The sequence below is a fragment of the Chelatococcus daeguensis genome, from assembly GCF_001887265.1.
Lineage (GTDB): Bacteria > Pseudomonadota > Alphaproteobacteria > Rhizobiales > Beijerinckiaceae > Chelatococcus_A > Chelatococcus_A sambhunathii.
This window is the reverse complement of record NZ_CP018095.1, coordinates 955,001-1,180,178: the sequence shown is the minus strand read 5'-3', so window position 1 is coordinate 1,180,178 and position 225,178 is coordinate 955,001. Positions and strand designations below refer to the sequence as shown.

Sequence of the window (225,178 nt, the reverse complement as noted above, 5' to 3'; positions counted from 1 at the left end):
GCCCATGGCAACCCGCCCCGGCGGCCGAGTTCTTGCCTGCCGCCATGTCGACGCCTCTTGTTCTGACGCTCCCGCGCGGCGCTCTCTTGGTCCGGAGCACTCGCGCCTTATGTCGTCACTATTGCGCACCCACGACCCCAAAGGCCTTAACGGGTTGGGTTAAGGCCTTCTTGCCGGCCCCGTTTCGGCGCGGATGCTCAACGAAACCTTTCCGCAACCGGAGGGCGCCCCGGCCCGGCATGCGCGCGTTTGCACCATCAAGTTGCCCGGCTATTGCAGCGGTCGCGGGGGGCCTTTACAAGACCGGCCATCCAGGAACGTCAAGAGAGCCTGCGGGGACGATGCTCGCCTCCCATCCGGACATGGCTGCCAAGCTGCGCGTCCTCCTTCGCGAGACGGCGCGGGAGGCCGGCCTTGCGGCGCTCGCCTATTTCCGCGCCGGCCAAGCAACGCGGGCCGACGTGTGGTCGAAGGCGGGCGGTTCGCCGGTGACGGAGGCGGACATTGCGCTCGACCGACTCATCGCCGAGCGGTTGCGCGACGCCATGCCGGAAGCCGGCTGGCTGTCGGAGGAGACTGCGGACGACCCGGCTCGGCTTTCGAAATCTTTGGTCTTCGTCGTCGACCCCATCGACGGCACGCGCGCCTTCATGCAGGGCGGCTCGGACTGGGCGATCTCCATCGCCCTCCTCTGCGACGGCGCGCCGCTCGCCGCCATCCTGCACGCGCCGGCGCTCGGCGTGACCTACGAGGCCCAGCGCGGCCGGGGGGCGCTGCGCAACGGCGAGCCGTTGCCCTTGAGGGCAGCGGCCGCGTCAGCGCATGGGCCCATGCGCGTCGCCGGCCCGGCCATGCTCACCAAACGCCTGCTGCCCTCCTTCGGCGCCATCGACGTGGTGCCCAAGATCCCGTCGCTGGCACTTCGCCTCGCGCGGGTCGCGGACGGCACCCTCGACGTCGGCATCGCCTCCGCCAACGCCCACGACTGGGACATCGCGGCGAGCGATCTCATCCTGTCGGAAGTCGGTGCGGCGCTGACCGGCCTCTCTGGCGAGCGCCCCGGCTTCAACCGGCCGAGCCCGGTGCACAGCCCGCTCGTCGCCTCGCCCGGGGCGCTCCACCCGCGCGTGCTCGACGCGCTCGCGGAGGGGGCGACGGCGTGACGGTGGCACACCATTTGATCAACCTCGACCATCACGGGACCTGAGAGACCATGAGCGAGACGGCACCGAACAAGCAGCTTCTGCACCTCGTCTTCGGCGGCGAGCTGGAAAGCCTCGAGGGCGTCACGTTCCGCGATCTCGCCCATCTCGACATCGTCGGGATCTACCCGAACTACGCCAGCGCCCACGCGGCCTGGAAAGCCAAGGCGCAAGCCACGGTGGACAACGCCCACATGCGTTATTTCATCGTCCACCTGCATCGCCTGCTCGACCCCGAAACCGGCAAGCCGGCCTGAGACGGGCCGGGCGCCATGGCGCTTCTCAAGCGGATCAGCCGGTCACGCCCGGTGCAGGCGGCCCTCGGGCGCCTGCTCGCCGGCTACCTGCGCCTCGTCGAGCGCACGAACCGCTTCGTCATGGAGCCGGCAGACATCTACGACCGCGTCGGGCCGCAGATGCCCGTCATTGTCGCCATGTGGCACGGACAGCACTTCATGGTGTCCTTCGCCCGCCGGCCGCAGGACCGCGCGGCCGCGCTCGTCTCGCGCCACGGCGACGGCGAGTTCAATGCCATCGCCCTCAGCCACCTCGGCATCCGCGCCATTCGCGGCTCCGGCGCACGCGGCAGCAAGGTGCGCGAGAAGGGCGGCGCCGCCGCGGTGCGCCACCTCCTGCGCGCCCTCAAGGACGGCGAGATGGTGGTGATGACCGCGGACGTGCCGAAGGTGTCGCGCATCTGCGGCGAAGGCATCATCCTGCTCGCCAAGCTGTCCGGCCGGCCGGTGGTGCCGGTCGCCGTTGTCACCAGCCGCCGCATCGACTTCAACAGCTGGGACCACGCCTCCATCGGCCTGCCCTTCGGGCGCGGGGCTATTGTCATCGGCGAGCCAATCCACGTCGCGGCCGAAGCCGACCCTGGCGCCATGGAGGACGCGCGGCTTGCGGTCGAGCGCAGCCTCGATGCCGTTCACGCCCGCGCCTACGCCCTCGTCGGCGACCGCGATCCGGGCGCCAAGCCGGCGGAGGCACCCCGATGACGGCGTTGTCCACGGTATGGCGCTGCTCCAGCCCTGCAGCGTGTACGCGGCTTACGATCCTGCCGCCGGCGAGCGTCGAAATGCCATGTTCGCAGGATGGCAATGGCGTCGGCGACTGTTGGTCGCCGCGGGAGCCACAAGGATGGGCGGCCGCATGACGCTGCCTCTGACACTCTACCGTATCGGCATGACGCTGCTGGAGCCTGCGGCCGCCAGCCTACTCGTCTCGCGCCGCAAGAAGGGCAAGGAGGATCCCGAGCGCATGGGCGAGCGCCGGGGCCTCGCGGGGCGTGCCCGGCCGGCCGGGCGCCTTGCCTGGGTGCACGGTGCGAGCGTGGGCGAGGTCGTCTCGCTGATGCCAATCGTGGAGCGGCTGACGCGGCGCGGCTTCCGCGTTCTCGTCACCTCCGGCACACTCACATCGGCGGCCGTGCTCGCCCAGCGCCTGCCGCCGGGCGCGGCGCACCAGTTCATGCCGCTCGACGTGCCGCGCTATCTGCGCCGCTTCCTTGACCACTGGCTGCCGGACCTCGTGCTCTTCGCCGAATCCGAGATCTGGCCGAATGCGGTCTTCGCGGTGCGCGAGCGCGGCATTCCGCTCCTCCTCGTCAACGCGCGCATGTCCGAGCGCTCCTTCCGCCGCTGGCGGCAGGCGCCGAAGAGCGCGCGGACGCTGCTCGAGCAGTTCGACCTGTGCCTTGCCCAGTCGCAGGCGGACGGCGAACGGCTGGCGCGCCTCGGCGCGCCGCGCGTCGGCATCGCCGGCAATCTCAAGTTCGACGTGCCCGCGCCGCCCGCCGACGCGCGCACCGTCGCGAGCCTCTCCGGCATCATCGCCGGGCGGCCGGTCTGGGTCGCGGCGAGCACGCACGGAGGCGAGGAGGAGATCATCTCGCTCGTCCACCGCGCGCTCATGGAGCGGCGGCCCGGCCTCCTCACCATCATCGCGCCGCGCCATCCCGAGCGCGGCGAGGCCGTCGCCGATATCGCCCACCGCGCGGGGCTCAACGTCGCCCTGCGCTCCGAGGGCGCTTTGCCGGAGCGGGACGTCGACGTCTATGTCGCCGACACCATCGGCGAGCTCGGGCTCTTCTACCGCCTCGCGCCCATCGCCTTCATCGGCCGCTCGCTGGTGCCGCTCGGGGGGCAGAACCCGATCGAGCCGGCAAAGCTCGGTGCGGCGATCCTGCACGGGCCGCACGTCTACAATTTCGCCGACATCTATGCGGCGATCGACCGTGCGCACGGCGCCCTGCCCGTGGCCGACGCCGAGAGCCTCGCCCAGGCGCTCGCCATGCTGCTGAAGGACACGGCGCGCACCCGGGCCATGGCGCGCGCCGCGGCGCAGACCGTCGAGAGTCTCGGCGGCGCCCTGGAGCGCACGATGCGGGCCATCGAGCCCTATATCCTGCACATGGACCTGCGCCACAACGGCTGACCCGCGCCCGCTCCTCCCTTGCGCCGCCGCGATCGAAGGGCAATCCTGCACCGAGCGGAATCGCGGGGAAGGCAATGAAGGCACCGGCATTTTGGTGGCAGGCGCGCCCGTCGTTCGCGGCATGGGCCCTGAGCCCGCTCGGCACGCTCTACGGGGCTGTCACGGTGCGCCGCATGGCGCAGGAGGGCGAGCCGGCGCCCCTGCCCGTCATCTGCATCGGCAATTTCACGGCCGGCGGCGCCGGCAAGACGCCGAGTGCCATCGCCATCGCCCGTATCCTCGCCGGGCTCGGCGAGCACCCGGCCTTCCTCACGCGCGGCTATGGCGGCAGCCTGACGGGACCGGTCGCCGTCGCCCCCACGCACACGGCCGCCGAGGTCGGCGACGAGCCGCTGCTGCTGGCGCGCCATTTCGTCACCATCGTCGCCGCCGACAGGCCGGCCGGCGCGCAGGAGGCGGATAGGCGCGGCGCGACGGTGGTCGTCATGGACGACGGGCTGCAGAACCCCTCCCTCGCCAAGGATCTGACCTTCGCGGTGGTCGATGCCGCCTTCGGTCTCGGCAACGGGCTGTGCGTGCCGGCCGGGCCGATGCGGGCGCCGCTCGACCGCCAGCTCGCCCATGCCCACGCCGTCATCCTGATCGGCGCGGGGGAGCGGGGCGTCAGGATCGCGCGGGCCGCGGCCGCGCGCGGGCGGCCGGTCCTGCGCGCCCACATGGTGCCGGATCCGGCGGTCGCGGCGAGCCTCGCCGGCCGGCGCGTCCTCGCTTTCGCCGGCATCGGCATGCCGGAAAAATTCTTCGCTACCCTGCGCGGCCTCGGCGCCGACGTCGCCGTGGAACGCGCCTTCGCGGACCATCAGCCCTTCGATGTCGCGACTGTCGAGGCTCTCGTCAGGGAAGCGGAGGCCGAGGGGCTGATGCCCATCACCACGGAGAAGGATGCCGTCCGGCTCATGGGGCTCGCCGGCCGGACCGAGGTCCTGTCACGGATCGGCACCTTGCCGGTTACGCTACAATTCGAGGCGCCGGACGAGGTGGCGCAACTGCTGCAGGCGGCGATCAGCCACTGGCGCGCGCAACAGGACGGTACCTGACGCTCAGCCGCGCTCCGGACCTTTCTGGATGCGCTGCAGCACCGCCTCAGGCGAGGCATAGGCCTCCTGCAGGTCGACGCTCCAGTAGCGCAGCTCGTCGAGCGGTATGGGCTTGCCCGTCACGGCGCAGCGCACGAAGGCGCCGGGCCTGAGCACGCGGAAGTCGGCATCGAGATATTGCACGACGGCTTCACCGCCCATGGGCAGGCGCGGATCGTGGCGGTTCATGGCACTCACCTTGTTGCGGGGCTCCGCCCCTCTTTCCGTCATTAAGGACAGAACGGGCCGGGTTCAAGGCGAAGCGGCCAGGGCGGCATCTCACGGATCGAACAGCGAGGCCTGGCGTGTCGCCGGGACGGCGCCTTCGCGCGCCTTGCCGCGCGGGCGGGATGCCGTGCGCGCCGGAGCGGCGCCCTCTTCGTCCGCGATGGTGGCGCGCCGTTCGCCATCGGCGAGCTGCAGGCTGACGGCCATCCCCTCCGACAGATCGGCAACCGAGCGGACGGGCCGGCGCGCGTTGTCCAGCACGACCGCATAGCCGCGGGCGAGCACGCCCTTGTGGCTGAGGCTTTCCAGCAGCTTCCAGCAGGCCTGCAGGCGCTCGCGCCGCTGCACCAGCGACGCCTCGTAGCAGCGCCGCGCCCTGATGCCGGCGAGGGCGAGGCGCTCGCTGGCATTGCCCCAGCGCTCCTTCACCGGGCGGAAGGCGAGCCGCGAAGCGGACCGCTCGAAGGCGCCGCGCCGCCGCAGGGTATTGGCGGCGAGCCCCGCAACAAGCCGCCGCTCGAGGCCCTGCAGCACCGCCGAACGCTCCGCAAGGCGCGCCTGCGGCGACAGGCGGGCGAGGCGCTGGGCGAGGCGGTTGAGCTCGACCTCGTGCCGGCGGGCATTGGCGTTGAGGCCATGGCGCAGGCGGCCGGCGGCGAGATCGAGCCGCTGACGAGCACTCGCCGTCAGGTCCTCGGCCCGCGGCAGGGCACGCGCCAGGGCGCGCACGTCGGCCCGGCGCCTCTCCAGGAGCCGGTGCATGGCGCCGAGGTGGCGGCGCGCCAGCGTGTCGACCTGCGCGATGAGTTCGGACCGCACCGGCACGACCTTCTCGGCCGCGCCGGTCGGGGTCGGCGCGCGCAGGTCGGCGGCAAGATCGATCAGCGTCCAGTCCGTTTCGTGGCCGACGGCCGAGACGAGCGGAATGTCGCTTTCCGCCGCCGCGCGCACGACCACTTCCTCGTTGAAGCTCCAGAGGTCCTCGAGCGAGCCGCCACCGCGCGCGACGATGATGACATCCGGCCGCGGCACCGCGTCGCCCGGGCCGATGGTGTTGAAGCCGCGAATCGCGGCCGCGACCTCGGCCGCGCTCGTCTCGCCCTGCACGCGCACGGGCCAGACGAGCACGTGGCGGGGAAAGCGGTCGGCGAGGCGGTGCAGGATGTCGCGGATGACGGCACCGGTCGGCGAGGTCACGACGCCGACGACCTCCGGCAGATAGGGCAGCACCTGCTTGCGCCGCTCGTCGAACAGCCCCTCGGCCGCGAGCTTGCGGCGCCGCTCCTCGAGGATGGCCATGAGCGCGCCGACGCCGGCCGGCTCGATGGTCTCGACGACGATCTGATATTTCGACGAGCCGGGGAAGGTGGTGATGCGCCCCGTCACCACCACCTCGAGCCCCTCCTGGGGCTTGACCTTGAGGCGGCTGAACACGCCTTTCCAGATCACCGCGTCGATGCGCGCGCCCTCGTCCTTCAGCGAGAAATAGCAGTGGCCGGAGGAATGCGGGCCGCGGTAGCCCGACACCTCGGCGCGCAGGCGCACGAAGCCGAAGGCGTCCTCAAGGGTACGCTTCAGCGCGCCGGACAGGGTGGAGACCGTCCATTCCTGCACGTTGGAGGGGGGATTCGGATCCGGCTGATTCATGGGCGGCAGGATAGGCGTTCGTGCCGCAAAGTGAAACGCCGCGCCGGCGACCGTCCCCCGCGTGGCTGCCTTCAGCGTCGGCGCTCTCCCGGTTGACAGGGCGCACGCGACGCCGGTTTGCTGCGCGCCGGAGGATGAGCGACATGAGCGACGACACGACCGCGCCCGCGAAGCCACGCATCGTCATCACCTATTGCACCCAGTGCAATTGGCTGCTGCGCGCCGGCTGGATGGCGCAGGAACTCCTGTCCACCTTCGCCGCCGACCTCGGCGAGGTGGCGCTCGTTCCCGGCACGGGGGGCCTCTTCCACATCACCTACGACGGCGAGACCATCTGGGAGCGCAAGCGCGACGGCGGCTTCCCGGACGTGAAGACGCTGAAGCAACGCGTGCGCGACAGGCTCGCCCCGCAGCGCCATCTCGGCCACATCGACCGCTGAGGCGCCTCGCCGGTTCCGTGCCTGCGCGGCCGGATGCCCGGCAACGAGGCATTGCCATGGGCCGCCGCAGCCGGTAGGAGGCGCGGCAAGATCAATCGGCGCCAAGCAGGGGCGAACCCATGAACCTCCTCCTCATCGGATCGGGCGGGCGCGAGCACGCGCTCGCATGGAAGCTCTCGGCAAGCCCGCTCTGCGACCAGCTCTTCGTCGCGCCCGGCAACCCGGGCACGGCCACCTGCGGCGAGAATGTCGCGCTCGACGTGGCCGATCACGCCGCCGTCGTCGCCTTCTGCCGCGATAAGGCCATCGATCTCGTCGTCGTCGGCCCGGAAGCGCCGCTCGTCGCAGGGCTCGTCGACGATCTCGCGGCTGCCGGCATCAAGGCCTTCGGCCCGCGCCAGGCGGCTGCCCGGCTCGAAGGCTCCAAGGCCTTCACCAAGGAGCTGTGCCGCGAATTCGGCATCCCTACCGCGGCTTTCGCCCGCTTCACGGACGAGGCCACCGCCCGCGCCCATGTGCGCGAGACGGGGGCGCCCATCGTAGTGAAGGCGGACGGGCTCGCTGCCGGCAAGGGCGTCGTGGTCGCCGAGACGGTGGAAGAGGCCGAGGAGGCCATTGCAATGATGTTCGCCGGTGGGCTCGGCGCCGCCGGCGCGGAGGTCGTCATCGAGGAATGCATGGTCGGCGAGGAGGCGAGCTTCTTCGCCATCGCCGACGGCAGGACCGCGATCCCGCTCGCCTCCGCCCAAGACCACAAGCGCGTCTTCGACGGCGACCGCGGCCCGAATACTGGCGGCATGGGCGCCTATTCGCCTGCGCCGGTGATGACGCCGGCCCTCGAACGGGAGGTGATGGAGCGCATCATCCTGCCGACCGTCGCCGGCCTCGCCGCGCGCGGCACGCCTTATGTCGGCGTGCTCTATGCCGGGCTGATGATCACCGCCGAGGGGCCGAAGCTCATAGAATACAATGCCCGCTTCGGCGATCCCGAATGCCAGGTGCTGATGCCGCGCATGAAGAGCGACCTCGTGCCCGTACTGCTCGCCGCCTGCGACGGCGTGCTCGCCGACGTCGACGTGCGCTGGTGGGACGAGGTGGCGCTCACCGTGGTCATGGCCGCGAGGGGCTATCCCGGCACCGCCGAGAAGGGTTCCGTCATCCGCGGCCTCACCGAGGCCGAGGCGCTCGAGGACGTCCTTGTCTTCCACGCCGGCACGAAGGACGACGGCGGCCGGATCGTCGCCAATGGCGGGCGCGTGCTCAATGTCACGGCGACGGGCCGTACGGTGAAGGAGGCCAAGGCCCGCGCCTACGAGGCAGTTTCACGCATCGATTGGCCGGAAGGCTTCTGTCGCTCGGACATCGGCTGGCGGGCCGTGGCGCGCGAAGAGGAGGCGTGAGGGCGCCATCCTGTCGGCACACGGCGACATCGCCTGAATGCCGTTTCTCTCCCCGTGCGGTACGGCCTATAACCGATCGTGTGACAGGAGACTCGTCATGCCCGATCTCGCCGACCTCTTTCCCGGCTTCCAATCGCACTGGATCGACACCGAGGCGGGGCGCATCTTCGCGCGCTCCGGCGGCTCGGGGCCGCCGCTCGTGCTGGTGCACGGCTTTCCGCAGACGCATGTCGCCTATCATCGCATCGCGCCCAAGCTCGCCGAGCACTTTTCCGTGGTGCTGATGGACATGCGCGGCTACGGCTGGTCCTCGGCACCGAAGGGCGACGGCGGGCGCGAAACCTATACCAAGCGGGCCATGGGCCGCGACGTCGTCGCCGTCATGGAGGCGCTTGGTCATGTGCGCTTCTCCTTCGCCGGGCATGACCGCGGCGCGCGCGTCGGCTACCGGCTGGCGCTCGACGAGCCGGGCCGGCTCGACAAGCTGGTGCTGCTCGACATCCTGCCCACCTTCCATGTCTGGAAGCTGATCGAGGCCGGCAAGAGCCCGGCCGCGCACTGGGAGTTCCTCGCCCGCCCGGCGCCGGAGCCGGAAACCGCCATCGGCAAGGATCCCCTGCCCTATTTCGAGGATCTGCTGGTCCGCTGGTCGAAGACCAAGGACCTCAAGGGCTTCGATCCCCGGGCGCTGGCCCACTACCGCGCCAACTGGAACGAGCCGACCCGCATCCACGCCTTCTGCGAGGACTATCGCGCCGGCAGGACGACGGACGTTGCGCAGGACGAGGCCGACCTTGCGGCGGGCCGGACCATCACCGTGCCCACCCAGCTCATCTGGGGCGAGTTCTATCTCGTCACCACGGACAAGAGCCCGCTCGACGTCTGGCGCGAGACCTTCGCACCAAAGGCCGTCGGCACCAAGGTCAACGCCGCCCATTTCGTGGCCGAGGAGGCGCCGGACGAGGTGCTCGCGGCGATGATCCCCTTCCTCGAGGGCAAGGCATGAGGTTCCGCGACGCGACCGGGGCGGACCTTGCGGCGATCGTAGCCCTGCTGGCTGACGATCCGCTCGGCGCAACGCGCGAGGCACCGGCGGTAGAGCTGCCTTCCGCCTATGCCGAGGCCTTCGCAGCCATCGCCGCGGATGCCAACAACCGCCTGATCGTGGCGGATGATGGCGGGGCGGTCGTCGGCTGCCTGCAACTCACCTTCATCCCGGGCCTCACCTATACCGGCGGCTGGCGGGCGCAGATCGAGGGCGTGCGCATCGCCCAGAGCCAGCGCGGCCGGGGCCTCGGGCGGGCGATGTTCAATTGGGCGATCGAGCAGGCGCGTGCCCGCGGCTGCCGGCTCGTGCAGCTCACCACCAACAAGGCGCGGCCGGACGCCCTGCGCTTTTATGAAAGCCTCGGCTTCACCGCCAGCCACGAGGGCATGAAGCTCGACCTCGAGGCCGCCTGAGCCGCGCCGCAACGCGGGCCCTTCCGGCCCTGCTGCTTTGCCGTCATGCGTGCTGCGCCCCTAGTCCCGACCAGGAATGGAGCACAACGCCTCCGCTCATCATGGCCGGGCTTGTCCCGGCCATTCACGCCCTTCGGCCCGGCCCAGGCGGCACGGCGTGGATGCCCGCGACGAGCGCGGGCATGACGGCGGGAGCGTGGGGGCCGGCGCGCTTTCCCATCGTGCTCGCAGTGCCGATGGCGAGACAGCTGCGCGGCGGGGATGACATCCCCCGTTGCCTGCGCTAGGACGCGGGGCAACGTCAGAAGGTTCGCTTTTCCGCCATGTCCGACAAGCCGAAGACCAGCAACAAGCTCCTCGCGCGCCTGCCGCGCGGCCTCGTCGACCGTGCGCCGGGTGACATCGCCGCGACCGACCGGATGCTCGCCGCCATCCGCGAGACCTACGAGCTCTACGGCTTCGAGGCGGTGGAGACGCCGCTGATCGAATATACCGACGCGCTCGGCAAGTTCCTGCCCGACCAGGACCGGCCGAACGAGGGCGTCTTCTCCTTCCTCGACGACGACGAGCAGTGGCTCAGCCTGCGCTACGACCTCACGGCGCCGCTCGCCCGCTATGTCGCCGAGAACTTCGACACGCTCGCCAAGCCCTATCGCAGCTATCGCTGCGGCTGGGTGTTCCGCAACGAGAAGCCCGGCCCCGGCCGCTTCCGCCAGTTCATGCAGTTCGACGCCGACACCGTCGGCACGGCGAGCGTTGCGGCGGATGCCGAGATCGCCATGATGATGGCCGATACGCTGGAGAAGGTCGGCATCGGGCGCGGCGACTATGTCGTCAAGATCAACAACCGCAAGGTGCTCGACGGGGTGCTGACGGCCATCGGCCTTGCCGGCGAGGAGAATGCCGGCAAGCGCCTCGGCGTGCTGCGCGCCATCGACAAGCTCGACAAGTTCGGGCCGGAGGGCGTGCGCCTGCTGCTGGGCGAAGGCCGGCGCGACGAGAGCGGCGATTTCACCAAGGGCGCCGGCCTCGAGACCGCAGCCATCGAGCGCGTCATCGCCTTCACGGCCGCCAAGGGCGCCGATGCGGCGGCGACCATCGCCAATCTCGCTGCCGTCGTCGGCGATACCGCGCAGGGCAACGAGGGCGTCGCCGAGCTCGAGCAGATCGGCGCGCTCGTCGCTGCCGCGGGCTATGACGACGGGCGCGTCGTCATCGACCCCGCCGTCGTTCGCGGGCTCGAATATTACACCGGCCCGGTCTTCGAAGCCGAGCTCACCTTCGACGTGCCCAACGAGAAGGGCGAGGTCGTTCGCTTCGGCTCCGTCGGCGGCGGCGGGCGCTACGACGGGCTCGTCTCACGCTTCCGCGGCGAGCCGGTGCCCGCCACGGGCTTCTCCATCGGCGTCTCGCGCCTGTTCGCGGCGCTGAAGGCGATCAAGAGCCCGCTCGTCACGGATGCCGCGGGCGCCGGTCCGGTGGTCGTGCTCGTCATGGACCGCGACGAGATCGGCCACTACCAGCGCATGGTCGCGGCGCTGCGCCAGGCCGGCATCCGGGCCGAGCTCTATCTCGGCACCTCGGGCATGAAGGCGCAGATGAAATATGCCGACAGGCGCGCCAGCCCCTGCGTCGTCATCCAGGGCTCCAACGAGCGCGCAGCCGGCGAGGTCACCATCAAGGACCTCGCCCTTGGCGCCGAGCTCGCCGGCCTCGGCAAGGACCGCGACGACTACCTGCAGAAACAGGCCGAGGCCCAGTTCTCCGTCAAGGAGGCGGAACTGGTCGATGCCGTCAAGCGCGTGCTGGCACGGCGGACAGCGTGAGGCGGTTGCCGCCCTATCCTTCCGTTCACCCTTCAGCGCGAAAGCGGTCGCATCCGGCCCGCGCGCTTGCTAAAGACCCTGCCTGACAGGCAGGAAGGCCATGGTGACGACGACGCATTCGCGCGCGATGGCGCGCACCGACGAACTGATGGGGCTTTTCGCGCGCGAGGGCTATCAGCGCCTCGAGCCGCCCGTGCTGCAGCCCGTCGACGTGTTCCTCGAGCTCTTGGGCGAGGACCTGCGCCGCCGCCTGTTCCTGACGCAGGATGCGGCCGGCAGCGAGCTGTGCCTCAGGCCCGACTACACCATTCCCGTCAGCCGGGCCTATCTCGCCTCCCCCGCCGCCGGCAGTGCGGCGAGCCTTAGCTATCACGGCCCCGTCTTCCGCCAGCGGGCCGGCGAGATCGGCGAGATTGCGCAGGCCGGCATCGAGAATTTCGGCCGTACCGACCGCGAGGCGGCCGATGCCGAGGTGCTGGCGCTGGCCATGGAGGCGGCCGGGCTCTTCGGCCTTGCGGTGCCGGTCGTGCGCCTCGGCGACATGGGCCTGCTCGCGGCCGTGCTCGATGCCCTGAGGCTCGCGCCCGCGACGCGGCGCCGGGTGCTGCGCGCCATCACCCAGGGCGAGCCGGTCGATGCACCGAAAACCGCGGCGAACGGCAACGGCAACGACGACCATGCGGGCCTCCTCGCGGCCATCGCCGGGCAGGACGCCAAGGCGGCGCGGGCCTTCGTCGAGGACGTGCTGGCGATCGCTGGCATCAGCAAGGTCGGCGGGCGCACGGCCGGCGAGATCGCCGAGCGCTTCCTCGCCCGCGCCGAGGCGAAAGCCGGCGAGCTCTCGGTCGAGGCGCATGCAACGCTCGCGCGTTTCCTTGCCGTCGAGGGCGACCCCGACAGTGCGGCCGCGGCGCTACGCGCCCTGGCGCGGGACACGAACCTCGCCATCGATGCCGCCATCGACACCTTCGAGGCGCGCACCGGCTTCATGGCCGCGCGCGGCATCGACGTCACGCGCCTCGCCTTCGCGGCAAATTTCGCGCGCAACCTCGACTACTACACTGGCTTCATCTTCGAGCTGCACGACCCGGCGCGGCCGGAAGAAAAGCCCATCGTCGGCGGCGGCCGCTACGACAACCTCCTGTCGCAGCTCGGGGCTGCCGAAACGATTCCGGCCGTCGGCTGCTCCATCTGGATCGAGCGCATCAACGGAGCCGCATCATGAGCGACACCCCGCTCGTCCTCGCCGTGCCGTCGAAGGGCCGGCTGCAGGAGAACGCCGCCCGCTTCTTTTCCCGCGCTGGTCTTGAGGTGGTGCAGTCGCGCGGCGCACGCGACTATCGCGGGCGCCTCGCCGGCGTGGCGGGCGTCGAGATCGCCTTTCTCTCCGCCTCCGACATCGTCGCACAGCTCGCCTCGGGCGGCGCCCATCTCGGCGTGACGGGCGAGGACCTGGTGCGCGAGGAGATCCACGACGCGGAAGAGGCGGTCGAACTCCTGGCGCCGCTCGGCTTCGGCCATGCCAATGTGGTCGTCGCCGCGCCGCAGGCCTGGATCGACGTGCGCACCATGGCCGATCTCGACGATGTCGCCGCCGACATGCGCGTGCGCCACGGCCGCAAGATGCGCGTCGCCACCAAATACATCAATCTGACGCGCCAGTTCTTCGCCGGCCACGGCATCGCCGATTACCGCATCGTCGAGAGCCTCGGCGCGACGGAGGGGGCACCCGCGACAGGCGCGGCCGAGATCATCGTCGACATTACGACGACGGGCGCGACGCTCGCCGCCAACGCGCTCAAGGTCCTCGACGACGGCATCATCCTGCGCTCGGAGGCGAATCTCGTCGCCTCGCTCAAGGCACCGTGGAGCGAGACGGCCCGCGCCGCCGCGCGCACCATCCTCACCCGCATCGCGGCGGAGGAGGAGGCGCGCACGATGCGGGAGCTGACGGCGCGGGTGGGGACGCTCGATGCGGCACTGGAGCGCGAGATCATCGAGGGGCACGGCGGCCGTCTGCCCTTCGGGGGCCCGGACGAGCGTGGGCTCCTCACCGTGCACTGCCCGACCGACCGGGTCTTCGCGCTCGCCGCCCTGCTGACGGACAACGGCGCCGAGCCGGTTACGGTGCGTGCGCTCGACTATGTCTTCCGCGCCAGCAACGCGCTAAGCGAGCGGCTGTTCACGCGCCTTGGCTAGTGGCGCAGCCGCCACGCCTTTGCCATCAACGCGCATAGATTGGTTGGGTGACACCGGCCATTGCAGGCGCCCCGCGCCGCGTTTATGGTCGCGCCGATCCATGGATCGTCGGCTCGATGACGGTGCCCGCGAAAGGGCGCCGCATCATACCGGTGAGGGGGAGAGCAAGTGTTGTCTCGTTCGTCCGTTCGTTTCTGCGTGCTCGGCGCAATCGCGCTCGCCATGGCCGCTCCCGCGCTCGCGCAGACGCGGTCCGGCCAGCCGAACAATGCGGCCCAGGCGGCGCGCGAGAAGGAGCGGCAGACCAACGTGCCGCAGCAGGCCGAGAAGCAGTTCCCCGTCGGCACGAGCTGGGTGGCCATCAGTCTCAACGACAAGCCCTATTCCGGCGACCGGCCCGGCTTCGCCCTCGATGCCCAGTATCGCGCCCGCGGCTTTGGCATGTGCAACACCTATTCGGCCACGGCCTATCCGCTGCGCGACCAGGGCTTCGCCGTCGGCCCGCTGGCCATGACGAAGAAGGATTGCGGCAAGCAGGTGATGGCCGCCGAGCGCGCCTTCCTCGTCGCCCTGCGCACGGCGCGCAAGTGGGACCTCGTCAACGGCCAACTGGTGCTGACCGGCGAGAGCGGCACGCTGCGCTTCGAGCGGGTGCTCTGAGCGGCATCGGATGCGCTGGAGGCAACGGTGGCGCCGAAGAGGAATACCAGTCGCCGCTTCCCGGCATGATCGAAAGAAGGGCGACACGCCGGCGGCGGAAGCGAGCGTGAGGCATGGAGGCCCCCGGCACGGGTGAGGACGACGAGGCATGCCGAATCGCGGCTGCGCTTCATGCAACTGTCCGCGTCGGCTCGTGCCGGTGCACCCTTCCCGGACCGATCAGCCGACGGGCACCGGTTCACGCGCGAGATCGACCGGCCGCGCCACACCATCGTCCATCGGTTGCAGATCGATACGCCGGTCATGGAAGGCGGCAAGTGTCGAGCGATGGCCAATGGAGACGATCGTGGTGTCCGGCAGGGCCGCCGCAATCGCCTCGTAGAGGACCCGCTCGCTCTTCTCGTCGAGCGCCGAGGAGGCTTCGTCGAGGAGCAACCAGTCCGGCTTTGCGAGCAGCGCCCGCGCGATGGCGAGACGCTGCTGCTCGCCGCCCGACAGACGCTGCCCCCAGTTGTCGTCATCGTCCAGCCGGTTCACCAGCGCCGGCAGGCCGACGGCGATCAGGACCGCCCTGATGGCCGCGTCGTCATAGGCCCCGGCCACGGCCGGATAGGATATGGCGGCACGCAGGTTGCCCTGCGGGATGTAAGGCCGCTGCGGCAATAGCATGACGCTGCGCCCCTCGGGCACGTCGACCTCGCCCGAGCCGTAGGGCCAGATGCCGGCGAGCGCGCGGAACAGTGTCGACTTGCCGGAACCCGACGGCCCGTTGACCAGCACCGGCTCCCCGGCCCTGAGGTCGAGCCGGTCGATCTCCACGATCCTGACGCCGTGCGGCAGGTCGACCCTGAGGTCGCGGATCACCAGCGCATTCTCCGGCGCGGTCTTGCGCTCGATGTGAGGCGGCACGGTGCCGATCACTTCGGCGCGACCCATGGCATCCTCGAAGGTCACCAGACGGTCGATCGTCGCCTTATAGGCGGCAAGGGTCGTATAGGCCGAGATGAAGAAGGAGAGCGAGGCATTGACCTGGCCGAAAGCCTGCGCGCCCTGTTGCAGCTGCCCGAGCGTAATGCGATCGAGGAAGAAATACGGCCCCATGAAGAGATAGGGGAAGGCGACGCTCATCTGCTGCCACGAGAAGCGGAAGCCCTCGATCTTGAGGCGGCGTTTGAGGATGTCGATGACATTGGTGATGACCTGCGCGAAGCCGCCGCGCAGGTTCGCCTTCTCGGCATCGGCGCCGCGCAGCAGCGCGACCTGCTCGCCATATTCACGCAGGCGCGCCAGCGAGAAGCGGAAATTCGCCTCGAACTTTTCCTGCAGGAAGTCGAGCCGGATGAGCGGCCGGCCAATGAGATGCGTCAGGATGGTGCCGACGAGCGAATAGGCGACGGCGACCCACACGAGAAGGCCGGGAATGACGACGGCAGTGCCCGGGAAAGTGAAACCGTCGGAGAGGCCCCACAGCAGCACCGTGAACGAAACCAGCGTGGCGAGTTGCGCCATCATCTGCGTTGACAGGGTCATGGTGCTCGAGATGAAGGCGGCGACGTCGACCGAGATGCGCTGGTCAGGGTTGTCCGCGTTCTGCCCGGCGACCCCCATCTTGTAGTGCGTCGAGCGGTCGAGCCAGCGCGAGAAATAGCTCTCCGTCAACCATTGCCGCCAGCGGATGCGGAAGATCGTGTCGATGGTGAAATCGAGCAGCTGGAAGATGATCCAGAACACCAGCAGCGGGATGAACACCCACCAGATCTGATACCAGAAGGCGTCCGCATTCTTGTTCTGGAGCGCGTCGAACAGGTCGCGGTACCAGAGGTTGAACTTGATGTTGAGGCCAACCTGCACAAAGTTCGTGGCGATGATGGCGGCGACCATCGCGACCGCCGCCCGCCCTTCGGAGCGGAAGAGCCGGCCGAACCAGCTGAAGTTCTCTTCGCCGCTACGGATGGAATAGAAGTAGGGGTCGGCAAGGTTCGTGATCGTGCGCACGACCGGGATAAACGAGACGCCGAAGACGAGACCCGCGAAGCAGACGGAAGCGGTGGCCATGAAGGCCGGCGGCACGAGCGCCGCCAGCGTCTGCGGCACGAGGCCGTAGCTGGCGAGTGTGTTGGCCGCCGCGATCAGCAGATAGCCGAGCGCATACATGCCCATGAAGATGCGCAGGAAGATCGAGATGTCGCGCGCCAGCCACAGGATGGCCGCGAGCACGAAACCGCTGACCGGCACGAAGAGCGGCAGGGCGTTCGCCTGCCCCTGCGACAGCGCCAGAAAGGCTGCGGACGCGGCCGCAACGACAATGGCTATGAGCTTCATGAAGTCCGCTTGTCCCGCCAGAAGGGCCGGCACCGCCGGCATCCGAAATCCGCCTCGTCTCCTACAGGAATTCGACAGGCGCTGCACCTAACGCTTTTGTAAAGCGGCAGAAAGACGGCGGAAACAGGTACAGGGATCGCCGGCGGAATCGCCCCTTAGCGCCTGGCCAACGAAAAAGGGCCCGGCGGCGATGCCGGGCCCTTCCGTCTCTGGCCGAATGGACTTCCTCAGAAGTCCATGCCGCCACTTCGGCCGATCCAGTCGGCCGAAGCACTTGCCTCAGCTTGGGCGGATGGACTTCCTCAGAAGTCCATGCCGCCCATGCCACCGCCCGGCATGGCGGGCGCGGCCGCTTCCTTCTTCGGCTTGTCGGCGACCATCGCCTCCGTCGTGATGAGGAGCGAAGCGACCGAGGCGGCGTCCTGCAGGGCCGTGCGCACGACCTTGGCCGGATCGACGATGCCGGCCTCGAGCATGTCCACGAACTCTTCAGTCTGCGCGTTGAAGCCGAAGGTCTGCGACTTGTTCTCGGAGATCTTGCCGACGACGATCGAGCCCTCGACGCCGGAATTCTCGGCGATCTGGCGGATCGGCGCCTCGAGCGCGCGCAGGACGATATTGATGCCGGCCTGTACGTCGGCGTTGTCGCTCTTGAGCTTCGCCACGGCCGCCTTGGCACGCAGGAGGGCTGTGCCGCCGCCCGGGACGATGCCTTCCTCGACGGCCGCGCGCGTGGCGTTGAGGGCGTCGTCGACGCGGTCCTTCTTCTCCTTCACTTCGACCTCGGTGGCGCCGCCGACGCGGATGACGGCCACGCCGCCCGCGAGCTTGGCAAGACGCTCCTGCAGCTTCTCACGGTCGTAGTCCGAGGTGGTCTCCTCGATCTGCGCCTTGATCTGCTGCACGCGGGCCTCGATGTCCTTCTTCTTGCCGGCACCGTCGACGATCGTGGTGTTCTCCTTGTCGATGCGCACCTTCTTGGCGCGACCGAGCATGTCGAGCGTCACGTTCTCGAGCTTGATGCCGAGGTCTTCGGAGATCGTCTGGCCGGCGGTGAGGACGGCGATGTCCTCGAGCATGGCCTTGCGGCGGTCGCCGAAGCCCGGCGCCTTCACCGCCGCGACCTTGAGGCCGCCGCGCAGCTTGTTGACGACGAGCGTGGCGAGCGCCTCGCCCTCGACGTCCTCGGCGACGATCAGAAGCGGCTTGCCCGTCTGGACGACCGCCTCGAGCACCGGCAGCATGGCCTGCAGCGAGGAGAGCTTCTTCTCGTGGATGAGGATGTAGGGATCGTCGAGCTCCGCGACCATCTTCTCCGCATTCGTGATGAAGTACGGAGAGAGGTAGCCGCGGTCGAACTGCATGCCCTCGACGACGTCGAGCTCGGTCTCGAGGCTCTTGGCCTCCTCGACCGTGATGACGCCCTCGTTGCCGACCTTCTGCATCGCCTCGGCGATCATCTCGCCGATGGAGCGGTCGCCGTTCGCCGAGATGGTGCCGACCTGCGCGACCTCGTCGGAGGACTTCACCTTCTTGGCGCGCTTCTCGATGTCCTTGATGACCTCGGCCACAGCCATGTCGACACCGCGCTTGAGGTCCATCGGATTCATGCCGGCGGCGACCGACTTGGCGCCTTCCTTCACGATCGCCTGGGCGAGGACCGTGGCCGTCGTGGTGCCGTCACCGGCCAGATCGTTCGTCTTCGAGGCCACCTCGCGCACCATCTGCGCGCCCATGTTCTCGAACTTGTCCTCAAGCTCGATTTCCTTGGCGACCGTCACGCCGTCCTTCGTGATGCGCGGCGCGCCGAACGACTTCTCGATCACCACGTTGCGGCCCTTCGGGCCCAGCGTCACCTTCACCGCATTGGCGAGAATGTCCACGCCGCGCAGCATCTTCTCGCGCGCGTCAGCCGAAAATTTTACGTCCTTGGCAGCCATGTGCTCAACTCCTGCCTGAAACTCAAGATGGGGGAGGGGCGGCTCAGCCGATCACGCCCATGATGTCGGACTCCTTCATGATAAGGAGGTCCTGGCCGTCGATCTTCACCTCGGTGCCCGACCACTTGCCGAAGAGCACGCGATCGCCCTTCTTGACATCAAGGGCAACGAGCTTGCCATTGTCGTCGCGGGCGCCGGGACCGACGGCGACGATCTCGCCCTCCTGCGGCTTTTCCTTGGCCGTGTCGGGGATGATGATGCCGCCCTTGGTCTTCTCTTCGCTGTCGAGACGGCGGACGACCACGCGGTCGTGCAGCGGACGGAACTTCATGAGACGTGTCCTCTCAAAGAAAGCAGCGGAACGCGCTGATCATGCGGGGCCTGTTAGCACTCGACAGAAGCGAGTGCCAAGGCTCGGGCGGAGATAGGCAGGCGGCGCTGGAGAGTCAAGGCACGGTCGCGACAAATTCGCCGTCACGCTGCACGCTGCCTTCGCGCGGGCGGCCTCTCAGCCGGGATGGTTAACGGGCCGGCACCGCCGGCGCCACCATGCCGGGCATCGGCGGCTCTGCCCGCCTCGCTGCGCGCATGATCACGCGCCGACACGCCAAGAGCGGGACCTCCTCACGAAGGCCCCGCCCTTTTCTGCGACGCACCATGATATCCTGCAGGGCGGCGAGTGAGAGCATTGCCCCGCGATTGCGGATGGGCGCGGCGCCAGTCGCGGCGAACCGGGGGCGAGACCGCTTGCGCGCATCCCTGCCACGAGGACAGCGCCCTCGTGCCGGCATGTACTATCCGCGATCCCGCGGCGGATCGTTCATCAGCTGGGCCAATTGGTTCATCAGGTGGTCCAGCCGCGCCATCTGCTGCCCCTGCAGCGCCGGCTGGCCCGCCATGTCACGCAGCAGCCACGCCATTTCCCCGGCCAGCCGCGCGATCGCAGCCTCCTGCGCCCCCTGCCGCCCTGCGAGCATCCTCGTCAGCTGCCCGACCTGCTCCCTCGCAAGCTGTATGACATCCGGAAGATCGCCGCCGCCGTGCTCATTCCATTGATCCGTCGATCGGTCGGCAGATCCCGAAAGCATGTCCACCATGACGCGGTTCCTCAAGCGTGATGGGCAGCCGGCCGCACCGGCCGGGCATATGGCACCGTGGCTGGCGCGGCCGGGCAGGCCCGAGCGTTCAGAACGCTCCGGATGTCCCCGACAGCCCGAAATGGGCCGTCAGTCCGGTCAGCCTGAGATCGCCGTAGCCTTGATCGTTGCCGCAGCACGGCGGCTGCTTCTGGCCCTGGCCGTTGCCGCAGCACGGCGACTGGCCCTGCCCCAGGAACTGCTGCAGCTGTTGCAGCAGCTTGACCAGCTGCATCATCTGCTGCAGCTGTTTCAGGGTACCCATGAAATCATTCTGGCCAATATTGCCGATAAAGCTGCCCTGACCGTTGGGCTGGATTCTGTATGACATTCTGAACCTCACCGATAGATCGATCATATTCCGCCCGGTAACGGGCAAGCACCTGCACCTGAAAAGCACGCGCTGATCCGCGCTCATCCGCCCGATGCAACGGCCGCGGCATGCGGCCCTGTGCGATCGGCAACGAGGATTCGGCAGCGCCGCCGGTCTGCAGCGCTCCTCACCCGGAGCCGGGGACAATCCGCGGCTCCGGGGGAGTCGTCGCGACATGTCACGACAGGGTGACGCAGCTGATCCGGGCCGAAACGTCGGTCACGATCCGAACCAATTCACCATCACAGCACGATGTCACTTCTGGATGTTCTGGGACTGCTGCGCCTGCATTGCCACTTGCGCCAGCATCTCCTGGAAATCATCCGCGGAGCGCTTCTGCTTCTGGGCGTCCTGCACACCGGCGGCAGAGGCCGCACCAGCATTCGAAGCCCCATTCTTCTGACAGCACGAGCAAGCCATGATATACCTCCAAAATATCAATATACGGGCCGATAATGCCCCAAAAAACGAGCGATATTTCGATTATGACATAGATATACAGTCATCATCGCTCACAAGATATGATGCAAAGACCAACTGAACAGCGCAACTGCTATGACGTTGCTATTTCTAAACTCACAATTTCCCAACCATCTCCCGCCCGCCGTCAGCGGCGGACTGTCGCAAGCGCGCCGAGGACGATCAGGGCACCGCCGGCGAGCGTCTGCAGCGAGGGCACCTCGCCGAAGAAAAGATAGCCGAGTGCCACCGCCCAGATGAGGGCGGTGTATTCGAGCGGCGCGAGGCGCGCCGCCTCAACCCGGGCGAAGGCCGTGGCGAGGATGAGATGCCCGATGGCGCCGAGACAGCCGATGGCGAGGAACAGCGACAAGTCGGACACGTGAGGCGGCACCCAAACCGCGCCGGCGGGCGCGGCGAGCACGAGTGCCGGCCCGATGTTCTGGAAGAAGACGATGGTCTCGACGCGGTCGCGCGTCGCCCGCGCCCGCAGCATCACCATCGACAAGGCGTAGGTCACGGCCGCGGCGAGCGCCGCCGCGATGCCGTCCCACGAACGCGCACCGCCCGAGGTGCCGGAGCCGTGGACGATGATCACCATGCCGGCGAAGCCGGCCAGCAGGGCGACGACGATGCGCCCGTCGATGCGTTCGCGCAGCAGCACGACGCCGAAAAAGGCGATGAAGACCGGGGCGAGGAAGGCGAGCGCCTGCGCCTCCGCCAGCGGCAGGCGGCCGAGCGCGTAGAAGAAGGAGGTCGCGGTGACCACGACGAGCAGGGCACGCCAGCTGTTGGCAACGACTGTCTCGCGCGTCGGCCAGCCGGGTCTGCGCACGGCGAGCACCGCGCCGGCGACGAGCGTGCCGCAGGCGAAGCGCAGGAAGGTGATCTCGAAGGTGGGGTAGCGCGCCGCCACCGCCTTGATGAGCGCATCCATGGCCGACAGGAGCGCAATGCCCAGAACCGCGCGGCCGAAGGCGCCCGTCATCACCCTCTCCATCTGCGCCGACGCTGAGGGGCTATTCGAAATAGCCGTCGATCTCGTTCTGCCGCAGGTGCCCAGGCGCGCCTGCAACGGCAGGACCGTTGAGCAGTTGCGCGTCGTTGGCGGCCCTGCGGGCCGTCATCTGCCGCGGCGCCACCTGCACGATCGCTGCCAGTTCGTCGAGATGTGCCGCCAGCCCTTCGAGGTGGCGGCGGATCTTGGCGACGCGCTGCTGTGTTAGATCCTGATAATTGCAGGCCTCGTAGAGCTTGATGAGCTGGCCCATGATGCTCTCGGCCGAACCGACGTTCTCCGGCTCACCACTTTGCTTGAGTCTGCGCGCCTCCGCGGCGATGACCTCGGCAGCGCCGAGGATGTCGCCGGCAGCATGGGCCGTCTCGTCGCCCACCGCGCTCAGTTCCGTCAGGGCGATACGGGCGACGGAGCTATCACCCGTGCCGTGACCGATGGCGGCGAGTTCCTGCCGCACAGCGGCAACCGTCCCCTGCAGGCCCGCCACCTCCTGGCTGAGGCGCGCCACCTCCGCCGCCTCGCGGCGGTAGTCGTCCATGAGACCGAGCGCCTGGCGCTGCATGGGGCGGAAGATCTCCAGCATCTCCCGAATATCGTCGAGCGCGGCCATGATCTCGGCCCGGCTCGTGTCGATGCGCGGCATGCGGCGGTCCGCCAGCACACGCTCGCGCCGGTCGATGCGCATGACGTCGAGGGAGGTCACATTGCGATAGCGCGCACGCGCGGGAAGCGTCGACATGGCCTGCTCATCCGGGATGCGGCGAAAAGGCGCCGCCGCGATGGAAAGACACTGATTGGTAGCCGACCGAGTTAAATTCAACGTTAAGGACGCCTCGGCACCAGCCGCTAACCATCGCGACGGAAAACACCGCCTCCGGCCGGCTCATGGAGCGGAAAGCCCGCGGCGTTCACCATTTGGCGAGCCCGTTTCGCAAGTCTTCGGCTGCATTGGCATCATATGCCGTCATCGATTGCAGGTTCAGCCATGTTGCCCATCCACCGCTTGTCTCTCGCCGCCGCGCTCGCCTGCGGCCTTGCCCTGCCCGCAGGCCCCGCGGGGGCGCAGACCGTCATCTACGGCACCGGCACGCGTGCGCCCCTGCCATCGACCAGGGTCATCCAGGCGCCCGGGGCGCGCGAGATGGCAGCCGCGGCCGAGCGGCAGCCCGTGCGCCGCGCCGACCTCGGCGGCGGCTTCATCGAGATGCTGGTGACCGGCCGCACCCCCACGGCCGGCCCGCGAGCCGGGCAGCCGGTGCGCATCGTCACCCCCTCCTCCGGCGGCATCGCGCGGGTCCACAGGGTGCCCCCGATCGATCCGCTCGATGCGGCGCTCGGCAGTGAGCGGACATGGGAACGCCGCCCGTCGTCGGGGAACGTGCGACACGCCGCCCTGCCCGATGCGGCCGAGCTGCAGCCGATGCGCGCGCCCGAGCCGCGCTATGCGCGGCAGGTCGTGGATTACGCGGGCCCGCACAAGCCGGGCACCATCGTCATCGATACGGCAGGCCGCTTCCTCTACCTCGTCGAGCCGGGCGGGCGCGCCATCCGCTATGGCATCGGCGTCGGCCGCCAGGGCTTCTCCTGGCGCGGCAGCGAGAGCATCAGCATGAAGCGCGAGTGGCCCGACTGGCGCCCGCCGGCGCAGATGCTGAAGCGCCGGCCCGACCTGCCGCGCCACATGGCCGGCGGGCCCGACAATCCGCTCGGCGCGCGCGCCCTCTATCTCGGCAAGACGCTCTATCGCATCCACGGCACGAACGAGCCGCACACGATCGGGCGCGCCGTGTCCTCCGGGTGCATCCGCATGCTCAACAAGGACGTCATCGACCTCTACAACCGCGTGCGCATCGGCACCCGCGTCGTCGTCAGCTGAGCGGAGCCTTCGGCTGCTTTATAGGGAGCCCGGGACCTGGTGGATCGCGTGATGTCCGAAGGGCATCGCCACGGCGCCTCAGGCGCGCGCTTCGAGCGCGGCTGCGATGTCGCGCTTGAGGCCATCCTTGACGAGATCGGCCGCGGCGAAAATGGCCTTCGCCTTGAAGAAGTCGAGCCCACGGAAGGCGCCGACCGGGGGCCGCACCATGATGTGCGGCGGGCCGGCGGCGAGTTTGCCGGCGACGATGGCCGCCTGCATGATGTGCGAGGCGCCGAACATCGTCTCGATCGGGTCGGGCACGCCGTCCGTCTCACGCGCCGCGCCGCCGACGACATCGACGGCGATGACGACGTCGGCCCGCGGCAGAAGGTGGTCGAACGGCAGCGGGTTGGTGGCGCCGCCGTCGATGAGTACCCGCCCGCCAGCGACGACGGGCCGCACGAGCCCCGGAATGGCCATCGAGCCGGCAACGGCCGAGACGAGCGCCCCCGCGCCGATGACAACCTCCGAGCGCGCATAATAATCCGTCGCCACGACGAGGAGCGGCACGGCGAGATCCTCGAAACGCTCCGGCACGCTCTGCGGCCAGAACAGGTCGAGGAATTTCTCGCCGTCGATCAGCACCGGGTTGGCATGGCCGCGCGCGAAGAGCTGCGACAAGCGGCCGACGCGGGCCTGCAGCAGGCGGGTGAGCACCGCCGTGCGATCGCGCAGCGTGTCCTGCACGTGCCGGCGCAGGTCGCGACCGCCGATGCCGGCGGCATGGGCAGCGCCGATGATCGCCCCCATGGACGTGCCGGCAATGACGGCCGGCCTGAGGCCGAGTTCGTCGAGCACTTCGATGACCGCGATGTGGGCGAGGCCGCGCGCCCCGCCCCCGCCGAGCGCAAGGCCGATCGAGGTGCCGGACGCCGCCGTCATCGCCGCTGCCCGGCTGGCCGACGGCGGCGCACAGGCATCAGGCGACCGCCCGGATGACCTTGCCGAGCTTGTCGGCGATGTCGCCGATGTCGCTCTCGGTCAGGATGAGTGGCGGCGAGACCGCGATGGTATCGCCGGTGATGCGCACCATGAGATCGAACTCGTGGAAGGCGCGGTCCATCGCCTCGAAGGCGCGCCGGCCCGGTGCATCCTTGAGCGGCGCGAGGTCGATGGCGCCGACGATGCCGACGGAGCGGATGTCGAGCACGCCCGGCAGACCCCTGAGCCCGTGGATCGCGTCCGCCCAGGCGCCCTCGAGGGCCCGGGCGCGCTCGAACAGACCCTCGTCGCGATAGACGTCGAGCGCCGCAAGGCCGGCGGCGCAGGCGAGCGGATGGGCCGAATAGGTATAGCCGTGGAAGAGCTCGATGACGTGCTCCGGCCCCTGCATGAAGGCCTCGTAGATGCCCTTGCGCACGAGCACGCCGCCCATGGGCACGGTGCCGGACGTGACGCCCTTGGCGAAGGTGATCATGTCCGGCACGACGCCGTAGCGCTCGGCCGCGAAGGCGAAACCGAGGCGGCCGAAGCCGGTGATGACCTCGTCGAAGACGAGCAGGATGTTGTGCTTGTCGCAGATCTCGCGCAGGCGCTTCAGATAGCCCTTGGGGGGCGGCAGCACGCCGGTGGAGCCGGCCATGGGCTCGACGATGACGGCCGCGATGGTCGAGGCGTCGTGCAGGGCGACGATGCGCTCGAGCTCGTCGGCGAGGTGCGCGCCCCACGCCGGCTCGCCGCGCGAGAAGGCCTGCTCCTCGCGGTTGTAGGTGTGCGGCAGGTGGTCGACGCCCGTCAGCAGCGAGCCGAAGAACTTGCGGTTCGGCACGATGCCGCCGACCGAGATGCCGCCGAAGCCGACGCCGTGATAGCCACGCTCGCGGCCGATGAGGCGCGTCTTGGAGCCCTTGCCCTTGATGTTCCAGTAGGCCAGCGCGATCTTGAGGGCGCTGTCCACGGCCTCCGAGCCGGAATTGGCGAAGAAGACGTGGTCGAGGTCGCCCGGCGCCAGCGCAGCGATGCGCGCCGCGAGCGCGAAGGCCTTGGGCTGGCCAAACTGGAAGGCAGGCGCATAGTCGAGCTCGCCGGCCTGCGCCTGGATGGCCGAAACGATCGGGTCGCGATTGTGACCGGCGTTGCAGCACCACAGCCCCGCCGCGCCGTCGACCACCTTGCGGCCCTCGGCCGTCAGGTAGTGCATGTCCTTGGCGCCGGTCACCATGCGCGGCTTCTTCTTGAAGGCACGGTTGGCCGTGAAGGGCATCCAGAACGCTTCGAGGTCGTTCGGCGCGAGCGCGTGGTCGTGGGCGGCAGAGGCGGACATCGTGGCTCCCGTTCGGTTTGGGCCGCGGGAGACAGGATCCCGCGGCCATTATGATGCCAAGCTATCAAGAGCCGCGCCGAAGAGGAACAATCGAACCGGCCGCCCGCCCTGCGACATATGCTGCGCCCGACACCTGGGCCGCGCTTGACACAACCGCCTCCCGGCATTAGCGCCGGGACCTTCCTCGCAGCCCGGGGTGGACCGCTCGTCCGGACCTTCCCGGAGCGCCTATCGAACATGAGGCCATCCAAGACATGACCGACCGGCCTGCCTCCCCGCCTCCGATCATCCAGGGACTTCGGACGATCGCCGATCGCTACGACGTCATCCTGTGCGACATCTGGGGCGTGCTGCACAACGGGCTCGAGGCCTTCGCCCCGGCGGGCGAAGCCCTTCAGCGGTTCCGCCAACGCGGCGGCCAGGTCGTGCTCGTCTCCAACGCCCCCCGCCCGAACGGGGACGTCCTGACGCTGCTCGACGGTTTCGGCGTGAAGCGCGAGGCCTATGACGCGGCCGTCACCTCCGGCGACGTCACGCGCAGCCAGATCGCTGCCCGGCCAGGCGAGCCCCTCCTCCATATCGGGCCGGACCGCGACCTGCCGCTATTCGACGGTCTCGATGCGCCCCTGACGACAGCGGCGGGCGCCCGCTACGCAGTCTGCACCGGCCTCGTCGACGACGAGCGCGAGACGCCGGACGACTATGCCGGTCTCCTCGCTGAGATGCATGCCGCTGGTCTGCCGATGGTCTGCGCCAATCCCGATCTCGTCGTGGAGCGCGGCACGGCGCTCATCTACTGCGCCGGCGCGCTCGCCGCAGCCTATGAGGAGATCGGCGGGACGGTGACCTACGCGGGCAAGCCGCACAAGCCGATCTACGAGCGTGCCCTCGGCGAGGCGGAGCGCATCCGCGGCGCGCACGTGCCGGTGTCGCGCGTGCTCGCCATCGGCGATGCGATCCGTACCGATGTGGCCGGCGCCCACAGCATCGGAGCCGATGCTCTGCTCGTGACGCGCGGCATCCATGCGGCCGAGATCAGCCCGCTCGGCGGCAGCCTCGACGAGATCGCCCTTGCAGCGTGGCTCGAAGACGCGACGCATCGCCCGCAGGCGATCATCGAGAGCCTCGTCTGGTAGCGACTTCGCCACGGCTCGAGGACGTGTTGCACCGCCCGCAGGCGATCGTCGAGACGTTCGTCCGCTGACGGCGTCGCTCAGACGCCGCAGACCGATTCGATCTTGGCTTTCAGGGTCTGGGCGTTGAACGGCTTGACGATGTAGTTGTTCACGCCGGCCTTCTTCGCGGCGATGACGTTCTCCGTCTTCGATTCGGCCGTCACCATGATGAACGGAATGGAGCGCCAGGCCTCCTCGGCGCGCACCTCGCGCAGGAGATCGTAGCCCGACATGGGCTCCATGTTCCAGTCGGAGATGACGAGCGCATAGGTCTTCTCGCGCATCTTGGCGAGCGCGCTCGGGCCGTCCGGCGCTTCGTCGACATCTTCAAAGCCCAGTTGGTGCAGCAGATTGCGGATGATGCGGACCATCGCCTGGTAGTCGTCGACGATCAGGATCGGCATCGAGAGATCAAGGGCCATGGTCTGCTCCGGTCAACGGCAACGGCGCATATGCCCGCCACGGCGTCCCGACCCGGCTGGCTTATAAGAAACGGTTGTCGTCATGCCCCTACCCTAGAATGCCCCTGTTGCGATCAGGTTAATTACATCAGATGCGGTGAAATTTGGCATCAACCTTTGCGCATGCGGGTGGCCGAAAGTCGCATGGCATGGTGCGTCGCAATAAGTAGAATGGTGCGATGCCGCATAGAGAGGCCGCCGCCCGGCACTGGCGCAGGTATCTGCCGCATCGGCCGCAACAGCGGGAAGGCATCATGTTGGAGGTCATGCGCAGCTTCTATTTCGAGGACCTGAGCATCGGCATGCGCGAGCGACTGATGCGCACGGTCATGGAAGACGATGTCACGGGCTTCGCCAGCGTGACCGGGGACCGCAACCCGATCCACATCGACGAGGCCTATGCGGCGCAGACCCGCTTCGGCCAGCGCATCGCCCACGGCATGTTCACGGCAAGCCTCATCTCGGCCGTTCTGGGCACGCGCCTTCCCGGCCCGGGCGCCGTCTATCTTTCGCAGACGCTGCAGTTTCTGGCACCCGTGCGCATCGGCGACGTCGTCACCGCGACGGTCGAGGTGGCCGAACTCGTGCCGGAGCGGCGGCGGGTGCGCCTGTTCTGCGACTGCGTCTGTGACGGCAAGGCCGTGCTCGAGGGCGAGGCCTGGGTCGCCGTGCCCTCGCGCGCCGGCCTCTGATCGACGCTTGACCAGCCGCCCGTGTTCTTGGCAGGGTCCGCCGCGCCCGCAACCGGGCACATGTGTCCCGAGCCGCGAGAGCCGATGCCCTCGATCGTCCCGCCCGATTCGCCGTTTTTCGCCCGCAACGAGGCCTTCGTGCATTGGGGCGGCGAGGGCGACATGCCCGTGGCGCTGCGGGGCGCGGTGGTCGCCATCGGTAATTTCGACGGGCTGCACCGCGGGCACCGCTCGATCGTCGCGGCGACGGTCGCACTGGCGGGCGAGCAGGCCGCGCCGGCGGCGCTCCTGACCTTCGAACCCCATCCGAGGCGCTTCTTCGCACCCGAGAAGCCGCTCTTCCGCATCACGCCGCCGGACGTGAAGGCGATGGTGGCGGCCCGGCTCGGCCTTGCGGGCATGATCGAGCTTCACTTCGATGCCGCGCTCGCGGCGACGACCGCGCACGACTTCATCGAGAAGCTGCTCGTCGAGCGGCTCGGCGTCCGGGGCGTGGTCGTGGGACACGACTTCCACTTCGGCAAGGGCCGGCAGGGCACGCCCGCCTTCCTGGAGGAGCACGGTGCCGCGCTCGGTCTTGCCGTGCGCATCCTGCCTCCGGTCACGGAAGACGGGCAGGCCGTGTCGTCGAGCGCCATCCGCGCCAGCCTTGCCGCGGGCGACATCGGCCGAGCCAACCAACTCCTCGGCTATCGCTGGCTGGTGCGCGCCACCGTCCGCCACGGCGACAAACGCGGTCGCGATCTCGGCTATCCCACCGCCAATCTGGCGCTCGCGCCCGACTGCGGGTTGCGCCATGGCATCTATGCGGTTCGCGCCGCCGTGGCTGGCACCGTCCACATGGGGGTCGCGAGCTTCGGCCGGCGGCCGACCTTCGACAACGGCGCGCCGCTGCTCGAGGTGCATCTTTTCGATTTCCGCGGCGACCTCTACGGGCGCGCGATGGATGTGGAATTCGTCGCCTTCTTGCGCCCGGAGGAGCGTTTCGTCACGGTCGAGGCTCTCATCGGACAGATGGACAAGGATAGCGCCGAGGCCCGCCACCTGCTGGGCGAATCCAATCTCGGCGCGCCGTCGCTGCTTTGTCCCCAGCAATCCTGATCCAAAAAGGGCCTTGTTCCACCAATCTTTAACCCGTCTCGGCAAAGATCGCAGCATTCCGATCCGCTCATTGCCAAGACGATGCCCAGAATGCCGTTTTCTCGAATTTCCTTAGAAAAACATTCTCCGCTATTCATGCGCGCCGGTGGCTTTTTCCTCGGCACGGTCGCCATTCTCGCCGTCCAGCAGGCCCTGGCCATGGAGAGCGACGAGCATTTCATGCCTTTTCTTCTCGCTGCCGCCGTCCTCATCACGCTCGTCGCGGTCGGTTTCGCGCCGCGTCCACCACGTTCCCGCAGGCTGCTCGACGACAGCCTCGCGCGCCTCGCCGGGGGGCGGTTCGACGTCCTCGTGCCCCATACAGGTGACGATGGCCCCACGGGCGAGACGGCGCGCGCGGTCGAGGAACTGCGCCGGCGGCTCATCATCGCCCGCGAGCAGGAGGGCGAACTGTCGGCCCTGCGGCGCGAGCTCCACTCGCTGCGCGATGACCGCAACCGTGCCCGGGAGGCAAACCGCGCGCAACTTGCCGAGACGGTCGGCCTCATCAACGGCCGCGTGAGCCAACTCGGCACGGAGCTCGAGACACTGCGACACCAGCTCGCAATGTCGTTCGAGGAAAATCGCCGTCTGCCGCGCCGGCCATCAAACGGCGGTGTCCAGACGGCTGCGGCCGCCGCCGTCGAGCTGACGAGTTCAATCTCGGAGATCGGCCGGCAGTTGCAGCAGGGCTCCGGCATCGCCGCGCGGGCGGTGCGCGAGGTGCGGGCGACGAGCGATCTCGTCAAGGCGCTCGACAAGTCGAGTGCCAAGATCGGCGAGGTCATCACCCTCATCACCGCCATTGCGGAACAGACGAACCTCCTCGCACTCAATGCTACCATCGAGGCGGCCCGCGCGGGCGAGGCCGGCCGGGGCTTCGCCGTCGTCGCCCAGGAGGTCAAGGCGCTCGCAAACCAGACCGCCCGCGCCACCGACGAGATCCGCGGCCAGATCGCCGCCATGCAAACCGCGACTGCCCAGGCGGTCGAGGCCATCGAAACGATCTCGGGAACGATCACCTCCATCGACTCGATGACGATGACGATTGCCGAGGCGGTGAACCAGCAGAGCAGCGCCACCCAGGAGATTGCCCGCTCCATCGAGGCGGTGGCGGCAGCCGGCCGGCGGGGAGAGCCTCAGGACGTGCCGACGCCCCCGGCCGACCGCGACCTCGCCGCCTGCATCGAACGGCTTGACGACCTCATACGTGATCTCGGAGCCCAGGCGCAGGCCCTCGCGGGCGAGTCCGAGCCCGGCGAAAGGCCATTGCGCGTCGCCTGACGCCCGGCCTCGTGGCAGCAGCGACGGGCCGGCTTGTGCCGGCGGCGGTTTTGTTCGAAAACCGGTGGCCTCTTTGTGGAAAGATGCGTAGAAGACGGCCATGACCGAGCCTCGATTCAAGCTGCGAATTAACGGCCCGGCCTTCGCCTGAGGCACCCGAGAGCGGGTACCCGTGAAGGTCCGGGGTCACGCGGGCCCATTCGGGCCCCTCAACCGCTTGCCGCAACATCCCGGGCGCCGCATGCGCGCTGCGCCTACCCGAACCGGCCGATCCATGAACGCTCCCTCTCCCCCTGCTCGCGACTATTCCGAAACGCTGTTCCTGCCGCAGACATCGTTCCCAATGCGCGCCGGACTGCCCGAACGCGAGCCCGATATTCTCGCCCACTGGCAGCGCGTAGGCCTCTACGCCGCCCTGCGCGAGGCCGGCAAGGGCCGCCCGCGCTTCGTGCTGCACGACGGCCCGCCTTACGCCAATGGCCACATCCACATCGGCCACGCGCTCAACAAGGTGCTGAAGGACCTCGTCGTCCGCTCGCAGACCATGCTGGGCCACGACGCCAACTACGTGCCCGGCTGGGACTGCCACGGCTTGCCGATCGAATGGAAGATCGAGGAGGAGTACCGCGCCAAGGGCCGCAACAAGGACGAGGTGCCGGTCGTCGAATTCCGCCGCGAGTGCCGCGCCTTCGCGCAGAAGTGGATCGACGTGCAGCGCGAGGAGTTCAAGCGCCTCGGCATCGAGGGCGACTGGGCGCATCCCTATCTCACCATGGCCTATCCGGCCGAGGCGCAGATCGCCCGCGAACTGATGAAGTTCGCGGCGAGCGGCCAGCTCTATCGCGGCTCCAAGCCCGTCATGTGGTCGATCGTCGAGCGCACGGCGCTCGCCGAGGCGGAGGTGGAGTATCAGGAGCACACCTCGCCGACCATCTACGTCAAGTTCCCGGTCAAGGCTCGCTCGGGCACGCCACTCGACGGCGCCTCCGTCATCATCTGGACGACGACGCCCTGGACCATCCCGGGCAACCGCGCCATCGCCTATGCCGACGACATCGCCTACGGCCTCTACGAGGTCAGCGACGCTCCGGCCGGCAACTGGGCGGTGAAGGGCGAGCGCTACGTGCTCGCCGACAAGCTCGCCGACGAGGTCATGAAGGCAGCGCGCGTCGAGCGCTGGCACCGCATCGCCGCCGTCGCGCCAAAGGACCTTGCCGGCCTCCTGTGCGCCCATCCGCTCGCCGGCCAGGGCTATGACTTCGGCGTGCCGCTCCTTGCCGGCGACTTCGTGACCGACGACGCCGGCACGGGCTTCGTGCACACCGCACCCGGGCACGGCGCCGACGACTACAACCTTTGGGCGACGCACAAGGCCGCCTTCGCCGCCGCCGGCACGCCGGACGTGCCGCACACGGTCGGGCCCGACGGAGCCTATTATCCGCACGTGCCGCTCTTTGCCGGCGCCCGGGTGCTCGATGACAAGGGCCGCGAGGGCGATGCCAACGAGCGCGTCATCAAGGCCCTGATCGAGACCGGCAAGCTCGCCGCGCGAGGCCGTCTCAAGCACCAGTACCCGCATTCCTGGCGTTCCAAGGCGCCGCTCATCTTCCGCAACACGCCGCAGTGGTTCATCGCCATGGACAAGCCGCTCGACGGGCCGGGCGATACGCTGCGCGCGCGGGCGCTGAAGGCCATCGCCGCCACGCAGTGGGTGCCACAGGCGGGCGAGAACCGCATCAACGGCATGATCGAGAATCGCCCGGACTGGGTCATCTCGCGCCAGCGCGCCTGGGGTGTACCGATCACGGTCTTCGTGCGGGAGGATGACAGCGGCAACGTTGTCGAACTCGCCCCCGGTCCCGGTTTCGCCGCGAGCGAGGAACTGTCCGCCCGCATCGCCGCCGCCTTCGAGGCGGAGGGGGCGGATGCCTGGTTCAGCGCCGACCCGCGCCGCTTCCTGGACGGCCTCGTCGACGATCCATCCGCCTGGACGCCGGTGATGGACATCCTCGACGTGTGGTTCGATTCCGGCTCCACCCATGCCTTTACGCTCGAGGTGCGGCCGGACCTCAAAACCCGGCGCCGCGTCGACGGCGGGCACGACCGGGTGATGTATCTCGAGGGCTCGGACCAGCATCGTGGCTGGTTCCACTCCTCGCTGCTCGAGAGCTGCGGCACGCGCGGGCGCGCGCCATACGACGTCGTCGTCACGCACGGCTTCACGCTCGACGAGCAGGGCCGCAAGATGTCGAAGTCGCTCGGCAACACGGTCGCCCCGCAGGACGTCATCAAACAGTTTGGCGCCGACATCCTGCGCCTGTGGACAGCCTCGGTCGACTATTGGGACGACCAGCGCATCGGCCCGGAGATCCTGAAGAGCGTCGTCGACCAGTACCGCAAGCTGCGCAACACCATTCGCTGGATGCTCGGCACGCTGCACCATTTCGACGCGCGCGAGCTCGTGACGACGAACCGCATGCCGGAGCTGGAGCGACTGATGCTGCACCGGCTCTGCGAGCTCGACGGCGAGGTGCGCAAGGCCTATGCCGCCTACGACTACAAGCGCGTCGTCGCCCTGCTCGCGGCCTTCATGACGTCGGATCTGTCCGCCTTCTATTTCGACGTGCGCAAGGACGCGCTCTATTGCGACCCGGCGTCGAGCCTGACGCGCCGCAGCGCGCTGACGGTCATCGACCAGCTCTTCCGCTGCGTCGTGACGTGGCTTGCGCCGGTCCTCGTCTTCACCGCGGAGGAGGCCTGGCTCGCCCGCTTCGGCAGCGATGCGGGCTCGGTGCATCTGGAGCAGTTCCCGATCATCCCGCCCGAATGGCGCGACGACGAGCTCGCAAGCCGCTGGGCGAGGATCCGGCGCGTGCGCCGCGTCGTCACCGGCGCGCTCGAGATCGAGCGGGCCCAGAAGCGCATCGGCTCGAGCCTCGAGGCGGCGCCCGTCGTGCATGTGACGGACCCCGAGCTGCGCCGGCTTCTGGGCGATGTCGACTTCGCCGAAATCTGCATCACATCCGCCATCACCGTTACGGACGGCGAGGGTCCGGCGGAGGCCTTCCGGCTGGACGACGTACCCGGCGCCGCCGTGGTGCCGGCAAAGGCGCAGGGGCGCAAGTGCGCCCGCTCGTGGAAGATCTCGCCCGACGTCGGCAAGGATGCCGACTATCCGGACGTGACGCCGCGCGATGCCGCGGCGCTGCGCGAGTGGGATGCCCGTCACAAGGCCGCCTGACGCATGACGCACACCCGGTCCGGCTTCCTCATCGCGCTCATCACGCTGGCGCTCGATCAGGCGACGAAACTCTGGCTCTATTTCGTCGCCGAGATCACGACCTGGACCGAGCCGGTCGTGCTCGCGCCCTTCGTGTCGCTGACGCTGGTCTGGAACCGGGGCATCTCCTATGGCCTCTTCCAGCAGTCGAGCGAGGCCGGCCGTTGGGCGCTGATCGTCCTGTCCTTCGCGGCGGCGGTCGGCCTGTCGGTCTGGCTGACGCGCGGCGTACACCGGGCGGTAGCGGTCGGGCTCGGCCTCCTCATCGGCGGAGCGGTCGGCAATGCCATCGACCGGTTGATCTATGGCGCGGTGCTCGACTTCGTGCATCTGCACGCGGGCTCCTTCAGCTGGTATGTGTTCAATGTCGCCGATGCGGCGATCGTTGCGGGCGTGGTGCTCCTTCTGTATGACTCCTTCTTCCTCGAGCGCAGGCGCTCGGCCGCGCCGCGCGGCTGACGGCCCGCCTCGCGCCGGCGCTGCGCCTCACTATCGCCGCACCGGTCGCAGAAACGTGGCGTACCGGCACGAGAACGCCGGTTGTTGTTGATGGGATAGGATCATGACGCGAAACGACGTGACGTCCGGCCTCGCCAAGCCCGGCCTCATGAAGGCGGGGCTCCTGGCCGCCATCGCCGCATTCGCGTTTGCCCTTGCCCACCCGGGGCCGGCGCAGGCGCAGGACGAGAGCGGCGTTTTCATGAAGAACCTGCTCGGCTCGCTCGGCATCATCGAAGGCGAAAAAGACGCGATCATCTATCGCGAGCGTGCGCCCCTCGTCGTGCCGCCGTCGACGAATGTGCTGCCGCCGCCGCGCGATGGCGAGCGGCTGACGGCCAATCCCGCCTGGCCAAAGGATCCCGACGTCACCAAGGCACGGGAAGCCGCTGCTGCGGCGCGCCGGCCGGTGCCTGTGCGCAATGACCAGATGGTGTCGCAGGGCGGCCGAATGTCGAGCCAGGAGTTGCTCGCCGTCCGTGGCACGGGTGCGAACAGCGCGCCGCAGCCGATTGCAAATCCGTGCTACGGTGACAACTGCCGCGAGACGCACTGGGTCAATCCGAACCAGCTGCGCTACTCCAACGGCCGCAATCCCGACGCGCCGCCGATCGCCTACGGCCAGGAGCCGCAGCGCCAGGCGCTGACGGAGCCGCCGGCCGGATACCGCCTGCCCTCGCCCGAGGCCCCCATCGGCAAGGGCCAGCGCGCCCCCGCCACCTCCGCGCCCGAGGACGGCGATCCGCGCGGCTTCATCAATCAGGAAGCGCGCCGCAACCGGTGACAAGCGCGCGCCTGCAACCCATGTCCCAGGGCGTAGGCCGCGCACGGCCGGCCCCCGGATCGTCCGGCACAGGGCTTGCCGCGCCGGCTGTTGTATGCAGCCGGCGTGCCGCTTTCCAGAGGCCCATCCGTCCCAGGCGCTCCGACCGGAAAACACCATGACAGACACCCCTCCCGCCGACCTCACGCCCACCGCGACCCGGCATCAGGTGCCGGAGGGCGCAGCCGCGCAGACCCACACCTTCCGCCTCGACAATGGGCTCGACGTTGTCGTCATTCCGGATCGGCGGGTGCCTGTCGTCACCCACATGGTCTGGTATCGCAACGGCTCTGCGGATGACCCGGCCGGCAAGTCCGGCATCGCCCACTTCCTCGAGCATCTGATGTTCAAGGGAACGGCGAAACATCCCGCCGGGGAGTTCTCCAAGGTCGTCGCCGCCCTCGGCGGGCAGGAAAACGCTTTCACCTCCTACGACTACACGGCCTATTTCCAGCGCGTTGCCAAGGAGCACCTCGGCACGATGATGGAATTCGAGGCCGATCGCATGACCGGCCTCGTGCTCAGCGACGATGTCGTCGATCCCGAGCGCGATGTGGTGCTGGAGGAACGGCGCATGCGCGTCGAGACCGACCCCTCCGCTCAGCTCGGCGAGGCGATGGAGGCGGCGCTCTACGTGCACCACCCGTACGGCACGCCCATCATCGGCTGGATGCACGAGATCGAGAATCTCAGCCGCGCCGATGCGCTCGCCTATTACGAGCGTTTCTACACACCAGAGAATGCCATCCTTGTCGTCGCTGGCGATGTCGAGGCGCAGGAGGTACGCGCACTCGCCGAGAAGACCTACGGCAAGGTCAAGCCGCGCGGCGCGCTGCCCCAGCGGCAGCGTCCGCGCGAGCCGGAACCGCGGGCCCTGCGCAAGGTGACTGTGGCCGATCCCAAGGTCGAACAGCCCTACGTGCAGCGCGCCTATCTCGTGCCGTCCGCCCGCACGCAGACGGGCAGCGAGGCCTATGCGCTCGACGTGCTCGCCGAGATCCTCGGCGGCGGCGCGACATCGGTGCTCTACCGCGAACTCGTGATGAAGCGCGACATCGCGGTGTCCGCCGGCGCCTACTACCTGTCCGGGATGCTGGATGACAGCCGCTTCCTCGTCTATGCGGTGCCCAAGCCCGATATCTCCCTCGATAGGCTGGACGAGGCGCTCGATGGCGTCCTCGCCGATTTTCTTGCCCGCGGCGTCGAGCCGGCGGAGCTCGCGAGTGCCAAGACCCGCCTCATCGCCGAGATGGTCTATGCCGCTGACAACCAGGCCCATCTCGCCCGCATCTACGGGGCGGCGCTCGCCGTCGGCGAAACGGTGGAGGAGGTCGATGCCTGGCCCGCCCGCATCGAGGCCGTGACGGCCGAGGAGGTCGTGGACGCGGCCCGCAAATTCCTCATCGCGCGCCGTGCCGTCATCGGCCATCTCGCTCACGCCGATTGATTCGTCGTCCACCGACCCCTGTTTCGACTGGATCCGCCATGACAACGAGTGCCGTCACGACGATCGCCGAGAAGTCTTCCCGGGCGACGCATCGGGTGCAGCGCGTCGTATCCCCCGGCGGGATCGAGGCCTGGCTGGTCGAGGAGCATGCCGTGCCCCTGGTGGCGCTTGAGTTCGCCTTTCTCGGCGGCACCGCCCAGGATGGCGCAGGCAAGGGCGGCACGGCGACGATGCTCGCCGGCCTGCTTGACGAGGGCGCCGGCCCGCACGATTCCGCCGCCTTCCAGCAGATGCTCGCGGACCGGGCCATCGAGCTGCGTTTCCACGCCGACCGGGACACCCTGCGCGGCTCGCTGAAAACCCTGCGCCGCAATGCGGACGAGGCCTTCGACCTGCTCAGGCTCGCCGTCTGCGAGCCGCGCTTCGACACCGATGCCATCGCCCGCGTCAGGGCGCAGGTGGAGGCAGGCCTGCGCCATGTCCTGAAGGATCCCGATGCCATCTCGCAGGAGCAGTTCTTCCGCCACGCCTTCCCGGACCATCCCTACGGGCGCCCGCCCCAGGGCACGCTCGCTGAGGTGCCGGCGATCACGCGCGACGATGTCACGGCCATGCGCGATGCTACCATGGCGCGGTCCAACCTCTTCGTCACGGCCGTGGGTGCCATTGATGCGCAGACGCTTGCCGCGCGGCTCGACGACGTCTTCGGCACCTTGCCCGCGACCGCCGGGGTCATGCCGCCGGCGGACATGCCGCCGGCAACGGCGGCTGCGCCCGTCGTCGTCGACCTCGACGTACCGCAGTCGGTGATCCGGTTCGGCGGGCCGGGTGTTGCACGCCGCGATGCGGATTATCTGCCCGCCTATGTCCTCAACCACATCCTGGGCGGCGGTGCCTTCACCTCACGGCTCTTTCAGGAAGTGCGCGAGAAGCGCGGCCTCGCCTATGGCGTGCACACCGCCCTGCTGCCGCTGCGCAACAGCGCCCTCTTCACCGGCTCGACGGCGACAAAGAACGAGCGCGCCGCCGAATCGCTGTCCGTGATCCGCGCCGAGATCGCGGACCTCCTTGCCAAGGGGCCGGGTGAAGACGAGCTCGAAAAGGCGAGGCAGTTCCTCATCGGCTCCTATGCACTGCACTTCGACACCTCGACGAAGATCGCGCGGCAATTGCTGCAGATCGCTATCGACAGCCTCGGCATCGACTATATCGACCGGCGCAACGCCCTCGTTGCAGCCGTCACCATGGCCGACGTGCGCCGCGCGGCGGAGCGCCTGTTTGCGGGCGGCGAGATGCTTGTGGTCGCCGTGGGCCGGCCCGAAGGGCTGTAGAGGGCGTTGCCCTTTCGAGGGGGCGCCCTTGCCCCGGTCTGCCGCGCAAGGGTGCCGAGCACCGGTAGCCCGACGCAGCCGGGCACATTATGGTCGCCTTCATGCCTGATGAGTCTCGCCGGGCGCCCAACGCCCGGCCGACCCGTCCCAAGAGCCGTGTCATGAGAGGCCTTCGATGACCTTCACCCAGTCGATCGATCTTGCCCGCGCCACCACCGTCGGCGGCAACGGCCTGCCGGATACAGCCATCGATGCGGCGCTCGCCGCCGTCGAGACCGCCGCTGGCCGGCTCGCCAGCGAGTACCGGGCAGGTACGCTGCCGCTCCTTTCCGTACCCGGTGAGACCGGAGACCTCGCGGCCATCCGCCAAGCCGGCGCGCGCCTCGCGGATGGGGCGAGCGACGTCGTCATCCTGGGCACCGGTGGCTCGAGTCTCGGCGGGCAGACGCTCGCCCAGCTCGCCGATTATGCCGTGCCGGGCCTCGGCCGCTTTGCCGACAAGCCACGCATCCACTTCCTCGACAATCTCGATCCGCTCACCTTCGGCAGCCTCTTGGAGCGCCTGCCGCTCGCGACGACGCGCTTTGCCGCCGTCTCGAAGTCCGGCGGCACGGGCGAGACGCTGCTGCAGACCATGGCCGTGCTCTCGGCGCTCGACCGCCAGGGGTTGCGCTCGCGGGCCGGATCGCTGTTCGTCGGCCTGTCGGAGCCGCAGGTCGACGGCGGCAAGCGCAATGCCCTGCGCGCCCTGCTGGAGCCGGAGGGCGCGCCCTTCCTCGACCATCACACCGGCGTCGGCGGGCGCTATTCGGTGCTGACCAACGTCGGCCTCCTGCCGGCGGCGACCCTCGGCCTCGATATCGCCGCGATCCGCGCGGGCGCGGCCGAGGTGGTGGCGCCCTTCATCTCGGGCGGGGACGTGCGCGAGGCGCCGAGCGCCATCGGCGCGGCGCTCAACGTGGCGGCGACGCTCGAGGGCAAGGCCATCGCCGTCTTCATGGGCTATGCGGACCGGCTCGAGCGCTTCGCCCGCTGGTGGGTGCAGCTGTGGGCCGAGAGTCTCGGCAAGGACGGCAAGGGCACGCAGCCCGTCGCCGCGCTCGGGCCCGTCGACCAGCACAGCCAGCAGCAGCTCTATCTCGCCGGCCCCAAGGACAAGCTCTTCACCGTCGTCACCACGGCCGCGCGCGGCCGTGGTCCGACAATCGACGCCGGGCTCGCGGAGCGGGCTGGCCAGGCCGATTTCGCCGGCAAGACCATCGGCGACCTTGTGGCGGCGCAGGGCATCGCCATGATCGACACCTTCGTGCGCAACGGCTGCCCCGTCCGCCACATCCATGTCGACCGCATCGACGAGCGCACCATGGGTGCGCTGCTCATGCACTTCATGCTGGAGACGATCCTGACCGGCTTCGCGCTCGGCATCGACCCCTTCGACCAGCCGGCGGTGGAAGAGGCGAAAATCCTCGCCAAACGCTACCTCGCCGAGGGACGCGGCTAGGGAGGGGCCCCTCCTCCCCACCAGGGGGAGGGGAGAACCGTGCCTTGTCGATGGACCAGAAGCGCAACGAAAGATCCCCATGGCGGTGCGCCGTCTCGACCCCATCCTGATCGACCGCATTGCCGCTGGCGAAGTGATCGAGCGGCCGGCCGCGGCCGTGAAGGAACTCGTCGAGAACGCGCTCGATGCCGGAGCCGCGACCATCGAGGTGGTGATCGAGGCCGGCGGGCGGCGCCTCATCCGCGTCAGCGACGACGGCGCGGGCATGACGCGCGAGGACCTTGTCCTCGCCGTCGAGCGCCACGCCACCTCCAAGCTGCCGACCGGCGACCTCTTCGCCATCGCGACCCTCGGCTTCCGGGGCGAGGCGCTGCCGTCCATCGGCGCCGTCGCCCGCCTGTCGATCACGACGCGCCACCGGGACGAGCCGCACGGCTGGGAGATCGTGGTCGATGCCGGCGTCAAGCACGAGCCGCGGCCCGCCGCCGCCGTGCGCGGCACGCGCATCGAGGTCACCGGCCTCTTCGCCGCCACGCCGGCCCGCCTCAAGTTCCTCAAGACCGACAGGGCGGAGGCCCAGGCCGTCGCCGAGACGGTGAAGCGCCTCGCCATGGCGCACCCCAACGTGCGCTTCGTGCTCGCCGGCGACAATCTCTCGCCGCTCGACCTGCCGGCGGAGGGGGATGACGCGGAGGCACGCCTCAGGCGCATCACGCGCCTCATCGGCCCCGATTTCGCGCCCAACGCCCTGCCCGTCGCGGCGAGCCGCGAGGGCATCGACCTCGAGGGCTTCGTCAGCCTGCCGACCTACCACCGCGGCACGGCGGCGCATGTCCACACCACGGTCAACGGCCGGCCGGTGCGCGACAAGCTCATCCTCGGCGCTATCCGCGGGGCCTACATGGATTTCCTGCCGCGCGACCGGCACCCGGCACTGGCGCTCGCCATCACCTGCGATCCGCGCGCCGTCGACGTCAATGTCCACCCCGCCAAGACGGAGGTGCGCTTCCGCGACAGTAGCCTCGTGCGCGGCCTCGTCGTCGGCGCCTTGAAGGAGGCGCTCACGCGCGCCGGCCACCGGGCGACGACCACCGGGGGCCTGCGGACATTGGAGGCGGTGCGGCCCGCAGTCGGCCTACCGCCTGTCGGCGTGCTGCCGCGCGCTGTCCCCTCCCCCGCGCTGCAGCAGCGCGAGCCGGCCCCCGCCGCCTGGCGCGGCTGGCAGGCCCCGCTCGCCGGGCTCGACGAACCGGGACAGCCGACGCTGGGCGACCTCGCCGGGCCGTCCGCCGATGCGCGGGCGGATGCCATGACGCCGGAGGCGGAAGCGCTGGCGCAGCCGCTCGGCGCCGCCCGCGCGCAACTGCACGAGAACTACATCATCGCGCAGACCCAGGACGGCGTTGTCATCGTCGACCAACACGCGGCGCACGAGCGGCTCGTCTACGAACGGCTTAAGCGCGAGCGCGCCGCCACGGGCATCACGCGGCAATTGCTCCTCATCCCCGAGATCGTCGAGCTCGACCCCGTCGAGGCCGACAGGCTCATCGCCCATGCCGAGACGCTGGAGGCGCTCGGCCTCGTCATCGAGGGCTTCGGGCACGGTGCCGTCGCCGTGCGCGAGGTGCCGGCGGCGCTCGCCGGCGGGGCGATCAAGCCGCTCGTTCGCGATGTCGCCGACGCCCTGACGGAATGGGGCGATGCGCGTGCGCTCGAAGAGCGCCTCGACCATGTGCTCGCCACCATGGCCTGCCACGGCTCGGTGCGCTCGGGCCGCAGGCTGCGCGCGGAGGAAATGAACGCCCTCCTGCGCGAGATGGAGGCGACCCCGCATTCCGGCCAGTGCAACCACGGCCGGCCGACCTATGTCGAGCTCAAGCTGGCCGATATCGAGCGCCTCTTCGGCCGCCGCTGAGCACAATCGGCTTCCATCGCAGTGACGGCACCGGTCCCGCCGGGGCCTGCCGTCGGTCCCCGCCTCGCGTGCACGACCGGCAACGCCGCAACATCGATCGACAGCCTGCGGCCTTATCCAGCCCCATCCGCATTCACCGGTCCCTGGCGCAGGGACGATCGTTCGCCGATCCTCCGACATCTCGCACGCCAGCTCCCCGATGGGGAAATAATACATTTCCCGATCGAGCATGAGCAACGTCTGGACAAACCACATATCTCTGCTAGTTTCCACCCCGTCGAAGCGCGATATACTACTTATATGAGAACGAATAACGCAATACAACGCTCTACTTTCATGAATAATATTTGAATACTTAACTTCTTTATCTATTTCAATATTACAAACAAATATAATCGAAAGGAAATTACCATGGGTTGCTGCATCAGAGTTTGCCGTCCTGCGCCTGTCATGTGCCCGCCGGTGTGCCTGCCCAAGTGCCCGCCGCCGCCTCCTCCGCCTCCTCCTCCTCCTCCGCCGCCGCCACCACCGCCGCCACCGCCGGCGCCTCCTCCTCCTCCGCCGCCGCCACCACCGCCGCCACCGCCGGCGCCTCCTCCTCCTCCGCCGCCGCCGCCGCCGCCACCGCCGCCGCCGCCACCACCGCCGCCGCCGCCCAAGCCGTGCCCATGCCCGCCGAAGCCGCAGTGCCCACCGCCGCCGCCCAAGCCGGGCCCATGCCCACCGAAGCCGGAGTGCCCGCCGGCGCCGCCCAAGCCGTGCCCGCCGAAGAACTGCGGCTGTGACGACAAGGGCCTCAAGAAGTTACAGAATGATATCAAGAATACGCTCGAGAACTTCAGAAAGGAGTTCAGCGACTTTTCCGAGAAGCTCGCCGACCTCTTCGGCAAGGGCAATGGTCGCAAGTGCCACAACAAGTGCGATCACCATAACAAGAACGACATCGGCAACCTCCTCGCGAGGCTCCTCATCGGCCTGAGGCTTTCGGCGTAAGACATTGCTCCTCCGGAGCGGGACAGATCCCGCTCCGGACGATTTCCGGCCGCCGAGCCGAGCTCCGCCTCGGTGATCACGCCGGCACGACGCGCCGGCCGTCGCAGGACAGCGACGGCCGGTGCGTCGTTTCTTGCTGTTCGTCCTGAGGCGACGCGCCGGTGCGGTCGTTGGAAGTCCTTCGGAGCGCGAGGCCGCTGCTTCACGCGCCCGCGATGTTGCCTGATTCCCCGACCCCGCCGGCAAAGCGCATGACGAGCGCTTTGGTATCGCCGTACTGCCGCTCCTCGAGAAGTTCGAAACCCTCCGGCGGAACGAAGGGCGACGATGCTGCCTCCTCCACGACCACCAGCGCGTCCGGCGCCAGCCAGCCGCCTTCGCAAGCGCTCGTCAGCGCGCGCTCCGCAAGGCCCTTGCCATAGGGCGGGTCGCAGAAGACGAGCGAAAAGGGCTCGAGGGGCTTTGCGGGACCGAGCTTCGTCGCGTCGCGCCGGAAGATGCGCGTCAATCCGGCAGCGCCGAGCGCGTCGACATTGGCGCGGATCACGCCCCGCGCCTCGGCGCCGTTGTCGACGAGAAGCGCAAAGGCCGCGCCGCGCGACACGGCCTCCAGCCCCATGGCGCCGGTGCCGGCGAAGAGATCGAGCACCCGCGCCCCCGCGACGGGGTCGTCATAGGCGTGGGTCAGCACGTTGAAGAGGGCTTCGCGCAGCCGGTCGGAGGTCGGCCGGATGGCCTCGCTCCTCGGTCCGGCGAGCGCGCGGCCTTTGAACCGCCCGGCGACGATGCGCATGGCGCCGCCCCTCAGCCCCTGCGCGGGCCGGACGGCTTGCGCGGGCCGCCGGGACGCGGCGGACGCCCGCCGGGCTTGCCGCCGGGCCTTCCACCGGCCGGCTTGCCGCCAGCGGGTTTGCCGCCGGAGGGCCTGGCACCCGAAGGCTTGCCGCCGAAGGGCTTGGTTCCGAAGGATTTGGCTCCGAACTTGCCCGGCCGCTTTCCGCCAGCCGGCTTGTCGGACCGCTCGTCGCCGCTCCTGTCGAACCGCCCAGCCGGGCCGGCGCGGCCGCGCGGGGCGGGACGGTCACCGGTGGGACGACGCGGCGGCCTGTCGTCGGTCCATGCCCGGTCGGCACCACCGCGACCTGCGCGTCCGCCCTCCGCCGGCCCGCGGCGGCGCGGCAGGGGTGCCTCGCGCGCCGGCTCCTCGGCGTGGCTCACGATGCGCTCGACCAGCACCTTGCGGCCGCGGGCATCGGCGATGCGGCCGGCACGGGCATGTTCCTTCTCCGCGCTCGCCTGGCGCTCGGCCTTGGGGTCGGCGCCGCGGCGCGGCGGGCGCGCGCGGCCGCTCGTGCCCTCGTCGGCACGCCACACGCTGCGGCCCTTCGTCTCCTCCCGCCGTGCAGCCTCCTTCGGCTCCGCCGCGGAGGCGCGACGGGCTTCCGCCGGCCTGCGGCTTCGCCCCGGCCGCTCGAGGATATCAGTGTCCGGCGCGAAGACCGGCGCCTCGAAGTCCGTTCCCGCTTCCGCCGCCAGCTTGTCGCCGAGCTGGTCCTTCAGTACGCGCGTGCGCACCTCCTCGACGGCCCCCTCACCGAGGTCGCCGAGCTGGAAGGGGCCGAAGGAGACGCGGATGAGCCGGTTCACCCTGAGCCCGAGGTGCTCCAGGATGCGCTTGACCTCGCGGTTCTTGCCCTCGCGCAGGCCGAGCGTCAGCCAGACGTTGTCGCCCTGCTGGCGCTCGAGCCGCGCCTCGACGGGGCCATAATGCATGCCCTCGATGGTGACGCCGTCGGCGAGACGGTCGAGCGCCGCCTGGTCCGTCTCGCCGTAGGCGCGCACGCGATAACGCCGCAGCCAGCCGGTGTCGGGATGGGCGAGGACGCGCGCGAGGCCGCCGTCATTGGTGATGAGCAGCAAACCCTCGGTATTGATGTCGAGCCGGCCGATGGCGACGACGCGGGGCAGATCCTGCGGCAGGGCGTCGAAGACCGTCGGCCGTCCTTCCGGGTCGCGCGCCGTCGTCACGAGGCCGCGCGGCTTGTGATAGAGCCAGAGGCGCGTGCGCTCGCGCGTCGGCATCGGCGTCCCGTCGATCGTCACCCGGTCCTCGGGGCCGATCAGCGTCGCCGGCGTGTCGATGGCCTTGCCGTTCACGGCCACGCGCCCGGCGCGGATGATCTCCTCCGCATCCCGGCGCGAGGCGACGCCGGCGCGTGCCATGATCTTGGCGATGCGCTGGCGCCCGTCGCGATCGGGCAGGACCTCGCGCTGGGCCGCGGCTCGCGCCGGCCGGCGCGGCGCGGCATCGCGCCTTTCCTCGCGTCCGGGGCGCGCCTTTCGCATCAGGGGGCGGTCGCCCTCCTCACGGGCGGGGTGGCGAGGCGCCCTGCCGCCGGCTCCCCGGTCAGCGAAACTCTTGCCCGCCGGGCCCCTCCCGGCCGGACCCTTGCCGCCGCTGCGGCGCGGGCCGCGATGATCATCAGACTTGTCGTTCATGGCGCGGTGATAGCAGAGTGCAGGCAGCGAAGCGAGGAGGAGCATCAGGCTTCGACATGAATAACAGCGCGCGCACGGATGCGATGGCCATCGCCCTCGCCGAGGCCGAGGCGGCGGCGGCCCGCGGCGAGGTGCCGGTCGGCGCGGTCGTCGTGCGCGACGGTCTCGTGCTCGCCCGCGCCGGCAACCGTACGCGCGAGCTCAACGACCCGTCCGCCCATGCCGAGATGCTCGCCATCCGCGAGGCGTGCGGCGTGCTGGCCGACGAGCGGCTCACCGGCTGCGACCTCTACGTGACGCTGGAACCGTGCCCCATGTGCGCGGCCGCCATCTCCTTCGCGCGCATCCGGCGGCTCTATTTCGGCGCCGGCGATCCGAAGGGCGGCGCCGTCGAGAACGGCGTCAGGCTCTACGCCTCCCCCACCTGCCACCACGCGCCGGAGGTCTACGGCGGCATCCGCGAGAGCGAGGCCGCGCGCCTGCTCAGGGACTTCTTTCGCGAACGGCGCTGATCAGGTCGCGAGCAGCCACGCACCCGCTGCGATAAGGGCCGCACCGGCCACGCGCGCCAGCAAGGTGCCGAACGGCAGCACCTTCTCGCCGAGCACCAGGATGGCGAGCCCCGCCACCCACAGCAGGTTCATCACGCCGCCGACGAACAGGAGAACCATCAGCGCCACGCAGCAGCCGATGCAGTAGAGGCCGTGCCGCAGCCCGAGCGCGAAGGCCCCACCGGGATCACGCCGGAAGCCGCCGTGCGACTGGATGAACGCGAGAGGGGAGCGGCATTTGCTGAGGCAGGCGCCCTTCAGCGGCGTGAACTGGTAGAGCCCGGCCGCGATCAGCACGAGCCCGCCCATGCTGCGGCTCGCCAGCGCCGCCATCGGCGTGAGCAACGCCAGGCTCTGCAGCGTCCATTGCGCGGTCGTGGCGAGAAGCGAGAACAGCGCCCAAGCGGCGAGATAGCCGCCCGCGAACCAGCCGGTGGCGGCGAAAGGTTTGCCCGAGGCCTCGGCCTGCCGGCCGACGCGCGCATAGAGCAGCAGCATGGGAGCGGCCGACGGCAGCATCATGCCCACCATCATCACGAACCACATCGTGGCCATCAGCGCCGCCTCACCCGGACGCCACGGCGCGAGGGCGGGTGCGAGCGGCGCCTTCGGCGTCCCCATGTCCATGCCGCCCATGTCCATGGTTTTATCCATGGTCTTGTCCATGGTGCCGGTCATGTCCATGCCGGCGTGGCCGCCCGTCGGCGCCTCCGTGCCCGGCGCGGCGGGCATGGTGTGGTCCATGTTGCCATGATCCATGCCGGCGTGATCCACGCCGCGATGATCCATGGCCGCCGCCAGCCACGCCAGATAGGCCCAGGCGAGGAGGATGACGACCGTGAGGGTGGCGATGACGACCGCCCTGTCGCGCTTCAGCACGGCCTCGAGGGAGACCATCCGTCCGTTGCTCATGGCGCGCTCTCGGCCACTGTCGGGACGGGGCGAGGGGCAGGGTCAGCGGACAGGGCGAGGCGGGCGAAAAGGCCGTGGGCATCCGTGAGGCGCATGGGCATGGGGCCGGATATCCGCGTCCAGCCGCGCCCGACCTCGGCCTGCCGGTGCTCGAAACCCTCCGGCATGTCGACGCGCACGCGGCGGATACGGCCCGACCCGTCGTGGAGCGGCTCGCCCCGGCTGTCGATGACGCCCGGAACAACGACGGCGGCGCGGCGCTGATCGATATCGATCTCGAACTCGATGGCCGAGAACAATGGCCCGTGCCGCATGTCGACGGTGGCCGCGAAGATGCGGAAAAAATCGGCGCCGGGGCCGGCATCCTCACCACTCATGATGCGCAGGAGGGCGGCCCGCTGGTCGGGGGCGGCCCGCTCATCGATGACGGTGAGCACCTGGCCGCCGCCCTCGCTGATGGCGCCAGGCCAGGAGAAGGCGACGGCGGCCTTGAGACGGTCGAGCGCAACGGAACCGTACCGGCCTTCGTCGATCTCGAGGGCAGCCACGCCACGGCATGGGCCGTGAGAAGGCAGCATGTCGAACTGGTAGGGGCAGTCGTGGGCGCAGTTGAAGTTCACGAAGAAACGAGCCCTGATCGACCACTCGACGGCGCCAGCCATCGCACCCTCCCGGTCGCAGCCCTCTAGTTTTTATTTATTTTAACATAAATTGTGCCCGGCGACAGAAGACAGCCGGCAAGACGAAGCCCGAAACACTGGCGGCACCCGGTAACGAAAACGAGAGGCCGGGTTTGCGCGCCCAAGTGGTTTCATCCCGCCAGCGCACGCGGGCGTGGGCCGCCGGTCGCCCAGTCGATGAGCTCCACCGTATGCACGACGGGAACCGGCCGGCCGCGGTCGGCGAAGCCCTTGCCGATCTGCGTCATGCAGCCGATGTTGCCGGTGGCGACGATGGTCGCGCCGGTCTTCTCGATGTTGTCGACCTTGCGCTCGCGCAGCTGCCCGGCGATTTGGGGCTGCAGGATGTTGTAGGTACCGGCCGAGCCGCAGCAGATGTGGCCTTCCGGCACGTCCTTCACGGCAAAGCCCGCCTTGCGCAGCAGCTTCTTCGGCTCCTCGCGGATCTGCTGGCCGTGCTGCATCGAGCAGGCGGAGTGATAGGCGACAGTGAGATTGCCCACATCGGTCTGCGGCGCGAGCGGCAGCGCGGCGAGATATTCGGTGATGTCCTTCGCGAGCCCCGACACCCGGCGTGCCTTGTCGGCATAGGCCGGATCGTTGCGGAACATGAAGCCATAGTCCTTGATCGTGGTGCCGCAGCCCGAGGCCGTGATGATGATCGCGTCGAGCCCGCCCTCCTCGATCTCGCGCGTCCAGGCGTCGATGTTGCGCCGTGCGAAGGCATGACCCGCCGCCTCGCGTCCCATGTGATGGACGAGCGCGCCGCAGCAGCCCTCCCCTTCCGCCAGCACCACCTCAACCCCGTGGCGGTTGAGCAGGCGGATGGCGGCGGCGTTGATGCCGGGGTCGAGCACCGGCTGGGCGCAGCCGGACAGCAGGGCGACCCGTCCGCGGCGCGGTCCCTCGGCCGGATGGACGGTGCGGTATTCTCTCTCCCCGGCCGGCAAGGCGGCGGGCGCGAGCTCCAGCATCGCCGAAAGCCTCGCGCCGACGCCCGGCAGGCGCGCGACGGTGCCGCGCAGGGGCTTTGCGAGGCGCGCGGCGATCAGGGCGGCGCGGAAACGGGCGGGATAGGGCAGGACGGCTGCGAGCAGCGTGCGCACCAGCCTGTCGTGCCACGGGCGCCGGTAGGTCTCCTCGATATGGGCGCGGGCGTGGTCGACGAGGTGCATGTAATGGACGCCCGAGGGGCAGGTTGTCATGCACGACAGGCACGACAGGCAGCGGTCGACGTGCTTCGTTACCTCCTCACTCGCCGGCTTGCCGCTCTCCAGCATCTCCTTGATGAGGTAGATGCGCCCGCGCGGGGAATCGAGTTCGTCGCCGAGCAGGAGATAGGTGGGGCAGGTCGCCGTGCAGAAGCCGCAGTGCACGCAGGTGCGCAGGATCTTTTCGGATTCCTGCATCTCAGGGGTCGTCAGTTGCTCGGGGCGGAAGTTGGTCTGCATCTAAATCCCGGCATACATGCGGCCGGGCTCGAAGATCCCGGCAGGGTCGACGGCGCGCTTCACGCCCTCGCTCAGGCGCATCAGCGGCGCGGCGAGCGGCTGGAAGGGCTGGAGCGCCGCCCGGATATCGGCCGGCGCGCGCCACAAGGTGGCGTGGCCGCCGTGCGGGGCAAGCGCTTCGCGGATCATCGTGGCCCCGCAGTCTCCCTCCGCCCGCACCGATAGCCAGACGAGGCCGCCGCCCCAGTCGTAGAAGAAGCGGGCTTCGGCGAGGCCGGCAACGGCCGCGACGACGCGCGGGCCGGCCGTCGGCACCGTGGACAGCCGCCAGACGGCATGCGCCTGCGGCTCGGCGAGGAAGCGTACGTCGCGCACATCCTGCCACAGGCGCCGCGCCTCCCCAGCATCGACAATGCGCTCGGCCGGACCGTAGGGCGCGAGCAGATGGCGCAGTTCGCCCACACGGTAGTCCACCGACGGCGAAAAGCCCTCGATGCGCAAGACAGTACGCGCCCGCTCGCCGCCGAGGCCGGCCGGCAGGTGCGCCGCGCCGGTGATCTCGAAGGGTGAGCCGAGCGCCGCATTGAGCGCCTCCACACCGCGCGCATCGTCGAGACCCTCGATGACGAGGGTCGCCAAGCGCTCCGCCTTGGGCTGCACCTTGAAGGTTACTTCCGTCAGCAGCCCGAGCGTGCCCCAGGAGCCGGCCGCGAGCTTGACGAGATCGAGGCCCGTAACGTTCTTCATCACCCGCCCGCCGGACTTCACCACCTCGCCGCGCCCGTTGACGAAGCGCACGCCGATCATGGCATCGCGGCAGGCCCCGGCCATGATGCGGCGTGGACCGGAGAGATTGGTTGCGGCAAGCCCGCCGACCGTCGCCTCGCCCTCGCTGCCGAGCAGCACGCGCGCATCCGCCGGCTCGAAGGGCAGCATCTGGCCGCGCTCCGCCAGCGTGCGCTCGACCTCGGCGAGCGGCGTGCCGGCGCGGGCGGCGATGACGAGCTCGGCCGGCTCGTAGAGCGTGATGCCGGCGAGCGCCTTGGTCGACAGCGTCGCCTCGGCATTCACCGGCCGGCCGACGGCCGCCTTCGTGCCGCCGCCGCGGATGGCGAGCGGGCGAGCGGCCGCCGCGCAGGCCGCGACGAGCGCGGCCGCCTCCTGTTCGCTCTCGGGCGTCAGCACCGTATCGGAGATGGTGGCGGACCTTGGCAGCGTCATTGCACCACCCGACCGTCGAGCGGGAAGACCTTGGCCGGATTGAGCAGCCACGCCGGATCGAAGACGCCGCGAATGCGCATCTGCTGCACGAGATCGACCTCGGAATACTGGTGCCGCATGAGATCGCGCTTCTCGATGCCGACGCCGTGCTCGCCGGTGAGGCAGCCGCCCACCTCGACGCAGAGCTTGAGGATGTCGGCACCGGCCGCCTCCGCCTTCTCGAGCTCGCCCGGCTTGTTGATGTCGTAGAGCACGAGCGGGTGCAGGTTGCCGTCCCCGGCATGGAAGATGTTGGCGACGCCGAGGCCGTAGCCGGTGCAGATCTCGCTGATGCGCTTCAGCACATGGGGCAACTGGCCGGTCGGGATGGTGCCGTCCATGCACAGATAATCGGCGATGCGGCCCATGGCGCCGAAGGCGGACTTGCGGCCCTTCCAGATGGCGGCGCTCTCGGCCTCCGAGCGCGAGACACGCAGCGCCTTGGGCGAGAAGCGCTCGGCTATGGCGACGATGCGCTTCAGCGCGTCCTCGATCTCGGCCTCCGAGCCCTCCACCTCGATGATGAGCAGCGCCTCGACGTCGAGCGGATAGCCCGCATGGGCGAAGGCCTCGCACACCTTGATGGCCGGCCGGTCCATGAATTCGAGCGCCACGGGGATGATGCCGGCCCCGATGATGGCCGCGACGCAGGCGCCCGCCGTCTCCACCGAATCGAAGCCCATCAGCGCCGGGCGCGCGCCCTCCGCCTGGCGCAGGATGCGCACGGTCGCCTCGGTGATGACGCCGAGCTGGCCTTCCGAACCGCAGACGAGGCCGAGCATGTCATAGCCCGGCGCGTCGAGATGGGCGCCGCCGATCTCCACCACCGTGCCGTCGAGCAGCACCATGGTGACGCCGAGCAGGTTGTTGGTGGTGACACCGTACTTGAGGCAGTGGGCACCGCCCGAGTTCATGGCAATGTTGCCGGCGATCGTGCAGGCGAGCTGCGACGAGGGATCCGGCGCATAGAAGAAGCCCTCGTGCGCCACCGCCTGGCTGATGGCGAGATTGGTGATGCCGGCCTGGACGCGCGCCGTGCGATTGACGAAATCGATGTCGAGCACGCGGTTCATCTTGGCGATGCCGAGAACGACCGCATCCTCCTGCGGGATCGCGCCGCCGGCGAGCGAGGTGCCGGCGCCGCGCGGCACCACCTTGACGCCCTCGGCATGGCAGAAGCGCAGCACGGCCGCGACCTCCTCCGTCGTCGACGGCAGGACGACCGCGAGCGGCACCTGGCGGTAGGCCGTGAGCGCATCGGTCTCGAAGGCACGCCGCTCGTCCTCGGAGGTGATGACCGCCTCGGCCGGCAACAGGCGCGCAAGGCCGGCGATGATGGCCTCGCGCCGTCCCAGAACCGCCGCATCCGGCGCGGGAAAAGCGATGGTCGTCACGGCATCCTCCCTGCGTGCCCGAGAGAGCACCATCTTGATCCTCCCCCGCACGGGGGAGGTGGCGCTGCACAGCAGCGACGGAGGGGGCCAAGCGCCCGAGACGGTGAGCGCCGTTCCCGACTAGGCCCCACCCGTCTCGGTCCTTCGGACCGATCCACCTTCCCCTCAAGAGGAGGGATCAAGCCCACCTGCTCCGTACAATCTGCACAGCAAACCTTATCGAGAATCACTTTAATCGATTGACAATCCTTTGCCAGCGCGACCGAAAGCAGCAAGATTGTTTCGCTTTCAGAAAAAGTGGGGGCGTGCGGTGGACCATCTCGGTGATCTCGACGTCTTTGCCCGCGTCGTCGCGGCCAGGGGCATGTCGGCGGCCGGCCGCGAGCTCGGCCTGTCGCCGGCCGTCATCTCCAAGCGCATCCGGCGGTTGGAGGAGCGGCTCGGCGTGCGTCTCCTGCAGCGCACGACGCGCCAGATCGCGCTGACGGACATCGGCCAGGGCTTCTACGAGCGGGTCGTCGCCATCCTCGCCGCGGTGGAGGAGGCGGAGGGCTGGGCGACGAGCGGCGCGGAGACGGCGCGGGGCGTGCTGCGCGTCTCGGCGCCGACCTCCTTCGGGCGCATGCACATCGCCCCGCACGTCAAGCGCTTCCTCGACGAGCACCCGGGCGTGACCGTCGACCTCGAGCTGTCGGACGCCTTCGTCGATGTGGTGGCCGAAGGGTTCGACGTTGCCGTGCGCATCGCCGACCTCGCCGATTCGAGCCTCGTCGCCCGCCGGCTGGCACCGAACCACCGCCTGCTCTGCGCCACGCCCGGCTATCTTGCCGTGCACGGGCGGCCGCGGGGCGTGGAGGACCTTGCCCGCCATACGCTCCTCGCCCACAACACCGACCATTGGCGGCTCGAGGGGCCGCAGGGCCTCGTCTCTATCAAGGTCACCGGCCCGCTCAGGACCAATTCGAGCGAGGTGGTGCGCGAGGCGGTGCTGGCCGGCATCGGCATCGCCTTGCGCTCGACCTGGGACATCGGCCCCGAACTCGAGGACGGACGGCTCGAAGCCGTGCTGCCCGGCTGGCGCGGAGTGAGCCGGGTCGGCATCTACGCCGTCTATCCGAGCCGCCGCCATCTGCAGCCGAAGGTGCGGGCCTTCATCGACTTTCTCGCCGCGCTCTACGGGCCGCGGCCCTACTGGGACGCCGGCCTCGGCCTGCCCGACGAAGCGGCATGAGCGACATTTCTCCCCTCCCCCTTGCGGCGAGGGGAATGAGCCGCGGCCTTCCAAACGCAATCGATCAAGGATGATCCTCCCCCGCATGGCGGCGGCGGATGCGGCGCACGACGAGCCAGACGGCCAGCACTGCCAGCGGCACGGCAGCTGCAGTGGCAAGGCCCGGCTCCGGTACCGGCAGGCCGGCCTCCTTGGCACCCTTGGCGAGGTAGCCGAGCAGGCCGACGACGTAATAGCTGATGGCCGCGACCGAGAGCCCTTCCACCGTCTGCTGCAGGCGCAGCTGCAGGCGGGTGCGGTTGTTCATGGCGACGAGAAGGTCCCGGTTCTGCTGCTCGATCTCGACATCGACGCGCGTGCGTAGCAGCGTCGCCGCGCGGGCGAGCTTGCGCGAGAGGTTGGCCTGCCGCTCCTCGAGCGTCTGGACCGTGCGCATGGCCGGTGCAAGGCGTCGGGCGAGGAAGGCGGCCCAGGTCGGCAGGCCCTCGTAGGGCTCTTCTCCTATGACGTCGAGCCGCTGCTGCACGATGCGGTCATAGGCGCGGCTCGCGCCGAAGCGGTAGCTCGACGAGGCGGATTCGGCCTCCGAGACGGCAGCGAGCGCCGTCAGCTCGTCGAGCAGGGCGGAGTTTGCGGTCGCCCCCACCGTCTCGCGCATGGCACGGGTGATGCGCGCGAGCTCCTCCTCCATCTGCCTGAGGCCGGGCGCAAGGCGCTGAGCCTCGGGCAGGCCGAGCAGGGCGAGCGTGCGGTAGGTCTCAATCTCGATGAGCCGCTGGGTCAGCGCACCGGCGCGGGCGGGGCTCAGGTCGAGATCGAGCACCAGGATGCGCACGGCGCCGCGCTCGTCGGGGCGGAAATCCGTCGCCGCCAGCGCCGCCCCGCCGTCCATGATGGAGGCGGCGAGCGAGGCCCGGTCGAAGATGTCCTCCAGCGACAGGGCCGCCGCCTCGGGCAGGAGATGCAGGTCGAGCGCGACGAGCAGCGGGCCCGGGGCGGGGAGCCCGCTCATCGGGGCATGCGGCCGCTCGACGGCGGCAAAGGGCGTCCTGTGGTCGCAGGCGATGCGCCAGGTGTAGGTGATGAACTCGCTGTGCTGCTCCCAGCGCAGTTCGCCGCCGGACAGGGGCACGTGGTGGAAGCGCGTATCCGGCTGCGGTCCCGCCACGCCGCGAGCGAGACAGAAGGCGCCGAGGCGCTCACGATCCTCGCGGCATGCCGCCGCATCGGCCATGAAGGCGAAATGCATGAGCCGCGCCGGCGTCGCGAGCGGCACGAAGGGCCGCGCATGCATCTCGCCCAGAACCGCCGCCCGTAACGGATGCTCCTGCATCGCCCCTCCGGCCAAGATATCCCGGCTCGCCCTGTGCCCCAGCATGCGCGGCGGCGCGCAGCCCTGCAACCGCAGGATGGCTGCCGTGCCCCGCGTCGAGGCCGCTTGCAACCGGCGCAACGGTTCGTCATGTTCTCGAACCGTTTAGAAAATCTTGAAGCTGAACCGCCGGGAGACCGCACGTGAGGGACATCCGCCCGTGACTGCCGAAGCCGCCCCCGAAGTCGCCCACCCCGGGCCGCGCGTCGGCCTCTTCGTCACCTGCCTCGTCGATCTCATGCGGCCTTCGGTCGGCTTTGCCGCGGTGAAGCTGCTGGAGGATGCCGGCTGCATCGTCGAGGTACCGGTTCAGACCTGCTGCGGCCAACCCGCCTACAATTCCGGCGACCGCGGCACGACCCGCGCCCTCGCCGAGCAGGTCATCGAGAACTTCCGCGGCTTCGACTATGTGGTGGCGCCCTCGGGCTCGTGCGCCGGCATGATCAGGAAGCACTATCCCGAGCTCTTCCACGACGACCCCAACTGGCTTCCGCGGGCCAGCGATCTCGCCGCCCGCACCCATGAACTGACGAGCTTTCTCGTCGACGTGCTCAAGGTGCGGCACGTCGAGGCGCGCTACGAGGGGCGCGTGACCTATCACGATTCCTGCTCGGGCCTGCGCGAGCTCGGCGTCGCCCGCCAGCCGCGCCAGCTCCTGAAGACGGTCGCGGGCCTCGAGCTGGTCGAGATGCAGGAGAGCGACGTCTGCTGCGGTTTCGGCGGCACCTTCGCCGTGAAATACGGGGAAATCTCCGACGCCATCGTGACGAAGAAGGCGGAGAACATCGCGGCCTCCGAGGCCGACACCCTGCTTGCGGGCGACCTCGGCTGCCTGATGAACATGGCGGGCAAGCTCGCCCGCGAAGGCAAGGCGACGAAGGTGCGGCACGTGGCCGAGGTGCTCGCGGGCATGACGGACGAGGCCCCCATCGCGGCTGCAGCGGCGCAGCGGAGCGGGAGCGCGTGAGCCCGCGCACACCACGGCGCATTCGACTAAAGGCGAATTGCCCCTGATGCCGTCCCGTGGTGCCTCATCGCCCCGTGCTGCCGTCTTCGATTCCTGCGGATCGATGGGCGTGATGCGGGAGCACATCCTGCACCGGCCGGGCGATAACGACAAAGACAACGCGCGGACGGCTGTCGGCCACAAGCTCCAAGAGGGGAGCGGCAAACCGCCACCGGGCAGGCGAGAGGTCGTGCGCGGCCGCTCGCCTGCCCATTGCCGCCGGAAGTTGCGCCTCGCCTTTGCTCCCACACGTTGCCCGTCCCTCTTCCGGAAGGTTCCGAGGATGACGCTCGGCCTCTTTGGCGCGTCACGTCTCGCGCAGGATCCTGCGATTGCGCGGCTGAACGGGGCGGGCGTTGTTCGGATAGAGCGCCGCGAAGCGGGCGACCTGCGTCTCGGCCACCTCCACGGGCGTGGTAAGCACGATCCAGTCCACACCCTCGCTGCACGGGGGCGTCGTGAGCGAGCCGCTATAGCGCACATAGCGTCCGGCATCCGGCAGAAGGCCCGAGATATCGAGGCCCGTCAGGGCGGCGGAAGCGCCAGCCTGCTGCGGCGCATGCGCCAGGATCGTCTCGAAGGCCCCGTTGGCTCGCCCGCGCGCCAGGAGAACACCGAGCACGGCGAGGCCGCCGTCCGTACCGCGATGCACGAAGTGGCATTCGAGGGGAAAGCGCCTGCCGCGCAGGCGGTGCTCGCTCGGGTGGTGGAAGTGGAACTGGATGAGGTCGTAGACATCCTCGCCGACGACCAGCCTGTTGCCCGGTGCCGCATCGATCTGGACCGTATGGCCGTTGTTGGCGATGCGCGGGAAGCCGGCAGCATAGCGCGGATCGAGCTTCGGCAGATCGGCGCGCTGCGGATGATCGAGATCGATGGGCGATTGGCCGCGGCCGATGGCGCAGGCCCTGAACTCCTCCGACAGCTTGCCCCAGTATTCCGGCCCTTCGCCGCCCTCATAACCCCAATGCGGCTCGCCCGCCGCGGCGGCACCAGCGCAGACCGGGCAAAGCGCCAGGCCGGCAAAACCCTTGATGAAAGAACGGCGTTCCATGCAACATCTCCAAATAATCAACGAGCATCGTATTCGTATAGGGCGACTTTCTCTGCGATAGCCGGATTGATATTGCCGTACTCTACTTCAGGGAGCTCCGCCATTGCTTGCACGGCGGGCACGGAAGGACAGCAGCGTGCGCCGGCGAAACGCTGCCCCACCGCGATTGGCCTCGCCCGTCGCACTTGACGCGCGGGACCCGTCCTCCTGATATGCTGACCGCCCGAGGGACGACAAAGACATGACGCTTCATCCCACCTCTCCGAAGTTCAAGGAAAACGCCCATCAGGCGCTCGGCGACACGCAGCTGCAGAAGGCGCTGGGCAATGTGCGGCAGGGCTTCATCGACAAGCGCGTGCATGCGGCCGAGCGGCTGCCCGAGTTCGAGGCGTTGCGGGATTCGGCGCGGGACATCAAGAACCACACCCTCGCCCATCTCGACCTCTACCTGGAGCGCTACGAGCAGGCGGTGACCGCGGCCGGCGGGCATGTCCATTTCGCCCGCACGGCGAAGGAGGCCTGCGACATCGTCGGCGCGATCTGCCGCCGCCTCGAGGCAAGAACCGTCACCAAGGGCAAGTCGATGATCGCCGAGGAGATCGGGCTCAACGCCCATCTCGAGGGCCTCGGCATGGAGCCGGTGGAGACCGACCTCGGCGAATACATCATCCAGCTCAGGAACGAGCCGCCCTCGCATATCATCGCCCCCGCCGTGCACCTCACCAAGGAGCAGGTGGCGTCGGACTTCCGCCGCGTGCACAAGGGGCTCGACAAGGACCGCGACCTCACCGAGCCGGTGACGCTCCTCGGCGAGGCGCGCCAGGTGCTGCGCGAGCGCTTCCTCGCTGCCGACGTCGGCATCACGGGCGCGAACTTCCTCGTCGCGGAGACAGGCACCTCCATCATCGTCACCAACGAGGGCAACGGCGACCTGACACAGACCCTGCCCAAGGCGCATATCGTGCTCGCCTCGATCGAGAAGCTGGTGCCGACGCTGGAGGACGTGTCGCAAATCCTGCGCGTGCTCGCCCGTTCGGCGACCGGGCAGGACATGTCGGTCTACACCACCTTCTCCACCGGGCCGCGGCGGCCGGGCGACCCGGACGGGCCGGGCGAATACCACGTCGTCATCCTCGACAACGGGCGCTCGGCGATGCTGGGCACGGATTTCCAGGACATGCTGCGCTGCATCCGCTGCGGTGCCTGCATGAACCATTGCCCGGTCTACCACGCCGTCGGCGGGCACGCCTACGGCTGGGTCTATCCCGGGCCCATGGGCGCCGTGCTGACGCCAAGCCTCATCGGCGTCGACAAGGCCGGGCACCTGCCCAATGCCTCGACCTTCTGCGGACGCTGCGAGAGCGTGTGCCCCGTGCGCATCCCGCTGCCGAAGATGATGCGCCACTGGCGCGAGCGCGAGTTCGAGCGGCATCTGACACCGGCCACCGTCCGCTCGGGCCTCTCGGTATGGGGCTTCTTCGCCCGGCGGCCGACGCTCTACCGGCTCGCGACCGGCCTTGCCATGCGCGCCCTCGCCTTCGCCGGCGGCGGCAAGGGGCGCCTGCGCTGGCTGCCGGGCGCCGGTGGCTGGACGCGCTATCGCGACTTCCCCGCCCCGCAGGGCGCCTCCTTCCAGGAGCGCTGGCGCAAGGAGCGCGCCAACCGGAAGGTGGCCTGAGATGAGCGGCAATCCCAAAAACGATTCCGCCATGAGCAACGCCCGCGCCGAGATCTTCGCCAATATCCGCCGCTCGCTCGGCGTCACCGGTACCGAGGCGCCGCGCCGCGACGCGGTCGACGACCGCATCGAGCGCGCGCCCAAGGGGCTCATTCCCGGCCGCGGTCAGGTGACCGGTTCCGCGCGCATCGCCCTGTTCAAGGCCGAGGCCGAGCGGGCACAGGCGAGTGTCGCCATGGTCTCCTCGGCGGATGCGGTGCCGGCGGCGGTTGCCGACTATCTGCGCGACCACAACCTGCCGGCCGCGGTGCGCATGGGCGCGGACGCGCGCCTCGCCAGCATGCCGTGGGGAGAGACAGCGCTGGAGATTACGAGAGGAGCGAGCGAGGGGCGCGACCTCAACGGCGTCAGCCATGCCTTCGCCGGTATCGCCGAATCCGGCACGCTCGTCCTCGTCTCGGGCGAGGACAATCCGACGACGCTCAATTTCCTGCCCGACAATCACATCGTCGTCGTCAATGCGAAGGACCTCGCCGGCGACTACGAGGAGATGTGGGGCCGCATCCGCTTCACCTACGGCAAGGGGCAGATGCCGCGCACCGTGAACTTCGTGACGGGCCCTTCCCGTTCAGGCGACATCGAGCAGACGCTGCTGCTCGGCGCCCACGGCCCGCGACGCGTGCATATCGTCGTCGTGGAGGGGTGAAGGAGGAGGTGCTCGGACGCGATACCGGCGGCTCTTTTGTCACACGTCATGCCCGCGCTCGTCGCGGGCATCCACGCCCTTAAAGGCTGCGCGACGTCGAAGGCGTGGCTGGCCGGGACGAGCCCGGCCATGACGAGAGCGGTTGCACTTCCCCGCCCCTAACCCAGGTCAGGCCGCCGGCGTGACGAGCTTCAGCCCGACGATGCCGGCGACGATGAGGCCGATGCAGGCGAGCCTGAGCGCGTCGGCGGCCTCGCCGAACAGCATGATGCCGAGCATCACCGTGCCGACCGTGCCGACGCCGGTCCAGACAGCATAGGCAGTGCCGAGCGGCAGGTTCTTGAGGGCGAGGCCGAGAAGGCCGAGGCTCACGATCATCGAGGCGACGGTGAGTGCCGTCGGCAGCGGCCGGCTAAAACCATCCGTGAACTTGAGGCCGACGGCCCAGCCCACTTCGAAGAGGCCGGCAAGGAATAGATAGGCCCAAGCCATAACGCACGATCCTGTCGTTGTGCCCGCCGGGCGCTGAATGCCATCGGGGCCGGGCGGCGGCAGGGTCGTCCCGGCCGGGAGAAAACCCGGCCTGCGCCGGGGCAGGGTCGTCCCCACGGCGCGAGAGGTGGGACACCGACTGCCGGTCGTCAAGGGCCGGCGGACGTGGTGATCAGCCGGCCTGCCCCGCGATGAGGCGGGCGGCCGCGAGATCCTCCAGCGCATAGCCGACGGACTTGAAGAGGGTGATCTCGTCCTCGCCGGTGCGGCCCGGATGGGCGCCGGTGACGAGTTCCTTCAGGTCGGCGCGGATGTCGCTCTCGGCGATGATGCCGGCCGCCAGCGGCTGGGCGAGATCACCGGCGAGGATGGCGCCGGGGCGCAGGTCGACGAACAGGCTCGCCCGCCGCACCGCCTCGTCGTCGGCCTCGCGCATGTCGCCCTTGAAGGCGCCGACGAGGTCGAGATGGGCGCCGGGCTTGAGCCATGCGCCCCGCACGACCGGCTGGGTCGCGCTCGTGCAGCAGGAGATGACGTCCGCCGCCGCGGCGCTTGCAGCGAGGTCCTCGCAGACCTGCGCCGTCAGCCCCTCCTCCGCGAGGGCCGCGACGACCTGAGCCGCCTTGTCGGGGCTACGGCCATAGATCTCGATGCGGGTGAAGGCGCGCACGCTCGCATGGGCCGCCGCCATGTTGGCCGAGAGCTGCCCGGTGCCGACGACGAGGAGGTGCTGCGCATCGGCGCGCGCAAGGCGCTTGGCCGCGACCGCCGAGGCGGCAGCGGTGCGGCGGACGGTGAGTTCATCGCCCTCGTAGACGCCCTTGAGGCGCCCGTCGGCGCCGTCGAAGAGGAGGTAGGCGGCGTTGATGGTAGCGAGGCCGAGGGCCGTATTGCCAGGGAAGAAGGTGACGGCCTTGACGCCGATGCTGTCGCCGCCGATCCAGGCCGGCATCAGGAGCAGCGTGCCGTCGTCGCCCTTCGGGTTCGCGATGGTGAGGCTCTGGCGCTGGGGCACGTCGGCGCCTCTGGCGAACATCTCCTCAAGGGCGGCGATGAGGCCCGGCCACGGCAGGGCGGCACGGACCGCGGCGGCATCAAACATCTGCATGGTCAGATCGAATCCCGGTTGACGCTCACGCGATCTTTTGCGGAAACGGCGGCGGGCGGCAACCGCCGTCGGCCCCTGCCTTTACACACGACCTCGTTTCCCGGGCGCATGCAGCGCGAGCGGAATGCGACCCCGGAACCAGCGTGAGGACTCGCCGAAGGCGCCGTATATCCCGCGACGAATGAGCCCCGGATCAGCACCGCAGCATTTCATGCTGCAGTGCATCCGGGGAACACGCGGGCGCCGCGACGCGCCCTCCCCTCACACCGCGCCGGTGAGCACCGGCTCTATCTGCTCCATCGCCCAGTCGATCTCCTCGCGACCGATGACGAGTGGCGGGGCGAGGCGGATGGTGTCGCCATGCGTGTCCTTGGCGAGGACGCCGCGTGCCTGCAGCGCCTCGCAGTAGCGGCGGGCGCCGCCGGCTTCCGGATGGAGCTCGACGGCGATCATGAGGCCGCGCCCGCGCACCTCGCGCATGATGTTGCTGCGCAGGCCGGCGAGCGCCTGCTGGAAATAGGCGCCCTGCACAGCCGAGTTCTCGATCATGCCCTCGTCCGTCAGCACCTTGAGCGCCGCGCGCGCGACGGCGCAGGCGAGCGGATTGCCGCCGAAGGTCGAGCCGTGCTGACCGGGCTTCAGGACCCCGAGCACCTCGGAATTGGAGAGCACGGCCGAGACCGGATAGAAGCCGCCCGACAGGGCCTTGCCGATGAGGGTGACGTCCGCCTCGATGCCCTCGTGCTCCTCGGCCAGCAGCTTGCCCGTGCGGCCGAGGCCGGTCTGGATCTCGTCGAGGATGAGGGTGACGTTGTGCGCAGTGCACAGCTCGCGCACGCGCTTGAAATAGCCGGCCGGCGGGATGACGACGCCGGCCTCGCCCTGGATGGGCTCGACGAGGAAGCCGACGGTGTTGGGCGTGATCGCCGCCTCGAAGGCGGCCGCATCGCCGAAGGGCACGACGCGGAAGCCCGGCGCGAAGGGGCCGAAGCCGCCGCGCGCGTCGGGGTCCGTCGAGAAGCCGACGATGGTGATGGTGCGGCCGTGGAAGTTGTTGGCGCAGACGATGACCTCGGCCTGGCCCTCCGGCACGCCCTTGACCTCGTAGCCCCACTTGCGCACGGCCTTGATGGCGCTCTCCACCGCCTCGGCGCCGCTGTTCATGGGCAGCACCTTGTGCGAGCCGGTGAGCGTCGCGACCTCCTCGTAGAACAGCGCCAGCTGCTCGTTGCGGAAGGCGCGGGAGGTGAGCGTCAGCTTCTTCGCCTGCTCGACCATGGCGGCGAGGATCCTGGGGTGACAATGCCCCTGGTTGACGGCGGAATAGGCGGACAGGCAGTCGAGATAGCGCCGCCCCTCCACGTCCCACACCCAGACGCCCTCCCCGCGCGCGAGCACCACGTCGAGCGGCTTGTAATTGTGGGCGCCGAGCGCCTGTTCGAGGGCGATGAAATCGGCCGAGAGCATGGTCATGAGGTGGTCTCCGCAAAGGTCGCGGCGGCGCGGGCGATGCCGCGCTGGCTGGCGGGACGATCGAGCACCGAGCGGCCGAAGAGGCTCGCCGTCAGCTCGGCGAGCACCACGGCGCTGCGGCCGCGCTCGTCGAGGAAGGGATTGAGCTCGACAATGTCGAGCGAGCCGACGAGGCCGCTGTCGTGCAGCATCTCCATGACGAGATGGGCCTCGCGATAGGTCGCGCCGCCGGGCACCGGGGTGCCGGCCCCCGGCGCCACCGCGGGGTCGAGGAAATCGACGTCGAGGCTGACGTGCAGGTGCGTCCGCGCCGGATCGAGATCGGCGAGGATGCGGCGCAGCAGCACCGAGACGCCGAACTCGTCGACGAGGCGCATGTCGATGCCGTCGAGGCCGTTGAGCGCGATCGCCCGCCGCTCCTCCTGGTCGATCGAGCGCAGGCCGAAGAGATGCACGTTCTCCGGCGCGAGCGGCGGGAAGCGATGCTTGCCGAGGAGCGGCTTCAGGCTCTCGTCGCCGCACAGCATGGCCACCGGCATGCCGTGGATGTTGCCGGACGGGCTGGTCGCCGGCGTGTTGAAATCGGCATGGGCATCGAGCCAGAGCAGCACGAGGTCACGCCCCGTCGCGGCGCAGTGGCGCGCGACGGCGCTCGCCGTGCCCATGGAGATGCTGTGGTCGCCGCCCATGAAGACCGGCATCTGCCCCGCCTCGAGGATCGAGAGCGCCCGCTCGTGGGCGGCGCGGACGAAGCCCGCGACGGTGCCGGCGCTGCGGCAGCGCGCGGCGATTTCCGCCGGCAGGTCATGGTCGGCGACCGTCTCCGGCGTCACATCGCCGTGGTCGTGCACGCGATGGCCGAGCCCCGTCAACCGCGCCGCAAGCCCGGTCGTGCGCAGGGCGGCCGGCCCCATCAGCGTGCCGGCGACGGCACCGCCGGCCTCGAGCGGAATACCGAGAAGGCCGATGTCACGCGGCCCTGCAATGTCCTTCACCCGCCTCGTCCCTTCGCCAGAAGCTGATGCGTCGCGAGAGGATGGGGACCACGACCTCTAACGAAAAGGCAGCAATGTGTTACGATATGCCACCAAGCGAGCGTATCGCTAGGGCAAGAGAGCATTTCGCCAGATGGCCGACCTCGACGACACCGACCGCCGCCTGATCGACCTCCTGCGCAAGGACGGGCGCATGCCGGCGGCAACCTTGGCGCGCATCCTCGGCGTGTCGCGCGCGACGGTGCAGAACCGGATCGACCGCCTGATGAGTCGGGGGGTACTCGTCGGCTTCACCGCGCGGCTGCGCAGCGACGTCGAGACGGTGCCCGTACGGGCCCTGACGATGCTGGAAGCGCGCGCCACCGACAACCGGCCGGTCATCGCCGCCATCCGCCGCATCCCGGAGGTGGCGCGCATCTATTCCACCAACGGACGCTGGGACGTGGTGGTGGAGATCAACGCCGGCGACCTCGCGACGCTCGACCGCGTGCTGACGGAAATCCGCTCGATCCGGGGCGTCACCCATACGGAAACGAATATCCTGCTGACGGAGCTTTAGCTGCCCATCCGCAGCCTTAATATGCACAACATATCAACAGACAACTTCTGATTGTACCGACTCAGCCAATCCTCCTAGCCTGCACAGAACTTGGTGCAGCGGGAGGCTTCAGTGCTCACATCACGTGAAAGAAAACTATTTCTCTCGAGTGTTGCAGCAGTTGTACTTCTTCCTAGCACAGCGCTCGCAGCCGATTTTCCGTGGATTACGGAAAAGCCACGCCCACAGGCGCCGCTCAGCTCAAATTTTTCCCTTGAGGTATTCACCGGTTACCTGACAGGCACCGTCGAGCAGGCTGCCTACAACTGCTGCGGGGAGCAATTCGCCCATACCAGGTGGAAGATCGATAATGCCGGCATCGTCGGCGCGACCCTCGGCTATCGCTGGGACTGGCTCGACCTGCGCCTCTCCGGCTGGACCGTGGCATGGTCCGGCAATTCCTCCGATTCCTTCACCGATGCCATCATCTGCGACCTCGGCTGCCGGACGCGGGTGAACTGGCGCAACGACAAGGCCAAGCTGCCGACGATGTATCAGATCGATGCATCCATTGGCGTCAACATCTATCAGGATACGAGCTTCACCCTCTCGGGGCTGGCCGGCTACCGCTACCTGCGGGTTGGACTGAAGGACCGCGGCAGCCGGGCGCTGTTCAACGACGTGCTCGGCGACTTGTCCGACCTGCCTCTCTCGTCGTCCTACGACCAGTGGTGGCATACGCCGTACATTGGCATCGGCGTCGGTTACGACGGCGGTGGCTACCGGCTCATGGCGGAGGTCATCGGCAGCCCCATCGTCTTCGCCAGCGACAGGGCACGGATGAACAGCATTACGGCCGACCCGAACTTCATCTACTACAGCAACTATATTTCGGAGGCGGACTATCAGACCTGGATGGTCGGCACGACCATCGGCGGCGAAGTCCGCCTCACCGATGCCTTGGTCCTGACCGGCAAGGCCCAGTACCAGTACTACGAGGCCAGGAAGGACAAGGCGACCATCAAGGGGGCCTGCTGCGGCACGGTCGCAGCCTCCCAGAGCGGGGATCTCTCCGCCCTCACCCTGACGGTGGGCCTCAAGGCCTCGTTCTGACGCCGCGCCTCAGCCCTTGAGCAGGCGGCCGCCCTCGTAGCGGGCGAAGGCGCGCTGGCCGGCCGGGCCGAACAGCAGGACCTCGTAGGTATCGGGCGCGACGCCCTCCACCTCCATGCCCGGCGAGCCGACCGGCATGCCCGGCACCGCAAGGCCGGTGCCGACCGGCCGCTCGGCAAGGAGGCGGACGACGGCATCCGCCGGCACATGGCCTTCGAGCACATAGCCGGCGACCTCCGCCGTATGGCAGGAGGCGAGGTCCTGCGGCACGCCGAGGCGCGCCTTGACGCGGTTGATCGCGGTCGTCTCGACGACCGTCACACGAAAGCCGGCTGCGCGCATGTGCTCCACCCAGGCCTCGCAGCAGCCGCATGCCGGATCGCGGCTGACCGTGACGGGCGGCAACGCCTCCGCCGCGGCGGCCGGGAGACGGGCGACGACAGCAAGAGCTGCGAGGCCCGCAAGAAGGCCGCGCCTGTCAATCGTTCTCGATGTCATGTCGGATATCCCTTCCGACGGGAAGGCGGGGCGGCGGCACGGCCCCCCCGCCCTTGCCGTCACTTCTTCTCGTTGGCCTCGAGCCAGGCCTTCATCATGGCGATCTCGCTCTCCTGCGCCTGGACGACGCTCTCGGCCAGCTCGCGGATCTTGGGGTCCTTGCCGAAGGCGAGGACCACCTTGGCCATGTCCACGGCCCCCTGATGGTGCGGGATCATGGCGCGCACGAAATCGGCATCCGCATCGCCGGTGAAGGTCACGTCCATGTCGCGGTGCATCCGCTCGTTGACGGCATTGAACGCGAGGGAGGCGACGCTCTGGTCCCCCCTGGGCGTTCCCGCCATGCCGGAGCCCATGCCCTGGCCCATGCCGCCGCGGCCCATCATGCCCTGCATCATGCCTTGCATCATGGGGCAGCCGCCTTGGCCGGCGCCCATCATGCCCATGCCCGGCATCGCCGCGGGCGTCTGGGCCTGGGGCGCCTGGGCTTGGGGCATCTGGACTTGGGGCGCCGTGGCCTGTCCGCTCTCGGCAGGTGCGCCGTGGTGGGCGCCGTGCCCGGCATCCGGGGGCTGCTGGGCAAAGGCAGGTGCGGCCATGCCCACGGCGAGCGCGAGCGCAATCATGGAAATCTTCATCATTCTTCTCCTCGATCGGATCGATGTGCCTAGTGCCGCAGGACATGGTCCGCGGCCGCCTTCAGGCGCGAGGAGGAGGTGTTGCCGTCTCCGGCGATATGCCCTCCGGGAGGGCCGCAGCCATCCAGGGCCACGGGCCGCCCGGGCAAGCGGAGAACGCGGGCGTGCCGACCGACGGTAGCACGGAGGTCGAACAGGCCGACATGAGGCAAACGGCGAGGCAGTTGCGCCCGGCCGCGGCCGGCGGATGGCCGGGGCAGCAGCCCTCGTCCACCGAGGCCTCTTTCGCCGCTGCCTCGATCGCCATCGCGTGCTCGCGCCCGACGTCGTGCTCAGCCGGCCGGACGGCGCCGGCGGAATGGCCGGCATGCGCCCGGTGACCCGCATGCGCCGAGGTCGTCGCTTCGGGCGCCGTTTGCCCGGGCCCCGCGTCGCCGGCCCTTACCTCAGCCATGCGACCTCCCCCCGCGAGGCCGCCGAGAAGGACGGCCATGGAGGCGAGGAGCACAAGGGAGCGGGCGCCGCGCAGCAGCTTCAACATGGGATCATCTTAGCACAGCGCCTCGCCCGGTCATCGCGCTTCCGCGCCGCAGGGAGCGATGCGCCGCTCACATCTCTCGACGCCGGCGCTCAGCTGTCCGTCTCCGAGGTCAGTTCGTCCGGCGGAATGAACTCGTTGCGGCGTGCCCTGAGGCGAACGCCGGGCCCGCCGACGGTTGCCGCGCCGTCGTCGAGGAAGACGATGCCCGCCTCCTCCAGCACCCGCCGAATGGCGGCGAGATTGTTGACGATGGGCAGGGTGCGGCCGGTCTCGAAGTTGCGCACCGTGGACAGGCCGACGGCAGCGGCCTTCGCCAGATCCTCCTGGGACAGATCCACCATGGCACGTGCCGCGCGGCACTGGGCTGGGGTCATCGGAGCCCTCCGTGACGATTTCCGATCATGATAACGAAAACCGTCGTCCTAGGCCAACGGTTCCGCCCCGCGCCCGATTGTCGAAGGCCCTCTCAGGGCGCGACGTCCGCCTTCAAGCGCGCAAAGGCGGCCCGCAGGCGCGGGATCGCGAAATCGACGAAGGCGCGCACCTTCGGCACCGAAAGGCGGCGCTCGGGGGTGATGAGGTGGACGGGAAGCGGTGGCGGCTCGTCGGCCTCGAGAATGATCGCGAGCTCCCCGGCCCGCACCTTCTCGGCCACGTGATAGGAGAAAAGCCGCACGATGCCCCGCCCCTCGGCAGCCGAGGCGACCGCGGCACGGACGCTGTTCACCACCAGGCGCGGCGCGAAGGAAACGGCACGGGGCAGGCCGGACCGGCCGGCCGGCGGAAAGCTCCAGGAATCGATCCCGCCGAGCGGCACCGTCACGATCCGGTGCCCGGCGAGGTCGGCCGGGGTCCTGATCGGCGGGTGGGCCGCAAGATAGCGCGGGGCGGCGGCGACCACGCGGCGCACCTCGCCAATGTGCACGGCCACCATGGAGGAATCGGGCAGATGCGCGATGCGCAGCGCGACGTCGATCCCCTCGTCGATGAGGTTGACCGGACGGTCGAGCAGATCGAGCCGCGCCGAGACCTCCGGGAAGGCGTCGAGAAAGCCGTCGAGGACGGGGCGCAGCACCTCCTCGCCGCTCACCACGGGCGCCGTGACGGCCAGGGTGCCGCGCGGCGCCGAGCGCTCGCCCGCGGCCAGCATGTCGGCCTCCTCGAGGTCCGTGAGCACGCGCCGGCAGGCGGCGGCATAGCGCTCGCCCGCCTCGCTCAGCCGGATGGAGCGGGTGGTGCGGTGGAGGAGAGGAACGCCGACATGGCCTTCGAGAAAGCTGATCGCACGGCTCACGGCGGCCGGTGAACGGCCGAGCCGCCGCCCGGCGCCGGCAAGGCTGCCTTCGTCGAGGGCGGCGACGAACACCCTCATCGCGTCGATGCGATCCATGGCCATTCCGAGGCGCGGAAGAGTGACCGCCTATTGTCGTGCATTCCGACGAAAGCCGCAATGATGGAAGGTGGCGGCAACGGGCATTTGGCCCGGCAGATACCGGAGAAAAACGATGACCAGCGCCCCTCCCATCGCCCTGCGCACGGCCCATGTGGGGCCGGTGACGGTCTTCTACCGAGAGGCGGGCGACCGGCGGAACCCGACGCTCCTGCTGCTGCACGGCTTCCCGACCTCGTCGCACATGTTCCGCCAGCTGATCCCGCTGCTCGCCGACCGCTATCACATCGTCGCGCCGGACCTGCCCGGCTTCGGCTACACGTCGGCGCCGCCGCGCGGCGAGTTCGCCTATACCTTCGACAACCTGGCGCAGGTCGTCGAGGGCTTCACCGATGCCATCGGCCTCACCCGCTATGCGATCTACGTCTTCGACTACGGTGCTCCGGTGGGGTTTCGCCTGGCGCTCGCCCGCCCCGAGCGCATCACCGCCATCATCTCGCAGAATGGCAACGCCTATGAGGAGGGCCTCGGCGAGGACTGGGCGCCGGTGCGCCGCTACTGGCAGGACCCGAGCCAGGACAACCGGGATGCGCTCCGCCCCATGCTGACGCTCGACGGCGTCAAGTGGCAGTATGTGCACGGGGTGCCCGATGCCAGCCAAGTCGCGCCGGAGGCCTACTGGCTCGATTACGCACAGATCAGCCGCCCGGGGAACGACGAGATCCAGCTCGACCTGTTCGGCGACTACGCCAACAATGTCGCCATGTACCCCCAGTTTCAGGCCTATTTCGCCGCGCGCAAGCCGCCGTTCCTGGCGGTGTGGGGACGCTGGGATCCCTTCTTCCTGCCGCCGGGGGCCGAGGCCTACAAGCGCGACAATCCGAATGCCGAGGTGCATCTGCTCGACACCGGGCATTTCGCGCTCGAAACCCACGCCGAGGAGATCGCCACCTTCATCCGGCGGTTCCTGGAGCGTAGCGTGCCGCGGAGCTGACGATCGCGCAGGCCCCAAAGGTCGAGACTGCCCGGGACCGGGGAACTTGCGTCCCGGCGCACCGATTCGTCGTGGAACAGGATCCACGCCGAAGCTGGTGTGAGGCGTGCCGGCGCTTTGCCTCAGGGCGCGGCAAGCGCTCCGGCCGCTGCAGGCGGATTGGCGATGCCGTGGACGAGGACGTCGATGAGCTGCCGGGCGACCGTATCGACGTCAAGGGGTCCGGTGTGGTTGTACCAGCGGGCGATCCAGCTGAGCGCGCCGGCGCCGGCGAAGGCGATGAGCTTGGGGTCGCAGGCGCGGATGGAGCCATCCGCGATGCCATCCTCCACGACGCTGCGGAAGCGATGGTCGATCTTGCTCTTGAGAGCGCGCAGCTGCCGCCGCGTCTCCACCGGCAGCGGGTCCTCGCCGACGAGGATCAGGCAGCGCCCGAAATCCTCCGTGACGATGCGCGCATATTCGGTCCACAGCGCGATCAGCCGCGCGAGGCCGGTGCCGCCCGGCAGCACCGTGCGGGACGCCGCGTCGAGACGCTCGAGGCCAATGCGCACGCATTCGAAGAGGATCTCGTCCTTGCTCCTGACGTAATAATAGATCGTCGGCTTCGAGACGTTCAGCCGCTCGGCGACATCGTCGAGCGAGGTCTTGTGGAAGCCCTGCTCGTTGAAGGCGCGCGCGGCCGCGCGCAGCACCGCCTCGCGCTTCATCTCGCGGTCGCGCTCACGCTCCTTCCGCGTCTTCCAGGGGGACAGCCCTGTGCTGGTCATGGCCGCCCTCTCATGCCACGCGCGCCGCGGGCGCATAGAGCGCCTCGATCTCGGCGGCGTATTTCCTCGCGATATTGGCACGGCGGACCTTCATCGTCGCCGTCACCTCGTCGTCGTCGTGGTCGAGCTCCTTGGTGAGGAGGTGGAAGCGCTTGATCTGCGCCACAGGAGCGAGCTCGGCATTGGCGCGCTCGACTTCCAGGGTGACGAGTTCGCGCACGCGCGGGTGCTCGGCGAGGCTGCGGAAATTGCTGAAGCCGATGCGCTGGCTCTCGGCCCATTGCGCCACCGTCTCGCCGTCGATCTGGATGAGCGCGGTGACGTAGCGGCGCCCGTCGGCCACCACGATGCATTCCTTGATGTAGGCGCTCGTCTTGACCGTGTTCTCGATCTCCGACGGGCTCAGGTTCTTGCCGCCCGCCGTGATCATGATGTCCTTGAGGCGGTCGACGATGCGCACCTGTCCGTCGACGAAGGCGGCCACGTCCCCCGTATGCAGCCAGCCGTCGCGCAGCACCGCGCGCGTCGCCTCCTCGTTGCGGTAATAGCCCTCGAAGACGAGATCGCCCCGGACCAGCAACTCCCCGGCCTCGCCGAGCCGAACTTCGGCACCGGCGACGGGCTCGCCCACGGCGCCCGGCACAAGGTGGTCGAGCCGCTGCCCGGTGACCATGCCGGAGGTCTCGGTGAGGCCGTAGACCTCGACCAGCGGCACGCCCAGCGTGCGGAAAAAGCGGACGATGCGCTGCGGGATGGGCGCGGCGCCGGTCAGCGCCACCTTCACCTCGCGCAGCCCGATGAAGTTCTGCAGCGCGCGGAAAATGAGCGCGTAATAGAGCGCGAAGACGGCCCGCTCGCGCCAGTTCCTCTTGCCCTTCGGCTTCTCCGCGAAGGGCTCGCAGGCGCGCATGCCGGCCTCGAACAGGCGTTTGCGCCAGCCGCCGGCCTCGGCCAGCTTGATGTGGATGGCGGAGTGCAACTTCTCCCAAATGCGCGGGACGCCGAGGAAGAGGCTCGGCGCGACTTCGCGCAAATCCTCCTGCACCGTCCTGATCGACTCGCCGAAAGAGACGCAGGAGCCGGCATAGATCGGCGCCATGGTGCTCAGCATCTGCTCGGCGACATGGCACAGCGGCAGGTAGGACAGGTTGGTCGTCGCTGCGTCGAAGCCAAGGCGCTCGATGGTGCCGGCCGCCTCGGCGCGCATGTTGCGGTAGCTGAGCATTGCCCCCTTGGGCTTGCCGGTGGAGCCCGAGGTGTAGACGATGAGGGCCGTGTCCCCGAGCTGCTGGCGGGCAAGGCAGGCATCGATCTTGCCGGGCTCCAAACGCCCCTGTTCCGCCCCCAGCCGCTCGAGCTCGGCGAAGGTCGTGATCCGGTCCTGAGGATAGTGGCGCAGGCCCTTGGGCTCGATGACGACGATGCGCCGCAATTGGGGCAGTTCGTCCAGGCGCTCCAGCACCTTGTCGGTCTGCTCCTGGTCCTCGCAGACGACGATTTCGACGCCGGCATGGCCGAGGACGTAGGCGACCTCGTTCGCCGGGCTCGTTGGATAGACGCCGATGGTGACCGCGCCGACGAGCCCGGCTCCGAGTTGCGCCAGCACCCATTCGGCGCGGTTTTCGGAGAGGATGCCGACATGACCGCCCTCGCCGAGGCCGAGCGCCCTGAGGCCGAGCCCGACATGGGCGGCGCGGCTGTAGTAACCGCCCCAGGTGATAGGCTGCCAGATGCCGAAGTCCTTCTGCCTGAGGGCCAGGCGGTCCGGCATCGCTCGCGCGTTCTCGCGCAGCATCTGCGGCAAGGTCAGCGACGGCAGTTCGGGAGCGGGCGGCATCTCGGCAACCTTTCTCACGACAGCCAGCGCTTGCGGCGCTTGTAGTGCTTGACGTCGCGGTAGCTCCGGGCGTCGCCTCCGCCACCGAAGCCGAGGTAGAACTCGCGCACATCCTGATCGTGGATGAGCTTGTCGACCGATCCCTCGATCACGAGCTTGCCCGTCTCCATGATGTAGCCCTGGTGTGCCACGGCGAGGGCAACCGTCGCGTTCTGCTCGACGAGCAGCATGGAGACCCCCTCGTCCGCATTGATGCGTGCGATGATCGTGAAGATCTCCTCCATCATCTTGGGGGCGAGGCCGAGCGAGGGCTCGTCGAGCAGGATCAGCGACGGCTCGGCGACGAGGGCCCGGCCGATGGCGAGCATCTGCTGCTCGCCGCCGGAGAGGTAGCCGGCGAGCCCCTTCCGCCGCTCGTGGAGGCGCGGGAAATAGCTGTAGACGCGCTCGAAGGACGGTTTCGACGCGCCGCGCCCGGTGAGGGCGAAGGTCGCGGCAGTCAGGTTCTCCTCGACGGTGAGATCCTCGAAGATGCGGCGCCCCTCCATGACGTGGAAGAGCCCGCGCCGCACCAGCGTGTGCGGCGCGAGCGCAGCGATGTCCTCTCCGGCGAAGCGGATGGCGCCACTCGTCACCGCCCCGTCCTCGATGGCGAGCAGGTTGGAGACGGCCTTCAAGAGCGTCGACTTGCCCGCGCCGTTCGAGCCGAGCAGGGCGACGATGCGCCCCTTCGGCACGACGAGCGACAGGCCGCGCAGCACCTGGATCGTGCGGTTGTAGACGACCTCGATGTTGTCGACCTCGAGCAGGTGCGGCGCGGCCATGGCTTCTTGTCTCCGTGCTGCCGTCACGCCTCGAGGCGGATCCAGTCGGAGGCCGGCTTCATCTGCTTCGCCTTGCCGTCGAAGGCATAGATGCGCCCGATCGGCACGGAATTGCCGGGGATCGATATCGGCACGCCGAAGAGGCCGCCGGTGTCGAAATCCTTGATGCTGTTGAGCCCGGCCTTGAGATTGGCGCCGGTCAGCTCCTTGCCAGCGGCGAGGGTGCGTTTCGCTGCCTCGCACATCAGGAGCGCGGTGACGAAACCCTGCAGATAGGCCGTCGACTGGTATTCGGGCCGCATCTGCCGGATCTTCTCCAGCATCGGGCTCTCACCCTCGGTGTCGTAGTAGTAGCGATAGGGCATGACGCCCATGAAACCATCGGCCGCCTCGCCCATGCGCTCGACGGTGGAATTGTCCATGCTCCAGAAGGTGCCCATGAACCGGCTCGCGAGGCCCATCTGCTTGGCCTGGGCGATGAACTCGGGTATGGGCGCCAGCACGTAGCCGTGGAAGATGGTGAAATCCGGCCGCGCCCGGCGCAGCTTCAGCACCTCGGTGGAGACATCGACGCTGCCCGGCGGCGTCACGATCTTCTCCACGACCTCGAGGCCGAGCGTCTTGGCGAGCGCCTCGCTCGGCACGATCGGATCGCGGCCGAACTCCGTGTCGGAATAGACGAAGGCGAGCCTGGCACCGGCCTTCTCGTTGGCGATGTAGCGCAGGAGGATGCCGAACATCTCCGAATAGTCGGGTCCGGCCATGAACTGCAGGGGATATTTCTTGGGATCGTTGAGCTCGCTCGCAAATGAGGCGCCGGCCATGAGGATGGAGCCGCGGCGCTCGAGCTCCGGGTTGATCGTTTTCGAGAAGCCGGTCGAGTCGCCGTAATAGAGCGACACCTTCTCCTGGCTCGTGATCTTGTTGAAGGCCGCCACCGAGGCATCGACCTTGTAGCCCGTGTCCTCGGCGACGTACTTCACCTTGCGGCCTTCGACGCCGCCGGCGTCGTTGACGATCTTCAGGTAATCCTGGATGCCGGCGTGGATGCCGATGCCCGCGAAGGCAAAGACGCCGGTCAGCGGGATCGAGCCCCCGAGCACGATCTCGTCCGCGACCTGCGCGGCGAGCGGCCGGATGCCGAGGGCGAGTCCGGCCCCCGCTATGGCACCCGCCGAAAGCACATGTCTTCTCGTCCAATTCCTCATCATCTGCCTCCCTGTCCTTGACCGCTCTTGCCGGCGGCGCCACGCGAGATTGCCGGCCCCTCAGGTTCTGAAGGGCCAGAGATGGAAAAAGCGGCGGATGCGGCGCCAGATCTCCGCAAGCCCGTGCGGCTCGAAGATCAGGAAACCGACGATGAGCGAGCCGAAGACGATGGTGCGCACCGGCGCGAGCAGCGCGAGCGCATCCGGATAGAAGGGCGTGACGAGACCGGCAACGAACTTCAGCAGCTCCGGCACCATGGTCATGAAGACTGCGCCGAGAATGCCGCCGAGAATGGTGCCCATGCCGCCGACGATGATGGCGGCGAGGTAGAAGATCGAATTGACGAGCGGGAAACTCTCCGGCGTCACGACACGGAAGAAATAGGCCCACAGCCCGCCCGCGAGCCCGGCGTAGAAGGACGAGACGGCAAAGCTCATCAGCTTGTAGCGCAGCAGCGGGATGCCAAGCACCTCGGCCGAGATGTCACGGTCGCGGATGGCGATGAAGGCCCGGCCGACGCGGGTGCGGAAGAGATTGGCCGCCCCGAGCACCATGAGCCCCGTCACCGGCAGGATCAACCAGTAGAGCTGGAACGGCTGGTCGAGCGCCATGCCGAAGAGGCGGGTCGGCGGCATCGACAGCCCCTGCATGCCGCCCGTGAGCGGCCAGTGCGCGAAGACGAAGTGGAGGACGACCGAAGCGGCGATGGTGGCGATGGCGAGGTAGAGCCCCTTCACCCTGAGGCTCGGGATGCCGACGCCGATGCCGACGAGCGCCGTCAAAAGCCCGCCGACGAGCAGATTGAGGAGGAAGGGTGTGCCGGCATGAATCTCGAGCACCGCGACCGTGTAGGCGCCGACGCTCATGAAGGCCGCCTGGCCGAGGCTGACGAGGCCCGTATAGCCCGTGAGGATGTTGAGCCCCGTCGCGCTTGCGACATTGATGGCGCACAGACAGGCAAGGAACAGCCAGTAGGGGCTGGCGACGAAGGGGAAGAGGACGGCGGCGGCGCAGGCGAGAAGGATGAGGAGCTTCTGCAGGCGGGTGTCGAACAGCGCCTCGTCGGCCGCATAGCTCGTTTTCAGCGTGCCGATGCGCATCGTCAGAGCCTCTCGATCTCGTGCGTGCCGAAGAGGCCGTAGGGTCGGATCATCAGGATGAGGATCAGGATGCTGAAGGTGACGAGGAACCGGTACTCGCCCCCGAGGAAGGTGCCTGCAAAGGCCTCCACCACGCCGATGAAGAGCCCGCCGACGAGCGCGCCCGCCATGGAATCGAGCCCGCCGACGATGACGACGACGAGCACCGAGAGGCCGAAGACACCCATGGTCGGCGAGATGCCGCCGATGGCCCCGACGAGGACGCCCGCCCCGGCGGCGACGCCGCAGGCGACGATCCAGCTCAGCGAGAAGACCCTGGGCACGTCGATGCCGACGGAATAGGCCGCCGCCTGGTCCGCCGCCGTCGCCTTGAGCGCCACGCCGCCACGCGAGAAGCGCAGCCCCAGCACGAAAGCCGTGACGACGACCATCGCGGCGAGGAAGCCGTAGGCGACCTTGGGCGCGACATAGGCCTCGCCGATGAAGATCGGCGCGCTTGGCAGGAATTCCGGCAGGCGCAGGGGATCGGCGCCCCAGACAATCTGCACGAAGCCGGCGAGGATGGAGCCCAAGCCGATCGTCACCATGAAGACGGAGATGGGACTCTCGCCGATCATGGGCCGGATCAGGCCGCGCTCGACGACGGCGCCGACCAGCGCCCCGGCGAGGATGGCGACCGGCAGCGCGACCCAGGCGGGCAGGTGCCAGCCGGCGGCCGCGCCGAAGAAGGCATAGCCGCCGAGCATCAGGATCTCGCCGATGGCGAGATTGACCACGCGCGTCGCCTTGTAGATGAGCACGAAGGCGACGCCGGTCACGGCATAGAGCGCGCCGGAGCCGAGCCCGGCCAGGAACACCTCGGTGAGGAAGAGCCAATCCGTCATGCCGCCTCCGGTCCGCTGAGGCGGCGGCCGAGATCGCCGGCGCCGAGATAGGCCGCGACGACCGCCGGATCCGCCTGGACCGCGGCCGGGCCACCCTCGGCGATCACCTGGCCGAAGTTGAGCACCACGACATGGTCGGAGATGTCCATGACCATCCCCATGTCATGCTCGACCATGAGGATGGTGACGTCCCATTCCTCCTTCACGTCGAGGATGAAGCGGGCCATGTCCTCCGTCTCCTCGCGGTTCATGCCGGCGACGGGCTCGTCGAGCATCAGCAGGCGCGGGCGCATGGCGAGGGCACGGGCAAGCTCCACCCGCTTGCGCAGACCGTAGGGCAGCGTCGCCACCGGCGCGTTGCGGATGTGCTGGATCTCGAGGAAATCGATGATGCGCTCCTCGATCTCCGCCCGCAATTCCAGCTCCTCGCGCCGCGCACGGCCACGGTAGACGAGCGCGTCGAGAAGGCCGGTGCGCATATGGGCGTGGCGGCCGAGCTTGATGTTGTCGAGCACCGTCATGCCGCGAAAGAGCGCGATGTTCTGGAAAGTGCGTGCGAGGCCGAGGCGCGCACGCTCAGGCGGCGCCGTGCCGGCAAGGCTCCTGCCCTCGAAGATGATGTTGCCGGAGCAGGGGCGGTAGAAGCCCGAGACGGCGTTGAAGAGCGAGGTCTTGCCGGCGCCGTTCGGCCCGATGACCGCGGTGATCGACCCGCGTCGCACCGAAAAGGAGACGTCGGTCAGTGCCCGCACGCCGCCGAAGGCAAGCGACACGCCCTCGACACCGAGGATCACGTCGCGCGCCGCCTCCGTCACGGGCAGCCCTCGCATCGCAGCGCGCGTTCGCCGATCGCGTCGGGGAAGCACGGCCGGCTCAGCGCGATGACAGCGGTGGTACACACCGTCGCCCGCGGGACCGGCCTCTCGGCCTGCTCCATCGGATCTCCTCCCGCTGTGGCCCCCGCGATCGTTATGCGCCGCCGGTAGCTACGTTACCGAAGGATCATGAGGCTACTCGCGAGTAGCGTCAACGGCTGGGCCGCGTGCGCGGATACCCAGCCGAGGATTGCCATCGCTGCGCCAGTGCGTTTAACGGAACGAGGCGCGCAGGCGGGCCGGCGAGATGTCGTGCAGCCGGTTCCAGACCCTGCGGAACTGGCGCGTGGAGGAGAATCCTGCGCGTTCGGCGATGCTCTCCATGTCGAGCCGCGAGCCGATCACCAGTTCACGCGCGAGGGCGATGCGCATCCGGTTCACATAGTCGGTCACGCTCATGCCGGCATGGTCGTTGAACAGCCGCGACAGGTTTCGCGGGCTGGTGGCGGCGACTTCCGCCAGCGCCTCGACCGACCAGTCCCGGGCGGGATCGGCGCCCACCGCATCCTGCGCGCGGTGGATCGCCGGATGGAGATGGTTGCGCCCCTCCAGCCAGGGCGACAGCTGCGGATCGCCGCCAGCGCGGCGCAGGTAGATGACGAGATCGCGCGCCACGGCGAGCGCCGCCGCATGGCCGGCCTCGCGGGCGACCAGCGCCAGCATGAGGTCGATGCCGGCTGTGACGCCGGCGCTGGTCAGCCGCTCGCCATCCTCAACATAGAGCCGGTTCTCCCTGACCCGCGCCCTTGGGGCAAGGCGCATCAGCTCGCCAAGCGTCGCATGGTGCGTGGTGCATTCATGGCCGTCGAGCAGCCCTGCGCGGGCGGCGAGCAGCGCGCCGGAGCAGATCGAGACGAGGCGGATGCCCGGGCGGATCACGCGCTGCAGCCAGGAGACGATCTCGGCCTCGAGCGGAGCGTCATCGGCACGCGAACCGGCCGGGGCGCCGAGGGGCTCGTCGGCCGATCCGGAGATGACGACGAGGGCATCGTCGGGAAGGCCGTCGGGCAGCGGCGCGACATTCGCCACATCGAGCCCCACCGAACTCGTGACGCACGGCGCCGGGCCGACATAGCTGACCACGAAGCGCACGGCGGCCTGATCGATATTCGCCCGCCGCAGCACCTCCATCGGCCCGGCGATGTCGAGCAGCAGCGTCCGTGGCGGCACCACCACGATGACGGGGACGATGCGCGGCTGCCCGGTGAGGCTCATGCCGCCGCCTTGTCCGTCCGGCCGGCGAGCGCCTCCTCGACGGTGGCGATGCGGGCGAAACGCCCCGCCAGCACCAGCTCCGTGCGGGCGCGGATCTCCGCCGCGCTCCACTCACGGCCCGCCGCATCGGTCATCGGGAAGGTCAGCGTGGCCTCGCCGACATAATCGACCGCATAGCCGAGGTCGGAGGCATGGCGCGCCGTCGTCTCGCAGCACTGCTCGGTGCGGATGCCGGAGACGATCACCCGGCGGATGCCGTTCTCGGTCAGCCATACGTCGAGGCCGGTGCCGACGAGCGCGCTGTGGCGCCGCTTGCGGAAGACGATATCCGGCGCGACGTGGAGCGGCGCGAGGGCCCTGATGAAGCCCGAGTCTTCCGAGAAGGCCCCCGTCCCTTCCACGTGGAAGATCTGGACGATGGACATGCCAGCCGCTTTCGCGCCATCGATCAGCGCCTGCTGGCGCGCGATGTAGGCCGGCAGGCCCTCATCGCGGAAATAGGACCGGTGCCGAAAGGATTCCTGGGCGTCCACGAGGAGAAGCGCCGTATCACGAGCCATTTCGCTGTCTCCTGAGCTGATCGTGAGGAGACAGTAACGCCCTTCCGGCGGAACGAAATGATCGATCCGGACGAAAGAGGGACACTTCGCGCCATGGACTTCGCGGCCGGCGGCGGGCGACAGGCACCCGGGCGGCGATGCCGGGCGCCGCGGCGGGCCCGTCACATGCGCGGCTGGGGCACGATGCGGATGTAGGGCCGCGGGGCGGTCCAGCCGTCGGGATAGATCGTCCGCGCCTCCTCGTCGGGCACCGAGCCGGCAATGATGACATCGTCGCCCGCCTTCCAGTTCACGGGCGTGGCCACCCGGTGCTTGGCGGTGAGCTGGAGCGAGTCGATGACCCGCAGCACCTCGTCGAAATTGCGGCCGGTGGTCATCGGATAGACGAGGATGAGCTTGATCCTCTTGTCCGGCCCGATGACGAAGACGTTGCGCACCGTCTGGTTGTCCGCGGGCGTGCGGCCCTCGGAGGTGCTCCCGGCGCTCGCCGGCAACATGCCATAGAGCTTGGAGATCGACAGATCAGGATCGCCGATCATCGGGAAGTTCGGGGCATGCCCTTGCGTGTCACGAATGTCGTTCGCCCAGCGGGCATGGCTCTCGACCGGATCGACGCTCAGCCCGATGATCTTGACATTGCGCCGGTCGAACTCGGGCTTGATCCGGGCCATGTAGCCGAGTTCGGTCGTGCAGACGGGCGTGAAGTCCTTCGGATGGGAAAACAGCACGCACCAGGAATCACCGATCCAGTCGTGAAAGCGGATACGGCCTTCAGTGGTCTCGGCCTCGAAATCCGGCGCGACGTCACCGATCATGCGTGTCATGGAGCGTCCTCCCGCACTCAGCCCCTCTGCCGCAACAAGAAATATACACCCCGCCGCCCCGGCCATGAAGCTGTGGGCACCGGAACGCCACCGAACGGGCCCCTGGAAGCGACGGACGGCGCCCGGCGCGCCGGTCCAGCATTCCTCACATGACACGCACGGAACGGAAATACCCAATTTCCGATATAATTCTGGATTGTACGCAAGCATATCTTGCGGACAACGACAAATACGAAGTGATAATGATCGGCCGAACCCCGGATAATGACATAAACGATATTTGATAAACGGATATATACTGATGTCGATAGAACCACATACACTTAACAGAAACACTCCATACGCCCTCGCCAACGCATCAGCCGGCGCAGCGGCATTCCGACCCTGCGATCTCTCGCGCTCCCGGTACCGCAACGGATCGCCTGCATTCTATCCCCCCTGTGCGGCAACGGTGGCAAGGACGGAGAGGATGATCGCAGAAGCGCAGCAGCAGATGGCGGCGATGTTTCCCGACTTGCGATGCACACCGCCCTGCGAGGAGGAGCTACCACCGGAGCAACCAGCCATCGCAACGCCTCTCGCGCGGTCGCGCCGCAGCGACCGGCATGGCTCCGACGCAGCGCGCTGCGGCCGCGCGAACCTGCTCGCCGACGCACGGCAGAGCATGCCGACGCGGCTGGGTGTCGCGCTCGCGATCCTGCAGCGAGCGGGCTTCGACCCGGAAAAGGAATACACCTTTTCTGATCCCGTCATCGTCGGAATCGGCGGGGCCGCCATCAGAGGCAAGCACCGCCTCGTCGACCTTTACATGCAGGCGCAGATCCAGGCCCTGCCCTTCTTCAGCCGCGATTTTCCGCCGGAGCTGAAGAATCTCCCCGACCTCGACAGCCGCTTCGAGGAAGAATTCTCGGAGCATATCGTCGAGCAAGCCGCCAATGCTACCGCCAGGATCATGGACACGCTGTCGGCGGCGGGAATGGATGTCGAAAGGACGCAGGCGTCCGTGCTGTCCTTTGACGTGAAACGGATAGGTTGGGAGCACGGCGGGCTGAGGCCTGGCGTTTCCGTCGAACACGCCTCGCGAGGATATGTCCTGAAGGTCGCGGCCGACGCCGAGCCGTTGTTCCTTGCCGTTGTGCCGGGTGATCCTGCCCTGATCCTGCGCATGCCCGCAGACCATGCAGGCCAGAAAAGCTGGCTCTCGGGCCATATGTGCCAGTTCTTCGAGAAGCCTGTGCCCCCCCTGGATCCGCTGACCGACTACGTCCTCAAGGAGGTCGACAGCGGCATCACCCTGCGCGAGGCCGTCGCCGCCAGCAGCCTGCGCATCTTCGAGGATCTGCTGCTGCCGCTGAAGAACGAGGCTTTCGCTGAAACGACATACGAGCAGTTGGTCCACGCCGCGCGCGGCGGCACCATTCCCGGCTATGACCCAGTGCGCGAATGGCAGCAGGGGAACCACAAGACCGCGGTCGCCCTCGGTGCCCTGGATGCCGCCCCACCCGTCCTCGAGATGGCGGGCAAGCTGCGCCTGCCCGCGACGGTGGCCAGGACGATCGGCACCCAGGCGGACGCCCTGACCCAGATTGGAAAGGGGGCCAAGGGGGTGAAGACGGCGGCGGGCAGGATCGGAAAAGCCGATCCGGTCGTGGACGCCGGCCGGGCGGGGCGGCTCGCCGACACGCGAGACGCCTTGGCAAAGGCGAAGGGAATGGCATCGCCCGTCATCGACATGGAGCAGCACCTGCGGCGCCGGATCGAGGTGACGAAGCGCGGCCAAAGGTATTTTGTCAGGTTGCGCACCGGCGAGAGCGGCGCGGCGCCCGGCTCGACGGCGCCGGGAGCGCGCCGAGCGGATCCCGCTCGCATCCTGCGGGAGACCTATGAGACAGCCGGGCGGATACGCCAAGGCAGCGGCCGCGTGCTGAGCGCCGACGAGATCGCCCGCATCATCGACCGGCGAGCGAACAGGCCCATCCCCGACAGGCTCTACAGGGGACAGACCGGATCGGGCATCACGAGCACGTTCGACTGGAGCGGAGAAGATGCACAGGACCGATACCTCGCCGCCATCATCGAGCACGCCGGGAGCTATAGCGGCGCCGAGCACGGCAAGGTGCCCTCCCTTACGATGACCGAAGCAACGGCCGATTATTTTGCGCGCGGCAGGCCCGACGCGAAAGTGTGGGTCGTCGACACCAGGCCGAGCCCGCGGGATTTCCGGACGATCGAGGACATCCTGAAGAACGATGGCCCCAGGCTGGTCCGGGACGGCAAACTCTCCAAGCAGGTCCTGGCGAAGGCAGTGGGGCTGACCGTCACCAACCAGTGGGAGGACGAAGTCTTCTTCGTCCGCGGCAGCATTCCGGCCGACTGGACGCGGCTGCGTGGCCCCAAGCCGTTGCCTCGCCCCCTGGCGGACGCGCGCCGGTACGCCGCCGATTCCACGCCCGTAGCCGGCGTCCGCCCGGCGGACGGAGGAGCCCTTCCAGCGGTCACGCAGATCGCCGACTTCCTCGAGGTGCCAGGCAACTGGAACGCGGCAGCCGGCGACTATGCGCCGACGGCGATTGCCAATGCATTGGGTCGGGAACTTGTGCTGCGCGACTATCCCGCGAGCGGAAAGAGCCTGTCCGTGGTCCCGCATGGCCCAGTGTCGGGCCCCGCCGTCGAACTCGTCTATTCGCCCGGCCACTACGATGCCTATATCGCGGGCAAACTGCACCGGATCCAAGGGGATGGCGATTGTCTCTTCCGCGCCGCGCTGGCGAGCATGAACCAGAACGGGGCAGTCTCGGATGGGGCCGTGGCCGGGTTGCGACGGCTCGCCGCGCAGGAAATCCGCAACAATCCCGGCCATTACGCGCCCTTCATCGGGCGCCCATAGCGAACAGGCCTTAGCCTGCCGTCCCCTCGATCATGTTGAGGCGCAGGGCCGCCGCCCGGCGATGACCTTCGAGGCCTTCGCTGCGACTCTGGCGGCAGGCGGGCGGCGCGACGGCCATGACGCCGCGCGCGTCCAGCCATTGGTGGGTGGCGACCTTGACATAGGAGCCAACCCAGAGCCCGCCTGTGTAGCGCCCGGCACCCATCGTCGGCAGCGTGTGGTTGGTGCCGCAGCACTTGTCCGAATAGACGACGCTCGCAAGCGGCCCGATGAAGAGCGAGCCGTAGTTGGAGAGCTTCTTCGCGGTGGCGTGCGGATCGGCCGTATGCACCTGAAGGTGCTCCGCGGCGATGATGTCGGAATAGGCGATCATCGCTTCTTCACTGGCGGCCACGGCGATCTCGCCGTTGTCGCGCCAGGCAGGGCCGGCGACGGCGGCGGTCGGCAGGTCCGCAAGCTGACGCTCGACCTCGGCAAGCACGGCGTCGGCGAGCTCGCGCGAGGTCGTGATGAGGCCGACGCGCGTGTGTACGTCATGCTCAGCCTGGGCGAGGAGATCGGTGGCGATCATGGCGGGATCGCCCGTCTCGTCGGCGAGCACGTAGATCTCGCTCGGACCGGCGAGCTGGTCGATGCCGACGGCGCCGAAAACCTGGCGTTTGGCTTCGTTCACATAGGCATTGCCGGGGCCGACGATCTTGTGGACCGCGGGGATCGTCTCGGTGCCGAAGGCCATGGCGGCGATCGCCTGGGCCCCGCCCACGCGGAAGATGCGATCCGCCCCGGAGAGATGACAGCCGGCGATCATGGCGGGATGGGCCGTGGGCGGCAGGCAGGCGATGACTTCGGCACAACCCGCGACCTTGGCCGGCACGATCGTCATGATGGGTGCCGACAGGAGAGGATAGCGCCCGCCCGGCACATAAGCCCCGATCCGCCGGATGGGGATGACGCGATGGCCGAGGTGAAGGCCCGGCAGCGCCTCCACCTCGAGCGGCAGCAAGGTAGCGAGTTGGGCCTCGGCGAAAGCACGCACGCGCTCGATGGCGAATTCCGTGTCATTGCGGGTCTGCGGGTCGAGGTTGGCAAGCGCCTCGGCGCGCTCGGCGCCGCTCACCTCGAAACGCTCTGGCACCATGCCGTCGAAACGCGCGGAATAGATGCGCAGCGCCGCGTCGCCTTGCATGCGCACCGCATGGAGGACCTGCCGGACGGTCGCCTCCACGGCGCGCCCGTCCGGCCCCTCGGCCTGCTTGGGCGCCTTCACGTGAACCAAGTTCGCACGGAGTTCTGACGGCAGGTCGGGCATCGCTCACCTCTCGCAACTGGCTTGCGCGACCATCCGGGAAGGCTGACCCTTACTCAACGGCCCCGAGGGGCCTTGTTCAGGATTCTGAACACTCTTAGGCTCGCCGGGCCCGTTGCAACCGGAGCCGCCATGCCGCAGATCGGATCGCACCTGAAGGAGCTGCGCCGCCGACGCGACCTGAGCGTGCGCGAGCTCGCGCTGCGCTCGGGCATCTCCCATTCGGCCATCTCGCTCATCGAGCGCGACCGCATGAGCCCGTCGGTCGACACGCTGAGCGCCATCCTCGATGCGCTCGGCACGACGCTGCCGGGCTTCTTCGCGGACCTTTACTCCAGCGTTCCGCACTCTCCCTTCTACGCCGCGCACGAATGGATCGAGATCGGCAAGGCCGCGACCGTTTCCTATCGCATGGTGGGCATCAACCACCCCAACCGGCAGATCCTGATGCTGCACGAGACCTATGCCCGCGGGGCGGATTCGGGCGAGGCCTTCGTCCACTCCGCCCAGGAGGCCGGCATGGTGACGCGCGGCGCCGTGGAGCTCACGGTAGGCGGCGAGAGCCGCGTGCTGCACCGGGGCGACGGCTATTATTTCGACAGCCGCCTGCCGCACCGCTTCCGCAACGTCTCGGACGGCGAGAGCGAGATCGTGAGCGCCGTCACGCCGCCGACCTATTAGGCCGTAGACTCATAACCGCGTAGCCAGATGCGGATGGACGCGAGCTTCACGGCGGCGAGGAAGTTTTCCGCCGTCTTGTCGAAGCGGGTGGCGATACGGCGGAAGTGTTTGATCTTGTTGAAGAAGCGCTCGACGAGGTTGCGCGCCTTGTAGAGGTGCCTGGAGAAGCAGATCGGGTCCTTGCGGTTGCGCTTGGGCGGGATGTTCGCCCATGCGTTCCGCTCGGCGACGGCAGCGCGCAGGTCGTTGGCGTCGTATCCCTTGTCGGCCAGCAGCATTGAGCCCGGCGCGAGATGCCCGATCAGGTCTTTGGCACTCGCGAGGTCGCTGGCTTGGCCTGCCGTGAGCTTGAGGAGGATCGGCCTGCCTCGGCTGTCGACGAGCGCGTGGAGCTTGGTCGTGAGCCCGCCTCGGGAGCGACCCAGACATCGATCGACACCCCCCTTTTTGCCGTCGCCCCGTGCTGGTGGACGCGGACGACAGAGGTGTCGATCATCTGCACGTCACCATCGTAAGCCCTTGTGATCGCGTCCATGAGCCGATCCCAGACGCCCGCCTTCCGCCATCGGTTGAAGCGGTTGTAGATCGTGGTCGGCGGCCCGTAGCGCGCCGGCATGTCCGCCCACGGCGCGCCCGAGCGCAGGCACCAGAAGATGCCATTGAGCACCCGCCGGTCATCCACGCGAGGCACGCCCCGCGACTTGTTGGGAAGGTGAGGCCGGATCGCCTCCCATTCGAAATCCGTCAGATCGTAGCGGCCCATCGCAAAGCTCCCGAAAAGGAGCTTGAATCACAATTGCTACCGTCAGGGAACCCAGAGCCGTTTATGGGTTTACGGCCTAGAATTGCCTTGCTGTTGACCGGTTGCACCAACGTGGTGATTATCGTCACCGCCGGACGGTCGAGAGCTTTCAAGTCCCCCGAAATATGCTTGCCTTCGGGGATAACAACAGAGGGGAAAGTCATGCGATCGGTGAGGATATTCGCGCTCGTCGGCTGCCTGTCGGCCGTCGTCGGCGCATGGGGGATTATCGGGGCCGAGGCGCGCGACCTCACGGTTGTGTCCTGGGGCGGCAACTACCAGGACGCCCAGCGCAAGATCTATTTCGAGCCCTTCGCGAAGCAGAGCGGAAAGCCGCTGCTCGACGAGAGCTGGGACGGCGGCATCGGCGTCATCGCCGCCAAGGTCAAGGCCGGCGTGCCGAACTGGGACGTCGTGCAGGTGGAATCTGAGGAACTCGCTCTCGGCTGTGCCGACGGTTTCTACGAACAGCTTGACTGGGACAAACTCGGCGGAAAGGACAAGTTCCTGCCGGCCGCCGTGAGCGACTGCGGTGTCGGCGCCATCGTTTGGAGCACGGCGCTCAGCTATGACGCGGACAAGCTGAAGGAGGCGCCGGCCTCCTGGGCCGACTTCTGGGACGTTCAGAAGTTTCCCGGCAAGCGCGGCCTCAGGCGCGGGCCGAAATACGCGCTCGAATTCGCGCTCATGGCGGACGGCGTCGCCCCGGCCGATGTCTACAGGGAGCTCGCGACGCCCGCCGGGGTGGACCGCGCCTTCAAGAAGCTCGACGCCTTGAAGCCCCATATCGTGTGGTGGGAATCGGGCGCCCAGCCGCTGCAGCTCCTCGCCTCCGGCGAGGTGGTGATGACGAGCGCCTACAACGGCCGCATCTCCGGCATCAACAAGGCCGAGGGCAAGAACTTCAAGGTCGTCTGGCCGGGCAGCATCTACGCCATTGACAGCTGGGTGATCCTGAAGAACAGCCCCAACAAGGACGCCGCAATGGACTTCATCGCCTTCGCGAGCGCGCCCGAGAACCAAGTGAAGCTGCCCGAATATATCGCCTACGGCCTGCCCAACAAGGAAGCGGCCGGCGCCGTACCGGCCAATCTCCAGGCGGACCTGCCGACCGCGCCGGACAACCTCGCCGGGGCGATCCCGCTCGATGCCGACTTCTGGGTGGACAACATCGAGGAGCTCAACAAGCGCTTCAACGCCTGGCTGGCCCAGTGAGGGCGGCAGTCGGCTGACCGATCCGGGGCGGGCGCCGCCGTCCGGCCCGGATTTCCTTTTCGTCCGGCCTCGGTCGCATGCTTCGCGTGCCGCCGGGCCTACGGCATGGGCGGAGCAATGGGCGCCTTCATCGCGTTTCAAGATGTCACCAAGAAATTCGGAGCCGTCACGGTCGTCGATCACCTCGGTCTCGAGATCTCCAAGGGCGAGTTCCTCAGCCTTCTCGGCCCCTCCGGCTCCGGCAAGACCACCATCCTGATGATGCTCGCGGGTTTCGAGCGCCCGACGAGCGGTTCGATCCTCCTCGCCGACAGGCCCATCACCCATCTGCCGCCCCACCGCCGGCAGATGGGCGTGGTGTTCCAGAACTACGCCCTCTTCCCGCATATGACCGTGGCGGAGAACGTCGCCTTCCCGCTCGAGATGCAGCGCGTGCCGCGTGCCGAGATCACCCGCCGCGTCGACCGGGCGCTCGACATGGTACGGCTCAGCGCCCTCAAGGACCGTAAGCCGTCGCAACTCTCCGGCGGGCAGCAACAGCGGGTGGCGCTGACCCGCGCCCTCGTCTTCGAGCCGGACGTCATCCTCATGGACGAGCCGCTCGGCGCCCTCGACAAGCAATTGCGCGAGCACATGCAGCTCGAGATCCGCGACCTGCACCGGCGCCTCGGGCTCACCATCGTCTTCGTCACCCACGACCAGTCGGAGGCGCTGACGATGTCGGACCGCATCGCCGTCTTCAACGCCGGCAAGGTCGAGCAGATCGACACGCCGCAGGCGGTCTACGACCGCCCGCGCACCCGCTTCGTGGCCGAGTTCATCGGCGAGACCAATCTCGTCGAGGGCAAGGTCGTGGAGGCCGGGGCGCAGCAGGCCGTGGTGCGCGTGGGCGAGGCTGCGCTCAACGTTTCGGGAGAGGTCTCCGCCGGCCGGGATGTGTCGCTGTCGCTGCGCCCTGAACGGATCCGGCTCGGCAAGGAGCCGGCCGCGGCCAATGCCCTACCCGTTACCGTCGCCGACTGCATCTACCACGGCGATCACATGCGCCTCGTGCTGAAAAGCGGGCCGCTCGAGCTTGTGGCGCGGGCCGAGCGCCTGGCTGGCGACTGGGCGGTGGGCACCGAGGCCGTCGCCTCCTTCGACCCGCAGGACTGTACGGTGCTCGCTTCATGAGCCGCGCCTCTGTCCGGGATAGGTCGCGGGCCTTCGCGCTCGTCGCGCCGCTCATCCTCTTCCTCGCCCTCTTCTTCGTCTGGCCGCTGTGGACCATGGTGACCGCGTCCGTGGTCGACGACGCGGTGACGAAGGTGCTGCCGCGCACCGCCGCCGCCATGGCCGACTGGGACGGAAGCGACCTGCCGCCGCCGGCCGTGCATGGCGCGCTCGCGGAAGACCTGCGGACGGTGCAGGACCAGCAGGCCCTCGGCGAGGCAGTGCGCCGGCTGAACAGCGCCGTCTCCGGCTTTCGTACCCTTCTCACCCGCACCGTGACGGCAGCGCGCGAGGCGTCGGACCCGGCCACGCTCGATCTTTCCACCATCGACCCGCGCTGGAGCGAGCCCCGCTTCTGGCGCGCTATCAAGGAGGCTGTGCCCCCCTATACCGACCGCAATCTGCTCGCTGCGCTCGACCTCAGGCGCGACGCCGGCGGCAGCATCGTCGCGGAGGAGCCGGGGGCGGCGGCAAACCGCATCATCATGCTGCGGACCTTCGTGATTGCCGGCTCGGTGACGCTCGCCTGTGCGGCGATCGGCCTACCCTATGCAATGCTAGCCGCCGCCGCGAGCGGCGTCATGCGCGCCCTCCTGCTGCTCGCCGTGCTGCTGCCACTCTGGACCTCGCTTCTCGTGCGCACCGCAGCCTGGTTCATCCTGCTGCAGCAGGAGGGCCTCATCAACCGCGCGCTCGCCGCGCTCGGCCTCATCGACGCGCCGCTGCCGCTCATCTTCAACCGGCTCGGCGTCATCATCGCCATGACGCACGTCCTGCTGCCGTTCATGGTGCTGCCCATCTACAGCGTTCTGATCGCCGTGCCGCGCAACCTGATGCCGGCGGCCGCCTCGCTCGGGGCGGGGCCGATCCGCGCCTTCTGGCGCGTACTGCTGCCGCTCGCCATGCCGGGCCTGATGTCGGGCTGCCTGCTCGTCTTCATGGTGGCCATCGGCTACTACATCACGCCCGCGCTCGTCGGCGGCGCCAACGACCAGATGATCTCCTCGGTCATCGCCTTCTATGCGCTCGGCACCGCCAACTGGGGCATGGCGGGGGCCCTCGGCCTCATCCTGCTCGCGGTCACGCTGCTGCTCTACCTCGTCTACGGGCGGCTCTCGCGCTCGCCGCAACTGCCGGGGGCCTGAGCCATGCTGCGCGCGCTCCAGATCGTCTTCGGCAGTCTCGTCGTCGCCTTCCTGATCCTGCCGATCATCGCCATCCTGCCGCTCGCCTTCACGTCGAGCGTGTTCCTCACCTACCCCATCCCCTCCTATTCGCTGCGGTGGTTCGAGGAACTCGTGACCGCCGATGTGTGGCGCCTGTCCATCGTCAACAGCCTGATCGTCGGCGGCGGCGCGACCCTTCTCTCGACCGTGCTCGGCACGCTCGCGGCGCTCGGCCTGCGCGGCAGCGCCCTACCCTTGGCCGGGCTCCTGAGGACGCTCTTCCTCCTGCCCATGGTCGTTCCCGCCGTCGTCCTCGGCGTCGGCATGCAGATCTTCCTCGTCCGTCTCGGCCTCGCCAGCACCTATCCGGGCGTCATCATCGCCCATGCGGTGCTCTGCGTGCCCTTCGTCGTGGTGAGCGTCTCGGCGGCGCTGCAGGGCATTGATCCGGCGGTCGAGAAGGCGGCCATGAGCCTGGGCGCGCCGCCCATCACGGTCTTCCGCCGCGTCACCCTGCCGCTTGCGGTGCCGGGCGTCGTGTCCGGCGCCGTCTTCGCCTTCGCCACCTCCCTCGACGAGGTGGTGATCACGCTCTTCGTGGCGGGCCCCAACCAGCGCACCCTGGCGCGGCAGATGTTCTCGAGCATCCGCGAGAACATCAGCCCGACGGTGGCGGCGGCCGCGCTCCTCCTCATCGTCGGCACGCTGTGCCTCGCGGCCCTCGCCGCCCTTCTGCGCCGCCGCGAGAAACCTGCGGTGGCGTGATGGACACCAATCCTGCCGGATGCAGGCTCAGAACGCGCGCCACGCCCTGATGGCGCAGGAGGTCGCCGGCAAGGAACAGGCGACCGCTGCATCGTCCAAAGGCAGGTCGCTCTGGCGAGCGGCTTCCCGCGGCCGTGGCCGCGCTCCCGTCATCGCGACGGCGCGATCCGGATCGAGCGCACGCATCGGCTGCTCGAGCGCCTGGGCAAGGTTGCCTTTGAGGCCACGCCCGGGCCGGCGAAGATGGCTCCTTCCGCCAGGCTCGGGCGTGATCCGGCGATAGCGCCCGCCCTCTAGGAGACCTGCGGCGACGGTGCGGCCGCGCGCCGGGCGAGGCGGCCGATGGCGAAGGGCAGCACCGCCATGGCCGCGGCCATGATCCACAGCACGATGGAAATGGTGCTCTGGAACAGGATCGACAGGTCGCCGCCGCTGATGGCGAGGGCGTTGCGCAGGTTCACCTCCATCACACGCCCAAGGACGAAGCCGAGGATGATGGGCGCCATGTCGAAGCCGAGCTTGCGCAGCAGCCAGCCGACAATCCCGATGCCGAGCATCATCACGACGGCGAGCACGCTGGCGTGGGTCGAATAGACGCCGACGATCGACAAGACGAGGATGCCCGGCACCAGAACCCAGTTCGGCAACTGCAACACCCGCGAGAAGACGCGCACCAGCGGCAGGTTGAGGATGAGCAGCAGGATGTTGCCGATATAGAGCGAGGCGATGAGACCGCCGATCAGCTCCGGCCGCTCGGCGAAGAGCTGTGGCCCGGGCTGGATGTTGTAGAGCATGAGCGCGCCGAGCATCACCGCCGTGGTGCCGCTGCCCGGCACGCCGAGCGTCAGCATCGGCACGAAGGCGCCCGCCGCCGTCGCGTTGTTGGCTGCTTCCGGCGCGGCGAGGCCGCGCACGTCACCCTTGCCGAAGGTGCCCTCCCGGTCCGAGAGGCGCTTCTCCGTGGTGTAGGAGACGGCGCTGGCGACGGAGGCGCCGGTGCCCGGCAGGACGCCGACGGTGAAGCCGATGACCGAGCTGCGCAGCGCCGGGCCGATGCAGCGCACGATGTCGGCCCAGCGGGCGAAGGTGCGGCCGGCGACCTTGATGACGCTGCCGCCCTTCGCCTGGTGCTCGAGCATGAACATCGCCTCCGAGATGGAGAACAGCCCGATCACCAGTACGACGAACTCGATGCCGTCGCCGAGCTCCGGCTCGTTGAAAGTGAAGCGGTAGGCGCCCGAGGTCGCGTCGAGCCCGACGGTCGCCAGCATCAGGCCGATGACGCAGCCGATCAGCGTCTTGACCGGCTGGCTGCCCACCATGGAGCCGAGGGTGGCGAAGGCAAAAATCATGAGCACGAAATATTCGGCCGGGCCGAAGCCGATGGCGAGCGTGCTGAGCAGCGGCGCGAAGAAGGTCAGGCCCACGACGCCGAGCGTGCCACCAACGAAGGAAGCGAGGCCGCTGATCATCAGGGCCTCGCCAGCCCGGCCCTGGCGAGCGAGCGGGTTGCCGTCGAGCGCCGTCATCACAGCGCCGGCATCCCCCGGCACGTTGAGCAGGATTGACGAGATGCGCCCGCCGTATTCGGCGCCCATATAGATACCGGCGAGCAGGATCATCGTGCTCTCGGGCGGCAGACCCATGGTATAGGCGATGGGCAGAAGCAGGGCGATGCCGTTGATCGGCCCGATGGCCGGCAGAGCCCCGATCAGCGTGCCGAGGAAGCAGCCGGTAAAGCCGATGGCGAGGTTAAGCGGGCTGAGGGCGACAGAGAAGCCTGCCCAGAGATAGCTCAGATCCATCTTCGCACTCCTTCAACTCACATGCCGAAGACGGCACCGCCCGGCAGATAGACCTCGAGCAGATAGCGGAAGACGGCGAACCACAGCGCCGCCTGCGCGAGGCCGCCGAGAATGGCAAGGCGCCATGAGGCCCCGAAGAGGCGGCCGACACCCGTCACCAGGATCGTGACGGCGACAGCAAAACCCAGCGGTTCCAGCAGCAGCGCGGCGGCGAGCACCAGGCCCGGGATGGCGAGCGACTGGGCGAGCAGCCGGCCCTGCGGCCACGGCTCGGCCCCACCCGGTCTGAGGAGATAGATCACCGACAGGAGCGCCAGCGCTCCTGCCAGCATCATTGGGAAGACCCGCGGCCCGAGGGGATCCGACGAGAACGAATAGGCGATGCGGCTCGCCTCGAAGCCGTAGAGGAGAGCGAAGACCAGGAGGACGATGGCGCCGACGCGATCGCTCCTGCCCGCCCCGCGAGGACCGGTCGAAGAGGTCATGGGCTTCATCCCGATGTCAAAAGGGCGGCCCCCTTGCGGGAAGGCCGCCACATGGTGAATTGGCGATCAGAGGCCGGCTTCGGCCGCCAGCGCCTTGAAGCGCTCCACGTCCTTCTTGACGTCACGCTCGAAATCGGCGCCGAGGACCGTGTAGGGGTAGAGGCCGCGCGCCTCGCGCTCCTGCGCGAATTCGGGCGTCTGCGACAGCTTGCGGAAGGTCTCGACCCAATCCTGATACTGCGCGTCGGTGATGTTCTTGCCTGTGTAGAAACCACGCCACACCACCCAGTCGATGTCGAGCCCCTGCTCGCGGGCGGTTGCCACGTCCTTCAGATCGCCCGGCAGACGCTCCGGCGCCATGACGGCGAGGATGCGCACCTTGCCGGCGGCATGATGCTTGGCCATTTCGGCCGCGTCGCCGGCGGCGATCTTGATGTGCCCGCCTTCGAGCGCAGTCAGCACCGCTCCGCCGCCTTCGAGGGCGACATAGCGCATCTTCTTGGGATCCTGACCGGCGCTCTTCGCCACGAGTGCGCCCTTCATCCAGTCCTGGCTGCCGACGGCGCCGCCGCCGCCGATCGGAAAGTCGCCGGGCGCTTTGCCATAGGCCTCGACGAGATCCTTCAGGGACTTGTAGGGCGAGTCCGCGGCCACGACGATGACGCCGTAGTCGGCGCCCAGCGCGCCGATCCAACGCACAGCGCTTTCGTCGTACTGGCCGAACTTGCCTTGCGCAAGAAGGAGGGCCGAGCCGCTCGACGCCGCCGTGATCAGCGTCGGATCGCTCGACCGCTTGCCGACGACATGATTGTAGGCGACGGCCCCGACGCCGCCTTCCATGTAGGTCACCGGCATCGGCTTGTCGATCAGCTTGGCGGCGAGCAGCGCATTGCCGGCCAGACGGCAGGTCAGATCGAAGCCGCCACCGGGCTTGGCGCCCGCCAGGCATTCCGTCTTCTCCGGAGCGGCCACGGCGGCACCCGCCATGAAGCCGGCGAAGCCCAGGACAAGCGCGTTGACGAGGATCTTCTTCATCAGTTCCCTCCCTGTGGAATCAAGGTAACGCTCTGTTTGTGCGGAGCTTGGCCGTTACGGTAGGATCGAAACCTGTCATCCACCTGTCACAGCGAGCAGCGGAAGGGATGCGCATCTTTCTGGTCGAGGATACGCGCGACGTCGCCGAGGCGATCATCGAGCGCTTTGCGCGCATCGGCCACGTTGTGGACTGGGAGACGAGCGTCGATGCCGCCATCGCGGCGCTCGAAGATGCGCTTTACGACCTCGTCATCCTCGATGTGATGCTGCCCGACGGCAGCGGCTTCTCAGTCCTGCAGCGGCTGCGCAATGCCGGCGGCACGGTACCCGTCCTGATGCTGACGGCGCGCTCCGAGATCGAGGACCGGGTGAGCGCACTCGACATCGGGGCCGACGACTACCTCGTCAAGCCGTTCGACTTCCGCGAACTCGAGGCGCGGGCGCGCGCCCTCATGCGCCGCCGCCACGGCGACGCCACCAATCTGCTCGCCTGCGGCGACATCTTCATCGACCGCTCGGCCCGTTCCGTGCGCGTCGGCCAGCGCGAGGTTCATCTGACGCGCCGCGAGGTGACACTGCTCGAGATCCTCGCTACCCGCCCCGGGCGCGTGTTCAGTAAGGACGACCTGCTCGATCAGGTCTTCGGCTGGGACGAGGAAGCGCCGTCGGCCAATGCCGTCGAGCTCTACATCGGCCGCCTGCGCAAGAAGCTGCACGGCGCCTCGGCCCAGATCGTCACCGTGCGCGGCTTCGGATATCAGCTGGTGGCCGATGGTCCGGCGTGAACCGTCGCTGTTCGCCCGCCTCATCGTCCTCATCGCCATGGTGCTCGCCACCGGGGCGGCCGCGCTGACCACCGCCGCCTGGTATTACGCAAGGGCTGCGGCGAATGAGGCCTACGACCGGCTGCTCGTCGGCGCCGCCTACCAGATGGCCGAGGCAGTGCATGTGCAGGACGGTACCCTGACCGTCGAGTTGCCGATGTCGGCCTTCGAACTGCTCGCCCTGTCCGAGCGTGACCGCATCTTCTATCGGATCGTCGACACCTCCGGCCGCACGCTGACGGGCTACGGCGATCTGCCGCTGCCCGGCAGCGAGCCCCCCGCACCCGACCGGCCGGCACTCAGCAACGGCACCTTCATGGGCGCGCCGGTGCGCCTTGTCCGGGCATCGCGCGCCTTCGCCGACCCCTCGGTGCAGGGGCGCGTCGACGTGGTGGTGGCTCAGACCGTCGAGGCGCGCACAGCCCTCGCGCGCGAGCTCACCCTGCGCGCCGTGGGGCTGATCCTCGCCATGAGCACGCTGGCCCTCGGCGGCACCATCTTCGCCATCCGCCATGCGCTCAAACCCATGGCGCGCGTCGGCGCAGTCCTGCGCGAGCGCGACCCGCATGACGTCACGCCCATAACGGTCGCCACGCCGCGCGAACTGCGACCCTTCGTGTCCGCCATCAACACCTTCATCGCGCGCCTGAAGAGCCGCATGGACCTGATGCAGCAATTCGTCGCCGACACCGCCCACCAGATCCGCACACCGCTGGCGGCCCTCAAATCTCAGGTGGACCTGCTCTCGCACCATCTCGGAGAGCCGCAGGCGCGCCAGCATCTGGCGCGCGTCGAGGAACGGGTCGACCAGTTGTCGCGCCTCGTCGGCCAGTTGCTCAGCCATGCGATGATCAGCCATCGCGCCGGTGCAGTGCCCTTCGCCCCGGTCGACGTCACCGAGACTGTCCGCCGCGCCATCCGCGAGGCAGTGCCTGATACCCTCGACCGCGATATCCTCACCATGCTGGAGGTGCCGCCGCAGCCCATCGAGGTGCGCGGTGACGCCATCAGCCTGAAGGAGGCGGTGAAGAACGTGATCGACAACGCCGTGCGCCACGGCGCCGCGACGCGCCTGACGGTGCGCCTGCGCGAGGAGAACGGCACGGTCGAGATCGAGGTCGAGGACGATGGCCCGGGCATCGCGCCGGAGCTGTGGCCGCGCGTCGTCGAGCGCTTCGGCGCCCCGTCGCCCGGCGGCTCCGGCCTCGGGCTGTCGATCGCCGCTGACGTGCTCGCCGCACACGGCGGCAGTCTCGGCTTCCGCCGCGACAACGAGAACAGCTTCGCCGTCGTCATGCGCATTGCCGGAAGAGCCTCATGAAGCGCCACTCCATTCTGCGTCATCGCCTCGCGACGCTTTGCCTGTCGATTTTGACGGTGCCGTTCTCGGCCACGCTGCCGCATGCGCAGGAGGCGACGACCTTCCCGGCGGTGGCGGCGGAAATCGAGGTGCTGTCGATCCACGCCGCGACCGACCTGTCGGCCATGGAGCCGCTGATCCGCGACTTCCAGGCCCTTTTTCCCAACACCCGCATCGAATTCGTCGAATACGTCACCAACGACCTCTATGCCGCTGCGGCCGAGGCCTGCCGGCAGGGCAAGGCCCTGGGCGACGTGCTGCTCTCCTCCTCCGTCGACCATCTGGTGAAGCTCGCCAACGACGGCTGCGCCCGCGGCATTGCCTCGCCCGAAACGGCCGCGGCCCCGCGCTGGGCCAACTGGCGCGGCGACGTCTTCGGCTTCACCTTCGAGCCCGTGGTGTTCGTTTACAACCGCAGCAAGGTGCCCGCGGGCGACGTCCCGAAGACGCATCTCGAGCTCGCCGACCTGCTGCGCCTCAAGCCAGAGACCTATGCCGGCCAGGTCGGCACCTACGATATCCGCCTATCGGGCATCGGTTTCCTGCTCGCCTTCTACGATTCCCAGGAGACGACGACGACCTTTGGCCGCTTGCTGGAGAGCCTCGGGCGCGCTCATGCGGTGATCCGCTGCTGCACAAGTCAGATCCTCGACGAGCTCGAAGCCGGCCGCCTCTCGATCGGCTACAACATGCTCGCATCCTATGCTTATGCGCGCGTGAGGGCCGGCGCCAACCTTGGCATCGTCATGCCTGCCGACTACACCCTGGTGCTCAGCCGTGGCGCCATGGTGCCCGCCCATGCGCCGCGCGCCGACGCCGGCACCCGCTTCGTCAACTACCTCCTCTCCTCTCGCGGGCAGGAGGTGTCGCGGCGCGAGGCCTTCTTCTTCGGCGCGGGCGGCGAGATGCCGCCGGGCGTCGAGGGGGCCTCCTCCATCGTGCGCACGGGCATCGCCCGCCCCATTGCCATCGGCCCGGCGCTGCTCGCCGTGCAGGATCACGAGCGGCGCCGACGCTTCATCAGCGACTGGGGACGCACCCTCGTCGAGATGAGTACGCCCTAGGGGCCGGGCCGATCATGCCCCAGCCCCCGTCCTCATCCGTTGAGGCGGTCCCTGATGAAGGCCATGCTCTCGCGCAACGCGGCGGCTGGATCGGCAAGGTCATGGACGCCGGGTGCAAAGGGCTCGAAGGAAAATGCCCCGGCATAGCCCCCCGCGACGAGCGCCGCGATCTGTCCGACGTTGTCGAGCCGATCGTCCGCGGCGACGAGCTCCCGGTGCCCATCGCGCATATCCGCGACCGAAACCGCGTCATCCGCAACGCCCGAGATGTGAACCAGGCCGGTCAGCTCCGGGAAGAGCTGAGACTCGCCCGCGAGGTAATGGTGGAAGGTGTCATGCACCAGGCGGAACACCCCCTCCCCGCCCACGGCTGCGATGGCGGCGGCAGCATCGGCCTTCGACCGCAGCGACGAGAAGGCGAAGCCGAGCGGCTCGACGAGGCCCGTGAGGTTGCGCTGCAAGAGGATCGGCTTCAGGGCGGAAAGCGCCCGTTCGAGCTTTTCCTGGTTCTTTGGCGTGCCGTCGCAGACGGGCACCAGAACGATGCCCCGGGCGCCACAGGCGGCGGCGTAGTCGGCAAGCACCGCCGCCTCGGCCGCCCGGGCCGGCGTCCAGTCGTTGAAGCGCTGCAGGGCGTTGATCGAGAGGATCGTCAGGCCCGCCACCTCCGCCGTCGCGCGCACGACCCCGGGCGGCGTGCCGTCGGCAATAGCGGTGTCATCGAGATCGTTGCGAATCTCCACCGCGTCGATGCCGAGTTCGCACGCCAGCGCGACGAAGCCGGCGAGGTCGCGCCGGGGCGCGGCCATGTGGTTGAGGGCAAAGCGAGGTGTCGTCATGGGGCATCCCGTCAAGGGCATCGTCAGGCATCGCCGGGGGCGGCGAGCGATCGTCATCATTCTCGCCGAAGGCGCCCGCTGCAACCAGTCCTCGCCGGGCGGGAGGAGGATCAGGCAGACCGCCTTCACCCGCTCCTCTTCGATGCCGTCGGCCCGCGGCGCGGCTCGCATCTCAGCGTACTGGTTGGCGTGCCATCATCTCGAGATAGAGGTCACGGTCGATATTGCCGCCGGACAGGATGACCGCAACTTCCTTGCCGCGCATGATTCGACGTTCTTTGAGGAGGGCGGCGAGCGCCGCCGCGCCGGCGCCTTCCGCCAGATTGTGCGTATCCTCGAAATAAGCCTGCATGGCGCTTGCGATATCGTCGTCGCTGACGGTCACGACCCGCTCGGCGCCCCGACCATAGATGGCCAAGGCCTCCGGTGAAGGAATGCGCACCGCCATGCCGTCGGCAAAGGTGTCTGCCGTGGCCGTCTCGACGATGCGTCCCGCTTCGAAGGACAGCTTTGCGCCGTCGGCCTTGTCGGAGACGACACCGACAACCTTCGTCCTCAGGGCGAGCGCATCGCGCGCGGCAATGACGCCGCAGATGCCGGAACCGAGGCCGATCGGGACATAGACCGTATCGAGGTCGGGCGCGGCGCAGAACAGTTCGAGCGCATAGGTGGCAACGCCGCGAACAAGTTCGGGATGGAAGGACGGCGCGAAGTACAAGTTCTCTTCTTCTGCCGCTTGCGCGGCCGCAATCCTTGCCTCGTCAAAGTCCTGACCCACCTCCACAAGTTCAGCACCGAAGGCGCGCATGGCGGCATTCTTCTCCCTGGAGTTGCCCTGCGGCACGAAGATCTTCGCCCTCAGGCCCAAGGCTTTCGCCGCCCGCGCTTGCGACTGGCCGTGATTACCGCGCGTCGCTGTCACAATGCCAGAAACGTCAGGATGCGCACGTCGCAGCCAATGCATGAAGGTGATGCCGCCCCGAATTTTGAATGCCCCGGTCGGCGTATGATTCTCGTGCTTCACCCAGACGGTCGTGCCGACACGCTCGCACAGCAGGGGCCAGACATACTGCGGCGTCGCCTGCATATGCGGATAAACGAGCTCGGCCGCGGCCTCCAGCTGTCCTCTCTCGAAGAGCATCAATCGCACCCCACATGGTCCGGAATCGAAGAGGGATTATGCACCGCACGATTGGTGACTTCCTGAAGAAAGTTTGGCTCCGACAGCAGCCAGCCGGCTCCCCCGACCGCCCTCGCCGACTTGCCCGATGACATACCGGATCTTTCGCTAGCTGCGGCGAATTGCGCGAAACCAGTGGATAGCCCGGCGGCAGCGCGGACATCACCCGATGAGTCGACACATACGCCCCTAGGTTTCCGCCTGTGTTGCTCGAGAATATTCTGTTGACAGCGGGGTTGGGAACGAACCGAGATTCTCGCCACGCCGCATGACCATCGTCGTCTTGCGGCATTCCCCGACACATCGATCACAGGCGCGTGCCTCTCCCGCGAACTGGCGACGCTCGCCGTGAGACATGGCCTGACGAGGATGATCGTCAGCGACAATGGCGCGGGTTCACCTCGAACGCCATCCTCGCCTGGGCTGATCAGAACCGCGTCGAATGGCACTACATCGCGCCGGGCAAGCCGATGCAGAACGGCTTCATCGAGAGCTTCAACGGCCGCCTGCAGGATGAATTGCTCAACGAGACGCTGTTTACTTCGCTGGCCCAGGCACGTGTGACGACCGCCCGGTGGCGCGCCTATCTACGCTCCGTCATCGATCGGGTCGACGCCGACGGCACCGAAATCCGCATCCACGGGGGCGAGATGTTTTGGAGCGGCTTGCGATGGAGAATGGGGCGATCAGGCAGGAGTATCCAGTTTCGTTCGGAAATGGCGCACCCGACACGATTCGAACGTGTGACCTTCGCCTTCGGAGGGCGACGCTCTATCCAGCTGAGCTACGGGTGCTTCGCCAAGGCGGGCGCAACCTAGCCCAGCTTCGACGTTCCTGCAATCGGGGATTGGCGCTCCTCCCCGATGATCTCGGCGCAGCCCCAAAAACGCCACCGACGCGACCGCTTCATAGACCGGTGGCATGAGGCTTTCCGCACCATGTTACGAGGGAAGTCCGATCAGGTATATCACCCTGACCGGACACGGGTCAGTGCCTTGCGATGGCATGCTCGATCCACAATCCCGCGGCGAGAAGAGCGTCGTCATCGCCGGACGGGAGCGAGAACAGGGCGGAGGTCGGCAGGCCCTCTGCATTGGTGCCGGACGGCAGGGCAAGACCAGGCATGTCCAGGAAGCTGCCGGCCATCGTCAGCGTGAGCGTGGCGAGATTGATGCGGGCAAACAGTTCGGGGTCGGCTTCGAGCGACGCGAGCTCCGGCGCCACATGCTTGACGGTCGGGAGCGCGAACAGCGCGCCGGCGAGATCGTCGGCGATGGAGCGCGACAGCGTGGCCTTGAGGCTACGCAGACGTCCGGCCGCCTCGGCGGTGATCGCCGCCGCACCGTCGAGCCGCTTCAGCACACGCGCATCGATGAGGTCGCGCTTTGGACCGCTGATCGCATCGAGATGCCAGGCGCGCGCCTCCACCGCGCCGAGCCAGCCGATCTCGGCGATGGCACGCCGTGCCTCGCGCCAGGCAGCCACCGGCGCGCGGCGCACGCGAGCGCCCGATGCTTCGAGACCAGCGAGCATCGCTTCGAAATTGGCCCGCACTGCATCTTCGAGGCCGTCCTCCTCCAGCACCGCCGGGTCGACGACAATGTCGGGTGCGGCCGATGCGGCTTCGGCAACTCGCCCGGTACCCCGCATCACCGCGTCGATGGTCACACAATCGGCAACCGTTCGGGCGATGGGCCCGAGGCTGTCGAGACTCTTCGCCAGCGGATAGACACCGGCCATGGCATAGCGCCCGCCCGACGCCTTGAAGCCGACAAGACCGTTGAGGGCGGCAGGCACCCGTACTGAGCCGGCGGTATCCGTTCCGATGCCGACGGGAACGATGCCGCGCTGGACGGCGACCGCCGAGCCGGAGGACGAGCCGCCGGGCACGCGGGGGGCCACCCCCGGGAAGTCCGGCGTCGGCGTGCCGAAATGCGGGTTCGGGCCGAGGCCGGAAAAGGCAAACTCGCTGAGATTGGTCTTGCCGAGCGGGATGAGGCCGACGCGCCGCGACGCTGCAACGACCGGCGCGTCCTCGCGGGCCATGGGCGCATCGTCCCGTGTGCGCGAGCCCGCGGTCGTCCGCGTACCGGCGATGTCGAAGAGGTCCTTCCAGGCGATCGGGATGCCGTCGAGCGGGCCGAGCGCCTTGCCGTTGCGCCGGCGCGCGGCGGCGGCGCAGGCCTCGGCCAGCGCCTCCTCGGCCATGAGGGTGATGAAAACGGCGGGGGCCGCGCGGGCCTTGTCGAGCGCCTCCTCGACGAGGCGCACGGGATCCGTCCGGCCCGACGCAAGGTCAGCCGCGATGTCGGTCAAAGTCTGATGAGCCATGCCGTTCTTCTGTCCCTGGATGGATATGGCGTGTGACGGCGTCAGCCGGTCACGATGGCAACGCTGGCGCTCGCGCCGATGCGCGAGGCGCCGGCGGCGAGCATGCGCAGGGCGTCCTCGCGCGTGCGGATGCCCCCCGAGGCCTTGACGCCGATGCCCCGCCCGACGACGCGGCGCATGAGTGCAACATCTTCCACAGTCGCGCCGGCCTTGCCGAAGCCGGTCGAGGTCTTGACGAAATCGGCACCGGCGGCGACCGCGAGGCGGCAGGCCACCTCCTTCTCAGCGTCTGAGAGGAGGCAGGTCTCGATGATGACCTTGAGCAGCGCGGGGCCGCAGGCCTCGCGGACGGCGGCAATGTCGGCGCCGACGTCGCCCTCCCGCCCCTCCTTCAGGGCGCCGACGTCGATGACCATGTCGACCTCGCGCGCGCCCGCAGCGACCACCCAGCGCGCCTCGGCGGCCTTGAGCAGGGAGGGCGTCGCCCCGAGCGGAAAGCCGACGACGGCGCAGGTGACGACGTCGCTGCCGGCGAGTGCCGCGGCGACATCCGGCACATGGACCGGATTGACGCAGACGGAGAAGAAGCCGTGCTCGCGCGCCTCGCGGCAAACCTGCGCGATATCAGCGCGCGTCGCGTCCGCCCGAAGAATCGTATGGTCGATGGTGCGCGCAAGTTCGTCGCGCGTCAGGGTCGTCATATGGGCCGCCTCTGCCTCGGGCACATCTTATAGGGCGCGCCGCGCAGCGCCCGCAAGCTCAGAAGCCGAGAGCGCAGCCATCCTTACGCTGGTCGGAGCCGGCGTGCAGCACGCCGCGGGCGTGGTCGATCCAGATGGCCTGCCCGCCGCCCAAGGGCGAGGTGCGTGGCTTGATCGCATGGCCCTTGGCGGCGAGCGCGGCGATAACGCTCTCGCCGAGGGTCGGCTCTACCTCCAGCACGCCGTTGAAGGCGAAGCTGCGCGGCGCATCGAGCGCCGCCTGCACGTCGAGGCCCCGGTCGAGCATGCCGGAGAGGAAGGCCGCATGGCCGGCCGCCTGATAATGTCCGCCCATCACGCCGAAGGGCGCCACGGTGCGCCCGCCGCGGCGCAGGAGGCCGGGTATGATGGTGTGCATGGGCCGCTTGCGCGGGGCGATGGCATTGGGATGCCCCTCGATGAGGTTGAAGGACGCGCCGCGATTGTGCAGCACAATGCCCGTCTTGGGGTCGAGCCGCGTCGAGCCAAAGGCGTGGAAGATCGAATTGATGAAGGAGATGGCGTTGCCGTCGCGGTCCACCGCGCAGAGATAGACCGTATCCCGGTGCTCCGGCTCGTGCCAGAGCGCCGGTGCGCCGGCCTGCCCCATGTCGATGCGGCCGCGCAGCGCGTGCGCCACTTCGTCCGAGAGCAGTTGCTCGACCGGGTAGGGCAGATGCGCGGGATCGGCGATGAGCGCGTCGCGGTGATGGTAGGCAAGCTTGGTCGCCTCGGCATGGAGGTGCACGCGCTCGGCGAGCGGCAGCTTCTCCGACAGGTCGAAGCCGGCGAGCACGTTGAGCATCATGAGCGCTGCGAGGCCCTGACCGTTGGGCGGGCATTCGTAGACATCATAGCCGTGATAGCTGGTGACGATCGGCGTCACGTAATCGGCCCCGTCGGCCGCATCGGCGAAATCCTCGAGCGTGTGCAGGCCGCCGAGGCCGTTGAGAAAGCGCACCAGGCTCTCGGCTGTGCGGCCGAGATAGAAGGCCGCGGCGCCGTCGCGGGCGATCTCGCGCAGGCGCTGCCCGAGCAGCGGCTGGGCATGCCGCTCGCCCTCGGTCGGCGCGCGTCCGCCAGGCAAGAAAACGGTCTTGGCGCCGGCATCGCGCGCCAGAAGCGGGACCTCCTCCGCCCAGTCGAGGGCGACGCGCGCGGTGACCGGATAGCCATTCTCGGCATAGGCGATGGCGCGGGCGAAGAGCCGCTCCAGCGGCAGGCGGCCGTGGTCGCGGTGCAGCTTCGTCCAGGCGGCGATGGCGCCCGGCACGGTGACGGCATGGGGGCTGGTGCGCTCGATGGTGGAGACGCCGAGGTCCTTGAGGCGTCCCACGCTCGCCGCCGCCGGGGCGCGGCCGCTGCCGTTGAGGGCGAGGACTTCGCCACCGGCCGGGGCGTAGAGGACGAAGCAGTCGCCGCCGATGCCCGTCATGTGCGGCTCGACCACGCATTGCACGGCAACTGCCGCGATGGCGGCATCGACGGCATTGCCGCCGCAGGCGAGGACATCAAGCCCTGCCGCGGTTGCGAGCGGGTGCGACGTGGCGATGGTCGCCTCGCCCGCAAGTGTCGGTCCACGTCCCGGCCTGAAGAAATCGCGCATGCCTGTCCCCAACCGCCCTGCCCTTGCCGCCTGCACGCGGTGCGACGCCGCGCCGGTCCCATGGCGGTAACAGCGGCGGGCGCTGCGTGCAAGGGCGGGGCGTTCAATGCGACAAGGCCTTCTGTCCTTCCCCGGCATGCCCCTCGTCCCGCGTCTTCCACAGAGACCAGCCGATGCCGGCGCCGAGGATGGCAAAGGTCACGGCGAGCGACCATTCGGCCGGGAACTTCGCCCAGCCGAAAAGATCGGCGACGAACACCTTCGAGCCGATGAAGACGAGCAGGACCGCGAGCGCCTGCTTGAGATAGGCGAAGCGGTGCAGCACGGCGGCGAGCGCGAAATAGAGCGCGCGCAGGCCGAGGATGGCGAAGATGTTCGACGTGTAGACGATGTAGGGATCGGTGGTGATGGCGAAGATGGCCGGCACCGAGTCAACCGCGAAGATGACGTCGGCGATCTCGATGAAGACGAGCGCCAGGAACAGCGGCGTCAGGAAGAGGATGCTGCGGCCGTTGCCGCTGCGGCGACGCACGAAGAAGCGCTCACCGTGGAGGCGCCGCGTCACGCGGAAGCGGCGCTTGATCAGCCTGAGCAAGGGGTTCTGCGCGAGGTCCGTCTCCTGATCCCCCCACCACAGCATCTTGAGCCCGGTGACGATGAGGAAGGCGGCGAAGAGATAGAGCACCCATTCATATTGCGCGACGAGGGCGGCGCCGAAGCCGATCATGATGGCGCGCAGCACGATGACGCCGAGGATGCCCCAGAACAGCACACGGTGCTGGTAGCGCCGCGGAATGGCGAAGAAGCCGAAGATCATCGCGATGACGAAGATGTTGTCCATCGCGAGGCTCTTTTCGACCACGAAGCCGGTAATGTACTCGACGCTGGCCTGGGTGCCGAGCTGCCACCACACGAAACCGCCAAAGCCGAGACCAAGCACGATGTAGAAGGCCGAGAGCGCAAGGCTCTCGCGCACCCCGATCTCGCGGGAGCCACGATGCAGCACGCCGAGGTCTAGGGCCAGCAGCGCCATAACGAGGCCCATGAAGCCGAGCCACATCCACAGCGGATGGCCAAGAAAAAAGCTGGTGAGAACGTCCATCGGTTTCCTCTCTGTGCGGAGGGGAAACCCGATGCAGAACCCTGACTGGACAAAGGCAGAAATCCGGACCCTGCATCGAGTTCACCCGATGCGGTCCGACATCACGATGCATGGCATCGCCAGAGGGGCCCGGCCCGCGGCCGACGACGTGGGAAGTGGCCGGGCCAATGTCAAGAGCGGACGCGGCGCCGGCTGGTCGATTTTGCCCCGACAGGCGGCCTGATGCGCTAAGACGTCGGAACGCGGGTTTTTCAAAGGGCAGGCCGGCGATGATCGACCTCAGAAACATCGAGACCTTCTTCTGGGCGGCAGCACTCGGCAGCCTGCGTGCGGCCTCCGAAAAGCTCGGCACGACACAGCCGGCCGTATCGCACCGTATCGCCTCGCTCGAGGAGGCGCTGGGAGTGCGCCTCTTCGAGCGGGACGCACGCGGCGTGACGCTGACCGCCAAGGGGCAGGAGCTGCTGTCCCACGCCGAGCGCATGATCCAGCTCCGCTGCGACATGGTGCGCGCCGCCCAGGACCAGAACGTGATGAGCGGCACCGTGCGTATCGGGGTCGCCGAGACCATCGTGCAGACGTGGCTGTCGCGGCTCATCGAGCAGGTGCACGCCACCTATCCGGCGCTGGCGCTCGAGATCGAGGTCGACAGCTCGATGGTGTTGCGCTCGCACCTCATGTCGCGGCAGATCGACCTCGCCTTCCTGATGGGGCCCGTGCTGGAGGAACGGGTTGAGAACGTCCACCTGTGCACCTATCCGCTCGCCTGGGTGGCGAGCCCGCGGCTGAAGCTCGGCGACGGGCCCATCACGCTGAGGCGCCTGTCGGATCGTCCGATCATCACCTATCCCTCCAACAGCCGGCCCTATCTCGTGCTGCGCGACATGCTGGCGCGCGCCGGCGTGAAGGCCCGCCTCTACGGCAGCGCTTCGCTCTCCATGGTGGTACGCATGGCGCGTGACGGCATCGGCGCGGCCGTGATCGCCCCGGTTTTCCTCGACAAGGAGCTCGCCAGCGGAGACTTGAAGATTATTGATGTCGAGACCGATCCGCTGCCGGACCTGAGCTTCACCGCCACCTGGATCAACGGCCCGGAAAGCCACGCCGCCCGCGTGATCGCCGCGATGGCGCGGGAGGTTGCCGTACAAGCCGATGGCGACGTGACGAGCAGCTCCAAGGCGGCGGGTTAAACTGTATTTATACCCCCTATTCGAACATACGATTGGACAGGAAAATCAATCACGGCATGCAATGCGGGCAGGGCGCCGGCTGCGGCCGGTGCGGCGGAGAGCCGCCACAAATCCAGCCAGGGGGACTGATACCGTGAATTGCATCCTTCGTGCCGCCATTGCCGTCACCGCGCTCGCCGGATCGGCCGCGCTCGCCCAGGATCTGCCGAAGACGCACCTCAAGATCGTCGGCGGCCTCAGCAACCTCACGGCCTACAACGACTACGAGAGGCCGTTCTGGACCCAGAAGGTGCCGGAGCTGTCGAACGGCCAGATCACGGCCGAGATCAAGGGTTTCAACGAAATGGGACTGAAGGGGCCGGAGCTGCTGCGCCTCATGTCCCAGGGCGTCGTCGAGTTCGGCACGGCCACCCTCTCCTATTTTGCCAGCGACAACGCCATCAACGAAGCCATCGACCTCGCCGGTCTCGCCCCGGACGTGAAGACGGCACGCGCTGTCACCGAGGCGTTCACGCCGGTCTACGAAAAGTTCTACGGTGACGGCGCGAAGGTGAAGCTGCTCGGCATCTCGACCTATCCGGCACAGGTGCTGTTCTGCAACGCGGAGATCAACAAGCTCTCTGACCTCAAAGGCAAGAAGGTGCGCACCTCGAGCCGCACCCAGGCGGAGTTCGTCGAGGCCTTCGGCGGCACGAGCGTGACCATGGCCTTCGGCGAGGTGGTGCCGGCCCTGCAGAACAAGGTGGTCGACTGCGCCATCACCGGCTCGCTCTCCGGCTACTCGGCCAAGTGGTACGAGGTCTCCACGCACCTCTATGCCCTGCCGATCAACTGGAATCAGCAGATTCACGCCGTCAACCAGGCGGCCTGGAACAAGCTCGACCCCAAGGTGCAGGCCTTCATCGAGACGAACGTCAAGACGCTCGTCGACGACATCTGGAAGGCAGCCGCCGAGCAGACGGAGCTGGGCTATGCCTGCAACACGGGCTCCGATGCCTGCACCCTGCCGGTCAAGGGCAAGATGAAGCTGGTGACGCCGAGCGAGGCGGACCGCCAGTTGCTGCGCGGGGCGCTGGGCGAGATGGTGCTGCCGAAGTGGGCGGCGCGCTGCTCGGCGGACTGCGTGAAGGATTTCAACGACACCGTCGGCAAGGTGCTCAACATCTCCGTCTCGAAGTAAGGGAATGGTGCGCCGCCCGCGCGGCGCACTCACCCGAGGCGCCGCAGCAGCGGCGCCCCCGATCCCGACGAGGTGGAGCCCATGTCCCTGCATCGTCTTTCCCTCGCCGGCCTGACGCGCGGCGCAGAACGCCTGTCGCTTCTCGCCGTGTGGGCGAGCGGCGCCCTCACCATCGGCAGCGTGCTGCTGATCTCCTTCGACGTCATCGCGCGGAAGTTCTTCGGCTTCAGCACCGGCGGCGCCGACGAACTGTCGAGCTATGCCTTCGCCATCAGCACGTCCTGGTCGCTCGCCTTCGCCACCTTGCAGCGGGCGAATGTTCGCGTCGACGTGATCTATCAGCACCTTCCGGTGCGCCTGTCGGCCCTCCTCGACTGGATCTCCATCGTCGCGCTCGGCGTCTTCATGGCCATGCTGACGTTCTACGCCTACGACGTCGTCGCCACCTCCTGGGCTGAAGGTTCGACCGCCAACACGCCGCTCGGCACGCCGCTCTACATCCCGCAGGGACTATGGCTGGCGGGGCTCTGCTGGATGTGTCTCGTCCTCGCGCTGATGCTGCTGCGCGCTTCGATCGCGCTCGCCAGCGGCGATACCGACGCGGTCAAGGCCATCGCCGGCGTGCGCTCGGCGAAGGAGGAGGCAGCGGAAGAGGCGGCAGCCGGCGAACGCCTCGTCAAGGAGGCTGCGGCATGATCGCGACTGCACTCGTCCTTCTATTCGTCCTCATCGGGCTCTCCATTCCGGTCGGGGCGGCGCTCGGCGTGCTCGGGCTCATTCTCGACCCGCTCTATTCCATGCTGCCGCTGACGCGCGCCATGGGCGAGCTCGCCTGGAGCACGAACAACGAATTCCTGCTCGTCGCCATCCCGCTCTTCATCCTCCTCGGCGAGGTGCTGCTGAGGGCCGGCTTCGCGGAGCGCATGTATGCGGCCATGAGCCTGTGGCTGTCGTGGATGCCCGGTGGCCTGATGCATGCCAATATCGGCGCCTCGACGCTCTTTTCCGCCACCTCCGGCTCGAGCGTCGCGACGGCCGCCACGGTCGGCACCGTCGCCATCCCGCAGATCCGCCGCTACGGCTACAACGAGCCGCTCTTTCTCGGCAGCATCGCGGCCGGCGGCACGCTCGGCATCCTCATCCCGCCGTCGATCAACCTCGTCATCTACGGCGTCCTGACCAATTCCTCGGTGCCGAAGCTCTATCTCGCCGGCATCATCCCGGGCCTGCTCATGGCCGGGCTGTTCATGGCCGTCATCGCCGGCGGCTGCCTGGCACGGCCCGGCTGGAGCGGTCATCAGGTCCGCGCCTCGTGGGGCGAGCGCTTCCGCGGCCTCGCGCATCTTGCCCCGCCGCTCGGCATCTTCCTCCTCGTCGTGGGCTCGATCTATGCCGGGCTGGCGACGCCGACGGAAGCGGCAGCGCTCGGGGTACTCGGCGCCCTCATCCTGGCCGCCTGCTTCGGGCGCCTGACATGGGCGATGCTGCGCGGCGCCGTCGAAGGCGCCATGAAGTCGACGGCCATGATCATGCTGATCGTGATCGCGGCCGGCTTCCTCAACTTCATCATGTCGGCGACCGGCCTCACCGACGCCATCACCGGCTCCATGAGCGGCCTCGGCCTGTCGCCCGCCTGGATGCTGCTGATCGTCATCGTCTTCTACCTCGTGCTCGGCTGTTTCATGGAGACCCTCTCCATGATGATCACGACGATCCCGATCATCGCGCCGATCATGATCGGCCTCGGCTACGATCCGATCTGGCTCGGCATCGTCATCATCGTACTGGTCGAGGCGGCGCTGATCACCCCGCCCGTGGGGCTCAACCTCTTTGTCGTGCAGAGCCTGCGCAAAGCCGGATCGATGGACGCGGTCATCGTGGGCACGCTGCCCTTCGTCCTCGCCATGTTCTTCATGCTCGCGCTACTCGCCTTCTTCCCGGCGCTCGCCCTGTGGCTGCCGGGCCTCTTCGGGTGAGCGACCAAGCTTCCTACCGCTGAAGGACCATCATGAGACTTGCCTTCGACATCGCCGGCGTTGCGGGCGCCGGTGCTCTCGACATCGACATATCGGCGCTCGTCATCGCCGGTTGGGCCGGGCGCGATCGCCACGCGATCGAGCACCACATTGAGGAACTCGCCGCCATCGGCGTGCCGCGGCCGAGCACGGTGCCGCTCTACTACCGCGTGTCGGACAGCCTGCTGACGCAGGCGCCGCGCATCCAGGTGGTGGGCGGCGAGAGTTCGGGCGAGGTCGAGGTCTTCCTCTTCCAGGCCGGCGGCGAACTCTTCGTCAGCCTCTCGTCCGACCACACCGACCGCAAGCTCGAGACCGTGAGCGTCGCCCTGTCGAAACAGGTCTGCGCCAAGCCGGTGGCGCGGCAGGCCTGGCGCTTCGCAGAGGTCGCCGGCCACTGGGACGAGCTCGTCATCCGCTCGCACATCGTCGAGAACGGCGCGCGCGTCGTCTACCAGGAGGGCCGGCTCGCCGCGCTGCAGCCGCCGCTCGACCTCGTCGCGGGCTTCACCGGCGGCGCGGCCACGCTGCCGGAGGGAACGGCGATGCTCTGCGGCACCGTCGGTGCCAACGGCGGCATCCGCCCGGCCGTGTCCTTCACCATGGAGCTCTTCGACCCGCGCAGCGGCCGCACGCTCGGTCACGGCTACGACATCGAGGTTCTGCCGGAAGTCGCGTGAGCCGCCGTTCGGCCAAGAGCAAGGGACATCATCCATGTCACCAGACTTCGACCGCGCGGATCCCCATGCGGTGCGCCTTGCCGCCCGCACGGGCGCGCTGACGGGACACACGGCCCATCTCGCGCCGGGGCGCGTCCAGGCGAATCTCGCCATCCTGCCGGTGGCGCTGGCCCATGACTTCCTGCGCTTTTGCCAGCGCAATCCCAAGCCCTGTCCGCTTCTGGCCGTGTCCGAGCCCGGCGATCCGATGTTGCCGATGCTCGGACGCGACGTCGACATCCGCACGGACGTGCCGCGCTACCGCGTCTGGTGCGACGGTGAACTCGTCTCCGAGCCGACGGACATTCGCGACCTGTGGCGCGACGACCTCGTCGCCTTCCTCATCGGCTGCTCCTTCTCCTTCGAGGCGGCGATGCTCGCCGACGGCCTGCCGGTGCGCCACATCGAGCAGGGCACCAACGTGCCGATGTACCGGACCAACGTGCCGACCGTTGAGGCCGGCCCCTTCGGGGGACCGATGGTCGTTTCCATGCGGCCGCTGACCGCCGCCCAGGCCATCCGGGCCGTGCAGGTGACGTCGCGCTTTCCGGCCGTGCACGGAGCGCCGGTGCATCTCGGCGACCCGGCCGCGATCGGCATCGCCGATATCGGCAAGCCAGACTATGGCGATCCCGTCGAGATGCGGCCCGGCGAGATCCCGGTCTTCTGGGCCTGCGGCGTGACGCCCCAGTCGGTCATCGAACATGCCCGCCCGCCGTTCTCGATCTCGCACGCGCCGGGGCACATGCTCGTCACCGACCTCAGCAACAGCGCCGTCGCGGTGATGTAGAGGGCGCTCGCGCGCCGGCGACAACGACAGGCGAGAATTTACCCGGACGGCCTCGCCGGCTATGCTCGTCCGGCCCCGAACAGCGACGGGCCGGACGATGCACCATTACGCCATCTTCGAGACGGACGCCGGCTTCTGCGGCATCGCGTGGGGCGAGAGCGGCATCGTGCGCTTTCAGCTGCCGACCACGGACGCCGCCGGCACCGAGCGCCTGCTGCAACGGCGCCTGCCGGACGCGGTCCCAGGCACGCCGCCTCCACCCGTCGCCGAGACGATCGCGGCGGCAAAAGCCTATTTCGCCGGCCGCGAGACGGATTTTTCCGCCTGCGTGCTCGACCTTGGCGGCCGCGATGCCTTCGCCAGGGAGATTTATGCCGCGGCCCGGCGCGTCGGCTGGGGGCATACGACGACCTACGGCACGCTCGCGCGCGAGGTCGGCGCCGGTCCGGAGGCGGCGCGTGACGTCGGCCGGGCCATGGCGGAAAACCCGGTGCCACTGATCATCCCGTGCCACCGGGTGCTGGCGGCTGGCGGGCGGCTCGGTGGCTTCTCCGCCCCCGGCGGCACTACGGCCAAGCTGCGCATGCTGGCGCTGGAAGGGATCGACCTTGCGCCGGAGCCGGCGCAGCAGTCCTTCGCCTTCTAGGATCTGCCGCGGGCAGGTCGCCTTTGAGCGACCTCAAGGCGCGGCCGCCGCTGCGGTTCCACGATGCTCCGTCGACAGGCGACAGGGAGCCTCACCATGATCCGCGACATTCTCGTGCATCTCGACGGCAGTGCTCAAGACGAGACACGCATCATCCATGCCGAAGCCATCGCCGGGCATTTCGATGCCCATGTGACCGGGCTCTTCACCAATATCGTGCCGACGCCCTTCATCCCCGCGGCCGACGGCCTCGCCGCGGCCAGCATCCTCGAGGAAAGCCGCCGGCAGGCCGAGGCGGCGGGAGAGTCCCAGGCGGCACGCCTGGCGCAGCGCCTCGACACGCTCGCAATGCCCAGCGAGCTGCGCCGGTTCGATCTTTTCGCCGATGCCGTCTGGAGCGCCGTTGCGCGGCAGGCGCGCGCCTGCGATCTCTTCGTCGCCCTGCGCCCGTACGGCGCCGACGGTTCATCGCACTGGCCGGAGGTGGTGGAGGCCGCCCTCTTCGGCTCCGGCCGCGGAGTCTACCTTGCGCCACCCGATGCGCCCGCTCGGGCGTTCGAAACCGTGCTCGTCGCCTGGAGCGATACGCGCGAGGCCGCCCATGCGGTGGCGGAGGCGATGCCCCTGCTGCGACTGGCGAAGCAGGTCGTGGTCGCCACGGTCGACGCCGATGGCCCTCCCGAGGAAGATCGCGAGGAGCCCGGCGCCGATCTCGCCCGCCATCTCGACCGGCACGGCGTCCGGGTCGAATTGCGGCACGTGCCCGAATGGCGCGAGGTTTCGCGTGCGCTGCTCAACGAGACCGAGAAGAGCGGTGCCGATCTCGCCGTGCTCGGCGCCTATGGGCATTCGCGCCTGCGCGAATGGGTGCTCGGCGGGGCGACGCGCGATTTCCTGACGCAATGCCCGGTTCCGATGCTGATGGCCCATTAGGCCGGGCCATCAAGAGGTGGCCGCCCCTGCGGATGCCGGGGCGGCCTCGTTTCGCCCCTGCCCGCTCACCGGTAGACGAGGACGGGGATCGTCGAATGGGTGAGTACCTTCAGCGTCACGCTGCCCAGCACGATGGCAGCCACGCCGCCGCGGCCGTGCGAACCCATCGCGATGAGGTCGCAGCCGCGCTCCTTGGCGGTATCGATGATGGCGCGATAGGGCTCGTCATGCACCACCTGCACCGTCTCGTAGGGCACACCGTTCACCCGCGCGACATTGCTTGCGGAGGACAGGAAGCCGGCCGCGCGCCGGCGTGCATGATCCTCGTACTCCGCCCGCGTATCCGTGAGCTGCTCGGCGTCCGTCGAGAGGAGGTGGAAGGGTTCCACGACCGTCAGTAACGTCACCTTGGCTCCGGCGTCGCGCGCGAAGGCCATCGCCTGTTCGACGGCCGCCGCCGACAGGAGTGAACCATCCGTCGGAATGAGAATGTTCTTGTACATGGCGCTCCCCTATTGGCGCTCCCTTTGTCGATGCGCGGGAAGGGTAAACGGGTAGGCCACGGCCGCGCCTTGCGCAGGATCAAGCCGACCCTGCGACGTTTGACCCATGTCAAGGAGCCCATGCGCGGGGGTGTTTTGATGTCCGTGGCAGCGCCGTCGGCCTGAGCCGACCGCTCGGCCCCGAGGCCGCGGTCTCAGCGCTCCGGGCGCCCGCTTCCAGGCCGGCCCGCCGCTGCCCCCGCGACAGGAGCACGACCATGCCTGAAGCAACCAAACTTCCCATCGAGACCGAGAAGCAAACTGCACCCGCGCCCGCTGCCCGGTGGACGCCCTTCGACAGCCTGCGCCGGGAGATCGACAGGCTGTTTGACGACCTCCATGTCGGCTCGTGGCGCATGCCCTTCGCCCGTGCGGAGTTCCAATCCGAACGGCCGTGGCTGCGCGAGAGCGCCTTTGCCCTCACCCCCGCGGTGGATGTGGTCGAGCGCGAGAAGGAATACGAGATCAGCGCCGAATTGCCGGGCCTCGAGCAGAAGGACGTCGAGGTGCGCCTGGCCAACGGCACGCTCATCGTCAGGGGCGAAAAGCGCGAGACCAAGGAAGAACACGACAAGGACTATTATGTGTCCGAGCGCCGCTACGGCACCTTCATGCGCTCGTTCCGTGTTCCCGACACGGTCGATACGGCCGGCATCGAGGCCCGGTTCGCGAACGGGGTGCTGACGGTCAAGCTGCCGAAATCCGCAGAGGCCCGGAAGAACGAGAAGAAGATCGACGTCAAGACCGGCTAGCCCTGAAACCTGCGGCGTTGTCGGCAAGGGTCGGCCGGCGGCGGACGCCGCCGTCGGCTTCGACATCAGCGCGCGAACCGCTCGCACGTGGCGCGCCCGGTGGCGGACGGCCGACATCGCCGGACTCGCGAAATGATCGCCGGGCCTGCCGCTGACCGGCGGGCGCAGCAAGAACCCTCGACACCTTCGGTCTACGCCAGCCCTGCCCTGCAGGGCCATATCAGCATGGGCTGTGACGCAAGGGGCAAGCCGGCCGTCACGGCGGCGAGGCGCACGGGCGCGGCATCGGTGGCAGGGCCCGCCGGAGCGCCGGTCATCCGGTCGGCGTGGACAGGCGGATTTCGCGATTGACGATGCGGCCATTATGGCCACGATGGGCCTTTCAAGAAGGGGGCGGCGCATGAAGGCGCTCTCGGCCCGCGAGGCCAAGTACAACTTCGGACGGCTGATCGACACGGCCCGCGCGGAGCCCGTGGTGATCGAGAAGCACGGGCGTCCGGTCGTGGTGGTGCTCGCGGTCGAGGAATACGAGAAGCTGACCGGCAACGCCGTTCCGCCGTCCCGCGACAAGCCCGCTGAAACGAACGGTGACTGATGCCGATCCTGAACTGGCTGACCCGCGACGAGGACCTTCGCCGCGCGAGCCGCGTGCCCTACCGTCTTCTGGAGGAAGTCCCGGACCTGTCGGCGGGCGACGGCAGCGCGGGCAACATGCTGATCCAGGGCGACAACCTCGAGGCGCTGAAGGCGCTGCTGCCGTTCTATGCCGGCCGGGTGAAATGCATCTACATCGACCCGCCCTACAACACGCGCTCAGCCTTCGAGCACTACGACGACAACCTGGAGCACACGCAGTGGCTGGCCATGATGTGGCCGCGGCTGGAACTGCTGCGCGATTTGCTCGCCGAGGATGGCTCGATCTGGGTGTCCATCGACGACAACGAGGGGCACTACCTCAAGGTCATCATGGACGAGGTATTCGGTCGAACAAATTTTGTCGACACGATTGTTTGGGAGAAAGCCGACTCGCCTCGTAACTCGGCCCGCCGCTTTTCCTCGGATCACGACTACATCATGATCTATTCTCGGAACACTGCATGGGTCCCGCGACGGCTGCCCAGGACCGATGAAGCTAACTCGATCTACTCGAACCCCGATAACGATCCGCGGGGACCATGGCTGCCCGGCGACCCCTATGCGAACAAGCCATACTCGCGCGGTCAGTATACCATCAAAGGGCCAACTGGTCGGACGTTTTCCCCACCGCCTGGTAGATTCTGGCGTGTGTCTGAAGATCGCCTTCGTGAACTTGATCGGGACGGCCGAGTTTGGTGGGGACCGAACGGGAGCGCTCGACCGAGCATCAAGCGATACGTCTCCGAGGTTGCTGACCTAGTTCCCAGAACGCTCTGGTCAAAAACGGACGCTGGGAGCAACCGGACGTCAAAAAACGAAATGCGCGCTTTGTTTCCAAATGCGGCTTCATTTGACACGCCTAAGCCCGAAAGACTTGTGGGACGTATCCTACAAATCGCGACACAGGAAGGCGATCTCGTGCTCGACTCCTTCCTTGGCTCGGGCACGACGGCCGCTGTCGCGCACAAAATGGGCCGCCGGTACATCGGTATCGAGATGGGCGAACATGCCGTCAGCCACTGCGCGCCGCGCCTCAACAAGGTCATCGAGGGCGAACAGGGCGGCATTTCCGAAACCGTTGGTTGGCAGGGCGGCGGAGGCTTCCGCTTCTACCGTCTCGGCCCGCCCGTATTCGACGAGGACGGCCACATCCGGCAGGACATCCGCTTTCCCGTGCTTGCGGCGCATGTCTGGTTCTCGGAAACCGACCGGCCGTGGGACGGCAGCGGCGACAGCCCGCTGCTCGGCATTCATGACGGCCGCGCTCATGCGCTGCTCTACAACGGCATTCTCGGCGACAGGCGGCCGGGCGGCGGCAATGTGCTGACCCGCGCGACGCTCGCCATCATCCGCGAGGAGATCGCCAAGGTCGATCCGGCCTTCGACGGCCCGCTCACCATCTACGGCGAGCAGTCCCGGCTGACGCCCGCCACGCTCGACCGCGAGCGCATCACCTTCAAGCAGACGCCCTACGACGTCAAAGCGCGGGCCTGAGGGGGCATCTGATGAAACTGAAGCAATACCAGACCGATACTCTCTCCATCCTCCGCCGCTTCTTCGAGGAGGCGCGCGTCGCCGGCCCCAAGGGCGCCTATGAGGCGATGACCCGGGAGCCGGAGCAGGCGAAGCGGCTCGGCCGCTATGGCGGCACCTACACGCCCCTCGCCGAGCTGCCGAACGTTCCTTACGTATGCCTTCGCCTGCCCACCGGGGGCGGCAAGACCATCCTCGGCGCCCATTCCATCGCCGTCGCGCGTGATGCCTGGGTGGAGAAGGACTATCCGATGGTGCTCTGGCTGGTGCCGTCGAACACCATCCGCCTGCAGACGGCCGAGGCGCTGAAGAACGCCCGCCACCCCTACCGGCAGGCCTTGGACGAGGCCTTCGACGGCCGGGTGCGCGTGTTCGACATCGCCGATTTCACGCATATCCGCCCGCACGACATTCGCGACCATTGCTGCATCGTCGTCGGCACGATCCAGACCCTGCGGGTCTCGAACACCGAGGGCCGCAAGGTCTATGCCCACAACGAGAACATGGAGCCGCATTTCACGGCGCTGCCCAGGTCACTGCCGGGGCTCGAGCCGCTGGACGGCGGCGGCGTGAAGTTCTCCTTCGCCAACCTGATGCACATCCACCGTCCGCTGATGATCGTGGACGAGGCGCACAACGCCGTCACCGGCCTGACGCGGGAGATGCAGGCGCGGGTCAACCCGTCCGCCATCATCGAGTTCACGGCGACGCCGCGCCTCAACTCCAACATCCTGCACAGCGTGACGGCACAGGAGCTGAAGCGCGAGGAGATGATCAAGCTGCCGATCATGCTGTCCGAGCACGACACCTGGCAGAATGCGGTGAACGGCGCCATCGCGGCGCGCGCCTCTCTGGCCGAGGAAGCCGAGAAGGATCCCGACTACATCCGCCCCATCGTCCTGTTCCAGGCGCAGCCGAAGAACCAGGAGGTGACGGTCGAGGCGCTGAAGACGCACCTGATGGAGGTCGAACAAATCCCCGCGGAGAAGATCGCCGTGGCGACCGGCGATCAGCGCGAATTGGACGGCATCGATCTGTTCGATCCCCAATGCCCGATTGAATACGTCATCACCGTCGAGGCGCTGAAGGAGGGCTGGGATTGCTCCTTCGCTTACGCCTTCTGCTCCGTCTCGCGGATCCAGAGCGCGGTGGATGTGGAACAGTTGCTGGGGCGCGTGCTGCGGATGCCCTACGCCAAGCGCCGCAAGGCGGATCCGCTCAACCGCGCCTATGCCTTCCTGTCCGAACCATCCTTCGGCGAAGCGGCGCGGTCTTTGGCCGACAAGCTGGTCGCCATGGGCTTCGAGGAAGACGAGGCGCGCGACAACATCGAACCGGCGCAGGCCTCGCTTGATGCCGACACCGGCCTGTTCGGCCCGCGCGACAAGCCGAAGCCGACCTTCAGGCACACCGTGACGGCGACGCCCGAGGTGGTTGCGGAGTTGAGGAAGCGTGGGGGCGTGAGCCTCCGCGACACCGGCGGCGGCAGGATCGAGATCGCTGTCGCCGGCCGCGTCGACGGCGCGCTGGAGAAAATCATCGCCGACACGTTGCCCGAGACGGAGCGGCAGGGCTTCGCCGAGGCCGTCGCGAAATACCGCGTCGATGTGAAGGATCAGTTGTCGCCCGCCGAGCAGGGCGAGGCCTTCGAGGTCCCGCGGCTCATGGCCGAGATCCAGGGCGAACTGGCATTCGCCGACACCGACATGTTCATGGAGTTTCACGACTGGTCGCTGCTCGATCATTCCCCGAAACTGGGCGAGGCCGAGTTCGCGATCCGCGAAACGGCCCGCAGCTTCGAAATCGACCTCGACGGCAATCGCATCACCTATCAGTTCGCCGATGAGGCGGAGCAGTTGGCGCTCGACGTCGACGTCGAGGGTTGGACCCCGGAGGCGCTGGTGCTGTGGCTCGACAGGCAGGTGCGCCAGCCGGATATTCACCAGAGCGAGCTGTTGCGCTGGTTGCGCGACCTCGTCGGTCACCTGATCACCGCACGCGGGATGCACATCACGGCGCTGATGCGCTGCAAGTTCATCCTCGCCCGAAAGGTCCGCGAGAAACTCGCCGCCATCCGCCAGCAGGAGCGCGACGGCGTCTACCAGCGATACCTGTTCGCGCCGGAAGCCAAGGTGGATGTGTCGTTCGATGAGGCGTTCAGCTTCAAGGACGGGATGTACTGGGATCAGCGCCGGTATCGTGGCCGCTGGAAGCCGCGCAAGCACTTTCTTGGCCCCGACCATGTGCCGGCCTTCGACGGCGCCGAGAATGGCGAGGAATTCCAGTGCGCGCAGGCCATCGACAGCCTGCCGGGCCTGAAGTTCTGGATTCGCAACGTCGCCCGCCACCCCAACTCGTTCTGGCTGCCGACTGCGACTGACAAGTTCTATCCGGATTTCGTGGCGCAGTTGGAGGACGGAAGGCTGCTCGTCGTCGAGTACAAAGGCGCCCACATCGCCGAAGGCCCCGACACCGCCGAAAAACGAACCATCGGCGAGCTGTGGGAGAAGACGAACGGCGGCAAGGGGCTCTTCATCGTCATCGAGAAGACGGTCAATGGGAAGGACATGCGGGCACAGCTGGTGGAGAAGATTGGCGCCTGATTCCAGCCGTTGATCCCAAGCCGTCTCGCCGCCGCCGAACCTTCCGGAAGGTTCAGTATTGACATGGCGCCACGAAGCAAGAGGCCTCCCGCGAGGGAGGCTTTTAAGCGGCTGTATTCTTGGAGTTATTTGGTTGCGGGGGTAGGATTTGAACCTACGACCTTCAGGTTATGAGTCGTGCCGAACGAACCATGAACAATCACTCGGAAGCGCGAGTTCTTGCGCAGTTTCCGACACTTGCCGATCCCGAGGGCGAGGCTCCGCTTCGCACGATCTGTCGGGATTGCGCAGCGTTTTTCGGCCGCGTGCTTCCGTAATGCTTCCAACGGGCCGAAACCTGATTTTCCGGTAGCACGACCATCAGGCCTTGGTCAGCGACCAGAAGCCGAACTTCCTGCCATGTTCCTCCTTCAGCCGGGCGACGTAGGCGTCGTGCGTCTCGAACGCGCCGAAGTCCGGGATGTCCTGCGCGAGCCGGGCGCAGGAGACCAGGTGCTCGGCGGCATAGCGATACCGCTTCGCCCGCGATCGGGTGAGCGTGAAGTCGATCATCGCGCGGAGCACGAGCGTCGCAGCAAGCGGATGACGCTCTGACAGGGCCTCCGCCGCGGGGGCGAGATACTCGTAGTGGTCGCCGTCGATCTCATCATGCCGGGCCACGAGGAGTTCGGCAGCGCGATCCAGCACGGGCCAGTCGAGGAAGAACTGCAGGGCGTGAAGAAGGCTCGGATAGGCCATGGCGTGCGCCATCGCTCGCTCCTCGGCCTCGATGTCGTCGAAGTCGGGAAGCCGTTTGAGATAGGCCCGCAGGTAGCTGTCGGAGAGCGTGCGCTCGAAGCAGTCCCACCGGAACGTCTGCGCCTCCTCGCCGCGACCCAGCGCCTCCAGCGTCTGCAGGCGAATGTCCTGCCATGCCAGCGGAACCCGCAACCCGTCGCCGAGCTCCGCGCGCTCGAGGAACCCCAGCGCCTCGCCCGCCCTGCCGGCCGCCAGCAGACGCTGCGCGATCTCGGCTGCGATCTGCGGCACCTTGCGGGTCTTCGGGTCATACTGAGCGATGAAGCCGTCGACGTCGCCCTGCGCATCCGCGATGTCCTTGAGCGCCATGGCGACCGTGCTCGCGCGCTCACGCGCCCGCATCTCGTGCTCGAAGGTGGTGCCGCCCGGCCCCCAGCCTACCGCCTTCCATTGATCCTTCGGCGGAACCGTCACATGCGAGCGGCCGAGTTCTTCGGCCATCGATTTCAGGGCCGCCAGCCCCTCGTCGCCAAGCGCAGGCGCCATTATGGCGATCAAGCCGTCATACTGGCCATAGCCGTTGTCCTGCAGCGCATCGAGGACAGTGTCGGCGAGCGCCTGCGGATCCGGCCGGACCTTCCCGGCGAGTTGGCCCAGATCGGCACAGGCATGGTGGAAGATGCCGATGACGGTGCCGCTGGAGTCGTCGCAGCGCTCGAAGACGGGCGTGGCGAGCGCCATGAAACGCCACATCAGCGCCAGCGCCTCGTGCGGATCGGCCGGCGCGATCTGCTCGACGATGGCGCGCCGTTGGGTATCGAGATCCGTGACCAGCGCCTTGCGGTTCTTCCAGTGATGAAGCTGCGGGCGCGGGCGATGCTTGTCAGCCGCTTGGTGATCTCCCGCGCGGCCTCCCTCGGGCTCTGGGCGCCCGCCAGCGCGAGCCGCAGCTTGCGCTTGGCCGCCGCATTGCCGGTGCTGACCTCGATAAGCAGTTGCGCCAGGCGCTCTGCGCCCAGCGCCTCGAGGTTCTTGGCATTGAGGGTGGTCTTGGAAGCCATCGGATCGCCAGGTTCTTTTCCCCGACCCTATCAGCGGCGCACGGGGACCGGAACCTGCGTTCTGATTCGCAAGGCTCGTTGATTTCCCGCACCAGCGCGCTGAAACGACTTGCGCGGAAATGCGTGCCACTTCCTTTTTCTTCGCGATTTCAATGTGTTCGTTGACTGTCGCCCGCACTTCAGCACTGTGGAACGGAGAACGATCCATCGAAGAGTGCCATGCCCAAGCTCACCAAACGCATCATCGACGCCGCAGAAGCCCGCTCCGCCGAATATTTCGTCTGGGACAGCGAGATCCCCGGCTTCGGGCTGCGCGTGCTGCCGAGCGGGCGCAAGGGCTACGTTGTCCAGTACCGCGCCGGACGCCGGTCCCGGCGGATCAGCCTCGGACCCAGCACGGTGCTCACCTGCGAGCAGGCACGCAACCGCGCCATCGCGATCGTTGCAGCCGCGCGGAATGGCGCGGACCCCGCCGCCGAACGCGACTCAGGGCGCAAGGCGATCACGGTGAAGGAGCTGGCGGAGCGGTTCGACAAGGAACACATCGCGATCCGCGTGAAGGCGAGCACCGCCAAGGAGTATCGCCGAAACCTCGAACGCTTCATCCTGCCCGCGCTCGGGCAGCTGACGGTCACGAGCATCACCCGGGCGGACGTGGCGAAGTTCCACCACGACATGCGGCATATCCCCTATCAGGCGAACCGCTGCCTCGAAGTGGTCTCGAAGATGTTCAGCCTCGCCGAGATGTGGGGCCTGCGTCCGGACGGCACCAATCCGCGAAAGCACATCCGGAAATACCCCGAGGAGAAGCGCGAGCGCTTCCTCAGTGCGGCAGAGCTGCGTCGGATCGGCGAGGTTCTGCGCGAGATGGAGGCGGAGGGGATTGAGCTGCCCTCAGCCATTCTCGCCGCCCGCCTGCTGATCCTGACCGGATGTCGGCTGAACGAGATCATGACGGTGAAATGGACCTTCGTCGATCTGGCTGAACGCGTTCTGCGCCTGCCGGATTCGAAGTCCGGCGCCAAGATCGTCCATCTCGGACAGCCCGCCGTCGAACTGCTCCGCGACGCCACGCGCATCGAAGGCAACCCGTGGGTCATCACCGGCACCCTGCCCGGGAAGCGCCTGAGCGATCTGCAGCCCTTCTGGCAGCGCGTCCGCGCCCGCGCCGGGGTGAAGGACGTTCGCATCCACGACCTGCGGCACACCTTCGCGTCGACCGCCGTCGCCTCGGGTCAGGGTCTGCCCATGATCGGCAAGCTCCTTGGCCATACGCAGGTCCAGACCACGGCGCGCTACGCCCACCTGGCGGCCGAGCCGGTGCGGATGGCTGCCGATGCGGTGGCGCAGAACCTCAGGCAATCCTTGGGATAATTTCGCGCCAACCCTTCCCTTTTCGATTGATCCCCAAGCTTCGCGCGGCTACGGTTGCAGAAGGCCCAGAAATTGGGCGCGCATAATTTCCATGCGCATCGACCGATGACGGGAGAGCGTGGTGAGCAACGACAGGTCGGAGCTTCGTTGGGGGGTCGAGCAAAGGCTCGAGTTCATCGAGTTCCGACTGTTCTGGGAGGGGCATGTGAACCGCAGCGATGTGATGACGCAGTTCGGACTGTCGGTGAACCAAGCGTCATCCGACCTGAGCCGCTACATCGGCCTCGCCCCTCACAACATGGACTACGACCGCAGCCTGCGGACCTATGTCCGCCAGCCGAGCTTCAGGCCGGTGTTCGGCAAGCTGGATGCCGGTCGGTACCTCGCCCAACTGCGATCGGTCGCCGACGGCATCCTCGACAAGGACGATTGCTGGATCGCGGAGCTGCCGGATTACGATTCAGCGCCCACGCCGGCCCGCGGGGTTGATCCAGCCACCCTGCGATCAGTGGTGGACGCGATCCGCCGCTCCTTGGCGATCGAGGTCAAGTATCAATCCCTGTCCAGCCCCGAGCCACGCTGGCGCTGGATTGCGCCGCACGCCATCGCCTTCGACGGCTTCCGTTGGCACGCTCGGGCGTTCTGCGTGACCGACAAGTGCTTCAAGGATTTCCTACTCTCGCGGATTCTCGAGATACGCGGGTCGCGCGAGAGCGAAACGTCGGCCGAGAATGACCGCGACTGGCACTCAGAGGTCACCCTCGAAGTCGGCCCCCATCCAGCCCTTTCAGAAACACAGGCCCAGGTGGTCGCCCTCGATTATGGCATGAGGGACGGCAAGGCGAGGATCAAGGTCCGGCGCGCACTTCTCTACTACGCGCTCAGACGGCTCGGGCTGGATACCGACCCGGACGCTCGTAGCCCGCAAGATCAGCAGATCGTGCTGTTGAACCGTCATGGTGTTCTGGAGGGCCAGGTTCGAGACGAGAGCCCCCCGGGGTGACGATGAGAAAGCCACGGCCCGACACCCGAGCCTTCAAATAACGACGAGTAAGCTCCTTGAATCACGCCGCTCACAACAAGCTGATCTCCTTCATCTGGTCGATTGCCGACGACTGCCTCCGTGACGTCTATGTGCGCGGCAAGTACCGGGACGTGATCTTGCCGATGGTCGTCTTGCGTCGCCTGGACACGCTGCTGGAGCCCACCAAGGCGGCTGTTCTGGAAGAAGTTCGCTTCCAACGCGAGGAGATGAAGGCGACGGAACTGGACGATGCCCCGCTGACGGCAGCGTCGGGATATGTGTTCTACAACACCAGCAAGTGGACGCTGAAACAGCTCTACGCCACGGCCACCAACAACCAGCAGATCCTGCTGGCCAATGTCGAGGAATACCTCGGCGGCTTCAGCGAAAACGTCAAGGAGATCATCGCCCGCTTCAAGCTGCTCGAGCAGATGCGGCACATGGCGAACAAGCAGGTCCTGCTCGACGTCCTCGAGAAGTTCATCTCGCCCTACATCAACCTGACGCCCCACGACGCCGAGGATCCCGACGGCAACCTGATGCCGGGCCTGTCGAACCTCGGGATGGGCTATGTCTTCGAAGAGCTGATCCGCAAGTTCAACGAGGAAAACAACGAGGAAGCCGGGGAGCATTTCACGCCGCGCGAGGTCATCCATCTGATGACCCACCTCATCTTCGACCCGATCAGTGGCCAGTTGCCGCCGGTGATGACAATCTACGACCCAGCCTGCGGCAGCGGCGGGATGCTGACCGAGGCCCAGAACTACATCAAGGATCCCGAAGGCCCCATCGCCGCCAAGGGCGACGTCTATCTCTACGGCAAGGAAATCAACGACGAGACCTATGCCATCTGCAAGTCCGACATGATGATCAAGGGCAACAATCCCGAGAACATCAGGGTCGGCTCGACGCTGGCCACCGACGAATTTTCGGGCCATCGCTTCGACTTCATGCTCTCGAACCCGCCCTACGGCAAAAGCTGGAAGAGCGACCTCAAGCACATCAAGGACGGCAACGACGTCATCGACCCGCGCTTCCAGGTCGAACTGACCGACTACTGGGGCAAGACGGAAACCGTCGACGCCACCCCCCGTTCCAGCGACGGCCAGCTTCTGTTCCTGATGGAGATGGTGGGCAAGATGAAGCCCATCGCCAGCAGCGCCATCGGCTCGCGCATCGCCTCCGTCCACAACGGCTCCAGCCTGTTCACCGGCGATGCGGGCAGCGGCGAATCCAACATCCGCCGCTACATCATCGAGAACGACATGCTGGACACCATCATCCAGCTGCCGAACAACCTGTTCTACAACACCGGCATCACCACCTACATCTGGCTGCTGACCAACGCCAAGCCCGAGGCGCGGCGGGGCAAGGTGCAGCTGATCGACGCCAGCCTGATGTTCCGCAAGCTGCGCAAGAACCTCGGCGACAAGAACTGCGAATTCGCGCCCGAACACATCGACCAGATCACCGCCGCCTATCTCGCCTTCCAGCCGGTCGAACGGCAGCTCGACGCGAACGGCGATCCCACCGGCATCGCGGTGCAGATCTTCGACAACACCGATTTCGGCTATCACAAGGTCACCATCGAACGCCCCGACCGCCGTCGCGCGCAGTTCAGCGCGGAGCGGCTGGAACCCCTGCGCTTTGACAAATCCCTGCGCGAGCCGATGGAGCATCTCTGGGCCGAACATGGCGAGCGCGTCTATGAACCCGGCTTCCTGAAAACCCAGGCCAAGGCGATCCAGACCTGGTGCGAGGAGCAGGAGATCGCGCTGAACGCCAAACAGCGCGCCAAGCTGACCGACACCGCCCTCTGGACCCGCCAGCGCGACCTGATCGGGGTCGGCCATCAGCTGATGCAGGCCATCGGCACCGAGGAGACGGCGGATTTCAACGCCTTCCGCGACCGGGTGGCCAAGGTGCTGAAGGCCCGCAGGATCAAGCTGTCTGCCACCGAGAAGAACGCGATCCTGAACGCGGTCAGCTGGTATGCCGACGACGCCGAAAAGGTCGTCGGCAAGACCCTGACCTTCACCCGCTCCGAGCTCGAGGACGTCGCGGCGCGGCTGGGCTGCCATATCGACGAACTGGGCGACTTCGGCCTTTATGCCCAACCGGATGGCAGCTGGCTGACCTACGAGCCCAGCACCGACCTGCGCGACAGCGAGGCGGTGCCGCTGAAGGACAGCATCCACCGCTATTTCAAGGCCGAGGTGAAGCCGCATGTGCCCGAGGCCTGGATCAACCTCGACACGGTCAGGATCGGCTACGAGATCAGCTTCAACAAGTATTTCTACCGCCACAAGCCGCTGCGCAGCCTCGAGGAGGTGACGCGGGACATCCTGGCGCTGGAACGCCGGGCCGACGGCCTGATCGCCGATATCCTGGGGGTGAAGCCCGCCGATCTGTCGGAGGCGGTGTGATGACGCTTGCTGCCTGGCCGACCTATGACAGCTACAAGGACAGCGGCGTTGAGTGGATTGGCGATGTCCCCGCGAGCTGGTCCGTCGAACGTGGGAAGTGGCTTTTCGTCAAGAAAGATCGCCCGGTTCGTCCAGAAGATGAGATCGTTACCTGTTTTCGGGACGGGCAAGTCACCCTTCGGAACAACAGGCGGACAGAGGGCTTCACCAATGCCCTGAAAGAACATGGATATCAGGGAATCCGGAAGGGCGACCTGGTGATCCACGCAATGGATGCCTTTGCCGGTGCCATTGGCGTCTCTGACTCCGATGGCAAGTCAACGCCCGTCTATTCAGCCTGTGTTCCGCGCGAGCCTGATACGGTCGATCCCTACTTCTACGCCTATTACATGCGGCACATCGCTTTGTCGGGTTTGCTGGTTTCTCTGGCAAAGGGGATCAGAGAGCGTTCGACAGACTTCCGCTACAATGACTTCGCCGACCTGCAACTGGCCGTTCCATCGCTTACCGAACAACGCGCCATATCAGCGTTTCTGGATGAGAAATGCGCCAGGGTGGACGAGGCGGTGCGGATCAAGGAAGAGCAGATCGCGCTGTTGCGCGAGCGGCGGCAGATCCTGATCCAGCAGGCCGTCACCCGCGGCCTGAACCCCGCCGCCCCCATGAAGGACAGCGGCATCGACTGGATCGGCCAAATCCCCGCGCATTGGGAGGTGCGGCGCAACTTCGTCCTGTTCCAAGAAATGAAGGTCTCGGGCCGTGCCGATCTGCCGGTACTGTCGGTGTCGATCCACAGCGGCGTGTCGTCCGAGGAGTTGAGCGACGAAGAGAACATCCGCTCGATCATCAAGATCGAAGACCGCACTTCATACAAGGAAGTGAAGCCCGGTGACGTAGCCTATAATATGATGCGCGCGTGGCAGGGCGGCATCGGGGCTGTATCCGTGCATGGCATGGTCAGCCCGGCCTATGTGGTTGCAAGGCCAAACTCGGCGATGGCGGCGGATTACTTCGAATTGCTGTATCGCTGCCCAGCGTTCATTCGACAGATGGATTCCGGCTCCAAGGGCATCACCGATTTCCGCAAGCGACTCTATTGGGACGATTTCAAGAACCTGTTGACACTCGTTCCCCCTCGCGATGAGCAAGCGGAAATTGTTCTGCACATCACCGAGTTGTCGAAGAAGATCGAGGACGCCATCGCCATCAAGGAAGAGCAGATCGCCGCGCTCAAGGAATACAAGACCAGCCTGATCAACGCGGCGGTCACGGGCAAGATCAAGGTGGCGTAAGGGGGGATCATGGTCAGCAACACCAGGGAAGTGGCACTGGAACAGGCGATCCAGCGGCGCCTGACCGGCCTGACGACCGAAGAGCTGGCCGGCCAGCCCGCCCCCGCCGGCCACGGCCCCTTTCGCCTTGGCCAGCCCTCCGACTTCGACGCCGCCTACGCGCTCGACACGCGCCTCTTCTGGGAGTTTCTGGAAACCACCCAAGGCAAGGAGCTGGCCAAGCTGAAGGCGCGCAATCCGGGTGACTGGCAGCGCAAGATCCTTGAACGCTTCGACCGGCTGATCAGGAAGAACGGCGTGCTGCATCTGCTGAAAAAGGGCCTCGCCGTCGATGACGCGCATCTGACGCTGATGTATCCCGCCCCGGTGGCCAGTTCCGCGGCGAAGGTGCACGAGAACTTCGCCGCCAACATCTTCAGCGTCACCCGGCAGGTCCGCTATTCGCAGACCAACCCGGGCGAAGAGATCGACATGGTCCTCTTCCTCAACGGGTTGCCGCTGATCACCATCGAGCTGAAGAACCCCTGGACCGGCCAGACCGCCCGCTATCACGGGCAGAAGCAGTATCGCGACGGCCGCGACGCCACCCAGCCCCTGCTGCAGTTCGGCCGCGCGCTGGTGCATATGGCCGTGGACACCGACGAGGTGTTCATGACCACGAAACTCGCAGGGCCTGCGACCTTCTTCCTGCCCTTCAACAAGGGCCACAACCAGGGCGAGGGCAATCCGCCCAACCCCAATGGCCACAAGACCGCCTATCTGTGGGAAGATGTTTTCCCCAGGGAAAGCCTGGCGGGCATCATCCAGCATTTCGTGCTGCTGGAGGGCAAGGCGACCGACCCGCTGGCCAGGAAGACCCTGATCTTCCCGCGCTATCACCAGCTGGAGGTGGTGCGCCGCCTGCTGGCCCATGCGGCCACGACCGGCGTCGGGCACAGCTACCTGATCCAGCACTCGGCGGGTTCGGGCAAGTCGAACTCGATCACCTGGACGGCCTATCAGCTGATCGAAACCTACCCGGCCAAGGCGGGCATTCCGGGCGCCAAGGGACTGGACCAGCCGCTGTTCGACAGCGTGATCGTGGTGACCGACCGGCGGCTTCTGGACAAGCAGCTGCGCGAGAACATCAAGGATTTCTCCGAGGTCAAGAACATCGTCGCCCCGGCCATGCGGTCGGCCGACCTGAAGGCGGCCCTGGAGAACGGCAAGAAGATCATCATCACGACGATCCAGAAGTTCCCGTTCATCATCGACGGGATCGCCGACCTCAGCGACAAGCGGTTCGCGGTGATCATCGACGAGGCCCACAGCGGCCAGAGCGGCAGCGCGCATGACAACATGAACCGCGCGATGGGCGCTGGCGATCAGGATCCGGACGAGGATGACCCGCAGGACCGGATCCTCGCGGCGATGCAGGCGCGCAAGATGCGGGGCAACGCCTCGTATTTCGCCTTCACCGCGACTCCCAAGAACACCACGCTGGAAAAGTTCGGCGAGCGTCAGGCTGACGGCAGTTTCAAGCCCTTCCACCTCTACAGCATGAAGCAGGCCATCGAGGAGGGCTTCATCCTCAACGTGTTGGCGAATTACATGACCTACAAGAGCTATTACGAGATCCAGAAGTCGATTGCCGAGAACCCGCTGTTCGACACGAAGAAGGCCCAGAAGAAGCTGCGCGCCTATGTCGAGCGCAGCCAGCAGACGATCAACACCAAGGCCGAGATCATGCTCGACCATTTCATCGAGCATGTGGTGACGCCGAAGAAGCTGCGCGGCAAGGCCAAGGGGATGATCGTCACCCAGAACATCGAGGCGGCCATCCGCTACTACAAGGCGGTGACGAGGCTGCTGGCGGAGCGGGGAAACCCGTTCAAGGCGCTGATCGCGTTCTCGGGCGAGAAGGTCGTGGACGGGGTGACCTACACCGAGGCCGAGATGAACAGCTTTCCCGAGGCCGACACGCGAAATCGGTTCGACGAGGACGAGTACCGGCTGCTCGTGGTGGCCAACAAGTATCTGACCGGATTCGACCAGCCGAAGCTGACCACGATGTATGTTGACAAGAAGCTGCAGCACGTTCTCGCCGTGCAGGCGCTGTCGCGCCTGAACCGGTCCGCACCGAAACTCGGGAAACGGACCGAGGATCTGTTCATTCTCGATTTCTTCAACGATGTGGCCGACATCAAGGCGGCGTTCGATCCCTTCTACACCGTCACCACCTTGTCATCCGCGACGGATGTGAATGTCCTTCATGAGCTGAAGGGATCGCTCGACCAGGTCGGCGTTTACGAGTGGCAAGAGGTCGAGGACTTCGTCACGCGCTACTTCGCAGGTGAGGATGCTCAGACGCTCAGCCCGTTGATCGACACCGCGGCAGATCGGTTCAACCAGCAACTGGAACTGTCCGAGAAGGACAAGATCGACTTCAAGATCAAGGCGCGGCAGTTCGTCAAGATCTACGGCCAGATGGCGTCGATCATGCCGTTCGAAGTCATCGAGTGGGAGAAGCTCTTCTGGTTCCTGAAGTTCCTGGTGCCGAAGCTGAAGATCAAGGATCCCGATCAGGACATGCTCGATGAGTTGCTGGAGGCGGTCGATCTGTCGTCCTATGGACTGCAGCGGACTAAATTAAACCAGAACATCGGTCTCGATGCGTCGCCGACCGAGCTCGATCCGCAGAACCCCAATCCGCGCGGTTACAGGGATGGCGACCCCGAAAGGGACCCGCTGGACGAAATCGTCCGTACGTTCAACGAGCGATGGTTCCAGGGCTGGGGCGCGACACCCGAGGAACAGAGGGTGAAGTTCATCAATGTCGTCAACAGTGTCCGCGCGCACCCCGATTTCGGCGAGAAGTATGCAGCCAATCCGGATCCTTACAACCGGGAGATTGCCCTCGAGAAAATGCTTCAGGACGTGATGCTGAAACGGCGGAAAGAGGAACTCGAGTTGTACAAGCTATTCGCCTCAGACCCAGCGTTTAAGACAGCCTGGAGTCAGAGCATTGCGAGCGTCCTGAATGGCCAGTTCAGGGTGTGATTTTCTTCGTTCCGGTCGCTACCCGGAGGATCAAGCATAGCGAGCCCAAATGAAGCCCCGTTCGATCAATATCTTCCTCCTCGACGGCGATCCGAACGGTATCCGGGTGGCGCAGATTTCCATGTCGACAATTCAGGCGATTGCTTTCCGGCGAAACCAGCTGAAACGAGTCTGCGGCGCGTTCCCAGAAATCGAGCGGCCCGGCGTCTATGTTCTGATCGGTGGTGACGAGAACGAACCTGACCGCCAGCTTGCCTACATCGGTGAGTCAGAGGGCGTCGGTGCACGGCTGTCCTATCACAACTCGAACGAGACCGGTCGAGACGCGAAGAGCTTCTGGACGGACACAGTCGTTCTGATCAGCAAGGACGAAAACCTTACCAAGAGCCACGCGCGCTACGTCGAAGCTTGCCTGATCCGAAGCGTAGGAAGCAACCCGCGCTGGACGATCCCGAACATGAAGCGGCCATCCGAGGACGCGGGAAAACTCCCGCTGCCTGACCGCGCCGCGATGGATGAATTCATCGATCAGACGAAGACACTGGTAGGCGCGCTCGGCTGGGATCTGTTCCGCGAGATGCGCGGACGCCCTGCGGAGGCTGTCGAGGCCCCGCAGCCTGTTTCTCAAGCGAAGGGTTCTGACGGTCTGAGGTTCTTCTTTCGAGGGGATGGATTCGCGGCCGAGATGCACCTCGGTTCATCAGGCGACTTCGTGGTCCAGGCTGGGTCGAAGGCAAGGGTCAGAACCACGACGACCATCCCCCGCGGCACGACGGCGATGCGCCGCACATTGCTTGATACTGGGGTGCTGCGTGAAGAGGGCGAATTCCTGCTGTTCACGAGCGACTACAGCTTTCCTTCAGCGTCTGCTGCCGCTGCAACGGTGATCGGGGCGAGCGCGAACGGACGCATCTTGTGGAAGCTCCCGGACGGTCGCACGTATGCTGATTGGGAAGCGAACCAGGACAACGGCAGCGGGACCCTCGGCACGTCGCTCGGACCGCCGGAGGCGTAGTCACAGCATGTCCTTCCGCTTCTGGCGCCGCATCCGGATTGCTCCCGGGGTCACGCTGAACCTTTCGAAGTCCACCGCATCGCTGTCCTTCGGCCCGCGCGGCGCGAAATATACCGTCAGCCCGCGCGGCAACCGGTCGACAGTGGGTCTTCCAGGGACGGGCCTCTTCTACACCGTCCACGAGCCACGCCGTCCGTCAGCCTCGAACGCGCCCCGGGTCCAGGTCGCATTCGTCGCCCTCATGGGTCGTCCTCACCCGGTCGAAGATGTCGACATGGGCATGGGCAGCGCCCGAGAACTCCTTGATCGCGGAAACGAAGGCATAGCAGGCCGACGCGTCACGCTGCATGACGCAACCGGCGTCGGTCATGTAGCCCGCCCACATCCGACCGCGCCGACGGTCCTCCGTGAAGCGAACTTCCTCGGCATGACGAAAGCGGTCCTGCGCGTTCAGGAACATCCAGAGCGACCGCGCGTGCGGGTTTGCGAGCCCGTCGAGGAGGGCGGGATCCTCGGCCACGCTGTAGATCGCGGCCTGCCCCGGCTCGTCGGACAGGGCATGGACGCGCTCGGCGTCGTTCGAGATCCGGTCGCGCTGGACGCGGGACATCTTCTCGATGGCGCCGAGAAGCGGCCCGGAGAGGTCGGCGTCCGATGCGGGCCAGTCGAACTCGGTGGGCAGGCCGATCTCCGGCCGGTCGAAGTATTCGCGCAGCGCCTCGCCGGGCGTCTTGCGAAGGAAGGCGGACAGTGCAGTCACCGTGATCTCCTTTCTGGCGATTCCATGTATCGGCTGATCTGCTAATCAGCGTATATCGCGCCAGAGAGGAGTCAATCGAAAAAATACGCGCTTCAGCGGATTCGCGATCAACGGCCGAAAAGCGAGGGCTGTCCGTGTGTCGAAGTGATCAGGTTTAGCTTCAACAGCCTGATGCGGGCGGCCTCTTCGGAGACCGCGAACCGCTCCATGACCATCTGGATCAGCCGCGCGGCATGCTCCGTCGAAACATGGATATCGCCGTGCAGCTCGCGCGGGCTGCAGTAATCGGAAACGAGGCGACGGAGCGGCGTGGCCGGCATCAGCAGCGCGCCGCTGATATAGCCGGCCTGCCATTCCATCCAGTCGGACTGCGGGGCGTCCAGGATGTTGTCGCGCTTGGAGATCGCCTTGTTCGCATTCACCCCGCGCTCGAGCAGGTCGCCGTTGGCGAACTTCTGCGCCCAGAGAGGCCCGTGGAACTTCACGTGCCCGAACTCATGGGTGAGCGTGGTGCGGAAGCGATTCTCGCGCCGTTCGTCCGCCGCGATCCGTTCGGAGATGGAGACCTTGGGGCCCCGGTTCGGGAAGAACTCGGTGACGCCTTCCACATCGGCGCCGTATTTGGATAGGTCGGCGTAGCTGTCGAGCTCGGCATCGTGCATCTCGATCAGAACGGTCAGGTCCTCGGTCGAGACCGGATACTCGACCTTCGTCCTGCGCTTCAGAAGGAGCTGATGGATCAGCCGCTCGCACTCGTCGTCGAGATCACGCTCCAGGTAATAGGGTCGCTCGGCAAAGCGGCCCGTGGTGTCACGGATCATCTTCACCATGCGAACCTCCCTACTCCTTCAACGTCTTCCTGAAATTGGCGAAGGCCTTGACGACCTTTTCCGGGGTTGACGCATCCGGTCGCAGATCATCCGGCAGCCGGCCTGCGAGTGCATACAAGTAGTCCTCCGGTATGTTCAGGATGCCGGAGAACTGGCGGATCAGGTGCCCCGAGGTGGGGCTGCGTCGATCGTGCTCGATGTCGTTGAGGTACTGCGGGGAGATCGACCCGCCGCCCTCTTCCTTCATCACGCGCGCTGCGAGCTCCTTCTGGCTGAGACCGAGTCCCTTGCGGGCCTTCGAAATCGCCTGGCCGAAGGTCACACCGTCGGCGGACATGGCCGGTTCATCGCTTGCTCTCCCTGTCAATCCGCTTGTTCGCGGATTTGCGAGTTGATACGTTTAATTTGCCAGCGCTTCAACACCGAAGTGTCGAGGGCAGCAGGAGCAGAGCGTGTCAAGGTTCAACCCAGGAAAGCCAGTCGGCCCGATCTATGAAGCGGCATCACACTGGCGAGACCAGTGTCTCGCAGCCGAAGGGTCCGCGCTGGCTAAGGACAGGAACCTCTGGACAACCTCGCTGCTCGACGAGCTCGACCAGCGTTTCGTGAAGAACCTCGACGCTGGGGAAGGCGATTTTCTATCCAAACTCAGAGCGCAGTTGTCATCGGGATCGGCCCAGTCGCGGCAGCTGATGGCTGAAAGCATGTGGTTGCTGCTTCTCTTTCCTTCCAATGTGGGCGCCGCCAAGAAGCGAGAAAACGTACTGGGGATCTGGTCATGGTCCGGCGAGGAGCTGAACGCGACGCACCCGTTGCTGGCAGACCGTGTCCTTGAAGGCATCGGATCGGCAGGAACCGCGTACAACACCCACCGCTGGCGCGAGCTGGTATTCCTCATCGGCGCCCTGCGCGACTACAAGGCTCGCGACGCATCCGACCGTGAGCAGATCGCTTCGGACCCGTGGGCCTTTTCTGGCTGGCTAGGCGGTCTTCCAGACGCGCGGCACCGACAGCTGATCCACATCCTGCCACACCTGCTGTTTCCCGATACCTTTGAGCGGATCAGTTCCGAGGGCGACAAGCGCCTGATCCTCGCCGGCTTCGGAGACACGACGGAGAAGGAGATCAAGAAGTGGAGCACTGTCGAGATCGACCGTGCCTTGCTCGAACTTCGGCGTCGACTTGAAGAAGAGCATGGTACGGACATCGATTTCTACCAGGAGGAGTTCGAGGCCCAGTGGAAGAACCAGACCAAGAACTGGCTCCTCAGCTGGAACCCCTCGAAATGGAACTGGGATACGCTTGCGCGCGACCGCGCCACGACCGTCAACGGGGAGAAAGCTGACAACCGTTGGCGCTGCAGCTCGAGCAAGCCGCGCGAGGGCGACCGAGTCTTCCTTGTCCGCACCGGAAATCCTCCGAAAGGCGTTGTGGCAGTCGGAAAGGTGACGCGCGCGCCCTACGAAGCGGAGCACTGGGATCAGTCCCGCGCCGACGCTGGTGAGACGACTCGGTTCGTTGACGTGGCATTCGAGTCCGTCCGCGATGCAGCAACAGACCAGATTGTCCCTCTGGAAGAATTGCAGAGCCGGGAACCTGGCCAGGAATGGAACCCGCAGTCTTCCGGGATCGAAATCAAGGCAAAGGCGGCGCGGAGCCTGGAGCGCCTATGGAAAGCGCTGCCACCGATCAAGCCCGACACCACGACGCCAGGGGATGACGCCGGAACCGGAGACGCGTCTCCAAAGAAACTCGCGCCTCCTCTGAACCTCATTCTCTACGGCCCGCCTGGGACCGGGAAGACCTACCGCCTCAAGAACGATTACCTGCCGCGATATCAGGACGAGGTCGGTGATCGCTTCGAGTTTGTGACGTTTCATCAGAGCTACGCCTACGAGGACTTCGTCGAGGGCATTCGCCCTGTCACGGAGAACGGCACTGTCACCTATGAGGTGCGGCCGGGAGTGTTGAAGCGGCTTTGCGATCGGGCCCGGCGCGCGCCGGACAAGCGGTTCGCCCTCTTCATCGACGAGATCAATCGCGGAAACGTCGCCAAGGTCTTCGGCGAGCTCATCACGCTTGTCGAGGTGGACAAGCGGATCCGCCTCGATGCGTCAGGCAACCGCGCGGCAAGCTGCAAGGGCCTGGAAGTGACGCTCCCCTACTCCGGCAAGCGTTTTGGGGTGCCCGCGAACGTCGACGTGATCGGCACCATGAACACCGCGGACCGCTCGATTGCCCTGCTCGACAGCGCCTTACGGCGCCGGTTCCGGTTCGAGGAACTCACGCCCAAGCCAGAACTGCTAGAATCGATCGCCGACGGTGAGGGCAACGCGATCGACCTGCGCCAGCTCCTGCAGGCCATGAATGCCCGCCTGTCCCGCCTGCTGCATCGCGACCACACCCTTGGCCACAGCTACTTCTACCACGTGAAGTCCTTCGACGAGCTGCGCCGTGTATTTGCGCGGGAGATACTGCCGTTCCTGCAAGAGGCGTTCTACGACGACTGGCGTCAGATCCGATACGTCCTCGCCGACCAGGCCGTAGAGGAGGAGCTGCAACTGGTCCGGGCGCGGACGCAAAGTGCTGCTGTGCTCTTTCCCAAGGCCGACCCTGCTGAAATCGGCGACAGTGAGGCGTTCGAGATCATTCGGGAAGACGACATCACCCCGGACGCAATCCGGAAGATCTACGAGCCACCGGAATGAGGTGCCTGACCTTCCGAGAGAGGGAGGGCGTCAGCATCGGCCCTGCCGGCGAGATCAACGAGCTCGAGGCAGAAGGGATCGCGAAACTCGCCGGACGTCTGCCACCCGGGGCCCTCACGTGGGGCCATCGGTCATTGAAGTTCGGGCCGTTCTGCGGAGTCCTGCAAACCGAGCAGCTGGCAATCGAGATACTTCCAAAGATCGACCATGGCAGCGATAGCAGGGAAGAAATGCGGGGCCTTCTGGTGGCCATGCTTGCTCGTGCTGGAGAGCTCGGATCGAAGCGCGTAGGCGAGGCCGGCCTCGGGCAACAGCACAGCCACCTCCTGGACGTCTTCATCGAGGATTTCTGCAGCCAGGTGAAATCCGCGCTCCGAGGCGGAGCCATTGCCCGGTACTCGGAGAGGACGGAGAACATCAAGGCCATCCGCGGACGGCTCGAGCTGACCGAGCACCTGCGCACGAACGCCTTCGACCGATCTCATCTTCTCTGTCGCTTCGACGAGCGCAGCATCGACAACCCCTACAATCAAGCGCTCAAGGCGGTCCTTCGGATCCTTCTAGGCCGTAGACTCATAACCGCGTAGCCAGATGCGGATGGACGCGAGCTTCACGGCGGCGAGGAAGTTTTCCGCCGTCTTGTCGAAGCGGGTGGCGATACGGCGGAAGTGTTTGATCTTGTTGAAGAAGCGCTCGACGAGGTTGCGCGCCTTGTAGAGGTGCCTGGAGAAGCAGATCGGGTCCTTGCGGTTGCGCTTGGGCGGGATGTTCGCCCATGCGTTCCGCTCGGCGACGGCAGCGCGCAGGTCGTTGGCGTCGTATCCCTTGTCGGCCAGCAGCATTGAGCCCGGCGCGAGATGCCCGATCAGGTCTTTGGCACTCGCGAGGTCGCTGGCTTGGCCTGCCGTGAGCTTGAGGAGGATCGGCCTGCCTCGGCTGTCGACGAGCGCGTGGAGCTTGGTCGTGAGCCCGCCTCGGGAGCGACCCAGACATCGATCGACACCCCCCTTTTTGCCGTCGCCCCGTGCTGGTGGACGCGGACGACAGAGGTGTCGATCATCTGCACGTCACCATCGTAAGCCCTTGTGATCGCGTCCATGAGCCGATCCCAGACGCCCGCCTTCCGCCATCGGTTGAAGCGGTTGTAGATCGTGGTCGGCGGCCCGTAGCGCGCCGGCATGTCCGCCCACGGCGCGCCCGAGCGCAGGCACCAGAAGATGCCATTGAGAACCCGCCGGTCATCCACGCGAGGCACGCCCCGCGACTTGTTGGGAAGGTGAGGCCGGATCGCCTCCCATTCGAAATCCGTCAGATCGTAGCGGCCCATCGCAAAGCTCCCGAAAAGGAGCTTGAATCACAATTGCTACCGTCAGGGAACCCAGAGCCGTTTATGGGTTTACGGCCTAGGGCTCGCACTGAGCCCGAGGACCCGGGCGATGGTGGCGGCGTTCCTCCATCGCTTTGACGAGGTGACCGATCGCAGGATCAGGGCTCGCGACGTCGGCGCTCTGCGGTTTGATCGCACCATCCGACACTGGGAGCCGGTGTTTGCGCGGGCCCGCTGGCTGCTGACAGGCCTCTATCCGGATGTTCGCATCGGCGACGCAGCTGGTTCCGCTCTGCTGTTCAACATGGAGAAGCTCTTCGAGACGGTACTCGGACTGCGCATCCGGCATGCTTGCCAGGTGCAGGCCGGTGCTCGCCTTACTGTCGGACTACAGAGCCCTGTGAAGAACCTCGCGACGACGGGCTTCCAGCTGCGCCCCGACATCACCGTTCAGAGCGAAGTTGAGACCGTTGCCATTCTCGATGCAAAATGGAAGCGCCTCGATCTCGGCGAAGCAAACTCCGGCGTCTCGAGCGGCGACGCGTATCAGATGAACGCGTACGCCAGTCGCTACCTCTGCAAGCGACTCGCGCTCGTTTACCCGGCCTCGAAGGACTGCCCGCCTGGAAGGATCACCGAGTTTGTGCTCATGACCGAAGAACGGCCAAAACTAGAGGTCATAGCGGTCGATGTTCGGCAGCTCGCCTTTGGCAGCGAGATCCCGGCTGGCATCGATGCGATGATCCCGATCGAGCGGCACTGGAAGCAACGGTCATCGCAGGCACCGATTTACGAAGCGGTATGAAGGACTTCGGCCCCTCTTGCTTCCACAGTGCTTCCACGGGTGTTGGAAACGCAAACGCCGCCCCGGAGGGCGGCGCGTAAGCGTTTGATAACGAAAGAAAAACTGGTTGCGGGGGTAGGATTTGAACCTACGACCTTCAGGTTATGAGCGGCGAACAAAGACAGAACGCGAGACCAGCGAGATCAGGCGCTTAGGCCGTAATGCATTGAACTGATTGAATCTCATTGCCGCATTCGGCCGCGTTCAACGGCATCAAACCGCATCCGCCGGATGACGACTCCGTTACGGCGGCGGACGTATTGCGGAGTTGAGAATCGCGATCCGTCCGCCGGGCGCTTAGCCGATCTTAACGACCATCGCAGCGGTCTACCCGTCTTTCCGCCCTATTCCACCCCTTTCCGCCTCTACGCCACCGCTTCGAAAAGAGCATCTTGCCTGCCGCGAAGGCTCACCGCTCAGTGACAGGCATGAAGCAACATCTGACCGAGCGCGCCGTGAAGGCGATGGTGCCGGCGATCGACCGCGACGTTCTCGTCTATGACGACGAGGTCACGGGCTTCGGCGTCTTCATCCTTCGCTCCGGCAAGCGCGGCTTCTTTCTCCGCTATCGCATCGCCGGCCGCGAGCGCCGCTTCACGATCGGCGCTTGGCCCACCTGGTCGGTCACCGCCGCGCGCGAGGAGGCGAAACGGCTCAAGCGCGAAGTCGATGCCGGCAACGATCCGCTCGGCAAGCGCATTGAGCAGCGCAATGCGCCGACCATGTCCGATCTGATCGACCGCTATCTCAAGGAGCACGCGGTCAATCTTGCGCCGCGAAGCTTCAGCGATCGGACCTCGCTTCTGCGCAAACTGGTCGAACCGGAATGGGGCGCCCGCAAGGTCGCTGAAATCACCCCGGAAGATGTCGATCGGCTACTCGCCAAGATCGCCAAAGGCCGGCCGCGGCCGCGCAAGGAGAGGCCGAAGTACAAGCGCCGGCAGGCCATGGCGAAGCCGCGCCCGACGCCGATCCGGGCGAACCGCGTCGGCGAAATCCTGCGCAAGATGTTCAACCTCGCGATCCGCTGGCAGATGCGGCCGGACAATCCCGTGGTCGGGTTCGCGCGCTATCCCGAAATCCCGCGCGATCGGTTTCTTTCCGCCGACGAGATCAAGCGGCTTGCCGATGTGCTCGCCGAGCATCCGAACCGCCGCTGCGCGAATGTCATCCGATTGATCCTGCTCACCGGCGCGCGTCGCGGCGAGGCGATGAACGCGCGCTGGGAGCAGTTCGATCTGGAGAACGGGATCTGGACCAAGCCCGCCGCCACCACGAAGCAGCGCCGGCTTCATCGGGCGCCGCTTTCGCGGGCCGCGGTTGAACTGTTGCGCGCGATCCGCGCAAGCGTGCCTGCGGATTGCCCGTGGGTCTTCCCGGGCGAGATCAAAGGCAACCCGTTGCGCGAAATGCAAACCTTCTGGGAAGGCGTGCGCGCGAAGGCGAAGCTCGGCGACGCCCGTATCCACGATCTGCGCCATACCTTTGCTTCGCTTCTCGTTTCGGGCGGGATGACGCTGCCGATGGTCGGCTGGCTGCTTGGCCACACCCAGGCGCAAACCACGCTTCGCTATGCACATCTTTATGACGATCCGCTCCGTGCAGGGCTGGATCAGGTAGGCGAGGTGCTGCGCCCGAAGCTTAGGCTTGTTGAGGGGCCAACACTAACGGGTGACGCCGCTTGAGCGGGGCAGACGCCTCCATGCACACTGGCTAGTCGGCTACCCATCTAAGCCCGAAACGATCGGCGGGCAGGACGAGTGCCTGCTTCATCTGAGCGCCACCGGCCATCATACCGATAAATCCGAACGACGTTCGAACAGACGCCTGTAGCTTGAGAAGACTATCTTTTGCCTTGAGCCAATTCTGCGGGCTGAAGATTTTTCCCTTCTCTTGGTATTCATTCATGCCTGCTTCCAGGGCCGAATTGTAACAGGTTGCCGCAAGGCCGATCAGAGCTTCCGGATCGGGAAACTGCATGGTCGCTGAGGGAAATGGCACCTTGTCAATCTGATTGCTTGCGGCTGAAAAGAACAGCTGGACCGCATAGAACAAGTGGAACTTGGAATAGCTCGGCGATGCCAAGAGCGCCTCGTTGAGGGCCAGATCTCCTGCCTCCCACCGCTGCTCAATCTTCCGCGCCCAAAAGCTCAGAGCACGAATGTCTGAAGGGTGATAGTCCCCTTTAAAGAGTTGGTCGAAATGCTTGTCGAAAAGTCGATTCTCGTTGTACGCGATGTTGGGCCGCTGGCAGTGCCACGTCATCAACCACTTTGCCAATAAGGCGATATCAACCGTCAGTTCTTCGTCCCGGTCAGCAGGTCTCATCTCCCCCCGCTTGGTGATCAGATATCCGGTCGGATATGCCCCCTCGTAAGCCTTCTTAAGGGCGAGAACCCGCTTGTCATTGCTACGGAGATCACGCGGCTTAACGGCGCTCTGCGAGTTCGTATAGATGCTAATCTTGTCCGCAACGTCGCGCTGTGGAATCTCGTAAAATCGCACTAGCACGCGCGCATCTGGAAAAGCTTTGATGCGTTCCGAGCACGAGAGGAGCGTCGTCAGCGACTGACAACCATTGACGACACCCAAACCCTCCAGCTTGAGCTGATGCGTTGTCGCATCAAGGCTCATCTTTTCGCACAGGGCCGTAATTCCGTTGTGATAGAAGAAAAAGTACTGGGGATTGTCGCCATTCAGCGTCTGCCGCATTCCTTTGTTCACTTTGTTCGTCAAGCCCAAAGACTGCCGCACGTTTGGCCGAAAAAGTTTTCCGTCGGAAATGCCTGGAAACTTGAGGCAATCGGCCAGAGGTATTGCGGCGAGGACAGTCCGGAAGTTCGCGATGTCCACAGCGAGATAGCGGGCAGGCTCAAGCGTCATGGTGTGCGAAAGCTTGGGTAACTCCTTACCCGCCGCCTCGGTCCACCTCGTCTGGATCGCGTCGCTGTCTACAAGCGTGAGACTTGCCTGTGGGTGCTCAAATTCCGCAATTGTGGACTGAAATGCGCTCAGGTCGTTCTTCGCTTCAGACGTCAGTGCGCCCGTGGTCAGGAGTTCGAAGACCACCTCATAGTCGTCTTCCAGCGCTGCCGCGACTGTCTCCAATTTGATCTGAAGCTTCCCATTGCAGTTCGCCTGCAATGCTGGAAGATTTTGTATTTGGAGCCACGTCGCCAGAACCTCCTGAAGTGGCTGATGATCCACAGATCCAGCGTAGAACTTGCTCTGAACAATAACGATTTGGCGCTTCTCGTCATCGACAATGATCGCGTCGAACTCCTTGTCGTTCGGCCCGTCCGTGATATCGTCTTTTGCCTGTATCGGCGTGCGCAGGTAGCAGTTCCGGAGATACCATGCGAGGAATCGCTGTCCATCATTTGGAAAGTTCTGCTGATAGTACGCATCCCCTTTTACATCCGCACGAATTCGATCAAGCAGTGGCGACATAGCCCCCTCCCAGCTCATTAGCCCCCGTCTACCTAAGCAGCGACCGGCAGGATAACTCCACCAGCCTCCTCGATCGCTTCTCGGAGAATCGCATATAGCCTACTTAGAAACTCTCGTGCGTCCTGACTCATGGCCGCGCTGATTTTCGGCGCTGCATTGCGATGAATATCATCGATTGTCCGTGCCCGACGCATCGCCGAACCAGTTCCACTGTGATCGTACGCAACTCTCCACGCCGCAACTTGGTCATCTCTTAGACGACGTTTCGTGAGTTCGTAGAGGCGGGAGAAGACGGCGCGCCGAATCTGGTCCAAGGCCGCTTCGCGCTCCTCTTCGTCCTTCGGCTGGCGGGTCCAACCAGCTGGCCGATCGAGCCATTTCGACGCCTCCTCCTGTAACCGCGCAAGGAGATCGGCCACAGGCGTGAGGGTGTCGTATTCATCAGCCCATCCGTTTGCCAGCCGTCTGCTGAGCGCCTTGATTCGGGTCCAGTGCTCCTTTGCGATTGCATCGTGGTAGGAAAGTCCGAGCCGCGCTCTCCATGGATCGCGAAAAGCATCGATCGCGTCGTGCATCGCGATCTCAAGCCCCTTGAACTCATACTGAGGTGCACACTCGACCGGCTCTTCCGGTCCCGACGCCTGCTGCATGGCTTCGATCAGGCGGGCCAGCTCGCGCTGATACCCGACAGGAATTTTCGGCGTAGGCCGATCAAGGCCGCCGAGAAAGATCGACTGCTTCTCGATTTGCCTATCCAATGCTCCTGCAACACCCGCACCGACGATGTCTCGCAGGCTCGCAATGGCATTCGCTACGGACGCCATGACATGTTCGCGCTTCTGCTCGAATGAGCCCAGGTTGGCGCCCTTCACTTGGTCGAAATGCGTGAAGGCAATGGCAAGCTTGTCGGCAAAGCCAGTGCTGCCAACCGCTCTCAAAAGCGCAAGAGGCGCGGCCTGCATCGGTTGTTGGGCGTTGTCCACGAGCAAGATCATGTCGACCGAGTCAAACCGCTGCGTAATCCTGGTTGAAATGGATGACGCGGTTGTCGCCGTGTGACCAAGTCCCTGGCCATCGAGCAGCACCAACTTTCCGGCTTTGTTCAGTTCGGCATTTGAAGGATAGAGGGGACCTTGAACACGTATTCCGTCAACGAGCGGCGTGAGCAAGCGACCGAACTGCATGTGGTGATTGCTTGAGAACCACCGCACGTGGGAAAGGAATTCGTTGCGATCTTCGTTGTCATAAGACCAAAGGATCGGCCATCCGGTTGCGCCACGCTCAATTGTACCCGCGCTGAGCGCCGAAAACCGATCTGAGATGTCATCCATGACATCAAGAGTGATTTCGGAGAACTCTTTGTGTGCGAAGGCCTCGTTCCCGAATAGCTCAAGCCAGGCGGCGCGATCGTCGGCCGTCTTTTGATCCAGAAGCGGTCCCAAAGTCCCTGCTACGCCTTTCTCGACTTGCTCGGCAACTCTCCTGATCCTTTCTAGATATCCCTGAAGCCGTGCCAGATTGCGGGATCGTTCCTCTGGTCCGACGGCCTCGCCTTCATCGATTTCGGCTTCCGTCTGATCTTCGTCCTCGAACGCGAACTCGGATTCGTCACTATCCGACGGCTCCGCCCAGGAACCCAAGACGTAAGACAACCGAAATCGTTGCTCGCGATGCTGTAAGAACGCGCCCATGATTTTTGAGTCTGAACGGCTCTGGACTGCTTCGAGGCAAGCCTCCTCCAAGCACTCCTCGATGTGCGCCCTGACTTCGTGTTCAGGCATGAACGTCACGGCAGCGCGGAAAGGCCCGGGCGCCGTGATGATCTCAATGTCGGCCGTTGTGGTCTTGGCCGTTGAGGTGGAAGGGAATCGATCCTCAATTGGATCAGATCCGATCACATGTCGGAGGAGCGTCGTCTTGCCTGCACCAGTCGTACCAAGAAAGAATACGTGGCTGTATCCGTCCTGGGCGTTCGGCAAGGGAATGACTTGATCGCGCTTGGCCTGCGAGTCGACGGTGCCGGCCTCAATTCCATCAAAGAAGGCCGACACAACCACGGGGCTAAATTTGCGCTCCGCTTCCGACCGCCGATCACCGCTCCACCAGCTCTCGTCTTCGAGAAGTTCATTGAGCTCCGCGACCAACCGATCAGCCTCGGCATCATCGGATGTGCCAAGCCCGCGGCGAACCTTGAGGCCACGCTGCCCTCGGCTATCGGTCCGAACAGGATGTCGAAAAGTGACGCTCCAGCCAGGACGATTGGAGCGGGTTTTTGAGGCACGAGGGGAGGCGCTCATGTTGTTCTCCGTTGTTCCGTGCTTCCCAATCTCACATTCGGAGCAACCCGTCAAGAGGCCTTGCCACAACGGAGAACAACGCATTACAGGATTTCCCCGGTACTGAGCTTTGCCGGAGAAGGAGCCAGGACCCCAAGCAGCCGACTCTATCGCCAGCATGCCGTGATTAGAGCATCCCTTCTCCGCAAAATATGCGGCGAATGCCATTGCGCCTGCGGCGAATAGCGATCATATTCTCCGCAAAGGATGCGGAGAATGCCGATCTATATCCACGAGCTGTCCGATTGGCCCGAATTCCGCTGGGATCAGAACCGCCTGGCCGAGCGCCTCGCGGCGGTTCGCCATCGCCAGGGCCGGCTGATCGGCCGCATGGAGGCCTTGGGCTTTGCGCTGCGCAGCGAGGCGACACTCGAGAACCTCACCCAGGAAGTCCTGAAGTCCAGCGAGATCGAGGGTGAAATCCTCGACCGCGAGCAGGTGCGTTCCTCGATCGCGCGTCGCCTCGGCATTGACATCGGTGGCCTGACCGCCGCCGATCGGCACGTCGAGGGCGTCGTCGAAATGATGCTCGACGCCACGGAAAAAAACAGCGAACCGCTGACCGAAGAACGGCTGTTCGGCTGGCACGCGGCCATGTTTCCGACCGGCCGCAGCGGCATGAAGCGCATCAAGGTCGGCGGTTGGCGCGACGACGCGTCAGGTCCGATGCAGCTCGTCTCCGGGCCGATCGGACGCGAGCGCGTGCACTACGAGGCGCCGCCGGCGCCGCGCCTTGCTGCGGAGATGAAGGCGTTCCTCGATTGGTTCAACGGCGAGGCCGCCATCGATCCAGTGCTCAAGGCCGCCGTGGCGCATCTATGGCTCGTCACCGTCCATCCCTTCGACGACGGCAACGGGCGCATCGCGCGCGCGATCGCCGATATGGCGCTTGCGCGGTCCGAAGGCACCGCGCAGCGCTTCTACAGCATGTCGGCGCAAATCCGGCAGGAGCGCAACGCCTACTACGACATTCTCGAGCACACGCAGAAGGGCGATCTCGACATCACGCCCTGGCTGGAATGGTTTCTCGGCTGCCTCGATCGGGCATTCGACGGCGCTGAGCACACGCTGGCCAATGTGTTCAATAAGGCACGTTTCTGGGAAAAGCACGCCGGCGCGGCCTTCAACGATCGGCAACGCGACATGCTCAACCGGCTGCTGAACGGCTTCGAAGGCAAGCTAACGACCTCCAAGTGGGCGCTGATCGAGAAGTGCTCGCAGGACACGGCGCTGCGCGACATCGACGATCTCGTTGCGCGAGGCATTCTCCGAAAGGACCCGGCCGGGGGGCGCAGCACCAGCTATTCGCTAGTGGAGCCGTAGCAGTTCAGAGGCGACTTAACTCCCGCCAGACTGGCGTGATCTTCTTTCGGATGGTGCTCTCGTCCGGCGCGTGCTCGGCATCGCGGGCCTCGAACCAGGCTACCATTTCGCGGACGAGCTCGGCCTGCGTCGCCGGCACGCCGTGTTCATGAATGCGTCGCGCAAGCGCCGCATAGAACGCATCCCAATCGTGTCGCGGCGGAACGCCCGGGCCGCCGCGGCGGCGCGCTGCCGCGGCGGCGTCGCTTTCGGGCGCGTGCAAGCCGTTGAAGAACCCGTATTGCCGCTCGAAGCGCTCGACTTCGCCGCGCCTGACCAGCACATCCGCGGCGGTGATCGCGACGCCTTCCGCCGGATCGACGATCCATCGGAAGTCGTCGCCGGCCTTCACCCGACGGATCACGATCGTAGGGCTCGGCGCTCCGTCCCTGCGGAATAGCGGCAATAGATGCGCCGCCTCGACATCGGCGAGGCCCGATAGCGTCTCCGACGGGCCGGTCTTCACCGGCGGCAAGGCGATCGAAAGCGCAAGCAATCCGTCCGTTGACCAACCGATCACATCGAACGGGGTGACCGACCAGCGGATCGCGATCTCGGTGAGGGAATGAAAGGATCGCGGCGGAAGCTGCATGTCCGACGTGCCCCCGATTGCTCATTGGCGGACCTGCTGGCGCAAGCGTCGGTACGCTTGCACCACCTGCTTGAGGTCGCTTCGCATGTCGGGCGGCAGGCGTCCCGCCTCGACGAACAGGTCGTCCATGCGAACGCCTAAGATCGCGGCGGCGCGCTCGACCAACTCGTCGCGCGGCGGCTTTTCCTGCTCGCGCTCGACGCGCGACCAATAGGCGGGCGAGACGCCAAGCCGCTCGGCGAAATCGTTGAGGCCGATGCCCTGCTCGGTCCGCTTCGCCCTGACCGTAAGCCCGAATGCCATGGCGGCCTCCTTCAACCAACAAGCCCATACTTGCGGAGGCGCACGCCGATGAAGGCGCTCGTTACGCCGAACTCTTCGGCAAGCGCGCCTGCGATCGCATCGATCGCCGGCCAACCTACATCGTTTGCCGCGACGTAGGGCGTCGGGATCTCGTTGATCACCTTCCATCGGATGGCCGCGCCGAACGCGGAGGCCTCGCGGGCAAACGCTCGCGCGAGCTGCCGCCGCGGCGCCAAGAACGCGCCCATGAACTCGTCGGCGCGCCATTCGCGCCAATCGATCGGCGCGGCGTCGCCCGCCGCAACCGCGCCGCTGCGGAAGGCGCGCGCCGCGCCCTTCGCCACTGCCGCCGGCATGTCGAAGATCGCGTGGCCAAGCTCGTGCGCCGCCGTTGACCGCAGAATCTCGGGCTGATCGGCGAGCAGCTCGGCATTCAAGCTGATCATGACCGTTGCCGGTTCCTGCGGATCATGTTCGCAAACGCCAAGCACGGGTTTGCCCGCATCGTCGTGCACCGCATGCCCCGCGTCCCACACGATTCGCAGCGGCCGGCCGTTCACGCGGAGAGAGGCCGCCCGGCGGAACAGGTCGGTCGGCGGAAACGGCCGCGCCTGGTAGCCAAGAAGCCGCTGCCGGAGGTCGGCCCCGAGCCGCCGGATCGCTTCGGCCGAAAGCCTCGTCGGCTCGCCCGAGCCGAAACACGGATATTCCACGTTGAGCGCCATGCCGATCGCCTCCGTTGACTATTTCCTCAATGCCAATGTTCCCTTTATGTTCTTTTCGTGTGGGAGTCGAGTCCTTTTTCGCCGGTCCCATGACGCGAGCCAATGTGGATACACCATTTAAGCGTTTGATTCTTCAGGAACCCGCATAAATCGGCGCTTCTTTCCGCCTGTTTCCGCCTCTTTCCGCCTCCGCCGAAGCCGCCCCGCCGTGTTCGGATCGCGGCGCTGCGAACGTGACGTGATGAAGGAGGCTTTCGTGGACGATCAACAGGCGGAATCGGCGGCCGGCACGGCCACGCTCCTTAGCGGATGGCTCAGCCGAGCCCAGGTCGCGGCCGAAATCGGCGTATCGGTCGACACACTCGCCCGCTGGGAAACCCGGCGCATCGGCCCGCCCTGCGTGCGGATCGGGCGCAAGGTGCTCTATCGCGCGGAAGCCTTCCGCGAATGGCTGGTCTCGCGCGAGCGTCATCCCGTGTCGAAGGGCGCGCGCCCGGGCGGTGAGCGATGAGCGCGCCGCTTGTCGTTGCCGCCCGGGTCGAAGCCCGCGCTCTCGTCGCCAACGCCGTGCGCCTCGCCTTCTTCGAACGCTACGGCGAACCGCCGAGCCCGGATGATCGGTTATGGGAGCTCGATCCGTTCGATCGCCTCGGCCTCGTGTGTGATGTTGAACTGAAGCTTGGCGTCGCGTTTCGCGACGAAGACATCGAGTTTCTCGAAACGCCCGACGATCTGATCGAACGCGGCGTCGCCGTTCTCCTGGGAGGCGAGCGATGAACGCCTTCGAACGGCACGGCGTGGAACACCTTTCGGCGTCTTCGCTCAACCTCTGGGCCGCGCAGCCGGCGCTCTGGATCATGGAGCGGCTTCTCGGCCGCAAGGCCCCAACGGGTATCCCTGCCGCGCGCGGCAAGGCGGTCGAACACGGGGTGCATCTCGGCCTGATCGATTCGGCGAAGCCCATCGACGATTGCGCGGCCGAGGCCGAACGCGAGTTCAACCGCTTGACCGCGCTCGCCGGCGATCCGCGCCGGGACGAGGAACGGCCGAAGATCGGCGGCTATGTGCGCGGCGCGCTCGTCGAGCTTCGCCAATACGGCGTGCCCGATGCCTATCAGCATCGCGTCGAAATCCGGCTCGACGATGTCCCGGTGCCCGTGGTCGGCTTCATCGATTGGCGGTTTTCCGATCATGGCCTGATCGTCGATCTCAAGACGACCGAACGGTTTCCGGCCGCCATCGGCGATCCGCATGGCCGCCAAGGCGCGGTCTATGCGTCGGCGCATGGCAATTTCGGGATGCGCTTCGCCTATGCGAAGCCCGCGCCGGGCAAGAAGGAACCGCAACAGGTCCGCGTCTATGAGATGTCCGGCGACGACGTGCGCCGGCATCTTTCGGCGCTGCGCCTGATCGCGCTTTCGCTCGGGCGCTTCCTCGCGCTCTCGAACGATCCGTGCGAACTCGCCGGCGTGATCGTCCCCGATTTCGAAAGCTTCTGGTGGTCCGACCCGGCCGCGCGCGCGGCCGGGCGGGAAGTGTTCGGCTTCTGAATCTCAACGCGAAAGGAGAAAGACCATGCCTCTGCAAATCGGCGGCTCCGGAACGGTGAAGCCATACGTCAAGTACAACGCCAAGGCGGACAAGTGGTTCGTGCGCTGGCCGGAAGGCGGCGACATGGAAATCGCGCGTCCGATGTTCCTTATCGATCTCAAGAACATCCGCACCGGCTGGCTTCGCTTCCGCGAAGGCCAGGCGCCCGAACGGGTGATCGATCCCTCGCTCGATCGCGTCGCGCCGTCGCCGGGCGACGACTTCAAGCGCGGCTTCGTCGTCGCCGCCTTTTCGCAGAAGTTCTTCGGCGGCACGGTCGAGTTCTCGTCGGCCTCGATCCACCTCTCCAACGCCGTGCGCGATCTCTATGCCGCGTTCGAGGAGCAGGCGGGGCGCCCTGAGAACCGCGGCAAGGTTCCGGTGGTCGCGTGCACCGGCGCCGATCCCATGAAGGACAAGTACGGCACCAACTATCGGCCGCGGCTTGAGCTGGTGAAGTGGGTGGATCGGCCTGCCGAGCTTCCCGACGCCTCTCCGGTCGATGACGTGGACGTGTGGAAGGGAAGCGCGCCCGCGCAAACCGCTGCCGCCCATGTCCCGCCGCCGGCGGCGCGAACGCCCGTGCCCGATCCGGCGCTCGAGACGGAATTCTAAATTCCGTCCGCGCCCGCCATCAGCACACAGCCCTCGACCACCGAAATGCGCGCCGCCGTGACGCCAATCCTCGCGCCCGATCCCGATGCCATGCGAAGGCAGCTCGAGCATGTGTTCCATGGCGATCTCGACGGCGCGCATGACGGCCTGGTCGAGCTCGCCTGGAACGACCCCCGAACCGGCGCGCTGTCGGCGGCGGAACTCTTCGGGACCGACCACATCGACGAACTGGTCGATCGCGCCGTGGCGCTCAACAGGACTCCCGGCGTCAACGTCTATGTGGGCGCCGCGCTGCGCCGACCGCAGGCGGCTCGGAACCGCCGCGCCTCGGATGCGGATTTTCTCGCCGCAAGCTGCATCTGGGCCGACGTGGACACGGATGTAGTGGCGCCGGCGATCGCCGCCTGCAAGCGGCGCGGCGCCCCGCCGACCATGACCGTCGTCACCGGGCGCCATCCGCATTTGCGGGCGCAAATGTGGTGGCGGCTCGATGCGCCCTGCCGGGACACCGCGCAGCTGCGGCGGATTTGCGCGGCCGTGGCCGCCGCGATCGGTGGCGATCCGTCGGTGCTCAATCCGGGTCGCGTGCTTCGGCTCGGCGGATCGGTCGCCTGGCCAACGAAGGACGGTCGCGTTCTCGAACGCACCGAGGTGCATGTTCCGCGCGATGGGCGGCCGGCCGAATATCTCCTCGAACGGATCGCGCGCGCCTTCGCGCCCGAGCCGGCGCCGTTGCTGTCGAAGTCGCCCGAAACCTCCGAAGCTTCGTCGCCCGTTTCCGCCGCGTCGCGCGCCGACGGCGGGCTTGCCATCGGCAGCCTTTCGGTCGAAGCCGCCGTCGCCGCGGTCCGGCGCGGCGATCACTGGCACGATCATGTCGTGCGCCTCGTCGCCCATTGGGTGGCGCGCGGATGGTCGGACGCCGAGATCCTTGCCACCGCCGAAGGCCTTACGCTTCCCGGCTGGACCCATGACGAGACGCGCCGCGATCTCGCGCGCATGATCGCCGGCGCGCGGCGCAAATGGAGCATCCCGAACCCGGTGCACGAGGTCGGCGAAGACGCCGGCCCGCCGCCGATCGAAGTCGGCTGGGTGCAAAGGCTCGACGCCGCCATGATCCCGCGCCGGCGTTGGCTGCTCGGCCGCTCGCTCCTGCGCGGGCACCTAACCGTCGAAGTGGCGCCGCCGGGCGCCGGCAAATCGACGCTTGCCATCGCGCAGGCGGTGGCGATCGCGACCGGCCGCGAGATCACCGGCCAGGCGGTCCACGAGACCGCGAAGACGTGGGTCTGGAACAACGAGGACGACGGCGACGAGCTGCGGCGGCGCCTCGCGGCCGTGCTTCAGCACTGGTCGATCCAGATCGAGGAAATCCGCGGCCGCGTTGCGCTCAACTCCGGCGCCGATCGCGCGCTCATGGTGGCGCGCGCCGCGAAGGACGGCTCGGCCATGCGCACGCCGGATGTCGATGCGCTGGTCGAACGCATCCGCGCCGAAGCGATCGGCCTTCTCGTCGTCGATCCCTTCGCCGAAGTGCATGCGGTCGAGGAGAACGACAATGCGCGTATCCGCGAGGTCGCCGCGCTGTTTCGCGAAGTGGCCCGGCGCGGCGATTGCGCCGTTCTTTTGATTCATCACACGTCGAAGCCGGCGACGGCCTCGTCGGATGCGTTCGCCGGCAACCAGAACGCCGCGCGCGGGGCGTCCTCGCTCACCGGCGTTGCGCGCATCGTGCAGACGCTCTTTGCGATGTCGCCGCGCGATGCCGAAAAGCTCGGCGTCGTCGAACATGAACGCCGGCTTTGGGTTCGGCTCGACGATGCCAAGGCGAACCTGTCGCTGATCCAAGGCGAAGCGTCCTGGTTCAAGCGCGTCGGCGTCGTCATCGCCAACGGCGACGAAGTGGGCGTGCTCGTGCCCGGCGATCCCGGTCCGCCGCAAAGCGCCGTTTCCGACGAGGAAACCGAAGCGGCCGTCATCGCCGAGATCGATCGGGCGTGGCGCGTGAAGGAACCCTACGGCACGCATCCCCTGTGCGGCGAGCGCTTCTATGGCCGCTCGCTCCCTCGCCGCCTCGGGCGCCCGACTAGCGTGGTCAGTGCAGCCGTCGAGCGGCTGATGGCGCGCGGCGCGATCGAGGACGCCGTGTTCGATTCCCGCAACAGCAAGAAGGGACTCCGGCCCGTGCCGCTCGACGAGCGGAAGCGGCCAAGCGGGTCCGAATCTTCGGAAGGAGACGCATGATGCACGCCATGGAGCGGCTTGCGGAAGCCGCGCCGGGGTTGCGGGGGTTCCCGCGCAACCCATTGAAATCGCTAAGCGGCGGAGGTTTTGCGGGGGTGCGGAAGCGCCCTCCGTTGTCCTTGATTTCGCGTGCATTTTTTGCGGCGGCGGGAGTCCCCCCTTATACCCCCCTACGCGCATGCGCGCGCGTTGGGGCCGCGCGCATGCGCGTTGAGGCGTTCGTCCGATGAGCACCGATCGCTTCGCCCAGTTTGCCGTCGGTCGGCTCGACGAGGTCGCCCACGCGATGGAGCGCAAGTGGGGCATCGATCGCCTTCCGAAGCTCGTCGATCCTGCCCTCGCCGCGCGGTTCGAGGTGCAACGCGAGAAGCTCAACGAGGCGCTCCGCTCTGAGCGCCCCGACGCGATCGCAACGCAAGCCGCGGCGATGGAACGCGCCTGGAAAGCGCTCGATGCCGCGGCGCTCGCCGATGGCCGCGCGCCGCTCGCGCCCGAGATCTGGGAAACGGTGATCCCGTCAACCGGCGAGATCGTCGCGATCGTCCGCACCGCCGAGGAAGCATCGGCCGTCGCGCGCGAACGAAACGGCGCGGTCTATACGCTGGCCGAAGTCGCCGTCGCCATCGATGCCTTCGGCGATCAGGTCCGCGCGGTGAAGGCGACGTTCCCCGGCGCGAGCGTAACGGCGGTTCGGCCCGCCTCGCTGCCGATCGGTTCACGCGAATCGAAACGTGCCGGCGTTCCGCCAGGCCGCAAGCGAACCCGCCGATCGTCAAGCGCGGCAGGCTTCTTCGCGCCGCTTCCCGAAACCGCTTCGTCGAAGCCGCCGATCGATTGGGAGCGCGGCGACGAAATCCCGTTCTGAACAATCCGGAGGATGCCCATGCTCGCCTTCGCTCTTGCCGAATCCGCACCGCCGCCGGCGCCCAATGTCGCGATGCTCCCGCCGCGCGCGATCCTCGCCCTCGATCTCGGATCGCGCTGCGGCTGGGCCGTGCTTCCCCGCTCGGGGCGGATCGCATCCGGCGTCACCGAATTCCGGCCCGGCCGCTTCGAAGGCGCCGGCATGGCGTTCCTTCGCTTCGAACGCTTCCTGGCCGATGCGTCCGAAGCATCGGGCCCGTTCAGCGTGGTCGTGTTCGAGGAGGTCCGCGCGCATGCCGGCACGCTTGCGGCGCAAGTCTATGGCGGCTTCCTCGCCCATCTCACCGCTTGGTGCGAACGGCATGCGGCGCCCTATCTCGGCGTGCCCGTCGCGACCATCAAGCGCCATGTCACGGGCAAGGGGAACGCCTCGAAGGAGGAGGTGATCGCGGCGATCCGCGCGCGCGGGCATTCGCCCGCCGACGGCAACGAGGCCGATGCGCTCGCCTTGCTCGATTGGGCGATCGCCAATCGCATCGGAGCGTGAGCATGGAAAGGCAGAACTTCTTCGATGAGCTTGCCGTCCTTCTCGCCGATCGCGAGGATCAATACGGCGCTCCCGCCCAGCTATTCGACGAGATCGCCCGCATCTGGACGGTGATCTTGAGCTTCGAGGTCGAGCCCGAGCAGGTCGCCCTGTGCATGGTGGGCGTGAAGCTCGCGCGGCTCAGCCACAACTGGTCGCACGCCGACAGCATCAGGGACGTTGCCGGCTATGCGGCCATCCTCTCCAAGCTGGTGAACGAGGCACGCACGAAATGAAATACACGCCCAAGGACATCGAGGAACGCTTCGAGGAAGCAGCCGCCACGTTGCGCCGTCTGCCCGACGCGCGCGTGCCGGGGTATTTCAGCACGTGGCCGCCGATCATCCGGGCGGCTGCCGAAGCCTATGGCTATGATCCCGCACGCATGCCGCGCATCGCCCCGTCCCCGCAGGCCATCGGCCGCATGGAAGAGACCTTCACGTGGCTCACATGGCTTGAGGCGGACGATGCGCGCATCGTGTGGCTTCGAGCCGAAGGCGTCCGCTGGAAACCGATCTGCTGGCGCGTCGGCCTATCTCGGGCCGCGGCGTGGCGCCGGTGGGTTGCCGCGCTGATCGCCATCGCGAACCGGCTGAATTCCAAGTATTTCGTGGGCCTCAAGAAGGGCCGCAAGAAAGGCGTGACAGCAACCATCGACGAAGCACGCCGCGAAGGCCTGCTTTAGCCGACGCGAAAACCGCAAAACACGTCGAACTTCTGGCTTTAACAACGAGACGTTTTTCGGCATCTTACTTGGCATGATCGCGGGACGCGCGCCCGGCGGCCGAAGGTTCTTCCCGGCGGCCGGCGTATGCGGGCGGCGGGGGCCCCGGCTTCCGCTAGCGCCAGCCGCGAAATCTGGGTGCGCATTGCGGTGCGCACCATTCGGGTGCGCAGGTGCGCGCCTTGACATTGTGGCCACATGTGGCTACTTATGCGGCATGAAAACCGTCTCCATCCGCGAAGCCAAGAACCGGCTCACCGAGCTTGCCCGCGAGGTCGAAGAGGGCGAGACGATCGTCGTCACCCGCAACGGACGTCCCGTTTTCGATCTTGTTCCGCATCAGCCCCGAAAGGGCCTCCGGCTCGAAGCGATCGACGAATTCAAGCGGAAGCACGGCATCAAGACGGTGGTTCCCTACATTGCCGAGGACTTCGACGAGCCGCTTCCGGAGGACTTTCTGCTTCGACCGCTGCCGCCCGAAGCATGAGGCTGCTGCTCGATACCCACGTCCTGCTTGCCTTGATCGAGGATCGCCTCGTCGGCTTGCCGGCTGCGGTTGAGGGTCTGCTGAAGGACCCGGACAGCGAACATCATTTGAGCGCGGCGAGCTTGTGGGAGATCGCCATCAAATCGCGCTTGGGCAAGCTCAAACTGACGCCCCGTTTGAGTTCGCTCCCCGAATTGCTTGACGGCTTGGGCATCCGGATCGTCGCGATCAACGAGCATCACGCCCTCGCAAGCATCGAACCGGAGCCTGCGACTCGCGATCCGTTCGACAGAATGCTTTTGGCGCAGTGCCAAGTCGAAGGCCTTCGGCTGGTCACCGTGGACCGCGCGCTCGCCTCTCATCCGATGGCCGCCAAAGCTTAATCGCTGCCCGCCGGCACTGTCGGAGTCAACAACGGTTAGCCAGCGATGCTGACGATCGAGACTCGATCTCTCGACCGCCTAATCCCCTATGTCCGCAACGCGCGGACGCATTCGGAGGATCAGGTCGCGCAGATTGCCGCGTCGATTGCCGAATTCGGGTTCACGAATCCGATCCTGATCGGGGCCGATGACGTGGTCATCGCCGGCCACGGGCGGCTGCTCGCCGCGAAGCTCTTGGGGCTGAGCGAGGTTCCGGTCATCGTCCTCGGTCATCTTTCCGATGCGCAGCGGCGCGCTTTAGTGATCGCCGACAACCGCATTGCCGAGAACGCGGGCTGGGACGAAGCGATGCTGCGCGCCGAGCTGGCGGCGCTGCGCGAGGACGAGTTCGATCTCGACGTGCTCGGCTTCGGCGACGCCGAGCTTCTCCGCATTCTCGATTCGATCGACGGCTCCGCTTCGCTCGGGGGCGAGGACGCCGACGATTCCGGTCCTCCTCCCGCCGGATCGTCGGCGCCCGAGGCGTCCGCAACGCTGGCCGAACGCTTCGGCATTCCGCCGTTCACGGTTTTCGATGCGCGCAAGGGCTGGTGGCAAGAGCGCAAGCGCGCCTGGATCGATCTCGGCATTCGCTCGGAGCTCGGCCGCGGCGCCGCGCCCGGCGGAAGTCCGCGGCCGCTCGATCGGGCGCGGATGGCGAAGGCAAGCGCCGCGCCGGGCGGCTCGCCGTTGCCGGCCGCCGATTATTCGAAATCGAAGGCGCGGGGCGACGGGCGCGGGCGGCCACTATGATGAACCTCACCTTCGTGAAGGGCGATCGCGATTCCGAAGATCTCGATCCGGTCAGCCAGGCGATCCTCGATGTCGGATCGGGCACCTCGATCTTCGATCCCGTGCTTTGCGAGATCGCCTATCGCTGGTTCTGTCCGCCGAACGGCACGGTGCTCGATCCCTTCGCCGGCGGATCGGTGCGCGGCATCGTCGCCTCCCGGCTTGGCCGGCGGTATGTCGGCATCGAGCTTCGCGCCGAGCAGGTCGCAGCGAACTACGCGCAGATGCACCTGGCGGGCGATCCGCCGCCCGAATGGCGCACGGGCGATGCGCGCGATCTCGCTGCGCTCGCCGGCGATGTCGCCGCCGATCTGATCTTCTCGTGCCCGCCCTATTGGAATCTGGAGGAATATTCCGACGATCCCGCCGATTTGTCGACGATGGGCCGGGACGAATTCTTCGCCGCCTACGCGCAGATCATCGCCGCCGCGGTGGCGCGCCTCCGCGACGATCGCTTCGCCGTCTGGGTGGTCGGCGATGTCCGCGATGACGACGGCGGCTACGTCAATCTACCCGGCCGAACGGTGGACGCGTTCGAAGCCGCGGGCGTCCGGTTCTACAACGACGCGATCCTCGTCACCGCCGTGGGCTCGCTGCCGATCCGCGCCGGACGCCAGTTCACGGCTTCGCGCAAGCTCGGCCGCACGCACCAGAACGTGATGGTGTTCTGCAAGGGCGACCCGCGGCGCGCGACGGAAGCGTGCGGGCCGGTGGAGTTCGGCGAGATCGATGCCGAAGGAGAAATGCCGACATGACGCAGGGAGGCTTGGAGCCTGCCCGGGCCCATACCCCGGGAGCAGCCGGTTCGATTCCGGCCCCTGCAACCACTCCTATCGTGCGCGAGCATGCGGGAGTATTGGTCGTGCGGGACGATCTTTTCCCCGGCAGCACCAAAGCGCGGTTCATGCATCACGTCTTCGAGGACGCGGACGAAGCCGTCTATGCGAGCCCGGCGGAAGGCGGCGCGCAGGCCGCACTCGCCACCGTCGCGCGGCAGCTGGGGAAGCGCGCGACGATCTTCGTCGCGCAACGCGCCCGTCCGCATGCTCGCACCCTCGAAGCCGCGCGCCTCGGCGCGAAGATCGTTCCGGTTGCTCCGGGCTATCTCTCCGTCGTTCAGGCGCGCGCCAGGGACTATTGCTCTCGTACCGGCGCGGCGCTTGTGCCGTTCGGCGTCGATATGCCGGAAGCCGTCGTTGCGATCGCGAAGGCGGCGAAGGCGATCGGGATCATGCCCGACGAGGTCTGGTGCGCGGCGGGATCGGGCGTGTTGGCGCGCGGGCTTGCGATGGCATGGCCGACGGCGCGGCGGCATGTCGTCCAAGTCGGCCGCGCGCTGACCCCGGCCGAGGTCGCGGGCGCCATGATCCATATCTACCCCGCGCCGTTCGGCCGCGAGGCGAGGATCAAGCCTCCCTTTCCGAGCGATCCGCACTATGACGCCAAGGCCTGGGAGCAATGCGCGGCCCGGAAAGGCCCGGGACGCGTCTTGTTCTGGAATGTAGCGGCGCCCGCGCGCGCCTGATAGCTCACGCTGATCTCGCTACATCGTGGGCAGGTTTGAGATGGAATTCGACCTCGTATTCGAAGAGATGCACCTTCGGAACGATTGATGCTGCATACCGAAGGTTCTCGCTGATCGACCTAGCGACGATCACGCCAAAGACCTCTCGTTCCTTGCCGATTGTCTGCTGAACCCATCCCATGTATCTCGCGAGCTGTCCGATCGCTCGATCAGGGCTGTTGGCTCGTTTGAGCTCAAAAACAAAGAATGACTCGCTCTCGTCAACAGCCAGTATGTCGATGGGACCGACGGCCGATGGAAACTCAATTCCATCGCGTCCACTAGGATCGACGTACAATCGAAGGCGCCTCCCATCAACCGAAATGGTGTTGAGGTTAGAGGCGATGAAATCCCTCAGCTGATACTCCAGAGAGAAGAACGGTGCGGCATCAGCGTCGGCGTCCTCGCCCAGATCGCTGGACCCAAGGACTTCGCTCACCATCAGTGAGCTTGAGTCGGCGCCGGGCTTCATCAGCCTGACCTCAGTCGGCGTCTCCTGCATTGACCATCCCAAGCGACGCAACGCGCTGCGCAGCTGATGCGATGTGTTCGCATTGGGATCGATGCCGGGAAGGACGTCTGGATGCTGGCGCAGCCATTCCTTGAGCGGATGCACTTCGACACCGCCGTCTTCTAGCGGGATTACTACGTTGTGGCGCTGTACTGGCATGGTCGGCCCCCGTCTTTGTCCTCAGAGAATATCAAGCGGGTTGCCGTAAAACGAGCTTGCGCACGCGCTCCTCCGCTGGCAGTCCCAGCGAGTACGCGGCCCGAGATAGCTCGGGCCGCGTGCTGTTCTGGAACGTAGCGGGGCCGGCGAGGTCTTAGCGGACGCCCTGCGCCTCAAGCGCCATGACGCAGAGATCGCGATAGCGGGCGATCGCCTTCGGGCTCGAGCTGACCGGATTGATCTGGAAGGCGCGGAGGCCGTTCAGATCGCCGGCGTTTGCAAGCGCGACCACGGCCGCAAGCTTGTTGCGAAACCGCTTGTGGGTTTCGGCGCTGAAATCCGGCGGCTCGGGCAGCTTGCCGGCGCGGGCGTCGGCCTCGATCTGCGCGCGCTTGCCGAACGGCCGCTCGCGCTTCGTCGCGGTCGCGCGCTGCGGCTCGCGCGACGGATCGGGTGCGAGCCTCGCGTCGCGCGCATCGTTCCGGCCGCCGGCTTGCTTCTTCAGGCGCCAGGCAAAGCCGTCCTTCGTCTTCACGATCTCGATCTCTGCGGGATCGTGGCCGGCGGCCTTCGCGGCGCGCTGGGCGTTGAACTTCTTCGCATAGGTCTTCATCGCAGGCTCCTTCGCTTGGGTTGGAACGTCATCGGTGACGAGCGCGGACCGTCCGCTTGCGTCGATCGCGTAGATCAGCGCGCGGCGGCCGTTCGGGTGCTCGGCCGCAAGGCGCGCCGCCTTAAGCCGCGCCTCGGCAAGCGTGGCGGCGGAGGCCTTCGCGTAGCGTCCGACCCCGAGGAAGAGCGCCAGATCGAACCGGATCGCATTGGCGATGATCGCGGCGTTCGCGGCGTCCGCCGGGTGAGGCTTGCGAGCCATTACTGCCCTCCACGTTGATCTTGCCGGCGCTCACTCAGGCTCGACCGGCGAAGGAGAGCAACTGCTAACTCACTGGTTTAACGAGCATATCGGGAGCGCGAGAGCAGCATGGGTCTCTCCCGCAGGGCCTACGCGCGCCATCGAGGCTGCGCCGAAAGCGCGGTCCGCAAGGCGATCGCGACGGGGCGGATCACGCCGGAGCCCGACGGCACCATCGATCCGGCCAAGGCCGACGCCCAATGGGCGGCGCAGACCGATCCCTCGCAGCAAAGGTATCGGGCGCCGGCATCCGGCGAGACCGCCGGCGCGAAGGCCGTGCGCGCGGAAGGCAAGGCGGTGCCGCGGGCGGCGATCGACGCGGTGCAGGAGACGCTGCGCGAGTCCGGCGAAGGCGATCCCGGCGGAAGCATGTTCCTGCGGGCGCGCACCGCCAACGAGGTTCTCAAGGCGCAGACCGCGCGGGAGCGGCTGCGCAAGTTCAAGGGCGAACTGGTCGATCGCGCGCGTACGATCGCGACCGTCTATGCGCTGGCGCGCCGCGAGCGCGATGCCTGGGTCCAATGGCCGGCACGCGTCGCCGCGCTGATGGCGGCCGAGCTCGGCGTCGATCCGCACCAGATGGAAACGGTTCTCGAAAAGCATGTCCGGCGCCAGCTTGCCGAACTTGGCGAGTTCAAGGTCGAGCTCGGCCGAAGCCTATGATGGCGAAGCCGACATCGTTCGCGCGTGGGCGCGCGGCCTTGCGCCGGACCCCCTGCTGACGGTTTCGGAATGGGCCGATCGCCATCGCGTGCTCTCCTCCCGCGCCGCTTCCGAGGCCGGGCGCTATCGCACCGACCGCACGCCCTACATGCGCGCGATCATGGACGCGCTTTCGCCGTCGCATCCGGCGCGCCGGATCGTCTTCATGAAGGCGGCGCAGGTGGGCGCGACCGAGGCCGGCAACAACTGGATCGGCTACGTGATCCACCAGGCGCCGGGCCCGTTCCTGGCGGTGCAGCCGACGACCGATCTGGCGAAGCGCCTGTCGCAGCAGCGCATTGAGCCGCTTCTGGAGGAAAGCCCGGAGCTGCGCGAGATCGTGCTCCCGGCGCGCAGCCGCGACAGCGGCAACACCGTGCTCGCGAAGCGGTTCGCGGGCGGGCAACTGATCCTGGCCGGCGCCAACAGCGCCGTCGGCCTTCGTTCGATGCCCGCGCGCTGGTTGTTTCTCGACGAGGTGGACGCCTATCCCGGCGACGTGGACGGCGAAGGCGATCCGATCGCGCTCGCCGAAGCACGGACGAGGACTTTCGGGCATCGCCGGAAGATTTTCATCGTGAGCACGCCGACGGTCAAAGGCCTCTCCCGGATCGAACGGGAATACGAGGCGACCGACCAGCGGCGCTATTTCGTGCCGTGTCCCTATTGCCGGTTCATGCAGTGGCTCAAGTTCGAGCGCCTGCGCTGGGACAAGGGTCAGCCGGAAACGGCGGAATACATCTGCGAGAATTGCGAGCGCGGAATTCCCGAGCATCGCAAGACGGAAATGCTCGCGGCCGGCGAATGGCGGCCGACCGCAAGGGCCGGCGATCCGCATGTGATCGGCTTCCACATTTCCGGGCTCTATTCGCCGGTCGGCTGGCTCTCGTGGGCGCAGATCGCGCGCGAATGGGAAGCGGCGCAGGGAAACGACGCGCTGCTCAAGACCGCGAAGAACACGCTGCTCGGCGAAACCTGGCAGGAGCGCGGCGAAGCACCCGATTGGCGACGGCTTTATGAGCGCGAGAAGGAGCATCCTCTCGGGACGATTCCCGAAGGCGCGCTGGTGCTGACGGCCGGCGCCGACGTGCAGACCGATCGCATCGAAGTCGATGTCTGGGCCTGGGGCCGGGGTCTCGAAAGCTGGCTGATCGACCATGTCGTTCTGGAAGGCGAGACTTCCGGCCAGGTGGTGTGGCGGGAGCTGACGAAGCTCCTGTCGCGAACCTGGCCGCACGAGAACGGCGCGGTCATGCAGATCGCGCGGCTTGCGATCGACTCGGGCGACGGCCGCACGACATCGCAGGTCTATAGCTGGGTGCGCAGCTTCGGCACCGGCATTGCGGTGGCGGTCAAGGGCGTCGAAGGCTTCGATCGCAGCGCGCCGGTTGACGGGCCGTCCTTCGTCGATGTGACCGAGGCCGGCCGGAAATATCGGCGCGGCCTTCGGCTCTGGAAGGTCTGCGGCGCGGTCTTCAAGTCGGAGACGTATCGCTTTTTGCGCCTTCCCCGGCCGACGGCGGACGAACTGGCGGCGGGCGCCGTCTTTCCCGAAGGCTTCATCCACCTGCCGCACGGCGTCACCGCCGAATGGGTGAAGCAATTGACGGCCGAGCGGCTGACCGCGGTGCGGGATCGGCGCGGCTTCACGCGCATGGAGTGGCGGCAGATTCGCGAACGCAACGAGGCGCTCGATTGCCGCGTCTATGCGCGCGCGGCGGCGTGGCTCTTAGGCGTTGATCGGTGGTCCGACGAGAAGTGGAAATCGCTTGAGCGGCAGGTCCGGGAAGCGGCGAAGGCCCTGGAAGCACGGCCGGCGGGACAAATCCGGCCGGCCGCGCCCAAGAGTGAGAAGCGCCGTTCGGACTGGCTGGGCGGCCGCAACGGCGAAGGGTGGCTGAGATGAGCTGGACGCAGGCCGAGCTCGATGCGCTGCGCCGCGCCTATGCGCGCGGCACGCTGCGCGTGACCTATGACGGCAAAACGGTGGAATACGGATCGGAAGCCGATCTCAAGCGGCGGATCGAAACCATCGAAAGCGCCATTGCCGCAACGCAGGGCAAGCCGCGGCCGATCGCCGGCTATGCGGCCTTCGGCCGGGGCGATCAATGAAGATCGCCGCCATCGCATCGGCGGTCGCCCCGACGCTGCTCGATCGCGCCATCGCCCGGATCGCGCCGCGCGCCGGCGCGCGGCGCCTTGCGGCGCGGCTTGCCTTCGAGAACCTCTCGCGCCGTGCCTATGACGGCGCGGCCGGCGGGCGGCGGACGGACGGCTGGCGCACGCCGGGCACCTCGGCGGACACCGAAATCGCCGCGGCCGGCACGGTCTTGCGGAACCGCATGCGGGATCTCGTGCGCAACAATCCGCATGCGGCAAAGGCGGTCGCCGCCTGGGTCAACAATATCGTCGGCGACGGCTTCACGCCCTACGCCGCGACCTCCGATCCGGCGCTCAACAAGCGCATCGACGAACTCTGGGCGCGCTGGTCCGCCGAATGCGATGCCGACGGCCGCGGTGACTTCAACGCGCTTGCGACGCTTGCCGTGCGCGAGATGGTCGAAGCCGGCGAATGCTTCATCCGCCGGCGCCGGCGCCGCATGTCGGACGGCCTCGCCGTGCCGATGCAATTGCAGGCGCTGGAAGCCGACCATCTCGACGAATCGCGCATCGAGGCCTCCCGCGCCGACGGCGGCCGGACGGTTCGCGGCATCGAATACGATCAGTTCGGCCGCCGCCGCGCCTATTGGCTCTTCCCGGATCATCCCGGCGATGTCGGCGCGACCCTGGCCGTCACCCGGTCGTCGGTGCGCGTGCCGGCTGACGGCGTCGTGCATCTTTTCCGGCGCGATCGCGTGCAGCAGCGGGGCGTGCCCTGGGGCGCGCCGGTGATCCGCGCGCTGCGCGATCTCGACGATTGGACCAACGCGGAACTGGTCCGCAAGAAGACCGAGGCCTGCCTCGTCGGAATCGTGACGGCGGCCGATGATGCCGAACAGGGCATCGCTCCGTCCGTCACCGATTCCGACGGCAAGATCATCGAGCAGTTCGAGCCCGGGCTGATCGCCTACGCCCGCGGGGCGAAGGACATCGAGTTCAACCAGCCGGCGGCGGTCGCCGGCGTGAGCGAATGGCTGCGGACGCAGCTGCACATCATCGCCGCGGGCTGGTGCATTCCCTACGAGCTGCTCACCGGCGATCTGAGCCAGGTCAACTATTCCTCGATCCGGGCCGGGCTCGTCGAATTCCGGCGGCTCGTCGGAGCGATCCAGTGGCAGGTGGTCATCCCGGTGTTCTGCCAGCCCGTCTGGGACTGGTTCATCGAAGCTGCCTGGACCGCCGGGCTTTTGCCCGAGCCGGTCGCGGCAGTCGAATGGCAACCCGACGGTTTCGAGGCGGTCGATCCGCAAAAAGACGCGACGGCCGATCTCATGGAAATCCGCATGGGCACGAAGACGCTGCGCCAGGCCATCGCCCAGCGCGGATGGAATCCGGACGCGATGCTTGAAGAGATCGCGCGCACCAACGCCGATCTCGACCGACTTGAGATCACGCTCGACAGCGATCCGCGCAAGGTCACGCAACAGGGCCTGATGCAGCGGAATCCCTCCGACGCCGGCGCCGTCAACTGAAGGAACGCCCGATGCCGAAGAACGTCATGCTCCCGCTGCTCGGGCGGGAGGTCGAGGTGCGCGCCGAAACGGCCGACGAACAAGCCCGCACGGTCGATGTGGTGTGGACCACCGGCGCGCGCATAAGGCGCCGCAGGCTTTGGGACGAGGACATCGACGAGGAGCTCGTAGTCGATGCCGGTGCGGTGCGCCTCGATCGGCTGAATACCGGCGCCCCGTTTCTCAACACGCACAACGCGTTCGATCTCGACGCGATCATCGGCGTGGTGGTCGAAGGCTCGGCGCGGATCGCCGACGGCAAAGGCATCGCCACTATCCGGTTCAGCGAACGCGCGGACGTTGAGCCGATCTGGCGCGACGTGGTTGCCGGCATCATCCGCAACGTCTCGGTCGGCTATCGCGTCCACAGGTACGAGGTCGAGAAGCGCGACGGCCGGCCCGAGCTGTGGCGGGCCGTCGATTGGGAGCCCCTTGAAATCTCCGCCGTGCCCGTCGCGGCGGACCCGGGAGCGCACATCCGCAAGGACGCCGCGCTCGCGCCATGCGTCGTGGTCTGGGACGACGATCCTGCCGCCACGCCGGCGGCGCAACTTGAGAGGTCCGAAATGCCCAACAAGCAGACGCCCGTCGCCGGCGACCAGGGCGACACCATCGAGGCCGCGGCCGACATTCGCGCGGACAGCGCGCCCGAGACCGCGCCCGCGCCGCAAGCGCCGCAACCGAACGCGGACGAAGTGCGGCGCGCGGAACGCGAGCGCATCGCCGCCATTCAGGCGCTCGGCGATCGCTTCGGCCTTGAGCGCGCCTTCGTCGACGATCTGATCGCGCGCGGTGCCGGCCTGCCGGAGGTCCGCTCGGCCGTGCTCGACAAGCTCGCCGAGCGCGACGCACGCGGCAGCGGCCATTCGCAGATCTCCATGCCGGCCGGCGGACTCGACGCCACCGTCACGCGCCGCGAAGCCATCGCGGAGGCGCTGCTGCATCGGGCGCAGCCGAACGCGTTCGAGCTCACGGATCGCGCCCGCGAGTATCGCGGGATGCGCCTGCTGGATGTGGCGCGCGACTGCCTCGAAACGGCGGGCGTGCGGACGCGCGGCATGACTTCGGGCGAGATCGCCTATGCTGCGACCCGCGCGGCCGGGCTGCACTCGACCTCCGATTTCCCGCTGATCCTCGCCAATGTCGCCGGAAAGCGGCTGCGCCAGGCTTATGCCACGACGCCCCGCACGTTCCAGCGCTGGGCGCGCGGGATCACGGCGACCGATTTCAAGCCGATGTTCCCGACGCAGATCGGCAGCTTCCCGGCCCTGAAGCAAGTCATGGAAGGCGCGGAGTTCAGCTACGGCACGATCTCGGAAGGCCGCGAAAGCTATCAGCTCGCGACCTACGGACGCATCGTCGCGCTGACGCGGCAGGCGATCATCAACGACGATCTGCGCGCCTTCGACCGCGCCATCGCGAGCGCCGGCCAGCGCGCCGCCGATCTCGAATCGGCGATCGTCTACAACGTGCTGATCGCCAACGCGCCGCTTGCGGACAACATCGCGCTCTTCCATGCCGATCACGGCAACCTCGGCACCGCAAGCGTGATCGACGAGGCCGCGCTTTCGGAAGCCTGGGAGAAGATGGCGCAGCAGAAGGACCTGGACGGCGAGGAATACATCGACAACCGCCCGCGGTTCATTCTCGTGCCGCCCGGCCAGCGCTCGATCGAGGCGCGCAAGATGGTCGCGGCGGTCACCGCCGCCAAGGCGGCCGACGTGAATGCGTTCACGGGATCGCTCGAGATCATCGAGGAGCCGCGCCTGTTCGTCATCGGCGGGCCGCAGCCCTGGTATCTCGCCGCCGATCCGAACCTCGTCGATACGATCGAGTACGCCCATCTCGAAGGCCAGATGGAGCCGTTCACCGATCAGCGTTCCGGCTTCGAGGTCGATGGCGTCGAGTTCAAGGTGCGCCACGACTTCGCGGCGAAGGCACTCGACCATCGCGGCCTCTACAAGAACGCCGGCGCGAACCCGTCGTAAGGGCCCGCGCCGGTCCGGTTGTCCTCAAGGGCCGCGCAACGCGCGGCCCTGAACTTTTCAGGAGAAGCAATCATGAAGAGTTTCGTGCAGCACGGCGACACGTTGACCGTCGTCGCGCCGACCGCCGTCGGCTCCGGCGAGGGCGTGCTGGTCGGCTCCATTTTCGGGGTTGCCGTCACCGCCGCTGCGGGCGGCGCGAATGTGCCGATCAAGACCACGGGCGTGTTCAATCTTGCGAAGACCGGCTCGCAGGAATGGAACGCCGGCGATCTCGTCTATTGGGACAATGCAAACAAGCGATGCACCACCGTGGCCACGGGCAACGCGCTGATCGGCGTTGCGGTCGCACCGGTTCCCGACGGCGCCGGCGATACCATCGGCCGCGTGCGTTTGAACGGCGCCTTCGGCTTTCCCGTAGCCGCGTGATGCCATGAACGCGTTCGCCGCGGCCGTTGACGCCCTGTTCGGCGATCCGAACCTTGCCCGCGACGCGATCTGGCGGGCGGGCGGCAGCGGCGAAGGCACGCCGGTGCGCGTCGTGCTGCGCACGCCGGATCAGGTCACGAATTTCGGCGCCGGCCGTTTCGTGACCGCCGGCCGCATGCTCGATGTCCGCACCGCCGATGCCCCTTCGCTCGATGCCGGCGATACGTTCGAGATCGGCACCGAGATTTTCGCCGTGCAAGGCGAGCCGCTGCGCGACGCCGAAGGGCTGATCTGGTCGGCGGAAGTGAAGCCGGCATGAGCCCGCGGCTGCATGCGGCGATCGTCGGCGATCTCGAAAAGCACATGGCCGCGGAGATCAAAGGCGCGGCGGACGCGGCCACCGCGGCCGTTCGCCAGGCCGGCGACGGGCTCAAGCGCGACTGGCGCGGGCAGATCACGTCGGCCGGATTGGGGCAGCGTCTCGCGAACACGATCCGCGATCAATACTACCCGAAGGGACGCGCCAGCATCTCGGCGGCCGCCTTGGTCTATTCGCGGGCATCGAAGATCGTCGATGCCTTCGACCGGGGCGTCGTCATCCGCTCGAAAGCCGGCTTCTGGCTCGCGATCCCGACCGAGCTCGCGGGAAGCGGCCTCAAGGGCCGGCGGATCAGGCCCGGCGAATGGGAGCGGCGCACCGGCATGCGCCTGCGCTTCGTCTATCGCCGCGGCGTCCCCTCGCTGCTCGTCGCCGACAATGCACGCATCACCAAGCGCGGGCTGGCGGCGGCAAGCCGCAGCAAGACCGGCCGCGGTCAGGTCACGGCGGTGATATTCCTGCTCGTTCCGCAGGTCACGCTGCGCAAGCGCCTCGATCTCGACCGCGCCGCCCGCGAATGGCAGGAGCGCCTGCCGCGTCTCGTCCACGACAACTGGCCCGAGATCGAATCCGAGGATCAATGATGGCGTCCAAGCGCGAACAGGTGCTTCAGGCGTTGTTCGACCGATTGTCGGGCGTCGTGGGGCCGAAGGTTCTTCGCAACGAGGTCTTGCCCGAACGCGTTCCGGCCGGCGGCGTCGTCATCCTGCGCGACGGCGATCCGGGCGAGCCCGACGTGCTGCTTTCGCCGCCGGAATATGTCTACGCGCACCGCGCCGAGATCGAGATCGTGGCGGACGGACCGACGCCGGCGGCGCGGGACGGCACCTTCGATTCGATCATGCTCGCGATCGGCACGGCGATCGCGAGCGACCGAACGCTTGGCGGGCTCTGCGACTACATCGAGGCCGTGGCGCCCGAGCCGATCGATCTTTCCGTTGAAGGCGCACCGGGCCTCAAGGCCGCGGTCGTGCCGCTCGTCCTTCATTACGGGTCGGCCGACCCGCTGTCCTGATCCTCGCGACGGAGGCTTTCACCCATGGCACGCGCTCAAGGCGCGCGGGCGCAACTCGCGCTCGCGTTCGAATCGATCTACGGCACGCCGCCGGCGGCCAACAGCTACCGGCGGATGCCCTTCGCCAGTTCCTCGCTCGGCTCCGAGCGGCCGCTTCTGGCCTCCGAGCTCCTCGGCTACGGTCGCGATCCCTTGCCGCCGGTCCCGGATGTCGAAAACGCCGACGGCGACATCGTCGTGCCGATCGATGTTCGCGCCTGGGGCGTCTGGCTCAAGGCGGCGTTCGGCGGGCCCGATACGAGCGAGAACCTTGGCGTCTTCACCCATGTGTTCGAATCCGGCGCGTGGGCCTTGCCGAGCCTCAGCATCGAGGTCGGCATGCCGGAGGTGCCGCATTTCGCGATGATCTCCGGCGCGGTGGCGAACACGCTGTCGTGGACGATGCAGCGCTCCGGCCTTCTTACGGCGACGGTGGGGCTTTTCGCGCAGGGCGAATCCGTCAATGGCGCCAGCGCCGCCGGCACGCTCGCCGAGTTCGATGTGCTCCGCTTCGGCCAATTCAACGGCGAGGTCAAACGCAACGGCACGCCGCTCGGCAACGTCGTCTCGGCGCAAATCACCTATTCGAACAATCTCGATCGCATCGAGACCATTCGCAACGACGGCAGGATCGAAGGCGCCGATCCCTCCATCGCGGCGCTCACCGGCACCATCGAGGTGCGCTTCGCGGACCAGACGCTGCTCACCCAGGCCGTCGACGGCGATCCTGCGGAGCTCAAGTTCCGCTTCGTCCGCAGCGCGAGCGAGTCGTTCGAGCTCGTCGCGCATGCGGTCTATCTGCCGAAGCCGCGCCTGCCGATCCAGGGCCCGCAAGGCGTGCAGGCCACGTTCGAATGGCAGGCCGCGCGCGATTCCGTGCTTGGCCGCATGTGCACCGCGACGCTCGTCAATGACGTTGCCGATTACGACAACCCGAGCTGAGGAACCGACATGATCCGTCTTGATATCTCCGCCGGCCCGCGCTGGCTCGACCTCGGCCACGGCGTCCGCGTGAAGGTGCCGCCGTTCACCACTGCGATCATGATGGCGGCGCGCGCCGATCCGGCGGTGCGCGATCTGCCCGCCGATACCCCCATGGAAGAGCGCTCGCTCGCCTTCTGCAAGGCGGTCGCGCGCCGCGTCATCAGCGAATGGGAAGGCGTCGGCGACGCCGACGGCAACCCGGTCGCGCCGACCGCGGAGGGCATCGATGCGCTGCTCGATCTCTATCCGCTGTTCGAGGCCTTCGAGCTCGATTACGTCGCCAAGGGCCTCGCGCTGGACGCGGAAAAAAACGCATCCGCGCCCTCGCCGAATGGCACTTCGGCGGGGGCGCCCGCTACTGCGCGGCCTGCGAAACGCAATGCGCGGAGTGCCCCGCAATCCTGAACCGGCCGCAGACGCTTGAAGGCGTCCAGGTCTGGGACCTGGCGCTGCGCATGGGCGGACAATTGCGCGCGATTCCCGGCGCGGTGCTCGGCTGGGATCTCGGCGCCGGGCTTGCGCTCGCCGAGGCGCTGGGCGTCAACGCAATGGTTGCCGCCGAGGTCCTGCCCGAGATCGAGGCGATCGCGATCCGGGCGATCAACGACGAACTGAAGGCGAAATCCTGCGATGGCTGAACGCCGCGTTTCCGTCCGGCTGTCCGTGGTCGGCGGCAAACAGACCAAGGCCGAACTCGCTGCGGTCGGCGCCGACGGCCAGCGCTCGATGGAGCGCATCGCCAAGGCGACCGAGCCGGCCGGCCGGGGCTTGCGCGTCGTGGACGCCGCCGCCGGCCAGGCTCGGCAGCAGATCGATCAGTTCGCCTCGCGTGCCGGCGCGGCCGGAACCGTGCTGCGGGCGCTCGGTCCGATCGGCACGGCCGCCGCGGCCGGCATCGGCGCGGTGGTCACGGCGCTTGCCGCCGGCGTGCGGGAGTTCGAGCAGAAGGAGCGCGCGTTCCTCAGGCTCGAACAGGTGCTGCGCGCAACCGGCAACGCGGCGGGGATGACCGCGCGGCAAATCCGCGACATCGCTTCCGAGATGGAGCGAACGACGCTTGCCTCGGACGTCGATGTGATGGGCGCCGCGGGCGTCCTTGCGACGTTCCGGGCGATCAGCGGCGAGGAGTTCCGCCGCGCCTTGCGCGCGGCGCAGGATTTGGCGGCCGTCTTCGGCCAGGACATCCGATCGGCCGCGACGCAGCTCGGCAAGGCACTCGAAGACCCGATCCAGGGCCTGACCGCGCTTCGCCGGGTGGGCGTCTCGTTCACCGCCGCCCAGCGCGAGACGATCAGCGAGATGGTCCGCATGGGCGACATCGCCGGCGCCCAGCGGGCGATCCTCGAAACCCTCGAACGGCAGGTGGGCGGCGCCGGCGCTGCGGAAGCCGGCGGCGTCACCGGCTCGTTCCACCGCGCCAAGGCGGCGCTCGGCGATTTTCTCGCGACATTGGCGGAAGTGAGCGGCGCGGCCGGCATCACCGAAGCGGCGATGAACAGCCTCGCCGACGGCGTGAACCGCCTCACCGGCGCGCTTCAGGCGATGAACGACGAGGGCGATGTCGGCCAGGTGGTCGTGCGCCTCAATCGGCAGCTCATCGAAGCGCAGGATCGCCTCGCCCGCTTCGAAGGCGCCGGCAACCGCCGCGCGGCGGCGATCGCGCGCGCCCAAGTTGCCGATCTCGAAGCGCGCATCGAAGCCGTCATCGAACGCGGCCGCGAGGAAGTGGCCGCCATGGAGACGGCCGAAGCCAATCGCCGGACCGCCGAAATCGAGGCGAGGACCGAGAAGGGATTCGACCGGCTTCGCGAATTGCGCAAGGAACTCGAAGGCCTCGCCACGCCGGAAGAGCGCCTTGCCGCGATCAATACCCGGCTTGCCGAGACCATCGCCCAGCTCAAGACGCTGCGCACGGCCGGAAATACCGGCGCCATCGACGAGGCCATTGCCGCCGCGCAGGAGATCGCGCGCCGGCAGATCGACGCCATCGAGAAGCCGGCGCGCGAGGCAGCTGAGCGCGAGGCGGCGAAGACGCGCGAGTTGATCGACGAGCTGACGCGCTCGATTGCGCAGTTCGGAGACGAGCGGGCGAAGTTCGTCGAGCGTTTCGTCTCGCGCCTGGGCGACAGCGCGACGACCGCGCAGCGCGCCGAGGTCGAGAGGCTTGCCAACAGCCTGTACGATTTGGAGCAGGCGCAGAAGAAGACCGCGGAAGCGGAGCGCGAAGCCGAGCGCCTGCGGACCGAAGCGCAATCGGTCTATCGCTCGGTCCGAACGGCGGCCGAGGAATATGCCGAGACGCTCGCGCAATTGGACAAGCTGCTCGCCGCCGGGGCGATCTCGCACGAGATCTATGCGCGGGCGGTAGCGCGCGCCCAGGAACGTCTGGAGAGCCTCGAACGCACCGAGCGGCGGCGCCTCCTGCGCGAGTCGGGCGACCTGTTCGGACCCGCGCGCGCCTTCCTCGATGAATATGTCGAGAAAGCCGGCACCACGGCCAAGCTGATCGAGCAAAGCTTCTCCAAGGCGTTCTCGACGGCGGAAGAGGCGGTTGCACAGTTCGTCCGCACCGGCAAGCTCGAAGTCTCGTCGCTGGTGAGCTCGATGCTCGCCGATCTGGCGCGGCTGTCGATCCGCCAGGCCGTCCTGGCGCCGCTTGCGAACTGGCTGGGGAATTTCCTGGGCGGCCTGGGCGGCGGCCTTCCGGCCTTCCGCCTGCATGAGGGCGGCGTCGCCGGCCGCGACGGCGCGCCAGGCCTTGCGCCGGCCTATGCGTTCGTCGGCGCGCCGCGCCTGCATGACGGCGGCGTCGCCGGCCTGCGGCACGATGAAGTGCCCGCCATTCTCCAGCGCGGCGAGCGCGTGCTTTCGCGCCGCGAAGCGCGCGATTGGGATCGGCGGCGCATGGTGCAGATCAACATCGCCACGCCCGATCTCGAAAGCTTCCGCCGCTCGCGCACGCAGATCGCCTCCGACATCGCGCGGGCGGTCGCCTTCGGATCGCGGGGGTTGTGATGGCGTTTCACGAGGTGCGGTTTCCCGACGACATCAGTCGCGGGGCGCGCGGCGGACCCGAGCGCCGAACGCGCATTGTGGAACTCGCAAGCGGCGACGAAGAACGCAACTCGCCCTGGGCCGACAGCCGCCGCCGCTACGACGCAGCCTACGGCATCCGGCGCGCCGACGATCTCGCCGTCGTGGTGGCGTTTTTCGAAGCGAGGTACGGCAGGCTCTATGGCTTCCGCTGGAAGGATTGGAGCGACTACAAGTCGTGCCTCCCTTCGGCATCGCCTTCGGCGACCGACCAGATCATCGGCGAAGGCGACGGAAACACCACCCAGTTCCAGCTCGTGAAGGTCTACGCGAGCGGGGCGCAAAGCTATTCGCGGCGCATCGTGAAGCCGGTTGACGGAACTGTCCTGATCGCGCTCGACGGCATTGCGCAAGGATCGGGATGGAGCGTCGATCCCGCGACGGGCGTGGTTTCCTTTGCGGCTGCGCCCGGCAACGGCGTGATCGTTACCGCCGGGTTCGAGTTCGACGTTCCCGTTCGCTTCGATACCGATCGGCTCGACGTGACGCTCGATATCGAGCGCATGGGCTCGATCGCTTCCATTCCGCTTGTCGAGATCAGGCGATGAGGATTCTGTCGGCTGCATTCCAAGCCCATCTCGACGGAGGCACGACGACGCTCGCCTGGTGCTGGCGGATCGAACGCGCCGACGGCGAGGTCTTCGGCTTCACCGATCATGACCGCCCGCTCGTCTTCGGCGGCACGGCCTATGAGCCGGAATCCGGCTTCTCCGCGTCCGAAATCCGCGCCGGCTCGGAATTGGCCGTCGATGCGCAGGAGGCGCAGGGCGTGCTCACGTCGGATCGCATCACCGAGACCGACATTCTCGACGGGCGCTGGGACAATGCGATGATCGAGGTCTGGCGCGTCAACTGGGTGGACGTTTCCCAGCGCACGCTCATGCGCCGCGGCAATATCGGTCAGGTTCGGCGTGGCAAGGCGGCCTTCATCGCCGAGGTCCGCTCCCTCGCCCATGTGCTCAACCAGACAGTCGGCCGCACGTTTCAGTACTATTGCGACGCCGCGCTCGGCGATGCGCGCTGCGGCGTCGATCTCGACGATCCGGCTTATCGCGGCGCAGGCAGCATTGTCGCCGTCATCGCCGATCGCGTGTTCGAAGCCTCCGGAATCGAAGGATTTGCCGCCGGCTGGTTCGAGCTCGGCTTCCTCGAATGGACGAGCGGCGCCAATGCCGGGCGCCGCGCTGAAATTGCGCGGCATGCCGTCGGCGGCGGCCAGGTTCTCATTGAATTGTTCGAAGCGCCGGTGCGAACGCTTGCGGCGGGCGACGGCTTCGTGATCCGCGCCGGCTGCGACAAGCAGTTCGCGACCTGCAAGGCAAAGTTCGGCAACGTCGTCAATTTCCGCGGCTTCCCGCATATGCCGGGCGACGACGTGGTGCTCCGCTACGCGAACCGGGGCGACGCCAACACCGGCCGCCCGCTCTGATCGGCAGACCAATCTCATGGCGCACGAATACATCGCGCCGCCCCGCGCGGCCGACCCTGCGCGCGTAATCGCCGCCGCGCTCGAATGGCTCGGCACCCCGTACCACGACCAGGCCAGTGCCAAGGGCGTCGGCTGCGATTGCCTCGGGCTTGCCCGCGGCGTCTGGCGCGATATCGTCGGGCCCGAGCCCATGGCGCCGCCGCCCTATTCGCGCGATTGGGGCGAGGTCGGCGCGCGCGAAACCTTCGCCGAAACGGTCCGGCCGTATCTGATCGAGATCGATCCCGGCGAAGCCGGCCCGGGGGCGCTGGTGCTCTTCCGCATGCGGCGCGGCGCCCCGGCGAAGCATTGCGGAATCATCCTCGACGACGGCCGTTTCGTCCATTCCTACGAGCGCACCGGCGTGGTCGCCATGCGCTTCGATCGCCCCTGGCGCCGCCGCGTGGCGTTCGCCTTTCTCTTCCCGGAAACTGCCTGATGGCTTCGGTTGTCCTCAATGTCGTCGGCGGCGCCATCGCCGGCCCGATCGGCGCCGCCGTCGGCTCGATCATCGGCGCGGTCATCGACAGCCGCATCGTGGCGGCGCTCACGCCCACGCAGCGCATCGAGGGCCGCCGCCTCGAGGACGTTCGCGTCACCACCTCGACCGAAGGCGCGGTGATCCCGCGCGTTTATGGCCGCATGCGGATCGGCGGCAACGTCATCTGGGCCACCGACTTCCGCGAGGAGCGGCGCGTCACCCGCCAGGGCGGCGGCGGCAAGGGCGGCGGCGGGGGTGGCGGCGGCGTCGAGGTCACCGAGTATTTCTATTTTTGCAGCTTCGCCGTGGCGTTGTGCGAGGGCCCGATCTCCGGGATCGGCCGCATCTGGGCCGACGGCAAGCCGTTCGACGTGCGCGGCGCCGTCTATCGCGTCCATCGCGGCACCGAGGACGAAGAGCCCGACCCGCTGATCGCCCAGAAGATGGGCGCGAACAACGCGCCGGCCTATCGCGGCACGGCCTATGTCGTGTTCGACGACCTCCCGCTCGAAAAGTTCGGCAACCGGATTCCGCAGCTCTCCTTCGAGGTGTTCCGTCCGCTCGACGATCCCGAGTCCGCCGAGCAGGTCATCCGCAGCGTCAACATGATCCCCTCGGCCGGCGAGTTCGTCTATGCGACCGAGCCGATCCTGCGCGGCGCCTTGGGCGAAACGCGCGCCGAGAACGTCAATTCGTCGGAAGGCGAGCCGGACTTCATCGTCTCGCTCAATCATCTCGAAGCCGTTGCGCCGAACGTCGAATCCGTGGCGCTCGTGGTCTCGTGGTTCGGCACCGATCTCCGCTGCGGGGAATGCCTGATCCGCCCGGGCGTCGAGGTCGCATCGAAGATCACCACGCCCGCAAGCTGGTCGGTGAACGGCGTAAGCCGCGCCGCCGCGCATCTCGTAAGCCGCCTGCCCGGCACCGACGATCCCGCCTACGGCGGCACGCCGGCGGATTTCGCGGTGGTGCAGGCGATCAAGGAACTGAAAGCGCGCGGCTATCGCGTGACCTTCTATCCCTTCGTCCTCATGGACGTGCCCGCCGGCAACACGCTGCCCGATCCCTATTCGGACAACGCCGCGACGATCGGCCAGCCTCGCTATCCCTGGCGCGGGCGCATCACCTGCTCGCCGGCGCCGGGCTTTGCCGGGAGCCCTGATAAGTCCAGCGCGGCGGCCACGCAGGTGAACGCGTTCTTCGGCGGCGCGCAGCCGTCGGATTTTCTTGTTTCCGGCGAAACGGTTTCGTGGATCGGCGATCCTGACGAGTGGGGCTTCCGCCGCATGATCCTGCACTATGTGCATCTCTGCGCGGCGGCGGGCGGCGTCGATGCCTTCCTGATCGGCTCGGAGCTGCGCTCCCTCACGCAGGTGCGATCGAGCGCCGACGCCTATCCCGCCGTCCAAGCGCTGCGCGACCTCGCCGCCGATTGTCGGGCGATCCTCGGATCGCAAACCAAGCTGAGCTACGCGGCCGATTGGTCGGAGTATTTCGGCCACCATCCGCAGGACGGCTCGGGCGACGTGTTCTTTCATCTCGATCCGCTCTGGGCGGATTCGAACATCGATTTCGTCGCCATCGACAACTACATGCCGCTTTCCGATTGGCGCGACGGCTTCGGCCACACCGACGCGCTCGCCGGCTGGCGTTCGATCCATGATCGCGAATATCTCGAAGCGAACATCGAGGGCGGCGAGGGCTTCGATTGGTACTATGCGAGCGCGGCTGATCGCGACGTGCAGAACCGCACGCCAATCACCGACGGCGCCTACGGCAAGCCGTGGGTCTTCCGCTTCAAGGACGTGCGCGCGTGGTGGTCGAACCAGCACTTCGACCGCCCGGGCGGCATCGAAAGTGGAACGCCGACCGCCTGGGTGCCGCGATCGAAGCCGATCCGCTTCACGGAAGCCGGATGCCCGGCGGTCGATAAGGGCACGAACCAGCCGAACGTCTTCGTCGATCCGAAGTCCTCCGAAAGCGGACTACCCTACTATTCGCGCGGTGCGCGCGACGATTTCATTCAGCGCCGCTATGTCGAGGCGCTCTATCACTACTGGTCTGCCAACAATCCGATCTCCTCCGTCTATGGCGGCCCGATGATCGAGATGGGCGAGCTCTCCATCTGGACGTGGGATGCGCGCCCCTATCCCGCTTTTCCCGGCCGCGCCGATGTCTGGGGCGACGTTGAGAACTGGCGGCTCGGGCATTGGCTGAACGGCCGGCTCGGCGCCTCGGGCCTCGCCGCGCTCGTCCGCGAAATCTGCCGCCGCGGCGGCCTGCCGGATTCGGAAATCGATGTGGCGCAGCTTGCCGCGACCGTGCCCGGCTATTTGATCGATGCGCTCGAAAGCGCGCGCGGCTCGATCGAGCCGCTCGCGCGCTTCTATGGCTTCGATGCCGTCGAATCGGACGGCGCCATCCGCTTCGTGCCGCGTGGCGGCATGCCGGTTGCTGTGGTCGGGCCGGTTGATCTTGTTGCCGCGCGCCGGCGGGAGGACGAGGACATCGAGTTCACCCGCGCGCAGGAAACCGAGCTGCCGCTCGCCCTGAAATGGCGGCTCGTTCGCGCCGACGAAGAATATGAGGGCATGACGGTCGAAGCGCGCCGGATCACCGTCGATACGGCGCGCATCCGCAGCGAGAATTTCCAGATCGCCGCGCCCGGCGCCGAGGCCGATGCGCGCTGCCGCCGGGCCTTGTTCGAGGCCTGGATCGAGCGCGAGCAGGCGACCTTTGTGCTCGCGCCGTCGCGGCTCGCCCTGGAGCCGACCGATGTCGTGCTGATCGAGCACGACGGCCGGCAATTGGAGTTCCGGCTTCGATCGGCGGCGGACACCGACGCGCGCGCGATCGAGGCCGTGCGCACCGACGCCGTGATCTACGGCGCAAGGCCGGGACCGGAGCGGGCGCCGTCCCTCCCGGAGCCGATCGTCTACGGCCCGCCGGTGGCGGCATTGATGGACTTGCCGGTCATCGCCGAGGGCGCGCCGGCGCACCGTCCCTATGCCGCCGTGCATGCATCGCCATGGTATGGCCGGGCGGCGGTCTATCGCAGCGCGACGCAGGACGGCTTCACCCTGCTCGACGCGATCGGCCGGCCGGCGCGCATCGGCACGCTCGCCTTCGATTTTTATGCGGGGCCCTATGCGCGCTTCGACCTCGGCAACGAGATCCATGTCGATCTCCTCGCCGGGACGCTCGAAAGCGTCACCGATATCGCGCTGTTCGCAGGCGCGAACTCGGCCGCGATCGAGTCCGAGCCCGGCGTCTGGGAGATCGTGCAGTTCGGCCAGGCCGAGCTGATCGACGTGCGCCGCTATCGCCTCAAGCGCCTGTTGCGCGGGCAGCTCGGGACCGAAGGGGCGATGCGCAACCCGGCGCCCGCGGGAAGCCGCGTCGTGATTCTCGACGCGGCGGTGACGCCGTTGTCGATCGGCGAAGCCGATGTGGGCATCACCTACAATTGGCGGATCGGGCCCGCGTCGCTGCCGGCAAGCGATCCGGCCTATCTCGCCGAGACCTTCACGCCGCGCGGCGTCGGCTTGCGCCCCCTGTCGGTCGGCCATGTGAGCCAGCCCTACCGGACCGCGCGCGAGCCCGGCGATCTCGAAATCCGCTGGAAGCGCCGCACGCGATCGCCCGCCGGCGACAACTGGGGCGCGCTGGAAGTCCCGCTCTTCGAGGAAGCGGAAGCCTATGAAATCGATATCGTCGACGGCGCGGCCGTCAAGCGCACGCTCGCAACCCCCACCACCAGCGTCGTCTACACCGCCGCCCAGCAGACCGCCGACTGGGGCGCGCCGCTCGCGCCGCCCGCTTCGCTCGACATCGTCATCTATCAGCTTTCGACGACCTTCGGCCGCGGCGCGCCGAAGGCCGTGACGCTGTTCTTCTGAAAGAGCCCGCATGTCCGACGAAACCACACACCTCAAGCTGCCCTACATTCTGGCGAGCCAAGCGCAGAAGCACGTCACGCACAACGAGGCGATCCGCCTGCTCGATGCGCTCGTGCAGATGTCGGCGATCAGCCGCAGCGAGACCGACCCGCCCGCAAGCCCGAACGACGGCGACCGCTATATCGTAGCTTCCGGCGGAGCCGGCGCCTGGGCGGGCTGGGATCTCAACGTCGCCTACTGGGTCGATGGCGTCTGGATGAAGCTCGTCCCGCAACCCGGCTGGCGGGCGTGGATCGAGGACGAGGCGCGGCTCGTGATCTGGACCGGCGCCGCGTGGGAGCCGGTCGAAGGAATCCCCGGATCGGGCGCCGTGATCCAGAACGCGGCGCTGATCGGTCTCGGCACGGCGGCCGACGCGCAGAATCCCTTCTCGGCGAAGATCAACAAGGCGCTGTGGACCGCGCGATATGCATCGGAAGGCGGCGACGGCGACCTATTCTATACGATGAACAAGGAGGCCGCGGGCGGCGATGTCGGCTTCGTCCTTCAGACGGATTTCGTGACCAAGGCGCTGCTCGGCCTCTTCGGATCGGACAACCTCCGCCTCGCGGTCTCGGCCGACGGCTCCGCCTTCAACGACGCCTTCGAGGTTGACCACGAAACCGGGATCATGAACCAGCCGCGCCTGCCGCGATTCAAGGGCTACACCAATTTCGACAACTACGTCGCGGTCGATACCTGGACGAAGATCGCGATCAACAACACCGAGTACAACGATCAGAACGCCTTCGATGCCGGAAACAATCGCTTCGTGGCGCCGGCGGCCGGCACCTATCTCTTCGGCGCCTCGCTCCTCTACAAGGTGAATTCGAGCACCGCCGCGCGCATGCGCGGCCGGCTTGTGCTGAACGGCACAACCGCGATCCGCGGATCGTTCGGCGAGATTTCCGGCGAACACGTTTCCGAAGCCACCGCGCTGTGGCTGCACGCCATAGCGCTTCTTGCCGAAGGCGACACCGTCGAGCTGCAAGGCTATTTCCGCGTCCAGGACGGCTATTTCGCCGCCGACCACACGGCCTTCTGGGGCTGCAAGGTCGGATAGGCGCGCGCCCGCGCGGCATCGCGCACAAAACCCGAGGAAGACGGCAATGACTCCTCTCAAGCCTGCCCCGGACGGCGATCCGGGGTCCGAGGACGGCAACGTCCGCATGGCCGAGGCCGAGTTCGAGGAGTTGCTCGCCCGCGCCGCCGAGCGCGGCGCGCGCCGGGCGCTGGCCGATGTCGGTCTCGAAGGCAGGGACGCGGCGCTCGACATCCGGGATCTGCGCTCGCTGATCGAATGCATCCGCTTCGTCCGCCGCACCGCGGTGCAGACGGCGGTGCGCCTGATCACCACCGGCATTTTGCTCGCCCTCCTCGCGGGCATCGCCATCAAGCTGAAGCTGTTCGGCAACGGCCCCTGATCGGGGGCGCCGCGGATCGGTCCGTCAACAAGCCCGCCATCCCGGCGGGCTTCGTCGTTTCAGGAGACATTTCTCATGCTGCCATCCCGCTACGCCTGGCTCGCCCGCGAGCCCGGGCCGAAGATGATCGTCGAGGCGCTGAAGCTCTTCGGCACGATGGAAAAGCCCGGCGCCGCAAACAACCCGACCATCGTCGCCTGGGCGAAGGAGGTCGGCGGCGAAGTCGCCGATGTCTACAAGGCCGACAGCATCCCCTGGTGCGGCCTGTTCATGGCCGTGGTCGCCAAGCGCGCCGGCAAGGAGCTTCCGAAGCATCCGCTTTGGGCGCTGTCGTGGTCCGCCTTCGGCGCCAAAGCGCCGGCGCCGGCGCTGGGCGATGTGCTCGTCTTCACGCGCAGCGGCGGCGGTCATGTCGGCCTCTATGTCGGCGAGGATGCGTCTGCCTTTCATGTGCTCGGCGGCAACCAGTCCGATCGGGTCTGCATCACGCGAATCGCCAAGGCCCGCCTCTATGCCGCGCGCCGGCCGCTCTATCGCGTTGAGCCCGCCAACGTCCGCCCGATCCATCTCGAAGCAACCGGCGCGCTGTCGCTGAACGAGGCCTGATCGTTTCCGCCTGTTTCCGCCCCTTTCCGCCTGCGGTTGGCGGCGCCGTCGGTGCTGTCATCCGCGCGTGAACCGGCCAATGCGCCCGGCCGTGAATGCGGCGCTCTCTCCATGGAGGCTCTCTATGCTCAAGGGTTGGAAGACGCTTGCCTTCAACGCCGCGCTTGCCGTGCTCGGCGTCCTTCAGGCGGCCGATTGGGTCGATCTGCTCGGCTCCGAGCGCGCCGGCATCGCGGTCACGGTGATCGGCATCATCGGCGCGGTGCTCCGCTTCATGACCGACACGCCGGCGATGAAGGGCAAATCCGCATGAACTGGCTCACGGTCCTGTCGGCGCTTGCCCGCATCGTTCTCGCCATCCTCGAAATGGCGCGCGAACGGCAGGCGAAGGGCGCCGGCAGGGCCGAAGCCATCGCGGAGTCCGCCACCCATGCGCTCGATCTCATCCGCAAGGCGCGCGATGCGCGCCGCGCTGCCGCTGATGCTACCGTTGATCCTGGCCGGCTGCGCGACGACGACGGCTTCCGTCGGGACTGATGCGGTCGCGTGCTCGGCATTCGAGCCGATCCGGTGGTCGGAGCGGGATACGGAGGAGACGATCCGGCAGGTGAAGGAGCATAATGCGGCTTGGAAGGCGCTTTGCGATTTCTGGAGGCTCTGAACGATTGGAACGGGGAGCCCCGATCGGTTCCCTCCTGGCGACTCTGACCAGCCAAGAGGGGAAGTCAGGCACTGATTTATCCCCTCGTCAGGGCTTGACAGACAGTGTAAAGTGAGTCTTGCCGTGAGTCGGCTATCGGGAGGATGCATGGAACGACGAAACCTCATGCTCGCCGCTCTTGCATCCGCCGGCGGGAACGCTTCGTTCACGCCAGTGCAGGTGCAGAAGCTTTTCTTTCTCATTGATCGCGAGGCGTCTCAATTCGTGGGAGGACCTCATTTCGCATTTAGCCCGTATGATTATGGGCCATTTGATCGTCAGGTCTATTCTGAGCTGGAACGTCTCGAAGCCGCAGGGCTCGTGGCCACTGATCATTCGATGCGATATCGGCTCTACCGCCTTACCAACAGTGGCTATGCGGAAGGCGCCGGTTTATTGTTAACAATACCGGAACCGGCGCGAACTTTCATTTCGCAGGCCGCCAACTGGGTTCGGTCGCTCTCCTTTCAGCAACTAGTTGCAGCGATTTACAATCGCTATCCCGAGATGAAGGCGAACAGCATTTTCCAGCAATGACTGTCGTCGTGGGCTTTCTTTGTCGCGATGGGGCGGTGGTCGCTTCGGATAGCATGCTTACCTCTAGCATGGGGCAAATCCCCATTGCGCATCACACTGGCAAGAAGATCGCCGTGCTTGGTGGCAACCAAGTGTTCGCATTCGCCGGCGACCAAGGTCAAGGAGATCGGTTCCGATTCGTAGCTGACGGAAATCATGCGGCTATACCTAACACGCATCATCCGCTGCACTATCCACTGACATTGGCTCAATTGGTGTTGCAACAGTTCCAAAGCACGGGAATTGTCGGCGCGTTTAACGCGCTAAATTTGAGCACAGTCCTTGCGTTCCCGCACAATGGCACTCATCAGTGCTGTGTTTTCGACGGTCCCCTCCAGCCTCGTCTACTTGACGCGCATCATTATTATGTCGCGATTGGATCAGGAAAACTTGCTGCTGATCCATTCCTCCGATTCCTGGTTGATGTCTTCTGCCAAAATGGTCAGCCGAATGTACGCGAGGCCGTATTCCTCGCGGCATGGACGGTTGAGCACGTCATTCACACGAATCCGGGCGGAGTTGCCGGCCCCATCCGCATCGCGGTTCTTGAAACCGACGGGGCTGGTCAATGGATTGCGCGTGAATTGCCCGATACAGAGATCGAAGAACATCGCCAAGCAATGGAAAGCGCGGGCCAAGCGCTCCGAGCTTGGAGGGACGGCCTTCAGTCGGGAGCCGCGGCAGTGGATGCTCCTGCACCGCCTGAGCTCCCAACGCAGTCCTGAGAATCCTTTGGCGAAGGACGACGAGCTAAGCTACCATTCAAGAAACGACGTCGCGACGGTAGATACCCGGCGGTGCGCTCCTTTGCTCAAGCTGCCCAACTGACAGAAAGAACCTCCGCTTGTTCAAGTACGAGCTGAGTAGCCCTTTCCTGCTTGTCAGGCGGATAGCCATGCTTACGAAGAATTCGCTTCACCATGACTCGCAGCTGCGCTCTCACATTCTCCCGTAGGGTCCAATCAATTGTCACATTCTTCCGCATCCCATCTAGAAGCTCGCGAGCGATCGCGCGCAGGGTGTCATCACCAAGGACCTTTACAGCGCTGTCGTTCGTTTCCAGAGCATCGTAAAAGGCGAGTTCATCCTCGCTGAGGCCAAGTTCCTCGCCCCGCGCATTGGCGGCGCGCATGTCCTTGGCTAGCTGGATCAGCTCTTCGATCACTTGCGCCGCTTCGATGGCCCGGTTCTGGTAGCGACGGATCGACTGCTCCAACAACTCGGCGAAGGACCGAGCTTGTACGATATTCTTGCGCCGCCGACTCTTGATCTCGCCCTGCAGAAGCTTCTGCAGAAGCTCCACGGCCAGATTCCGTTGCGGCATCCCCCGCACCTCGGCGAGGAACTCGTCGGAGAGGATCGAAATATCCGGCTTCTCGAGCCCGGCCGCCGCGAAGATATCGACCACCCCTTCCGGCGCGACCGCACGGGAAATGATCTGACGGACGGCGTGATCGAGCTCCTCTTCGGGCCGAGCATCGCCCGGCGCGCGCTTGGCAAGTGCCGCCTGCACAGCCTGGAAGAATGCGACATCGTCCCGAATCCGCAGCGCCTCTTCATGGGGGACGGCGAGCGAAAAGGCTTGCGAGAGCTCGCGCACCGCACGCAGGCACCGCTCCTTGCCGTTTTCCTGAACGAGTATGTGTTCCTGCGCGGCGGGCAAGAGGCTGAGCCGTTCCTGCGGCGTCCCGGTTGTCCATTTTGTTCGGTCGAAGCCGTGGAACAGGGCGCAGCAGACCTCGTACTTCTCCTGCATCACGGCGACCGCTTCCTCTTGATCGAGGGCCGTTCGTCCGCGACCGCCGCTTTCCGTGTAGGTAGCGAGCGCCTGCTTCAGCTCATGCGCCAAGCCGAGGTAGTCCACGACCAGCCCGCCGGGCTTGTCACGGAAGACGCGATTGACGCGCGCGATGGCCTGCATCAGGCCATGTCCACGCATCGGCTTATCGATATACATCGTGTGAAGACTTGGCGCGTCGAAACCGGTCAACCACATGTCGCGGACGATCACAATCTGAAAGGGATCGCCGGGATCACGGAAACGCTTGGCGAGTGTCTCGCGTCGCGGCTTGTTCCGAATGTGAGATTGCCATTCGACGGGATCGCTAGCCGAGCCGGTCATGACGACCTTCAACGCGCCCTTCTCATCCTCCTCATGGTGCCAAGCGGGCCGCAGTCGGACAATTTCGTTGTAGAGTTCGACACAGATGCGCCGGCTCATACAAACGATCATGGCCTTGCCGTCGAGCGCCTCAAGTCGCTTCTCGAAGTGATCGACGATGTCTTGTGCAACGAGCTTGAGGCGTTTCTCGGCGCCGACGATTGCTTCGAGCTGTGCCCACTTGGTCTTGAGCTTTTCCTTCCGTTCGATCTCCTCGCCCTCGGTGACCTCCTCGAATTCAGGATCGATGCGCGGGCGTTCGGCGTCGTCGAGGGCGATCTTGGCAAGCCGGCTCTCGTAGTAGATTGGCACCGTCGCGCCGTCGTCGACTGCGCGCTGGATGTCGTAAACGCTGATATAATCGCCGAAAACCGCGCGCGTGTTGGCGTCCTTGAGCTCGATCGGTGTCCCCGTGAACCCGATGAAGGAGGCATGCGGAAGCGCATCGCGCATGTGTCGGGCGAAGCCGTCGATGAAATCGTACTGGCTCCGATGCGCCTCGTCGGCGATGACTACGATGTTGCGGCGCTCCGAAAGCGTCGGGTGGCGGTCGCCCTTTTCCTCAGGAAAGAACTTGTGGATCGTTGTGAACACGACTCCGCCCGACTCGACCGATAGAAGCTCACGCAGATGCGCCCGGCTTTCCGCCTGCACTGGCGGTTGACGCAGAAGGTCCTGGCAGCGTGCGAAGGTGCCGAAGAGTTGGTCGTCGAGATCGTTTCGGTCGGTCAGCACCACGATGGTAGGGTTCCCCATCGCGGGCTCGCGAATGATGCGGCCTGCATAGAACGCCATGGTCAGGCTCTTGCCCGACCCCTGCGTGTGCCAGACAACGCCGATACGCCGATCGCCAGGCCTGCCGCCCGCCGGATGGCCTGATTGATAGTGTCCCGGCTCCTCGGCAAGCCCAGCGGGTTGCGCGGCCCGCATCGCAGCGGCGCGCAGTGTCTGCTCGACTGCTACTTGCACGGCATGGAACTGATGATAGCCCGCGATCTTCTTGACGATGCGCGCGCCGCCATCGTCCTCGAACACAATGAAGTCGCGCACCAGATCGAGGAAGCGCCGCGGCGCAAACACGCCTTCGATCACCACCTGGATCTCGGGCAGATGGGGATCGGCGACCGTCTCGCCCGTAATAGTTCGCCATGGCTTAAACCACTCTCGTCCTGCGCCGACGGCCCCAACACGCGCTTGTGTGCCGTCCGAAACAACGAGCACGGCGTTCGTCAGGAAAAGCGTTGGGATCTCGGCCTGGTAGGTTTCGAGCTGTGCAAAGGCAGTCCAGATCGTCGCATCTTCGTCCGCCGCGTTTTTGAGCTCGATCACGGCGAGAGGCAGGCCGTTGACGAATAGAACGACATCAGGCCGACGGCTGTGCTGGTTTTCCGAAACGCTGAACTGGTTGACGGCGAGGAGATCGTTTCCAAGCGGATCGTCGAAATCGATCACGCGTGCTTGTGCGCCTCGTATTGAACCGTCGGCGTCTCGGTATTCCACCGTCACCCCATCGACAAGTAATCGATGCAGCGCGCGGTTACGTATGATGAGATCGACGCCTTCAGGGCGCGTGAGCTTGCGGAAGGCATCGTCGAGTGCCTCCGGTGGCAATGCTGGATTCAAGCGCGCAAGGCCGTCGCGGAGCCGGCGTTCGAGGATAACCTCGCGATAGTCTGATCGCTCCGCCCCGGGTTCTCCGGGCGCAATATCGGAGCCATGGCTAACCTGCCAACCGGCACTTTCGAGCCAAGCCAGCGCTGCTTGTTCAACGACTGTTTCAGTGACGCCGCGATCGTTCATGGTGCCGCCTCCACCGCTTGATCCGGCGCGCCGTCATCGTCGTTTTCCCCTGCGGTTTCGAACTCGGCGAGGTACACCCGGTAGCTCTCCGGTTCCAGCGTGAACAAGATCTCGCTTGGGCGGAACTCGCTGTCAAAAACCCGGATCATTCCGTGAGCGTCATCGACATGGTCGTTGAACTCCGGATGGTCGCCATAGGCCAAAGCGCGCGCGGTGGGTGTCCGGTCCTGCCGATGTACACGGTGGAGAAAACCCACGATGGCGTCCGCTGCTTCGGCCGCCAGCAAAGCCTGGACGGCTTCCATAGGCGGGCGCGGATTGCCTGAACCGTGCGAGGCGAAACCGCACTGGTTTCGCAACTCGCAGATGCCCTGGATGGCGGTGTTCAGCCCCGCCAAGGTCTGCGCAAGGCTTTTGCGCACCTCGGCAGCATCGCTGGCAGTCGGAGGAAGGAAAGGAAGGTGCTGCGTTGCAATCCTAAACAGCCTCGGTAGATCATCCGCCTCGGAATGCGCTACGGCACGCTCGCCTAAGACGGCTCGGCAAGTGCTTTCGATTAAGGTCTTCGCGAGGTCGAAGGCGAGACCAGGGTTCTCCACCACGGCACGCTCGATGCCTTCGACCTGTTGAGCGATGTGCGCCAGGCCGCTCGCCATCGCTTCGCGGGCGCCATGCATGACGAAGGGAGTGGGCGCGTCTTCGGCCATCAGAGCGCCCTTTCGAGAAACTTCTTGGCGTCCTTCACCCGCAGTTCGCCGGAGATAAGCTTGGGCAACAGCGTGTCGCGGAGGGCGGCGAGGGTGCGTTCTTCTTCACGTGCAATTCTGATTCGACTGCGAAGATTTCTCGCAATCTGATCGAACTCCTTAACCACAGCACCGTCTGGTATTACGACTTCAAGGCGATAAACGTTGCTTCGATTGAGACCAGGAACGGCGGCATCCGTGTTCATGCCTTGCAGTCCCTGCGTCTCAAGCAGGTAAAAGCAGAAAGTCAGAGCCAGCCTCGGAACGACGTAGAAGACAGTGTCGATAGGAAAACAGGGGTCGTCCTCCCAATAGATGGTGCCGACGCTCCCTTTCCGACCGACGATAATTGCTGGTCCCCCCACCAGTGCGCTGTCGTGGTACCCATTGATCCCGCCGGAGCCATAAACCGGGAACGGGCCGGGCCGCCGATCCGTGGCCTTGAGCGCCTTACCGTAGGCAAGCTCAAGCACATCGGCCACCGTGCCCCACTGCCACCCCTCTGGGATTTCATCTTCCTCGGTCTCGACGAGTCGGTCAGGAAACAGATCGGCGATCCGTGGCGGCAGGCCGGGGTCGCGGCCGTCTTGCTTAGCGCGCACGGGTTCGAAATCGACAAACCAGGCCTTGAAAATGGCGCGCGCCATGGCCTCCAGCGTCGCTGCCATCTTCCGGTTCAGTTCAATCTTGTCGTCGAGCGCCCCCAGGATGTGCGCGATGGCTCGTTGTTCTGCGGAATCGGGGACTCCTACGACTATGGTCTCAAGGTCACGCTTCGTGACGTGGCCTAGACCCGTTGTCTGCTTGTTCCGAGCGATGCCAACAAAATTAGGTTTCAGATAGCGTAGAAGATAGAAGAAGAACGTCGCGTCAATTCCCTCCCGCGGCGTCACCTTGAATACGTGCTGATTGAGCCATCCCTCAGGTCCGCGCCACCAGAAGGCATCAATTGAAGTCTCCGGTTGTCCAGACCAGGAGAACAGGAGATCTCCAGATCGCACAAGAACGCTCTCATCGAATGTCTGCTCTGTGAATTTGGTTTGCTCGCTAATCCCTCCCTTGATCTCAGCAATCTTGATCACAGGTCGCCCGCTAGCGGAGAACTGGATATCTCTAAACGCAATGCCGTTGACCCATTGCGCAAGCGGATACAGTGGGGAACGCTGCCAATCTTGGGGAAAGACTGGGTGAAAGAGCCATCCACGATCAACTTCCAGAGCTTGGCTCTCACCCGCCATACCCCAGCTCCTTCAAGTTGGCGGCGATGGCGGCGTCGAGCTTCGCGGCCTCCGCCTGTTGCGCGTGGAGTTGCGCGACGAGGCGACCCATTTTCTCTGCAAACGGCTCGCCGTCGTCTTCCTGCGCCTCGGCGCCAACATAGCGGCCCGGGGTGAGCACATGGCCGTGCTTGCGGATTTCGTCGAGGCTCGCCGCCTTACAGAAGCCGGGAATGTCTTCATAGGCCGTACGGCCGTCCACCGCCTCCGGCGGCACATCCTTCTCGCCGCGCCACAGGTGATACATGCCGGCGATCTTGGCGATGTCCGCATCTGTGAGTTCGCGATGGGTCCGGTCCACCATGCGGCCCATCTTGCGCGCGTCGATGAACAGCACATGGCCTCGCCGGTCGCGGAAGCGATGGTTCTTCTTGTCGCGCGCCAAGAACCACAAACAAGCCGGTATTTGCGTTGAGTAGAAGAGCTGGCCCGGCAGCGCCACCATGCAGTCGACGAGATCGGCCTCGACGATGTTCTTGCGGATTTCCCCTTCGCCGGACTGGTTCGACGACATGGAGCCGTTGGCGAGCACGAAGCCCGCCGTGCCGGTTGGCGCCAGATGGTGGATGATGTGCTGCACCCAGGCGAAGTTGGCGTTGCCGGCGGGCGGCACGCCATATTGCCAGCGCTTGTCGCCCCTCAGCCTGTCGCCGCCCCAATCGCTCACATTGAAGGGCGGATTGGCGAGGATGAAATCCGCCTTGAGATCGGGAAAGCGGTCGTTGTGGAACGTGTCGCCATGCGCGATCTGGCCATCGATGCCGCGGATGGCGAGGTTCATCTTCGCGAGCCGCCATGTGGTGTAGTTCGACTCCTGGCCATAGATCGAGATGTCGGCCTTGGCCTTGCCGCCGTTGCCGTTGCCGTTGGCGTGCGCGCGGATGAATTCCATCGACTGCACGAACATGCCGGACGAGCCGCAGCAGGGATCGTAGACGCGCCCCTTGTAGGGCTCCAGCATCTCGACGAGCAGCTTGACGACGCAGCGCGGCGTGTAGAATTCGCCGCCCTTCTTGCCTTCGGCGCTCGCGAACTGCGACAGAAAATATTCGTAGACGCGTCCCAACACATCCTTAGCGCGGGCTTCCTCATCGCCAATCTTGATGTTGCTGATCAGATCGATGAGCTGGCCGAGGCGCGCTTTGTCCAACGCCGGCCGCGCGTAGTCCTTGGGCAGAACACCTTTAAGGGCTGGGTTGTCACGCTCGATGCCAGCCATGGCATCGTCGATCAGCCGACCGATCGTCGGCTGACGGGCCTGCGCCTTGAGATGCGCCCAGCGGGCCTCCGGCGGCACCCAGAAAACGTTCTGGGCGCGGTATTCGTCAGGGTCTTCTGGATCGGCGCCTTGCGCGCGTTCGGCTTCGAGTCTTGCGTGCATCTCCTCGAAGGCATCGGAAATGTACTTCAGGAAGATCAGCCCCAGGACGACGTGCTTGTATTCCGCAGCGTCCATGCTGCCGCGCAACGCATCGGCCATCTTCCACAGCTGGGCCTCGTAGCCAACTGTCGCGCCGTTGTTTGCTTCTGCGGTTGCGTTCTCCGCCGCTTTCCGTGGCCGTCCGCGCGCCATGCCTACCCCCTCGTTTTCTTCTTACCCGGCGCCATCGCCTTGTCGACGATAGTCTTGATGCGCTCGAACTCCTCGACCGCGAGGACCACCACGACGGGACGGCCGTGCTTTTCGACGACCACGGGCTCCGCGCGCGCGGTGTCAATAAGCCGGCCGAACTGATGTTTGGCCTCCCGGGCCGACATGGCCTTCATGTACCGCCCCGCGGATTTTGGGACATAATGGCCATAATGAACCTATCGCGATTCCAAAGTCAATTCGGTAGAGACCAGCAACACCGGAGCGGTCGTGTCCGCGTTCTGCGGACGTATTGCGGAGTTGACATGCGAACGCCCCGGACGCGGGTCTGGGGCGTTTGCGTAAGTGATTGATTTCAATTCTGGAACTTGGTTGCGGGGGCAGGATTTGAACCTGCGACCTTCAGGTTATGAGCCAAGCGAAAACCCATTCTGGGCACAAAATCCCAACAACACACAACAACCATACCATTGAAATAGCGCGCTTTTCTGATTGAGCCCTTCAGGCTCTTGTTGAGGTTTTTTGCTTCTCAGTGTGCCAAAAGTGTGCCAAAAACAGGTTGGCATATCCGCGCCGCTCCTCTCCTCCTCGTGTTCCCGAGGCACACCATGGCGACCATCCAGAAGCGTGAAGGCAAGAAAGGCCCATCCTATCGGGTCATGGTTCGGATGAAGGGTTTCCCCGACCAGGTACGAACCTTCAAGCGGCTGACCGACGCCAAGCAGTGGGCGTCGGACACCGAGAGCGGCATCCGCAAGGGCGAGTTCAAGAACGTCGTCCGCACGGCCGCCAGCAAGACCCTCCAGGACGTGATCGACCGCTTCCGGAAGGAAGTGTTCGTCCACCGGGCTGAGAGCACCAAGCGGGCGGAAGGCTCCTTTCTCGCCTACTGGGAGAAGACCCTCGGGCAATACTCCCTCGCCTACATCACCGCCGACATGGTCAGCGACAAGCTCGCGGAGCTGGCCGCGGCCGGCGATGGCCGACGCAAGCCGCCCGAGGAAGGCGAAGAGGCCAAAGCCCCGAAGGCGGCGCCCAAACCGAAGAGCCGCAAGACGATGAAGCACTACCGCGACATGCTGGCGGTGCTGTTCAAATACGCGATCCAGTGGGGCTGGACGGCGTCGAGCCCGCTCGACGGCGTGAATCGGATCACCAAGATCAGGAACGAGCGGATGCGCTATCTGAGCGACGCGGAGCGAAAGCGCCTGCTCGATGCCTGCAAGGCCAGCGACAACGAGCACCTCTACCCGGTGGTGGTGTTCGCGCTCTCCACCGGCGCGCGGAAGAGCGAAATCCTCGGCCTGACGCTGGCCGATCTCAACCTCGACCGCGACACGGCTGTGCTCCGCGACACCAAGAACGGCGACACGCGGGCGGTGCCGGTCGTCCACCACCTGCGCGACGTGCTCGAAGTACAGGTCGAGAAGGTGAACGGCATCTACAAGGAGCTGAGCTCACCGCCGGGGCCGCGTTGGCTGTTCCCGCGGCGGGACGGGCTGGAACCCATCGACATTCGCAAGGCATGGGAGAACGCGAGGGATGCGGCCAAGCTGGAGGATTTCCGTTTCCATGACCTGCGCCACTCGACGGCGAGCTACCTTGCCATGAACGGCGCGAGCCTCGTGGAGATTGCCGACATCCTGGGCCACCGGACGCTCCAGATGGTACGTCGCTACGCGCACCTGTCGGAGAGCCACGTCAAGGGCGTGGTCACGCAATTGAACGAGAAGCTGTTCTGAGGCATAAGGGGGGTTCCTGCTCCTTTATAGGCCCCGAACCATGAGGCAACCCATGGTTGACTACAGGGACCTGGCGACCGTGAAGCAGGTAGCGGCGGAAGCGCCGTTCATCACGGAAGCCACGCTGCGCTGGTGGATATTCCATGCGGAGACGAATGGATTGAAGCCCGCGCTGCTGAAGATCGGTGGCCGGGTCTATATCGACCGCGCCGAATTCAACAAGTGGCTTGAGGGCCAGCGTCTGGCCCCCAAGCCGTTGAAGCCCGCGGCCTGACACGGCCTTGATCGAAGACTGGAGCCCCGCCCTCGCGGTGGGGCTTCCTTTACAGACCGGTCCGCTCCTTCAAAATGGGATCTCGTCGTCAAGGTCAGCGGTCGTACTTGTCACTTCGGCAGATTGAGCGGGTGATGCTGTTGCGGCGGCGGAGGCCTCCTCCTTGGTCAGCCCCCAGTTCACGACGACATCCGCGAGCGGAAACGCCACTTCTGCCCCCCAATCGACAAAAGGCGCGGCGGTCGCGCTCCATGGCTCCTGTGTGGGCAGCTTGATCTGAACACGCGAGGGAACGTGCACGGCACTGCCAAACACGATAGCTTCCCCAGCGGCGAGAACCGTTACCTGGTCGAGCAACCGCTGAGCCTGCTTGGGGATGATGCGGCGAAAATGGTCAATGTCGTCCGGATTCTGGAGCCGGTGCGAAAAGAAATTGGCACACTGGCTGATGATAGTCGGGCTGATCTCGCTGGGGCGCTGGCTAGCGACAATGAGCGATAGACCGAATTTGCGCCCTTCCTTCGCAACACGCTCAAATGCCCTCCTCGAAAGGCTCTGCCCCCGGTCCTCTACGCGACCCGGTGGCCGCGCATAGTTATGCGCTTCTTCCAGAACCAACACCCAAGGGTATCGGCTACGCACGTCGGGACGCAGCATTTCCCGTGTTTCGAGAAGAAGTCGACCAAAAAGCGCACAGGCAAAAGGCAGCACCTCCGAAGACAACATCGAAAAATCAAGGACGGAAACCCTTGAGCCGGACTTCTGCCCGATCCCGAGCTTCGTCATCCAGTCTTCGTAGCTTCGGATGCTCTGGTCCTCATAGCTGAAGAATGACTGCCAGCGTCTGTCGTCGAGTCGTGTCCGCAGTCGCAATTTCAATGTAAGGAGATACTGGTCAATCCGCTTGCTGCCCTCCTGATCGGTCGATCTATCGACCAGATTGGGATCGCGAAACTCGTGTACAGCGATGAACCGCGGCGCGTCGGCGGTCTTGGCAAAATTCACACCCTCGTTCTGTCGCGCCGAGATCTTCTCCAGCAACGATGATCGGATTTCAATGAGCCGATCCCTAACCGCCTTATCATTCGCGACCTTTCGCCACTGATTCGTCGCATCCGGCGTCCAGTTCGGAATCCCATTGAAAGTGTTCCAGTCTATATCAGGCGCATATTGCTGGGCGTGATTGATATACACGTCAAAGGTGCCATTGGCAGGCTGTCGTGGGTCATCAAGCCACGCCAATGCAGAATCAATCTTTCCTATAGCGACCTGCAAAGGATCGTAGGAAGCAACGCCGCCTCTATTGGCCTTGGCTATGGACCACCAGTCCTTGAGGACGGGCTCCTGTGTAGCCTCGGATGCCTGAAGCCAGTCGCAAACCTCCTCACCGTTCATGAGCCACGCGGGCAGGCAGAATTCCTGCCCGTTCAGGTAAATTTTATTTGGATCGCGCGCGTATGACGCCTGAAACTTGTCGAGAAAGGCACTTGCATACTCGCCGTTGATATCCAGGATGAAGACATGAGGCTCCGCCTTGGAGACGGTGGAGAACTTCTCATGCTCAACGATGCCTCGTATAAGGCTGGCAACCGTGTACGACTTTCCTGATCCAGTGTTACCCACAACTGCGAGCGGTCGAGCAAACAGGTCGTTGAACGACGCTTTCACCTTTGTGTTCTCGTCACCCGTTTGATGACCGATCTCCAGCGGGAAGTCGTAGTACCCCTCTGACCAGTCACGTGGTTTATTGCGCTCCGGCGGACGAGCGAAGATGCCTGATAGAACGTCGGGATTTGCCACCTCAGCCGGGGTATCCAGGGTCGGCAGAACCGTTATGCCTGGATCAAATTTCCATCCGGATTTACCGGTCTGCTTCACCGTTCCGAGCAACTGGACTGACGCAACCCGCCGCGGCTTCGTCAGTTCAAGAGAAAGCTCTTCGTCACGGGTCGGGTCGTAGCTCTCCCGAGCTTCAAGATCGCTGAGTAGCCCGATTGCATGTGTGCCGGCTCCAAGGTCAAAGGTCAGGAAGGAGTTGATGGCAACTGCGCGCTGCACCCCGTCCGGCGTGGCCCGAGACGATGATTTCGCGTCAGGGGAAAGCTCTACTTTCAGCCTGAAGCCACTGACAGCCACGACATGCCCTATGACGCGCGGCTGTTCCATCAGAGGGTGCTCTCCGGGGCATCCGGCTTCTTGTCTTCTGTTTTTCTGATCTGCTCTTCATAAGACCGAAGGCGTTTGTAGTCGTCGAGCCATTTCACATCCGGCATGATGTTCTGGGCGAAATCAGCGAATGTGGCTAATTTGTACGAACATTTCGCACCCACACCGAGTCGCTCGGTCAGGACAAATGCCCGCTGACCCAAATTCTGGTACCGCCGAACTCTTTCGACGATCGCACTTTGTGGATTGGGCTCCACAACCAGCATGACCAAGGATGGATTCATCAGGGCCGTCTCAATGATCCGCGTCACGTGTTCGTCACCAAAACCGTATCCGACGACGAGCAGGAAAGTCTGCGGCTGGTTCAGGCGCGCATGAAAGAGCCGGAACAGATGGGCATAGGGCATGTCCAAGGTCTGAATGAACTTCTGCGACGTAGGCAGGATGCCGAAGGAGTTAACCGTGGAGAATTCTTCGGACTTTAGCTTCGCCGCCTTCTCTTCAGCGGAGAGCTTCCTGTAATCGCCGGCGAATGAAAGGTCCCGGTGACGGGCGCGATACATCCCGTCATCGCCGACATACCAATGCAGCGAGCCGTGAAGCTTGTAGTATTGCAGGAATTTGTCGAAGCGGCGCACCCGCCCCTCGGAGACGTCGCCGGGGTAGTAGATATCAAGCCCATACACGGCTGGATCAAAGCGAGAGCTGGCTCGACCAGAAAAGCCGTCAAAATATTGGATACCTAACTCTTCCATCGCCTGCTCGAACAGCGTGTCGTAGTTGAGCGTAAAGAGATGGGTGCGCCCGAGGTTCGTGTCGCGGGCGATCAGCTTTGCGAGAAAGGGAATATGGCCTGACGACTGACCGTCGCTCGTGCCTGATAGTTCACCACGATCAATTTGGAGGGCACATTCAGCGAAGATGGCCTTCTCAATCAATTTCCGCAGCTCGGTCAAATCACTGTCGGCTAGCGTCAAAGGAGGCTTTGACCCCTCCGGCACATCACCCTTCCAGATTACCGCCTCGACCGGAGAGCTGTCCGGGGTCGTCAGGCCTGACGCATTGAACAGATAGCTGAGCCAGTCTTCAAACCCGAACGGCCCACCATTCTCTTCCGCCGGCCAAGAAGCCTTCCTGTGGCGCAGGATGGATGCCGCCTTCGGGGGGAGTGTGCATTTCTCGACCGCATCGAGAACAAGGCATTCGAGATTGTTCGTCCTTGGACCGGCCATCAAGCGACCTCCGGCACCGACCGAACACCCGGCAGCGGTTAAGACGATAACGTTCTCCATACGCAGCCAGTCAGCGAGAAGCGCCTGAACACGTCGAAGCGCTTCTTCCGAAGGTTTGCCTTCTAAAAGATCTTCGCTCTCCCCGGCGGACACAGGAGAGAGGAGCTGATATTTGGATTGGTCGCTCACCCGGTTCCCCCCTTCAAGTAACTACACGCTAAGAAGGGGCGGCAATTTCGCCTTCCACTCGCTCATGAGGATCAGCGTGCCCTCGACCGTCTCGCCGTCGTTCTTCACAAGCTCCAACTCGCCCGCCGGGACGTAGTCGTCCCACGCGAAGTTGTCGGAAAGGAAGGCGAGGACTTGCCGCTTGTAGGCCGTGTCGAGATTGTCGAGCTGGTCGCCTTTGGTTTCGAGCACGGTAATGCGCTTGGCGCTGCCCTCGCCCTGAACAGCGAAGATGAAGTCCGGGTAGATTTTGGCCTTCCGCCACCCCTGAATGCCGTATTGGGTCCGCGCGACGTTCCGATGCCACCACGCCAGCGCCTTTTCCCCGTCGAGATAGACGGCCACTTCGCGCTCGTCAGTATTCAGCTCGGCCTCGTATACTGGCGTGAACAGGCTTTTCTCCAGCGGCCCGCCCGTCTTGCTCAGGAGCTGGCGCGCGTTCTCAGGCTCAGTGGTCTCTATGCTGAACGGCATCCGCCAATTCCGGCCGTCGAGGCGAAGGCGAAACTGGATGCGTCCGGCAGCGACTTCGGCCTTGAATAGCGCCTCGGCCCGGGCATGGCGGGCGGCATCGAGGCCCTTCCGCAGCTCTTCGACGATCAAGCTGGCCAGCGTGCCCAGTTTCCTGTCATCAAAGCCTCGCGCCCGAAGCCCGTCGATAAGCCGGCCGACGATCTCGCGGCCGACGAAGGGGTTCGGCACGATGTCGGACACCATGCGCACCGCATGGGCCAGGTCGAAGGCCAGCGTCTCCGAGTTCTCGGCAACGGTCTCTCCGACGAACAGCTCGTCGCCGTCATCGGCGAGCCGGATGCGCTGGAGCTGGCTTTCGGCCGCCTGCGCGTTCTCGGGAATGCGCGACACGATGTCCTTGGGGTCGAAGCCGCGCCAGTCGATGGCGGACAGCACGTCCGTCTCATAGTCCAGGTCCCGCGCTGCGCCTTCATCCACGACCATGACCTTGGGCAGATAGATTTCCGTGGTGGCGAAGGCCGGGCGGCGGTCGATCTTGCGGCTCACCTTGCCGTTCCCATTGCCCTCGCCCTGCGCGATCTGAAGCACCAGGTCGCCAAGCCCGTCCTGCTCCAAGCCCTCCTTGATGGCGCCTACCACGTCGGCAGTGGCGGCATGGTGGGTGATGACGTGGCATTCGTCGAGCGTCTCGATGCCGGTCTTCATGGCGTGGGGCTGACGCAGGATGCGCCCGACAAGCTGCGTCATCGCCTTCAGATTGGTGCTCGCGGCCAGGCCGCAGAGCACATAGGCGAAGGGGCAATCCCAGCCTTCCTGAAGCGCCTGCTTGGTGATGATGGCGCGCACCCGGTTGGTGGGTGCCAGAAGGTCCTGGTTCTCGGGGTCGTTCAGGTCGTTCTGCTGGGCCGTCTTGATGGCGATCTCGGCTGCGTCGAAGCCCGCCGTCAGAAGCCAGTCCTTCACGTCCTCGGCATGGATATGGCCACTTTCGCGCTGATCGGCCCCGGTGCGCTCGACCTGGATCAGCATGATCGGGCGGATGTAGCGGTTGGTCTCCGACCGGAGCTTGCGCGCATCGGCGTCCAGCGCGTTGAGCTTGGCGAGCGCCGCGTTGAGCGTCGCCTTCCAGTCGTTTCCCTGCCTCGGATCGAGGTTGAGGGGCATCTTGATCATGCCCTCGCGGTCCAGCTCGCGCCCGGTCACTTCAACGAGCACATTAGCGTAGCGGCCTTCGCGCGGATTGCGACCTCCGCGCGGCTGAACGTCCTGCGGCGTCGCCGTCAGCTCCAGCACGAAGCACGGATTGAAGCCGTAGAGGGTCCTGAAGGCCAGGTCGGAAATCGCGCGGTGGCCTTCATCCAGCACGACGACAGGCCGGATGATCCGCAGCGCATTCCCGAGCGAGTCCTTCACCATCGGGAACATGCCGGTATAGGCGGACAAGTTCGGCGTGCGGTCGAGCGCGGCCTTGTGGGCCTGCTGCTCGCCTTCGGCCGGAAAGAAGCCGTGCACGTCGCCCCGGTCCTGAAACATCTTCAGCGAGTCCTGGTTCTCGCGGTTCGACGACTGGAGCATCAGGAGCATGACGCAGAGGTTCGTTTCCACGTCGCGGGCATCGAGGCGGTCGGTCTTCTCCATGATCCGCACGCGCCCGGCGGCGGCACGGTCGAGCGCCTGCCGATAGGGGTGCTGGCGGTCCTTCAGCCGCTTGAGGGTTTGCGTGTAGATCGCCTCGTTCGGCACGATCCACAGGACGAAGCCGGTATTGCGGTCGAGATACCGGCCCATGATCCGCGACACGCCGGTCACGGCAAGCCAGGTCTTGCCGCCACCGGTCGGCACTTTCAGGACGACATTGGGCACCGGCCGATTGCATCCGTCCAGCCGTTCGGAGAACGGGATGGCGGCGCGCGAGGCGGGCAGCTTGCCTTCGGCCTTGAGCGCCTCCCACGCCTCCCTGGCGAAGTCCGGGATCGGCAGCTTCAGATGCGGCTTCAGCGCCGCAAGCTCTGCGACTTCGTCCGCCTCCTTCTTCTTTGCCTTCAGAAGGTCGAGATAGGCGTCGAGCGTGTTCAGCACGCGATCCTGATAGTCGAGCTGGCGGAACATGGCGCTCAGCTCCGGTCGATGCGATAGAGGGCGAAGGGCAGCGGCACGAACTCGACCGGGATATTGTGCTCGGCCAGCATCTTCTGGCTGACATAGCGGGCCGGGGCGAAGACCAGGTGCCGCCTGTCCGGGTCGGTGGCGGCGAACGCCTTGGCTCGCGACAGGGTCAGCGCGGCCTCCGGCGTCTTCAGCCATTCCAGATCGGGCTTGTAGATTAGCCAGACATGCTGGCCCTCTGTCGCCCCGAGATAGAAGTCGTCCTCGCGCACGGCCGCGGGCTCGAGCGCCCGATTGGTCGCCATGTGGAACAGCGCCGCGCCAAGTCCGGCGTAGGGCGGCAGCGTCTCGCCACTCAGAACCTTGTCCAGCTCCACGGGATCGCCAAGGGTGCAATAGGTGAATTTGCCGCCAAGTCCCGATCTATACTCGTCGTCCTTGGAAGCGGGCACGCCTTTAATTAGGCGACGAACGCGCTCCGCTGTAAGGTGGTCGGCGTAATCCTCGCACTCAACAAGAATGAACCGACGATTGCCGCCGTCGCGCTGATTCAGCTTCATCACTGCATGCGCTGTCGTGCCAGAGCCAGCAAAGGAATCCAGAACTACCGCATCCGGACCAGCGGTGAACGATAAGAGCCATTCAATGAGCGTGAAGGTCTTTGGGTTTTTAAACGCCTGCTTTGATTCCGGGAATATTTTCTTTAGCTCGTTAGCGCCACGACGACCGTCGATCTCTACAATTCCCGGCATCTTCTCCTTGTAGTCTTTTAGATAGATCTTAATCCGGATAAGTTGATCCGGATCATCGCTGAAAATAATACGGTCTTGCGCCAGAAGCTCGTCGCGGGTTTCTTCCGGAAAGCGGTATCCCATAAGTGGTTGCGGGACCAACTTCCCAGTTTTGGGGTTCATCAAATCCCACCGATATCCTTCGCGTCCTGGGTTATGGACGCTTCTCGATGCAGTGAATATTCCTCCACTATCGATCTGATTGTACTCCTGCAAAGGACCGAGCTGCGACTTATGCTGCCGAAACCAATTAGCGTACTTTTCTGAAAGCTGCTCGGCAGATAGGTTTTGACCGAGCAGATCAGATTCCTTTACGAGAAGATGCTCCTTCAAGTCCGACCAAGGAGAGTTCCAGATCGGCACAACATCGCCGCGCTGTAAACAGAAAACATGAATATACTCATGCTCTGTAGCGATATTTGTTGGATTGTTGTCTGTTGCGTTTTTCCAAACGATCGTCCCTAAGTGTGGGTTTGTCTGTGGGCTATTGTTGTCCCCAAAAACTGCATGCAAAAGATGCTTGAATAGTGCGACCTCGTTGTCATCAATGCTCGCGAAAATTACCGCCCCTGGTTTCATTAGCTCGCGCAACAACTGGAGGCGCGGCCACATCATACATGCCCATTTGTCGTGCCGTAGTGTGTCATCCACAGTGATGGGGTTACTGTTCAGCCACTCCTTAATCATCGGAGAGTTGACTTGATCATTGTATGACCAGTCGCTCTTGCCTGTGTTGTAGGGCGGGTCGATGTAGACACAGTCCACCTTGCCCGCGTAGAGCGGCAGCAGCGCCTTCAGCGCATGCAGGTTGTCGCCATGGATGATCAGGTTGCCGTCGAGGGAAACGGGCCCGATCCCCTTGTCCGCATGCGGCACGAGCGGGCGGAAGGGCACGGCCAGATGGTGATTGTAGACAAACTCCTTGCCCTTGAAATTCAGCTCGGTCATTTCCGCCCCTCGGTATTCGTTTCGCGCGGGGAAGCATCGTCGGCCTTGTCCCGCTCCTTCGCCGCGTCGCGCTCGATCAAGAGCCGCAAACCCTCGCGGATGACTTCGCTGGCGTTGTTGTAGAGGCCGGATTCGACCTTCCGCCGCACGAACTCTTCGAGCTGCGGCGTCAGCGACACGTTCATGCAAGGCCCTCCCCTGACCGGATCAGGATCGGTCGAGTCACAGGGATTGTCAATCTTTGTTATCGAGGCCGGATGCGAGAAGCCGCGATATCGTCGAACGGTGAACGCCGAACGTCCTTGCGATTTCCGCCTGCGTTTGCCCCTCGGCGATCCAACGGATCGCCTTGCGACGCTGATCCCTGTTGATGGAGCGGCGGCGGCCGAGTCTCCGTCCTTGCGCCTTCGCATGTGCCAGTCCCGCGCGGGTACGCTCGCGGATCATTGCCCGCTCGAACTCCGCCACGCTGCCGAGCATCTGCATCATCATGCGGCCCGCTGGCGTCGTGGTGTCGATGGCCTCAGTGAGCGAACGGAACCCGGCACCAGCCTTATCGAGCCGATCCATGATGCGGAGAAGGTCCATGAGGGAACGGGAGAGGCGGTCGAGCTTCCAGACGATGACGATGTCGCCCTGTCCGACGGTATCTAGGCCGTAAACCCATAAACGGCTCTGGGTTCCCTGACGGTAGCAATTGTGATTCAAGCTCCTTTTCGGGAGCTTTGCGATGGGCCGCTACGATCTGACGGATTTCGAATGGGAGGCGATCCGGCCTCACCTTCCCAACAAGTCGCGGGGCGTGCCTCGCGTGGATGACCGGCGGGTTCTCAATGGCATCTTCTGGTGCCTGCGCTCCGGCGCGCCGTGGGCGGACATGCCGGCGCGCTACGGGCCGCCGACCACGATCTACAACCGCTTCAACCGATGGCGGAAGGCGGGCGTCTGGGATCGGCTCATGGACGCGATCACAAGGGCTTACGATGGTGACGTGCAGATGATCGACACCTCTGTCGTCCGCGTCCACCAGCACGGGGCGACGGCAAAAAGGGGGGTGTCGATCGATGTCTGGGTCGCTCCCGAGGCGGGCTCACGACCAAGCTCCACGCGCTCGTCGACAGCCGAGGCAGGCCGATCCTCCTCAAGCTCACGGCAGGCCAAGCCAGCGACCTCGCGAGTGCCAAAGACCTGATCGGGCATCTCGCGCCGGGCTCAATGCTGCTGGCCGACAAGGGATACGACGCCAACGACCTGCGCGCTGCCGTCGCCGAGCGGAACGCATGGGCGAACATCCCGCCCAAGCGCAACCGCAAGGACCCGATCTGCTTCTCCAGGCACCTCTACAAGGCGCGCAACCTCGTCGAGCGCTTCTTCAACAAGATCAAACACTTCCGCCGTATCGCCACCCGCTTCGACAAGACGGCGGAAAACTTCCTCGCCGCCGTGAAGCTCGCGTCCATCCGCATCTGGCTACGCGGTTATGAGTCTACGGCCTAGGACGGCACTTCCGCCTTGAGGTAACGAATAAGCCCTCGCCCTATTGCAAGCCGACCCAAACGAGCTTCTCGTTCGTGAGATTGCAGCCGCTTCCTCCGCTGAGACGCTGCAATCTGTAAGTACTTCCTTTCTGAACTGCTAAAGCAGTCGAAGACTCCCAGACTGAGCCGCCGTTCCCGACTGCTATTGCCATTCTTACTTCGTTGACAAAAACGCGAATCATGCACCAATTTCCACCCCCTGAGTTTGAGTAGATGGTGACATGAATGATTCCATCAGTATCGGCGGTGTAGTTTTGATCAACGTTTAAGTTTTGATAGGGTGTAAGCGAAACGCCGCCGCTATCCGAACTTATCGCCCTCCATTCTGCGCCGTCGCAGAATTCGAGAAGTGAGTTGATCTTGCTGTATCTAACCCTTCCTTCGTCGCCAGAAAGGCAGGGTCGATTATCTTGTCCGATATGAACAGATCCGATAACGGAAATACTGCCATCTATTTGACGCTCGCCCATTTCAGAGGCGCAGCCATTTTCGTCGGCTGAAGGATGAGTTGGTGCGTAAATGAGTCCAGCGGATGTGCAGGTGTTCATCCGTTCCAACTCACCCTGAAGCGCATTCAATTGTGCGTTTTGTCTCGCTCCCTCTGCGCCTCCGCGGGACGGAGAGGAGAAGAACTTGTTCTGGGCAAGAGCGTCCACGCACATTCCGCTGAGGAGGAGCGAAGAGAGCAAAGCGTTGAGGCGTGTCATGTGAAGCGGGACTTCCGGCTGTTCATGTTAACCGTCCTCCCTTAGCCGCGGAGACGCGAAATCAGATACGAGACGAGCACCGTATTTCCGGGTGTGCACGCGGCGTACCGGAAGTTGCCGTTGTCATTCGGCAGAGCCGGGGTCCCGTCGGCGTTCTGGCCGTCGATCTTTCGCTTCAGGTCACCTGCGATCTCACATGGAACGGCTGAAAGTGTGAGCCACTTGCCACCAATCGAGCCTGCCGGGTTCGTGCCGGGAGGTGCCGTCCAGGTGCCGTCGATGCGCCCGTCACGCAGAGCGAATTGTCCGTATCCGGCGGGATGAAGGTTCGTGGCGATCGTGATGTACGGCCCGTTCCAGTTAAGCGTGTTGTTGGCATTCCGGTATAAGTTCTTGAAACCGGCGGTTCCGGTACCGCCGTCCACGCCGGGCGTTACGTTGGCGTCTTGAGTGATGTCCACGCCTGTGTCGAAGACAAAGTTGATATAGCCCTTCGAGATGTTGTCGAACTCTGTCAGGACGCCAGTCACGCGCGTGTCGCGAACCGCGGAGAAAACGGCCGTCCCTGCGATTGCGGACAAACCGCCGAAAATCGCCAGTGCCACACGGGCATCGAGCCCGAACATCGCGCCTCTCTGGGTTTTCAGTGTAGAGTTTACGTTCTGAAGCATTAAGCAAATCCCCGAAATTATTTAATTTATTTATTATTATGTGGTGCGGAACAAAAATTGGCTGACATCTACGCGCGGAAAAGGAAATAAACCTGCGCGATCCATATGGATATAAGTGTCATGCCGGAAATGAGGCCATAGAAAAGTGCCGCTTTGTTCTTCGTAATTGCGCACAGAAGATCATGCATCAAGGAAGCCTTTAATGGGACGTTATAATTGTTACATAATATGAATATTCGTCCAAATTATAAGAGTGTTCAAGAAAATAGTGCAGACGGGTAGCAAATGTTAAGGTCTCAATGGAGAGATTGATATTGTGGAGAAAAGCCTTTCCCCTGGCCTCAGCCAAACAGTCTTCGGCACACCCCTTTCAAGCGGGATTTCACCCCGCAACGCCCCGTCGCCGCCGCACCGGGACCCGCGCTGACGCTGCCCGATGCGGCGGCAGCGGACGGCCCTTCGGCCGGAGTTGATCTTCTGATCGCGCCTTGGCGCGATACCCTCTTCTGCCAGCTTGTGCCGACCCCGCCGAGCTTGCCCAAGGTCGCCGTCCGGCCTGCCCGCTCCATTCGGGCGGCTGACGCCGCCCTCCCGTGTTGGCCGGATGCCCCCTGACGGGGCGGCTTCCTTGGAGCCCGTCGGATGTCGGCGCGCCGCCGCCAGGTTCAATCCAAGCACGTCCTCGCACGCCACCGTCTGTCGTCGCTCGCCGCTGGGCAGAGGGTAATGCGCGGGGCGTGGGTGTCCTTCGCAGCCTTGAACGACTGAACGGAGGACTTCGGCCATGAGCCAGACCAACATCACACCAGACCATCGCAGCGCCTTCGAGGCGCTGACCAGCGGCGAATATGCCAACTTCGCCCTGTTCTCCTGCTTCGCGGACGGCCAGCCCGCCGCCGCCATCTGCGCGGTGACCGACACGATGCGCCTGACCGACCATGACGGACGGGAGGCCGCGCAATGATGCCGCTTCTCACGGACTGCCAGCGTGCGCGCATGCTGGCCAATGGTCGCGCCAATGCCGAGAGCATGGCCGATGACGGCAACACCCAGGACTTCTGGCCTGTGGTGAAGCTGTTCTGCCCGTGGGGAGCCGCGACGTGGCTTCTGACGGAGATCGACCCCGAGGACGAGGATATCGCCTTCGGCCTGTGTGACCTCGGCTTCGGATGCCCTGAACTGGGCAGCGTGCGCCTGTCGGAACTTGCCGCCATCCGTGGCCCCGCTGGGCTGGCCATCGAGCGCGACCTCCACTTCAAGCCGACCAAGAGCCTGACGGCCTACGCCGCCGAGGCGAACGAACACGGGCGTATCAGCGCCTGACATCCCGCGCCCGCGTCACGGCGCGGGCGCTTACCCAATCGAAAGGAACCGAACCCATGACCATCGAAACCATCCCCTTCTCGAAACTCGCCCTGACCGAGGGCGCCAATCCCCGCCGCAGCATCGACGCCGCCGCCATCGAGGGGCTTGCCGCCTCGATCAAGGCGGACGGCCTTCTGCAAAACCTTGTCGTGCGCAAGGACGGCCGGAAGTTCCGCATCGTTTCGGGCGAACGGCGCTGGCGCGCGCTCGCCCTGTTGGTCGAGCGCGGCGACATCGGGAAGGACTATCCCGTGCCCGTCGAGGTGCGCGCTGATTTGACCGAGGCCGACGCATTGCGTCTGGCAACCGTCGAGAACATCCAGCGCGAGCAACTGCCCCCGATGGACGAGGCCGAAGCCTTCGCCCTTCTCTTGGGGCAGGGCGCGCGCCTCGAAGACGTGGCCGCGAAAGCGGGCGTGTCGGTGCTGACCGTCAAGCGCCGTGTGGCGCTGGCGAGCCTTACCGACGAGGTGAAGGCGCTTGTGCGGAACGGCGAGATTTCCCTTGCCGCCGCCGAGGCGCTGACGCTGGGCAGTGCCGAGCAGCAGCGCGCCGTCATCGAACGGCTGGACAGCGGCTATCGCTACGATGCCGACGACATCCGCGACTGGCTGACGGGCGAGAAGCCCGCCCTGTCCTTGGCGATCTTTCCGCTGGAACGCTACGAGGGCACGACCACGTCCGACCTGTTCGCCGAGGAGGACGCGACCGTCTTCGACGATGCCGAGCAGTTCCACCGTTTGCAGGCCGAGGCCGTGGAGGCGCTGGCCGCGCATCACCGCGAGGCGGGTGCCGCCTTCGTGGACATCCTGACCGAGAACTACGCCGCATGGTGGCAGTATCGGGAGGCCGACGCGGAAGAGGGCGAGACGGGCGGCGTGGTGATCCACTTCAAGCCGTCAGGCCGTGTCGAGGTGCGGGAAGGGCTTGTGCGCCGCGAGGTGCGCCCGAGCGTGGCGGAAGAGACCGCCGACCATCCCGCCGCGCCCAAGGAGAAGCCCGAATATACGGGCGCGGTCATCCGCATGGTCGCCGCCCACAAGTCGCTCGCCGTCATGGCGGGGCTTCTGGCCAACCCCCGCAAGGCGCGGGAGGTGGCCGTGGTGACGATGCTGAACGCCTGTGACGGGACGGCGCGGGCGCGCCTCGATGCCCATCCCGCGCTGGGGTATTTCGCGGGCGAGGATACCCAGCCCGAGACCTACGGAAAGGTCGAAGGGGTGGCGCAGGCGGTGATGGAGGCGCTCGACATCGCCGCTACGCTCACCAGCCGCTATCCCGCGCCCGACCGCGGGGCATGGGAGACGCTCTTGCGTCCCCAGAAGGAGCCGCTGGCGCTCTACGAGGCCGTGACCGCCCTCGATGATGCCGCGCTCGATGCGCTGCATCTGCTTCTGACCACGCTGACCTTCGGTCAGGGCAGCATGGACGCGCTCGACGCGGGCGCGAGCCTGTTCAATCGCGTGGCCAGCGATCTCGGGGTGTCGATGCGGGATCACTGGTGCCCCGACGAGGCGTTCCTCACGCGCCGCCGCAAGGATCAGCTGGAGGCCATCGCCAAGGAGACGGGCGCGGTGACCCGCCTCGGGGCGCTCAAGGACTACAACAAGACGCAGCTGGCCGCTGCCCTTGCCCGTCACTTCGAGCGCTGCGCCGCCGATGACAAGCTGATCGCCGCCGACCTGAAAGCCCGCGCCAATGCGTGGCTGCCCGAGGCCATGCGCTTCGGCGGGGTCGCGGTGGAGGGCGGCGACATGGCCGAGGCCGAGGAAGTGTTCGAGGAAGTGTCCGAGGTCGAGGCCGATGATGCGGATGGCGACGGTTTCCCCACGCCCGCCGTCGCCGAGGACGTGCAGCCCGCCCGCGCGGCCTGACCCGTCCAGCGAAGCCCGCCCATGACGGGCGGGCTTCGTCCTTTCCTCAATTCGTCCATTCGCTATTCCGACAGGTGCCCCATGCCCACCATCCTTGGCGCGCTCGCGCTCTTTGTCCTCGCCGCCTACATCGCCCACGTCACGGGCAATCCCGAGAACTTCCTCTGGACGATCGTCGCCGTGCCCTTCGTCGTGCCCGTCACGGCCATCGTTCTCTGGATCATCGGCAAGCTGCTGGCTGCGTTCCGTGGCCCGCCGCCGTCGCCCTAACGGTCGAGGAGCCATCGCCATGCCGATCATCGTGACCCTCGCGCTCATCATCCTCGCCGCCTTCGTCAGCACCCGAACCGGCAGCGCCGACGCCTTCATCGCGGTGCTGGTCGTCGTCCCGCTGGCAGCCTTGGGGCTGTTCTACGTCCTGCTCATCCTTGGTTGGATTTTCAGAGCGATCCGAAGTGGGTCGAATCCCCGCTGACCGAAGATCCCGTGTTCCGCATCGAGGACGGTGCGGCCAAACACCGACCCACAGCGCCGCCTCGCTTCCGTCAGGGGGCGGGGCGTTTTCTCGGTGCGCAGGGGTTGCGATCTGGCCGGAGGCCGTGAGGGGACGGAGGCCGATTGGCCGCGTGTCACGTGAAGGGGGCCGAGGTCGCCAGCGCGTCTTGCCTCTGTTTGGCGCGGATCAGCCGCCCAACTGCGTCCTTTCCTCTCATGGCCACATCTGAGCCCGTCGCCCGTCCCCGCAACGGCGCACGGTCAGTTTCTTCCCCTGCGGCTTCGCCGCATTCCTCGCGGACACTGCGCTTCAAGAAACAGCCCGCTTGCCGTCTCCCACTGCGTTCGGCCCGCTTCGTGTCCCGGTCGGGGCTTCGCCCCTCCGCGCCTCTTGGGGTGCGGGTCCGTGCTTCGACGGTCTCTCTCATGGGCCATGGAAAGGTCGCGATGGGCGCGACCGCCAGAACCAAACACAGGAGACTTACATCATGGCAACCATCGGCACCTTCACCAAGACCGACAGCGGCTTCACCGGCACCATCCAGACCCTCGGCGTCAAGGCCACCAAGGTCGCGATCACCAGCGTCGAGAAAACCGCAGACGCCGCCCCCGACTTCCGCGTCAAGGCGGGCGCCGTCGAAATCGGCGCGGCCTGGCACCGCACCTCCAAGGGCGGCAACGAGTACATCTCGGTCAAGCTGGACGACCCGAGCTTCGCCGCCCCGATCTACGCCAACCTGGTCGAGCAGGACAAAGGCTTCGCCCTCATCTGGAGCCGCTGACCGCAGGCGACGCCGCCCGCCGATGAGGCTGGCGGCGCTGCCTCCCCCGATAGTTTGACGATTTAACGAATGGACGATTTCGACATGATCACTTTGACCGACATCCATCTGCAACGCCTGCACGCCGAGGCCGCACGCCTCGCCGAAGACGCCGACCGCCACCTCGCCGCCGCCGAGGACAGCGACGACCCCGACGACTGGGATGCGTGGAAGGAAGCCGACGGCATCGCAACCGGCTTCAAGCTCGCCCTTCAGGAGCTTGACCGAGAAGCCGCCGACCCCGAGCCGACGCCGCCCGCGCCCGCTCTCAGCTACGACGACTGGCGAGACGCCTATCGCCCCGTCCGCAACACCGTGCGTACGGACGCGCCGTTCGACGGCCGCATGTTCGAGACCTTCGGCCCCGAACTCGATGCCATCGCCGCCGCCGACCCTGCCTGCGTCTGGACGCTCGTCAGCAGCGATGATGACGACGGCCTCTACCTTCTGTCCGGCTGCCACTCCGTCAACCGCCTTGGCTACCTCATCACCGAGCGCCCTTGGCAGGGCGACGGTCAGCTCGACATCCGCCTCGACTGACGGTGCCTTCCGCCCCCGACGCTTCGGCGGCGGGGGCTTTTCCCGTGTCCCATCGGTAGCTCTTCGGCGGAGGGCGCAGGCATCCAGTCCCGATTCCTTCCGGTCGGTTGCCCGTCCTTTGGAGGTTCCGCGTCCCTGGCAGGCGGCGCCTTGCCGTCCATGACCTGCCCGCGCCGGCGGGCAAGCCCGCCCGTGTTGGTCAGGACGGCGGCAGCTCATGCCGCCCGCCCTTTCGGTCGCGTCCGTCAGGACGCGCAACCAACGACCGAAAGGAGATCATCATGGGACTGGATATGTACGCCTTCACCACCGTCGAGCCCGTCGTGGCCGCCGTGGACTTCACCACCGAGACCGCCACCGAACTCGCCTACTGGCGGAAGCACCCCAACCTGCATGGCTGGATGGAACAGCTCTATCGCGCCAAGGGCGGCACGGACGCCGACTTCAACTGCGTCAACGTCGCGCTGACGGCCGAGGACCTGGACCGGCTGGAGGCCGACACCCGCGCGAACGCGCTTCCCTTTACCGAAGGCTTCTTCTTCGGCGAGTCCAATGGCAGCGAGACCGAGGGCGACTTGGCTTTCATCGAGAAAGCCCGCGCAGCCCTCGCCGAAGGGAAGACGGTGTTCTACACCTCGTGGTGGTAAGCGCCGCTCGAAACGAGGCCGCCCTCGCCAAGGGCGGCCTCGACCGCGTTTTCCGCCAGTATCCCCTCGACGGACGCGAGGTCGGCTGGCCGGTGCGTCATGCGGTCAGACGTGGGCGGCTCCCATCGGGCTCCGCTGGCGCGACGCTGCTTTTGACGAGCGGCGGCGGCGAGGCGCGACGTGGCGAGCTGGCCCCGGCACAGGCGTCGGTCGGCCGACACGGGTCTTATGGCGGCGACGGTCACCCCGGCGGCTGACATCCTCACGATCAGCAGGTCGGCGGTCAGGCATGCAGGGCCGGGCTCGCCACCTTCCGAGGCACGCGACCGATGCGGGCCTTCCAACTGGGCAAACTGGCGTCGGCGGCGTCCGCCGCAACGGCGCTGCCCGACTTTCTTCCCCGGCGCCGCTGGCGCCTTCCTCGCGGTCGCTGCGCTCCAAGAAAGACGGGCCTCGCCGTCTGCCGCTGCGCTTCGCCCTTCGGGTGCGGCTGGACGCCCTTGCCGACGCCTCACGTTGCCCATGGAAGGCCGCGGTCGCGGCCACAGTAACGGAAGGAGGCAAACCATGAACACCCTGCACACCATCGACACCGACTACGAGCTGACCTGGGACGAGTTCCTGATCACCGTGGAGGACCTGCACCTCATCGAGACCGGCGCCGATCTGGCCGACGACGACTACGCCACGGTGCTCGCCGCTTTCGAGCGCGGCCTCAGCCCGAACGGCTGCGTCATGAGCATCATCGACACCCGCCGCCCGTTCGACGCGCGCGAGCACTGGTTCCACGCCGCCTGACCGACAGCGGCCCGAGCGAACCCCGTCGGGGCGACCCGGCGGGGTTTTCGCATGCCTGTCCGTCGGCAGTGTTCGAGCGGCCACGACGGCGCTGACGCGCCGCCGACCGCCCGCTTGCGCTGTGCTGGGTTTCGGCGGCTGCTGTTGTTGGTGGCTGTGGGTAGGTGTTGTGGCTTGTGGAGAAGGGCGATTGCGGTTAGTATTGCGTTATCCATCACTGGCATTAAGTGTCTGACCTGTCAGTCCGAATCCACTCCACCCTGTGGACCGACCCCATAAGCGGGGGAGGGTTTTCGTGTCACAGGGGGTAGGCAAGATGGATGTTGTGTTACAAAAACTCCCGCGTCGAGGCTGCCGCCCCGACACCGGCCGCGGCTTCGCCGACCGGCCCGGCGGGAGTTTTCTCCACCCAACAGCGCCCGCATTCGACCCCCTGACGGGGTCTCAAGCGACACTCATCTTGCTCTGCGAGGCGACCGGGACAGGGGGCATCTGAGCCATGGCACGGCCAACCCTCGATCCCCAGCGCAAGCGCTCCGAGACCCTCAACCTTCGGCTCTCTCCGACCGAGATGCACGACCTGCGGCGCCGGGCGGCCGAGGCCGGTGCCACGCTCGCCGACTATGCCCGCGCCACCCTGACGGGGCGGCGGCCGAAGCCGAAGCCGGTCAAGGACCGGGTCATGGCGACGCTGCTCTACGAGCTGTCGTCCATCGCCACGAACCTCTCCCAGCTTGAGGAAGCGACCGGCGAGGCGACCTACGCGCAATGGGCACGCTATGTCGGCGGCGAGCTGGTCGAACGGGTGACCGACCGCCACGAGCTGACACCCCTCATCGAGGAGCACCTGGAGGCGATCAACGGCGCCGGGCACATGGTCAACGCCATGGCGCGGCGCGCCAACATGGGCAAGCCGCTGGACGCGGCACAGGTCGAGGAAACCCTCTCCATCCTCCGCCGCGTGCTGGAGCCAATCCACCGGGCGGTGAAGCAGTCGCCCAAGGCGGGCAGCCGAGCGCCCGATCCGGGAGACGGGCCGGATGCGCTTTAAGGTGCCCGCCCGCCAGCCGGAGAGCTTCCGGGCTTCCGCCCTTTATCTCGCTGGGCGGGTGCAGGGCCTGTCGCCCGATCGGGTGGAGTTCGTCGAACGGCGCAACCTGCACACCGACGATCCGCGCTCGGCGGCGGCCGTCATGGACGCCACCGCCCAGAAGTCGGCGCGGTGCCGCCAGCCGGCCTACCACTTTATCGTCACCTTCGACCCCGACGACGCGGCGGCGGGCAAGGTGACGCCGGAGCTGAAGCGCCGCGTGGCGCAGCAGGTCATCGAACGGATGGGGCTCACCGAGCACCAGCTCCTGGTCTATTCCCATACCGATACCGACCACCCCCACCTGCATTTCCTGGTCAACCGGGTGCATCCAACGAAGCACATCGCCTATGACCGCCATCAGGACGGGCGGCGGCTCACCGGCATCGTGCAGGAACTGGCGCGCGAACACGGGCTCAACATCCTGCGCAACCGCGAGTACGAGCGCCAGCTCGGCCGCGAGGTGGTAGAGGATTTCGGCCCGGTTCCGACCGATGCCGAATACTGGCGCGCCCGGCGCGAGGAACGCGAGGCGCAGCGCCCCTTCGAGAAGGATGCCGTCACCGACCTGCGCCGCCGCCTGAAGGACGACTTCATCCGCGCCCGAGACTGGGATGACCTGGCCGAGCGGCTCGCCGCGAAGGGCATCACCATGGAGCGCAAGGGGCAGGGCCTGGTGCTCACCGACGGCGAGCGCTTCGCCAAGCTCTCCGACATGGGCAAGGGCGTGCGCTTCCATGTGCTGGAGGAACGCTACGGCGAGAGCTTCGACGACCACATGACCCGCCGCGCCGCCCGCGTCGTCGAACGGCAGCGGGGCAAGGAGGATCGCGCGCCCGACACCAGCGGCATGGCCCCGGCCGAACGGCGGACGGTGGAGGGGATGTTCGACGAGGAGCCGGATCGCGGTTCGGCCGAGGACGCCGTGCGCCGGTTCGACCAGGCCGACATGGAGTTCCGTAACTGGAGCCAGATCGAGGCATCATACCGTTCTGCCGCCGGCAAGGTGCGCTATGCCGAGCGCCAGCAAGCCTTCAACGAGAAGCAGGTGCATCGGGACGAGGCATGGCTCGGCAAGCGCAGCCGCAGCCTCGACGAGATCCTGGGCAAGGTCTATCGGGACGCCGCAAAGGCGCGGGCGCTCTGGGATGACCTGGAGGAGAAGTTCGGCATCCGCGATGCCGAGCGGATGATCGAAAAGGACCCCTTCATCCTCGGCGCGGTGCGGGGTATCCGGCTGGGCGACACCCGCACGGCCGACCGGCGGGAGGCCAAGCGGTATTTCCGCTACATCGTCGAGCGCCGCCAGCGCTGGCGCGACGCCAAGAACCGGCTGGAACACACCCGCGCCGAGATCGAGCGCGCCCGCCAGCGGGTGAAACTCGCCGTGCGCGAATACGAGCTTCTCCAGCATGTCGCAGGCTCGCCGCAGATGCTGCGCGAGACCATGCTGGAGAAGATCAAGGCGCGGGCGCGGGCACTGTCGCGCGTGACCGAACGCGCTATCGAGCGCAGCCGTCTTGCCGACGAGCGGCGCGAGCAGTTGCATCGCGCCTGGCGCGTGGCGAAGGAAAAGCGCCTTGAACGGGAGCGCAAGCGCGAGCGAGGCCGGGCGTTCGGGCTTGATCTCAGTCTGTTCGATGAGTGATGTACCGCATCAGAGGCTTTTGCTTTCGCGCACGTATTGTCGCTTCGCGTCGCAAAAATAATGGGTGACATTTTCTTGGTGCCGCTTTCGTGAGCTTGACTATCTCACGTATGATATCCTCAAAAATGGAACAGGGGTAGGATGATCCTTACTGACAACGAAACGAAGGTAGATCTTCTCAACAACGAGGCGATCGCCAAGACTATTATCGATTTGCTGCGCGAAAAGCCCGACCGTGCCGTGACGATCGGAGTTCATGGCGACTGGGGCGCCGGCAAATCGAGCATCCTGGAGATGATCGAGTACGGTCTCAGTTCGGATGAGGACGTCCTCTGTATCAAATTCAACGGTTGGCGTTTTCAGGGGTTCGAGGACGCCAAGATCGCGCTGATCGAGGGTATCGTCACCGGGCTTGTCGAAAAACGCCCAATGCTCACGCAGGCGGGCATGGCCGTGAAAGACATCTTCCGGCGGATCGACTGGCTCAAGATCGCGCGGCACGGCGGCGGTCTCGCTTTCACCGCATTCACAGGTGTCCCCACCGCCGATCAGGTGGGCGCCGTGGTAGGTACCTTGAAGAGCATCTTCTCCGACCCCTCAAAACTCGCCACGCAGGAGAATTACGACAAAGCCATCGACGGTGTGCAGGGTCTGCTGAAACCCGGTGAGTCAAAGAATGTGCCGGAAGAGATTGAGGCGTTCCGAAAGGCTTTTGACGATCTGCTCAAGCAGGCGGGCGTCAAGCAACTGATCGTTCTCATCGATGATCTCGACCGATGCCTGCCCGACACGGCGATTGAAACCCTCGAAGCCGTCCGCCTGTTCGTATTCACCGCCCGCACTGCGTTCATCGTCGCGGCCGACGAAGCGATGATCGAATATTCGGTGCGGAAGCATTTCCCCGAGCTGCCGGACACGACCGGCCCCCGCGACTATGCGCGCAATTATCTCGAAAAGCTGATCCAGATCCCGTTCCGGATTCCGGCTTTGGGCGAGACCGAAACCCGCATCTATGTCACCTTGTTGCTCATTGGCGCCGAGCTGGGCGAGGACGATCCCGCCTACTCCGCTCTGATCACCGACGCGCGTAAGTTGCTAAAACGCCCTTGGCAAACTGCCGGGCTCGACGCACAGACGGTCAAGACCTCTTTGGGCGACAAGGCCGGCCAAGTCCAGAACGCCCTCACCTTGAGCGATCAGATCGGTCCGATCCTTGCTAGCGGCACACAGGGGAATCCGCGACAAATCAAGCGGTTCTTGAACACCCTACTGCTGCGTCATCAGACCGCCCTCGCGCGCGGTTTTGGAGAAGAAGTGAAGCTGCCCGTCCTGGCGAAGCTCATGCTTGCCGAACGGTTCCTTTCCAGATTGTTCGACCAGATCGCCAGCGCAGCCGCCCGCGATCCGGAAGGGCGCTGCGTAGATTTGGCGGCGCTTGAAGCCGCCGCGTCGGGGGAGAAGCCAGCCCCTAAAGCCAAGCGGGCCGGGCCGAGGATCAGGTCCATCGACGACGCCAAGCCGACTGCGGTGCCGGACTCTAAGGAAAGCGCCATCCTGACGGAATGGAAGGCGGCAGATGCGATACGCGCCTGGGCGCGGCTGTCTCCGGCCTTGGCCGAAGTCGATCTGCGTCCGTATCTGTTCGTGACCAAGGATCGGAAAGACTATTTCGGCGCGGCCTCCGTGCTCGGGCGTCTCGCCGCCGTGGTCCAAAAGCTGCTCGGCCCGAAACTCGCCGTCCAGGCGTTCGAAGGTGAACTCAAGCTACTTGTTCCGGCCGAGGCTGCACAGGTCTTCGAAGAGCTGCGCGGGCGCGTGATGGGCGGAGACGCCTTCGATACCGTGCCGCCGGGTGTCGATGGGCTCGCGGTGCTGGTTCGCGCGCATCCGATGCTTCAAGCCAATCTTATCGATCTGCTCGAAGCCTTACCGGCCGATCGGTGCGGGCCGTGGCCCGCGTTGGGTTGGGAGGGCGCTATCAAGGATTCCGACGCCGTGGCGCGCTTCGAGAAGTTACTCCAGGGATGGTCCACCTCCGGTTCGTCCTTCCTGAAACAGACGGCCAGCGCAGCGCTTCGCACGCGGAAAGGTGGGCGCTGATGGGCACGTCGAACGCGTATGGGGGTGCGGGCGGTGGCACACCGCTCATTCCGAGCTGGTTGCAGGGCGATGGCGAGGCCGGTGCGGGCGCGGGTGATGGTGACGGGGCACAAACCCCGTCGCCTGATGGATCGCCCCCAGCAGTACCTCCCGCGCCGGCGCCTCGACCAACCGTGCCGGTAGGGGCACCGGATCGCTTCACATCGGCCCGAAACAATTTCACCCGCTTCGTAAGCTCGGGCGGCAGTGACCGCAGGAGTCTTGGCCGGGCTGTCTCGCAATATGTGTCCAAATCGTCGGGCGGTTCACGCCAAGCCGCACAGCGTATGGGCTCATCGCGGGGTACAGGCGCCGGGCTCGTCCGATTCCTCAACGACGCCAGCACCTATGGCGTTCGCGAAGCGCTGCGAGCGCTCAACCTCGAAAGCCTCGCCGGTAGGCCGATCGAGGAAGTGTTCGCGGGACTCGCCGATTACATCTGCCCTGAAGGTGGGTCGATCGACGAGGGCATCGCGCGGGACGCCTTCATCGAGACTATCGCCGACCTCGCCGTTGCGGGCATTACCGACATCGATGCGCTGACGGCGGACCAAATCCAGACCGTCTTCGAACTTTATGCGACGCACGCGATCGAGGCGCGCATCTGCAACGACATCGGCACCAAGGTCGTGACCTTGCCCGCCGACCCGCGGGCGGCCGAGAGAATACAGGCGCAACTGCGTGATTTCATCCAACGTGGTGTCAGTGACGCCATCAACGCCGCAGGCGTCAATATTCAGTCGCTAAGTCCCGATGCGGTGTTGGACTTCGTCTCCAACGTCTATCAATCCGCCTTCGACGTGTTGCAGACGCTGGGCGACGGGGAGGCAGCGAAATGAGGCGCCATGTCATCATCGGTCGTTTCGGCCCAGACGATAAGACCCGCGTCCCGAAGGCGCGCGACGAGGTCGCATCGACATTGCAGTTGGTGGCTGGCAAGCGTCTCGATCACGGGATCGGCCGCGCCTTAGCCGACCTCAAGACGCTGCATCTGGCCCCGAGCGAGATCGGCGCGGACATGCTGGTGGTCGCGGCCCATGTCCACGCGGCGGACACCCGCATCTCCCGCTCCACGGAATCGCAAGACGCCTGGACGCGGGAGATTCGACTGGTCATCCCCGTAAGCGATCCGGTGCGATGGACGGCTGCGGCACCGATTCTGGTCCGCGCCTTGAACTTCCTGACCGGCGACAGGTGGGATGTCGGATTCCGAAAACGGGCCAAGGGCTATGCAAATCTAGTTCCTGTCGTGGCACCCACCCTTATCCCCGCCCCATTCGACGGCGTGAGTCTGTTCTCCGGTGGTTTGGACAGTCTGATCGGCGCGATCGACAGCTTAGATGCTGGCGAGACACCACTCCTTGTCAGCCACGCAGGGGAAGGGTTGGTGAGCAAGGCACAGGAGCAGTGCTTCGACGGTTTGAAAGCCGTGTACAAATCATCCGCCTTCGATCGACTGCGAGTTTGGATGAACTTCAATAGCGGGCTCGTCGAGGATGTCGCATCGGAGGACACGACGCGCGGCCGCTCGTTCCTGTTCTTCTCCCTGGGCGTCGCCGCTGGCAGCGCGCTAGGCCGTGACTTCGTGCTCAAGGTTCCGGAGAATGGCCTGATCGCGCTCAATGTGCCGCTCGATCAGCTTCGACTGGGCGCGTTAAGTACCCGGACGACGCATCCTTTTTACATGGCCCGGTGGAACGATTTACTCCAGGCGCTTGGCGTCGGGGGGAAGATCGAGAATCCCTATTGGGCCAAGACCAAAGGGGAAATGGTCGCACAATGCGCCAATCCGGCCCTGCTAAAGCAGCTCGCCCCGTTGTCACTATCATGTTCGTCACCGACGAAGGGGCGGTGGACCAAGAAGCCACAGGGGCACTGTGGATATTGCCTCCCATGCCTTATTCGGCGTGCCTCGCTGTTAGGCATGGACACGACGGTTTACGGCGTGCCCGATCTGAAGGCAGCTACTTTGGACACTAGGCAGGCCGAAGGTCAGCAGGTGCGATCCTTCCAGATTGCCATCGAGCGTCTGTCGAGGCGCCCCGAACTCGCTAAGGCGCTTATCCACAAGCCGGGGCCGCTTTATGACGTTCCTTCCCGGCTCGATGACCTAGCTGACGTCTATCGCCGCGGGTTGGCTGAAGTTGGGCGCTTGCTGGCTGGCGTTCGCGCCGCACCGTCGTGAGAGGCCGCATGCGACCGGGTCTTGTCGATTTTCATTGCCATCTCGATCTCTACCCCGACCACTCAGCCGCGGTAGAAAGATGCGAGCGTGATGGCGTGTTCACCCTCACGGTGACTACCACGCCTAGGGCCTGGCCGCGGAATTATGAACTGGTGTCGGCCACGCGCTATGTTCGGGCAGCTCTCGGCCTGCATCCCCAACTGGTCGCCGACCGCGCTCATGAGATCGGCCTTTGGGAGGAATTGCTGCCGAGGACCAGCTACGTGGGCGAGGTCGGGCTGGACGCCAGCCCTCGATTTTACAAGTCGTTCGAGACGCAGAAGGAGGTTTTTGCTCGCGTGTTATCTCTTTGTGCTGCGGCAGGGGATAAGATCGTCACAGCGCATAGTGTTCGAGCGACCAAGGTTGTGCTCGATATGATCGAGCAATACATGCCGCCCCAGCGTGGGCGCGTGGTGCTCCATTGGTTCACCGGTACCGCAGCGGAGGCCAAGAGAGCGGTCGATCTCGGCTGTTATTTTTCGGTGAACGCGGAGATGCTCAGAAATGAGAAGCGCGCGGCGATAACCAAGGCGCTGCCGCTGGATCGAGTTCTGACGGAAACCGATGGTCCGTTCACCATGACCGACAACCGACCGACTGCGCCGAGCGATGTCTGGATCGCCGTGGAAGGCTTAGCGCGCCTGCACGGTGTGCCACCGGGCACCATCTCCACCATGATCGTTCAAAATCTGAAAGTTTTGCTAGGCCGTAGACTCATAACCGCGTAGCCAGATGCGGATGGACGCGAGCTTCACGGCGGCGAGGAAGTTTTCCGCGGTCTTGTCGAAGCGGGTGGCGATACGGCGGAAGTGTTTGATCTTGTTGAAGAAGCGCTCGACGAGGTTGCGCGCCTTGTAGAGGTGCCTGGAGAAGCAGATCGGGTCCTTGCGGTTGCGCTTGGGCGGGATGTTCGCCCATGCGTTCCGCTCGGCGACGGCAGCGCGCAGGTCGTTGGCGTCGTATCCCTTGTCGGCCAGCAGCATTGAGCCCGGCGCGAGATGCCCGATCAGGTCTTTGGCACTCGCGAGGTCGCTGGCTTGGCCTGCCGTGAGCTTGAGGAGGATCGGCCTGCCTCGGCTGTCGACGAGCGCGTGGAGCTTGGTCGTGAGCCCGCCTCGGGAGCGACCCAGACATCGATCGACACCCCCCTTTTTGCCGTCGCCCCGTGCTGGTGGACGCGGACGACAGAGGTGTCGATCATCTGCACGTCACCATCGTAAGCCCTTGTGATCGCGTCCATGAGCCGATCCCAGACGCCCGCCTTCCGCCATCGGTTGAAGCGGTTGTAGATCGTGGTCGGCGGCCCGTAGCGCGCCGGCATGTCCGCCCACGGCGCGCCCGAGCGCAGGCACCAGAAGATGCCATTGAGAACCCGCCGGTCATCCACGCGAGGCACGCCCCGCGACTTGTTGGGAAGGTGAGGCCGGATCGCCTCCCATTCGAAATCCGTCAGATCGTAGCGGCCCATCGCAAAGCTCCCGAAAAGGAGCTTGAATCACAATTGCTACCGTCAGGGAACCCAGAGCCGTTTATGGGTTTACGGCCTAGTGGAGCAAGAATAGGGTCGTAAATTCTTGGCCGAACGATGCGCCGCAGGAGCGAAAACCCTCTTCCAACGTAGGCTTTTGCATTCTTTTCTTATTTTCGAACAGGCGGGATTCACTCCCCTCCCCACGGCTCGCGCGCTGCCGGATCGGAATCCGACTGCGCAAGTTTCGCCTCTGCAAATGGGCACGCCAGTACCGCGGTATCGGCCCCGAAGTGCATAGTGGCACTGAAGCCCATCCAGAGAGGGCTTCAGTCTCGCCTCTGAACGAAATCGCCCTTTCGTTATTTCATCATGCCGGCGGAGATGAGCGCGCCGGGATCATCCTCGGCCGCTTCCATGCGCCAAGGCGACCAGCGGCCCTTGAAGGCGCGCTCCTCGAAGTAGCGGAGCTTCTGCGCCAGGATCGGCCGGCAGCCCTGCACGAACAACAGCTGGCAGCTCTCCGGCAGCAGCATGATTTCGGAAGGCGCCAGCAGCGGGCGGCCGATCTCGCTCTGGTGCTCGCTGTAGGTCGAGGCGAAGGTGAGGAAGGGAAGCCGCCCGCTCTTGCCGCAACTGGTGACGGGGATCGTGCGTTTGCCCAGCATGGCGGAGAGGAGCTGCGCGGTGTCGTTGTCCTGCACGTTGAAGGCTTGCCGCACCGCGCAGTTGGCGATCATCGAGCGCCATTTGCGGTAGGTGCTCTGGAGCTGGTCGAGGTCCTGGACGAACAGCCACAGATGCGCGCCGTAGCCCGCGAGATAGCCGATGCCGTCCTCGATGGGACGCATCGAGCCCAGCGTCGGCAGCTCGTCCAGCAGGAACAGCACCGGATGCCGGGGCACGCGCTTGTTGCGCGTCATCGCCGCTGTGGTCAGTCCGACCATGAGCCGCAGGAAAGGCTGGTAGACCGTCGCGTATTCCGGCGGCACGATCAGGAAGATCGACATGACGCCGTTCTTCAGGTCTTCGAGCCGGAAGGTCGAATGGTTGGTGATCGCCGCAAGCTGCGGGCTGTCGAACACCGCCGTGCGCGTCTGAGCCGTCGAGATGACGGCCGACCGCTCCTTGGCCTCCTTCTGCGAAAAGCCGTCGGCGATGCGCTGGACGATGGGGTGCTTGCTGTCGCCCATGTGGGCGAGCACCGCGTCGAACTTCTCGCGCGAGCGCATCAGGAGGACGCGGAGTTCGCGCAGGTTCCGGCGGTGTGGCGGCATATCGAGGGCGATATGGAGCAGAAGGCCGGTGACCAGCACACGGGCCTCTTGCTCCCAGTGGTTCGGCTCGTGGCCTTCGGGAGCGACGATCATCTCGGCGATCAGCCGCGCGTCGTCCACATCGTTGACGGTTCCGGCCCGGATGAACTCGACGGCGTTGTAGGAGGCACTCTCGATGCCCGGATCGAACGGCGCGAAGGCGTGCACCGGCCCGAGCGAGCCACGATGCCGCGCGGTGATGCGGTAGTTCTCGCCCTTGATGTCGGTCACGACGACCGAGCCCGGATGGTCGAGCAGGTTCGGGATGACCACACCGATCCCCTTTCCCGAGCGCGTCGGCGCGAAGGTGAGCAAATGCCCCGGCTTCCCGAAGCGGATGAAGCGTCCGCCTCTCTTGCCCAGGATTACGCCACGCGAGCGCAGCCCGGCGCTGCGGATGTCACCAGTCGTCGCAAAGGCCGCTGAGCCGTGTGCATCGGACGGCTTGCGCGAGAGGCGGTAGGCGAAGAAGAGGATCGCCGCGAAGGCGGCAGCTCCCGTCGTGCCCAGCACGACCAGCCGGTCGGCGCCGATGGTCAGGTTGTCGATGATAGTCCAGATGAGTGTTGCGATAAGCAGGCAGATGGGCAGCTCGACGAGGACAAGCCTGACGAGACGCCACAGCAGACATAAATGCCCCATGGTGCATTCCCTTGATTGTTGACTTTGCCAAGGGTTTATGGGGTGGCGAAAAATTACTTTGGCTGACGTGTGGAAATTGTTCGAGATCGGAACAATAATGGAAGTGTTGCCGGCTCCGTTCGTCGCATTCCCAGTTGACGACTTTGCCAAATGAGGAGTCGGCAACGCCTTCCTGTTACAAATATTGGCATTGAGGGTTTGCAGGAAAACCTGTCAACCTTCACAGCTTGTATTTCAGTAAGAAATACCTATATGGCGATTTCGTTATTTCTTCATCCGCGCCGTTGTTTCACGAGTGCGAACCCCTCTTTCAATATGTCCAGCATCGAGACGCCATGCACCGCCGCGTAGGCTTTGAACTCGCGGTGAAATTCGGGGCTGACCTTGAAGTTGAGCGGCTTCGTAGCACCCGCCTCGGCGCGATCGAGGTTATGCACGACCTGAACCGGGGCGGGCGGCAGGCCCTTGCTCGTCCTCTGGGGCGGCAGAATCTTCGTCATCTCAGGCGGCCTCCCTGTTGCTGCGCACCTGTATCAACTCGGCGATCTCCTGGGCGATGGCTTCGGCGCGCTCGTTGAGGGACGGGAAGCGCGTTTCGGTCGGCGCGCGACCTTCGTCGCTGGCGCGGCGGAACCCGGTCTTCTCCGGCAGGACGTTCGCTAAGGAACGGTAGCCCGCCTGACGCACATAGGCGCACGCCTCCGCCAGCTCGCCTTCGCTGTCCCCGACGCGGCAGAAGGCCACGACGATCTTCTCGGCGGGTATCCCTTTCCGGGTCAGTTCATGCGCCAACAGGACGGTCGGTTCGAGGTCGTCCAGGGCAAGCCCGGTGGGCAGCACGACGAGCGTGCTCGCTTCGGCGATCTGAAGCGTGCCCATGGTCGCGTGCGGCGGCCCGTCGAGGATCATCAGGTCGTATCCGGCTGCCGCCTTCACGGCCTGGCCGACGGTGCCGAAGCGCTCGACCGCCACGACCGGCTCAACGCTGCGCTGAAGACGCCGCGCCTGCCAGCTGAAGCTGGTGCCTTGCTGGATATCGAGGTCCGCGATCTTCACGTTCCAGCCGGCAAGCGCGTATTCGCGGGCGATGAGCCGCGCCAGCGTGCTTTTGCCGACGCCACCTTTCTGAGAGACGATTCCAATGAAGAGAGTCATGTCCGATCTTTCTTGATGTTTTTGTTGAAAGGACGATTTGATGAAATCATGACATATGGAAATCGTTATTTCACGCATTTTCGGCGAACTACATAAGAATTGGTAAAATAAAATGTTTGGAGGAGCCGCGCATTCGGCCGAGCGTCATCGCCTTCCTTGACCAGATACGCCATGTGGAGGATGTGGCGTCCCTCGAAGCGTCCTTCTCGAAGGCGCTCTGGGACCTCGGGTTCCGGGAATGGGCCTATCAGGTTATTCGCACCGACGCCCTGCCGGACGAGAAGCCGCTCATCCTCACGACTTTCTCCGATGCCTGGTACAACCACTACATCGACAACGGCTATCACCGCATCGATCCCGTCATCCTGAACGGGCCGTCGCAGGTCACGCCGTTTGCCTGGAGCGCAATGTCGTTCGGCATCGAACCGTCGCCGGACCAACGGCGCCTGTTCGCAGAAGCCGCCGAGTTCGGGGTCGGGGAAGGCGTGGGTATCCCCATCCACGGCGCGCGCGGCGCGCTGGCGATGGCGTCCATGGTTTCCGATCACGGCGCGAACGGTCTCGACCGATTGATGTCCACCGTCGGGCAGGACGTGCACCTCATATCGCTTGCCTTTCACAATCATGCCCGCGAGCTGCTCGCGCTCGGCCGGATGGGGCGAACCACGGTCAGCCTGACGCCGCGCGAGCGGGAATGCCTGCTCTGGAACGCGGCCGGCAAGTCGGCCTGGCAGACCGCGCAAATACTCGGGATATCGGAGCGCACGGTCTATTTCCACCTCGCCAACGTCCGCGCCAAGATGGGCGTGGCGAACGTCTATCACGCCGTGATGAAAGCCATAATGGAAGGCATGATCTCCCCCTGAAAGCGCTTTACTCGCCAGTAACCTGTGGAGGTTGACAGGATGGCAGGCGCGTCTTTCTCTGGCTCAATGCTCCCAAATACATTGGGAGGGAAGCCATTTCTTCACATCATATCGAAAGAGAATGCACACCTGCACTGGGATGCGCTTGCATCCATGCACCAGCTCCGTCGCGCGGTCTTCAGCGAGCGGCTTGGTTGGAGCGTCACCGTCGTCAACGGCCTGGAGCTCGACCAGTTCGACCTGCCCGAGGCGCATTACCTTGTTCACTACGCCGCCGACGGCCGCGTGAACGCCTGCACCCGGCTCTTGCCGACGACAGGCCCGTACCTATTGGCCGACGTATTTCCCAGGCTCGTGGACGGCGAGATGCCGCGCGCGCGTGACATTTGGGAGAGCACTCGCTTTTGCGCCGACCAGGCTTCGGCGCCGGCAAACATCGCCGCGGTTCTGATGGCGGGCATGCTGGAGTTCGGCCAGTACGCCGGGCTGCGCGCCTATGTGTCCGTGTCGGACATCCGCATGGAACCCATCATGCGCCGTGCCGGGTGGAATCCCGTTCGCCTGGGGGGAACGATGGAGACCGGCACAGACACGGCGGCCGCCGAGTGGCTGGAGGTATCGCCGGCCTACCTCGCGCGCGTCCGCAATCGCGCCGGAGTGACGGGTTCCGTCATCGCCAACCTGGACGAGATCGATCAGGGGAGGGTTGCGGCATGACATACGATACCGAATGGCCGGCGTCGCCGCCACAGGCCGGCGAACGGCCCTCCCGCATCGAAGCCGACAGGCTGGCCTGGTGCATCCGGTATCTGGCGGATGAGGCGCGGCGGAGTGGATTCAATGAAACGGCAGCGGCTCTGGAGGCAGTATGTATGAATTGCAAAAACGACCGTTTTCGCAACAATTTGCAAGTCGCTGATGATGTTGTATAATTCTGTTGCGATTCACTGTTGCCAAAATGGAGTAAACTAGGCGTTTGATCTTCGGCTATGCTCGCGTCTCGAAAGCTGAAGGCCAGGACACGGCCGCGCAGGTTGTTGTGCTGAAGGCGGCGGGAGCCGAGACAATTTTAGAGGACGCTGCGTCCGGAGGGCGCTTTGACCGTCCCGCTCTTCAGAGACTGCTAGGCCGTAAACCCATAAACGGCTCTGGGTTCCCTGACGGTAGCAATTGTGATTCAAGCTCCTTTTCGGGAGCTTTGCGATGGGCCGCTACGATCTGACGGATTTCGAATGGGAGGCGATCCGGCCTCACCTTCCCAACAAGTCGCGGGGCGTGCCTCGCGTGGATGACCGGCGGGTGCTCAATGGCATCTTCTGGTGCCTGCGCTCGGGCGCGCCGTGGGCGGACATGCCGGCGCGCTACGGGCCGCCGACCACGATCTACAACCGCTTCAACCGATGGCGGAAGGCGGGCGTCTGGGATCGGCTCATGGACGCGATCACAAGGGCTTACGATGGTGACGTGCAGATGATCGACACCTCTGTCGTCCGCGTCCACCAGCACGGGGCGACGGCAAAAAGGGGGGTGTCGATCGATGTCTGGGTCGCTCCCGAGGCGGGCTCACGACCAAGCTCCACGCGCTCGTCGACAGCCGAGGCAGGCCGATCCTCCTCAAGCTCACGGCAGGCCAAGCCAGCGACCTCGCGAGTGCCAAAGACCTGATCGGGCATCTCGCGCCGGGCTCAATGCTGCTGGCCGACAAGGGATACGACGCCAACGACCTGCGCGCTGCCGTCGCCGAGCGGAACGCATGGGCGAACATCCCGCCCAAGCGCAACCGCAAGGACCCGATCTGCTTCTCCAGGCACCTCTACAAGGCGCGCAACCTCGTCGAGCGCTTCTTCAACAAGATCAAACACTTCCGCCGTATCGCCACCCGCTTCGACAAGACGGCGGAAAACTTCCTCGCCGCCGTGAAGCTCGCGTCCATCCGCATCTGGCTACGCGGTTATGAGTCTACGGCCTAAGAAATTGGGCGAATTGGCTGGAGCTACTGCGAACCTCGCTGAAGGGCGTGGCGGGTTTGTTGATCAATTTCAGGCTTCACGGGCAGCCACCATCGAGGGCGCGGAAGATATCAGAACAGCGCGATTTGTTTCAGACCAAATGGTGCCGACAACAGACGATGATTTAAAAAACAGAGCGGCGCACCGGCTTCAAAAGAGGAAGAGCGGTGATAGCTCAGTTTGGTCGAGCGCCGACGAGCAACAGAGCATTCGTGCCGCCCGCCAATTGAAGGAAGTGGACGAAAGCGCAAAAGAATTCGCAAAAGGCCAGGGCCTTGGCGGCGCTTGGCGCGCAGAACGAAACTATCAAGAAACAGTCGGGAACGTCATAAACAACAGAAAACTTGACGCGCCTCTGACAGTTGTTGCGGAGTCAATGGGCAAGGGAAGTCCTGAAGAAATGAAAGCGAGGTATAAGACAGCTGTAGATTTGGTTAATCATGGTGTTTTGAAAGTAGTCAAAGACGATAGCGGCGTTAGGCCGTAGACTCATAACCGCGTAGCCAGATGCGGATGGACGCGAGCTTCACGGCGGCGAGGAAGTTTTCCGCCGTCTTGTCGAAGCGGGTGGCGATACGGCGGAAGTGTTTGATCTTGTTGAAGAAGCGCTCGACGAGGTTGCGCGCCTTGTAGAGGTGCCTGGAGAAGCAGATCGGGTCCTTGCGGTTGCGCTTGGGCGGGATGTTCGCCCATGCGTTCCGCTCGGCGACGGCAGCGCGCAGGTCGTTGGCGTCGTATCCCTTGTCGGCCAGCAGCATTGAGCCCGGCGCGAGATGCCCGATCAGGTCTTTGGCACTCGCGAGGTCGCTGGCTTGGCCTGCCGTGAGCTTGAGGAGGATCGGCCTGCCTCGGCTGTCGACGAGCGCGTGGAGCTTGGTCGTGAGCCCGCCTCGGGAGCGACCCAGACATCGATCGACACCCCCCTTTTTGCCGTCGCCCCGTGCTGGTGGACGCGGACGACAGAGGTGTCGATCATCTGCACGTCACCATCGTAAGCCCTTGTGATCGCGTCCATGAGCCGATCCCAGACGCCCGCCTTCCGCCATCGGTTGAAGCGGTTGTAGATCGTGGTCGGCGGCCCGTAGCGCGCCGGCATGTCCGCCCACGGCGCGCCCGAGCGCAGGCACCAGAAGATGCCATTGAGCACCCGCCGGTCATCCACGCGAGGCACGCCCCGCGACTTGTTGGGAAGGTGAGGCCGGATCGCCTCCCATTCGAAATCCGTCAGATCGTAGCGGCCCATCGCAAAGCTCCCGAAAAGGAGCTTGAATCACAATTGCTACCGTCAGGGAACCCAGAGCCGTTTATGGGTTTACGGCCTAGTCGCGTACAAATTGTTGAGAGCCGCATGGGTCCACATTTGCCTCGAAATCTTCACAGAGCGATTGAAGAAATGCGGCTCAATACAGGCTTTACCGATCGCACCGACGAGAGTGGACGAGTTTTCAAGAGCGTTAGGGAGTAAATTGTGTTTGCTTAAGTCCCAAATCGGTATTGGCCTTATTGCTTTTGGCATTACAATTTTTGGCTCGCCGTATATAGAGATACTTTTTGATGTTCCTGATATATTTTATCCTATTGTCTCCGAGCAACTAGGCTCCAGACTCATTGATTTTCAAAGCCAGAAGATGACGGTTGCGGCGAGAGTGACGGCGGAGAGGAATGTCGTGGCGCACCTGTCATAACGTGTGGCGATGCGGCGCCAGTCCTTCAGTCTGCCGAACATGATTTCGATCCGGTTGCGCCGCTTGTATCTGCGCTTGTCGTAGCGGACGGCCTTGCCGCGTGACTTCCGGCCCGGGATACAGGGACGTATCCCCTTGTCTTTCAACGCATCCCGAAACCAGTCGGCATCATAGCCGCGATCGGCGATCAGCCATTCGGCGGCGCCGGTGTAATCTCTGATCTGGCCTGCGGTGGTGAAGCCGCGGGCTTGGGCGGAGGCCCAGAGGCTGACGACGTTGATGCCGCGATAGGCTTTGGCGGTGTCGATGTTGACGGGGCGGTTCAGGCCCTCGCCGCTGCGGTGCCAGGGCATCTGCCAGTCGCCCGCGCCCGCCTCGATGGCGGCGATGATGTTGTTGGTGACCTGGGTGTAGACGTCGATGCGTTCGGTAGTCATGGGGTCCTCTCCTTGTCTGGGAGGCCGCGCCCATCGCGGCCGTCCGATGGCGACCGGAGAGGCAGGGGCAAGCCGGACGGCGCACCCGCATGGGCTGGAGGGAACCGGAAGACGGCGGGCGGGCTGTTTGTTGGAGCGCAGCGCCCGCGAGGAATGGCCGAAGGCCAGGGGAAGAAACTGCCCGACCGCCGTTGCGCCGAACGGCGTCCCTGCCAGGTCAGCCACGAATGAGGACGGCCCGTGGAGCGCGGAATCAGACAAGGGCGAGAGGAGCCCAAACCGAAGCCTTCGACGTGCCCGAGGACACTGCGTCATGCCGCTGTCGGGCGCGAGGCATTTCGACTGGCTGCCCACACGGGCACCGTGCCGGACGGGCAACCCCGCCCCGCTTCATCCGCCCAAAGCCAAGCCGCGTAGAAGCAAAGGTAAAGCCACGTGCGGCCAAGCATTTCCGGCGGCTTCATTGGCAATTTGGTGGTAGCTTGGCGTCAGGCAGGATGACTGTTCAGGGGAGCATTCGGCGAGGTCGCGACGATGGTGTGGAAGAAGCTGTTCGGGGGTGGACGGGAGAAGGAACCGTCGCCGCGCGAGATCGAGCGCAAGCGCCAGTTTGATCGCTGGCTGGATGGGATCGGGCCGGAATGGGCCGAGGCGTACATGATCCTCGTCACCGACCCCGCGCTTGACCAGGCGTTTCGGGCTGGCGTGCATTACGCGTTGAACGAAGGCGATGTCGAGGAAGCCCGGAAGATCCTCCGCCAGTCCATGCATTTCCTGACGCCCGACTCTCGCGAGAAGCTACGCAACGTTGGCCAGGCGCAACGCTGGGCCACCTTCGATCAGATCGCCGAAGCGGGCATCGTCATCTCAAGCAACGCGACCTTCCCCATGGACGCGCTGCAAATCGCCAAACAGCCGGTGCCGGATCGCCCGGACCTGGAGTTTCCGCTCTATTTCCGTGGCGAAGGGCATCTGCTGACGGTGGCCCCAACGGGCGCGGGCAAGGGCCAGCGGCTGATCCTGCCGGTGCTCCTGGATTTCGAGGGGCCGACGGTGGTCCTCGACCCCAAGGGCGAGAACTACGAGCACACGGCCTGGCGGCGCAGCCTCTACGGGCAAGTCTTCAAATGGGCGCCGGGCGAAGCCGATTCCGACTGCTACAACCCGCTCGACCGGGTGACGGGCTGGGGACGAGGCACGGCTTCTGGCCGAGCTGCTGGTCATTCCTCAGGGCAAGGAGCCTTTCTGGGACGAGGCCGCGCGCGACCTGCTGACCGGATTGATCTTCTACGTCATCCGCACGCGGCCGGAAGGCCAGCGCAACATGCGCGCGGTCTGCCGCCAGCTGACACCGAGCAAGGCGGATTTCGAGGCGATGGTCGAAGACCTGCAAGGCTCTGACGACGAACGCCTCAAGGAACTGGGTAATATCCTGGAGACGCAGTCCGAGGCGTTGCGCGCCTCGATCTCGACGACGCTGCGCACACAGCTCGCCATCTGGCGATCGGACGACGTGGCTAATGTCACCTCCTCGACAACGCCGGGGTGGACAGTCGAAGATATCCTCGTCCGCGACAACATCAGCGTCACCTTCGCCGCCAAGACCGGCCGCGCGCCGGGCTGGCACCAGCGTGAGGATGGTGGGGTGACGCGCGGCAGCGCGGCCACGGTGTATCTGATCGTGCCGCCAGAGAAGATGGCCGCCATGCGCAGCGTGCTGCGCGTGATGCTGGGCCAGCACCTGAGCGAAGCGATCCGGGTGCGCAAGATGATCGACGCGGCCAATGCCGAGGATGACAGCCTGCCTGCCGGGTATCTCGACTGGCCGATGATGTTCGTCTTCGACGAGATGCCGCAGCTGGGCTACATGCGGATCATCGAGGACGCGGTGGCGATCACGCGCAGCTACCGCATCCGGCTCTGGCTCTTCGCGCAGGACCTGGCCCAGCTGGAAGAGGTGTACCCGAAGTGGCGCAGCCTCGTCGCCAACTGCCGTGGCCAGATCTTCTTCCGCCCGAATGACACCAGAACCGCCGAACACGTCGCCGAACGCCTCGGCAGGCGGAAGGACATCTGGGGCGGTGAGGATTGGGTGGCCTCGCCCCAGCAGCTGATGGGGCCAGAGTTTCGCGACGACTGCGTGTTCTTTCAGGACGGCCTGTCGATCCGGGCCAACCTGCATCCGCCCTACTATGCCAACGAGAAGCTGAAGGAATGGGTGGCGCAGAACAAGCGCGAGCTTGGCGACACCGTCTACCGCGCGCCGCGCCCCGCCCTGACGCCGGAATTCGAGCCGGACGAGGACGATGCCGACCTGAGGGACAACCCTGAGTATCAGGCAGAGCTTGCCGCGCTTCAGGCGCGGATGCGGGGGCGCAAGAACGGATCGTCGCCCGATCCCACAGCCGCGCCCGAGGACGATGGCTCCAGACCGCCTGAGCGGCCTTCTGGTTCATCCGAGGCGCCGCGCGGCCCACCAGCCCCTCCCAGCTTCGACGAATGATCTGAGAGGGTTCCCAGCGCGCCACACACACCCTTCAAAACCCCATGGCTCACAGAGAGGAGCGCCGCCTTTGAGATGGATAACGGAAAACCTGATGACGATCGTCATGCTCGGCGTCATCGCCGTGGGGCTCTATATCTGGGTGATGCGCAAGCGGTACGCGGAATCCTTCAAGGATGAGATGGCGCGCACGCAGGCGGAAAGATGCGCTCGCCGCGAGGAGGCCGAACGCCTACGTAACAAGGACTCCTGAGCAGACAGTGCAGCACCTTCCTATGGTTGACGGTAATGCAGAGCGGGGGCCTCGTCTCGAACCCATTCGAGAGCCCCTTTGCCGCCGACACGGCAGCGCCACCGTATCCGACAAAATGCTTACTGTAAGGGGCTGGTCCCCCCGATTAAGCTGATCGGCTAACGAACAATGTCGGACGAGCCTCAATGCGAGACGTAGCGCACGACGGCATTTGAGTGCCAGAGTAACGGGGGTAGATAGCATCGCGCCACGAAAGCGTTATCCACAGGCGGCAGCGTTTTAAGTGTTTTAGAATCTGTTTTAAGTAGTTTTAGGCACGTTGAGTCCGCTAAATCACCAAGCAATCTGCCGTCTTCCGCGAAGTGACCGGTGTGTAATGTACGGCATCGGGTGTGTAATGTACGGGAGCCGGGTGGGTAATGTACGGAGATGGGTGTGTAATGTACGGAACCTATCCACAGGTGAATGTGGCTTCGGGCCATATCCGTACATTACACACCGCAAAGCCTGCGGCGTCGTGAACAATGGATGGCCTTTCCGGATTTGAAGCGACTCAGGCAACCTGCGAGAGGATCGAGCGGGCAGTCATGCGGAGGATGGGGCCTTCCTTGCCATTCTCTTCGCTCAGATGAAAATCGGGCAAGTCATTGGTGCCGATGATCTGGCGCATCATCCGGCAGAACTCCTTGAAGCTGGCCGCGCTGCCGCTGCGCTCGTGGATTGTCTTGAAGAGATAGCGCGCTGAATCGGTGCCCGCGCTCTTGCGGGCCAGTCGATAGATGAAACGACCCAGCCCTCTGTCGATGAGGAAGTAGTCCGGATTGACGGTGAGGATTTGCGGGTTGTCGTGGGTGACGACGGCTTCGTAAATCCACTCTGGGATGACAATCTCGATGGTGGAGACGAAGCCGGTATCCGAACGGCTGATCACCTTGTAGGTCTCGATCAGACCAAAGCCCGAGGTGGCCCTGAGCTTCGCGCTCCGATTGGTCCGTGTGATCTTGACAGTCGTGTTCTTGAGCCGGTCGAGGGATTTCTCGACGGCCTCGTACTGCTGGCCGCCGTCGTTGAGGCGGCAGAATTTCAGCACCTCCTTGACGTGCGGCCGGAAGGTCCGTGTGGGAGGCTTGCCCTTGCCGTCGCGGTGGCGCCGTACGGCTTCGGCCAGGTGCGAAATGCACATCAGCACCAGATCGTAGTCCCAGACCGATGCCATGCCGTAGCCGCCGGCCGTCACTTCGACCTGGGCGCCGTGCAACTGGTATCGCAGCACATCACCCTTGCGCTGGTGCCGCTTGGAGAGCCGGAACACGGCAACGTCCATGAGATCGACGCCGTCCTTGACGGGAATGTCGTAAAGCGAGGGAACGAAGAAGTCCGGCTGGTTGTCGTTCGCCGGGGCTGGGCGCATGGAGGGGCGCGGAGCTGTCCGCTCGATGGTCTCGCGAAGCCTGTCGATCGTGTGCTTGAGCGAGCCTGTCTGACTGGCAGCGGTTGCTGGCGGACGAGCGGTCTTCATTCGATGGCGACACCCCAAGGTTCGTTATTTGTTCTTTTCATAGTATCATACGAGATTGGTTAGGGGGCAGAAATTGACATCTGCCGGAGGGATTCAGTGGGGCGGGCGGGGCTGCGCCCCTGAGCGTCGTCAGATCACTAACAGCTATATTGCACGCTAACACTAACAGCGTTACTATGCACATCGATGTTAGATAAAGAGCGCACCATCATGGAAGAGCCGTTCGCCGAGGCGCTGGAGCGCTATCTCGGGGAAACCCTGCATGACCGAATCCGTGTGACGGAGATTGGTGGCACCTTCGCGCTCCCTTCATTCCTGGAACGAACTTACAAGCTCTACGAAGCGCAGATCGCCGGCAGGTGGTGCATATTCTTTGCCGCTCGGGAGAACGCGGCAACGCCGTCGAATATCGCCAAGCACGTTGGCTTGGTTCGCTCCGCAGTAGAAGCCGTTGTCGTGTTCGCAGCGCCCTCCCTCAGCGCACACAATCGGTCGCGCCTTCTCAGCCATGGCGTCGCCTTCGTCGTGCCGGGCAATCAGCTCTATATCCCGGACCTTGCCATGGACCTCCGGGAGCACTTTCGCGCGCCCAGACTTCAGGACGCTGATGGTTTGTCCCCCGCGGCACAGGCCGTCCTCTTCCACCACCTCTTGCGACCCGACGAGAACGCCTCCACGCCTTCGCTCATTGCCAAACGGCTGCACTACTCGGCCATGTCAATCGGCCGTGCCTTCGATGATCTGGTTGCTGTCCGGCTGGCGGAGACCGAGAAGCACGGAAAGGAGCGGCACATTCGATTCAAAGCGGCGGGCCGCCAGCTTCTTGATGCCGCGCGCGGCCA

General features: G+C 66.1%; 211 protein-coding genes, 2 tRNA genes and 9 pseudogenes (1 of these 222 only partly in view). 134 read left to right on the top strand and 88 right to left on the bottom strand.

All coding sequences use genetic code 11. The features are described 5' to 3' along the window. The first annotated feature begins 341 nt into the window (after positions 1 to 341). The 5 genes from BOQ54_RS05595 to lpxK all read left to right on the top strand — a co-directional run bounded on the left by BOQ54_RS05595 (position 342) and on the right by lpxK (position 4,735). Positions 342 to 1,163 carry a 3'(2'),5'-bisphosphate nucleotidase CysQ gene (locus BOQ54_RS05595; protein ID WP_063189475.1) on the top strand — a complete coding sequence of 274 codons (822 nt, stop codon included), beginning with the start codon at positions 342 to 344 and terminating at the stop codon, positions 1,161 to 1,163. A gap of 50 nt (positions 1,164 to 1,213) precedes the next feature. Further along, a complete protein-coding gene (locus BOQ54_RS05590; protein WP_063189473.1) occupies positions 1,214 to 1,459 on the top strand; it encodes a DUF4170 domain-containing protein in 246 nt (81 codons plus the stop codon). A 15-nt stretch (positions 1,460 to 1,474) separates the two neighbouring features. Next, a complete protein-coding gene (locus BOQ54_RS05585; RefSeq protein WP_055459283.1) occupies positions 1,475 to 2,200 on the top strand; it encodes a lysophospholipid acyltransferase family protein in 726 nt (241 codons plus the stop codon). A gap of 154 nt (positions 2,201 to 2,354) precedes the next feature. Next, positions 2,355 to 3,638 (top strand): 3-deoxy-D-manno-octulosonic acid transferase, encoded by a 1,284-nt coding sequence (locus BOQ54_RS05580; protein WP_071924403.1) that lies wholly within the window; start codon positions 2,355 to 2,357, stop codon positions 3,636 to 3,638. 74 nt (positions 3,639 to 3,712) lie between these two features. Further along, positions 3,713 to 4,735, top strand: a complete 1,023-nt coding sequence (gene lpxK / locus BOQ54_RS05575) for a tetraacyldisaccharide 4'-kinase (protein WP_071923484.1) — start codon at positions 3,713 to 3,715, stop codon at positions 4,733 to 4,735. Between the two features lie 3 nt (positions 4,736 to 4,738). On the opposite strand, the gene BOQ54_RS05570 is transcribed toward lpxK, so the two are convergent. After that, the gene (locus BOQ54_RS05570; RefSeq protein ID WP_019401296.1) at positions 4,739 to 4,963 is read right to left on the bottom strand and encodes a DUF2093 domain-containing protein; all 225 of its coding nucleotides are present in this window, start codon (positions 4,961 to 4,963) and stop codon (positions 4,739 to 4,741) included. Positions 4,964 to 5,053: 90 nt separating this feature from the next. Then, the gene (gene xseA, locus BOQ54_RS05565; RefSeq protein ID WP_083585912.1) at positions 5,054 to 6,649 is read right to left on the bottom strand and encodes an exodeoxyribonuclease VII large subunit; all 1,596 of its coding nucleotides are present in this window, start codon (positions 6,647 to 6,649) and stop codon (positions 5,054 to 5,056) included. Between the two features lie 143 nt (positions 6,650 to 6,792). Here xseA and BOQ54_RS05560 point away from each other — a divergent pair, with 143 nt between their 5' ends. From BOQ54_RS05560 to BOQ54_RS05520, 8 genes are all read left to right on the top strand, one after another. Then, positions 6,793 to 7,089, top strand: a complete 297-nt coding sequence (locus BOQ54_RS05560) for a SelT/SelW/SelH family protein (protein ID WP_055459285.1) — start codon at positions 6,793 to 6,795, stop codon at positions 7,087 to 7,089. 119 nt (positions 7,090 to 7,208) lie between these two features. Next, complete coding sequence (purD, locus tag BOQ54_RS05555; protein ID WP_071923483.1) at positions 7,209 to 8,489, top strand: phosphoribosylamine--glycine ligase; 1,281 nt, start codon at positions 7,209 to 7,211, stop codon at positions 8,487 to 8,489. A 97-nt stretch (positions 8,490 to 8,586) separates the two neighbouring features. Next, positions 8,587 to 9,495: an alpha/beta fold hydrolase gene (locus BOQ54_RS05550; RefSeq protein ID WP_071923482.1), complete on the top strand. Its 909-nt coding sequence runs from the start codon at positions 8,587 to 8,589 to the stop codon at positions 9,493 to 9,495. Further along, positions 9,492 to 9,950, top strand: a complete 459-nt coding sequence (locus tag BOQ54_RS05545; protein WP_055459288.1) for a GNAT family N-acetyltransferase — start codon at positions 9,492 to 9,494, stop codon at positions 9,948 to 9,950. Before BOQ54_RS05550 ends, BOQ54_RS05545 begins: the two co-directional genes overlap by 4 nt. A 323-nt stretch (positions 9,951 to 10,273) precedes the next feature. Continuing rightward, complete coding sequence (gene hisS, locus BOQ54_RS05535; RefSeq protein ID WP_071923481.1) at positions 10,274 to 11,776, top strand: histidine--tRNA ligase; 1,503 nt, start codon at positions 10,274 to 10,276, stop codon at positions 11,774 to 11,776. 100 nt (positions 11,777 to 11,876) lie between these two features. Continuing rightward, positions 11,877 to 13,001, top strand: coding sequence for an ATP phosphoribosyltransferase regulatory subunit (locus BOQ54_RS05530; protein ID WP_071923480.1), 1,125 nt, complete (start codon positions 11,877 to 11,879; stop codon positions 12,999 to 13,001). Beyond that, positions 12,998 to 13,975 carry an ATP phosphoribosyltransferase gene (hisG, locus tag BOQ54_RS05525; RefSeq protein ID WP_071923479.1) on the top strand — a complete coding sequence of 326 codons (978 nt, stop codon included), beginning with the start codon at positions 12,998 to 13,000 and terminating at the stop codon, positions 13,973 to 13,975. Before BOQ54_RS05530 ends, hisG begins: the two co-directional genes overlap by 4 nt. 222 nt (positions 13,976 to 14,197) lie before the next feature. After that, positions 14,198 to 14,635 (top strand): META domain-containing protein, encoded by a 438-nt coding sequence (locus tag BOQ54_RS05520; protein WP_425349123.1) that lies wholly within the window; start codon positions 14,198 to 14,200, stop codon positions 14,633 to 14,635. Positions 14,636 to 14,854: 219 nt separating this feature from the next. Here BOQ54_RS05520 and BOQ54_RS05515 read toward each other — a convergent pair whose 3' ends face one another. The 8 genes from BOQ54_RS05515 to BOQ54_RS05485 all read right to left on the bottom strand — a co-directional run bounded on the left by BOQ54_RS05515 (position 14,855) and on the right by BOQ54_RS05485 (position 22,622). Then, complete coding sequence (locus BOQ54_RS05515; protein WP_071923478.1) at positions 14,855 to 16,999, bottom strand: ABC transporter ATP-binding protein/permease; 2,145 nt, start codon at positions 16,997 to 16,999, stop codon at positions 14,855 to 14,857. A 260-nt stretch (positions 17,000 to 17,259) separates the two neighbouring features. Next, complete coding sequence (groL, locus tag BOQ54_RS05510; protein ID WP_055459294.1) at positions 17,260 to 18,897, bottom strand: chaperonin GroEL; 1,638 nt, start codon at positions 18,895 to 18,897, stop codon at positions 17,260 to 17,262. A gap of 43 nt (positions 18,898 to 18,940) precedes the next feature. Continuing rightward, complete coding sequence (groES, locus tag BOQ54_RS05505) at positions 18,941 to 19,228, bottom strand: co-chaperone GroES (RefSeq protein WP_055459295.1); 288 nt, start codon at positions 19,226 to 19,228, stop codon at positions 18,941 to 18,943. 463 nt (positions 19,229 to 19,691) lie between these two features. After that, positions 19,692 to 19,994: a hypothetical protein gene (locus tag BOQ54_RS05500; protein ID WP_055459296.1), complete on the bottom strand. Its 303-nt coding sequence runs from the start codon at positions 19,992 to 19,994 to the stop codon at positions 19,692 to 19,694. A gap of 88 nt (positions 19,995 to 20,082) precedes the next feature. Further along, the gene (locus BOQ54_RS05495; protein ID WP_145979731.1) at positions 20,083 to 20,364 is read right to left on the bottom strand and encodes a hypothetical protein; all 282 of its coding nucleotides are present in this window, start codon (positions 20,362 to 20,364) and stop codon (positions 20,083 to 20,085) included. Positions 20,365 to 20,661: 297 nt separating this feature from the next. Further along, positions 20,662 to 20,826, bottom strand: a complete 165-nt coding sequence (locus BOQ54_RS20005; protein WP_157672330.1) for a hypothetical protein — start codon at positions 20,824 to 20,826, stop codon at positions 20,662 to 20,664. Between the two features lie 187 nt (positions 20,827 to 21,013). Continuing rightward, the gene (locus BOQ54_RS05490) at positions 21,014 to 21,853 is read right to left on the bottom strand and encodes a DMT family transporter (RefSeq protein ID WP_083585911.1); all 840 of its coding nucleotides are present in this window, start codon (positions 21,851 to 21,853) and stop codon (positions 21,014 to 21,016) included. Positions 21,854 to 21,884: 31 nt separating this feature from the next. Further along, complete coding sequence (locus BOQ54_RS05485) at positions 21,885 to 22,622, bottom strand: hypothetical protein (protein WP_055459299.1); 738 nt, start codon at positions 22,620 to 22,622, stop codon at positions 21,885 to 21,887. Positions 22,623 to 22,868: 246 nt separating this feature from the next. On the opposite strand from BOQ54_RS05485, the gene BOQ54_RS05480 reads away from it, so the two are divergent. Beyond that, a complete protein-coding gene (locus BOQ54_RS05480; protein WP_071923475.1) occupies positions 22,869 to 23,759 on the top strand; it encodes a L,D-transpeptidase in 891 nt (296 codons plus the stop codon). 78 nt (positions 23,760 to 23,837) lie between these two features. On the opposite strand, the gene BOQ54_RS05475 is transcribed toward BOQ54_RS05480, so the two are convergent. Both BOQ54_RS05475 and BOQ54_RS05470 read right to left on the bottom strand, forming a co-directional pair. Continuing rightward, the gene (locus tag BOQ54_RS05475; RefSeq protein WP_055459301.1) at positions 23,838 to 24,683 is read right to left on the bottom strand and encodes a patatin-like phospholipase family protein; all 846 of its coding nucleotides are present in this window, start codon (positions 24,681 to 24,683) and stop codon (positions 23,838 to 23,840) included. Positions 24,684 to 24,720: 37 nt separating this feature from the next. Next, positions 24,721 to 26,064: an aspartate aminotransferase family protein gene (locus tag BOQ54_RS05470; RefSeq protein ID WP_071923474.1), complete on the bottom strand. Its 1,344-nt coding sequence runs from the start codon at positions 26,062 to 26,064 to the stop codon at positions 24,721 to 24,723. A gap of 254 nt (positions 26,065 to 26,318) precedes the next feature. On the opposite strand from BOQ54_RS05470, the gene BOQ54_RS05465 reads away from it, so the two are divergent. Continuing rightward, positions 26,319 to 27,200, top strand: coding sequence for a TIGR01459 family HAD-type hydrolase (locus tag BOQ54_RS05465; RefSeq protein WP_071923473.1), 882 nt, complete (start codon positions 26,319 to 26,321; stop codon positions 27,198 to 27,200). A 77-nt stretch (positions 27,201 to 27,277) separates the two neighbouring features. Here the strand turns inward: BOQ54_RS05465 and BOQ54_RS05460 are convergent, their stop codons facing one another. Beyond that, complete coding sequence (locus BOQ54_RS05460) at positions 27,278 to 27,661, bottom strand: response regulator (RefSeq protein WP_019401321.1); 384 nt, start codon at positions 27,659 to 27,661, stop codon at positions 27,278 to 27,280. 293 nt (positions 27,662 to 27,954) lie between these two features. Between BOQ54_RS05460 and BOQ54_RS05455 the strand changes: the two genes are divergently transcribed. The 10 genes from BOQ54_RS05455 to mutL all read left to right on the top strand — a co-directional run bounded on the left by BOQ54_RS05455 (position 27,955) and on the right by mutL (position 41,611). Beyond that, positions 27,955 to 28,392, top strand: coding sequence for a MaoC family dehydratase (locus BOQ54_RS05455; protein WP_055459304.1), 438 nt, complete (start codon positions 27,955 to 27,957; stop codon positions 28,390 to 28,392). A gap of 84 nt (positions 28,393 to 28,476) precedes the next feature. Then, positions 28,477 to 29,493 carry a bifunctional riboflavin kinase/FAD synthetase gene (locus tag BOQ54_RS05450; protein WP_055459305.1) on the top strand — a complete coding sequence of 339 codons (1,017 nt, stop codon included), beginning with the start codon at positions 28,477 to 28,479 and terminating at the stop codon, positions 29,491 to 29,493. A 135-nt stretch (positions 29,494 to 29,628) separates the two neighbouring features. Continuing rightward, on the top strand, positions 29,629 to 30,816 hold the full coding sequence (locus tag BOQ54_RS05445) for a methyl-accepting chemotaxis protein (RefSeq protein WP_071923472.1): 1,188 nt from the start codon (positions 29,629 to 29,631) through the stop codon (positions 30,814 to 30,816). Positions 30,817 to 31,090: 274 nt separating this feature from the next. Beyond that, on the top strand, positions 31,091 to 34,057 hold the full coding sequence (ileS, locus tag BOQ54_RS05440; RefSeq protein WP_071923471.1) for an isoleucine--tRNA ligase: 2,967 nt from the start codon (positions 31,091 to 31,093) through the stop codon (positions 34,055 to 34,057). Between the two features lie 3 nt (positions 34,058 to 34,060). After that, complete coding sequence (gene lspA, locus BOQ54_RS05435; RefSeq protein WP_063189436.1) at positions 34,061 to 34,555, top strand: signal peptidase II; 495 nt, start codon at positions 34,061 to 34,063, stop codon at positions 34,553 to 34,555. Positions 34,556 to 34,658: 103 nt separating this feature from the next. Beyond that, positions 34,659 to 35,378, top strand: a complete 720-nt coding sequence (locus BOQ54_RS05430) for a hypothetical protein (RefSeq protein WP_055459309.1) — start codon at positions 34,659 to 34,661, stop codon at positions 35,376 to 35,378. Positions 35,379 to 35,535: 157 nt separating this feature from the next. Beyond that, positions 35,536 to 36,864, top strand: coding sequence for a M16 family metallopeptidase (locus tag BOQ54_RS05425; RefSeq protein ID WP_071923470.1), 1,329 nt, complete (start codon positions 35,536 to 35,538; stop codon positions 36,862 to 36,864). Positions 36,865 to 36,902: 38 nt separating this feature from the next. Continuing rightward, entirely contained in the window at positions 36,903 to 38,195 is a 1,293-nt protein-coding gene (locus tag BOQ54_RS05420) for a M16 family metallopeptidase (protein ID WP_071923469.1), read from the top strand. 175 nt (positions 38,196 to 38,370) lie between these two features. Beyond that, positions 38,371 to 39,696, top strand: a complete 1,326-nt coding sequence (locus BOQ54_RS05415; protein WP_063189432.1) for a glucose-6-phosphate isomerase — start codon at positions 38,371 to 38,373, stop codon at positions 39,694 to 39,696. A 79-nt stretch (positions 39,697 to 39,775) separates the two neighbouring features. Next, positions 39,776 to 41,611, top strand: coding sequence for a DNA mismatch repair endonuclease MutL (gene mutL / locus BOQ54_RS05410; RefSeq protein WP_071923468.1), 1,836 nt, complete (start codon positions 39,776 to 39,778; stop codon positions 41,609 to 41,611). 448 nt (positions 41,612 to 42,059) lie between these two features. Here the strand turns inward: mutL and BOQ54_RS20000 are convergent, their stop codons facing one another. The 4 genes from BOQ54_RS20000 to BOQ54_RS05395 form a co-directional block, all read right to left on the bottom strand. Continuing rightward, positions 42,060 to 42,305 carry a hypothetical protein gene (locus tag BOQ54_RS20000; RefSeq protein WP_186438028.1) on the bottom strand — a complete coding sequence of 82 codons (246 nt, stop codon included), beginning with the start codon at positions 42,303 to 42,305 and terminating at the stop codon, positions 42,060 to 42,062. Between the two features lie 110 nt (positions 42,306 to 42,415). Then, entirely contained in the window at positions 42,416 to 42,541 is a 126-nt protein-coding gene (locus BOQ54_RS20350) for a hypothetical protein (RefSeq protein ID WP_276200504.1), read from the bottom strand. Positions 42,542 to 42,806: 265 nt separating this feature from the next. After that, on the bottom strand, positions 42,807 to 43,397 hold the full coding sequence (gene rsmD / locus BOQ54_RS05400) for a 16S rRNA (guanine(966)-N(2))-methyltransferase RsmD (protein WP_055459314.1): 591 nt from the start codon (positions 43,395 to 43,397) through the stop codon (positions 42,807 to 42,809). Positions 43,398 to 43,408: 11 nt separating this feature from the next. Continuing rightward, the gene (locus BOQ54_RS05395) at positions 43,409 to 44,950 is read right to left on the bottom strand and encodes a pseudouridine synthase (RefSeq protein ID WP_071923467.1); all 1,542 of its coding nucleotides are present in this window, start codon (positions 44,948 to 44,950) and stop codon (positions 43,409 to 43,411) included. 209 nt (positions 44,951 to 45,159) lie between these two features. Between BOQ54_RS05395 and BOQ54_RS05390 the strand changes: the two genes are divergently transcribed. Continuing rightward, positions 45,160 to 45,615, top strand: a complete 456-nt coding sequence (locus tag BOQ54_RS05390; protein ID WP_055459316.1) for a nucleoside deaminase — start codon at positions 45,160 to 45,162, stop codon at positions 45,613 to 45,615. On the opposite strand, the gene BOQ54_RS05385 is transcribed toward BOQ54_RS05390, so the two are convergent. The 5 genes from BOQ54_RS05385 to BOQ54_RS05365 form a co-directional block, all read right to left on the bottom strand. Further along, on the bottom strand, positions 45,616 to 46,566 hold the full coding sequence (locus tag BOQ54_RS05385; RefSeq protein ID WP_145979730.1) for a DUF2182 domain-containing protein: 951 nt from the start codon (positions 46,564 to 46,566) through the stop codon (positions 45,616 to 45,618). It abuts the gene before it with no gap. Next, positions 46,563 to 47,228, bottom strand: coding sequence for a DUF1326 domain-containing protein (locus BOQ54_RS05380; protein ID WP_071923465.1), 666 nt, complete (start codon positions 47,226 to 47,228; stop codon positions 46,563 to 46,565). Before BOQ54_RS05380 ends, BOQ54_RS05385 begins: the two co-directional genes overlap by 4 nt. 149 nt (positions 47,229 to 47,377) lie before the next feature. After that, positions 47,378 to 48,697: a glycolate oxidase subunit GlcF gene (gene glcF, locus BOQ54_RS05375; protein WP_071923464.1), complete on the bottom strand. Its 1,320-nt coding sequence runs from the start codon at positions 48,695 to 48,697 to the stop codon at positions 47,378 to 47,380. Then, positions 48,698 to 49,918, bottom strand: coding sequence for a glycolate oxidase subunit GlcE (glcE, locus tag BOQ54_RS05370; protein ID WP_063189417.1), 1,221 nt, complete (start codon positions 49,916 to 49,918; stop codon positions 48,698 to 48,700). It abuts the gene before it with no gap. Next, positions 49,915 to 51,351 (bottom strand): FAD-linked oxidase C-terminal domain-containing protein, encoded by a 1,437-nt coding sequence (locus tag BOQ54_RS05365; RefSeq protein WP_245280525.1) that lies wholly within the window; start codon positions 51,349 to 51,351, stop codon positions 49,915 to 49,917. Before BOQ54_RS05365 ends, glcE begins: the two co-directional genes overlap by 4 nt. A 310-nt stretch (positions 51,352 to 51,661) precedes the next feature. Between BOQ54_RS05365 and BOQ54_RS05360 the strand changes: the two genes are divergently transcribed. After that, complete coding sequence (locus BOQ54_RS05360; protein ID WP_071923463.1) at positions 51,662 to 52,582, top strand: LysR family transcriptional regulator; 921 nt, start codon at positions 51,662 to 51,664, stop codon at positions 52,580 to 52,582. Positions 52,583 to 52,646: 64 nt separating this feature from the next. Here the strand turns inward: BOQ54_RS05360 and BOQ54_RS05355 are convergent, their stop codons facing one another. Next, on the bottom strand, positions 52,647 to 53,915 hold the full coding sequence (locus BOQ54_RS05355) for a DUF3422 family protein (protein ID WP_096335357.1): 1,269 nt from the start codon (positions 53,913 to 53,915) through the stop codon (positions 52,647 to 52,649). Positions 53,916 to 54,114: 199 nt separating this feature from the next. Between BOQ54_RS05355 and BOQ54_RS05350 the strand changes: the two genes are divergently transcribed. Further along, on the top strand, positions 54,115 to 54,921 hold the full coding sequence (locus tag BOQ54_RS05350; RefSeq protein WP_055459389.1) for a (Fe-S)-binding protein: 807 nt from the start codon (positions 54,115 to 54,117) through the stop codon (positions 54,919 to 54,921). Positions 54,922 to 55,267: 346 nt separating this feature from the next. Here the strand turns inward: BOQ54_RS05350 and BOQ54_RS05345 are convergent, their stop codons facing one another. Then, positions 55,268 to 56,014: a carbonic anhydrase gene (locus tag BOQ54_RS05345; RefSeq protein WP_071923462.1), complete on the bottom strand. Its 747-nt coding sequence runs from the start codon at positions 56,012 to 56,014 to the stop codon at positions 55,268 to 55,270. A gap of 241 nt (positions 56,015 to 56,255) precedes the next feature. Between BOQ54_RS05345 and BOQ54_RS05340 the strand changes: the two genes are divergently transcribed. Together BOQ54_RS05340 and BOQ54_RS05335 are read left to right on the top strand one after the other, a co-directional pair. Beyond that, positions 56,256 to 57,692 carry a LutB/LldF family L-lactate oxidation iron-sulfur protein gene (locus tag BOQ54_RS05340; RefSeq protein ID WP_063189411.1) on the top strand — a complete coding sequence of 479 codons (1,437 nt, stop codon included), beginning with the start codon at positions 56,256 to 56,258 and terminating at the stop codon, positions 57,690 to 57,692. 31 nt (positions 57,693 to 57,723) lie between these two features. Continuing rightward, a complete protein-coding gene (locus BOQ54_RS05335; RefSeq protein ID WP_071924401.1) occupies positions 57,724 to 58,398 on the top strand; it encodes a LutC/YkgG family protein in 675 nt (224 codons plus the stop codon). 168 nt (positions 58,399 to 58,566) lie between these two features. Here BOQ54_RS05335 and sugE read toward each other — a convergent pair whose 3' ends face one another. From sugE to rocF, 4 genes are all read right to left on the bottom strand, one after another. Then, on the bottom strand, positions 58,567 to 58,890 hold the full coding sequence (sugE, locus tag BOQ54_RS05330; RefSeq protein WP_071923461.1) for a quaternary ammonium compound efflux SMR transporter SugE: 324 nt from the start codon (positions 58,888 to 58,890) through the stop codon (positions 58,567 to 58,569). A gap of 172 nt (positions 58,891 to 59,062) precedes the next feature. Next, on the bottom strand, positions 59,063 to 59,998 hold the full coding sequence (locus BOQ54_RS05325; RefSeq protein ID WP_071923460.1) for an ornithine cyclodeaminase family protein: 936 nt from the start codon (positions 59,996 to 59,998) through the stop codon (positions 59,063 to 59,065). A 261-nt stretch (positions 59,999 to 60,259) separates the two neighbouring features. Then, positions 60,260 to 61,471, bottom strand: a complete 1,212-nt coding sequence (rocD, locus tag BOQ54_RS05320; protein ID WP_071923459.1) for an ornithine--oxo-acid transaminase — start codon at positions 61,469 to 61,471, stop codon at positions 60,260 to 60,262. After that, a complete protein-coding gene (gene rocF / locus BOQ54_RS05315; protein WP_083586027.1) occupies positions 61,468 to 62,457 on the bottom strand; it encodes an arginase in 990 nt (329 codons plus the stop codon). The genes rocD and rocF overlap by 4 nt, the downstream gene beginning before the upstream one ends. 142 nt (positions 62,458 to 62,599) lie before the next feature. On the opposite strand from rocF, the gene BOQ54_RS05310 reads away from it, so the two are divergent. Further along, positions 62,600 to 63,025 (top strand): Lrp/AsnC family transcriptional regulator, encoded by a 426-nt coding sequence (locus BOQ54_RS05310; RefSeq protein WP_019404000.1) that lies wholly within the window; start codon positions 62,600 to 62,602, stop codon positions 63,023 to 63,025. Between the two features lie 111 nt (positions 63,026 to 63,136). Then, on the top strand, positions 63,137 to 64,117 hold the full coding sequence (locus BOQ54_RS05305; RefSeq protein ID WP_071923457.1) for an omptin family outer membrane protease: 981 nt from the start codon (positions 63,137 to 63,139) through the stop codon (positions 64,115 to 64,117). Between the two features lie 9 nt (positions 64,118 to 64,126). On the opposite strand, the gene BOQ54_RS05300 is transcribed toward BOQ54_RS05305, so the two are convergent. The 5 genes from BOQ54_RS05300 to BOQ54_RS05280 all read right to left on the bottom strand — a co-directional run bounded on the left by BOQ54_RS05300 (position 64,127) and on the right by BOQ54_RS05280 (position 67,184). Beyond that, positions 64,127 to 64,615 (bottom strand): DUF411 domain-containing protein, encoded by a 489-nt coding sequence (locus BOQ54_RS05300; protein ID WP_040405319.1) that lies wholly within the window; start codon positions 64,613 to 64,615, stop codon positions 64,127 to 64,129. A 59-nt stretch (positions 64,616 to 64,674) separates the two neighbouring features. Continuing rightward, complete coding sequence (gene copM / locus BOQ54_RS20435; protein WP_432431520.1) at positions 64,675 to 65,253, bottom strand: CopM family metallochaperone; 579 nt, start codon at positions 65,251 to 65,253, stop codon at positions 64,675 to 64,677. 61 nt (positions 65,254 to 65,314) lie between these two features. Further along, the gene (locus tag BOQ54_RS05290) at positions 65,315 to 65,794 is read right to left on the bottom strand and encodes a hypothetical protein (RefSeq protein WP_063189397.1); all 480 of its coding nucleotides are present in this window, start codon (positions 65,792 to 65,794) and stop codon (positions 65,315 to 65,317) included. Between the two features lie 89 nt (positions 65,795 to 65,883). Continuing rightward, the gene (locus tag BOQ54_RS05285) at positions 65,884 to 66,168 is read right to left on the bottom strand and encodes a helix-turn-helix domain-containing protein (RefSeq protein WP_055459332.1); all 285 of its coding nucleotides are present in this window, start codon (positions 66,166 to 66,168) and stop codon (positions 65,884 to 65,886) included. 92 nt (positions 66,169 to 66,260) lie between these two features. Further along, positions 66,261 to 67,184, bottom strand: coding sequence for a LysR family transcriptional regulator (locus BOQ54_RS05280; protein WP_071924400.1), 924 nt, complete (start codon positions 67,182 to 67,184; stop codon positions 66,261 to 66,263). 115 nt (positions 67,185 to 67,299) lie between these two features. Between BOQ54_RS05280 and BOQ54_RS05275 the strand changes: the two genes are divergently transcribed. Continuing rightward, the gene (locus BOQ54_RS05275; protein WP_063189395.1) at positions 67,300 to 68,178 is read left to right on the top strand and encodes an alpha/beta fold hydrolase; all 879 of its coding nucleotides are present in this window, start codon (positions 67,300 to 67,302) and stop codon (positions 68,176 to 68,178) included. 122 nt (positions 68,179 to 68,300) lie between these two features. On the opposite strand, the gene BOQ54_RS05270 is transcribed toward BOQ54_RS05275, so the two are convergent. The 10 genes from BOQ54_RS05270 to BOQ54_RS05225 form a co-directional block, all read right to left on the bottom strand. Further along, positions 68,301 to 68,948: a TetR/AcrR family transcriptional regulator gene (locus tag BOQ54_RS05270; protein ID WP_055459392.1), complete on the bottom strand. Its 648-nt coding sequence runs from the start codon at positions 68,946 to 68,948 to the stop codon at positions 68,301 to 68,303. A gap of 10 nt (positions 68,949 to 68,958) precedes the next feature. Further along, a complete protein-coding gene (locus BOQ54_RS05265) occupies positions 68,959 to 70,785 on the bottom strand; it encodes an AMP-dependent synthetase/ligase (RefSeq protein ID WP_071923455.1) in 1,827 nt (608 codons plus the stop codon). 14 nt (positions 70,786 to 70,799) lie between these two features. Next, positions 70,800 to 71,609: an ABC transporter ATP-binding protein gene (locus tag BOQ54_RS05260; RefSeq protein ID WP_071923454.1), complete on the bottom strand. Its 810-nt coding sequence runs from the start codon at positions 71,607 to 71,609 to the stop codon at positions 70,800 to 70,802. 23 nt (positions 71,610 to 71,632) lie between these two features. Then, positions 71,633 to 72,793, bottom strand: a complete 1,161-nt coding sequence (locus BOQ54_RS05255; RefSeq protein ID WP_096335358.1) for an ABC transporter substrate-binding protein — start codon at positions 72,791 to 72,793, stop codon at positions 71,633 to 71,635. Positions 72,794 to 72,877: 84 nt separating this feature from the next. Continuing rightward, positions 72,878 to 73,918, bottom strand: coding sequence for a branched-chain amino acid ABC transporter permease (locus BOQ54_RS05250; RefSeq protein WP_071923453.1), 1,041 nt, complete (start codon positions 73,916 to 73,918; stop codon positions 72,878 to 72,880). 2 nt (positions 73,919 to 73,920) lie between these two features. Continuing rightward, on the bottom strand, positions 73,921 to 74,802 hold the full coding sequence (locus tag BOQ54_RS05245) for a branched-chain amino acid ABC transporter permease (RefSeq protein WP_055459338.1): 882 nt from the start codon (positions 74,800 to 74,802) through the stop codon (positions 73,921 to 73,923). Then, the gene (locus BOQ54_RS05240) at positions 74,799 to 75,632 is read right to left on the bottom strand and encodes an ABC transporter ATP-binding protein (RefSeq protein ID WP_071923452.1); all 834 of its coding nucleotides are present in this window, start codon (positions 75,630 to 75,632) and stop codon (positions 74,799 to 74,801) included. Before BOQ54_RS05240 ends, BOQ54_RS05245 begins: the two co-directional genes overlap by 4 nt. Positions 75,633 to 75,890: 258 nt before the next feature. Further along, positions 75,891 to 76,892 (bottom strand): GlxA family transcriptional regulator, encoded by a 1,002-nt coding sequence (locus BOQ54_RS05235; protein WP_071923451.1) that lies wholly within the window; start codon positions 76,890 to 76,892, stop codon positions 75,891 to 75,893. Next, the gene (locus BOQ54_RS05230; RefSeq protein ID WP_071923450.1) at positions 76,889 to 77,452 is read right to left on the bottom strand and encodes an isochorismatase family protein; all 564 of its coding nucleotides are present in this window, start codon (positions 77,450 to 77,452) and stop codon (positions 76,889 to 76,891) included. The genes BOQ54_RS05235 and BOQ54_RS05230 overlap by 4 nt, the downstream gene beginning before the upstream one ends. 161 nt (positions 77,453 to 77,613) lie before the next feature. Then, positions 77,614 to 78,276, bottom strand: a complete 663-nt coding sequence (locus tag BOQ54_RS05225; protein WP_055459342.1) for a peroxiredoxin — start codon at positions 78,274 to 78,276, stop codon at positions 77,614 to 77,616. Between the two features lie 469 nt (positions 78,277 to 78,745). Between BOQ54_RS05225 and BOQ54_RS05220 the strand changes: the two genes are divergently transcribed. Next, positions 78,746 to 81,163: an OTU domain-containing protein gene (locus BOQ54_RS05220; RefSeq protein WP_071923449.1), complete on the top strand. Its 2,418-nt coding sequence runs from the start codon at positions 78,746 to 78,748 to the stop codon at positions 81,161 to 81,163. A gap of 10 nt (positions 81,164 to 81,173) precedes the next feature. Here the strand turns inward: BOQ54_RS05220 and hisD are convergent, their stop codons facing one another. Beyond that, a complete protein-coding gene (hisD, locus tag BOQ54_RS05215; protein WP_432430791.1) occupies positions 81,174 to 82,439 on the bottom strand; it encodes a histidinol dehydrogenase in 1,266 nt (421 codons plus the stop codon). A gap of 162 nt (positions 82,440 to 82,601) precedes the next feature. Between hisD and BOQ54_RS05210 the strand changes: the two genes are divergently transcribed. Then, positions 82,602 to 83,150, top strand: coding sequence for a cupin domain-containing protein (locus tag BOQ54_RS05210; RefSeq protein WP_071923448.1), 549 nt, complete (start codon positions 82,602 to 82,604; stop codon positions 83,148 to 83,150). Here the strand turns inward: BOQ54_RS05210 and BOQ54_RS19465 are convergent. After that, a pseudogene (locus tag BOQ54_RS19465) lies at positions 83,147 to 83,913 on the bottom strand (IS5 family transposase). The gene BOQ54_RS05210 and the pseudogene BOQ54_RS19465 sit on opposite strands and share 4 nt — an antisense overlap. Positions 83,914 to 84,114: 201 nt before the next feature. Between BOQ54_RS19465 and BOQ54_RS05195 the strand changes: the two are divergent. The 4 genes from BOQ54_RS05195 to BOQ54_RS05180 all read left to right on the top strand — a co-directional run bounded on the left by BOQ54_RS05195 (position 84,115) and on the right by BOQ54_RS05180 (position 88,310). Beyond that, complete coding sequence (locus BOQ54_RS05195) at positions 84,115 to 85,167, top strand: ABC transporter substrate-binding protein (RefSeq protein WP_071923447.1); 1,053 nt, start codon at positions 84,115 to 84,117, stop codon at positions 85,165 to 85,167. A 117-nt stretch (positions 85,168 to 85,284) separates the two neighbouring features. Beyond that, positions 85,285 to 86,340 carry an ABC transporter ATP-binding protein gene (locus tag BOQ54_RS05190; protein WP_071923446.1) on the top strand — a complete coding sequence of 352 codons (1,056 nt, stop codon included), beginning with the start codon at positions 85,285 to 85,287 and terminating at the stop codon, positions 86,338 to 86,340. Next, positions 86,337 to 87,524 (top strand): ABC transporter permease, encoded by a 1,188-nt coding sequence (locus tag BOQ54_RS05185; protein ID WP_055459348.1) that lies wholly within the window; start codon positions 86,337 to 86,339, stop codon positions 87,522 to 87,524. Before BOQ54_RS05190 ends, BOQ54_RS05185 begins: the two co-directional genes overlap by 4 nt. 3 nt (positions 87,525 to 87,527) lie before the next feature. Next, positions 87,528 to 88,310, top strand: a complete 783-nt coding sequence (locus tag BOQ54_RS05180; RefSeq protein WP_071923445.1) for an ABC transporter permease — start codon at positions 87,528 to 87,530, stop codon at positions 88,308 to 88,310. A gap of 293 nt (positions 88,311 to 88,603) precedes the next feature. Here BOQ54_RS05180 and BOQ54_RS05175 read toward each other — a convergent pair whose 3' ends face one another. The 3 genes from BOQ54_RS05175 to BOQ54_RS05165 form a co-directional block, all read right to left on the bottom strand. Further along, positions 88,604 to 90,115 carry a tripartite tricarboxylate transporter permease gene (locus tag BOQ54_RS05175; RefSeq protein WP_055459350.1) on the bottom strand — a complete coding sequence of 504 codons (1,512 nt, stop codon included), beginning with the start codon at positions 90,113 to 90,115 and terminating at the stop codon, positions 88,604 to 88,606. A 17-nt stretch (positions 90,116 to 90,132) separates the two neighbouring features. Then, a complete protein-coding gene (locus tag BOQ54_RS05170) occupies positions 90,133 to 90,600 on the bottom strand; it encodes a tripartite tricarboxylate transporter TctB family protein (RefSeq protein ID WP_245280526.1) in 468 nt (155 codons plus the stop codon). Between the two features lie 66 nt (positions 90,601 to 90,666). Continuing rightward, positions 90,667 to 91,635 (bottom strand): Bug family tripartite tricarboxylate transporter substrate binding protein, encoded by a 969-nt coding sequence (locus BOQ54_RS05165; RefSeq protein ID WP_055459352.1) that lies wholly within the window; start codon positions 91,633 to 91,635, stop codon positions 90,667 to 90,669. 107 nt (positions 91,636 to 91,742) lie between these two features. Here BOQ54_RS05165 and BOQ54_RS05160 point away from each other — a divergent pair, with 107 nt between their 5' ends. The 3 genes from BOQ54_RS05160 to BOQ54_RS05150 are packed head-to-tail and all read left to right on the top strand — an operon-like array spanning position 91,743 to position 94,883. Then, complete coding sequence (locus BOQ54_RS05160; RefSeq protein ID WP_071923444.1) at positions 91,743 to 92,420, top strand: response regulator transcription factor; 678 nt, start codon at positions 91,743 to 91,745, stop codon at positions 92,418 to 92,420. Further along, the gene (locus BOQ54_RS05155; protein WP_055459354.1) at positions 92,407 to 93,780 is read left to right on the top strand and encodes a sensor histidine kinase; all 1,374 of its coding nucleotides are present in this window, start codon (positions 92,407 to 92,409) and stop codon (positions 93,778 to 93,780) included. The genes BOQ54_RS05160 and BOQ54_RS05155 overlap by 14 nt, the downstream gene beginning before the upstream one ends. Further along, the gene (locus tag BOQ54_RS05150) at positions 93,777 to 94,883 is read left to right on the top strand and encodes an ABC transporter substrate-binding protein (RefSeq protein ID WP_055459355.1); all 1,107 of its coding nucleotides are present in this window, start codon (positions 93,777 to 93,779) and stop codon (positions 94,881 to 94,883) included. Before BOQ54_RS05155 ends, BOQ54_RS05150 begins: the two co-directional genes overlap by 4 nt. A 32-nt stretch (positions 94,884 to 94,915) precedes the next feature. Here the strand turns inward: BOQ54_RS05150 and BOQ54_RS05145 are convergent, their stop codons facing one another. Together BOQ54_RS05145 and BOQ54_RS05140 are read right to left on the bottom strand one after the other, a co-directional pair. Next, complete coding sequence (locus tag BOQ54_RS05145; RefSeq protein ID WP_071924399.1) at positions 94,916 to 95,722, bottom strand: TIM barrel protein; 807 nt, start codon at positions 95,720 to 95,722, stop codon at positions 94,916 to 94,918. 172 nt (positions 95,723 to 95,894) lie between these two features. After that, entirely contained in the window at positions 95,895 to 96,863 is a 969-nt protein-coding gene (locus BOQ54_RS05140) for a threonine dehydratase (RefSeq protein WP_071923443.1), read from the bottom strand. A 321-nt stretch (positions 96,864 to 97,184) separates the two neighbouring features. On the opposite strand from BOQ54_RS05140, the pseudogene BOQ54_RS05135 reads away from it, so the two are divergent. Next, positions 97,185 to 97,480, top strand: a pseudogene (locus tag BOQ54_RS05135) (transposase family protein); the annotation flags it as partial. 139 nt (positions 97,481 to 97,619) lie between these two features. Here the strand turns inward: BOQ54_RS05135 and BOQ54_RS05130 are convergent. The 5 genes from BOQ54_RS05130 to BOQ54_RS05110 form a co-directional block, all read right to left on the bottom strand. Then, positions 97,620 to 97,696, bottom strand: a tRNA-Arg gene (locus BOQ54_RS05130). A 193-nt stretch (positions 97,697 to 97,889) separates the two neighbouring features. After that, positions 97,890 to 99,233: an amidase family protein gene (locus tag BOQ54_RS05125; protein WP_071923442.1), complete on the bottom strand. Its 1,344-nt coding sequence runs from the start codon at positions 99,231 to 99,233 to the stop codon at positions 97,890 to 97,892. Between the two features lie 41 nt (positions 99,234 to 99,274). Then, on the bottom strand, positions 99,275 to 99,934 hold the full coding sequence (gene deoC / locus BOQ54_RS05120; RefSeq protein WP_063189353.1) for a deoxyribose-phosphate aldolase: 660 nt from the start codon (positions 99,932 to 99,934) through the stop codon (positions 99,275 to 99,277). Positions 99,935 to 99,992: 58 nt separating this feature from the next. Continuing rightward, on the bottom strand, positions 99,993 to 101,579 hold the full coding sequence (locus BOQ54_RS05115; protein WP_071923441.1) for a gamma-glutamyltransferase family protein: 1,587 nt from the start codon (positions 101,577 to 101,579) through the stop codon (positions 99,993 to 99,995). Positions 101,580 to 101,682: 103 nt separating this feature from the next. After that, positions 101,683 to 102,681 carry a TerC family protein gene (locus BOQ54_RS05110; protein ID WP_063189349.1) on the bottom strand — a complete coding sequence of 333 codons (999 nt, stop codon included), beginning with the start codon at positions 102,679 to 102,681 and terminating at the stop codon, positions 101,683 to 101,685. Between the two features lie 269 nt (positions 102,682 to 102,950). Here BOQ54_RS05110 and BOQ54_RS05105 point away from each other — a divergent pair, with 269 nt between their 5' ends. The 8 genes from BOQ54_RS05105 to BOQ54_RS05070 all read left to right on the top strand — a co-directional run bounded on the left by BOQ54_RS05105 (position 102,951) and on the right by BOQ54_RS05070 (position 110,154). Beyond that, the gene (locus BOQ54_RS05105) at positions 102,951 to 103,871 is read left to right on the top strand and encodes a LysR family transcriptional regulator (protein ID WP_063189347.1); all 921 of its coding nucleotides are present in this window, start codon (positions 102,951 to 102,953) and stop codon (positions 103,869 to 103,871) included. Between the two features lie 133 nt (positions 103,872 to 104,004). Continuing rightward, positions 104,005 to 105,051, top strand: a complete 1,047-nt coding sequence (locus tag BOQ54_RS05100; RefSeq protein ID WP_055461032.1) for a TRAP transporter substrate-binding protein — start codon at positions 104,005 to 104,007, stop codon at positions 105,049 to 105,051. A gap of 81 nt (positions 105,052 to 105,132) precedes the next feature. After that, positions 105,133 to 105,747, top strand: a complete 615-nt coding sequence (locus tag BOQ54_RS05095; protein WP_055461033.1) for a TRAP transporter small permease subunit — start codon at positions 105,133 to 105,135, stop codon at positions 105,745 to 105,747. Next, positions 105,744 to 107,027: a TRAP transporter large permease gene (locus BOQ54_RS05090; protein ID WP_055461034.1), complete on the top strand. Its 1,284-nt coding sequence runs from the start codon at positions 105,744 to 105,746 to the stop codon at positions 107,025 to 107,027. The genes BOQ54_RS05095 and BOQ54_RS05090 overlap by 4 nt, the downstream gene beginning before the upstream one ends. A gap of 32 nt (positions 107,028 to 107,059) precedes the next feature. Then, positions 107,060 to 107,746 carry a DUF2848 domain-containing protein gene (locus BOQ54_RS05085; protein ID WP_071923440.1) on the top strand — a complete coding sequence of 229 codons (687 nt, stop codon included), beginning with the start codon at positions 107,060 to 107,062 and terminating at the stop codon, positions 107,744 to 107,746. 34 nt (positions 107,747 to 107,780) lie between these two features. Beyond that, positions 107,781 to 108,575, top strand: coding sequence for a putative hydro-lyase (locus BOQ54_RS05080; RefSeq protein ID WP_071923439.1), 795 nt, complete (start codon positions 107,781 to 107,783; stop codon positions 108,573 to 108,575). Between the two features lie 97 nt (positions 108,576 to 108,672). Next, entirely contained in the window at positions 108,673 to 109,221 is a 549-nt protein-coding gene (locus BOQ54_RS05075) for a methylated-DNA--[protein]-cysteine S-methyltransferase (protein WP_071923438.1), read from the top strand. 96 nt (positions 109,222 to 109,317) lie between these two features. Further along, the gene (locus tag BOQ54_RS05070) at positions 109,318 to 110,154 is read left to right on the top strand and encodes a universal stress protein (RefSeq protein WP_071923437.1); all 837 of its coding nucleotides are present in this window, start codon (positions 109,318 to 109,320) and stop codon (positions 110,152 to 110,154) included. 65 nt (positions 110,155 to 110,219) lie between these two features. Here the strand turns inward: BOQ54_RS05070 and BOQ54_RS05065 are convergent, their stop codons facing one another. Beyond that, a complete protein-coding gene (locus tag BOQ54_RS05065) occupies positions 110,220 to 110,657 on the bottom strand; it encodes a universal stress protein (protein WP_055461038.1) in 438 nt (145 codons plus the stop codon). 257 nt (positions 110,658 to 110,914) lie between these two features. Here BOQ54_RS05065 and BOQ54_RS05060 point away from each other — a divergent pair, with 257 nt between their 5' ends. From BOQ54_RS05060 to BOQ54_RS05045, 4 genes are all read left to right on the top strand, one after another. Further along, positions 110,915 to 111,448 (top strand): Hsp20/alpha crystallin family protein, encoded by a 534-nt coding sequence (locus tag BOQ54_RS05060; RefSeq protein ID WP_063189339.1) that lies wholly within the window; start codon positions 110,915 to 110,917, stop codon positions 111,446 to 111,448. 400 nt (positions 111,449 to 111,848) lie between these two features. After that, positions 111,849 to 112,043, top strand: a complete 195-nt coding sequence (locus tag BOQ54_RS05055; protein WP_055461040.1) for a type II toxin-antitoxin system Phd/YefM family antitoxin — start codon at positions 111,849 to 111,851, stop codon at positions 112,041 to 112,043. Then, positions 112,043 to 113,578 (top strand): site-specific DNA-methyltransferase, encoded by a 1,536-nt coding sequence (locus tag BOQ54_RS05050; protein ID WP_071923436.1) that lies wholly within the window; start codon positions 112,043 to 112,045, stop codon positions 113,576 to 113,578. The genes BOQ54_RS05055 and BOQ54_RS05050 overlap by 1 nt, the downstream gene beginning before the upstream one ends. Positions 113,579 to 113,589: 11 nt before the next feature. Next, the gene (locus BOQ54_RS05045; RefSeq protein WP_055461042.1) at positions 113,590 to 116,220 is read left to right on the top strand and encodes a DEAD/DEAH box helicase; all 2,631 of its coding nucleotides are present in this window, start codon (positions 113,590 to 113,592) and stop codon (positions 116,218 to 116,220) included. A 360-nt stretch (positions 116,221 to 116,580) separates the two neighbouring features. Here BOQ54_RS05045 and BOQ54_RS05040 read toward each other — a convergent pair. After that, positions 116,581 to 118,019, bottom strand: a pseudogene (locus tag BOQ54_RS05040) (DUF6880 family protein). Positions 118,020 to 118,238: 219 nt separating this feature from the next. Here BOQ54_RS05040 and BOQ54_RS05035 point away from each other — a divergent pair. The 7 genes and pseudogenes from BOQ54_RS05035 to BOQ54_RS20430 form a co-directional block, all read left to right on the top strand. After that, positions 118,239 to 119,393, top strand: a complete 1,155-nt coding sequence (locus BOQ54_RS05035) for a tyrosine-type recombinase/integrase (protein ID WP_071923435.1) — start codon at positions 118,239 to 118,241, stop codon at positions 119,391 to 119,393. A gap of 121 nt (positions 119,394 to 119,514) precedes the next feature. Next, the gene (locus BOQ54_RS05030; RefSeq protein WP_071924398.1) at positions 119,515 to 120,396 is read left to right on the top strand and encodes a WYL domain-containing protein; all 882 of its coding nucleotides are present in this window, start codon (positions 119,515 to 119,517) and stop codon (positions 120,394 to 120,396) included. A gap of 56 nt (positions 120,397 to 120,452) precedes the next feature. Continuing rightward, a complete protein-coding gene (locus BOQ54_RS05025) occupies positions 120,453 to 122,843 on the top strand; it encodes a type I restriction-modification system subunit M (protein WP_071923434.1) in 2,391 nt (796 codons plus the stop codon). Further along, positions 122,843 to 124,135 (top strand): restriction endonuclease subunit S, encoded by a 1,293-nt coding sequence (locus BOQ54_RS05020; RefSeq protein WP_071923433.1) that lies wholly within the window; start codon positions 122,843 to 122,845, stop codon positions 124,133 to 124,135. Before BOQ54_RS05025 ends, BOQ54_RS05020 begins: the two co-directional genes overlap by 1 nt. Positions 124,136 to 124,144: 9 nt before the next feature. After that, positions 124,145 to 127,174: a type I restriction endonuclease subunit R gene (locus BOQ54_RS05015; RefSeq protein ID WP_071923432.1), complete on the top strand. Its 3,030-nt coding sequence runs from the start codon at positions 124,145 to 124,147 to the stop codon at positions 127,172 to 127,174. 49 nt (positions 127,175 to 127,223) lie between these two features. Further along, positions 127,224 to 128,189 carry a GIY-YIG nuclease family protein gene (locus tag BOQ54_RS05010; RefSeq protein WP_071923431.1) on the top strand — a complete coding sequence of 322 codons (966 nt, stop codon included), beginning with the start codon at positions 127,224 to 127,226 and terminating at the stop codon, positions 128,187 to 128,189. Then, positions 128,116 to 128,352, top strand: a pseudogene (locus BOQ54_RS20430) (DUF4236 domain-containing protein); the annotation flags it as partial. The gene BOQ54_RS05010 and the pseudogene BOQ54_RS20430, both read left to right, overlap by 74 nt. 33 nt (positions 128,353 to 128,385) lie before the next feature. Here the strand turns inward: BOQ54_RS20430 and BOQ54_RS20200 are convergent. The 3 genes from BOQ54_RS20200 to BOQ54_RS04990 form a co-directional block, all read right to left on the bottom strand. Then, positions 128,386 to 128,949: a hypothetical protein gene (locus BOQ54_RS20200; protein WP_186438066.1), complete on the bottom strand. Its 564-nt coding sequence runs from the start codon at positions 128,947 to 128,949 to the stop codon at positions 128,386 to 128,388. Between the two features lie 107 nt (positions 128,950 to 129,056). Then, a complete protein-coding gene (locus tag BOQ54_RS04995; RefSeq protein WP_071923430.1) occupies positions 129,057 to 129,779 on the bottom strand; it encodes an ImmA/IrrE family metallo-endopeptidase in 723 nt (240 codons plus the stop codon). A gap of 10 nt (positions 129,780 to 129,789) precedes the next feature. After that, positions 129,790 to 130,116 carry a helix-turn-helix domain-containing protein gene (locus BOQ54_RS04990; protein WP_071923429.1) on the bottom strand — a complete coding sequence of 109 codons (327 nt, stop codon included), beginning with the start codon at positions 130,114 to 130,116 and terminating at the stop codon, positions 129,790 to 129,792. A 115-nt stretch (positions 130,117 to 130,231) separates the two neighbouring features. Here BOQ54_RS04990 and BOQ54_RS04985 point away from each other — a divergent pair, with 115 nt between their 5' ends. Together BOQ54_RS04985 and BOQ54_RS04980 are read left to right on the top strand one after the other, a co-directional pair. After that, on the top strand, positions 130,232 to 132,487 hold the full coding sequence (locus BOQ54_RS04985; protein WP_071923428.1) for an McrB family protein: 2,256 nt from the start codon (positions 130,232 to 130,234) through the stop codon (positions 132,485 to 132,487). Then, positions 132,484 to 133,074: a 5-methylcytosine restriction system specificity protein McrC gene (locus BOQ54_RS04980; protein ID WP_245316303.1), complete on the top strand. Its 591-nt coding sequence runs from the start codon at positions 132,484 to 132,486 to the stop codon at positions 133,072 to 133,074. Before BOQ54_RS04985 ends, BOQ54_RS04980 begins: the two co-directional genes overlap by 4 nt. Here BOQ54_RS04980 and BOQ54_RS19455 read toward each other — a convergent pair. Then, a pseudogene (locus tag BOQ54_RS19455) lies at positions 133,048 to 133,814 on the bottom strand (IS5 family transposase). The gene BOQ54_RS04980 and the pseudogene BOQ54_RS19455 overlap by 27 nt on opposite strands. 22 nt (positions 133,815 to 133,836) lie before the next feature. Here BOQ54_RS19455 and BOQ54_RS04965 point away from each other — a divergent pair. Both BOQ54_RS04965 and BOQ54_RS04960 read left to right on the top strand, forming a co-directional pair. Further along, positions 133,837 to 134,619: a 5-methylcytosine restriction system specificity protein McrC gene (locus BOQ54_RS04965; RefSeq protein ID WP_280949564.1), complete on the top strand. Its 783-nt coding sequence runs from the start codon at positions 133,837 to 133,839 to the stop codon at positions 134,617 to 134,619. Between the two features lie 467 nt (positions 134,620 to 135,086). Beyond that, a complete protein-coding gene (locus tag BOQ54_RS04960) occupies positions 135,087 to 136,343 on the top strand; it encodes a tyrosine-type recombinase/integrase (protein WP_071923427.1) in 1,257 nt (418 codons plus the stop codon). Positions 136,344 to 136,371: 28 nt separating this feature from the next. Here BOQ54_RS04960 and BOQ54_RS04955 read toward each other — a convergent pair whose 3' ends face one another. Then, on the bottom strand, positions 136,372 to 138,108 hold the full coding sequence (locus BOQ54_RS04955; RefSeq protein ID WP_071923426.1) for an AIPR family protein: 1,737 nt from the start codon (positions 138,106 to 138,108) through the stop codon (positions 136,372 to 136,374). Positions 138,109 to 138,140: 32 nt separating this feature from the next. Further along, positions 138,141 to 140,405, bottom strand: coding sequence for a hypothetical protein (locus tag BOQ54_RS04950; RefSeq protein WP_071923425.1), 2,265 nt, complete (start codon positions 140,403 to 140,405; stop codon positions 138,141 to 138,143). A gap of 255 nt (positions 140,406 to 140,660) precedes the next feature. On the opposite strand from BOQ54_RS04950, the gene BOQ54_RS04945 reads away from it, so the two are divergent. Beyond that, the gene (locus BOQ54_RS04945; RefSeq protein WP_071923424.1) at positions 140,661 to 141,767 is read left to right on the top strand and encodes a Fic family protein; all 1,107 of its coding nucleotides are present in this window, start codon (positions 140,661 to 140,663) and stop codon (positions 141,765 to 141,767) included. Positions 141,768 to 141,771: 4 nt separating this feature from the next. On the opposite strand, the gene BOQ54_RS04940 is transcribed toward BOQ54_RS04945, so the two are convergent. Genes BOQ54_RS04940 through BOQ54_RS04930 form a run of 3 tightly spaced genes read right to left on the bottom strand, consistent with a single transcriptional unit; the run spans position 141,772 to position 143,426 of the window. Then, positions 141,772 to 142,398, bottom strand: coding sequence for a hypothetical protein (locus tag BOQ54_RS04940; protein ID WP_071923423.1), 627 nt, complete (start codon positions 142,396 to 142,398; stop codon positions 141,772 to 141,774). Between the two features lie 21 nt (positions 142,399 to 142,419). After that, positions 142,420 to 142,701: a helix-turn-helix domain-containing protein gene (locus BOQ54_RS04935; RefSeq protein ID WP_071923422.1), complete on the bottom strand. Its 282-nt coding sequence runs from the start codon at positions 142,699 to 142,701 to the stop codon at positions 142,420 to 142,422. Positions 142,702 to 142,712: 11 nt separating this feature from the next. Further along, entirely contained in the window at positions 142,713 to 143,426 is a 714-nt protein-coding gene (locus BOQ54_RS04930) for an ImmA/IrrE family metallo-endopeptidase (RefSeq protein ID WP_071923421.1), read from the bottom strand. 256 nt (positions 143,427 to 143,682) lie between these two features. Here BOQ54_RS04930 and BOQ54_RS04925 point away from each other — a divergent pair, with 256 nt between their 5' ends. From BOQ54_RS04925 to BOQ54_RS04860, 15 genes and pseudogenes are all read left to right on the top strand, one after another. Beyond that, positions 143,683 to 143,937: a helix-turn-helix transcriptional regulator gene (locus BOQ54_RS04925; RefSeq protein WP_210187195.1), complete on the top strand. Its 255-nt coding sequence runs from the start codon at positions 143,683 to 143,685 to the stop codon at positions 143,935 to 143,937. Continuing rightward, positions 143,934 to 144,203 carry a hypothetical protein gene (locus tag BOQ54_RS04920; RefSeq protein WP_071923419.1) on the top strand — a complete coding sequence of 90 codons (270 nt, stop codon included), beginning with the start codon at positions 143,934 to 143,936 and terminating at the stop codon, positions 144,201 to 144,203. Before BOQ54_RS04925 ends, BOQ54_RS04920 begins: the two co-directional genes overlap by 4 nt. Next, positions 144,200 to 144,976, top strand: coding sequence for a hypothetical protein (locus tag BOQ54_RS04915; protein ID WP_071923418.1), 777 nt, complete (start codon positions 144,200 to 144,202; stop codon positions 144,974 to 144,976). The genes BOQ54_RS04920 and BOQ54_RS04915 overlap by 4 nt, the downstream gene beginning before the upstream one ends. Before the next feature lie 25 nt (positions 144,977 to 145,001). After that, positions 145,002 to 145,631 carry a hypothetical protein gene (locus BOQ54_RS04910; protein WP_071923417.1) on the top strand — a complete coding sequence of 210 codons (630 nt, stop codon included), beginning with the start codon at positions 145,002 to 145,004 and terminating at the stop codon, positions 145,629 to 145,631. A 45-nt stretch (positions 145,632 to 145,676) separates the two neighbouring features. Beyond that, positions 145,677 to 147,875 (top strand): AAA family ATPase, encoded by a 2,199-nt coding sequence (locus BOQ54_RS04905; protein ID WP_071923416.1) that lies wholly within the window; start codon positions 145,677 to 145,679, stop codon positions 147,873 to 147,875. 226 nt (positions 147,876 to 148,101) lie between these two features. Further along, positions 148,102 to 148,740: a hypothetical protein gene (locus tag BOQ54_RS04900; protein ID WP_071923415.1), complete on the top strand. Its 639-nt coding sequence runs from the start codon at positions 148,102 to 148,104 to the stop codon at positions 148,738 to 148,740. A 72-nt stretch (positions 148,741 to 148,812) separates the two neighbouring features. Beyond that, the gene (locus BOQ54_RS04895) at positions 148,813 to 149,286 is read left to right on the top strand and encodes a crossover junction endodeoxyribonuclease RuvC (RefSeq protein ID WP_071924397.1); all 474 of its coding nucleotides are present in this window, start codon (positions 148,813 to 148,815) and stop codon (positions 149,284 to 149,286) included. Between the two features lie 2 nt (positions 149,287 to 149,288). Next, positions 149,289 to 149,561, top strand: coding sequence for a DUF6378 domain-containing protein (locus tag BOQ54_RS04890; RefSeq protein WP_071923414.1), 273 nt, complete (start codon positions 149,289 to 149,291; stop codon positions 149,559 to 149,561). Continuing rightward, complete coding sequence (locus BOQ54_RS04885) at positions 149,558 to 150,010, top strand: DUF6362 family protein (protein ID WP_071923413.1); 453 nt, start codon at positions 149,558 to 149,560, stop codon at positions 150,008 to 150,010. Before BOQ54_RS04890 ends, BOQ54_RS04885 begins: the two co-directional genes overlap by 4 nt. 256 nt (positions 150,011 to 150,266) lie before the next feature. Then, on the top strand, positions 150,267 to 150,536 hold the full coding sequence (locus tag BOQ54_RS04880; RefSeq protein ID WP_071923412.1) for a type II toxin-antitoxin system Phd/YefM family antitoxin: 270 nt from the start codon (positions 150,267 to 150,269) through the stop codon (positions 150,534 to 150,536). Next, complete coding sequence (locus tag BOQ54_RS04875) at positions 150,533 to 150,919, top strand: type II toxin-antitoxin system VapC family toxin (protein ID WP_071923411.1); 387 nt, start codon at positions 150,533 to 150,535, stop codon at positions 150,917 to 150,919. The genes BOQ54_RS04880 and BOQ54_RS04875 overlap by 4 nt, the downstream gene beginning before the upstream one ends. Before the next feature lie 45 nt (positions 150,920 to 150,964). Beyond that, positions 150,965 to 151,222 (top strand): annotated as a pseudogene (locus BOQ54_RS20195) (ParB/Srx family N-terminal domain-containing protein); the annotation flags it as partial. Between the two features lie 287 nt (positions 151,223 to 151,509). After that, entirely contained in the window at positions 151,510 to 152,505 is a 996-nt protein-coding gene (locus BOQ54_RS04865; protein WP_245316299.1) for a DNA methyltransferase, read from the top strand. Then, positions 152,506 to 152,577: transfer RNA gene (locus tag BOQ54_RS19995), tRNA-Met, on the top strand. 8 nt (positions 152,578 to 152,585) lie between these two features. Further along, complete coding sequence (locus tag BOQ54_RS04860; RefSeq protein ID WP_280949563.1) at positions 152,586 to 153,275, top strand: pyridoxal-phosphate dependent enzyme; 690 nt, start codon at positions 152,586 to 152,588, stop codon at positions 153,273 to 153,275. Positions 153,276 to 153,279: 4 nt separating this feature from the next. On the opposite strand, the gene BOQ54_RS04855 is transcribed toward BOQ54_RS04860, so the two are convergent. Beyond that, positions 153,280 to 153,984, bottom strand: coding sequence for an endonuclease NucS domain-containing protein (locus tag BOQ54_RS04855; protein ID WP_083585901.1), 705 nt, complete (start codon positions 153,982 to 153,984; stop codon positions 153,280 to 153,282). A gap of 154 nt (positions 153,985 to 154,138) precedes the next feature. Beyond that, positions 154,139 to 154,858 (bottom strand): hypothetical protein, encoded by a 720-nt coding sequence (locus tag BOQ54_RS04850; protein ID WP_071923410.1) that lies wholly within the window; start codon positions 154,856 to 154,858, stop codon positions 154,139 to 154,141. 108 nt (positions 154,859 to 154,966) lie between these two features. On the opposite strand from BOQ54_RS04850, the gene BOQ54_RS04845 reads away from it, so the two are divergent. The 24 genes from BOQ54_RS04845 to BOQ54_RS19675 all read left to right on the top strand — a co-directional run bounded on the left by BOQ54_RS04845 (position 154,967) and on the right by BOQ54_RS19675 (position 177,112). Then, complete coding sequence (locus BOQ54_RS04845) at positions 154,967 to 155,560, top strand: elements of external origin (RefSeq protein WP_071923409.1); 594 nt, start codon at positions 154,967 to 154,969, stop codon at positions 155,558 to 155,560. Continuing rightward, a complete protein-coding gene (locus tag BOQ54_RS04840) occupies positions 155,499 to 157,505 on the top strand; it encodes a phage terminase large subunit family protein (protein ID WP_071923408.1) in 2,007 nt (668 codons plus the stop codon). The genes BOQ54_RS04845 and BOQ54_RS04840 overlap by 62 nt, the downstream gene beginning before the upstream one ends. Continuing rightward, positions 157,502 to 157,711, top strand: coding sequence for a phage head-tail joining protein (locus BOQ54_RS04835; protein ID WP_071923407.1), 210 nt, complete (start codon positions 157,502 to 157,504; stop codon positions 157,709 to 157,711). Before BOQ54_RS04840 ends, BOQ54_RS04835 begins: the two co-directional genes overlap by 4 nt. After that, positions 157,708 to 159,231, top strand: a complete 1,524-nt coding sequence (locus BOQ54_RS04830) for a phage portal protein (RefSeq protein ID WP_071923406.1) — start codon at positions 157,708 to 157,710, stop codon at positions 159,229 to 159,231. The genes BOQ54_RS04835 and BOQ54_RS04830 overlap by 4 nt, the downstream gene beginning before the upstream one ends. Positions 159,232 to 159,242: 11 nt before the next feature. Beyond that, entirely contained in the window at positions 159,243 to 161,258 is a 2,016-nt protein-coding gene (locus BOQ54_RS04825; protein WP_071923405.1) for a prohead protease/major capsid protein fusion protein, read from the top strand. 72 nt (positions 161,259 to 161,330) lie between these two features. Then, complete coding sequence (locus BOQ54_RS04820) at positions 161,331 to 161,684, top strand: DUF2190 family protein (protein WP_071923404.1); 354 nt, start codon at positions 161,331 to 161,333, stop codon at positions 161,682 to 161,684. 4 nt (positions 161,685 to 161,688) lie between these two features. After that, positions 161,689 to 162,003, top strand: coding sequence for a head-tail joining protein (locus BOQ54_RS04815; protein WP_071923403.1), 315 nt, complete (start codon positions 161,689 to 161,691; stop codon positions 162,001 to 162,003). Beyond that, the gene (locus tag BOQ54_RS04810; protein WP_071923402.1) at positions 162,000 to 162,647 is read left to right on the top strand and encodes a DUF6441 family protein; all 648 of its coding nucleotides are present in this window, start codon (positions 162,000 to 162,002) and stop codon (positions 162,645 to 162,647) included. Before BOQ54_RS04815 ends, BOQ54_RS04810 begins: the two co-directional genes overlap by 4 nt. Continuing rightward, positions 162,647 to 163,078: an acyl-CoA transferase gene (locus tag BOQ54_RS04805; RefSeq protein ID WP_071923401.1), complete on the top strand. Its 432-nt coding sequence runs from the start codon at positions 162,647 to 162,649 to the stop codon at positions 163,076 to 163,078. The genes BOQ54_RS04810 and BOQ54_RS04805 overlap by 1 nt, the downstream gene beginning before the upstream one ends. A gap of 24 nt (positions 163,079 to 163,102) precedes the next feature. Next, entirely contained in the window at positions 163,103 to 164,059 is a 957-nt protein-coding gene (locus BOQ54_RS04800) for a phage tail tube protein (RefSeq protein WP_071923400.1), read from the top strand. Between the two features lie 9 nt (positions 164,060 to 164,068). Continuing rightward, positions 164,069 to 164,506, top strand: a complete 438-nt coding sequence (locus BOQ54_RS04795; RefSeq protein ID WP_071923399.1) for a hypothetical protein — start codon at positions 164,069 to 164,071, stop codon at positions 164,504 to 164,506. A 50-nt stretch (positions 164,507 to 164,556) separates the two neighbouring features. Next, complete coding sequence (locus tag BOQ54_RS04790) at positions 164,557 to 164,739, top strand: DUF7697 family protein (protein WP_071923398.1); 183 nt, start codon at positions 164,557 to 164,559, stop codon at positions 164,737 to 164,739. Then, entirely contained in the window at positions 164,732 to 167,116 is a 2,385-nt protein-coding gene (locus tag BOQ54_RS04785; protein WP_071923397.1) for a phage tail tape measure C-terminal domain-containing protein, read from the top strand. Before BOQ54_RS04790 ends, BOQ54_RS04785 begins: the two co-directional genes overlap by 8 nt. After that, positions 167,116 to 167,742, top strand: coding sequence for a DUF2460 domain-containing protein (locus BOQ54_RS04780; protein ID WP_071923396.1), 627 nt, complete (start codon positions 167,116 to 167,118; stop codon positions 167,740 to 167,742). Before BOQ54_RS04785 ends, BOQ54_RS04780 begins: the two co-directional genes overlap by 1 nt. Continuing rightward, positions 167,739 to 168,623 (top strand): DUF2163 domain-containing protein, encoded by an 885-nt coding sequence (locus BOQ54_RS04775; RefSeq protein WP_071923395.1) that lies wholly within the window; start codon positions 167,739 to 167,741, stop codon positions 168,621 to 168,623. Before BOQ54_RS04780 ends, BOQ54_RS04775 begins: the two co-directional genes overlap by 4 nt. 16 nt (positions 168,624 to 168,639) lie before the next feature. Next, positions 168,640 to 169,101 (top strand): peptidase, encoded by a 462-nt coding sequence (locus tag BOQ54_RS04770; RefSeq protein ID WP_071923394.1) that lies wholly within the window; start codon positions 168,640 to 168,642, stop codon positions 169,099 to 169,101. After that, positions 169,101 to 173,042 (top strand): baseplate multidomain protein megatron, encoded by a 3,942-nt coding sequence (locus BOQ54_RS04765; RefSeq protein WP_071923393.1) that lies wholly within the window; start codon positions 169,101 to 169,103, stop codon positions 173,040 to 173,042. Before BOQ54_RS04770 ends, BOQ54_RS04765 begins: the two co-directional genes overlap by 1 nt. Positions 173,043 to 173,052: 10 nt before the next feature. Beyond that, positions 173,053 to 174,144 carry a DUF2793 domain-containing protein gene (locus tag BOQ54_RS04760; protein ID WP_071923392.1) on the top strand — a complete coding sequence of 364 codons (1,092 nt, stop codon included), beginning with the start codon at positions 173,053 to 173,055 and terminating at the stop codon, positions 174,142 to 174,144. Positions 174,145 to 174,250: 106 nt separating this feature from the next. Next, positions 174,251 to 174,505, top strand: a complete 255-nt coding sequence (locus BOQ54_RS04755; RefSeq protein WP_186438027.1) for a DUF6127 family protein — start codon at positions 174,251 to 174,253, stop codon at positions 174,503 to 174,505. 75 nt (positions 174,506 to 174,580) lie between these two features. Further along, a complete protein-coding gene (locus tag BOQ54_RS04750; RefSeq protein WP_071923390.1) occupies positions 174,581 to 175,111 on the top strand; it encodes a TIGR02594 family protein in 531 nt (176 codons plus the stop codon). A gap of 124 nt (positions 175,112 to 175,235) precedes the next feature. Then, positions 175,236 to 175,424, top strand: coding sequence for a hypothetical protein (locus tag BOQ54_RS04745; RefSeq protein WP_071923389.1), 189 nt, complete (start codon positions 175,236 to 175,238; stop codon positions 175,422 to 175,424). Further along, on the top strand, positions 175,421 to 175,648 hold the full coding sequence (locus tag BOQ54_RS04740; RefSeq protein WP_071923388.1) for a hypothetical protein: 228 nt from the start codon (positions 175,421 to 175,423) through the stop codon (positions 175,646 to 175,648). The genes BOQ54_RS04745 and BOQ54_RS04740 overlap by 4 nt, the downstream gene beginning before the upstream one ends. Before the next feature lie 271 nt (positions 175,649 to 175,919). Continuing rightward, positions 175,920 to 176,348, top strand: a complete 429-nt coding sequence (locus BOQ54_RS19680; protein ID WP_145979729.1) for a hypothetical protein — start codon at positions 175,920 to 175,922, stop codon at positions 176,346 to 176,348. Beyond that, entirely contained in the window at positions 176,345 to 177,112 is a 768-nt protein-coding gene (locus tag BOQ54_RS19675) for a hypothetical protein (protein ID WP_145979728.1), read from the top strand. The genes BOQ54_RS19680 and BOQ54_RS19675 overlap by 4 nt, the downstream gene beginning before the upstream one ends. Before the next feature lie 86 nt (positions 177,113 to 177,198). Here the strand turns inward: BOQ54_RS19675 and BOQ54_RS04725 are convergent, their stop codons facing one another. Genes BOQ54_RS04725 through BOQ54_RS04705 form a run of 5 tightly spaced genes read right to left on the bottom strand, consistent with a single transcriptional unit; the run spans position 177,199 to position 184,138 of the window. Continuing rightward, entirely contained in the window at positions 177,199 to 180,348 is a 3,150-nt protein-coding gene (locus BOQ54_RS04725; protein WP_071923385.1) for a type I restriction endonuclease subunit R, read from the bottom strand. Continuing rightward, positions 180,345 to 181,055, bottom strand: coding sequence for an abortive infection family protein (locus BOQ54_RS04720; RefSeq protein WP_071923384.1), 711 nt, complete (start codon positions 181,053 to 181,055; stop codon positions 180,345 to 180,347). The genes BOQ54_RS04725 and BOQ54_RS04720 overlap by 4 nt, the downstream gene beginning before the upstream one ends. Beyond that, positions 181,055 to 182,332 (bottom strand): restriction endonuclease subunit S, encoded by a 1,278-nt coding sequence (locus BOQ54_RS04715; RefSeq protein ID WP_071923383.1) that lies wholly within the window; start codon positions 182,330 to 182,332, stop codon positions 181,055 to 181,057. Before BOQ54_RS04715 ends, BOQ54_RS04720 begins: the two co-directional genes overlap by 1 nt. After that, the gene (locus BOQ54_RS04710; protein ID WP_071923382.1) at positions 182,322 to 183,944 is read right to left on the bottom strand and encodes a type I restriction-modification system subunit M; all 1,623 of its coding nucleotides are present in this window, start codon (positions 183,942 to 183,944) and stop codon (positions 182,322 to 182,324) included. Before BOQ54_RS04710 ends, BOQ54_RS04715 begins: the two co-directional genes overlap by 11 nt. 2 nt (positions 183,945 to 183,946) lie before the next feature. Continuing rightward, a complete protein-coding gene (locus BOQ54_RS04705) occupies positions 183,947 to 184,138 on the bottom strand; it encodes a type II toxin-antitoxin system Phd/YefM family antitoxin (protein ID WP_071923381.1) in 192 nt (63 codons plus the stop codon). Between the two features lie 432 nt (positions 184,139 to 184,570). Between BOQ54_RS04705 and BOQ54_RS04700 the strand changes: the two genes are divergently transcribed. Together BOQ54_RS04700 and BOQ54_RS04695 are read left to right on the top strand one after the other, a co-directional pair. Then, positions 184,571 to 185,704 carry a tyrosine-type recombinase/integrase gene (locus BOQ54_RS04700; RefSeq protein ID WP_071923380.1) on the top strand — a complete coding sequence of 378 codons (1,134 nt, stop codon included), beginning with the start codon at positions 184,571 to 184,573 and terminating at the stop codon, positions 185,702 to 185,704. A 52-nt stretch (positions 185,705 to 185,756) separates the two neighbouring features. Beyond that, positions 185,757 to 185,978, top strand: a complete 222-nt coding sequence (locus BOQ54_RS04695; protein WP_071923379.1) for a helix-turn-helix domain-containing protein — start codon at positions 185,757 to 185,759, stop codon at positions 185,976 to 185,978. A gap of 69 nt (positions 185,979 to 186,047) precedes the next feature. On the opposite strand, the gene BOQ54_RS04690 is transcribed toward BOQ54_RS04695, so the two are convergent. Genes BOQ54_RS04690 through BOQ54_RS04665 form a run of 6 tightly spaced genes read right to left on the bottom strand, consistent with a single transcriptional unit; the run spans position 186,048 to position 194,631 of the window. Continuing rightward, positions 186,048 to 188,144 carry an ATP-binding protein gene (locus tag BOQ54_RS04690; RefSeq protein ID WP_071923378.1) on the bottom strand — a complete coding sequence of 699 codons (2,097 nt, stop codon included), beginning with the start codon at positions 188,142 to 188,144 and terminating at the stop codon, positions 186,048 to 186,050. Beyond that, complete coding sequence (locus BOQ54_RS04685) at positions 188,144 to 189,565, bottom strand: SIR2 family protein (protein WP_071923377.1); 1,422 nt, start codon at positions 189,563 to 189,565, stop codon at positions 188,144 to 188,146. The genes BOQ54_RS04690 and BOQ54_RS04685 overlap by 1 nt, the downstream gene beginning before the upstream one ends. Positions 189,566 to 189,586: 21 nt before the next feature. Then, positions 189,587 to 192,187: a DEAD/DEAH box helicase gene (locus tag BOQ54_RS04680; protein ID WP_071923376.1), complete on the bottom strand. Its 2,601-nt coding sequence runs from the start codon at positions 192,185 to 192,187 to the stop codon at positions 189,587 to 189,589. A 5-nt stretch (positions 192,188 to 192,192) separates the two neighbouring features. Further along, complete coding sequence (locus BOQ54_RS04675) at positions 192,193 to 193,923, bottom strand: site-specific DNA-methyltransferase (RefSeq protein WP_071923375.1); 1,731 nt, start codon at positions 193,921 to 193,923, stop codon at positions 192,193 to 192,195. Then, positions 193,920 to 194,108 carry a type II toxin-antitoxin system ParD family antitoxin gene (locus BOQ54_RS04670; RefSeq protein WP_071923374.1) on the bottom strand — a complete coding sequence of 63 codons (189 nt, stop codon included), beginning with the start codon at positions 194,106 to 194,108 and terminating at the stop codon, positions 193,920 to 193,922. The genes BOQ54_RS04675 and BOQ54_RS04670 overlap by 4 nt, the downstream gene beginning before the upstream one ends. Before the next feature lie 49 nt (positions 194,109 to 194,157). Beyond that, positions 194,158 to 194,631, bottom strand: coding sequence for a recombinase family protein (locus BOQ54_RS04665; RefSeq protein WP_071923373.1), 474 nt, complete (start codon positions 194,629 to 194,631; stop codon positions 194,158 to 194,160). A 22-nt stretch (positions 194,632 to 194,653) separates the two neighbouring features. Between BOQ54_RS04665 and BOQ54_RS19445 the strand changes: the two genes are divergently transcribed. Continuing rightward, positions 194,654 to 195,420 (top strand): IS5 family transposase gene (locus BOQ54_RS19445; protein WP_145979701.1). Its coding sequence is split into 2 segments (ribosomal slippage): positions 194,654 to 194,978 and positions 194,978 to 195,420, totalling 768 coding nucleotides; the frame shifts between segments, so codons are not numbered across the junction. Between the two features lie 40 nt (positions 195,421 to 195,460). On the opposite strand, the gene BOQ54_RS19670 is transcribed toward BOQ54_RS19445, so the two are convergent. Together BOQ54_RS19670 and BOQ54_RS04650 are read right to left on the bottom strand one after the other, a co-directional pair. Further along, positions 195,461 to 196,168, bottom strand: a complete 708-nt coding sequence (locus BOQ54_RS19670) for a hypothetical protein (RefSeq protein ID WP_145979727.1) — start codon at positions 196,166 to 196,168, stop codon at positions 195,461 to 195,463. A 41-nt stretch (positions 196,169 to 196,209) separates the two neighbouring features. Further along, positions 196,210 to 196,794, bottom strand: coding sequence for a hypothetical protein (locus BOQ54_RS04650; protein WP_071923372.1), 585 nt, complete (start codon positions 196,792 to 196,794; stop codon positions 196,210 to 196,212). Positions 196,795 to 197,623: 829 nt separating this feature from the next. Here BOQ54_RS04650 and BOQ54_RS04645 point away from each other — a divergent pair. From BOQ54_RS04645 to qatD, 15 genes are all read left to right on the top strand, one after another. Beyond that, complete coding sequence (locus BOQ54_RS04645; RefSeq protein WP_071923371.1) at positions 197,624 to 197,803, top strand: hypothetical protein; 180 nt, start codon at positions 197,624 to 197,626, stop codon at positions 197,801 to 197,803. Continuing rightward, positions 197,800 to 198,162 (top strand): DUF2958 domain-containing protein, encoded by a 363-nt coding sequence (locus BOQ54_RS04640; protein ID WP_071923370.1) that lies wholly within the window; start codon positions 197,800 to 197,802, stop codon positions 198,160 to 198,162. Before BOQ54_RS04645 ends, BOQ54_RS04640 begins: the two co-directional genes overlap by 4 nt. 56 nt (positions 198,163 to 198,218) lie before the next feature. Next, a complete protein-coding gene (locus BOQ54_RS04635) occupies positions 198,219 to 200,078 on the top strand; it encodes a ParB/RepB/Spo0J family partition protein (RefSeq protein ID WP_071923369.1) in 1,860 nt (619 codons plus the stop codon). Positions 200,079 to 200,159: 81 nt separating this feature from the next. Further along, positions 200,160 to 200,348 (top strand): hypothetical protein, encoded by a 189-nt coding sequence (locus BOQ54_RS04630; protein WP_145979726.1) that lies wholly within the window; start codon positions 200,160 to 200,162, stop codon positions 200,346 to 200,348. Between the two features lie 19 nt (positions 200,349 to 200,367). Then, entirely contained in the window at positions 200,368 to 200,553 is a 186-nt protein-coding gene (locus BOQ54_RS04625) for a hypothetical protein (RefSeq protein ID WP_071923367.1), read from the top strand. Positions 200,554 to 201,061: 508 nt separating this feature from the next. Further along, positions 201,062 to 201,355 (top strand): DUF736 domain-containing protein, encoded by a 294-nt coding sequence (locus tag BOQ54_RS04620; protein ID WP_023433005.1) that lies wholly within the window; start codon positions 201,062 to 201,064, stop codon positions 201,353 to 201,355. A gap of 69 nt (positions 201,356 to 201,424) precedes the next feature. Then, positions 201,425 to 201,934: a hypothetical protein gene (locus BOQ54_RS04615; protein ID WP_071923366.1), complete on the top strand. Its 510-nt coding sequence runs from the start codon at positions 201,425 to 201,427 to the stop codon at positions 201,932 to 201,934. Positions 201,935 to 202,215: 281 nt separating this feature from the next. After that, positions 202,216 to 202,581, top strand: a complete 366-nt coding sequence (locus BOQ54_RS04610) for a phosphoglycerate kinase (RefSeq protein ID WP_071923365.1) — start codon at positions 202,216 to 202,218, stop codon at positions 202,579 to 202,581. 567 nt (positions 202,582 to 203,148) lie between these two features. Further along, positions 203,149 to 203,379 (top strand): hypothetical protein, encoded by a 231-nt coding sequence (locus BOQ54_RS04605; RefSeq protein ID WP_071923364.1) that lies wholly within the window; start codon positions 203,149 to 203,151, stop codon positions 203,377 to 203,379. 499 nt (positions 203,380 to 203,878) lie between these two features. Continuing rightward, positions 203,879 to 204,430 carry a plasmid mobilization protein gene (locus tag BOQ54_RS04600; protein WP_071923363.1) on the top strand — a complete coding sequence of 184 codons (552 nt, stop codon included), beginning with the start codon at positions 203,879 to 203,881 and terminating at the stop codon, positions 204,428 to 204,430. After that, complete coding sequence (locus tag BOQ54_RS04595) at positions 204,420 to 206,117, top strand: relaxase/mobilization nuclease domain-containing protein (protein ID WP_071923362.1); 1,698 nt, start codon at positions 204,420 to 204,422, stop codon at positions 206,115 to 206,117. The genes BOQ54_RS04600 and BOQ54_RS04595 overlap by 11 nt, the downstream gene beginning before the upstream one ends. Before the next feature lie 141 nt (positions 206,118 to 206,258). Beyond that, the gene (gene qatA, locus BOQ54_RS04590) at positions 206,259 to 208,217 is read left to right on the top strand and encodes a Qat anti-phage system ATPase QatA (RefSeq protein ID WP_071923361.1); all 1,959 of its coding nucleotides are present in this window, start codon (positions 206,259 to 206,261) and stop codon (positions 208,215 to 208,217) included. After that, complete coding sequence (qatB, locus tag BOQ54_RS20190; RefSeq protein ID WP_071923360.1) at positions 208,217 to 209,095, top strand: Qat anti-phage system associated protein QatB; 879 nt, start codon at positions 208,217 to 208,219, stop codon at positions 209,093 to 209,095. Before qatA ends, qatB begins: the two co-directional genes overlap by 1 nt. Then, a complete protein-coding gene (gene qatC / locus BOQ54_RS04580; protein WP_071923359.1) occupies positions 209,092 to 210,441 on the top strand; it encodes a Qat anti-phage system QueC-like protein QatC in 1,350 nt (449 codons plus the stop codon). Before qatB ends, qatC begins: the two co-directional genes overlap by 4 nt. Positions 210,442 to 210,449: 8 nt before the next feature. After that, positions 210,450 to 211,211, top strand: coding sequence for a Qat anti-phage system TatD family nuclease QatD (gene qatD, locus BOQ54_RS04575; protein WP_071923358.1), 762 nt, complete (start codon positions 210,450 to 210,452; stop codon positions 211,209 to 211,211). Here qatD and BOQ54_RS19440 read toward each other — a convergent pair. The 4 genes and pseudogenes from BOQ54_RS19440 to BOQ54_RS04550 all read right to left on the bottom strand — a co-directional run bounded on the left by BOQ54_RS19440 (position 211,185) and on the right by BOQ54_RS04550 (position 215,064). Further along, positions 211,185 to 211,951, bottom strand: a pseudogene (locus BOQ54_RS19440) (IS5 family transposase). The gene qatD and the pseudogene BOQ54_RS19440 overlap by 27 nt on opposite strands. A 362-nt stretch (positions 211,952 to 212,313) precedes the next feature. Next, entirely contained in the window at positions 212,314 to 214,059 is a 1,746-nt protein-coding gene (locus tag BOQ54_RS04560) for a type IV secretory system conjugative DNA transfer family protein (protein WP_210187194.1), read from the bottom strand. 122 nt (positions 214,060 to 214,181) lie between these two features. Next, a complete protein-coding gene (locus tag BOQ54_RS04555; RefSeq protein WP_071923356.1) occupies positions 214,182 to 214,409 on the bottom strand; it encodes a hypothetical protein in 228 nt (75 codons plus the stop codon). 1 nt (position 214,410) lies between these two features. Beyond that, entirely contained in the window at positions 214,411 to 215,064 is a 654-nt protein-coding gene (locus tag BOQ54_RS04550) for a ParA family protein (protein ID WP_071923355.1), read from the bottom strand. Between the two features lie 116 nt (positions 215,065 to 215,180). Between BOQ54_RS04550 and BOQ54_RS04545 the strand changes: the two genes are divergently transcribed. From BOQ54_RS04545 to BOQ54_RS19660, 6 genes are all read left to right on the top strand, one after another. Continuing rightward, positions 215,181 to 215,930 (top strand): helix-turn-helix transcriptional regulator, encoded by a 750-nt coding sequence (locus tag BOQ54_RS04545; protein ID WP_071923354.1) that lies wholly within the window; start codon positions 215,181 to 215,183, stop codon positions 215,928 to 215,930. 153 nt (positions 215,931 to 216,083) lie between these two features. Further along, positions 216,084 to 216,647: an acyl-homoserine-lactone synthase gene (locus tag BOQ54_RS04540; RefSeq protein ID WP_071923353.1), complete on the top strand. Its 564-nt coding sequence runs from the start codon at positions 216,084 to 216,086 to the stop codon at positions 216,645 to 216,647. Then, the gene (locus BOQ54_RS19665) at positions 216,644 to 216,862 is read left to right on the top strand and encodes a hypothetical protein (protein ID WP_145979725.1); all 219 of its coding nucleotides are present in this window, start codon (positions 216,644 to 216,646) and stop codon (positions 216,860 to 216,862) included. Before BOQ54_RS04540 ends, BOQ54_RS19665 begins: the two co-directional genes overlap by 4 nt. 44 nt (positions 216,863 to 216,906) lie before the next feature. After that, positions 216,907 to 217,152, top strand: a complete 246-nt coding sequence (locus BOQ54_RS04535; protein WP_071923352.1) for a recombinase family protein — start codon at positions 216,907 to 216,909, stop codon at positions 217,150 to 217,152. Continuing rightward, positions 217,134 to 217,900, top strand: a protein-coding gene (locus tag BOQ54_RS19435) for an IS5 family transposase (RefSeq protein ID WP_145979701.1) whose coding sequence is annotated in 2 segments (ribosomal slippage) — positions 217,134 to 217,458 and positions 217,458 to 217,900 — 768 coding nt in all. Because the reading frame shifts where the segments join, the coding sequence is not laid out codon by codon here. Before BOQ54_RS04535 ends, BOQ54_RS19435 begins: the two co-directional genes overlap by 19 nt. Positions 217,901 to 217,913: 13 nt before the next feature. After that, positions 217,914 to 218,426 carry a hypothetical protein gene (locus tag BOQ54_RS19660; RefSeq protein WP_210187193.1) on the top strand — a complete coding sequence of 171 codons (513 nt, stop codon included), beginning with the start codon at positions 217,914 to 217,916 and terminating at the stop codon, positions 218,424 to 218,426. Here the strand turns inward: BOQ54_RS19660 and BOQ54_RS19430 are convergent. Continuing rightward, positions 218,416 to 219,182, bottom strand: a pseudogene (locus tag BOQ54_RS19430) (IS5 family transposase). The gene BOQ54_RS19660 and the pseudogene BOQ54_RS19430 overlap by 11 nt on opposite strands. A 372-nt stretch (positions 219,183 to 219,554) precedes the next feature. Beyond that, positions 219,555 to 220,061, bottom strand: coding sequence for an ArdC-like ssDNA-binding domain-containing protein (locus BOQ54_RS20345; RefSeq protein ID WP_071923351.1), 507 nt, complete (start codon positions 220,059 to 220,061; stop codon positions 219,555 to 219,557). Positions 220,062 to 220,595: 534 nt separating this feature from the next. On the opposite strand from BOQ54_RS20345, the pseudogene BOQ54_RS20395 reads away from it, so the two are divergent. From BOQ54_RS20395 to BOQ54_RS19975, 3 genes and pseudogenes are all read left to right on the top strand, one after another. Further along, positions 220,596 to 221,231 (top strand): annotated as a pseudogene (locus tag BOQ54_RS20395) (type IV secretory system conjugative DNA transfer family protein); the annotation flags it as partial. A gap of 34 nt (positions 221,232 to 221,265) precedes the next feature. Continuing rightward, complete coding sequence (locus tag BOQ54_RS20145; protein WP_348626522.1) at positions 221,266 to 222,564, top strand: type IV secretory system conjugative DNA transfer family protein; 1,299 nt, start codon at positions 221,266 to 221,268, stop codon at positions 222,562 to 222,564. 94 nt (positions 222,565 to 222,658) lie between these two features. After that, positions 222,659 to 222,817 (top strand): hypothetical protein, encoded by a 159-nt coding sequence (locus BOQ54_RS19975; protein WP_186438025.1) that lies wholly within the window; start codon positions 222,659 to 222,661, stop codon positions 222,815 to 222,817. Between the two features lie 553 nt (positions 222,818 to 223,370). On the opposite strand, the gene BOQ54_RS04495 is transcribed toward BOQ54_RS19975, so the two are convergent. Beyond that, complete coding sequence (locus BOQ54_RS04495) at positions 223,371 to 224,336, bottom strand: replication initiator protein A (protein ID WP_245316294.1); 966 nt, start codon at positions 224,334 to 224,336, stop codon at positions 223,371 to 223,373. A 210-nt stretch (positions 224,337 to 224,546) separates the two neighbouring features. On the opposite strand from BOQ54_RS04495, the gene BOQ54_RS04490 reads away from it, so the two are divergent. After that, positions 224,547 to 225,178: the 5' portion of a hypothetical protein gene (locus BOQ54_RS04490; protein WP_071923348.1), read on the top strand. The gene runs 355 nt beyond the window's last position; 632 of the gene's 987 nt are visible here — the first part of the coding sequence; it begins with the start codon at positions 224,547 to 224,549; its stop codon lies beyond the right edge, outside the window.

Bases quoted from the DNA above. Each gene is read 5' to 3' on its own strand.
- hisG (WP_071923479.1), top strand. From the start codon at position 12,998: ATGAGCGACACCCCGCTCGTCCTCGCCGTGCCGTCGAAGGGCCGGCTG.
- BOQ54_RS05125 (WP_071923442.1), bottom strand. From the start codon at position 99,233: ATGGCTCATCAGACTTTGACCGACATCGCGGCTGACCTTGCGTCGGGC.
- BOQ54_RS05150 (WP_055459355.1), top strand. From the start codon at position 93,777: ATGAAGCGCCACTCCATTCTGCGTCATCGCCTCGCGACGCTTTGCCTG.
- BOQ54_RS04705 (WP_071923381.1), bottom strand. From the start codon at position 184,138: ATGAAGGCCATGTCGGCCCGGGAGGCCAAACATCAGTTCGGCCGGCTT.
- BOQ54_RS04820 (WP_071923404.1), top strand. From the start codon at position 161,331: ATGAAGAGTTTCGTGCAGCACGGCGACACGTTGACCGTCGTCGCGCCG.
- BOQ54_RS05585 (WP_055459283.1), top strand. From the start codon at position 1,475: ATGGCGCTTCTCAAGCGGATCAGCCGGTCACGCCCGGTGCAGGCGGCC.
- BOQ54_RS04790 (WP_071923398.1), top strand. From the start codon at position 164,557: ATGGGCGGACAATTGCGCGCGATTCCCGGCGCGGTGCTCGGCTGGGAT.
- BOQ54_RS05270 (WP_055459392.1), bottom strand. From the start codon at position 68,948: ATGACCAGCACAGGGCTGTCCCCCTGGAAGACGCGGAAGGAGCGTGAG.
- BOQ54_RS20005 (WP_157672330.1), bottom strand. From the start codon at position 20,826: ATGGCTTGCTCGTGCTGTCAGAAGAATGGGGCTTCGAATGCTGGTGCG.
- BOQ54_RS04605 (WP_071923364.1), top strand. From the start codon at position 203,149: ATGAACACCCTGCACACCATCGACACCGACTACGAGCTGACCTGGGAC.
- BOQ54_RS05060 (WP_063189339.1), top strand. From the start codon at position 110,915: ATGCCTGAAGCAACCAAACTTCCCATCGAGACCGAGAAGCAAACTGCA.
- BOQ54_RS04900 (WP_071923415.1), top strand. From the start codon at position 148,102: ATGAGCACCGATCGCTTCGCCCAGTTTGCCGTCGGTCGGCTCGACGAG.
- BOQ54_RS04880 (WP_071923412.1), top strand. From the start codon at position 150,267: ATGAAAACCGTCTCCATCCGCGAAGCCAAGAACCGGCTCACCGAGCTT.
- BOQ54_RS20345 (WP_071923351.1), bottom strand. From the start codon at position 220,061: ATGACTACCGAACGCATCGACGTCTACACCCAGGTCACCAACAACATC.
- BOQ54_RS05020 (WP_071923433.1), top strand. From the start codon at position 122,843: ATGACGCTTGCTGCCTGGCCGACCTATGACAGCTACAAGGACAGCGGC.
- BOQ54_RS05110 (WP_063189349.1), bottom strand. From the start codon at position 102,681: ATGGACGTTCTCACCAGCTTTTTTCTTGGCCATCCGCTGTGGATGTGG.
- BOQ54_RS19675 (WP_145979728.1), top strand. From the start codon at position 176,345: ATGACTGTCGTCGTGGGCTTTCTTTGTCGCGATGGGGCGGTGGTCGCT.
- BOQ54_RS04740 (WP_071923388.1), top strand. From the start codon at position 175,421: ATGAACTGGCTCACGGTCCTGTCGGCGCTTGCCCGCATCGTTCTCGCC.
- BOQ54_RS04980 (WP_245316303.1), top strand. From the start codon at position 132,484: ATGAGGTGCCTGACCTTCCGAGAGAGGGAGGGCGTCAGCATCGGCCCT.
- BOQ54_RS04915 (WP_071923418.1), top strand. From the start codon at position 144,200: ATGAACGCCTTCGAACGGCACGGCGTGGAACACCTTTCGGCGTCTTCG.
- BOQ54_RS05455 (WP_055459304.1), top strand. From the start codon at position 27,955: ATGTTGGAGGTCATGCGCAGCTTCTATTTCGAGGACCTGAGCATCGGC.
- BOQ54_RS04620 (WP_023433005.1), top strand. From the start codon at position 201,062: ATGGCAACCATCGGCACCTTCACCAAGACCGACAGCGGCTTCACCGGC.
- BOQ54_RS04760 (WP_071923392.1), top strand. From the start codon at position 173,053: ATGTCCGACGAAACCACACACCTCAAGCTGCCCTACATTCTGGCGAGC.
- BOQ54_RS05170 (WP_245280526.1), bottom strand. From the start codon at position 90,600: ATGACCTCTTCGACCGGTCCTCGCGGGGCGGGCAGGAGCGATCGCGTC.
- BOQ54_RS04710 (WP_071923382.1), bottom strand. From the start codon at position 183,944: ATGGCGCGCGGACGGCCACGGAAAGCGGCGGAGAACGCAACCGCAGAA.
- BOQ54_RS20350 (WP_276200504.1), bottom strand. From the start codon at position 42,541: ATGGTGATCGCACTTGTTGTGGCACTTGCGACCATTGCCCTTGCCGAA.
- BOQ54_RS05175 (WP_055459350.1), bottom strand. From the start codon at position 90,115: ATGGATCTGAGCTATCTCTGGGCAGGCTTCTCTGTCGCCCTCAGCCCG.
- BOQ54_RS05085 (WP_071923440.1), top strand. From the start codon at position 107,060: ATGAGACTTGCCTTCGACATCGCCGGCGTTGCGGGCGCCGGTGCTCTC.
- BOQ54_RS04905 (WP_071923416.1), top strand. From the start codon at position 145,677: ATGCGCGCCGCCGTGACGCCAATCCTCGCGCCCGATCCCGATGCCATG.
- BOQ54_RS05340 (WP_063189411.1), top strand. From the start codon at position 56,256: ATGACGCTTCATCCCACCTCTCCGAAGTTCAAGGAAAACGCCCATCAG.
- BOQ54_RS04895 (WP_071924397.1), top strand. From the start codon at position 148,813: ATGCTCCCGCCGCGCGCGATCCTCGCCCTCGATCTCGGATCGCGCTGC.
- qatD (WP_071923358.1), top strand. From the start codon at position 210,450: ATGCGACCGGGTCTTGTCGATTTTCATTGCCATCTCGATCTCTACCCC.
- deoC (WP_063189353.1), bottom strand. From the start codon at position 99,934: ATGACGACCCTGACGCGCGACGAACTTGCGCGCACCATCGACCATACG.
- BOQ54_RS05345 (WP_071923462.1), bottom strand. From the start codon at position 56,014: ATGGAACGCCGTTCTTTCATCAAGGGTTTTGCCGGCCTGGCGCTTTGC.
- BOQ54_RS05290 (WP_063189397.1), bottom strand. From the start codon at position 65,794: ATGTTGAAGCTGCTGCGCGGCGCCCGCTCCCTTGTGCTCCTCGCCTCC.
- BOQ54_RS05495 (WP_145979731.1), bottom strand. From the start codon at position 20,364: ATGTCATACAGAATCCAGCCCAACGGTCAGGGCAGCTTTATCGGCAAT.
- BOQ54_RS05490 (WP_083585911.1), bottom strand. From the start codon at position 21,853: ATGACGGGCGCCTTCGGCCGCGCGGTTCTGGGCATTGCGCTCCTGTCG.
- BOQ54_RS05095 (WP_055461033.1), top strand. From the start codon at position 105,133: ATGTCCCTGCATCGTCTTTCCCTCGCCGGCCTGACGCGCGGCGCAGAA.
- xseA (WP_083585912.1), bottom strand. From the start codon at position 6,649: ATGAATCAGCCGGATCCGAATCCCCCCTCCAACGTGCAGGAATGGACG.
- BOQ54_RS05190 (WP_071923446.1), top strand. From the start codon at position 85,285: ATGGGCGCCTTCATCGCGTTTCAAGATGTCACCAAGAAATTCGGAGCC.
- BOQ54_RS05115 (WP_071923441.1), bottom strand. From the start codon at position 101,579: ATGCGCGATTTCTTCAGGCCGGGACGTGGACCGACACTTGCGGGCGAG.
- BOQ54_RS05275 (WP_063189395.1), top strand. From the start codon at position 67,300: ATGACCAGCGCCCCTCCCATCGCCCTGCGCACGGCCCATGTGGGGCCG.
- BOQ54_RS05090 (WP_055461034.1), top strand. From the start codon at position 105,744: ATGATCGCGACTGCACTCGTCCTTCTATTCGTCCTCATCGGGCTCTCC.
- BOQ54_RS04955 (WP_071923426.1), bottom strand. From the start codon at position 138,108: ATGTCGCCACTGCTTGATCGAATTCGTGCGGATGTAAAAGGGGATGCG.
- BOQ54_RS05355 (WP_096335357.1), bottom strand. From the start codon at position 53,915: ATGCAGGAGCATCCGTTACGGGCGGCGGTTCTGGGCGAGATGCATGCG.
- BOQ54_RS04775 (WP_071923395.1), top strand. From the start codon at position 167,739: ATGAGGATTCTGTCGGCTGCATTCCAAGCCCATCTCGACGGAGGCACG.
- BOQ54_RS05080 (WP_071923439.1), top strand. From the start codon at position 107,781: ATGTCACCAGACTTCGACCGCGCGGATCCCCATGCGGTGCGCCTTGCC.
- BOQ54_RS04935 (WP_071923422.1), bottom strand. From the start codon at position 142,701: ATGGCATTCGGGCTTACGGTCAGGGCGAAGCGGACCGAGCAGGGCATC.
- groES (WP_055459295.1), bottom strand. From the start codon at position 19,228: ATGAAGTTCCGTCCGCTGCACGACCGCGTGGTCGTCCGCCGTCTCGAC.
- BOQ54_RS05070 (WP_071923437.1), top strand. From the start codon at position 109,318: ATGATCCGCGACATTCTCGTGCATCTCGACGGCAGTGCTCAAGACGAG.
- BOQ54_RS05480 (WP_071923475.1), top strand. From the start codon at position 22,869: ATGTTGCCCATCCACCGCTTGTCTCTCGCCGCCGCGCTCGCCTGCGGC.
- BOQ54_RS04715 (WP_071923383.1), bottom strand. From the start codon at position 182,332: ATGGCGGGTGAGAGCCAAGCTCTGGAAGTTGATCGTGGATGGCTCTTT.
- BOQ54_RS05010 (WP_071923431.1), top strand. From the start codon at position 127,224: ATGAAGCCCCGTTCGATCAATATCTTCCTCCTCGACGGCGATCCGAAC.
- BOQ54_RS05105 (WP_063189347.1), top strand. From the start codon at position 102,951: ATGATCGACCTCAGAAACATCGAGACCTTCTTCTGGGCGGCAGCACTC.
- BOQ54_RS04540 (WP_071923353.1), top strand. From the start codon at position 216,084: ATGCACCAGCTCCGTCGCGCGGTCTTCAGCGAGCGGCTTGGTTGGAGC.
- BOQ54_RS05195 (WP_071923447.1), top strand. From the start codon at position 84,115: ATGCGATCGGTGAGGATATTCGCGCTCGTCGGCTGCCTGTCGGCCGTC.
- BOQ54_RS05595 (WP_063189475.1), top strand. From the start codon at position 342: ATGCTCGCCTCCCATCCGGACATGGCTGCCAAGCTGCGCGTCCTCCTT.
- BOQ54_RS05395 (WP_071923467.1), bottom strand. From the start codon at position 44,950: ATGCGAAAGGCGCGCCCCGGACGCGAGGAAAGGCGCGATGCCGCGCCG.
- BOQ54_RS04640 (WP_071923370.1), top strand. From the start codon at position 197,800: ATGATGCCGCTTCTCACGGACTGCCAGCGTGCGCGCATGCTGGCCAAT.
- BOQ54_RS05580 (WP_071924403.1), top strand. From the start codon at position 2,355: ATGACGCTGCCTCTGACACTCTACCGTATCGGCATGACGCTGCTGGAG.
- BOQ54_RS05560 (WP_055459285.1), top strand. From the start codon at position 6,793: ATGAGCGACGACACGACCGCGCCCGCGAAGCCACGCATCGTCATCACC.
- BOQ54_RS05140 (WP_071923443.1), bottom strand. From the start codon at position 96,863: ATGCTCTTCGAGAGAGGACAGCTGGAGGCCGCGGCCGAGCTCGTTTAT.
- BOQ54_RS04650 (WP_071923372.1), bottom strand. From the start codon at position 196,794: ATGTTCGGGCTCGATGCCCGTGTGGCACTGGCGATTTTCGGCGGTTTG.
- BOQ54_RS05430 (WP_055459309.1), top strand. From the start codon at position 34,659: ATGACGCGAAACGACGTGACGTCCGGCCTCGCCAAGCCCGGCCTCATG.
- BOQ54_RS04745 (WP_071923389.1), top strand. From the start codon at position 175,236: ATGCTCAAGGGTTGGAAGACGCTTGCCTTCAACGCCGCGCTTGCCGTG.
- BOQ54_RS05220 (WP_071923449.1), top strand. From the start codon at position 78,746: ATGATCGCAGAAGCGCAGCAGCAGATGGCGGCGATGTTTCCCGACTTG.
- BOQ54_RS04635 (WP_071923369.1), top strand. From the start codon at position 198,219: ATGACCATCGAAACCATCCCCTTCTCGAAACTCGCCCTGACCGAGGGC.
- BOQ54_RS04750 (WP_071923390.1), top strand. From the start codon at position 174,581: ATGCTGCCATCCCGCTACGCCTGGCTCGCCCGCGAGCCCGGGCCGAAG.
- BOQ54_RS04845 (WP_071923409.1), top strand. From the start codon at position 154,967: ATGGGTCTCTCCCGCAGGGCCTACGCGCGCCATCGAGGCTGCGCCGAA.
- BOQ54_RS04615 (WP_071923366.1), top strand. From the start codon at position 201,425: ATGGACGATTTCGACATGATCACTTTGACCGACATCCATCTGCAACGC.
- mutL (WP_071923468.1), top strand. From the start codon at position 39,776: ATGGCGGTGCGCCGTCTCGACCCCATCCTGATCGACCGCATTGCCGCT.
- BOQ54_RS04850 (WP_071923410.1), bottom strand. From the start codon at position 154,858: ATGGCTCGCAAGCCTCACCCGGCGGACGCCGCGAACGCCGCGATCATC.
- copM (WP_432431520.1), bottom strand. From the start codon at position 65,253: ATGAAGATTTCCATGATTGCGCTCGCGCTCGCCGTGGGCATGGCCGCA.
- BOQ54_RS04910 (WP_071923417.1), top strand. From the start codon at position 145,002: ATGCCTCTGCAAATCGGCGGCTCCGGAACGGTGAAGCCATACGTCAAG.
- BOQ54_RS04960 (WP_071923427.1), top strand. From the start codon at position 135,087: ATGAAGCAACATCTGACCGAGCGCGCCGTGAAGGCGATGGTGCCGGCG.
- BOQ54_RS04795 (WP_071923399.1), top strand. From the start codon at position 164,069: ATGATCCGTCTTGATATCTCCGCCGGCCCGCGCTGGCTCGACCTCGGC.
- BOQ54_RS05230 (WP_071923450.1), bottom strand. From the start codon at position 77,452: ATGGCTCGTGATACGGCGCTTCTCCTCGTGGACGCCCAGGAATCCTTT.
- BOQ54_RS04550 (WP_071923355.1), bottom strand. From the start codon at position 215,064: ATGACTCTCTTCATTGGAATCGTCTCTCAGAAAGGTGGCGTCGGCAAA.
- glcE (WP_063189417.1), bottom strand. From the start codon at position 49,918: ATGACGCTGCCAAGGTCCGCCACCATCTCCGATACGGTGCTGACGCCC.
- BOQ54_RS04780 (WP_071923396.1), top strand. From the start codon at position 167,116: ATGGCGTTTCACGAGGTGCGGTTTCCCGACGACATCAGTCGCGGGGCG.
- BOQ54_RS05285 (WP_055459332.1), bottom strand. From the start codon at position 66,168: ATGACCCCAGCCCAGTGCCGCGCGGCACGTGCCATGGTGGATCTGTCC.
- BOQ54_RS04815 (WP_071923403.1), top strand. From the start codon at position 161,689: ATGAACGCGTTCGCCGCGGCCGTTGACGCCCTGTTCGGCGATCCGAAC.
- BOQ54_RS04645 (WP_071923371.1), top strand. From the start codon at position 197,624: ATGAGCCAGACCAACATCACACCAGACCATCGCAGCGCCTTCGAGGCG.
- BOQ54_RS04940 (WP_071923423.1), bottom strand. From the start codon at position 142,398: ATGCAGCTTCCGCCGCGATCCTTTCATTCCCTCACCGAGATCGCGATC.
- qatA (WP_071923361.1), top strand. From the start codon at position 206,259: ATGATCCTTACTGACAACGAAACGAAGGTAGATCTTCTCAACAACGAG.
- BOQ54_RS05155 (WP_055459354.1), top strand. From the start codon at position 92,407: ATGGTCCGGCGTGAACCGTCGCTGTTCGCCCGCCTCATCGTCCTCATC.
- BOQ54_RS05035 (WP_071923435.1), top strand. From the start codon at position 118,239: ATGCCCAAGCTCACCAAACGCATCATCGACGCCGCAGAAGCCCGCTCC.
- lpxK (WP_071923484.1), top strand. From the start codon at position 3,713: ATGAAGGCACCGGCATTTTGGTGGCAGGCGCGCCCGTCGTTCGCGGCA.
- BOQ54_RS04950 (WP_071923425.1), bottom strand. From the start codon at position 140,405: ATGAGCGCCTCCCCTCGTGCCTCAAAAACCCGCTCCAATCGTCCTGGC.
- BOQ54_RS04830 (WP_071923406.1), top strand. From the start codon at position 157,708: ATGAAGATCGCCGCCATCGCATCGGCGGTCGCCCCGACGCTGCTCGAT.
- BOQ54_RS19670 (WP_145979727.1), bottom strand. From the start codon at position 196,168: ATGACACGCCTCAACGCTTTGCTCTCTTCGCTCCTCCTCAGCGGAATG.
- BOQ54_RS05335 (WP_071924401.1), top strand. From the start codon at position 57,724: ATGAGCAACGCCCGCGCCGAGATCTTCGCCAATATCCGCCGCTCGCTC.
- BOQ54_RS04875 (WP_071923411.1), top strand. From the start codon at position 150,533: ATGAGGCTGCTGCTCGATACCCACGTCCTGCTTGCCTTGATCGAGGAT.
- BOQ54_RS05380 (WP_071923465.1), bottom strand. From the start codon at position 47,228: ATGGCTGGCGCCGTCGAGTGGTCGATCAGGGCTCGTTTCTTCGTGAAC.
- lspA (WP_063189436.1), top strand. From the start codon at position 34,061: ATGACGCACACCCGGTCCGGCTTCCTCATCGCGCTCATCACGCTGGCG.
- BOQ54_RS05265 (WP_071923455.1), bottom strand. From the start codon at position 70,785: ATGCCGCCCGCTCCCGAACTGCCGTCGCTGACCTTGCCGCAGATGCTG.
- BOQ54_RS05485 (WP_055459299.1), bottom strand. From the start codon at position 22,622: ATGTCGACGCTTCCCGCGCGTGCGCGCTATCGCAATGTGACCTCCCTC.
- BOQ54_RS04630 (WP_145979726.1), top strand. From the start codon at position 200,160: ATGCCCACCATCCTTGGCGCGCTCGCGCTCTTTGTCCTCGCCGCCTAC.
- BOQ54_RS05180 (WP_071923445.1), top strand. From the start codon at position 87,528: ATGCTGCGCGCGCTCCAGATCGTCTTCGGCAGTCTCGTCGTCGCCTTC.
- BOQ54_RS04990 (WP_071923429.1), bottom strand. From the start codon at position 130,116: ATGTCCGCCGACGGTGTGACCTTCGGCCAGGCGATTTCGAAGGCCCGC.
- ileS (WP_071923471.1), top strand. From the start codon at position 31,091: ATGAACGCTCCCTCTCCCCCTGCTCGCGACTATTCCGAAACGCTGTTC.
- BOQ54_RS05590 (WP_063189473.1), top strand. From the start codon at position 1,214: ATGAGCGAGACGGCACCGAACAAGCAGCTTCTGCACCTCGTCTTCGGC.
- BOQ54_RS04700 (WP_071923380.1), top strand. From the start codon at position 184,571: ATGGCGACCATCCAGAAGCGTGAAGGCAAGAAAGGCCCATCCTATCGG.
- BOQ54_RS05225 (WP_055459342.1), bottom strand. From the start codon at position 78,276: ATGACACGCATGATCGGTGACGTCGCGCCGGATTTCGAGGCCGAGACC.
- BOQ54_RS05045 (WP_055461042.1), top strand. From the start codon at position 113,590: ATGAAACTGAAGCAATACCAGACCGATACTCTCTCCATCCTCCGCCGC.
- qatC (WP_071923359.1), top strand. From the start codon at position 209,092: ATGAGGCGCCATGTCATCATCGGTCGTTTCGGCCCAGACGATAAGACC.
- BOQ54_RS04690 (WP_071923378.1), bottom strand. From the start codon at position 188,144: ATGGAACAGCCGCGCGTCATAGGGCATGTCGTGGCTGTCAGTGGCTTC.
- BOQ54_RS04670 (WP_071923374.1), bottom strand. From the start codon at position 194,108: ATGAACGTGTCGCTGACGCCGCAGCTCGAAGAGTTCGTGCGGCGGAAG.
- BOQ54_RS05065 (WP_055461038.1), bottom strand. From the start codon at position 110,657: ATGTACAAGAACATTCTCATTCCGACGGATGGTTCACTCCTGTCGGCG.
- BOQ54_RS05165 (WP_055459352.1), bottom strand. From the start codon at position 91,635: ATGAAGAAGATCCTCGTCAACGCGCTTGTCCTGGGCTTCGCCGGCTTC.
- sugE (WP_071923461.1), bottom strand. From the start codon at position 58,890: ATGGCTTGGGCCTATCTATTCCTTGCCGGCCTCTTCGAAGTGGGCTGG.
- BOQ54_RS05450 (WP_055459305.1), top strand. From the start codon at position 28,477: ATGCCCTCGATCGTCCCGCCCGATTCGCCGTTTTTCGCCCGCAACGAG.
- BOQ54_RS04930 (WP_071923421.1), bottom strand. From the start codon at position 143,426: ATGGCGCTCAACGTGGAATATCCGTGTTTCGGCTCGGGCGAGCCGACG.
- BOQ54_RS05260 (WP_071923454.1), bottom strand. From the start codon at position 71,609: ATGGCCGCGCCGCACCTGCTCGAGGTCGACAACATCGAGGTCGTCTAC.
- BOQ54_RS04770 (WP_071923394.1), top strand. From the start codon at position 168,640: ATGGCGCACGAATACATCGCGCCGCCCCGCGCGGCCGACCCTGCGCGC.
- BOQ54_RS05415 (WP_063189432.1), top strand. From the start codon at position 38,371: ATGACCTTCACCCAGTCGATCGATCTTGCCCGCGCCACCACCGTCGGC.
- BOQ54_RS05300 (WP_040405319.1), bottom strand. From the start codon at position 64,615: ATGACATCGAGAACGATTGACAGGCGCGGCCTTCTTGCGGGCCTCGCA.
- BOQ54_RS04840 (WP_071923408.1), top strand. From the start codon at position 155,499: ATGTCCGGCGCCAGCTTGCCGAACTTGGCGAGTTCAAGGTCGAGCTCG.
- BOQ54_RS04595 (WP_071923362.1), top strand. From the start codon at position 204,420: ATGCGCTTTAAGGTGCCCGCCCGCCAGCCGGAGAGCTTCCGGGCTTCC.
- BOQ54_RS05500 (WP_055459296.1), bottom strand. From the start codon at position 19,994: ATGGTGGACATGCTTTCGGGATCTGCCGACCGATCGACGGATCAATGG.
- BOQ54_RS05235 (WP_071923451.1), bottom strand. From the start codon at position 76,892: ATGAGCCTCACCGGGCAGCCGCGCATCGTCCCCGTCATCGTGGTGGTG.
- BOQ54_RS05445 (WP_071923472.1), top strand. From the start codon at position 29,629: ATGCGCGCCGGTGGCTTTTTCCTCGGCACGGTCGCCATTCTCGCCGTC.
- BOQ54_RS04945 (WP_071923424.1), top strand. From the start codon at position 140,661: ATGCCGATCTATATCCACGAGCTGTCCGATTGGCCCGAATTCCGCTGG.
- BOQ54_RS05515 (WP_071923478.1), bottom strand. From the start codon at position 16,999: ATGCCGGCGGTGCCGGCCCTTCTGGCGGGACAAGCGGACTTCATGAAG.
- BOQ54_RS04755 (WP_186438027.1), top strand. From the start codon at position 174,251: ATGGCCGAGGCCGAGTTCGAGGAGTTGCTCGCCCGCGCCGCCGAGCGC.
- BOQ54_RS05145 (WP_071924399.1), bottom strand. From the start codon at position 95,722: ATGACGACACCTCGCTTTGCCCTCAACCACATGGCCGCGCCCCGGCGC.
- groL (WP_055459294.1), bottom strand. From the start codon at position 18,897: ATGGCTGCCAAGGACGTAAAATTTTCGGCTGACGCGCGCGAGAAGATG.
- BOQ54_RS05250 (WP_071923453.1), bottom strand. From the start codon at position 73,918: ATGCGCATCGGCACGCTGAAAACGAGCTATGCGGCCGACGAGGCGCTG.
- BOQ54_RS04800 (WP_071923400.1), top strand. From the start codon at position 163,103: ATGGCACGCGCTCAAGGCGCGCGGGCGCAACTCGCGCTCGCGTTCGAA.
- BOQ54_RS04765 (WP_071923393.1), top strand. From the start codon at position 169,101: ATGGCTTCGGTTGTCCTCAATGTCGTCGGCGGCGCCATCGCCGGCCCG.
- rocD (WP_071923459.1), bottom strand. From the start codon at position 61,471: ATGACCATGCTCTCGGCCGATTTCATCGCCCTCGAACAGGCGCTCGGC.
- qatB (WP_071923360.1), top strand. From the start codon at position 208,217: ATGGGCACGTCGAACGCGTATGGGGGTGCGGGCGGTGGCACACCGCTC.
- BOQ54_RS05015 (WP_071923432.1), top strand. From the start codon at position 124,145: ATGGTCAGCAACACCAGGGAAGTGGCACTGGAACAGGCGATCCAGCGG.
- BOQ54_RS05545 (WP_055459288.1), top strand. From the start codon at position 9,492: ATGAGGTTCCGCGACGCGACCGGGGCGGACCTTGCGGCGATCGTAGCC.
- BOQ54_RS05245 (WP_055459338.1), bottom strand. From the start codon at position 74,802: ATGACGGATTGGCTCTTCCTCACCGAGGTGTTCCTGGCCGGGCTCGGC.
- BOQ54_RS05050 (WP_071923436.1), top strand. From the start codon at position 112,043: ATGCCGATCCTGAACTGGCTGACCCGCGACGAGGACCTTCGCCGCGCG.
- BOQ54_RS05390 (WP_055459316.1), top strand. From the start codon at position 45,160: ATGAATAACAGCGCGCGCACGGATGCGATGGCCATCGCCCTCGCCGAG.
- BOQ54_RS05475 (WP_055459301.1), bottom strand. From the start codon at position 24,683: ATGACGGCGGCGTCCGGCACCTCGATCGGCCTTGCGCTCGGCGGGGGC.
- BOQ54_RS04810 (WP_071923402.1), top strand. From the start codon at position 162,000: ATGAGCCCGCGGCTGCATGCGGCGATCGTCGGCGATCTCGAAAAGCAC.
- BOQ54_RS05385 (WP_145979730.1), bottom strand. From the start codon at position 46,566: ATGAGCAACGGACGGATGGTCTCCCTCGAGGCCGTGCTGAAGCGCGAC.
- BOQ54_RS04805 (WP_071923401.1), top strand. From the start codon at position 162,647: ATGGCGTCCAAGCGCGAACAGGTGCTTCAGGCGTTGTTCGACCGATTG.
- BOQ54_RS04680 (WP_071923376.1), bottom strand. From the start codon at position 192,187: ATGTTCCGCCAGCTCGACTATCAGGATCGCGTGCTGAACACGCTCGAC.
- BOQ54_RS05460 (WP_019401321.1), bottom strand. From the start codon at position 27,661: ATGGCCCTTGATCTCTCGATGCCGATCCTGATCGTCGACGACTACCAG.
- BOQ54_RS04495 (WP_245316294.1), bottom strand. From the start codon at position 224,336: ATGAAGACCGCTCGTCCGCCAGCAACCGCTGCCAGTCAGACAGGCTCG.
- BOQ54_RS04885 (WP_071923413.1), top strand. From the start codon at position 149,558: ATGAAATACACGCCCAAGGACATCGAGGAACGCTTCGAGGAAGCAGCC.
- BOQ54_RS04825 (WP_071923405.1), top strand. From the start codon at position 159,243: ATGCCGAAGAACGTCATGCTCCCGCTGCTCGGGCGGGAGGTCGAGGTG.
- BOQ54_RS04610 (WP_071923365.1), top strand. From the start codon at position 202,216: ATGGGACTGGATATGTACGCCTTCACCACCGTCGAGCCCGTCGTGGCC.
- purD (WP_071923483.1), top strand. From the start codon at position 7,209: ATGAACCTCCTCCTCATCGGATCGGGCGGGCGCGAGCACGCGCTCGCA.
- BOQ54_RS05325 (WP_071923460.1), bottom strand. From the start codon at position 59,998: ATGCAGATGTTTGATGCCGCCGCGGTCCGTGCCGCCCTGCCGTGGCCG.
- BOQ54_RS05160 (WP_071923444.1), top strand. From the start codon at position 91,743: ATGCGCATCTTTCTGGTCGAGGATACGCGCGACGTCGCCGAGGCGATC.
- BOQ54_RS05470 (WP_071923474.1), bottom strand. From the start codon at position 26,064: ATGTCCGCCTCTGCCGCCCACGACCACGCGCTCGCGCCGAACGACCTC.
- BOQ54_RS04920 (WP_071923419.1), top strand. From the start codon at position 143,934: ATGAGCGCGCCGCTTGTCGTTGCCGCCCGGGTCGAAGCCCGCGCTCTC.
- BOQ54_RS05075 (WP_071923438.1), top strand. From the start codon at position 108,673: ATGCACCATTACGCCATCTTCGAGACGGACGCCGGCTTCTGCGGCATC.
- BOQ54_RS05310 (WP_019404000.1), top strand. From the start codon at position 62,600: ATGGCCGACCTCGACGACACCGACCGCCGCCTGATCGACCTCCTGCGC.
- BOQ54_RS04675 (WP_071923375.1), bottom strand. From the start codon at position 193,923: ATGACCGAGCTGAATTTCAAGGGCAAGGAGTTTGTCTACAATCACCAT.
- BOQ54_RS19680 (WP_145979729.1), top strand. From the start codon at position 175,920: ATGGAACGACGAAACCTCATGCTCGCCGCTCTTGCATCCGCCGGCGGG.
- BOQ54_RS05465 (WP_071923473.1), top strand. From the start codon at position 26,319: ATGACCGACCGGCCTGCCTCCCCGCCTCCGATCATCCAGGGACTTCGG.
- BOQ54_RS05210 (WP_071923448.1), top strand. From the start codon at position 82,602: ATGCCGCAGATCGGATCGCACCTGAAGGAGCTGCGCCGCCGACGCGAC.
- BOQ54_RS05425 (WP_071923470.1), top strand. From the start codon at position 35,536: ATGACAGACACCCCTCCCGCCGACCTCACGCCCACCGCGACCCGGCAT.
- BOQ54_RS04890 (WP_071923414.1), top strand. From the start codon at position 149,289: ATGGAAAGGCAGAACTTCTTCGATGAGCTTGCCGTCCTTCTCGCCGAT.
- glcF (WP_071923464.1), bottom strand. From the start codon at position 48,697: ATGCAGACCAACTTCCGCCCCGAGCAACTGACGACCCCTGAGATGCAG.
- BOQ54_RS04785 (WP_071923397.1), top strand. From the start codon at position 164,732: ATGGCTGAACGCCGCGTTTCCGTCCGGCTGTCCGTGGTCGGCGGCAAA.
- BOQ54_RS04855 (WP_083585901.1), bottom strand. From the start codon at position 153,984: ATGCCAGTACAGCGCCACAACGTAGTAATCCCGCTAGAAGACGGCGGT.
- BOQ54_RS04995 (WP_071923430.1), bottom strand. From the start codon at position 129,779: ATGGTGAAGATGATCCGTGACACCACGGGCCGCTTTGCCGAGCGACCC.
- BOQ54_RS05055 (WP_055461040.1), top strand. From the start codon at position 111,849: ATGAAGGCGCTCTCGGCCCGCGAGGCCAAGTACAACTTCGGACGGCTG.
- BOQ54_RS19975 (WP_186438025.1), top strand. From the start codon at position 222,659: ATGACGATCGTCATGCTCGGCGTCATCGCCGTGGGGCTCTATATCTGG.
- BOQ54_RS04555 (WP_071923356.1), bottom strand. From the start codon at position 214,409: ATGACGAAGATTCTGCCGCCCCAGAGGACGAGCAAGGGCCTGCCGCCC.
- rsmD (WP_055459314.1), bottom strand. From the start codon at position 43,397: ATGCGCATCGTCGCCGGGCGGTTCAAAGGCCGCGCGCTCGCCGGACCG.
- BOQ54_RS05240 (WP_071923452.1), bottom strand. From the start codon at position 75,632: ATGCGAGGGCTGCCCGTGACGGAGGCGGCGCGCGACGTGATCCTCGGT.
- BOQ54_RS05185 (WP_055459348.1), top strand. From the start codon at position 86,337: ATGAGCCGCGCCTCTGTCCGGGATAGGTCGCGGGCCTTCGCGCTCGTC.
- BOQ54_RS05420 (WP_071923469.1), top strand. From the start codon at position 36,903: ATGACAACGAGTGCCGTCACGACGATCGCCGAGAAGTCTTCCCGGGCG.
- BOQ54_RS04720 (WP_071923384.1), bottom strand. From the start codon at position 181,055: ATGGCCGAAGACGCGCCCACTCCCTTCGTCATGCATGGCGCCCGCGAA.
- BOQ54_RS05520 (WP_425349123.1), top strand. From the start codon at position 14,198: ATGGCCGCTCCCGCGCTCGCGCAGACGCGGTCCGGCCAGCCGAACAAT.
- BOQ54_RS05570 (WP_019401296.1), bottom strand. From the start codon at position 4,963: ATGAACCGCCACGATCCGCGCCTGCCCATGGGCGGTGAAGCCGTCGTG.
- hisS (WP_071923481.1), top strand. From the start codon at position 10,274: ATGTCCGACAAGCCGAAGACCAGCAACAAGCTCCTCGCGCGCCTGCCG.
- BOQ54_RS04625 (WP_071923367.1), top strand. From the start codon at position 200,368: ATGCCGATCATCGTGACCCTCGCGCTCATCATCCTCGCCGCCTTCGTC.
- BOQ54_RS05550 (WP_071923482.1), top strand. From the start codon at position 8,587: ATGCCCGATCTCGCCGACCTCTTTCCCGGCTTCCAATCGCACTGGATC.
- BOQ54_RS05280 (WP_071924400.1), bottom strand. From the start codon at position 67,184: ATGGATCGCATCGACGCGATGAGGGTGTTCGTCGCCGCCCTCGACGAA.
- BOQ54_RS04835 (WP_071923407.1), top strand. From the start codon at position 157,502: ATGAGCTGGACGCAGGCCGAGCTCGATGCGCTGCGCCGCGCCTATGCG.
- BOQ54_RS04600 (WP_071923363.1), top strand. From the start codon at position 203,879: ATGGCACGGCCAACCCTCGATCCCCAGCGCAAGCGCTCCGAGACCCTC.
- BOQ54_RS04725 (WP_071923385.1), bottom strand. From the start codon at position 180,348: ATGAACGATCGCGGCGTCACTGAAACAGTCGTTGAACAAGCAGCGCTG.
- BOQ54_RS05530 (WP_071923480.1), top strand. From the start codon at position 11,877: ATGGTGACGACGACGCATTCGCGCGCGATGGCGCGCACCGACGAACTG.
- BOQ54_RS19665 (WP_145979725.1), top strand. From the start codon at position 216,644: ATGACATACGATACCGAATGGCCGGCGTCGCCGCCACAGGCCGGCGAA.
- BOQ54_RS04695 (WP_071923379.1), top strand. From the start codon at position 185,757: ATGGTTGACTACAGGGACCTGGCGACCGTGAAGCAGGTAGCGGCGGAA.